The following is a 230686-nucleotide window of genomic DNA, read 5'->3' on the forward strand; positions in this document are numbered from 1 at the left end:
CTTCGACGTCAACCTGAGCAACACCGCCAGCAGCGCCACAACCCTGACGCTGACACTGGCCGGCAATAGCGCCACCAAAGGGGTGGACTTCAGCGATACCGAAGTCACTGTCACCATCAACGGGACAGCTCAGACTGTCAGCGTGAATGCGGACGGCACTTTCGAGGTGACAGTGCCGGCCAACACCGACAGTTTCACCGTGCAGGTCAATACCACTGATGACACCATCTTTGAGAGCACCGAAGACTATACGCTGAGCGGCACCGGCGCGAATGGCACGGTGACGGGCACCGCCCAGATCACCGACAATGACATTCTCGGAGGAGGCAGTATTAACCTATCTTTGCAAGATGCTGATACTGTTGGAGATAATCATGACACTGATAGTTCATTCCTTACATTCACAGCTAGTGGTGCGGCCGATATCATCGACTTCACGTTTGGTCCAACTTCAGGAATTACTGTCAGCGGTTTGGATGGGAATATTACCTGGCTCGTCGATAGCAGCTCCGGAGACTTGGTAGGAAGCATTGACGGTACACCAATGATTGTTTTATCACTTAATGGTGGCGTTATTGGCTCAGGTCAAACAGGTAATGTCAGTGTCACTGCAACTTTGCTGGATAACTTACAACATGGGAGTGTTCCTGTTGATATCGATTCAATCAATATCACAGGCATTGTTATTAACGCTGTCGATTCGCTCAATAATAGTGCCAGCGGCACAGTTAACCTTACTGTAGCGGATGATGAGGTCGTTCTGATTGCTGGTCCTCTGAATGGTACCAATGCTCCTGATACTTATATCGGTACGCTTGATACCAGTGGGGTAGATCAAGCTTACACCTCCGATCTCAGCGGCAACGTAAACGGCTGGGATGCTGGTTCTCAAACCTACTTTGGCGAGTCTGATATCACGGCCGGAGGCAAAACAGTCTTCTTCTTTGTCGATCCAAACAACCCGGATCAACTGTTCGCTTATACAAGCGATGAAAACCCTGCTACGGCCTATGATGCGTCTAACCCTGATCAGACGCTGATCTTTACTCTCAGCACAGATCCAAACAGCGACAGCTATCAACTGGATATACTACAGAGCATAGATAAGCTGAAAGAGATCGACATCGGCGCACTGGTTGGAGGTAAAGGCGGTATCAGTGGCACTGTGTATGTCACTTATGACAATGCTACCGGTGCCTACGACATTTACAACGATCCAAGCAAAGTGCCCTCTGATGCCGAAGTTGCTTTCACACTTTATGGCCGTGATGGCAACGGGGACTTGGCCGACGTCAATGGTACAGATAACGGCTTTGGGGTGGCTAACCCTTGGGTTTCCGGTGGTGAGACCCTTATCGTTGACTATGCAGACACAGTAGCCAGTGCCAGCTTTAACTTCAACGTCGGTAATAACGACCCTATGCTGGTGCACTACAAGGCCTATGACGCCAATGGCCAACTGTTGGGTGAAGGCGAAATCGGCCCCAACGAAATTATCAGTGATTTGGGCGCTATCGCCTATATCGAGTTGAGTGCTGTAACGCCTGACGGTGCCAAGTTCCAACTGACCGGCACAACCGCTCAGGAGATCGTCAGCTCAACAGAGCCTCTGGATCTGGACTTTGAGGTTGTAGTCACCGACAGTGACGGCGACCAGACCACTGGTAATCTGGATATTCACCTGGATGCACCAGGAGGCGCACCAGTCGCTATTATCTCCCATGCACTGGCCAGCCTGGATGAATTTGGTTTGCAGGATGACAATCTGGATACAGATCAACAATCGCTGCGCTTCAAGGCCGGTGACAGTGAACTTTCAGACTTCGGCTTCAACTATCAAAATGGTGACTTCAGCGGTATTAGAGTGGAAGGGATAAGAGAAAACTTCCCATTGAGCTGGCGCCTTGAGGGTGAGTATCTGATAGCTTCAATGCCGGGTAATGGCCCCAACAAAGATGTATTGAAGATAAGCCTGGATTGGTCTGCCATAGCGGCTGGCAGTGAAGGCAATATCATAGTCAACGCCGAGCTGATAGGGAATCTGCCTCATAGTATAGATGTCGACTCGCTGAAGATTTCAGGTATTGAGATTGTTGGTACAGATAACAACAACCAAACCGCTGTATCGACTCTGGATGTTAAAGTCGAGAAGTACACGGCTGCTGTGGATGATTACCAGGAAATCAATGAAGATCAGCTGGCAAGCGGCAACATTTTTGACAATGACACAGGTGAACTAAACAATGGCCAAGACCTTGAGTTGGCGAGCTTTACTGTAGCCGGGGATAGCCAAGTCTACAGCGCAGGAGAAGAAGTCTCGGTTGAAGGTGGCACTCTGGTTATCAACCTGAATGGTAGTTATACCTTCACTCCGGAAGCCAACTGGAACGGTACTGTGCCCGTTATCACCTATGTGACCAACAATGGTGATACTGCGACCCTGACTATCGAGGTCAACAGTGTCAACGACGCTCCGATTATCGTTACCACAACCAATGCCGTTGTCTCTGAGGAAGGCTTGACCAATGGCCTACCGGATTCAAACGGCAGCAGCGATACCACTGACAGTACCACTGCAAATGGCACTATCCAGCTTCAGGATGTGGATGCTGATGCACTGACTGTTAGCCTGACACCACCAAGTGGTATCACCTCAGGTGGCCAGACAGTTACCTGGCAGTGGGACGCAGCGACTCACACCCTGACAGGCTCTGTAGGTAACCTTGCAGTAATGTCTGTGGTACTGACACCGCCAGCGGGTAATGGCAGTGGTGATTGGGACTATCAGGTCAAGCTGTTGGGACCAATAGATCACCCAGATACCAGCATTGAAGATGTTAAAGATCTGACCTTTGGTGTCAGTGTCAATGACGGCAATGGCGGTACTGTCTCCGGCAGCTTCGTGGTCAGCGTTGAAGATGATGCGCCTTACATGCCGGATACCGCACCGGTAACGGCTACGGCAACCGATATCCCGGACACCCTGGTCGGTGCCTTCAATCTGACCGGTGACACTGATGATAGAGGGCAACTGAACTTTGATGGTTTCACCATCACGGCCAGAGGTTTCACCTCATCTACCGATCACACTCTGACCTCTGCAAACATTAACAGCAGTAGTTCAGGCATAGGGGTTGCCAGTGTTGGCTCGCCATACCACAACATAGATAACGAAATAGATTTCCGGGTATTTGCCGATGGCACTGGGGTTTCTGAAGAGATCATCATAGATCTGGACCCCAACACCCTGGCGTTCGGCATGAAGATAGAGTTTGCCAACATCTTTAAAGGTGAACTTGAAAGCGGTGTGGCCGAGTTCTGGCGTGATGGCCAACTGATATCCAGCCAAACTTTCAGCTCGGATAAAAACAACGGTGACTATGCGGCTGACTTTAACGTGCAGGATGGCGGCTTTGATAGAGTTGTTATCAAGGCAACCGACAACGGTAAAGCTCCCAGCCATGGAGACAACAGTGACTTCACCATCAAATCCTTAGAGTTCACTGGCACAGGCGACGCCCCGGCAATCGCCTATGCCTCTGGTGAAGTAACGGCCCAATGGGGCGCTGATGGCCAAGGCAGCCTTGCACTGGCCGGTATGACAGACACATCCCTGGTGACCGCCGACGGGGAAGCCGTTGAAGTGACCCTTTCAGGCAATACTTTGCTGGGTCAAACAGACTCGGGCGACTTGGTCTTTAAGCTGGAATTCACCCCTGGCACGGGTCACTGGGACTTCTATCAGTACCAGACGATGCAGGGCACCGAAGACGGCGACCTGGACTTTGCGGTCACGGTAACCGATGCCGATGGCGACTCTTACAGTGGCAATATCGCTGTGGTGCCTGTATTTAACTATCAGGTCACTGAAGCGGGCCCAGGCGGTCAAACGCTCAATTTGGGTAACGCCGAAGATATCGTTATCGGCGACCTGGATGGCTCAGTCGTGGTTCCCGGGCAGGATTACAATATCGCCTTTATGGTCGATAGCTCAGGAAGTATTGGATATCGGGCTATGGAGGCGATGAAACTTCAGTTGACTCAAGTATTTGAGACACTGAAAGCCAGCGCCGATTCAGATAATGCCGGCACAGTTAACATATTCCTGACCGATTTCGACTCTCAAGCTAATTTGTCAGTCAGCGTCGACCTGGGAGATCCAGATGCCCTGAGTAAGCTCCAAACCGTTATCGATAGCATGGATGGAGATTATTGGACCGGTGGTGGCACCAACTATGAAGATGTTATCAAGACAACGGCCAACTGGTTCCACAGCGATACGGCTCTTGCCAACAGTAACGCTGAGAATCTGGCATTCTTTATCACGGATGGCGCGCCATCTGTCTATCAGTACTATGAGGATACCAACCCGATAGTCAATCGAAAGACTGGCGAGACTCTGGATGACTTGGTCAACGTCAATAACTTTACTCTGGGTGAGGCGTTTTACGCCAATATCGGAGGAGAAGCGAGACTAATCATAGATGCCGACGGTAACCTTTATCAATGGAGCAAAGATAGAGGGGATTGGAGTCCGAATTATATTGGTCATATTCGAGCGCAAGGGGACGGTACTTACGAGATATCAAGCACCCTCAATGGTAATTACTGGGCATTGCAAAACGCCCTAAGTGCCCTGCCATTACTGACAGGCAATGATGTCATTGTGCAAGCCATAGGGATAGGTAACAATATTTCGACTGGCACATTGCAACAGTTTGACAGTGATGGAAATGTCCAAACCAATGTCTCTGCCGATGAACTAGCCGAGGCTATTCTCGGCAATGAAATCACCGATATACCTGGCTCAGATACCTTGGATGGCGGTGCGGGTAACGACATCATCTTCGGTGATGTGATTCGCTTTGATGGCATTCAAGGCCAGGGTTACAGCGCACTCAAAGCCTTTATTGCCGGCGAGTTGGGCCAAAGCGATGCAACCGATGCTGAAATTCACGGCTATATCAGCGAGCATCCTAACCTCTTTGATAAGTCAGGCATTAATGATATGGGTGACATCATCCGCGGCGGCGAGGGCAGCGATATCCTCTTTGGCCAAGGCGGTAATGATGAACTCTACGGCGACAATGGTAATGACATGCTGTTCGGTGGTAATGGCAACGACCTGCTGGTTGGCGGCAATGGTGATGATTGGCTCACTGGTGGTCAAGGCGTAGATACCTTCAGCTGGAAAGCAGGAGAAACCGGCACCGACCACATCACTGACTTTGAACTCAACAAAGATAAGCTGGATCTCAGTGAGCTACTGTTGGGTGAAGAGCACAACTCACTGGAGCAATATTTCCAGTTCAGTGTTGCTGATGGCAATACCACCATCTCTATCGATGCGGATCTGGACGGTGAATTCGATCAGCATATAGTGCTCGACGGTGTCGACCTGTTTGCGGAATACGGCAGTGATGAAAGCGACATTATCAATGGCCTGCTGGGAAGTAACGGCGATGGTCCTCTGCTTGTCGATACTCAATCGGCCAATCCAGGTGCTTCCTATGTCAGCCAGAGTAGTTCTTCTGGGCTGGAGCAGTCAAAACCAGACGAAGTGTATTAAAAGCTCTTTGATTTGAAGGCCGGCCTATATTGCAATTCGCAATATAGGCCGGCATGGCTGATACTAGAATTAATCATATAAAACGAAAGGATAAGTCGTTCTGTGACCGCATCCGCTTCACCTAAACCTGAACAATGGACTATCTCGGCTTCCCAGCGAGTCACTGTGGACCCTCTGCTCGATAGCCTGGTTCTATTGACAGAATACTTCGGCAGCCCCTGTTCCAGCGAGTCTCTGGCGGCAGGCCTCCCCTTGTCTTCAGCCATTTTGTCACCGGAACTGGTGCCACAGGCTGCTGCCAGGGCCGGTCTGACGGCAAAGCTTTCCCGTAAAGGCTTGAATCAGGTTACTGCCATTCAGCTTCCTTGTATTTTGCTTTTGAAAGACAAGAAAGCTTGCATCCTGCGCGAACTGGATCTGGAACAACAACATGCGGTGATCCAACTGCCGGAAACCGGCGGCGAACAACGCCTATCTATAGAAGAGTTGGAAACCCTCTATGTAGGCTATCTGTTTCTGGTGAAACAACAGTACCGTGGCGATATGGGATTTGATGTCTATCATCATGACCACAGTAAACACTGGCTACTGCAAACCATTAAAGACTCGGCCCCCATCTATCGTGATGCACTGATTGCCTCAATCCTGGTGAACTTGTTTGCCCTGGTTTCACCGCTGTTTATCATGAACGTCTACGATAAAGTGGTGCCCAACCTGGCGTTCGAATCACTGTGGGTTCTGGCTATCGGAGCCGGTATTGCTTATCTGTTTGATTTGGTCATGAGACAGCTGAGAAGTTACCTTATCGATGTTGCCGGTAAGAAAGTCGACATCATAGTCTCATCGCGACTGTTCTATAAGGCAATCGGCATTCCCCTCGAAAACCGCTCGGCCAGTGTCGGTGGCATGGCGCGTCAGTTGGGTGAGTTTGACAGCATCAGGGAGATCCTCACCTCGGCAACAATAACCACGCTGGTTGATCTACCCTTTGCATTATTGTTTGTGTTGATTATCTATCTGGTCGCAGGCGATCTGGCGCTAATCCCCCTTGTCGCTAGCCTCATCATCATCGGCTATACCTTGATTGTCCAACCCAGGCTCAAGACCGCTATTGAGGAAAGCAATAAATTTGCCAGCCTCAAGCATGGCCACTTGATCGAAAGTCTCGCCTCTCTGGAATCCATTAAATCCTATGGGGCAGAAGGCCTGGTACAGAAAGCCTGGCAGCAGATGATAGGTCACACAGCCAATTGGCAGTTGCGCTCGAAAAAGCTCTCCAACTCAGTGGCCAATGTCGCCAACTTTGTGGTGCAGCTGACCGTCGTCAGTGTCGTTATTCTAGGGGTTTACCGGGTTGCCGATAATGATATATCCATGGGTGGGATCATTGCTGCTGTGATGCTTGCCAGTAGGGCCGTTGCGCCTATGGCACAGCTGGCTAATTTAATGACCCGAGCCAACCAAACTGCCAGCGCGCTGAGACAGCTGGATCAGATAATGACCCAGGAAGATGAATTTGAAAACAAAGGCCACCTTGTCAGCAAACAACGATTGATGGGCAAGATAGAAGCCGACGACCTCAGCTTCAGCTACCCCGGCTCGGAAAAACCTGTATTGCACCCCTTCGCCTTGAGGATCCGTCCCGGCGAGCGGATAGCCATTATCGGCCGTAACGGCAGCGGCAAGAGTACTCTGGCCAAGCTGTTGGTTGGACTGTTTAAACCCAGCAACGGTAGCCTAAGATACGATGGCATAGATAGCGCCCAGATCCACCCGAGCGATCTACGCCGTAACTTCGGCTATCTGCCACAGGATGTCACCCTGTTCCACGGTTCGGTTCGGGACAATATTCTCTTCGGCACCCGTCAGGTCACAGAACATCAGTTGATCCGAGCCGTACAGCTCTCCGGAGTCAACCTGTTTACCGACTTGGAATCAGAAGGCCTGGATCAACAGGTAGGTGAAGGCGGCCATTCGCTGTCCAGAGGACAGCGTCAAACAGTGGCCTTGGCCAGAGCCATACTCAATGACCCACCAGTGCTGTTGATGGATGAACCCACAGCCAGCTTGGATGCCAGAGCCGAGAAGCAATTCATGCGCTCGATGCATAATGTCAGCCGCGACAGAACCTTACTGATCATCACCCATAAGATGCACCTGCTGAATCTGGTAGATCGCATCATAGTGATGGATAGAGGCCACATCATTGCCGATGGTCCCAAAGACAAGGTGCTCGAAAAGCTCAACCAAGGGCTGATGGCAGGAGGCAAGTAATATGAATAAGCACCTGACTTCTGATGACTTGGAAATGGTAGACGATGTCTACGGCGCCATGATGACAGATGCACCCACCAGCCACAGATTGATTATCTGGTCGCTGGCGGCGATGATACTCTGCTTCCTCACCTGGGCCTATTTTGCATCCCTCGACCGAGTTACCAAAGGCACGGGTAAAGTGATCCCCTCTTCCCAGGTTCAGGTCATCCAAAGTCTGGATGGCGGCATTTTGAAAGAGATGTACGTTCAGGAAGGCATGCTGGTCAAACAAGGTGAGCCCTTGGTACGCATAGACGATACCCGTTTTCGTTCCGATGCCGCCCAGCAGGAGCAAGAGGTCTATAGCCTGCAGGCCAATGTTATTCGCCTTCAGGCCGAACTGAATAGCATCTTTATCTCGGATATGACCAACGACTGGCGCGAACAGCTAAAAATCACCAAGATCCCGCTGGTATTTCCTGCCGAGTTGACAGAAAAAGAACCCGAACTGGTCAGGCGCCAGCAGGAAGAATACGCCGGACGCCTGGATAACCTCAGCAACCAAGTGGAGATCCAGGCAAGACAAATTCAACAGCGGCAACAGGAAACCGAAGAGTTAACCTCGAAAATCGGCACCTTGAGTACCAGTTACCGCTTGGTCAGCCGTGAACTGGAACTGACCAAACCTTTGGCACAAAAAGGCATAGTGCCCGAGGTGGAACTCTTGAAACTGGAACGTACAGTTAACGACATTCAAGGCGAGCTGGCGACCCTCAGGGTGATGCGCCCCAAGCTCAAGGCCAACATGGATGAGGCGATTCTCAAACGTCGGGAAGCGGTATTGGTTTATGCCGCCGATTCCCGCGCACAACTGAATGAGATGCAGGCCAAGCTGGCACGCATGAATGAAGCCCAGGTAGGCACCAAGGATAAAGTCAGCAAAGCCGTTATCACCTCACCGGTCAACGGAACCATTAAAACCATAAATATCAACACACTTGGAGGAGTAGTCCAACCTGGTATCGATATTATGGAGATAGTCCCTTCCGAAGACCAACTGCTGATCGAAACCCGAATTTTGCCAAAGGATATCGCTTTCCTGCATCCGGGGCTGCCCGCCATAGTTAAAGTTACTGCCTATGATTTTACCCGTTACGGCGGATTAAAAGGCACTGTGGAACAGATAAGTGCAGACACCACTCAGGATGAAGAGGGCAACAGCTTTTATTTGGTAAAAGTGCGGACCGAAGAGTCCAGCTTAATTAAAGACGATGGCACTGAGATGCCCATTATTCCCGGCATGTTGACCTCTGTTGACGTAATTACCGGGAAAAGAACTGTCCTTGAGTACATACTTAATCCCATTCTAAGAGCCAAAGAAACAGCGTTAAGAGAACGCTAGGCTCATAGTCACAATAAACCTGGAGGGTTTAGCATGAACAAGAAAGTTACTCGGCTGGTGAAACCCAGTGCCTTGGCACTGGCGATTACCGGGCTGATGTTGCCCACGGCAGGGTTTAGTCAGACCCTGGAACAAGCCGTAGCGCAAACATTGGATACCAACCCGGAACTACGACTTGCCTTTAACCGTTTCAAAGCTCGTGAAGAGCAGGTAAACCAGGCGATAGCCGGTTACATGCCAACGGTAGATATTACCGGTGGTTATGGCTATGAATACACAGACAGTCCGGCTACCCGCCGCCGTTTGGCCGGCACCACGGATGATGAAATTGAACTAAAACGGGGCGAATTCGGTGTCAGCATCAAGCAGATGCTGTTCGACGGCTTCTTTACCAGCAGTGAAGTCGACAGATACAGCTTCGAAGCCAGTGCCGATCAATGGGCGCTGTTTGCCGCTGCTGAAGATATGGCGCTGGATGTTGCCAAGGTCTATATCAACTATATACGTAGCGAGCAGGTGTTGACGCTGGCAGAGAAAAACCTCAAGAGCCACCAGGACATCTACGAGCAGATCAAGCAACGTACCGATTCGGGCTTGGGCTCTACCGCGGATCTGTCGCAAATCACAGGTCGTCTAGCTCGCGCCAATGCCAACGTAGTGTCTGCACGCAATAACTTCCTCGATGCCAAGAGTCAGTTTTTCCGCATTACTCATCAGCAACCGGAAGACCTGATAGTACCGGTTCCGGATGCCGATATGTTGCCGGCGGACGTAGACTCCAGTATCAAGATGGCCCAGGAGCACCATCCCATTCTCAAATCGGCCGCCAGTGATATCCGCGCCGCCGAATATGAGAAGTCTTCGGCTCAATCCAACTACTACCCCAAGATCACGCTGGAAGTAGAAGGTAACATGAACAACAACCTGGACGGTGAAGACGGCTTTAGCCGGATCGCCAGCCAAAATGTCGGTGGCCACAACAATGACATTCTTGCCATGGTGAGAGTGCGTTACAACCTGTTCGCTGGTGGCCGTGATTTAGCCCGTGAAAAAGAAGCCAGCTACAAGATAGGTGAAGCGAAGGAGATCCGTGAGCGCGCCTATCGTGAAGTGGTTGAAGGCGCCAACCTTGCCTGGAACGCATACGAGTTCCTGGGACCACAGAAGCAATATATTCGCGATCATGTCATTGCAGCCAAGGACACTCAAGTCGCCTACTCACAGCAATTCAACCTGGGTCAGCGTACCCTGCTCGACTTGCTGGATACCGAGAATGAACTGTTTGAAGCCAGGAAAGACTATCTGACCGCCGAGTATGACGAAGTGATTGCCAAATACCGCGTACTCAATGCCACAGGACAACTACTCGACTCGCTTAGAGTCACTCGCCCCGATGTATGGAAAGGGGAGCGTGAATATGAAGGAGGAGTTAAATAATGAAACTCTTTATCACTCTGCTTAGCGTCGCCATACTGGCGGGTTGCTCAATGCGTGACACTGTATCCATGGATCAACCGACGGCTCAGGTCAACGACCTCAATGATCATGACAGAGACGGTGTTATTGAAGCCCGTGAACGCTGCTCAGGCACTGTCGAAGGTGCCAACATTGATAACTATGGTTGTGGTAAGATCAAGCCTATCAATGAACGCTCCGAGTTGAAGATACTTTTTGCCAACGATTCCTTCTACATAGATCCTCAGTATTATGATCAAATTGGTGTCATTGCTGACTTTATGAAGCAATATCCCAGCACCAAGGTGACCATCGAAGGGCACTGTAGCCGTACCGGTAGCTATGATCACAACCTGAAGCTATCGCAAAATCGGGCAAATGCCGTAACCAAAGTGCTGAAAGATCAATTCGGCATTACCGCCGATAGACTAACCGCAGTAGGTTACAGCTACGATAAACCTGTAGATCCAACAGACACTCAGTTGGCCCACAAACGTAACCGCCGGGTTATCGCCGAGGTAACAGGCGAGGATACTATGGCCGATATGAAGTGGAACATCTACACTGTGGATCAAGAAGTGAAATAGGACCTTGATATCCCCATATGACAGGCAGGCTCAACCAGTATTCACTGCTCAGAAGGGTCTGCCATTACACAGTACTGGCATCGACTCTGGCCGTGTCATGCCTGTACGCCGCATCCACCCAACAGCTAGACGCCAACAGCATTACCAAAACGCTGGAATCACGTTATGGCGAGCGGGCAGGCCTCAGGGCCAGAGCCTGGTTCAAGATACTGGACGAGGCGCAAGGGTTGGACGATATGGGAAAAATCACCAAGGTAAACAACTTCTTTAACCTGTTTCGCTTTGTAGATGATAGCAAACTCTGGGGGATGGCTAATTACTGGGCCACCCCTTTGGAGTTTATCGGAGTAAATGGCGGTGACTGTGAAGACTTCTCCATCGCCAAATACTTCACACTGCTGCAGTTGGGCATCCCTGAAGACAAGATGCGCATCACTATGGTTAAAGCAACCAGTGTTAATCAGTACCATATGGTGCTGGCCTATTATGAGACGCCCTCCTCTGTCCCTCTTATTCTGGACAATCTGGACCGCGAGCTCAAACCGGCAACACAACGTGGAGATCTGATCCCGGTATACAGCTTTAACGGTAAACAATTGTGGCTAAACAAAGAGAAAGGACGCGGTGTATTAGCAGGATCATCCGCTCGCTTGGAAAAGTGGAATGATCTGAGACACAGATTAGGGGCTGATCGCTTGCGTCAGCCAAAATTAAAACTGGAGTAGCTACAGCAATGACACTGTTTCGACAGATATACTCGTTACTGTTTGGGCTGTTTCTCTTGGTTGTCGCCAGTGTGGGCTATGTGCAATTCAATGAGACCCAGAACTTTCTAACCGAGCAGATGGAGTCGGACCTCAATAATGTCAGCCATTCATTGGGATTGATGTTGGTTCCATCACTGGAGGCCGGTGATCTCGCCACCGCAGAAACCATGGTTAATGTCATCTTCGAGGGAGGCTATTACCAACAGGTGAAGCTAACTTGGCTGGTTGATGGCAAACAGCAGGTCTGGAATAACAATATCCGCATCGAAGATGTTCCCCAATGGTTTATCAATCTGGGGATCTTTACCCCTTTGCGTAAAGAAAGCACCATTACTTCAGGTTGGCTGCAACTGGCCAAACTGGAAATTACCGCACACCCTGGGTTTGGTTACCACGAACTGTGGCGCATTATGAGCCATACCTTAATAGCCTTTTCAATTCTATTTTTGGTCGCCATATTGTTTGCACGCCTGGGCCTGACATGGATCCTCAGCCCGCTGCACTCCATTGCCGAACACGCTAAAAGCATTGCCAAACGGGAATTTGGCCCGGATATGCCGCTGCCTAAAACCCTGGAACTCAGGGATGTAGTCAACGCCTTTAACAGCATGTCAGCCCAGCTGAAGAAAATTTTCAGTTCTCTGGATGAAGAAGTCACTGCACTCAGGAAAAAGAATCTGGTGGATCAGGTATCCAACCTGCCTAATCGTCAGTATATGATGGGCCGCGTTGGCGGTTGGCTAGGTGAACCCGGCAGCGGCGCTCTGATGATGGTCAAGTTCGACTGGCTCGAAGAAGTCCACAGCAAGTATGGCTATCAGGTACGGGACGAAACCATCAAGCTGCTTTCAGAAAAACTGCAGCATGAGTTGGGCGAAATCTGTGAATCTGTCATTGCCCGTATCGCCGCCTATGAATTTGCTTTCTTGATCACCAATGTTGAACGTGAACAATTGAGTAAGTATCTACAAACCCTGATCCGTACAACCAACCAGGAAATGGTCAAGGCGGGTTGTAAGCCCAATGAAGATTACGCCATAGGTATTGCCGAACGTATCGGGCAGATGACCAGTTCCGAGCTGCTGGCGCGCTCGGATAACGCCCTGCAAATCGCCCTCAAGGAAGGCAAGGTTTATCACTGGTTGGAGACCAACGAACAGCAGTTGTTCAGTCGTGAGCAGTGGCGCGATAAGCTTACCGACGCAATTAACCGCAAACAATTCCGTTTCCGTTGGCAAGCTGTGCACTATCAAGGGTCTGACAATATACTGCAGCGGGAACTTTTCTGTCAGTTGCAAATAGGTGACAAACTGGTGCATGCAGGCCAGTTCATGCCTTATGTCGAGCTTTTGTCTCTGGGTAGCTTGCTCGACCGCTGCCTGATTGAAAAGATCAGTGAAGATGAGTTGTTGGAGAAGAATGCCGAAGCCATTGCGGTTAACCTGACCCATCACAGCATCAGCGATCCCAAGTTCCACGAATGGCTCAATCACTTCCTGCGTAACAGCCGCCACGCAAGTCGTTTGGCCTTTGAGTTACCTGAAGCCGCCATCTATACCGATATTGACGCCTGCCAGGCGCTGTGCACCATAATTCGCGACAATGGCGCCAGCATAGGGATAGACCACTTCGGCCGTCAGTTCGGCTCCATGTCTTATCTGCAAAGCCTGCGGCCGGCTTATGTCAAGCTGGACCAATCCTTTGCTCAATATGATGAAAATCAGCACAACAGCGAATTGTGCCGGGCATTGGTCAACGTAGCCCGAGGATTGGAAATCGATGTGATAGTGACAGGCATCCAGGAAAAAGCGCAATTGGAGCGCTTTACACCACTCAAGACCCAAGCATACCAAGGCTTTATTTCACCACCTGTGAATGTTGAGTAACAGATATAGGGCTCCCTTCGGGGAGCCTTTGTTTTAGGCTAAGCCGTCGAAACAGGGAAGCTCCAAGATACTCGCGCACCTTGAGGATAAAAACAGGAAGGCTTTGAATGCTAAAAAAAAAAGCCCCTGATTTCTCAATAGCTTAAGTGTTTTGGTCGGTGATAGAGGATTCGAACCTCTGACCCTCTGCTCCACTCTGGTTTCCAAGTCAGGATACGCTACCAGGCTGCGCTAATCACTGAATTCCACTTGTACCCATGAGAATATCTTTAAGGTCATCACAAGCTCGAAACTATGAAGATAAAAACAAAAAGCCCCTGATTTCTCAGGGGCTTAAATGTTTTGGTCGGTGATAGAGGATTCGAACCTCTGACCCTCTGCTCCCAAAGCAGATGCGCTACCAGGCTGCGCTAATCACCGAAATACTGCGTTGCTGAATACTTTCCAGCTTTTACCCGACGTAAAGTCAGATAAATCAAATTTGGTCGGTGATAGAGGATTCGAACCTCTGACCCTCTGCTCCCAAAGCAGATGCGCTACCAGGCTGCGCTAATCACCGAAATATTGCTTTATTGGGTACCTTGATAGGAAGAGGGTCACCCTCTGCTCCACTCTGGTTCCCAAACCGGGATGCGCTACCAGGCTGCGCTAATCACCGAAATATTGCTTTATTGGGTACCTTGATAGGAAGAGGGTCACCCTCTGCTCCACTCTGGTTCCCAAACCGGGATGCGCTACCAGGCTGCGCTAATCACCGAAATATTGCTTTGTTGGGTACCTTGATAGAAAGAGGGTCACCCCCTGCTCCACTCTGGTTCCCAAACCGGGATGCGCTACCAGGCTGCGCTAATCACCGTAAGATTTGAAGCCGACTCGCTTCACGAAAGAAGTGGGGTGACTGATGGGACTTGAACCCACGACAACCGGAATCACAATCCGGGGCTCTACCAACTGAGCTACAATCACCACTGATATTTCTTTCACTGACTGGCACGCTTGAATCAAACTGGTGCGCCCAGAAGGATTCGAACCCTCGGCCTCACCCTCCGGAGGGGTGCGCTCTATCCAGCTGAGCTATGGGCGCCCGCCGTGTCAGCGCCGCATATAGTAGGTGGATTTCCCCCCCACGTCTACACCTGATTTGCTTTTTTTCGGTTGTTTGCTCAAGTTTTGACTGAAACAGTACAACAAATATCCGACACCAGCCAAAAAATTGACTTGGATAATACTATGTTTCATGTTATTTCTATCCTTTGATTAAAAACCATACAAAGCTATTATCATTTTGTTCCTCGGCGGATAACATGTTTAGGGATGACGCTTTCCATCAGAATTCGGCTCTGGAAATCTCAAGACTGAAAAAACGAGTTGCCAGACTCAAACGTCTGGCGGCCAAATATAAACGAGCCGAAGCCACCCAAAATGCACTGCTGGAAATCTCCAATATTGCCAACAAGGCTACCTCTATGGAGGGCTTCTATCAGGGCATGCATCTATGTCTTAAGCAACTGATCCCTGCCGACAACTTTTATATCTCTCTGCTTGATGCCCAGAAACAACATCTTGAGCTACCATTTTTCTCCGATGAAAAAGACTCCCACCCTTCCGAACTCTATCCAGGACAAGAGTTATCCCAACTTTTAACGCAAGGCCTTACCGGCTATGTGTTGCGAACTGCCACCCCCCTGCTTTGTGACGAACATAAGGCAAAACAACTGGCCGATGCCGGCGAAATCATAGCTCTAGGGTCATCCTGTCATCAGTGGCTTGGAGTACCCATAATACAAAATGACAGAGCTATTGGTGTCTTGGTGGTGCAAAGCTACAACCCAGCCAGTTCCTACGGCGAGATGGAGTTTGAATTAATGGCTTTTATTAGTCATCACATCGCAGGAGTCATGGAACGGTTGCGGCATCATGAGCAACTTGAACAAGCCATCAGCCAAAGAACCCAGGAGCTGAGCCAGGCCTATGGTAGATTAAAACAGGAAGTTTATGAGAGACGCCGAGCCGAGAGACTACAAAAGTCCCTGTTTGAGATAACCGAACTGTCTTCCTCCAACTTGGATGATCGCGAGTTTTATACCGAGCTGCACCGGGTTCTCTGCCATTTGCTACCAGCCAACAACTGTTACATCGCCTTGCTGGATGAAACCGCAACTGAGCTGCACTTTCCCTTCTATGTTTCTCAACTCAATGATACCGCCCCCAAGTGTCGCCCCTTGATGGATGGACTGGTGGAATACCTACTCAGGTTAAAACGTCCTGTGTTGCTGGATCAAAGCGATATCCAATCTCTGGTGTGCACCAAAGAGATTTACAGCAAGGCACCTGAACTGAATCAAACACAGAACATGCACCAGTGGATCGGCGTGCCGTTATTTATTCAGGACAAAATTGCCGGTGCCCTGACTATCTATAGTTTCAGCATGCATCAGAACTACCAGTTCAAGGATCTTGAGCTGCTGACTTTTGTGTCGCAGCATATCGCCACGGCCATCGAACGTAAGCTGGCGACAGAGGCGCTGAAACGTAGCAAAGAAGCACTGGAAGAAAAGATTCTGGAACGCACCCGTGAACTGGCCACCACCAACCAAGAGTTACAGAAAGAGATCTGCCAGCGCCGTAAGGCCGAGCAGCAACTGCTACACGACGCCAAACATGATGGCCTGACGGGTCTACCCAATAGGCTGATGTTTATGGAACGATTGAACCAGGCAGTTAAACATAATCGCCGTCATCTACAAGATAAATTCGCACTCTTGTTCGTCGATCTCGACCGTTTCAAATTGATTAACGATACCCTGGGGCATCTGGAAGGCGACAAGTTTCTGGTGGAGACCGCCATTCGCCTGAAGTTTTGTATTCGCGACAATGACACTCTCGCCCGTCTGGGCGGGGATGAATTTGTGATTTTGCTGGACGGGTTACGCACAACCGACGATGCCAAAGAAGTCGCCGAGCGGATCCTCAAAGAACTGTCACGCCCTTATGAGCTGGCCGATAAACAGTTCAACTCAGGCGCCAGTATCGGCATAGCCGTCAGCGGCCATCACAGGGATGACACCAGTGAGTCCATTCTGCGAGATGCCGACACCGCCATGTACATGGCCAAAACCCGCGGCAAGGGTTGCTATGTGGTATTTGATGAAAAATCCCATCAGCAATTGATGCAGGACGTAAGCCTGGAAAATGAGTTGAGAACCGCCCTGGATACCCAGCAAATCCAGCTCAGTTACTTTCCGGTGCAAGACCTCAAGACAGGGCAGCTTCAAGCCCTGGATGTGCGTCTGTATTGGCCCCATCCACAACACGGTAAAATCAAACAACAACAGCTTGCCAACTTGGCAGAGCAAGCCAACTTACAGCTGGAGCTGGACAGATACGCAATAGAAGCGCTGAACAGTGAACTTCCCAAGCTGCAACTCAATTCAGGCACCAAGTTACATCTGGCCATATGTAGCCAGCACCTCAAGCATAAACATGCACTTCGCAGCCTGAAAAACTGCCTGAGAAACTGCCAGTTCACACTTACCGACCTATGTTTGTTCTTCAACGAACAAGCTTTGGCCCGGGATCTGGAAAGCCATATTAACGGCTTTGAGGTACTTAAACGCTTGCAGGTCACTCTGGGGATCACAGGCTATGGCAGTGGTTACAGCCCTTTGGTCAGCCTATCTTTTCTGCCGGTGAATGTGCTGAGACTGGATGCCAGCTTAGTCTCGCATCTGCAAAGCCCACATCATAGACGTTTACTCAAAGCAATAAACCTAAGTGCAGGCGCATTGGAACTCGAATTGGTATTGGATGGCGTCAACACCCAAGAGCAAAAGCAGCAACTGGCACAAATGGGCTTTAACTCAGGCCAGGGACAAGCTCTTGGGAGTCGCTTGAGCGCCGCCGGCAGCAAAGGTAACAGCACCGAAACCATAGATACGGCAACCCAAGTTTGCGCCTAAGCCGTGTTTTGAAACCGGCTCTAACCCTTACTTCTTGAACATATCCCGTAGGTTGGCGATATTGGCCTTGCCGGTTTCCATCCTTTGCTGCTCACTCTGCTGCGGCTTGCGGTTTTCCCAGATAAGGTCGTCCTGAGGCAGTTCCATCAAGAAGCGGCTGGGTTCGCAACGCATGGTTTCACCGAATTGACGTCGCTCACGACAGAGCATAAACCACAGTTCCTTTTGAGCCCGAGTGATGCCAACATAAGCCAGACGCCGCTCTTCATCGACATTGTCTTCATCTATACTGGTTTGATGCGGCAAAATCCGCTCTTCCACTCCCACCATAAACACATAGGGGAACTCCAGCCCCTTGGAGGCGTGCAGCGTCATCAATTGCACCTGATCGCCGCTCTCATCCTCATTGTTTCTTTCCATCATGTCTCTGAGCGTAAGCCTATTGACCACTTCAGGCAGGCTCATGGGCTCATCCAGATCGTCACCGGCCAGCATCTCGGTCACCCAGCGATACAGTTCGGAGATGTTCTTCATCCGCATCTCGGCGGCCTTGGCGCTGGTGCTGGTCTCATAGAGATAATCTTCGTAGTTGATCTTGCGGATCAACTGCTTGATGGCATCAACGCCCTCACCGCGCTGAGCTATTTCACCGGTATCGACGATGAAGCGACCAAACTCATACAGTGATCCCATGGCCGCCGGAGGCAGATGATGATTCAATTCAGGAGCAAAAATCGCCTCGAACATGGAGATATGTTTCTGATTGGCAAAATTCCCGAGTTTTTCCAGGGTTGCCGGGCCAATCCCGCGCTTGGGCAGGTTAACGATACGCAGGAAAGCGTTATCGTCATCCGGATTCACCACCAAGCGCAGATAGGCCATGATGTCCTTGATTTCGGCTCTGGCAAAGAATGAGGTGCCACCGCTGAGCTTATAGGGGATACGGTTGGTCATCAGCGCCCGTTCCAGCAAGCGGGACTGGTGATTCCCGCGATAGAGAATGGCGTATTCCCCATAGCTGGTCTTGCCCATAAACTTGTGACGAATGATTTCAGCCACTACCCGCTCCGCTTCCTGCTCTTCGTTGGCGGCAAACAGTACCCGCAGCGGCTCGCCATAGGCCAGCTCACTGAACAGCGATTTATCATACACATGGGGGTTGTTGGCGATCAGAATATTGGCCGCCCGCAATATTCGCTGACTGGAGCGATAGTTTTGTTCCAGCTTGATAAGCTTGAGCTCGGGAAAATCTTTACCCAGCAGCACCAGGTTTTGCGGCTTGGCACCGCGCCAGGAGTAGATAGACTGGTCGTCATCGCCCACGACAGTAAAACGCGCCCGCTCACCCACCAGCAATTTAACCAGTTCATACTGGCTGGTGTTGGTATCCTGATATTCATCCACCAGCAGGTAACGGATCCGTGCCTGCCAACGGGCCCTGACATCGGTGTTATGCCGCAGCAATAGGGTTGGCAACAGAATAAGGTCGTCAAAGTCCAACGCATTGTAAGCCTTCATATGCTGGGCATAACGTTGATACAAGAGTGCAAACAGTTGCTCCTGTTCACCCTTGGCTATCTTGCGGGCGTGATCCGGGATCACCAAGCCCCCCTTCCAATTGGAGATCATGGTCGCCAGCGCCCGCAGCAGATCTTTATCCTCCTGCAGCTCGTCCTGGGTTAATTCCTTGAGTAGCGCCAAGGTGTCCTGATCATCGAACAAAGAAAAGCCGGCCTTGAGGCCCAATGTCTTGTGTTCACGCTTGATAATTTCCAGCCCCAGAGTATGAAAGGTAGAAATCCACAGTCCCCTGGCTTCCTTGCGGCCCATGGATTGAGCCACCCGCTCTTTCATCTCCCGCGCAGCCTTATTGGTAAAGGTCACTGCGGCAATATGCTTGGCCTGATAACCACACTTCTGCACCAGGTGGGCTATTTTGTTGATGATAACCCGGGTCTTGCCACTACCGGCGCCAGCCAATACCAGGCAGGGACCGGAAACATAATGGACGGCTTCATTCTGGGCAGGATTAAGTTTCATGGGTTATCGATATCTCACACAAGGACACTCTAGAGGCAGGGATCATACCAGAATCAATGCCGGAGACAGCCCCCAAATCCCGTTAGGGAAACTTCTGGCAAAGGACCTGGGCCATTTGCTGAGCTCCAATTCTTGCTTCCAGGTCTGTAAGCCAAAGCAGAGCACTCATGGGACGGGTTCGCATCTTCCTTAGGTTAGCCTTGGGTTCAATGCAGCCTATAAGTTACAATCAGTTAAAACCTTGCCAGTGGATTAAAGAGATGATCAACCCCAAGAAAATCGAAGAAATGGCCAAACAGCTGAGCGAAAACCTGCCTTCTGGGCTGAAGCAATTTGCCGGTGAGTTTGAAGAACGCAGCAAGCAAGTACTGCAACACCAATTGCTGAAGCTGGATCTGGTCTCCCGGGAAGAGTTTGAAGTGCAGCAACACGTGTTACTGAAAACCAGGGAAAAATTGGAAGCCCTGCAAGCCAGAGTCGAAGCGCTGGAAGCCAAAGCTGAGCAGGCTGAGTAACCCATCTCACCCCAAAATAGATAAGGCCGCTCATGAGCGGCCTTATGTTTCAACACAGCTAAATTAAAGCATATGCCGATAGCCCAAAGTAAAGGCGATATCCGTGCTGTTATCCATGTTGAGGAAGTTTTCAATCACAGTGAATTCTATAGCACTGCGATCCAGATAATAGCGGTAGCCCAGCACAGCTTCATTTGAAGCTTCAGAGAAGTCATCATCCGCTTCTGTCATTCCTTCGTACCTGTGATACTCCAGCATCCAGCCATGACGACCAACACGATATTCATAACCCAGCCCAAGCATCAAAGCATTGGACTTATAAGGCATGTCCGACAGTACCTCTTCGTCCTCACGGAAACTCAAGCCAAGTGTTGAATGGAAATTATGCCGTCCGTTGCGATAGCTGTAATTCAGCTGCAACGCCTGCTCAAAGTTTTCATTGGCGAAAGGCCCCGAGCCCACATAGTTGTAATACAGGCTCCCCCCAACAGACAGGCCATGGTGCTCATTCTGCAGCAACTGATACCCGAGATAAATGTTGAAGGCATTGTTTAGGGTCTCACCACCAAAATCGCTGATATTCACATTATGTTGCTTGGAGTAGATCTGATTCTGATTTCGTGGCTGATGGTCACGACCATTCTGATCAAAACCGAAAGCATCGTGAAACCACATTGTCAGTGAATCCAAATGGTTGTTACCACTGAAACGCCAAGTATAGTTGGCGTCCAACATCCAACGGTCATCGATTTGCCACTTGAGACCACCGGTTAAAGAGTTGTGATAATAGTCAGCCAGATAATCTTCTGTCTCGGCCCAGACGCTGGCCATATTACCGGTCAGATACCACTCTTTTTGTCCCTTTGCCATGGAAAAGCCCGAACGCAACATGGGGGTCAAACTGCTGGACTGCAGAGGAGACTGGGCATAAACCCTGAGCGGCCCATAGTCGTCAAAATCGGCCAGTTCAGCATGCAGGGGCAGACTGAAAAAAATCGGCAACCAACAAGCTTTAGAGAAGTACTTCATAAGAGTCATCATACCAATTCACATGGTCGGTTATTTTAAATGACTGCAGCATCGATTCACACTCATTATAGATGATTCAATCATGACCACATTGTCACAATAAATGTGACAGTAAAACCATTCACTTGTCGGCGTTATTCAAGTAAACCTAATTCAATATTTCTCCAATTTGGTATAGGCATAATTTTGCCACTATTGATCAGTGACTTGTCATGATATCTCCAGCCAAATCTGCTTTAATGCTGCAACGAGTAGGTTAAAGGAACATACCTCATGATATTTCAAGTTATCCTCATACTAATAGCGCTGACCTTGCTTGGAGCCATAGGTTTCGGGGCTTATCTACTGCTGAAAAGCCTAATGAAGAAACAAAATGGTCACACGTCGCTGCCTCAACTCAAATCCAAATTAACTCTTAAGCTATTTGCGGTGGCCATGGTGGGTCTGTTGTCATTGATCCCACTTGGAATGATCCAGGATCTCAGCCAGGACAGAGAAAGCCTCTATCGCCAAGTGGTGCGTGAGATCGGCCATACCTGGGGCGATGCCCAAACCTTGGCCGGTCCGGTTTTGGTACTGCCATTTCGCTACGAAGTGATCTCCGACAGCAATATCGACGGCAAACAACACCGCAGTCGTCAGGTCTACAGCGATGAACTCTTGATCCTGCCCAAAGGCATGACGCTCGATGCCGGTCTTAAACATGAATTCCGCCATCGCGGCATCTATCAGTCACTCGTGTATCTGGGCCAAGTCAAAGGCCGGGCCGACTTCGAACTGCCTAAAATAAATATCCCAGGGCTACTCGGCTTTGACTATAACCAGGCCCGCTTGGTGTTCGGCGTTTCAGCCAACCAGGCTATTGAGACTGTCAGTCGTTTTAATCTGGCTGGTGAGCAGGGCATGCCCAGCTTGATGTCAGGTACAGGGCTGGATAACACAGGCGGCCTTAGCCGCGGCTTTCATCGCACCATAGCGCTGGATCCGAGCCAAGGAGAATACCAACTGACATTCCAGCTCAGCCTCAGAGGTTCTGAGGGCTTGGAGGTACTGCCACTGGCGGAACTGAGCCAGATAGATATCCATGCCGATTGGCCACATCCCAGTTTTCAGGGTTACCTGCCCGCCAGCCGTAATCTCAGCACTGAAGGTTTTGATGCCAACTGGCAGATAAGTCATCTGAGCCGCAACTTCCCTCAGGTGTTCCGCGCCAGTGATGGCCGGGATCTCACCGAGATCAGTGCCAGTGTCACCCTGTTCGAACCCGTGACTCACTACGGCAAGATAGAAAGGTCGCTCAAGTACGGCATACTCTTTATTTTGCTGACCTACATACTGCTGCTGATCTTCGAGCTGGGCAACAAGTCACGCCTCAGCGCAGTACAGTATCTGATGGTGGGTGGTGCCATGTGCCTCTTCTATCTATTACTGCTGTCGCTGTCGGAACACCTGCTGTTTTTAACCGCTTATCTGGTGGCAGCTGCGGTTCCCCTGCTCAGTATTCCGCTGTATGTTGCCAGCGCCAGTGGTAGTCGGCGCCAAGGAGCGATAGTTGCCGCCATGTTGGCAAGTCTCTACGGTGTACTCTACTCCATACTCCAGCTGGAAGATTACGCCCTCTTGATGGGAACCGGATTGCTGGTACTGATAATGCTGATACTTATGTACCTCACCCGCCACCAACAAATCGAGGAGTAGTTCCCACTGGACTTAACCTAAGAGTTGAACCAAGCAGCAAATATGCAAAGGCGCTCAGATAAACGAATAAACCCACGTTTACCTGAGCGCCTTTCAATTCAAAACATGAGCTTCATCAGTGACCTAGTATTGCCGTTATAACCCTGCACAAAAAACAGCCTAAAATCACAGTTCCCCAAGCGGTTGATTTACATCTAACATCCTCAGTGGTAAAAATTGAGCGGTAAAGCTACTTTCAACTCTCATTGAGGCATTGATGCTGGAGATTGTAATCATCAGATAATCAGTTAACTGACCTTCCAAGGTCGGTCTGATTATCAATGCGCATAAATCAAAGGTGGACACTGACAAGTGCCCGCACGTTTTGCTCATGATGATTATCGAGTTTTTCCAGTATGAATATATCCCGTCAGGAACAACGTACCCTGCACGTCCTCGCCAAAGGCGGACGCATTTGTTATTTCCGCGACACTTCAGGTCGCGTCACAGCCGTTGAATGTTATAGCCGCGAAGGGCTTGTTCTTTGCGACTGTACCCTCGCCATTTTCAAAAAGCTCAAAGCCAAAAAACTGATCAAATCTGTCAAAGGTCAGCCCTATCGCATAACCACGACCGGCTTGCACAATGTGCGCGCCCAACTGGACAACCGTTGAGGAAAGAAAGATGAATACACTATTTTCCCGTGACTATATCAACAGCAACATGATGGGTCCCAACGCCCTGCTGCTGGCCGAAGAAGTCTGCCGGTCACTGCAACTGCAACCAGGGATGCGGGTGCTGGACTTGGCCTGTGGCACAGGCATCACCTCCATCTATCTGGCAAAGGCCTTCAACCTCGAAGTCACCGCTATGGATCTTTGGATAGCGGCCGAAGACAATCAGGCAAGATTCAAGGCCGCAGGCGTGAAAGACAAGATCACGGCAGTGAACTTTGACGTAACCCAGATGCGGCCGGGACATGCCCCATTTGCAGAAAACAGTTTCGATGCTGTCTTGTCTATCGATGCCTACCACTACTTTGGTGCCAGTTCAGCGTTTTTTGACACCCACCTCGCCCCTTTTATCAAGCCGGGCGGCCAGGTCGCCATAGTGGTGCCCGGGCTGAAAAAGCCTTTTCCACTGCAGCAAAGCGTTGCCCCTGAGCTGGCCCCCTGGTGGCAGCCTGGGATGAACTTTTTCACCGTCGACTGGTGGATGCAACTCTGGCAACAGAGCGCATTTTTACAGATGGAGCAGTGCGAAGAGAGCGGGCAGTGCACCCAGGCATGGCAGGAGTGGTTGGCATGCGACAACCCTTATGCCGTACGGGATCGCGAGATGATGGCCGCCGAAAACGGCCAGTGGTTCAACTTTACCAAAATGACAGGCCGCATACACAAGTAAGCTTTAGAAAAGCAAGGAAATGTATGAATATCAATAAGCTAATCAGCCAACATTTGCCAATAAGGCTGTCGCCGAACGAAAGCAAAATTCCCTGGAATAATGCCGATTTCAGCCAGCGAATGCTGAAAAACCACCTCTGCCAGGAGCACGATTGGGCCAGTAGAAAACTGGCGGTGATTGAGCGCCAGGTGAATTGGCTCTACAGCCAGCTGGCTCCTGGCGCACAAGTGCTGGATCTGGGTTGTGGCCCCGGCTTTTACACTCAATTGTTGGCAAAACGCGGCTTTTGCTGCACCGGCGTCGACTTCTCACCAGCCTCTATAACCTACGCCCAACAACAAGCGCAGGCGGCTGGACTGGATATCGACTATCAACTGCAGGATGTCAGAAGCTACCGGCCGACCAAGAAGTTTGACTTCATCATGATGACCTTCGGTGAGCTGAATGTTTTCAGCGCAGCGGATGCCAAGAACTTACTCAAGCATTGTGCAAACTGGCTGATACCGAATGGCAAACTACTTGTGGAAGTTCACAGCTTTGATGAAGTCAAACGGCAGGGACAGGCTGAGCCAAGCTGGCAAAGGCATTCACAGGGCCTATTTCTCGATGCTCCCCACCTGCTGCTGACGGAGCATGCTTGGGACGAGGCACTCCAAACCAGTTCCACACTGTTTTGGGTGATTGAAGAAAACGGCAAGGTGACGCGATTCGGCAGCCGGATGCAGGCTTGGCAAGATGAGGAATATCTGCAGTTGTTAAACGAGTGCGGCTTCAACAATATTCAGCGGATAGACACTGCAGTGTGGCCCAGCAGCAATACCTTTGAGGGCAAGCTCTACACCCTAATGGCATGCTCCAAGGCATGACCTGAGTCCATTTAAAAGAGGAAGGTGCTCAGGTCTACGGGTACCTTCCTCTTTTTATTGTTATCAACACCAATACATTTCAGTAGCGCTTTCTAAGCAGTCTCAAGGCGTTGGCGGTTACCAACACAGTTGCGCCGGTATCGGCCATCACCGCCAGCCAGAGGCCGGTGATCCCCAGCAAGCTGGTCACCAGAAAAATCGCCTTCAACCCCAGCGCCAAAGCTATGTTCTGGCGAATATTGCTCAGGGTTGCCCTCGCCAAGTGGATCATTGCCGCCACCCCTCCCAACTGATTATGGGTCAGGGCCGCATCGGCGGTTTCCAGCGCGGCATCGGTTCCGCCGCCCATAGCAATACCAATACTGGCTCGCTTCATTGCCGGGGCATCGTTAATTCCATCTCCTGTCATGGCCACATTACGGTGCTTGGCCAATGCCGCCACCTCAGAAACTTTATCTTCCGGCAGCAGCCCGGCGCGCCAATCGATGGCCAGCTCCTCGGCAATCGCCTTGGCGGTTCTTGGGTTGTCACCGGTCAGCATTATGCTGTCGATACCAAGACGGCGTAGCTTGGCTATGGCTTCGGCGGCCTCGACGCGCAGCTGATCCCTGAGGGCAATAATGGCCACAGGAAGAAGTAGCTCCCGCTCGGCATCACACAGTACCACCAGGGTTTGCCCCTGCTGTTCCAGTTCTGTGACGCGTTGCAGCAACTCAGGAGCTAGGTTTGGCAGCCTTGAAGGGGCCAACAGTCGCCAGTTTTGCGAATCGACTCGTCCTTCAACGCCCATCCCGGGTAAAGCCCGAATAGCTTCTGCGCCTGGCAATTCCAACCGCTGCTCTTTGGCATGATTGACTATCGCCAGTGCCAGGGGATGGTGTGAGCCCAATTCAATGGCGGCGGCCACCCTGAGCCACTTGGTCGCATCCTGCTCTGTGAGGCTCTCCACCAAGGTGACTTCAGGTTTACCTTCTGTGAGGGTGCCGGTCTTATCGAAGGCGACGGTATCGACATGTGCCAGTGCTTCCAATGCCGCGCCGCCCTTAATCAAGGCTCCCTGACGGGTTGCAGCCGCCAGCGCTGAGGTTACCGCCGCCGGCGTCGAAATCACCAAGGCGCAGGGGCAACCTATCAACAACAGTGTCAGGCCACGGTAGATCCATTGCTCCCAAGGTTCGGCGTACAGCAGAGGCGGCAACAGCACTGTCATCACGGCCAGCAGCATGATGGCTGGAGTGTACCAGCGACTGAATTTGTCGATGAATCTCTCTATCGGTGCTCTCTGCCCTTCGGCCTCTTCAATCAAATGCAGGATGCGGTCTATGGCGTTACTGCCGGGCTCGGAGACAACTTGCATTTTTACCAGCCTGTCGGCTGCCAGGCAGCCGGCGGCGACCCGTTCGCCCTTAATCCTTTCTACCGGGATAGATTCTCCTGTCAGAGCACTTTCATCAAATGCCGCCAAGGCATCAAGCAGTTCGGCATCGGCAGGTAGGCGCGCCCCAGGCGCAACTTCTATAATATCGCCCGGGCGCAGCTCTGAGGCGGCCACCTCTTGCCTCTGGCCATCTTGCAACCTCAATGCCTTATCCGGCACCAATGCCATCAAGGCGCTGACTCCGGCGCGAGCGCGACCGGCCGCAAACGATTCGAGCTGCTCACCGAGCATAAACAGAAGCAACACCATGGCCGCCTCGGCCGTTTCGCCCAGTAACAAGGCTCCTATGGCGGCAACAGTCATCAGGGTTTCAATGGCAAAAGGGGTGCCGCTGCGAATAAGGGCCCAGGCCTTGCGGGCAATAGGCAACAACCCCCAAACTGTAGCCAGAGTGAACAGGCCGGGGCTGATACTCGCAGGCGCCAGAGCCGCCAGCAGCATTAACAGTGCCAGTGACAAAGGTTGCCAGTATTTGGGTTGCCAGTATTTGCCAAGCGGGCTCGCCGAGCCGGGTTTTGAGCCTTCCTTACCTGCTTGGGTCTGCTGCTTAAGTTTAAAGCCGGCCGCAGACACAGCATCGACTATGCCTTGGGGCGAAACGCCGGGCGTCAGTTCCACCAGCAGCTTTTCGGTGGCAAATACCACCCTGGCGCTGCAAACACCGCTCACCCTGGAAACAGCAGTCTCGACTTTACGGGCACAGCTGGCACAATCCATACCGAGGATTTGCCACTGATGCTGCTCGCCTTGAGCAAGCCGGGCAGTGTTTATTTCAGTAGCAGAGTCGGCCTGATGGGACTCATGATGATCATGGCAACAAGCTGAATAACAGCCAGAATGCTCGTTGGAATGACCAACGGCATTACCGGCTATCTGGCTATCTGTGCAATTTGCCGGGTCCTTAGCCCCCGCCTTCACAGTCTCGGGAGTAGATTTGGGATCACAACAGGAATGACTCATAACTGTGCCTCGCGCTATGGCTCAAATGATGCCGCGGAACTCAAATGTGACTATCCGGGCCGTTTGCTATTGCCAAGGAGTGTAAAGCTTGGAGTAAGCTCCAGAGTCAAGCAGCTGGACCAAAGTATTTGCCCGGCCTACAAGCCACTATCAATTAACCAGCCATAATCACCGTGCCGTCCTAGCCTATAACGGCGCCGATTGTCCCATTTACCGCCATCAGTGTTGCGCTTGACAGTCAACCGTCTTCCACCAAAAATGCGCCGGGGATTTGAAGATACAGGCGCTGTTTCACCACAAAGCAACATACTGAAAGAGGCTCAGAAAAATACTGGAAGACACTGCATTGCAAGTCATCTTCAACACAGAGCAAAGAACAGATGGCGCAACTTATGCCTCTGATATTGGTTAAGTCAACTATTTCAGGGTTAAGTAAGCAGGCCCTAACTCCCTGTTAACGCCAGCTTAAGATTGAAGCCTGGTGGCGACTGCGGTTAACATAGTCGGTCGATTTTTCTTTTTTATGATCCTGAGGGAGCCCAAGTTGTCCTTGATCCGAGGTTGTCTTGCCTTTAGCGGCTATGTTATCAACACCCTGTTTTGGAGCCTGCCAATTCTACTGGGCAGCCTGTTAAAACTGCTTCCCATTAAGCCGTTGCAACGCCTATGCAGCCACTTTCTGGACATCTGCGCCAGTGCCTGGATCAGTGTTAACGGCGGCATAGAAAAGCTGTTTCATCCGCTGAAGATGCATATAGATGAGCTTCCGGAGCTATCAGAGCAGGAGTGGTATATGGTGGTAGCCAACCACCAGAGCTGGGTCGATATTCTGATCCTGCAGCGACTGCTCAATCGGCGGATCCCTTTTCTCAAGTTCTTCCTGAAAAAAGAGCTGATTTACGTCCCGGTACTTGGGCTGGCTTGGTGGGCGCTGGATTTCCCCTTTATGCGACGTTACAGCACGGCCGAGTTGAAAAAGAACCCCAAACTCAGGGGCAAAGACATTGAAATTACCCGTAAGGCCTGTGCCAAATTCAAGCACAAGCCGGTGAGCGTGATGAACTTTGTCGAAGGTACCCGCTTTCAGCCCAGCAAGCACCAGAAGCAAAACTCACCGTTCAAACACCTGCTAAGACCCAAGGCCGGCGGCATGGCCTTTGCGTTGTCGGCCATGGGCGAACAGATCCATAAACTGGTGGATGTCACCATCTACTACCCCGGCAAGATCCCCAGTTTTTGGGACTATATCAGCGGCCGTTTGCCCGAGGTTTATCTCCACTTGGAGGTCAAGGAGATAGACCCGGGGATGCGAGGTGACTACGCCAATGATCGCCAGTTCAAACAAGCCTTCCAGGAGCGGCTGAACGCCCTCTGGCAGCAAAAGGATGAGGTGTTGGAGCGACTGGCCGCCAAGGCAAACCATTCTCAAGGGGACTCCTGATGTTACACTTCCTGCCCGGGCCAGTGCTGTTTATTCTCAGCCTGAGCCTGCTGATCATTAACACCGCCGTTTGGGGCTCGCTGGTGTGTATCGGCGGCCTGTTCAAATTGTTGCTGCCCTGGAAGAGTGGCCGTATCGCCATGACCCGGCTAATGAACCATTTCATGTGGGCCTGGGCCAGTTGCAATGGCGGTATACTGCACCTAATAGCCAAGGTCGAATGGGATGTGCAGGGGCTTGAAAGCCTCAAGCCGGATGGTTGGTATCTACTGATCAGTAACCACCTCAGTGGCTTTGATATTGCCGCGCAGACTTATATCCTGCGCAACAACATTCCCATGCTGAAATTCTTTCTCAAGAAAGAGCTGCTGTATGTTCCCATCATGGGCCTGGGTTGCTGGGCGCTGGACATGCCCTTTATGAACCGTACCAGCCCGGAAAAGCTGAAGAAGAACCCCAAGCTCAGGGGCAAGGATCTGCAAACAACCCGGCGCTCCTGTGAAAAGTTCAAAGACTTGCCCACTTCCATCATCAACTATGTGGAAGGCAGTCGCTTCACCGAAGACAAACGACAAAGGCAAAAATCCCCCTACAAACACCTGCTGCGGCCAAAAGCCGGTGGCATCGCCTTTACCCTGTCGGCCATGGGCGAGCAATTTGATGCCTTGTTGAACGTGACTGTGGTTTATCCCGATGCTCCCAAGGATATTCTCGGTGCAGTGATGCAGGGTAAAGTGCACAAAATCGTGGTGCGAATTGAGGCTCTGCCTGTGCCGCAGGTGGATTCTGTTCGCTACTTCAGCGAACCAGAGTACAGGGTCGAGTTTCAGCGTTGGCTCAATGACATCTGGCAACAAAAGGATGCCCAAATCGATCAACTACTGGCCGAATACCAACCTGCCGACGACTACCGTAAGCTGGCACAAAAAAGCCACTGACAGTGATTATCCAAGACACAGCAATGCCGGGTCTAAGCCCGGCATTGTTATTTTAAAACTGAGTATTTCGACTCAAGCACTTTTATCGCATTCAGTCAGATACTTCTCAACGGCGTCCAACTCAAACTCGCTGAACACTTGAATGCCATGGCGCATCAGCAAGGCGGCGGTCACGCCGTCGCCCTCTTTAAGTTGGCGGGAGAAACTGCCATCGTAAACCCGGCCTTTGCCACAGGAAGGACTGCGGGCCTTGAGAATGGCAGCAACCACTTGCTGTTGCTGTGCCTTGGCCAGTGCCAACTCGGCGCCTAGCTCAAAGGCCTCGGTCACGTCCTCACCGTCACAGGTCAGCACTCGTCCCTGTATCTGTTCGGCCGGTGCTCTGGGTGTCGGCAAGCCACCGGCGCACTCGGGGCAGAAAGGCACCAGCCGTCCTTGGGCCTGCCATAGCTGCACTCTGACATCATTGAGCAGGTTATGGCCACCGTCATAGCGTACCTCTTGCCCCAATAAACAGGCGCTTATCAATATCCGATTCGGTTTTGCTGTGCTGATGATTTCTGCGCTCATACTTTTTTCACTCTTGTCATTCTTGCCTCTCTCATCACTCGGACGACTCTCCCTATTCAACGTCCCACAGTCAGGAAAACACTGTTACGGATACCAAGCTTCCCCCTCTTTTCCTTGTCTGCCGCTGACAAGGAGCATTCTATCAGTCGCCCATTAAGAAAACTGTTTAAAACAAGATTGTCGACAATAGTTGCAATGGCAAGTGTAAATCCATGCTAACAGCAAGTTTTAAAATAATAGCTAAGGCTTTGTTTAGTAAAAACTTAAAGAGCAAATACCACAAAATATTAGACTTACGTCTAGGTAAGCAGATTGTTGACAATGACCCAGATCACATCTAATGTCGAACCATAGTCAACAATCGAGCAAAACTTAACCAGTGACTCAGGCACCTGTGTTGGACAAAAACAGCGTCGATAAAACCACTTCGGAGAAGAGCAGTACCCTGGTGGATCAGATTCTGGTGCAAATTCAAACCAGCATCATCAAGGGTGAGCTGGCCCCCGGCAGCAAGATCAACGAACAGGCGCTGGCACTCAAGTACGGTATCAGCCGCGGTCCAACCCGCGAGGCCTTGCAGATCCTCGAGCGTCAGCGCTTGGTAGTACGCATCCCCCATGTGGGCGCCAGAGTCGCCGCCATGACAGTGGCCGAGCTCAACGACCTCTACGAACTGCGCAGCACGCTGGAAGCCATGGCCTGTGAACTGGCCGCCAAACGGATAACCGATGAGCAGCTCAGCCAGTTATGGCAACTGCTGGCCCGTCAGGAAGCGGCGCTGGCAGAAGGCGATACCTATTTTCAGGAAGAGGGTGATGTGGACTTTCACTACCAGATCATCCGCGCCAGCGGTAACAAGCACCTGCAAGAAACCCTAATCGGCGGCTTATATCACCTGCTGAGAATGTATCGCTATCAATGCACCAATAAGAACCGCCCGGTCAAAGCCATCGCCGAGCACAGACGCATAGTCGAAGCCATAGCCCAGCGCGATGCCGAACTGGCCGGCTTGCTGATGCGCCGTCATATCGAGCAGGGACGGCGCAATACCGAACTCAGACTCAAACAGCTTCAGGCGGAGCATGCCGCCCTGGACTCAATATAAGGAAGCAAACAGATGACTCGCAGCGCAGGACTCAGATTCCGCCAGGCTCTGGCCAAGGCCAAGCCACTTCAAATCGTGGGAACCACCAATGCCTATTTCGCCCTGATGGCCGAGCAATCCGGTGTTCAGGCCCTGTACCTTTCCGGTGCCGGTGTCGCCAACGCCTCTTACGGCCTGCCGGATCTCGGCATGACCTCAATGAACGATGTGCTGATCGATGCCGGCCGTATCACATCGGCCACCGAACTGCCGCTGTTGGTCGACATAGACACAGGTTGGGGTGGCGCCTTCAACATTGCCCGCACCATCAAGGAGTTTGAAAAGGCCGGTGTCGCCGCCGTGCATATGGAAGATCAGGTGTCACAGAAGCGCTGCGGTCACAGACCCAACAAGGCCGTGGTCAGCACCGAAGAGATGGTTGACCGTATCAAGGCTGCCGTGGATGCCCGCACAGATGAGAACTTCGTCATCATGGCCCGCACAGACGCGGTTGCCGTGGAAGGACTGGATGCCGGTATCGAACGCGCCCAGGCCTATATCGAGGCAGGGGCCGACATGATCTTTGCCGAGGCGCTGACCGAGCTGGATCAGTACCGTCGATTCAAGGCGGCCGTCAACGCCCCGATCCTGGCCAACATGACCGAATTTGGCAAGACAGAACTGTTCAACAAGGAACAACTGGCCGAAGCCGGTGCCGACATGGTGCTCTACCCACTGAGCACCTTCCGCGCCGCCAACCTGGCCGCCCTGAAAGTGATGCAGGCACTGATGGCCGACGGTCACCAACGCAATGTGGTCGATGCCATGCAAACCCGTGAAGAGCTGTATAAGTTCCTCGGCTACCACCACTACGAAACCAAGCTCGATGAGCTGTTCAGCCAAAAGTAACGGCTGGATCCAGGGATGATTGACCGGCGCAGATGCGCCGGTTACAGGGTTTGCCCCAAGAAACACCCGGGGTTGCCACCCTACACAGCGCCCCAGAGCGCTGAAAAAGGCAACCGCATACCAGACCAGCCATGGCTGGCCAACAAAATTGACAAGAGTGTAACGGAAGAGGGAATGCATTATGACTGACAAGAAACTGAGCGGCGCCGGATTACGCGGCCAAAGCGCAGGCGAAACTTCACTGAGCACAGTCGGTAAGTCCGGCTCAGGCCTGACCTACCGCGGCTATGACGTCAAAGATCTGGCCGAAAACGTCAGCTTCGAGGAAGTGGCCTACCTGATCCTCTACGGCGAACTGCCCACCGAAACGCAACTGGCGGCCTATCGTCAGAAACTCAAAGGCATGCGCGGCCTGCCACAGGCACTAAAAGAGGTGCTGGAGCGGATCCCGGCCGATGCCCATCCTATGGACGTTATGCGTACCGGTTGCTCCATGCTGGGTAACCTGGAAACCGAAAAAGATTTCTCCGAGCAGAGTGAAGTGGCCGACCGTCTGCTGGCGGCATTTCCTTCCATCATCTGTTACTGGTATCGCTACAGCCATGACGGCGTGCGTATAGACACAGAAACCCATGACGACCAGATAGGCGCCCACTTCCTGCACCTGCTGCACGGCGAAGCTCCATCTGCCCTGCATGCCCGGGTTATGGATGTGTCACTGATCCTCTACGCCGAGCACGAATTCAACGCCTCTACCTTCACCGCCCGGGTTTGCGCCTCTACCCTGTCTGACATGCATTCCTGCATCACGGGCGCCATTGGCTCACTGCGCGGCCCTCTGCACGGCGGCGCCAACGAGGCGGCGATGGAGCTGATTCAGGATATGCGCGATGAAGACCATGCCCGCGAAGTGCTCAAGGGCAAGCTGGAGCGCAAAGAGAAGATCATGGGCTTTGGTCACGCCATCTACCGCGAGTCAGACCCCCGCAACGTGATCATCAAAGAGTGGTCGGAAAAGCTGGCGCAGGAATACGGTGATGATCGCCTCTATCGCGTTTCTGTCGCCTGTGAAGCCCTGATGTGGGAAGAGAAGAAACTCTTCTGTAACGCCGACTTCTTCCACGCCAGTGCCTATCACTTCATGGGGATCCCCACCAAGCTGTTTACCCCCATCTTCGTTTGCTCCCGCCTCACCGGCTGGGCCGCGCACGTGATGGAGCAACGCGCCAACAACCGCATTATCCGCCCGAGTGCCGACTATGTTGGGGTTGAGCCACGCAAGGTGACGCCTCTCAGCGAGCGTTGATCCCGGCGGCGGCCAAAGGGCCGCCAGATGAATGAGCAAGAGCGGGCACCCAAGTAAGCAGGGGCCCGGCTCTTTTTGCAGTTGCTTCTCAGTGGACAGAACTCATGAATACCAATTACCGAATTCCCCTGCCCGGCACCAGCCTCGAGTATTTCGATACCCGCGCCGCAGTCGAGGCCATCAGCCCCGGAGCCTATGCCAAATTGCCCTACACCTCACGGGTGTTGGCCGAAAACCTGGTTCGCCGCGCCGAGCCCGGCAGGCTCAACGACTTCCTCGAACAGATTATCGAACGCAAACGGGATCTGGACTTCCCCTGGTTCCCGGCGCGGGTGGTGTGTCACGACATTCTCGGCCAAACAGCACTGGTTGACTTGGCCGGTCTGCGTGATGCCATCGCCGACAAGGGGGGCGATCCGGCCAAGGTTAACCCTGTGGTGCCGACCCAGCTGATTGTGGATCACTCTCTGGCGGTGGAACACCCCGGCTTTGAAGCGGATGCCTTCGAGAAAAACCGCGCCGTTGAAGACAGACGCAACGAAGACAGATTCCACTTTATCAACTGGACCAAGACAGCCTTTAAAAACGTCGATGTGATCCCGCCCGGTAACGGCATCATGCACCAAATCAACCTGGAGAAAATGTCCCCCGTGGTCCAGAGTCGCGACGGCGTAGCCTTCCCTGACACCTGTGTCGGCACCGACAGCCACACGCCACACGTGGATGCCCTTGGGGTGATCGCCATAGGCGTGGGTGGTCTGGAAGCCGAAAGCGTGATGCTCGGCCGCGCCTCCTGGATGCGCCTGCCGGACATAGTCGGCGTCAAGCTGACCGGCAAGGCCGCTCCCGGCATTACCGCCACGGATATAGTGCTGGCGCTGACCGAATTCCTGCGTAAAGAGCGGGTGGTGGGTGCCTATCTGGAATTCTTCGGTGAAGGCGCCGCCAGCCTGACCCTGGGTGACAGGGCAACCATCTCCAACATGACTCCCGAATATGGCGCCACTGCCGCCATGTTCTATATCGATCAGCAAACCATAGATTATCTGCGCCTCACCGGCCGTGATGACGACCAGGTAGCGCTGGTGGAAAACTATGCCAAGACCACGGGTCTGTGGGCCGACAGCCTCGAAGGCGCCGAATATGAGCGGGTACTGGAGTTCGATCTCTCCTCCGTGGTGCGTAACATGGCCGGTCCTTCCAACCCGCATGCCCGTTTGGCCACCAGCGACTTGGCCGCCAAAGGCATTGCCGGCAAGGTAGAGCAGCAAGAAGGCCTGATGCCGGACGGCGCCGTGATCATTGCCGCCATCACCAGCTGTACCAACACCAGTAACCCACGCAACGTGATTGCCGCCGGTCTTATCGCCCGCAACGCAGTGGAAAAAGGCCTGGTACGCAAGCCTTGGGTCAAGACCTCTCTGGCCCCCGGCTCCAAGGCGGTGGATCTCTATCTGCGCGAGGCTGGGCTATTGCCTTACCTGGAACAGCTGGGCTTTGGCATAGTCGCCTTCGCCTGTACCACATGTAACGGCATGAGCGGCGCGCTCGATCCCAAAATCCAGCAGGAAGTGATCGACAGAGATCTGTACGCCACCGCGGTATTGTCCGGTAACCGTAACTTCGATGGCCGTATCCACCCCTATGCCAAGCAGGCATTCCTGGCCTCACCGCCTTTGGTTGTGGCCTACGCCATTGCTGGGACTGTGCGTTTCGACATAGAGAAAGACCCACTCGGCACAGATCAGAACGGCAACGCCGTAACCCTCAAGGACATCTGGCCCAGCGACGAAGAGATAGATGCCATAGTCAAGTCGTCGGTCAAGCCGGAGCAGTTCCGCAAGGTGTATGAGCCCATGTTCAATATCGCCGTGGAATACGGTGATGGGGTCGACCCTCTATATGACTGGCGCCCAATGAGCACCTATATCCGTCGTCCACCCTACTGGGAAGGCGCCTTGGCCGGTGAACGTGCGCTCAAGGGGATGCGGCCACTGGCGGTACTGGGTGACAACATCACCACAGATCACCTGTCGCCATCGAACGCCATTCTGCCATCTAGCGCCGCCGGCGAATACCTGGCCAAGATGGGCTTGCCGGAGGAAGACTTCAACTCCTACGCCACCCACAGGGGTGACCATCTGACGGCCCAACGGGCCACCTTTGCCAACCCCAAACTGTTCAACGAAATGGTCAAGGACGACAACGGCAAGGTGATCCAGGGCTCGCTGGCCCGTATCGAGCCCGAAGGGCAACAGGTACGCATGTGGGAAGCGATAGAAACCTACATGGAGCGCAAGCAACCCCTGTGCATCATAGCCGGTAAAGACTATGGCCAGGGCTCCAGCCGAGACTGGGCCGCCAAGGGCGTGCGCCTGGCCGGAGTCGAGGCCATTGTGGCCGAAGGCTTCGAGCGCATTCACCGAACCAACTTGATAGGCATGGGCGTGTTGCCGCTGGAGTTTTTCCCGGGGACCGACAGGCTGACTCTGGGCATAGACGGCACAGAAACCTTCGACGTTCTCGGCGAGCGCACTCCCGGTGCCACTCTGACCCTGTTGCTGCATCGCAGCAATGGCGAAACGGTGGAAGTACCTGTGCGCTGCCGCCTGGATACCGCCGAAGAAGTGACCATCTATGAAGCCGGTGGTGTGCTGCAGCGTTTCGCGCAGGACTTCTTGCAAGGCAATGTTTAAGCCGGCCCTTGATGCGTGACCAAGTCGGCCATAGCCAAGGTTATGGCCGACTGATAAAAATATTTATCTCAAAGGATCCAATGCCATGGCATTTAAACCACAGATAAAAATTCCCGCCACCTATATGCGCGGCGGCACCAGTAAGGGGGTGTTCTTCCGCCTGGACGATCTACCCGAGACGGCCAGAGTGCCCGGCCCGGCCCGCGATGCCTTGTTGATGCGAGTCATCGGCAGCCCGGACCCCTACGGCAAACACACAGACGGTATGGGCGGCGCGACCTCGAGTACCAGCAAATGCGTGATCATGAATGCCAGCCAGGTTCCCGGCCACGACGTGGACTACCTCTATGGTCAGATCTCCATAGATAAGCCCTTCGTCGACTGGAGCGGCAACTGCGGCAACCTTTCCACCGCGGCCGGCGCCTTTGCCCTGCATGCCGGTCTGGTGGCCCCGGAACGGGTACCGGAAAACGGCATCTGCGAAGTGCGGATTTGGCAGGCCAATATTGGCAAGACCATTATCGCCAAGGTGCCGGTCAGCGCCGGTGAAGTGCAGGAAACCGGTGACTTTGAGCTCGACGGTGTCACCTTCCCCGCCGCCGAAATTGTGCTGGAATTTATCGACCCCGCCGATGATGGAGAAGACGGCGGTGCCATGTTCCCTACCGGCAAGCTGGTGGATGAGCTGACGGTTCCCACCGAGGTACACCCCAGTGGCAAAATTCAGGCAACGCTAATCAATGCCGGGATCCCGACCATTTTCGTCAATGCCGCCGATCTCGGCTATCAAGGTACCGAACTACAGCCGGAGATCAACGGCGATCCCGAGGCGCTCGCTCGCTTTGAGCTGCTTAGGGCACACGGCGCGCTGGCAATGGGGTTGATTAAGGAGCTATCCGAAGCCGAAACCCGCCAACACACTCCCAAGGTAGCGTTTGTGGCCAAACCGCAGGCGCATCAGGTTTCCAGTGGCAAACAGTTGGCCGAAACCGATGTAGACCTCCTGGTTCGCGCTCTGTCGATGGGTAAATTGCACCACGCCATGATGGGCACGGCGGCAGTGGCCATAGGCACGGCCGCAGCTATCCCGGGCACCCTGGTTAACCTGGCGGCCGGCGGCGGTGAGCGCAGCTCGGTACGCTTCGGCCACCCATCTGGCACTTTGAAAGTCGGCGCCGAGGCCGAATTCAAGGACGGCCAATGGCAGGTGACCAAGGCCATCATGAGTCGCTCAGCGCGCATTCTGATGGAAGGTCAGGTCCGGATCCCGGACCGCGGCTGCTAAAATTCAGTTGAGCTTTAGCTCAAGGCAATCCCCCCTGTTAAGTAATTGATTGCCGCTTCCCTTTTGTAAAGGCTCCGCTTCCTCCCTTCCGGCGGGGCCTTTTTTCATTCCAATTTGCAACCATGCAATATAAAGTTTGCCAAACAGAGAAAAGAAATCTGTTATAAGTAATACCATTCTGTATTAGGAGTTTACTGACTCTGCGAGACTGATGGATGTTTATACAAGGCAAACATTGGAAGGAAGCAGAAGATAGGTCAACATTGGCCTGCACAGTTTCAATAATGCCTTGAAACGCCTGTCAGCCCTCCCCCATAGAGAATGGTTACATTATCACTAACCCAAGCCACCAAAGAAGAGGGATTCTTGTCGCGGATCTGTTGCTTACTCGCCGCTCTGCTGTTATCTGTCAGCCTGTTTGAGCTCAGGGCTGAACCTGTGCCCCAGCTCAAATTTCAGCATGTCAGCAGCATGAATGGCCTTAACCAGAACAGCATCACCAGCCTCTACCAGGACAAGGCCGGTATCTTGTGGATTGGCACCCAGGATGGCTTACACAGTTACAACGGCATCGACTTTACCCTGTTTCAGCATGACCCCTACCACAGCCAGACATTGTCGGATAATCATGTCACCGACATACTACAGGATGGCCAGGGACAACTTTGGGTAGGCACCTTCAATGGCGGCTTGAACCGCCTGGATCTACAAACAGGCGTATTCACTTCCATTGGCCGCGACCAGGGGCTCAGCAGCAAAAAAATTAACCGCCTGGCTCTGGTGGGAGACACACTCTGGATCGGTAGCGGCAACGGACTCTACGCCCTGGATACTGACAGCGACGAGTTGCATGAGCTGTCACTGAGGCAAAATATCAGCACAGATATCCAAGTGCTGACCCCCATAGGAAAAGATGCCTTGCTGATTGGCAGCCAGAGTGATGGTTTGCTGCTTTTGCGTAATGAAGGACTCAAGCCCCTGCCCTTACCCGATGCCGAACATGGACATCCGGTACAGGCGCGCCAAAGCGAAGATGGCGCCCTGTGGCTGGCAATTGATGACGCACTCTGGCGTTATCCGCCGGGTTTGAACAACCCAGAGCTTATCTATCGTTTACCCAAACCCAATCGGGGCATTCTCGAATTTATCTTCGACAACAGAGGTGACATCTGGCTTGGTGGGCAACAGACAGGACTTATCCAACTACAGCTTAAAGAAGGTCAGTGGCAAGCCAGACACTATCGCTATGACCCATCGGATCCCAACAGCCTCAGTGATAATGATGTCTACAGCCTGCTGCAGGACAATAACGGGATCTTGTGGATTGGCAGCCTGTTTTCCGGCATAGACAAGGTGAACCTGGCCCGGCAATACTTCAAGCATATCTACAACAATCAACAACCCTTGGAGCGTCAGCGGGACAATAATATCCGCGCTATATTCCGCGCTAAAGACGGCCTGCTATATTTGGGCACAGATAGGGCCGGCTTATTTCATATAACGGCCGATGGCCGCTTTGTTTCCCACCACAATCAGCTTGCCAAGCTGCTCGGCCAGGATGAATCCTTTTTGGATCTCACCGTGAGTGCGATTGCCCAAGACAGTCACCAAAGATTGTGGCTGGCCAGCAGTGGCGGCTTGATAAGCCTGAACAACAGCGGCGAAATGCAGCTCTATCGTCCTCCGGGTAACAAACCCGCTATTCGTGATTTGCTCATCAGTCCAGATGAGCATATCTGGCTCGGTGTCGGCAACACCCTATACCATTTCAACCCGGAAACCAGGGGGTTCCAAGCTCACTTTGTCAACGAGTATCTTGAAGATGGCCCACAAGAGCAAATGATCCTCAGTCTGACCACAGCCAATAACGGCATCTGGGTCGGTACTACCAACGGAGCTTATTGGCTGCAACCTGACACAGGTCAACAGCAGATCATCCGCGGTGATCGTCTGGTCAATCCCATGGTGCGGGACATACTCAAAGACAGAGACGGCAACATCTGGTTTGCTACTCACGGCGGTCTCAGCCGCTTGCGTCAAGGTGAGCTGCAGCACTTCGACCGTAATCAGGGATTACCGGGCAACACCGTCTATGCCATTGAACAAGACGAGAGTGGCGACTTCTGGTTCAGCAGTAATTCAGGGATCAGTCGCTTTGCCGTAGACAAGGAAAAGGTGCTGACTTTCAATGAACATGAAGGATTACAGGCGTTGGAGTTCAACGGCAATGTCAGTTGGCAGGATACGGATGGCAGTATCTGGTTTGGTGGCATCAATGGATTGAACCATTTCTACCCTCAACAAGTCCCCAAAGTTCGTAAACAACCTAAACTGGCCCTGGCAGGTTACCGCATGGGCAACAGCTATTTCCCACGGCTGGATCTTGGTCACGTTCCCGAATTGACGATTCCTTACAGCGAGCAGTTGGTAAGCTTTGAGATCTCAGCACTGGATTTTGCCTATCCCCAACGCCACAGATTCAGCTTTTTTCTTGAAGGCTGGGACAAAAGCTGGCACCCGGCCCAGTCGCTGCACGAAATCAGCTATACCAACTTGGCGCCTGGCAACTATCGGCTGTTTGTCCGCCATCAGTTACAACACAACCCTGAAGGACAAGAACAGCTACTGCTAAAACTCACGGTACCGGCCCCCTTTTACCGCACCACTCAGGCGTATCTGTTTTACCTGACACTGACACTGATACTGTTTAGCCTCTGGCTAAGACATTTCCTTGCTCAACGCCGCCTCGAACAGCAAACCCAGTCCAACATTCAACTTTCCGAAGAAAGGCTGAAACTGGCGCTATGGGGCTCGGGTGACCGCATGTGGGACTGGCAGCTGGAAGATGATCGCTTCTTCGTTACCGGCCCCAAACAAGGCTCGGAAGCACCGGCGGAAACCAACGCCAGTAGGCAGATGGCACTGGTGCATCCCGATGACAGGCCCCAGGTTCAAGCGGCACTGGAGAGCTACCTGCAGGGAGATACCGAATTCTTCGAGGCCGAGTATCGTATCAAACTCACCGACGCCAACTGGAGCTGGGTGTTGGATCGCGGCAAGATCGTCGAGCGCGACCGTAACGGCAAGCCATTGCGCCTGGCAGGCACTTTCACAGATATCAGTATGCGCCGCGGTCAGGAAGAGGCGCTGCGACTATCATCCCAGGTACTGGAAAGCATGAATGAGTCTGTGGTGGTTTGCGATCTCAACTACCGCATCATCTCGGTCAATCCGGCATTTTGCAGCACAACAGGCTTCAGCGAACAGCAGATCGCCTGTAAGCCTTTCCTGTTCCTGACCCGTGGCCTCTATGACAGAAGCTTCTATCAACAGATAGAGCATCAATTGCTGAACCAAAAACACTGGTCCGGTGAAGTGCAGATCCGCACCCACTGCAAGCAGCCGCTGCTGGTGTGGATGGAAGTCAATCAGGTGCTCAACAGCCAGGGCGAAGCCAGCCATTTCGTGGTGGTATTTACCGATATCACAGACCGCAAACAGGCCGAGGAAGATCTGCGCCTGTTGGCCAACTATGATCAGCTCACAGGCCTGCCCAATCGCACTCTGTTCCAGGACAGGTTGGATCATGCCCTGCGCCAGGCGCACCGTAACCGTAACTTGGTCGCCCTGCTGTTCCTGGATCTGGACAGATTCAAACACATTAACGATTCTTTGGGCCATCATGTGGGCGATCAACTGCTGAAAGCAGTTTCCTCCAGACTGACCCAAGCGATAAGAGATGGGGATACTGTTGCCCGTCTGGGTGGTGATGAGTTCATCATCATTCTCGAAGGGCTGCAAAAAACCGAGGCGGCGACCGTCATCTCCGAAAAACTGCTGGCGGTGTTTGATCGCCCCTTCTCACTGGAGAACTTCAGTCTCAATGTTTCACCATCCATAGGCATCAGCCTCTATCCGGATGATGCCGAAGATGCGCTGGAGCTGCTGAAGTTTGCCGACACCGCCATGTACCATGCCAAGTCACTGGGACGCAATAACTTCCAGTTCTATACAGCTAAACTCAACGCCTATGCGGTGCGCCATGTGCAGCTGGAAGCCGGGCTGAAACAGGCGCTGGAACGCGATGAATTCTACCTGCTGTATCAACCCAAATTCTGCGTCCATAGCGGCAAACTCACCGGCATGGAAGCCCTGCTGCGTTGGGAAAGCCAGGAGCTTGGGCCTATTTCTCCGGCAGAGTTTATTCCGCTGGCCGAGGAAACCGGCCAGATCAACGCCATAGGTCAGTGGGTACTGCTGAGTGTCTGCAGTCAACTGGAACGCTGGCAGAATCAAGGGCTGGAAGCAGTTCCGATAGCGATCAATCTCTCTGCCAAACAGCTGCAGTCAGACATTATTTCCAGCATAGAAGTGGCTCTTGCCATGCATGGTCTGGCCGCTGATCTACTTGAGATAGAACTGACAGAGTCAGCGGTGATGCAACAACCGCTGGAATCGGTGGAAATACTCAATCAACTGAAAGGGCTGGGATTAAGCCTGGCGGTCGATGATTTCGGTACCGGCTACTCCAGTCTGGCCTATCTCAAGCGTTTTCCGCTGGATACCTTAAAAATTGACCGTGAGTTTGTCCGCGATATCACCAAAGATCCTGACGATGCCGCCATTACCAGCGCCATCATAGTACTGGCTCACAGCCTGGAGTTACAGGTGGTGGCCGAAGGGGTTGAAACCCAGGCCCAGCTTAACTTCCTCGCCGCCCAGGGCTGCGATCAGGCCCAGGGCTTCCTGTTGGGACGCCCGATGACAGAAGTGCAAGCACAAGCCTTACTCAGCCGAAAATAAAATCAGCTCGTAAAAAACGCGGCTCAAATGACCGCGTTTTTATCAATGGTGGGTTATTGGCTTATGCCTTTTCCTGCCTGGGCACTTTGCAGACCCAGCCTTGTGGGCCTTGTCTGTGCCCTTTCTGGATTTCAGTGAAAACTTTATAGATGCGGCTGACATGTTCACCCACCTTGCCGTCACCAACGGTGACCACCCGGCCATCTTCAAAAATGTAGGAGCCGACCGGAGAAACCACGGCCGCGGTACCGAAACCACCGGCTTCGATGATCTCGCCTGACTCGACACCTGCGATAAAATCATCAAGCTTGACCTGCTCCTGGCGGACATCACAGCCAAGTAGTGGCGCCAGCTCAATAATTGACTGAGAGGTAATCGACTTGAGTATGGTATCGGTAAACTCAGGGATGATCACTGTACCATCCTTGAGAATATGGAAGTGGTTCATCGCTCCGGCTTCTTCGATATATTCATTGGTCGAGTCCAGATACAACACCTGGGAAGCACCGTGAGCCGCGGCGGCCTTACCGGCACGCAGGGAAGCGGCATAGTTGCCGGCAGCCTTGGAGGCTCCGGTACCGCCGGATACCGCACGATGGAATTCTTTGCTGATCAGCAGGCGAATGGCGTTGAGACTCTCACCATAGTAGGCGCCGCTGGGACTCATCACCACACAGAAGGTGTAGCGGTTAGCCGGGCTGACTGACAGTCTGTCTTCGGTGGCAAAAATAAAGGGCCGGATATAGAGGCAAGCCCCTTCCTGCATGGGGAACCAGAGACGGTCGACATCGATAAGGGCGTTGATCGCCTTAAGCTGCATCGCTTCATCAATATTGGGAATACAGACGATATCGGCAGAGCGGTTCATGCGTTCGGCATTCTTGTTGAGCCGGAAAGTATAAATCTCACCGTCTTCATGCATAAAGGCCTTGGCGCCCTCAAAAATACTCTGACCATAATGCAGCGCCATCGCGCCGGGAGCCATCTCAAACGGACCGTAGGGGACGATGCGGGGATCCCGCCACTCGCCATCATAATAATCCATCATGAACATATGGTCGGTGCGCAGACGACCAAAGCCAACATTACCTTCAGGACAAAACTGCTCTGAGCGACGCTCTGCGGCGGGCTTTAACTGATACTTGATTTCCATTGCTTACCACCTTGACTATTGTTCAAGCAGACTAGGGAGCGCCCGGAACAATGTCAAGAGGACCAAGGTCTGTGGCCAGCAGGAGTACTGTAAAAAATTAGCCATCAAATCTCGGCAAGTTCCCCCTGGGGAGGTAAGCGGGAAAAATCGCCGCCCTCTTCAGGGCTGACAAGGGTAAACAGCCCGCCATCACGATGCCGCTTAAGCAAGAGATCCACTTCCAAAGTGGCGTCTTGCTTCAGCAGCCTGGATACCGCGCCGGCATCAGACTGGAACTCAGCCGCGCGATAATAACAGCCGCCATCATCGGGGCGCGGTACCAGCTTAAAACCGATTTTACCCTGAGGCAGGGTCTGCATCTTGGCGGCATCCAGATACAGAGTCAGGCAGTTGCGGCTCTGCTGATTGCGCTGTTTATCCTGCATAAAGCCCTTAGGCAAAATACCCGGCAGATACTGCTCGCCACTGAGCAGATAGAAATCGAAATCCTCTATGGCGGCGCCGGTATCATCCCACACCCGAATCACCAACATAGTGTAACGCTTCTTGGTAGCCCGGCTTTGGGTTTGCCGCGCAAACTCCTGACAGGCATGACGATAAGCCTTTACCGAGTCGACTTTTAACCAATTAAGAATCGCCTGCACCACCGGCTTGTTAGTGGCATTTCTGCGACTGACAGAGCGCATGATCCCCATTTTTTCTTTGCTGTGACTGGCCCTGGGAATAATGCCAAAGCCACTGACAGGAGCCTGAATGAAACTTGCCGGCACCAGCTTGGCCACGCAGGCACCATCAAAACTGTCACATTCCTGAGCCTGCTCCACCAATTGCAGCCGAGCATAATTCATATTCGCCGCCGCGACCCGCACCACACCATCCGAGCCAGGCTCAGCGGTATAGGAGTTGAGATAATCATAGAGGGATGCATCTATGCTTTCGCCAGTCAGCACCAAGGGCCAAAGCCTAGCAACTTCAAAATCATAGTTAAGCCAGGCTTGACTTAAAGCAGCCTGCCCCAAACTGCCCAGCTCCAACCAGTCAAGGATCTTCTGCCCTGGCTCCAATCCATCAAACCAGGCCTTAATCCTGGCAAGGCGCGACTTGCCAAGCTGTGCCAAAGCTGAGCCGTGATTGGCCGGTGCCAGCATGATCATATGAGTCACGGGACAAGCCGCCAGCTTTTGGGCTCCAAAGAAAGTCTCCAACCAACAACGTATCACGGCCGCGCCAGTGCTGTGGGTGATCACCGCGAAAGGCTCATCCCCCAGCACTTCACGTCTGGCAGCCTCGAAAGCCAGCGCAACGTCCTCCAGCTTCACTTGGTCCTGAAAACTGATATAACGCCCCAGGTGCAGATGACTCACCTCAAGCTCAGTGTCTGCCAGCTTGGCCAATGCCTGGGGCAAATAACCATAGGTCTCTGTGGAGGTCACACTCCAGCCGTGTACAAATACCAGTCTCATCCCTTTTCCCTCAGGTTAATAGTCCCATTTCCAACCACAACCCCATCACGGGCTATCAACAATTGCCATTTCTAACATCAAGTTTTTTAACACAAAAACCTAACTTATACGATAAAAAGTCTCTTCCGGCTCTCATTCAGTCAAAGTTCAGCAAAACGGCCCTAACCTGCCGATGAACACAAGTTGACCCGGCTTAAAACAGCCATCCGGTCTTTCCCGGATCAAGGAGTAAATTATGAAAATTCAATCTCTAATACTGGCTTCCGCTGCGGCTCTCGCTTTCTCAGCCCCTTCCTTTGCCGCTGACTGGTTTGTCGGCGGTGGTGTCGGCGCGCAGCAAAACGACTACTCTCACAAGCCCATTGATGGCGGCAAGTTCAGCGATGATGATCGCAACGCTGTCTACATGGTGCGCGGCGGTACCTTCCTTACCCCCAACCAGCGTCTGTACGCCACTTATAGCTACAACAGCGATGACTTCGCCAAACAACAGATGGGACTGGTTTCCTATGACTATCTGGTAGGTTTGGATCAGGCCCACAAGCTGAACTGGTTTGTCGGTGCCAGCGCGGGGATTAACCACACCTCACCGGACAGCGGCGCTCTGGGATCAGACAATAATTTTGTCTGGGGTGGTCAAACGGGTCTTGTGTATAAACTGAATGACAACCTCAATACCGAGATAGGTTATCGTTATCTGAAGCAAGACTATGACAACAAGATAGACACAGGTAAATATGCGCTGGACAACACCCAGCAACTGTACCTGAGCGTAGACTACCGCTTCTGATGACATCCAGGTCACTATAGTGCATGGATTCAAAAGTGTATTTAGTTGACCACCGGAACATAAGATGGTCTGGCGAACAGGCATGCCGAATCTTATGACTTTGTTTAACACCTTGACGCCAGCCAACGCTTCAACAACTTGCCTGCAGTAGCCTCGTGAGCGGGACCTGGCGTCAATGAGTTATTTATAACGATACCCAGTGGTCTCTGGCAAGGAACGCCTATGGAAGTTATTCATCCATTCCCACTGTTTACAAAGGATTTGTGCTTCTGCAGCAAGCCTTGCATTCAATTTTATGAGCCGGCGCAGAGTACGCATGAGGCTTGTTCACACCGTCCTTAATTGATTGAATTCTGAATAAAGCTCAAAGGCGTTTGGCCCGTCTGCTTTTTAAAAAAGGCAATGAAGGCGCTGTCGGAAGAAAACGCCAGCTTGTGGGCCACCTCGCTGACAGATTTGGCGCCGGATAGGAGTTCGATGGCCTTCAAAAGGCGCCATTGTTGGCGCCATTGCTGATAAGTCATACCGGTTTCAGCCTTGAATAACCGGGTGACTGTCTTGGTACTGGCGCCGACACTGTCGGCAAGCCTGCGTATATCCGGCGCGAGAAACTCTTCCTTGATAAGCCGCTGGCGGAATCGGCGAAACCTGCGATCCTGTGGCAGTGGCAGCTGAAATGAATGTTTCTTGGCGGCATAAAACTCTTCCCAAAATAACGCACTGCTATTGGCCATATCCGACTCCGGCGTGTTCCACGGCCACAGTGCCATCTTGTCTATCAAGGCTTTCAAGAGGGCGTTGACCTCTATCATGCGAAGCTCAGCCGGAGTGTTGAACCTGGCGCAATCAAAATACAAAGAACGATAGGCCACCACATTGGTCATTACCGCGCGGTGCGAAATACCGGGCGGGATCCACACGGCTTTGGTGGGTGGCAAGATGCAGATGGCGTTCTCCAATGCAAAGCTCATGCAGCCGTGGGGGGCATAAAGCAGTTGCCCTTTATGGTGTTGGTGCATGCCCGAATCGTGCTGGCCAACATCGGCCGCAATGCCGATAACACTGGCTGGAAAGGTATCCGCATCGAACTCAGTTTCCTGCTCAATAATCGCCATGATGTCCCTATTTTGATGTTTCTTGTCTTTATGTCGTTAACGTGCCGTTTCATCAAGAGTATACACTGCGCGCCGACTTGGAAAGCGCGGATCAAGCCTGCATAGAGGAGCAGGGCTTGTTCGCAGCTTGCTTGATTGTGATAAGGATAAGAGATGAAAACCAAACCTTCGCTATGCTTGATGCTGGCGCTACTGATGTTCCCGCAAATAGTGGAAACCATTTACAGCCCGGCCCTGGGGGCGATTTCGCAGACATTTGCCGTGTCCTACCCTCAGGCGGCGCAAACCCTATCGGTTTATTTTCTGGCTTTCGCTGTGGGCGTGGCAGTGTGGGGCATAGTGGCCGACAGTTGCGGCCGTCGCCAGGCCATGTTGCTGGGACTCTTTATCTATGGCGTCGCAGCCTGGGTGGCCATGTCAACAACCAGCTTCGCCGTGCTGATGGCCGCCAGAGCCTGCAGCGCTTTTGGTATTGCTGTCGGCTCTATCGTCACCCAAACCATGCTGCGTGACGCCTTCAGCGGTGAAGAGTTGGCGAAAGTGTTCAGTGTGATGGGACTTGGGATTGCCATCAGCCCGGTTATCGGCATGTTTTCCGGTGGCCAATTGGTCAAGGTGGGTGGTCATCATGCGGTATTTTTAGCTTTATTTATTATGGCCTTGGGATTATTCGCCTATTGTTTTATCAGGCTGCCGGAAACCCAAACCAGCAGGCAGAGTTTGCAACTGTTCGCCTTGAGTAAACGTATGCTCGGTGACAGGCAAATCTGGCAATCTGCGCTCTTGGTTACTGCCTATAACGTTGCCCTGTTTTCTTACTACCAACTCGGTGGATTCAACTTTGCCAGGCTTGGGTTCACGCCGGAACAGTTCGGTTACAGCGGTTTAATCCTTGGCCTGGGCTCACTGGTCGGCAGCTACAGCAATAAACGCCTGCTCTCCAAGGGAGTCTCTCAAGGCAAACTCTTGCAAGGCGCTGCTCTATTGCTGCTTCTGGGAGCCATAGGAGTACAACTCTCGCTGAACACCATCGGGTTTCTGGCGCCTATGCTACTTGTGGTTATGGCATTTGGAATAGCTATCCCCAATGTGCTCAGCATGGCCTTGGCTCAGTACCGACAGCAGGCCGGCAGCGCCGGTGCCCTGTTCGGCTTGATGTACTACTTACTCATCGGCAGCGGCTTGGCTCTGGCAGGCGCGGTGCAGCATTTGGGATGGGTACTGTTAGCCTGCGGCAGCATGGCGCTGTTGGTAAGCCGGGTTCGCTGATGGGTTTGCCGCAGTTGGCCACTATTCAGTGCAGAGTTTGCGCTATTAGGCCTTGTCTCCGGTCTTAGTGTTCATTTGCGCCGACCAGCTATTAGGTAGGATCTAGAAATGACAAAGCCCCTTATTGAAGGGGCTTTTTGAAATGGGACCTGCTGGAATTTTGAACGTTTTTAACAGCGCGGAACATTATTCTAGGTTCAGGATCTGCTCATCGAGTAGCGGACCAGACCATTTAAAAATCAATAAGTTATAAAAATAAACCGTTCAAAAATGGCTGCCTCCACCACCAAACAACCTACCACTAACCTATGGCTTTTACTAAATCTTGGTAGCACTTCTTGGTTATGAGTACGGAAAAACAATGCCGTTTTCACTCTACAGTTGGGTTCAAAAATAACAGTTTCGGAAGGCTTGATCGAGTGAACTTTCAACACCACTGCACTTATTGGATACAATAATAGCCATTTCTGGTTATTTTCCTATACAATGGATATAACTGTATCCAATAAGTCATTGCGAATGAATTTTACTTTACTTGATGATATCGATGTAAGCCAAGCCTATGCGGCTTATTTACGAGAGTTACGTCAACGAGCGAAGCTGTCACGAACAGCACTGGCAGAGCGAAGCTGCGTCCCAGCGGCCACTATTAAGAAGTTTGAGCTGACTGGGCAAATTTCATTTCGTCAATTGCTGTTGCTTTGGCAGACCCTCGACTCATTGGATAGGCTCTATCAGCTCACGCTACCAAGTAAAGAACGCGTTTCTACACCATCTAGCATTGATGAGGTGCTAAAAGATGAGTTTTAAACCCATTCAAAAACTCACCATATCCCGTACGTTAAGCTCAGGTGAGCAGGTCACTGTAGGGGTTTTGGCTCAGAATCGACAAGGCGTTTTTTTTCAGTATGCAGACAGCTATTTGCAGCAGTTTGGCAATTTATCGCCTTTTACTATTCAGGCAAGCACACAAGTACAAGCCGCACCTAAACAGCCACACCAAGGTGTGCATGGTGTATTCGGGGATTGTTTGCCCGATGGTTGGGGCATGCTGTTACAAGATCGTATTTTCCGGCAAAAAGGCATTCTGCCTAATCAATTAACAGCAATGGATAGACTGGCTTTTGTCGGTGATAAAGGTATGGGAGCGCTCTCTTTTTCTCCGGTATCTGAGTTTTCAGCCACGACGCACGCTGACATTGATTTAGCAACCTTGGGTTTAGAAGCACAAACACTGTTCGATTCTTCAATGTCAGATTATATGGACGACAACCAAGATGAGTTAGATGGGCATACTCAACACGTGTTGGCCGCATTAGTCGCCGGAGGTAGTTCGGGTGGTGCAAGACCAAAGGCGCAGATTTATACGCCTGCTGGGGAAACTCGGCATTGTCGAACCTTTGCACAGCCCGGTGATGAAGCTTGGTTGATTAAGTTTACCTCGAAGAATCTAGCGCTCGGACATGAAGAAGGTTTGTGCGAGGCGGTTTATTTGCAAATGGCCGAGCAAGCAAAGTGCCAACCGCCAATTTGGCAACTTATTGAAGCGCCGCATACAAGCGGTGCGCCTGCGTGGTTAGCACTCAAGCGTTTTGATTATGTCGCTGAACAGACCAATTTAGGCAGCAAGCGCAGTTCAGGCCGCTTGCATATGCACAGCGCCTGCGGATTGCTTGATGCAGACTTCCGAACGCCAAGTTTAGATTATATTGATTTAATCAAAGCCAGCCGACAGCTGTGTAAATCTCCAGCCGCTGGGCAACTGCAATTTCGCCGTGCCATTTTTAACCTGCTGTCGTCTAACCAAGACGATCACAGTAAAAACTGGGCTTTTTTGCAAACGGACGATGGCCAATGGAATCCTGCACCTTTTTACGATGTTACCTACAGCCCACATCCATTTAACGAACATGCCACTGCCTTTGGAGGTTATGGCAAAGCGCCACCGCTTAAGCTAATGCAAAAGCTGGCTGCCAGCGCAGGCTTTGCCAATTGGAATGAGGTGAGGCAAGTTATTGAAGAAGTCGCAGAAGCCATCAGTCAGTTTGCTCATCTAGCAAAGCAGCAAGGGGTAAGTAAAATCACAGTGTCTGCTATTACTCATACATTGAACCAGCGTAAACAAGAAAATGAAGCGCTTTTTCTATAATAATAAGAAGGGACAACATGAAGCTTGGCCGAAACGATCCTTGCCATTGTGGCAGTGGTAAAAAGTTTAAACGTTGTTGTATGAGCAGTGTCTCCAAGCAACATGCCCAAATATTTGATGATATTGACACCATGCTGGCAATGAACCCCAATTTGAGCCTTGATGAACTCAACACTGTTTTACAGCACAAAGTGCAGGATCGTAATAATCAACCTCATCCCGATTTTTGTGGTGTAACACCAACGCAAATGGCCAATTGGCTTTATGCGCCTTTTGATGAATTACAGTGGGTGACAATCAGCACACCAGATGCGCTTTTAGCCAGTCCTGTGATGCGCTATTTAGCTCTTATTCTTGATGAGGCTATGGCGCAAGATGGGTCATTCAAAGCCACGAGTAAAGGCAACTTACCGGCTAAGTTGGTCAAACAGGCCAGTGAGTTATTGCCTGAGTTTGCCGTTGCTCAGTTCCCACAAAATATTAGCATCAGCGAGTTTGCGGGCAGTAACGAAGATAAATTTAATGCCCTGCACTACACCCGAGTGCTAGCCGAAATTAGCAGCATTATTTATCGCCGCAGCGGTCGCTACCATGTCAAAAAGTTAGCACAACAACAGTATCAGGCTTTAGGTATACAAGCATTCTTCAAACCTATGTTAGAAGCCGCAATCAGCAAATATAACTGGGGGTATATGGACGGCTTTGAATACGATGTCGACTTGCGACCATTTTGGTTATTTATGCTGTGGCGCATTCAGTGTCACAACAATGTGGAGCAGCTTGTTAAAGAGGTGATGACTGCTTTCCCCGATTTACTACAGGCATTCTCTACAGATGATTACTTCGCGCCAGAAAGAAACTTAAGCATGCTCATTGAATCCAGGTTTATTAAGCGATTTTTACAGTTTTGGGGATTTATCACCGTAGATCCAAGGCGTTATTTAAACGCTGAGCCGGTCGTCAGAAGAGCTCAAATTCAACCCTTATTCAAACAAACGTTTCAATTTACAATTAACATATAAAAAGATCGTGAAGGCCGCATCTCGTGCATCTGCAAGGGATAGTTCTGGATAAGATCCAATTGTCATTTCTGGACGACAACCGTTGATTGAAAATCGCAAGATCCAAAAAGGTTCTCCAGAGGCGGGTACAACGAAGTAGAGGCCATTACCATCTGCGGTTTTGCGTGGTTCATCTTTGGCCAAAGCGGCGACTTTGCGTGCATTGAGCTTGCCCATATAGTTCTCCTTAGGTATGGAAAGTTACTCACCATTTAAGGGCATACTAGATCAATCCTACTCACCACTAAACTCACCAGTTGGTTGAAAACAGAGGCAAAGACCTGAAATCTTCTGAAAACAAAAAAGCCTCAAAAAAATGAGGCTTAATGCTGTACATTGTGAATGTTAAAACATCACTCCACGTTCTGGATCTGTTTATGTGTAGAAATAAAAAAATTATAATATTCAATGTGATATGTTGGTTTCTGGTGGGTGGCGACAATGTTTACCCACCGATTAACCCACCACTCGGTAACGCTGTGGTTCACCCATTCATTGCGTATTCAGAATGTTAGCAACTGACCTCGTATTGGGTAAAAGACTGTGCCAGGGATGGCAATGGTGGTTCAATTAACTAGGTGAGTGAGTGTTACTGATTATTGGTCTCTGAAAATGCGCTGTAGTAGACCTTGGTAGCTTCAATAAGAAGGGCGTCATCAATGGAATTGCCTTGCTCATTTGCGGAATAGATAAGATCGTACAGCGTGGCGATACAGTGCCTTAAATCGTCATTTTTTGCTTGGAGATTTTTATAAGCAACTGATTTTTTGGGGTTGTTTTTGCCTTGGAGTTCGAGTAACCGAATTTTGTTTAGCTCTGAGTTCTTAATGCGCCGGTTATCGGCCAATTTTTTTTTGATCTCACGGTCCGATTCCAAAAATGCCTTGTAGCCGTCCTCAATAAGTAATGAAACAATTTTGGCTTTCTTCTTTCCTTTGCACATTGTCTTAAGTTGAGTTAGCACAGCCTTGTCAAGGCTTACAGATAAATTACCAATCCCTTTTTCCTTTCGATGCTTCATGACACGCCAGGCACTTCCCATCGTTTTGGAAAAGTTTTTGATTACGTCGATATCAGTAAAGCAAGCCATAAAGTGACTTGCCAGCGCTACTTTAAGGCTTTGCATAGTGGGCGTTGGTTCTGAAAGCAAAATGGCTTTACGAGTCAGGTAGCCCCTTACCCAATCTCGGGCGTTGGGCGTTTCCAAGTCGAGAAAATCAAACAGCTTAATTAGTTCAGGAAGCTGATGGCGGTTGCCTTGGCGCATATGTCTTCTATTTTTCTGTAACAAATGGTGTAACGTAACATGTTTTATTGCTATGTGAAAGTCGCTGTTTTATTGCGTTTTATGTGGTATATCTGAGCGATATGACTGCAATTTAAAAATCCAGTTAATGTATCTCTTAAGCTCAATGACCGGTGCTTCACCAGAAACCAGATTCATCCTGTTCGCTTCGGCACAACTTATGGGTGATGGCTGCCTCTCCGACACTATGGACGGCTACGCAGATCGCTTGTTTGTTTCCAAGCGCTATCTTGGTGTGGCGGTGGATTACCTGGTTCGGGAGGGATACCTATGGAAAATCAAAAGTTCTCGGGAGACGCTCAAGGGGAAACATAGAAATACTCTGTTCGACTTTTATCTCTCGCCTGAAGCGTGGCGGATGTGGTCTGAGTGGGTTGCTGAGAAATGTAGTTGGAAGGATGAAATTGACTTTGTTCTATGCTCGCCGAAATCACGGCAGATAGCTGCTTTTAAAAAGCACAAAGTAATACCGATACAAATGCGATTAATCTGGATATCACTATGGATGGCGTCCAATAGGGCCGGATATGTTAATGGTTGTGACTTCACGGGCCTAAGCAGAACGCTGGGGATGTCGGAAGAACAGTTTCACCGAGGGGCTCGAGCGCTATCTCGTAAAGGCTTTCTGTCAATCGCAGCAAACCACACAGCGCGAACTCACCTGTTTGAACCAATGCCTCCTGTATACAAACTCCAACCTCAGTCGAGGAAATGGAAAGTCATAAAGCTGGGTGTTTCGCTCGGGGATAGTCAGTTAATCCCGCTTAGATTTTTATTTAAGCTTGGGGACTTCTATCGGAAGGCGGCAAAACGTTCACGAGCGGGACGACTGCCTTCTCATTCATCTTATCTGACTGATGAGCAGTATTTTGAACTATCGAAGATTTTCCATAATCAGAAGCTTCAGGCTTTGGTGCAGCAAGCGTGTCTGTCGACCATTTTTTCATTGTCTTCAGGTTGTTTATTGAATCAGGCTAGGGCTAATGAATCGATGAACTATTCGAATGAGGAACTACGGAAGCAGGTCAAAGAGGTATTATCTTCAGTGTTGCCATTCTCGGACTTGAAGGGTTTCCCAACGGCAAAAAAGCCGCAAGGAGTTGAAGATGTCTCTGATGTTGGCGGCGCAGAAGTGCTTAGAGAGTACACTCTCAGCGAGTTGACGTTCGAGGTGGTTAACTTAATACAGATGATCTCAAGGCAGCTGCGAACTTTAGCTGATTGCTTCGGTGCTGACGCGCGCGTACTGAATCACTACCCACGTATGATGATGCGAACCATGTTATCGCGTCAGGACAATCCAACCGATGGCAGTCAGTTAAAGGGAATGATGGGACAGAAACCCGATTATTTTGTGAACCGCGTGCTGGATTTGTTGGTACCCAATGATAAAAAATTCACTGATTGCCTGATATTCGGAGATGTCTTGTATACGGCTAACTCCAGAGTAACACATCCCAATATTAGTCAGGTTGAGCAGTTGATTTGTTTTGGTGGGCATACCAAATCCTGAGAAACGTGATTCGGATTAGTAATATACTTATGTTAGGTGCTGAGCTGGTGGTTCTTGCGAGCTCTCAGTAGAGTTTGGTTTATTGATAGCCGTAAAACATTACTGGCTTCAGTCATCTTGTGAATCAATCACAAAGGATGACTGTCATGTTCCATTTAAACTTCCCTGACACAGCTAATCACTCCACTTGGGTTCCTGGGTACCTTCAAATTATTGAAGGGACGCTGGGGTTGTCTTTGGCGCAATTTAATCGAGTGTGTGTGCTGAGATTTGACCTGAGGTTTCCCGAGTCAAGCCAGTATAGTGACCCTAAGGTCATATCCCGTTTTATTGACTCATTCAAAGCCCACTTAAAGTCATGGGATCGACATCGAGCCAGCGAACATCCAATAGGTTTTGGCTATGTTTGGTGCCGGGAGAAAGAGACCTCGCAGAACTGGCATTATCACGTGGCATTCCTTTTCAACAAGGATGCTGTCTGTGGCTTTGGACAGACAGTGTTTGGCAGGAGTAACACCTATAACCGAATATTGAAGGCTTGGGCCAGTGCGATTGGGGTTCCAGTGGATAATGCTATTGGGCTGGTTCATGTCTGTGAGAACGGCGTGTATTGGCTAGATAGAAATTCAGATGAGTTCCCTCTGCAATACCAGGCAGTGATGCAGCGCTGCAGTTACCTCGCAAAGGCGGCTACCAAGAACATCTACGATGGTTGCCGCAATATAGGTTCGAGTCAGCAGTTGTTTATGGGATGAGCCGTATTCAGCATCGATACTGAATGCGCAAAGATGATTGCTCAATTTTATAAGTGGAGCATTCCATTCAGTACCGGTCATTGTTTTGTTGGCTTTGCTGGTGTTTTTTGCAGACGTGACGATAAAGACGTTGTTGATCATCTTTTCGTTATCGAAGAGCCATTATTGACCTAACAATGTTTACCATCCCCATGTCATCGACACAAATATTGAAGTGGCTTTAGGGGCTTAGATATCTAAGCCCCTAAAGCCACACGTCTCAATGACGTAGCCAACTCCAGATATCCCTACCAATATCCACTATTGCCACAATACCGTCTCCGGTAACTTCAAGGGGTTTGACTATGGTGCAATCTACAGCCGTTTCCAATGAACCTTTGACGAGTGATGTTGCAGCTTCACCATAGTTCCCTGCTCTTAAATGCCCGGAGGACGTACTCAGTGTTTCACAGGTGCCATTGATAAAAGTCTCAAGTGGTTTGGCGACCAAATCGCCTGGAGTACCAATGGCCCTGTTCACTGCATCCGGTAACCCAATGTATTCACCGACGGCTTTGGCTGCTGTTGATGCAAGGGCAATATTGGCCAGGCTCCCTTGTGCTGCACGTTGAGCGGCATTGCCAAGCAATCCGGCTCGTGCTGTCACTTGTGCGGTGAAATGGAGGTTGTTACTGACCTGGTTGGACGTTTCTGTTTCATCGATACACCAGTTGACGAAGTGTTCACAGTTATTGCTGAGCAGGTCATAGGGCCGACAACCCAATAAGCTCTCCGCTCGCTCCACAGAACCGTCTCTATCATATGCAATCGCTTTGCGACGAACCTTGGCCCCACCCGAGAATTCACTCAGACTGAGTTGCTCAACAAAACCATCTTTACGTTGGTGGATAACTTGGTCATTCCCAACACACAGACCATGGTGTTCAGTCAGTCCAAGCGGATCGATATTGGTAACCAGATGATCACCGGCTTTGAATTTCTTCATGTTGTACTCCAAATAAAAAGAGAGCAGCGCCCTTTTAGGCAACTGCTCTCAAGTGGGAAAGGTTTGGGGTTAGATTTCCAGTTCAATAAAGTCGCGGTCTATCTGTTGTTGGGTAATGCCGATGTAACGCAGCGTGACCGCTTCCGATTGGTGCCTGAGCATACGCATCACTCGGCCAATATCCTTGCAGGATTGGTACAAGTGATAACCGCGAGTTTTACGCATTGAGTGGGTCCCTAACGCAAGCCTGATGTCTTCACCAACGAAGGCAAAGGCTTTGGTCACGGCTCGACGACTGAGCGGCCTAGGCGCTGCATGTTGCATCTGCTGGCTACGATAGGATTGAAACAGATAGATGTGGTCAGGGTGACGCTGGCGGATAGCGTCGATCAAAGCCTTGGTTTTGGCGTTGAGTTTAATGTCGGCTCTTTTACCGGTTTTTTGCTCAATGATGCTGAGCCTGTCACCTTGGATATCACTGAATCTGATCGCCAGTAGATCAGAGATCCGCAGTGCCAGATTAAGACCGATATTCCAGACATCAGCCATCTGCTGACCAAAGTGACGTTCAAGCAGGTAGCTGATAAGCTTGATGGTATCGCGGCTTTTCACCGCCTCGACTTCTTTCATGGTGAAGTTCCCTCATTTGGCTATTTGATGAATATGGGAACCAGCCTCTTGCCAACCCCTATCGGGCCTGGGTTTGCTGGTGCCCACAATACCTTTTTGAGAACCACTTCAGTGGGCCTGCACTTTGACGACATAAGCGTCGATGGCGACATAGCTGAGGAAGTTCTTGAGCAGCAGTTGCACCAACCCCGCAACTTCCCGCAAAGGCCGAGTTCCGTAGAAGGTGCTGTAAACCTCCTGAGCCTGAAAATGCACGTCAATCTCCCGCTCCAATTCCGGCATGACCCGGCCATAGAAAGCGAAGTCGGTAAAGTAGCTGAGTGCCCAGGCATCGCCCTGACGACTCAAACCTATCTCCACCGGATGGAAGCCACCACGCTCGGCGTTGTAATCCGGATCGGCAAAATTGAGGGTGATAAAGCGGGCTTTCTGGGTTTGATAGTCCTTGGCGTGCATCTTTAGCAGTTCATAAAAGTCGGCGGGTAAGGTCAGAGCCTGGTACTGGATAATGTTCATATCGATTCTCCATAAACAAAAAGCCCGCTTGGTTGATGCCAAGCGGGCAGGGGATAGATAAAAGGTTTGGGGTTCAGCTGTGGGCGCTCCAATTCGGTTCGGTATTGGAGCCGTGATTGAAATAGCAGCCGTTGATCACCTTAAGCCAAGGACCAAACGGCACGCCGTAAGTGTCGCAGCGCTGCAGGTAACGACAAAAGCCGATTTCCCTGGGGATGTGACCATCCATATCTTTGTGAGACACATACAACACGGTTTTGCGTAGTGACGTTAATGGCATCACCTGGGGAGCGCCAATTACCTCGCCTGTGTCATTCAGCGGCCGCTCGAACGTGGGCAGGGTAAGTTCTCTGAGTAGATACGCCCGCAATTCAGGGAATACCTGACAGGCTTCAGCCACCGCAGCCTGCGAAAAGCTGTCGGTAAACTCAATCATAGTGCCTTCCCTCCAGCCAACCTCGCTCCGCAAACGACACACATTGGTCGCCCACCACAATGTGGTCCAGCACCGGCACATCTATGGTACCGAGAGCGTTGATTAACCGCTCGGTGATACGCCTGTCGGCCTGAGAAGGTTCGGCAACGCCGGAAGGGTGGTTGTGAGTGAGGATAACTGCCGCTGCATTACAGCTCAGTACCGCTTTAACAACTTCCCTGGGGTAAACACTGGCAGCATCAATCGTGCCGTAAAACAGCTCGGTGAACTCAATTAATCTGTGCTGGCTGTCCAGCATCATGACCGCGAATACCTCGCGCTCATGTTGATGCAATTTGAAGCGCAGAAAGTCCATGGTAGCGCTTGGGTTGGTGAATACGTCACCTCTAACATAGCGCTCGGCGATGATGCCGGCCGCGGTTTCGAGGATTTGACTGGATGTGTGAGACCAGTTGTTGCTGGGTGCAGAAAGGGTTCTGTGCATATCGCCTCCTTCATGATGACTCTGGTTTATGCACAGGGGTGATATATATCTGAAAATTTTTCGAAAAGTGGGCTGAAGAGGGGGGATACGGAAAAGTTAAAAATTACTGACAGCGCTTATGTGATGAGTCAATTACAGGAGCTCATCATGAAACTATTACGATTGAAGCAGGTGATGGATTGTACAGGGTTAGGTCGCTCGTCCATCTATAACTACATTAGCGAGGGACGCTTCCCAAAACCTGTGAAGCTTGGACCGAGAATTGTGGCTTGGGTTGGCGCTGAAGTAGAGGAGTGGATTCTTGAACGAATTGAAGACCGGGATGAAGGCTTGGCGTAGGTAACGTTTAAACAAGTGGAGGAAGGGAATTGTCAGTAGCACCTGACAATTCCCTTCCTTTCATATTTGGTCGAATCTCGGCTTTATCCGCTGAACTGGGCGTAACCTAGTACATTGGACATAAACCCCTGTGTTGCCATAAAACCAATAAGGCCACCGATAAACTGAGGGCCGATACTCCAAAATACGCGCTTGTAAAAAGCGTCTACTGCGCCGGTGGTTAGGTAAATATCGGGTCTGACAAAGTCCAGAAACAAGCGACCTATAAAAGCCCCAGTGCCGGTAAGCAAAGTGCCAGACACTAAAAAAGCCAACCATCCCAAAAAACCAACAGAGACATGGCTGTTGAATACTGTTACCAGCGCCATGACAAACATCAAGACAAAGCTAATTATCAAATATCGAATGTATCTATCCATTACAGCAACTCCTGAGTAAATCGGGCTCAGCCCTTTGATATTCGCTCCCAAATATGGCCGAAAGCAAAATATCCCAAAATGGGATATTTGCAACATGACTTACTATCCAGCCATGCAAAAAAGCTGGTTGGAACGCGAAGAATCGCTACGTAATGAACTGAAAGCAATGCGGAAAAGCGCAGGGCTTAGCCAAACTCAACTTGCGGAAAGACTCAACAAGCCTCAGAGCTTCGTCTCCAAATATGAGAGTGGTGAACGGCAACTACGTATTTTGGAGCTGGAAGCTGTTTGCGTTGCTTGTGGTACCTCGAGTGCTTCTTTCCTTAATAAATTTTTTAAGTCCTTTCCTGAGTAGTAGCTTCTTTTTATCCCAAGTCGATTTTTTATAGCGCCTCTCCTTGCCAATAGGAGGAGGCCTCCACCCCTTATTCGTCGCCGAATGAAGGTTCACAGCAGCTAAATACTGTGAGCGAATACCCGTTATTAACTCTTCAGCTTGACAAAACTTGACGCCTCATTATACTCACGGCATGCAAAAATCCCTTAATATTGCAAACGCGGCTTCAGCGATGGAGGAAAAAGGGCTATCGCAAACTGCGGTGGCTGAGAGCCTCTCTGTGTCTCGTGAGGCTGTCTCTCAATGGTTAAGCTCAAAGTCTTTTCCAAGACCAAATAAACTGCTTCAATTAGGTAAACTTTTAGGGCTTTCTCTCGATGAACTCGTGGTGAAAGACGATCCTTTTGCTCCGAAGGTCGCTTTCAGAAAGATGCGTGGTACCAAAACCAAGGATCACCATATTGAAAAGGCCCAAGAGATTGGTCGCTTTTTGTACCACCTTGTGCCTTACCTGCCATTTGATACCATTGAAATGCCACCAGTGCTTAAGTCACCTAGTTGTGATTACCGCTACCTTCGCACTGTAACGGCGAAAGTCAGAGAAGATATTAATCTTGATCTAGTAGAGTGTGTGGACTTCACGCACCTGATTAGGCGCTTTAGTGAGTTACAGGCTGTTGTGGTTCCCGTTATGTGGGGCGCAAAGCAGCGCCATGAAAATGCTGTGCACATACATCTTCCTGAGTCGGGCAGTACATGGGTGTATTTGAATCTGGATACCAATATCCACGACTTCAAATTCTGGATGGCACATGAGCTGGGGCATTGCTTATCTCCCAGCCTCGACGGTGAAATCGCTGAAGACTTTGCGGATGCATTTGCGGCTAGCTTGCTTTATCCCCATGAGTTGGCCGAGAAATCGTACAAAACTATTAGTGCGCAAGTATCCCCAGCGGCCAAAATCACACATGTTATCGATTTGGCTGACCAATTAGTGATATCTCCTTGGACTGTTATCGGACAAGTGAATAAATATGCTGAATTCTCAGGGCTGCCTAAGATACAGCTCAGTAAGTCGGCTTTTCCTGGTGCGGTCACGAACTTTAATAAGAAGTACAAAAATCTCAGTGAAGCCTTGTTTGGTGCTGCTGAGCTCGACGAGCATGGTAAACCGAGCGCGCGTGACTATATTGAAGGGACTGGGGGGGCTTTCGAAACCCCTTTTTTTGACATGCTCCGGAGATATCTGAAGGATCACGACAAGGGGCCTGGTTATGTTCAAACTGTGCTGGATATGCCACTTCTAGATGCACGGAGTATCCACGCAGAGCTGACCTAATGCCACAATCGAAAATACTCGTTGATACCAATGCCTACCTACGGTTGGCCAAAACTATACGACCATTGTTGTTTGTGCCTTTTGGTGAAAACGAGTACTGCCTGTATATCCTGCCTGAGTTAAACAAAGAGCTGGCGAGTAGGAAGCTACAGAGCAAGTTCCCCTGGGTAGATGAAGCGGAGTACGCGGAGAATCGTAAGCACTTTCCTCAAATAGGCAAAAAGCAGCAAAAGTCCATCCAGCAAACCTTCGAGTATGTGTGGGATTACGTGCAGACTGAACTGCCCGGCCCATCTAGGGTGGATGCTTGGTATATCGCTTATGCATGGGAACTGGGAGTTCCGGTGGTAACAGATGATCAGGATATGACCGAATTGGCGAAAGCTTTCGAAGCACAAGTCATGCCTACGTTGGAGCTGCTTAAAACCATGCTGGATAGTGGCCATATAGACATGAAGACTATCAATGGACTGATCGACTACTGGAGATATTTCTCAGACTTGCCGGCCAACATCAGGGCCGATTATCAGAGGTTGTTTGGCAAACAGTTTGACTGATGTCCTTTCCTCAACAACTCCCTTTCAGATACTCTAGGCATATTGCCCAATATTTTTAGACAACGTTGCCGCTGGTTGGCGTAAATGGCTCTGAACCAAGTATCACACTAATAAGCTAGTCGCTGAAGGCATGTTACGGGGTGCCGAAATGGCAAATCGAGTCGACTAGAACCCACCAGTATTAACGTGTCACACACGCGAATTGAAAAAGACAAAATAATTAGGAATCTTGCCCCATGGCACAACTGGAAAACATTGAAGCAATTGAAAAACGCCTGTGGAAATCGGCTGATACCTTACGTGCTAACTCTGAGCTGGCCAGCAATGAATACTTTCTACCTGTGATGGGGCTGATTTTTCTGCGTCATGCCTACAGCCGTTATCTTTCGGTCAAGGATGAGATTGTTGCAACCCTGCCCAGTCGTGGCGGCAAGACCCGTGAACTTACCAAAGAAGACTTTTCAAAAAAGAGTGCTATCTATCTTGCGCCAGAAGCTCAATTTGATTACTTGATTGCCTTGACCGACGCAGACGATCGTGCCGAAGCCATCATCAATGCCATGGTATCTATTGAAAGCAATTATACCAATCTGCGTAACCAACTCCCGAAACAGGAATACACCCAGATCCCTAACGAGGTTTTGGGCACTCTGCTGCGTACGCTTAACCCTGATGAATTGAAAAAGGCTACCGGCGATATCTTTGGTCGCATTTACGAGTACTTCCTCACCCAGTTTGCTGATCAAGGTGCGCACGATGGCGGAGAGTTCTTTACTCCTGTTTCGTTGGTGCAACTCCTGGTGAACGTGCTGGAGCCCGATCACGGCAAAATTTTTGACCCCGCCTGCGGCAAACGTTACATACCAAGTTTTAATCGCACACCATACATGTTTCAATGGTGACAAATTAGACTACTCTATGCTCAGAAGTAATTCCTTCCTGAACGGCATTGAGTCGTCGAAGGGGGAAATCAATGGCAAGCCTTGAGCAAATCACCTATCAGCCACATCGAGCAGAAATATCGGACGGCTCGTTACAGTGGGCTCCACTAAAAAGAAAACCGATCAAAAATCTTCCCCAAATAGTCTGGGAAGATAATTCAACCTGGGCAGAAGCAAATCTTTGGGCCCTGGATCAGGCAACATCATCAAAACGGGATCTGAAAACCGTTCGATCCAATATGTCTCACCTGCTTGCCTACGCAAAATGGCTAGAAGCAGAGTCAATCCAATGGTGGCATTTCCCAGAGCGAGAAAGTGAGCGTTGCCTTGTTCGCTTTCGTGGAGCACTTGTTGCCGCCAGAAATAATGGTGAGCTTGCTCCAAGCACTGCTTCGCAGAGGATGGCAGCAGTCATCCGTTTCTATAAATGGACACAATCGCGTCGATTAATTTCACCAGAATGGCCAATGTGGGAGCAGCGATTTGTTGGAATCAAATTAACCAATCCGTTTGGTCTCGAACATACCATGCGAGTTGCCAGTACAGACCTTGCCATTCCCAATCGAAAGGTTGCTGGGGCCATACAGCTTGAGGATGGCCTTCTCCCAGTAACTGTTTCTGCAATGAAAGAAATTCTCGCGCTGGCAGATCGCAGCGCAACCGAAGAGCTTTCGCTAATGCTACGAATTGGCTTTTTCACAGGGTTGCGCATTGGCTCAATTACCGATCTGAAGGTTCAAACTCTTCACAACGCAACCCTGGTTCCTGAAGTCGGTTGGAAGCGATTAGCTGTTGGTCCTGGTGCTAGGCCAATGGTCTCAACCAAGTTTGGCGTTTCCGGTTCAGTGCCAATACCTGAGGAGCTTCTCGAAACACTTATTGCCTATTCCATGAGTACGAGAAGGCTGAAACGCCAAATGTTAGCGAGTCATGAAGATAGGGACCTACTATTCCTTACTCGCTATGGCAACTCGTACAGCGGAGATGATAGCCGAGCGGTTAACGTGGAAATGTCTCGTCTCCGATCATCTGGTAAAAGGGCTGGGCTGCAAGTGATGCGCGGTTTTCATTTCCATCGCACAAGAGCCACTTTTGCCACAGAGTTAATGCGCGTGGCGCTAAAGTTCATGCCAGTCGGTGATGCCATCCAGTTTGTAAGGGAGGCATGTTTGCACCGAGATGAAAGTACAACGATGAAATACATCAAGTTTATTGAAGCAAACAAAGCAATGTCAGATGCAGCGGAAGCTTTTTCGGAAGCCTTTATGGGATTGGCTAGAGGGCGTGCCAATGCATGAGTTAAATCTTACTTTCCCGGGCATGAGTCTTGGTACGCATCAAATCCCTTGGAACCTGAACATATTGCTTCATCATGGTGTTGCATGTGTACCGAGAAAAAATGCGATGGAATCGATACATCATTCCTCAGTCGATGATGTTGACGTTCTTCGAATTCCGATTGTATGCGCATTTCATGAAGCTATTTCCAGCATGATAAGTCAGGGGCGCTCTCGTTCACTTATCGAAGGCAGTCTGGAAGTGCTTTGGCGGTTCTTTGCATGGTCAGATACCAACTCATTGACTATGTCTCGAGATAAAGTGGTAACCAACTTCAAGAAATGGTCGGAATACCAGTTATATAGATCAAAAATCAAAAAGGAAGTGTCTGAAATTTACGTTTACAGACAGACTTCAAAGTTAGCCAATCTCATCGCTAGAGCCTTAAAACTTCCTGGAGCTAAGCCTGGCGGCGCACTTTTGATGCAAACAAGAATCAGAAAACCTAGCGCAAAAAAGAGCGTACTGACCAGCAGCGCAGATAAGCAAAATCTCAGCAGTACATTTGAGTTTGGTCATTGCCTGAGGTCGATCTGTGACGCCTTGGATTGTGCGACGGTCAGAGGACGGCTACCTATCCGTATTGCGCTGCAAGGCGGCAAGACCTTGGTGGTTGCAGGAAGCCTCCTTAATCCGGAAATGGATGTCGAATCTATAAAGTGCAGCACCGTCAGGAAAAATGCTGAGAAAGCCAGAGCGCCACTGATGGAGAGTGAAAGCCTTTTCGATCGGCATAAAAGATCGGGAATACTAAATCTGAGAATAGAATCTGAGCTTTTGATATTCATCGCACAAACAGGGATGAATCTGACTCAGGCATCAGCGCTTGAAAGAGAAACTTATCGTTGGAAGTCTAACGGTGACGATCTGGAGGTTTTCCGCGTATACAAGGGGAGACGCAGCGGCGAAGCTGTTTTTCGTTGCTATCGCTCTTATAAGGAACATCTCGAGCGATATTTGCAGTGGCTGAATGACACAGGGTTTGCTGAACACGATACCCGGCTTTTCCCTTTACAAAGTCGAGGCATGATTCGCGCAAAAGATTCAAAGATTGGATTCTACACATTGAAAGAATCCTTCAAGAAAATTGATGCTCGGATTTTAGGGCCACAGGAGCTGCGTAAAACCAGAGTAAACTGGCTACTCAGGCGAAGCAACGATCTCGAACTTACGGCTGAGCAAATGGCCCATGATAAGGAAGTCCTTCTCCGTGATTATGAAAGGCCACATCATCAATCAGCGGCATCCGAAATAGTCCGGTTCCATGCATCAAAAGATCCTGCTTATACGCCACCTGGGCCGGGTGTATGTATCGACAAAGATCGTGCCCCCGAGTCGATCAATGGTATAGCTAAAGAAGCGCCGAAACCGGACTGTACCAGCCCAGAAGGCTGTCTTTTTTGTACTAAGCATCGAGACGTTATGAGTCCTGATTATTGCTGGAAACTTGCCTCGCACGCAAAGATCAAGAGCCTGGAAGCAAACCTGTATAAACCACCGGAAAAGCAAGACATTCATCCTGCATACCGGGTTATTGAAAGAATAAACAAAAAACTTGAAGCAATAGCGTCTGGCAGCGAAATACGAGCAATGTGGGTAAGTGAATCTCAGGATTTGATTCGTGCCGGTAAATATCACCCCTATTGGAGTGGCCATATAGAGCTGATGGAGGTAATTGCATGAATTTGGCTTACTTCCCGGGATTGCAGATTGAATCGGCCTTATCAAAAGAAGATGCGCTGAATTTTAAACCTGACAGTTGGCCCCCTGCGCCGGATTTTCCTGCTGTGATAGATGCCTATGGCCATGTTGTGTCTCGATATGGTGACGTAAGATGGGATCTTTCACCTTGGTCTGGGCACACCCTCTCCATTTACTTTGGGGATGGTTCTGGTCAGGGAAAAAGAGTTAGCCCTCAGAACGCGGAGTTATTGCGTAAAGTTGTAGCGTGGTGGCTTTGGGGCGAAGCGGCTATTCGTTCTGCCAAGGCATTGGTGTTTAAGTTTGAGACGATAAAACCCCTGTTTGTGGCCTGCACAGATGCCGGTATTCTGGCTACTGAGCTCTATAGATATCCCAAGGTCATCGAGAAGTTATCCGAATATTATAAGCAACGCGGAAATCGCTTGATTGAATGCCTCCATTCATTATTCATCGCACGAGAGACTTTAGGGTTTGTCTTGCTTGACGAAAGCGGAATTAAACTACTTAGCAGCGTATTAACAACGAATGATTCGACTCAGACAGCTTATATACCAGCGAGGATATGGAGTTATCAGGTTTCACGTCTTCGGGAATGCTTGGAAGACTTTCTGTTGCATCAAGAACAAGTTGAGGCCTGTTACGATTTTTGTTTGTCAGCTTATGCCAGAAATGCTGGAGGTCAGTTATCAAAATCATTTGGTGGCCTTGGCATCGATGGGCCATTTCGAAGCTCGCGTATAAGAGGAAAAAGCCGAACAGGAAGAGTTTTTTATGGTTCGTTTACAGAGACTGCAGAAGAGTTTGGTATATCGGAATTACTTGATCGCTGGGTATTGTTCAATAACGTTACTGGTATTAGATCACTTACTACTTACCTCTCTTTAATTAGCAGTGTTGGATTGGCTTATCTATTGAACTTTTCTTTGATGCGAATTGAAGAGGGCTCCAAACTTCGTGCTGATTGTTATGAGGTTGAACGTGATCAGTTAGGTGAAGATATTCACATGCTAAAAGGTGTAACAACAAAAACCATTGAGGATTCTGATGCTCGCTGGATTGTTTCACCTTCCGTTGAAATAGCTCTGAAAGCAATGAGAATCGTTGCTTTCATGCGGTCAAAGGCAGCAAGAGAGAACCCCTATTTAGAATTATCAAAGGAAGATGTCGAGAACCCAATTCTTCAATCTCTTCAGCATGAACCATGGAGCTCCAAAGCGCCTAAATCTCAATCAACCAAAAAGTACAAAAAGATTCGGTCATACGGTGACATCTCAAAAAACCTGTGGCCAAAACTCTTTGATGATAAGAAACTGACGATTACCGAAGCTGATCTGGAAATGGCCAATAGAATGACATTTGGCCTTGATCCAGAGAAGTTTGCCGTAGGCAAAGTTTGGCCTCTTGCCTGGCATCAATTACGACGCACCGGTGCTGTCAATATGCTTGCCAGTGGATTGGTGACCGAAGCGTCTCTTCAGTACCAGCTGAAACACGCCTCGCGCGCTATGAGCCAATACTACGGAAAAAACTACTACCGACTCAAAGAACCATTGAATGAGGAAGCTCGTGCCTATTACTTGCGTGAGATGTATCAATCAATGGTGCGGGAGTTTAAAGCGCTCCAATCTGATCAGTATGTTTCGCCACACGGTGAGAAGCGCAAGCAGCAGATCCTCTCTGAAATATCGGAGAAAGACCATGAGCAGTTGCTCAAGGCCGCAAAATCAGGACGGATCAGTTACCGTCAAACATTCCTTGGTGGTTGCGCCAATTCAGGCCCGCCTTGCCCGCTTGGAGGGATCAGCAATATCAGTTCCTGTATGGGATTTAGCAGCAATAAGCCATGCGCATCGGCATTGTTAGATAAAGCAAAGCTACCAATGATTAAACAGCTTAAAAACGTTATTACTATTCAGATCAGTGACGCTGCGCCAGACTCCCCTTTATATGAGTCATTACAAGCGCAATTAGAATCCGCAGAGCGAGCAATCCATGTTATCGAAAGCAATTGAACCAAGAAAAGTTAGCAAGGCCGAACTGAAATTCAGGGAGGCTTTCGAACGCCTCAAGGTGGGCAAGCCAGATATTCTGCCGAAAGGGACGCCACTCAGTCAGAACAATGTTGCCAAAGAAGCAGGGGTAGATCCTTCCGCCCTTCGCAGAGCAAGGTTCCCTGAGCTGGTTGCGGATATTCAAGCCTGGATAGAAAGCCATAAGGATGAAGCAGCGCAAAAATCGCCCAGACAGATGATGCTTGCGCAAAGATCGAGGAACCGAGATCTACTGGAAAAGGTTAAGGTGCTGGAAGAACAGCGAGATAAAGCCCTTGGGCAGTTGCTGGATGCTCAATCTCGGATACTGGAACTGACACTTGAGAACCAGCGTCTACAAGCTCAGCTACCGGCAAGTAATGTTCACTTCATTTCTAATTCGAAGAAGCCCTCATGATTAGTTGGCACAGGGCGTGGGCCTAAATCCGCTAAGAAATGAGATTTACGACCGGAATCTCCAAGGCGTCAGCGATTTGATGGATCTTTGTCAGAGTGATGTTTTGGTCACCGCGCTCTATATGCCCCATATAGCTTCTATCAATACCGGCTAAGTCAGCCAAAGCCTCCTGCGAGAGGCCTTTTTCTTTCCGTATCTTGCGAACCTTCTCACCAAAAGCGACCAGTCTTGGATCTTTCATATTTGTTCTGCCCAAAAGACAGAACTATCACCAAATGTTGGATATATCACCACGGGATATATCGCTCATTTTTGTTATTCTTAGGTAGTCTTAAATCTATCGACTGGGCTATTGGCGAGCATATGTGGAACGATAAGAAGCAAAAATATTGGGAAGCGATCCGAAATCACCCCGGAGTTAGTTATAAAAAACTTAGCAAATACAAGTTACTACTGCAACTCGAAGGGCGGCAATGGTACTTTTGGCCCCGATCTGGGCGATACCAGCACGTGACCCAGGATGGTGGCATCTCGGAAGTGTTTATGGGAGAGCTGTCAGACTTCTATCACCGATACATGACTGGTGAACTTCAATTCCCCGAGAGTTTCGGAAAAATATGGAGCAAGACGGACGAAGAGGTTCTGTACGACATGATTGATTCTGCTTGCACTGTCCGGCAGATAGCAGTTGAACTGAAACGGCACCCGGTAAGCGTCATTAACAAGCTGGCAAAGTACCTGGACGATGACAGTATCCAGAATCGTATTACTCAAGATTTTTACGATGTCCCTGTACGGGAGCTAGTGCGATGGTGGTAGGTGTTAAGCATGCATACTTGACATTTATATATAAAATTGAACAAGAGAAGACTTTCTTGTACAGTACCGACATGACACTATACTAACTGCGGACAACAAACATGAGTGAGCAAATAATGACCGTCAAGGATGTCGCGTCGTACCTCAAGCTCAACGAGCGTACTGTCTATCGCATGGCCACAGCAGCAAAGATCCCAGCGTTCAAAGTGGGTACCTCGTGGCGTTTTAAGAAAGAAGAAATAGATACCTGGATAGCGCAGCAACACAACCAAATATCAAGTAATAAAGAGAGCTAACCATGCTAGGACTGAAGTTACGTGAGGAGTTTTCTGGTCGTCGTATTAAAGGAACGATGATCGAAATGCATAACCGGAATGGCACCGGTGCGCTCGATAAGTCTGCAAGTGAATTTCTGAAGATCACTTACCCTTCAATCGACATGCTCAAGACTGTGGAAGCTGTACAAGCTGGCCGGGCTGAGCCTGTCGTAATTATCGGTGCGAGGGGCCAAGGTAAATCACACCTTATGGCCGCACTGTCACACATGCATCAGGATAAGGATGCAACAGTAAACTGGTTGAATGACTGGTCTACCCGACTGAAAAATCCTGACATTGCAAGTCTCAAATTGCAGTATGGCATGCATGTCATTACTGAAAGCTTGCACTTGCAACGCTATAAGCATGTATGGGATGTTTTGTTCGACCAGCATCCGCATGGCAATATCATTAAAGCCAAGTGGGAGGTGCACGGCACCGAGGTTCCAGGTTATGACCTGATACTGGAAATGGCAGAGAATAAACCATTCATCCTTATTCTGGATGAATTCCAGACGTGGTTTGAAGGCTTAACAAACTCCAACCAGTATAAGCGTAAGACATGGGCATTTAACTTCATTCAAATTCTCTCGGAAATATCTGAAAAGCACCCAGAACTTCTGACACTTGTCGTATCCGTGCGCGAAGGTAACTCCGACGCAGCGCAGCAGCTATTCCGTGTGAACCCCGTACGGATTGATTTCAAAGGGCCAGAAGCCAAACGAGACAGACAGCGCTTGTTGCTCTATCGGATCTTCGAAAACCGGATGAACATTCCAGAGTCTGATATTGCTTCACTGATCAAAACTCATGTGGATGAATTCCTGCGTTTGAGTCATATCTCAGGCTCCGAGCATGAAAAACATAGACAGCAATTTATCGAGGCCTGGCCTTACTCGCCAAGACTCCTGCAATTGCTGGACGATCAGGTGCTGATCGCAACCGAAACTCAAGAGACACGCGATCTCTTGCGTATTCTGGTGGATGTTTTTAAGGAGTCTGGTGACGACACAGCCATACTTACGCCTGCCAACTTCAGCTTAACCAGTGAAAAATCAGGCGTTACCTCACTACTGGATTCGGTAGCGAGTCAGCTGCATCGGGATTTGCGTGAGAATGCACTGCGCAACCTCGAAGCTGTTAAAAACGGTGTACCTGCTGCTCAGGTGCCACATCTTGAGCCCATTCTTTCCGCTCTCTGGCTTCGTTCCCTGTCACTGGAGAATCATGCCGGTGCAGAGCCGTCAGAGTTGCAGCTGGATATTACCGAGCGCAAAGCGATTGATGACAACCTGTTTGCCGCTGAGCTTGCAGTCATCGAGGACAACAGCTTCAACATTCACCGCCAAGCCAACCGTTTGGTCTTCAAGAACGAGGTGAATCCACAGGCCAAGCTGTTAGCACATGCTAAAAACGACAAGCTCTTTCAAAAGGATGAGGATGTAGAACACCTCGCCAAAGAAATTCGTTACGCCTTGGTTGGGGATGGCAATCAGTCGAATATCTATCGAACCATTGTCTTAAAGAAGCAGTGGCGCACTGCGCCATGGGCGGATATTGAAGAAAAAGATCATCCTCAGCATTGGGATAACCGGATTCCAGTGATTGTTATGCCCAAGGCATCGCTGGACAACAAAGAGCTGGGAGAATGGCTGAAGACACATGTTGCCAAGGCAAGAAACACTGTGCGCTTCCTGCTGCCACGTGTGGGTACTGGCGACATATTCTACGATAAGTCTTTGCTGGTATTAGCCCGTGCGGTTTATCTCGCTAGCGATTGGAAAAACTCCGAGCGTGAGTACGCTCAATTGCATCTGAAGTACCAGAAGGAGCTGCGTGAGCAGTTGCAATCTCGCTTTGATCGTTTTGCAGTCATGGTCGTGTGGAATTTCGCAGACCCATCTCAATGCGAGTTTGAGATTTCACAGCATGGCGCAGAAGGGTTACAGATCCTTGAAAAACTAGATGAGAAAATCCGCAGCGAGCTTTTCATTCCAGAAGAATTCGACACCATGCTGCTTGATGCCGCAACCAATAGCCGTAGCGTGGCCGACCTCATCGAACAGCTGAAAGAGCCAGCCCCAAAAGGTGCAGAAAGCATTCCCTGGTTGGGTGAAACAGCGGTTAAAGAGCGCATTGGCCGAGCCTGTGCAGAAGGCAAGATTGCCATCAACGCCAAAGGTAGTCTGTACGAGAAAAAGCCGTCAGAAACCACGGAAGATGCTTGGTTGCGAGTACGTGGGAAACTGGGCAGCGGTAAAGATCTGGAAGATACAACACTGCACCTGCCCGGAGGCTCTGTTGGCTCAGGCGGTTCTGTCCCTGTTCAGCCTGTTCCAGGCGTGCCAGAAGAATTCACCACCGGTGGTGTTAAAGAGCCAGCCGCAGGCTCAGGCAATGGCGGCTCAGCATCCGGTACGACACCAACGCCGGGATCGCTATTCGGTGGTTCCAGTGGCGGCTTCGTTGCTCATCATAGCGCCCAGAATACATCCACATTGAGCTTGCTCGGTAAGCTTGAACAATGGGGCATTAACAAAGGCAGTAAGGTGAAGGACGTAAAATTGTCTACCTCGCAGCTAACTGGTGCACAGTTAGAGCATCTGCTGAAAAACTTACCGGATGGTGTTACTTACTCTCTGGATTTGGATAAAGAACAATAATCGACGAGCGAAAGCATATGGATAAGTCACTGATCGCTGATATACACAGACTGCCCGCACAGGAAGCATGGCCTAAAATTTTTTCGGCCCTCTGGCCCCTGTTTGCAGAACCGATCAGGCAGGACCTGGCGGATGCAAAAACAACCGAACGGGACAGCGCCATCAAACCATTAGATGACGTGTTGGCAGGCAGTGCCTGGGATTTGTGGGCATCGTTCGAAAGTGCGTCACCAAAAACGGCAGATGCTCTGAAAGCATTCTGGCAACGCCAGACAACACCGAAAGCCATCCTGATTCTGGATGCACTGTCGCTCCGCGAAGCGCCCTGGATTCTCGAAAGTGCGCAGCAGCGTGGCTACACCGTTCACAGCGCCAGTGCGACCGCCTCTGAGCTACCCGGTGATACCACACCGTTTGCACGGGCCATGGGGTTTGGGCAGCGCACCAGATTGCAAAACAACCAGGGGAATAGTGCTGCTTTCCCTGAAGCCTTCACTGAGTCCACCGACTTGCCATGGGTGGATTGTGCATCTCTGATCAAGGCTGACCCGAATATTATCTTCTGGCATCACTGGCCTGATGAACGTATGCATCATCTGGCCGAACAGGGAGCAGGTTATCGGGTGTTGGCGAAAGAAGCCGCAGCCGTATTAACCGGCGATGAATTCTGGGCCTTCATCGACAAACTGGCCACGGGCCGTCGTCTGGTTATTACTGCCGACCATGGGTATTCAAACCCCGCGTTGTTTCCAGATGTTTACCCGGAAGACCAAAAAGCCTATCTGAAAGGGCAATTCAAGTCTGGCCGCAACAGCGAAGTGAAAGACGCAAAAACCGAACAGCATTGGGTACCGCCATTATCTCAGGTACTAACGACACAGCATGGCAACTGGAACATTGTGCTGGGCCGCAAGAAATGGCGTTCACAAGGCGGCTACCCAACCTTAGCCCACGGTGGGTTGAGCCTGTTAGAGGTGGCCGTACCCTTTATCGAACTGTCGAAACCGAATAATTAATGGTCAGCATGCAATGCTGGCCTTTGGATAAGTATTTTTATGGCATCTAACAAAACGAAAGCAGAACTGACAGAAGAACTGGTGGCAGAGGCCGTTAGTGCCGGTAAAAAAGCACAACTGGAATCGGTTGATTTTTCTGATCCCAATCGCCCCCTAACTTGCCTTGAGGTTGATTTTCCTATTCTACCAATCAACCAGATTGCGCAAATCGAAGGCAACGCAGGTAAGCCAATATATCAAATGAGTAAGTGGTGGGCACGCCGTCGCTCCAGTGTGTTCCGCTCTATGTTGATTGCGGCTGCTACCAAAGCGCCCGATGAACCATCCGAATCTGCCAAATTGGTTTGGGACAACTACTACGCCAATCACCAGGACAACCAAGCATTCAGAAAATTGAAAGTGGCTGACATTTTCATGGGAGGCGGTACCACATTGGTAGAAGGTGCACGGCTCGGTATGCAGATGACAGGCAACGATCTCAACCCGGTTGCCTGGCTAGTTGTAAAGAATGAGCTGGCTGATGTCGATCTGGATGAAGTGAATAAACTGTTTGATCACATTGAAAGGGAAGTTAAACCCCAGATCATGCCGTTTTACGCCTGCGAAGGCCCTGATGGCGAAAAAGGAAAATGGACACAGCGTTCTACTGGCAAAGTCATGGGCGATGATTTTGATCCCCTAGCTCTGACACCTGAAGAACGCAAAGACTACGTATACGATGGCCCGGAGGTTATTTACACCTTCTGGGCTAAGCACGGGCCCTGTGCAGCTCCCGGATGTGGTCATCGCACACCAATTATGAATTCGCCATTAGTTGCTGTTAAGTCGCTTACTGTTAAAGCATGGCTTGGAACCTCCTGCACGAAGTGTGATGGTCGCTTTGATTTAGAGAGGCACCCAGCACGAATGGCGCCTGATGTGCCATTAGTGATTGGTAATGGTGAGAAGCCTTTCAGTACCATGGATGACAAGGGGTGTTTTACTTGCCCTCATTGCGGGCACGTTCACAAAGATGAAATCGCTGCATTAAAAGGCGAATCTTCCCAGTTACCCAAAAAGATTTATAAAAACAAGAAAATAGATCTTTCTCTTTTCGTTAATCCAGAATGGATGAAAGGGGCTGCCGGTAAAGACGATATTGGACAGCTAGGCGGTACTGCAAAGAGTGATGCTAATGCAACTGCACGCTGGAACAAACTAAGAGCAAACTCGTTACGACTGATTGAAGTAAGAGGAAAGACAGGTGATCAATTTCTCGACCCAGAGACTGATAACCTAGTTGACGTTAAAAAAAGCAATATTCCCAAGAAATCAAATTTTGCTTGCCAAGAAGATACCTGCGGTCGCCAACAAGACGTTTTAGATAGCATCAAACTGTCTGGCTCCAATGGGCCGTTTAGTAGTTACTTGCTTCATGGTTACTCCCCGAAGAGAAAAGAAGAAGGAAAACCATATGGGGGACGTTTTTTTGCGTCTATAACGGAGCAGGTTGTTGCCCGGCAAAGTGCGTACTTGAAAGAATGGGAGGCAAGAAAAGATAGTGATTTGTCAGGCTATTGGCCCAAAAGTGAGCTTCCCTATGGCTTCATGACCCATATGAATAATGGCGGAATACCAAATCACGGGTTTACGCATTGGCATACTATGTTTAACCCTTTGCAGCTGCTAATTCATTCGCAAATATTAAAAGCAATTGATACTGCGCATGGCTTTTCAGATACAGCGAAAGAGATTGCACTGGGGACATTTCAGCAATATCTGCGGAACCAGAATATGTTCTGCATATGGAACCCTCAACGTGACACGCCAGAGCCTATGTTTAGTAACAGCAACTATCATCCTAAATCAACTGTGGTCGAAAACTCTGTTTTCGCTGATTTAGGTCGCGGTAACTGGGCGTCATGCAGGGCAAATACCATTTCAGGATTAGCATGGGCCAAAAGCCCATGGGAGATCGTGTCAAATGCCCATTTGGTAACCATTTCTGATGACCTAGCATCCTCAATTTCAGGTAAAAGTGAGAAGGCCCGCTTAGATGATAATGTTTTACCTGGGACAAAAGTAACGTGTGGTTCTTCAACAGAATTACAACACATAACAGACGGCGAGCTAGACCTGGTAATCACTGACCCACCATTTGGAGGCTTACTGCACTACTCCGAACTAGCCGATTTCTTTTACGTTTGGCTTAGACTGTTATTAAAGGATAAATATCCAGATTACTTTGCTGGCGAGTATACCCCTAAGACGTTAGAGGCTGTCGCTAACCGAGCTCGTAATCCTGACGATGCCGATGGATTCTACAAACGCATTCTCACGGAGTGCTGGAAAGAAGCGGGTCGAATGCTGAAGCCATCTGGAATACTGTCATTCACTTTCCATCACAGTGAAGACGAACCTTGGCTGGATGTATTGGAGAGTCTCTTCAACGCTGGTTACTACTTGGAGGCAACCTATCCGATACGTAGCGATGAGACAAAAGGACAAGGAGCTAAACCAGGTACGTTTGGGTCCCAAACGATTGAGTATGACATTATACACGTATGCAGAAAGCGGGTTGAGTCACCAAAAAAAATCTCTTGGGCTCGTTTACGTCGTCAGATCTTAGCTGATGTGCGTCAGTTACAGTCTATTTTAGAGCACCACCAGAATGGTGGTTTGCCCATGGCAGATATACAAGTTATCAAGCGCGGAAAAGCACTTGAGTATTTCTCTCGTCATTATGGACAAGTGTATGTCGAAGATGGACGAGAGTTTACCGTTAAAGAAGCACTTGTTGGGATCAACCAGATTTTAGACGATCAAATTGAAGGGGACGGATTAGGCACGCCTGTAGTATGTGAACCTATTTCCCGTCAATTCTTGAGAATATTTTCTGGAAAATCTGAAATCCCTCGTGATCAAATGCAAAAGTATCTTAAGGGTACAGGAATTGGACCGAGTGACTTCTTGGCTCGAGGCTGGACGGAAGAAAAAAAGAAAATCTTCTACTGGGTTTCTCCACTCGAATTTGCTAGAGAAAAAATAGATAAAAAAGGCAGTTTGAGCCGCGACTTTGATCAGGCCATGTTGCTTATTGGTGCGTGTTATCCAGAAAGCGGTATCAATAGCAAGAAAATTCTGGATGAAGACTTCAAACCTCACCCCGCATTAGGGCATCTGTTGGATTGGCTTGTTCACAACGGAGCTGACTCATCTATGCGCAGTGCCTGCACTTTGGCAAGGCAATTGTTTAATAGATGGGAAGCTGATCATCAGCAGGTTATGCAGGAACAAATATCATTGTTTGGTATGGAAGATGAAATATGAGCGATGTACTGACCAACGACAAATGGAAGCGACGCGGTATCTCAGTGCTTTGGTGTGGCAAAACACTGGCTGAATTAAATGCTGCAAGTCAGGTGATCAGTCTGCGTCAGTTCATCGGCTATTACGAAGCGGGCTGGCCGGAGGATATGCCTCTGCTGAATGACGATGGCTTATACGTCGCAGGGTTGGACGTAGCCGTAGACGCTTTATCACCAGAAGATGCTATGGAATGGCTGGAATCCGAGATTTACGAAATGATCTACGACTTTCAGAACCATGCCGATGCTGCGCTGATTTTCTGGATGCCGGATCAGGGGCGCTGGAAGGAAGATCTGACCACCAGTACCTATAACTGGTGCTTGGCTGGTAAATACGATGCGCAAATGTTCCCGTTGGGGCAATGCATCTGGAACGGCGCACAAAAGGACGTGCGCCGGATTGAATCCGATTTTGGCGGAAAAACGAACGAATGGCTGGGTTTATACCTAGAGCGGATCAGCTAATAGGGGTAACCATGACTTTTAAACCTGGTGAACGCGTCAGCCATTTTGAATTTGGCCAAGGTGTTGTTATCTCGGCAGCGGGTGGTTACGCCCGTGTCTTCTTTCCCCAGGGTGAGCGACAAGTACCCGTCAGCACCTTGGTGGCGTCACTTAGCCATAATGAGCGCGTGGTAGCCAGCATTGGCAGCCATACAGATAGTGACACGAAAGCCTGGCTCTCCTGGAAGGCGCATGAATTACCCCTTCAGGATTCAGCCAGCTCGCTGACTTCAGCCAAGATTGATTTGCTACCCCACCAGGTGGTGCTGACTCATCGGGTTGCCTGCGCGAGCCCACGTCGCTTTCTGATTGCCGATGAAGTGGGTTTGGGGAAAACCATTGAAACAGCGTTAGTGTTGCGGGAATTGGCCAGTCGTGGCGAGCTTAACCGGGCTTTAATGGTTGTGCCGGCGGGTCTGGTTAACAACTGGCACCGCGAGCTGAATGAAGTTTTCAATTTAAATTTTGAAATATTCGGCCGCGAAGGTGATGTCAGCGACCGCCGCAGTAATGCGTTTGCTAAACATAACCTGCTGATTGCCAGCATCGACACCTTAAAGCGTCCAGCAAGAATCAAGAAAATACTAGAAGCACCCCGTTGGGATTTGATTGTTTTTGATGAAGCGCATCACTGCACGGCCTATAAGCAAGGCGGCAAAACCCGCAAGACCCAGAACTACAAATTGGCGGAAGCCTTACGTGACCACAGTAGAGATATGATTCTGCTTTCGGCCACGCCACACCAGGGCGATCATTTTCGTTTCTGGAAGCTGATTGATTTACTTGACCCCACTTTGTTTTCCAGTGAAACAGAGATGGTGGAAGAACGTCACCGCCTGAATCCAATCATATTCCGCCGCACCAAAGCCGACGCCTGTAAAGCCGATGGCTCCACGTTGTTTGCTAGGCGCTGGGTGCATACCGAAGCCTTTTCAATGTCAGATCAGGAGCGCGATTTCTATAACGCCCTGAATGAATACCTGCGCGACGGTTTTGCTCTGGCGAAGAAGCAAGGCGGCAAAGGAACGGCTCTGGGCTTTGTAATGACGATCTTCCAAAAAATTGCGGCGTCCAGCTTTGCGGCGGTGCATCGCACCTTGAGGCGAAGACTGTTGGCCCTGACTGTTCATGAGGGCTTGATGCACGATGAAAACCTCGACATCGACGCCAGAGACTTTGCTTTTAATGAGGCGAAAGAACAGATTCGAGTTGAGTTCGATTTAGGTCATGACCGTCTTTCTGACCTTGAGATAGACCGTATATTGAATGACATCAAGCGTCGCCTCCTCAAAAAGATCAATGAAGAGCAGCTGGCCGCTGCATCCGATACCTTTACCGATGAGCTGGAAACAGCCGCCGCTGAAGATGCGGCCATGGATGCTGTGGCATACGCCCTGCCCGAAGAGCGATTCCGCATTAAAGAACTACTGGGGCTATTCCCTTCAGCCCGTGAAACTAAAGTAGATAAACTCATTGGGGCTTTGGGTGTGCTGTGGCAGCAAAATCCAGAGGAGCGCATTGTGATATTTGCCACCTATCTGGGTACGGTGGAAATGCTGGGAGAGCAGATTGAAAAAGCGTATCCAGGCCAAGGTGTGGTTGTGCTAAAAGGTGGTGATCACGGAAGTAAGCTCGCGGCAGAACGGCGCTTCAAACAGGCCAATGGCCCTCGCGTGATGATCTGTACAGCAGCCGGTCGAGAAGGTATCAACCTGCAACATGCTCGGGTGCTGTTTAACTTTGACCTGCCGTGGAATCCAATGGATATGGAGCAGCGCATTGGTCGTATTCACCGCTATGGACAGCGAGATACTGCGCAGGTTTATAACCTTGTTTTGGGTGACACCATTGAAGGTCGCATTTTCCTGCTGCTGGATGAAAAACTGGAGGAAATTGCCAAGGCGCTCGGCAAAGTGGATGAGAAGGGCCAGGTAGAAGAAGACCTTCGATCACAAATCCTTGGCCAATTATCGGAGCAGGTGAACTATCAGCAACTTTATTCGCAGGCGCTGCAAGACCCAGAGCTTAAACGCACCCGGCTGGAGCTTGAAGCGGCTATGGATAACGCCCGTCATGCTAAGGATGCGGTATTTGAACTATTCCAGGATCTGGACGGTTTCAGTTTGGATGACTACGCACCACTATCAGATACCGGGGAATCCATAGACGACCTGATCCGGTTTATGCAGAAGGCCTTACCATACGAAGGTGAAGCCATTGAGATTCGCGGACAAAAGCAATTTGCCCTTGTAAAAGATGGCCTCGAACAAATGCTGTTTACCACGGATCGGGAAGAAGCGACCAATTCAGAAAAATTACATTTGATTGGTTTGGATCATCCCGTGATTGCAGAGCAGCTTGATAAATACCGCAATCTTGATCCTGAATACCTTGGTTTCTATTCCAGTGAGCTGAATGCTGGTGAAACCGTTTCTGTATGGGAAGTAAGGGCTGCCAACGAAAAAGGACACAATGTTCACTCCATCATAAAACTTGCCGTCGATGGCGATGGTAACCGGCTACCTCATTTAGAAAAGCAAATAGATGTCGTGTTTAAAGCTAAGGGAAAGAACAGCGCTCACGAAGTAGATTTGCATAAAATTGAAGCCGTCTTGGAGCGGGAACTTCATCACCGGAATATCGTGAAGCCTGAGCAGTCGTACTCAGCCAAGCTGATCGGTTTAGCGTGTGGTTGATTCGATAAAATTCGTTTCGGAAGAACTGGTGACAAATTTTAGCTTTTGTCACCAGTTAAGATGCTAACCTATGGACAAATCGGTAATCGCCTACAATGCAGAGAAATCCTGGCCTAAAGCAAATGTCACCAGTAGTGAATGTTACGGGTGGTTGAGTATGATTTTCCTCGAAACCTTGGTAACTTGGCTGCTCAAGAGGGCCGTGTATTGTCCCGTTGGGGGGATGCAGGTTGGGGACGTACGGTTGCCGATAATAAACATGCCGGGCGTTTCAGTGATGACTTGGTTGAAGCCATGGCTGAAATGATTCAGCAGCGTTGGCACCCCAATCCGGCTCCACAGTGGGTGTGCTGCGTTCCGTCACGTAATCATCCGGAATTGGTGCCTGATTTTGCCCGTCGTTTAGCGGTGAGATTGGGTCTGCCGTTTGTGGATGCAATCAGTAAAGTCAAAAATAACCAACCACAAAAAGGCCAGCAGAATCGCTTCCATCAATGTCGTAACCTGGATGGCGCGTTTGCAGTTACCCAGTTTTATCGCGGACAACCGGTTCTGTTGGTCGATGATATTGTAGATTCCGGCTGGACATTGACAGTCATCGCAGCCCTATTACAGCAGGCTGGTAGCGGTGTGGTTTATCCCGTCGCGTTAGCATCTTCTTCGGTGAAAGATTCATGAATGTAACCAATTTATTATCCCCCACTGCGCAAGCGACCTTGTTGCTGACCAGTTACTTTTCCAAGGCAAGCAGCGAAGCTGCTAAACCGCTAACCAATGCGGAGTGGGGGCGGTTTGCATTGTGGTTGAAAGAAAAATCAGCCACTCCAGCCGATCTCTTGGTAGCGGATCCGAAACCATTGCTGCAAGGCTGGCATGATGCTCGTATCAGTGCTGACCGGATTATAGAGCTGTTGAATCGTGGTCATAGTCTTGCTTTAGCCATGGAGAAGTGGCAACGGGCTGGTCTTTGGGTGGTCACCCGCTCCGATCCTGAATACCCGAGACGTTTGAAACAGAGATTGAAAACAGATTCCCCACCCGTGCTATTTGGTTGCGGAAATAAAAACTTGTTAAATGCTGGTGGGTTGGCTGTTATCGGTTCTCGTAATGCCAGTCAGTCAGATTTGGGCTTTACCGAGCACGTGGGGGCTAAAGCTGCTTCGGAGGGCATTGCCATTATCTCTGGTGGGGCGCGCGGAGTTGATGAGGCGGCGATGTTGGGTGCAGTCGCTAAAGGTGGTGAGGTGATTGGTGTGATGGCCGACAGCCTATTAAAGGCAGCAACTAGCAGTAAGTGGCGTAGAGGTCTTATGGATGGACATGCTGTGTTGGTGTCGCCATTTTACCCAGAAGCTGGATTCAATGCCGGTAATGCCATGGCACGGAATAAATACATTTATTGTTTAGCAGATTCATCACTAGTCATTCACTCAGGTAAGAAAGGTGGGACGCTTAGCGGGGCTGAAGAAAATCTGAAGAAATCCTGGCTACCGTTATGGGTTAAACAGACGAAAGATAAAGATGCGGCTAATGCGGAATTGGTCGCCAAAGGTGGTCTTTGGTTAGAAGCTGATGTTGATTCCTTTACGATTGCCGACTTAATTCAAACAGGGGGAAGTCGGACGAATTCGACCAAGGAAGAACAAGCTGATCTTTTTTCTTTGCCAGCCCAGCCAGAATTGTTTGCTGAATCAGCATCTATACCCGAGCCTGTATCTGAGCCTGAAAGCGTTATTTCGGATTTAGGAAATGATTCTGTATTTGCTACTCAACAGGTAGAAAGAGTCCTCCCTGAATCTGTTGTTGAGTTCAAATCTGAATCACTAACACCCATCGATTTTTATCAGTTATTCATTAGTGAGCTTCACAGAGTAGCCAAGAATCCAATCACCGCGGATGAGTTGAATCAAAGTACTCGACTCCATAAGTCACAGCTAAGTGAATGGCTAAAACGTGCAGAAGAAGAAGGTTTAGTGACAAAGCTGAACCGGCCAATTCGATACCAAGTCGTGCGCAGCTTATAGAAGGATCTATCAATGGAAATGACCGAACAGACTCTGGTTCAGGAAGTAACAGCAGACTACTTGCTAAACGAGTTGCAGTGGGATGAGTCTGTTTTTGGTATGTATGAAAAGTTGGGCAAGGAAGGCCTTCTTGGTCGAAGTTCAGAGCAGGAAGTAGTGCTGACCCGGTACCTCGGCCAAAAGCTGATGGAACTTAACCCTGGGTTGCCGAAAGTAGCTTACCAAGAGGCAATACGCGCTGTTTGTGAAATGCCTTCATCCAGCAATATTGTTGCGGTGAATAAAGAAAAGTATTTGCAGCACAAGAAAGGGGTGATGGTTAGTTTTCATAATGAAAAAGGAGAGTTGGTAAAGAAGCCACTACGCCTATTTGATTTCGAAAACTACGAAAATAATCACTTTTTAGTCGTGCGTGAGTTCTGGATAAAAGGGGATATTTATCGTCGCAGAGCGGATCTTGTAGGCTTTGTTAATGGTATTCCCTTGCTCTTTATGGAAGTAAAGAACGTTGACAAGGATATTCGAGCCGCATACGAACAGAATCTTGCGGACTACAAAGATACTGTGCCCCACCTTTTTTATCATAATGCGTTCATTATTTTGGGCAATGGCGTCGATGCGAAGATTGGTTCGGTATCCAGCAAATTCGAACATTTCAACGATTGGAAACGGTTACAGGAAGATGAGCCTGGTGTTGTGGATATGGAGACCTTGCTAAGAGGTACCTGCTCCAAAGCCAATTTGATGAGCATCTTTGAGAACTACATACTCTTTGACCAGAGTTCCGAACACTTGGTGAAGATCGTTGCCCGGAATCACCAATACCTGGGCGTTAATCTTGCTATAGATGCGGTGCGTAATCGTAGTGAGCTACTCGGGAAATTAGGGGTTTTTTGGCACACCCAAGGTTCCGGCAAATCCTATTCAATTGTATTTTTTGCCCAGATGGTGCATAGAAAATTGGGCGGAAACTATACCTTCGTGGTGTTGACCGACAGGGAAGACCTAGATACACAGATCTATAAAACCTTTGCGGGCTGCGGGTTAGTCGACAACGATAAAGACCCCTGCCGAGCTGATAGTGGCAAAGATCTCAAAGCAATGATTGGGGAGCACAAAGCTTTTGTTTTTACCTTGATTCAAAAATTCAATGAAAAGGTAGATCCTAAAAAGCCCTACACTGAGCGCGATGACATCATCGTTATCACCGACGAAGCTCACCGCACGCAATATGGCACGTTATCGCTAAATATGCGTAATGCCTTGCCCAATGCGAGCTTTATTGGCTTTACCGGAACGCCATTATTTAATGATGACGAGATAACCAAAAAGGTCTTTGGTGATTACATTTCTACCTACGATTTTCAACGCGCCGTCGAGGATAATGCAACGGTCCCCTTGTACTACGACGCCCGAGGTGAAGACCTGATATTTACAGACGAAGAAGGAAATGAGTTCACGGTTGCCGATCCTAAAGGAATTAATGAGCGCATTGCAGAAAAGCTCGCTGAATTGGAGATTGAGGACGTTGATGTTCAGCAAAGGCTAGAGCGAGAGTTAAAGCGTGATTATCACATAATCACCGCAACCAGCCGACTGGATCAGATTGCCCGTGATTTCGTTGTCCACTATGCCAATGCGTGGGAAAGTGGCAAAGCCATGTTTGTTTGTCTGGACAAAATCACTTGTGTGCGTATGCATAAACTCATTGGTTTTTACTGGCAGCAAGAAATAAGGCTCAAAGAAAAGGAGTTGGTGTCAGCAAGGGATGAACAGGACATCGCCTGGCGCGAGCGGCAACTGGCATGGATGAAAGAAACGCTCATGGCTGTTGTGGTGAGTGAAGAGCAGGGTGAAGTGGCTAAGTTTGAAAAATGGGGGCTGGATATTAAACCCCATCGCCAGTTACTCAAAACAGGCTTCGAATTGGATGACGGCTCTCGACTGGACATGGAAGAAGCGTTTAAATCTGGTGAACATCCATTTAGAGTCGCGATAGTCTGTGCTATGTGGCTAACCGGATTTGACGTTCCAACACTCTCTACCCTTTACTTGGACAAGCCTTTGAAGGCGCATACATTGATGCAGGCCATTGCTAGAGCAAACCGTGTCTCTGAAGGCAAGAGTAATGGCTTAATCGTCGATTATTGCGGAATACTGAAAAATCTTCGCAAGGCCTTGGCGACCTTCGCCGGTGCAGGTGATGAAGGACACGGTGGTGATGCGGGGGAAAAAGATCCTGCTAAGCCGAATGAAGAGTTGTTAGAAAGTCTGAATGAGTCGATTGGCTTTGTTGTTGAGTATTTGCAAAAACACGATTTTGATTTAAACCGAATTATTACAGAAACCGGTTTTGCCAAAAATGCAGCCATAGCCCAGGCCAAGGAAGTCATCAACCAGAATGACGAAACCCGTAAACGCTTCGAGGTGATGGCGAGAGATGTATTCAACAAGTTTAAGGCTTGTATCAATGTTCCCGGTGTTAATGGTTTTCGGGACCTTCGCGATGCGATAAATGTCCTCTATAAGAGTTTACAAGCAGATAAGGAAAAAGCGGACATTTCCGATGTCATGAGAGAGCTTTACGAAATCGTTGATGCAAGCATTACCTTCAAACAGCTTATCGAGAATTGGATCTAGCTTCTTTTGTGTCCAGCCTCCTGAGTTCTCCTGCTCAATAAAACTAATTAGTTTGTATTTATCGAACGCTTTTTCTTTAAGAAAGTCTGGGAAAGTATCAAGATCACGTTTAATTAATTCTGAATCAACTAGTTTGACATATTGAGCTGGGGAGGCTGGCTTTGTAACGGATTTAGACTCTGTGAATTCATCTTCAAAGTCCATCACACATTACACCAAATAGACGGGTTGCAAGTAAGATCATCTTGATTTAAATCAGCTTTTATTAAGCCTTTATTAATTAGCGAATAGAGAAAAGAACGGGTTTCAGAAATCGGAAGCTTATATTCAGTCGCAATATCATGAAGTTGAACTTTACCTGACTTTCGAATCAAATGGAGCAACTCTTGTTGAATATCGGTCACACCATAGATACCGGAGTATCTGTGCAATAACTTGAGATTATTTAAGATAGGATTTACACGAATTTGCTTATCTGTAACTAGAATAAGTTCTCTTCCAAGCTCTCGTGCAGCCTCTTTTTTAGCGAAAAACTTTGCTCTAAAAACAGGATCGAATGTCTTGCTGTAAGGCTTATATTCATGAAACTTTGTTGTTCCATCAATATAGCGAAGTATCGCGTCAGGTGTATAAGGTAATCTTTTACCCTCAAAATAGTAATAAAACCCTTCAGGCTGACTGCCAAAAGCCTCGATAGTCTCATTATATTCATGATGGAAACATGCATCGAACTCCAATGTGCTCTCACACATTACCGTTTCGGTCACTTTTGCACTCGCGAATTTAAAAACGTTTTTATTGGGTGAAGGCTTACGTAAATTTCGAATGTACATGTTCAAATTCCATGCGATATTTGAACATTAAGTGTACGCCAAGGGAAAACATTGTCAACTTATGGGTTATTTTACAAATAAGTAATTGATAATAAATAAAATAGGTTTTGTAACCAAGCTACAAAACCTATTTTCATGTCAACTTATGAGTTAATTATGTCAATATATGGGTTTACTATGTCAGCTTATGGGTTCAGCGACATAGGCGCTGATAAGCCCCAGTTGCTTCGACACTAACTGCTTTTCATCGCAGCTTTCACATACACATCGAAGCGATTTTTCTTAGTAGCAATAACTGTGCTGGGTTTGACGCCGTCTAAGTCTTCGGCGTAATCAGGGCGTTTAACCACCACGCGTTTGGTGGCTAACGCCATGGCGGGGGCAAGCAAACCATCGGCGTCGAGATCGGCACCGACTAAAGATTGAAACACCCGCATCTCTTTTTTAACTAGTGCAGATTTTTCACGGTGGGGATACATGGGGTCTAGGTAGACCACATCAATTTCAGTACCAGATGTGTTAGCCGCATCGGCTAATGCATTAAGGCTTGAGCCATGAAATAGGCTCATACGCGCTTGCATCCACTGACCTATTTCGCCATCAATATAGGCGCGGCGTAGGCCATCTTCAAGTAGTGCTGCTACCACAGGATGGCGCTCGACAATGATCACCTTGCAGCCTAAGCTTGCCAGCACAAAAGCATCACGCCCAAGGCCCGCAGTACCATCGACCACTGTCGGAGTCACGCCCTGCTTAAGCCCAACGGCTTTGGCGATTGATTGACCACGGCCACCACCAAACTTACGACGATGAGCAGCAGCGCCAGAAACAAAATCTACCACTATCCCTTTTAACTTGGGTTCATCGCGCTTATTGAGCACGAGACAATCATGCTCAAATACCAACTCAAACAAGGAGTCCTTATCAAACACCAGCCCCCAGCGCTCACAGATGGCTTCGAGGGTCGGATAATGGCGATTGAAAAACACGCCGATACTTGGGGCTTGGTCTGATTCTGAAGTCACGATAGCTCGATGGTTAAGGAAATAGCGGCTTTATTATGCCAGAGGCATGATGCCTTATAAAAGCAAAGATACTACTGGGTAAGAAATCCATTTCTTCATCGCAATACGCCTGACGCTGATAATGTCTAAAAAAAACTAAAAAAAACTAAAAACCCTCTCAAAATCCTGAATATATGGGTAAACAACTAGCTGTTCACATTGTCGGCTTCCAGATTCAGGCACACTTTTGCCGCAGTCGCGAACCATAATCACGACGCTTATAAAGACCAAAGTGAGATGAGAGATGATGAAAACCATACGACTTAAAAAGCTAGGCTACTTAACTCTGATAAGTAGTTTATCTCTGGGCCTTGTCGCCTGTTCCGATGGCGAAGATGGCAAGCCAGGTGAAAACGGGAAACCGTCAAATAACGTCAGCACACAAGCCAATACCCTGTCGATCACTATCGACAATACCAGTGTGATCGATAACCGACTGAGCATCGACTTTTCGGCAGAAAACGAATATGCCGTGCCAGTGATAAAAATTGCGGCATTAAAAGTTTACGCTAGCCAATTACAGCCCCAAGCAGAAGGTGAACGCTCCCAGTGGCAAACGCTGGCCAGCGAAAGCTGCTCTGAGACTAAAGGTTGTGACGGGATACTCGTCGATAATCTCGATGGCAGTTACCGCTATACCATGCACGCACCATTAGCCCAAGGTGAGACCAGCTTTAATGACGATTTCACCCAGCGAGTTCAACTGAATATTCTCGCGAGTGCGGCTGTCCCCGCCACCACGACAATTGTCGATTTCAACACCGACGGTTCCGACATTGAGGACAATCGCAGCATCATAGATGCGGCGAACTGCTTAAACTGTCACGATGCGATTGCAGACATTAAACATGGCGGCGATAACCTCGAAAGCTGCGCCAGTTGTCACACCAATAATAAGATGTCAGATCCGGGCAAAGTATGGCCGGTACTCGCTCATACCGCTCACATTGGCGTGACGCCACAAGCTCTAGGTAGCTGCACCGCTTGCCACAGCAAAACAGTAAGCGAGCAACAGCCACAGGCCATTAATTGGTACCAAGTCCCTACCCGTGAAACCTGCTCTAGCTGTCACGATATGAGCAGCAATGAGGTGTACAATCACGACTCGCAACTCGATAACAGCAACTGCTTAACCTGCCATGCGCCAGATCGCACCTACGAGGTGCATATGGGCAACCATGAAAAAGCGGTCACTGAAGATCAGCGCAATATTGTCAATGTCGATCTGCGCGACGCCAAATTAGTGCAGCAAGGTGGTCAACACTTTGCTGAAATTAGCTTTACCTTGCTCGACAAGCAAGGACAAGAAATCGCGATCACCGACAATAACCCAGCCAATGCCGATTGGATTAAAAACCTGCAGCTGTATGTCAATTGGGGCGCATCTGTCGATTTTACCAGCAGCCGGGGTTACACCATTTATGTTAAAAGTAACAAGAAAGACATAACCCAAGATGGTAGCGGTAATACCCCAGCAGGTGAACGTGAACGTACGCCGCTATATCGCAGCGAAGGTAATGTTTATACTTATTTAATGGGGCCTATTGTCACGCAAGACCAATTCTCGGGTGACTTGATTGATGATTCTGGCTTTATCTCTAATCGCCTTATCTACTGTTTTGATGAGCAACAAAACTTAGTGAGCTGCGATCAAGCTGGACACAGTAAAAATGCCGAGGCCAATAAACGTTGGTTCTTTAACAAAGCAGGCTTAACCGATGCGCCAGAGGCTAAGCGCCCAGCCATAGTGTCAAATAAGACCTGCGGTAGCTGTCATGGCTATGATGAGTTTAATGATAACTCTGAACTGGCCTGTCGCGGTTGTCATGCACAAGTCACCGATATCAACAAAGAGCTGGCCGATACCACTTGTTTCTCGGGTCACGATCATGACGAATTAGGCGAACACCTACGTCCGTTTAAGCCTCGTGCAATGGCCATCAAAGGTCAGCCTGCCTTCCTCAGCTCTACCGCAGATATCGTCGATCCCTGTTTGGCTTGCCACAATCCAAACACACCACCGACGCAGGCGATCCGTGAAATGCATACCAAACCTAGCGATTGGGATTATATTGAGCAGCTCACCGTTAGCCATCCTGATCACAAAGTGTGGATGCACTCGCTGCATACCAACCAACGCGTGACACAAGATCGTGCTAACGGTGTACGCAACGTCGAATATCCTGCTGATAAAGCAAACTGCTATCGATGCCACGAAGGTGATACCTTCGGCGTTGATCGCTTAACGGCTATCGGCCGCCCACTGGCGCTCGATTTAGACTACAACCCTGACTCGAGAGCCCACCCCGCAACGGATATCAGCGTCGATGCTTATACCTCACCAGTGTCTGCTACCTGTTATGCCTGCCACGCTAAACAGCCAAATAGTGACGGTGAAATGGTCATTAACAAGTCAGTGCGTGCTCATATGGAACAAAACGGCGGCCGTTTTGGGGTAAGCGCTAACGAGCTGCAGGTTGAGTCCTGCGCCGTTTGTCACTCGATAGACAACCTAAAACAGGTGCATAACTTGTAACGTTCAGCTTTCCCTGCAAGGAAATTAATGCCGCTCAACGTTACACGCTGGGCGGCATTAACCCATGAAACACTGAGCTTGATCATACTTCAAAAGTAAACATTTCCTCGTTAATCCTCACCGCCTTATACTGTGAAGGTGAGCCCCTGTAGAGAGTTTCCGTGCAATTAACCCCAGAGTTGAGACTAAACGTTGCGCAGCAACAATTATACAATCGCCATACGTTCTCCTGTATTGATCTTAGCTATGCCGAGACAGCCATACTGCAGCAATTGCTGAGCCAGCAAGGTGAGCTTGTGACCAAAGACGTGCTCATGCAAGTCGGGTGGCCAAATCGTGTGGTCGCACCGTCTTCACTACAACAATGCATTAGCATGTTGCGCAAAAAACTCGCCGATCAGCCAAACATAGAGCTCAAAACGGTTCCGCGCCATGGTTATCTGTTACAGCTACCTCACCAGCCTTCAGTCACTAAGCCTTTTACCCGGCCCACGATGCCTGTGCTGCTGGCAATGGCATTACTGTGTAGCGTGATACTGGGCTATCTGGCTTATACTCAGCAGCAACCACAACTACACGCCTATCAAGAACGGGGGGTAATCAGTACATTAAGTGGTGTTCAGGGGAGCTTTACGCTATTAACCTCGGTTGGTGACAACACCATTGACAACGATATGGCCACACAACGCTTGCATCAGCAACTGCTTGACCAGCCCAGCTCGCCGCCACCATTTAACACCTTTCATGGCTTAGCCCTGTTCAGCGCCAACCGTGACAGTATTGCAATATGCCCCAACTACCAAGAGGGTCAATGCCCAGGCAACCAACTGATCAATATTAGCGGCGATGCCGAGCGTGCCGGACACTTAGCCCTGTCAGATTTCATGAGCACTAAAATTAGAATGGAGCAAAAAACCTATAACAAATTAGCCATCCCTGAGTTGCAGCAACATCAAGGCCAACTTAAAGAACAGATGTATCATGGGGATCTCTATTTTTCGGTGCAAGATAACCGCTTGGTTCGCAGCGATATTCGCATCTCTTTAGTCGAAATATCAGCCGATCAGGGTATTTTTTATTTTGCAGCATGCATAACAGACGAAGATTGTTATTCAACACCCACTCGTTACGAGATCCGTGGTCACTTTAGTCGCAGCAGCGAAACCTGGCCGCAACGCCGCGTCGAACGTTATGACATCAGTATCAATAACACCGAGTTATCGTCACCTACTGCGCTAACAGACACAGCGCAACGCATCTACTTAGCCCTGCGTAAACAGCATCTCACTCAAAAAGCACTGACGTTTTATCGACTCTATCAAGACGACGGCACGGCGATATGGCAATTGCCATTGGCGGGAGATAACTTAGTCTGGATGCAGCGCCATACCTTGCAATTATGATCCCCCTGCGGAGTTGTATATAATGATGCTCCAATGACTCACCACCGATTAAGATCTTTCATGCTAAGTTATCGCCACGGTTACCACGCCGGAAATTATGCAGATGTGCTTAAGCACAGCCTGTTGCTGCAAACCCTTAAGTTGATGCATAAGAAAAATAAACCTATGGTGTATATCGATACCCATGCGGGTGCCGGTGGTTATGCCCTTTCGGATGAGTTTGCGCAAAAAACCGGTGAGTACTTAGCTGGTGTGGCTAAATTGTGGGACAAGGACGACCTGCCACCGCCGCTGCAAGATTACATCAACGATGTTAAGCATTTTAACGGTACTGCTGATCTTGAGTTATACCCAGGCTCACCCTCGTTTGTCGATATGAACCTACGTGAAAACGATCGTATGGTGCTACATGAACTGCATAGCGCCGACTTTCTGACCCTAGATGAGCAATTAGGCGCAGATAAAAAAATCAAGGTGATTAAGGGTGATGGTCTGCAAGGTTTGATAGCTGCTGTGCCGCCACTGGAGCGCCGCGCTGTGGTATTAATCGATCCTAGCTATGAGATGAAAAGCGATTATCAAGAGGTGGCCAAGGCGGTGATTCAGGCCCATAAACGCTTCGCTACTGGCGTGTACATGATCTGGTATCCCGTGGTGAATCGTGCACAAACCGAGTCGATGTTTGAGTTATTAAAGCAAAGTGGTATCCGTCGTCAGCTGCGTATCGAACAAGCCATTAAGGCCGACAGCGATGAGTTTGGCATGACAGCCGCCGGTCTATGGGTCATTAACCCGCCGTGGCAGCTCGATGAGCTGGCGCAAACCACACTCGATTATCTTGGCCCATTGCTAAACCAAGGTGGCGGCAGTACGCAAGTCATCTGGGAAGTGGGTGAATAATCCCTAAGCCATCATAGCGATAGAGCACACCACCGGGCGTGTTCTATCACCTTTACGCTCACGCTCTAAATACAAATTCGCATCTACCGATATCAGCTTATCGCTGAGCTACGCCCATGACTTAGAGCATCAGCGCTGCGCCCCTAGTCGATACCTCACTTAGATTATCCGACTCTTATGCAAATCGCTTATCAGAGCGCACGGTAAGCGGGTCTAGTCCTTGCTCATACCAGCCATCTTTGGTCTGTTTAATGTTATCAAAGGATTGAATATAGGGTTTGATATCCAAAATGGGGGTAGCGTCTAATAGATCCACTCCGCGCACAACAATACGGTTAGCCTCAATGCAAACAATCTCGACAATCGACAAGCCAATCGCGTTGGGACGCTTGGGTGAGCGCGTAGCAAAAATACCCCGCGGCTGATCATCTAGAAACGGAGTCACCTTAAGCTTATAACCTGCCGCTTTATGGATATGAAACACCACATAGATATGCGAAAATTCTTCGAGATCATCTAACCCCTGAACATACTCTTCATTGATGATAAGCTCGGCAATATCTTGAGATATGCCGGCACCCTGCACTGGCACATTTTCTATCTGTTTGAAGGGCGTCTTGGCATAACCTATTGGGGAATATGTGATCATAATGCTCTCTTCTCGGCTCCTGTCAGTTTAATTAGTGGGACTGCGCCAAATCGGCTGCGGTCATACTAACGCCTTTTATTTGGGCAAACAGCGACAGACCTGGCTTTATGGCTAAGTCATCACAGGCCCAACACGTCACATTAGCCCACAATGTATGCCCCGCCAGATCCAATTTCACTTGCCTGTGGTTATCCTCATCGCGCTGCTGCACCTCAATTACGCTAACGGGCACGACATTGCGAATACTGGTCTGCTGCGGCCAAATGCGACACAAGGAGATATGATTAGCATGAATTCGTACCCGAAGTTTTGCGCCGCGTTGCAACGAGACGCTGTTCACCCACAGGCTCACATCATCGCTCAGGGTGACCCGAGTCATCGAGTAGTTTTGGTTGACTTCGGCAACGCTCACCTCTAACAGCGAACTTTGTTCTTGCGCCGATAACCAAGGTCGCATCTGCTCACTATTCCATACTTGTTGCAATGAGCCTTTGGCGATCACTCGCCCATTTTCCAACACCAACATATGCTCGGCCAGTTGCAAAATCTCATCTAGGCTGTGGCTAACATACACGATAGGTAAGTCTAAATTTTTCGCTAAATCGATTAAGTAAGGAATGAGTTCCCGTTTACGTGGCAGATCGAGCGAAGCCAATGGTTCATCCATCAATAACATCTTAGGCTTGGTCAGCAGCGCGCGGCCAATCGCCACCCGCTGCTTTTCACCGCCCGAGAGTCCAAGGGGATAACGCTTTAACAATGGCGCGAGCCCCAACAACTGCACCACCTTGGTAAAATGGGCCACATCTTTGTCACGGCAACCATAATTAAGATTGCCGCGCACACTGTAATGGGGAAATAAGCGCGCCTCTTGAAAAACATAGCCGATACCACGCCGCTCTGGCGGCAGATTGATACCCTGCTGCCGACTAAATAGCGTCTGATTGTTTAAGCATATCTCGCCGCTATCGGGTGTCGACAAGCCACCAAGTACATTGATTAACGAGGTTTTTCCTGCACCACTTCGACCAAAGATTGCCGTAATTCCGCTCATGGGAAGCTGTGCCGCTACCGCGAGAGATAGATCGCCCAGCTGTTTATTAATATTGATAGTTAACATGTTGCCGATACTCGCCGCTGCGCTTTTTGCGTCAACCATTGAGAGATGATCAATGACAGTAACGCGATAATAATGGCGATAACACACAGCCGAGCCGCCTGACTCTCGGCGCCGGGGGTCTCGATAAATGAGTACATCGCCAGTGGAATAGTGCGAGTCTCTCCTGGAATATTAGAGACAAAGGTAATGGTTGAGCCAAACTCCCCTAGACTGCGAGCGAAAGCCAGTACCATGCCAGAGATGATCCCCGGCGCCGTTAGAGGCAAAGTTATGGTCATAAATACCCTTAAGGGACTACTTCCTAGGGTTCTGGCGGCCTGCTCTAGCCGCACGTCGACATGCTCAAACGCCTGACGAATCGCCCGCACCATTAACGGAAAAGAGACAATGGCGGCCGCCAATGCAGCGCCGCGCCAATTGAAGCTAAAACTGATACCAAACCATTCAAAAAGACGTTCACCAATAACCCCTTTACGCCCCATAGAGATCAACAGTAGATAACCGATAACCACAGGCGGTAACACCAACGGCAGGTGAATGACGCTGTCAAACAAGGCCTTACCCGGAAACTCCACGCGCGCTAAGAGCCAAGCACAGCCAATGCCCAAGGGCAGGCTAAATAGCACTGCCACTCCAGAGACTTTGAGACTGAGTAATAGCGCGGCGGTCTCATATTCTGTCAATATCACTGTGCAACCTTGAATCCATATTGACTAAAAATGGCTTTCGCTGCGGGTGATTGTAGATAGTGATAAAAAGCGTTAGCGCCAGCGCTAGGCTGCTTATCCACCAAAGCCAATGGGTATTCTATCGGCTTATGGCTATCTGCTGGGAAGGTGCCCACTAAGGCTACGGCATCAGACTGTGACGCATCTGTCGCATACACTATGCCCAAGGGCGCTTCTGCGCGCTCAACCAGAGCTAACGCACCGCGCACGCTATTGGCACGAGCCAGCAGTGGCTCGGCTTGCGACCATAAATGTAGATAGCTTAATGCCTGCTTAGCATAGCGTCCTGCCGGCACGTGATCGGGATCGCCCACCGCCAGTCTACCGCCTTGTAATGCAAGCATTGATACTACCCGTCAAGTTCAAGAGCCAAAATCTGACAGTGATAGAATTTACGATATCAGCAAGATAGATTTTGAGAGGCTACGCCAAGAGTTTGCCAGGTCCGAACGAAAGAATACTGCTGTGCAGTCGTTAAAGCATTTGATTGAGAAGAAATTAGCTCGGCTGATGATGCAGAACCCGCTACGTACCGATTATCAAGTACACTACGAACAGTTGGTTAAGGAATACAACCAAGAGAAGGATTGGGTGGTTATAGAGAAAACCTTCGAGGCACTTTTAAAACTGAATGAAGCGCTTTCGGTTGAGGAGAAGCGAGCAATCAGAGAGGGGCTAAATGAGGAATCCCTGGTATTGTTCGACCTCCTAAGCAAACCTGATCTACATTCAAAAGAAATTGCAGAGATTAAGCAGGTTGCCACAACGCTACTGGCAACACTGAAGGCGGAAAAGTTGAAAGTAGCTAACTGGCAGCAAAAGGAATCAAGTCGGGACGCAGTCAAACAACAGATTTTCGACTTTCTTTATGACGAAAACACTGGTCTCCCTATTGAGCAATATGCAGAAGATGAGATTGCTGATATTACTGACAGGATCTTTATGCATGTATTTAGAGTGTACCCAAGGTTACCGTCTCCAGTTTACGGCTAATTTGTTCTAGCTCAGCTTGAGCTTCAAACTTCCAGATTTCACTCTCATTCTTCCAGACAGCCTGCTTGAGCTGTCTGGGGGGCGGCTATTTAATAAACTTTCCTACCGTTTCCGAAAGTTTGGTCAGAGCCTCGCGCCTCTCTTCCAAATAATCGTGCCGGTTGTAGATGCCTTCAACACCTTTGAGTTTGTGATTTAGACAACGTTCGGCCACATCACCGGAAGTGCCTTGTCTCGCTAGCAAGCTACGGCAGGTGCGTCTGAGATCATGTACGGTGAAGTGCGGGATTTCTCCCATTAGGTTTGGTGGTTGTGTCTTTTTGCCAGCTTCATGCCCGAAGAGCTTGGTAATCGCTCTGTTTAAGGTGTCTTTACCCATGTATGGATTTTTACTTGAACGCCTACAGGGAAAAACATACTCAGAGCCGTAAGCCCGGACTTCCAATTCTTGTATCCAGGTTAGAACTATTTGGGGTAAGGGAATATCGATACCCATGCCTGATTTGCTACGCTCTTTGGGCAAACTCCAAATTTTTCTCTGTAGGTCAAATTCTTCCCACTTAGCTTCAACTAGTTCAGACTTTCTAACACCGAGTGTGACCAATAATGCACAGGCGAGATAGTTATCACGGCTGAAGCTGTTGTTATTTTCACGAGCAACTTTAAAGAATTGCTTTAATTCTTCAATGGTTAAGGCTCGATCCTTACTTTTTTCAATACCACCAGCATCGGTTACCGAAAAGGCGCTGGCCGGATTGAAGGCAATTAAGCCAAGTTTGATGCCGTGATTAAAAAGCTGTTTGCAGTACATCAGCGCATCGTTGGCAATGGTTGGACGACCACTTTCGGTAATCTTTCTCAGAATATCTCTGATATCCATGGGGGTTACATCATTAAGTGGGATTTTTCCAATTTTAGGCGCGATGTCCTTTGAGAATATCCTGAGTGGGATCTCGGGGTGTTTAAGGCGTTTTTCTAACCCTGAGTACCAATCATCAAACAGGTCCTGCACAGTGTCTACTCTGGTCTGGGCAGCTTGGCGCTTTACCTGTATCGGGTCACTACCTAATCGTACTTGCTTCATCTGCTCTGCAGCTTTCAGGCGAGCATCAGCAAGTTTGAGATCGCTATACTTGGCGAGCGTCATTTCCTTGCGTTTGCCTGCATAACTGTATCTCAGCATCCAGTATGGGTCACCAGACTTTGGGATCACCAGATAGAGCCCATCGCCATCGGCATGGCGGCCAATAGCTGATTGCCTCAGTTTTGTTTCAATTTCCTTTACCGTCAGTGAGCCCATTGTGGCGACCTCCCTTTGCACTGTATCAGCCGTGGTGGGTGAAGTTGACTGCTCATCATTTTACCCACCATCTCACTATTCTGTTAAGTCCTATTTACCCACCATTTTACCCACCAATTGGCTGTGGAGGTTGGTGGGTAATATTGGACGCTAATAGACGGTGTTTAACTTATAGTCCATTAAAAACAAGTGGTTAATGTAAATATTTGACTCGGGTGGATTCTATTCCACGTTCTGGATCTGCTCTCTCATCTGCTCAATCAGCACTTTAAGCTCGACTGCGGCGGCGGTGATTTCGCTGCTGATTGACTTGGAGGCCAGGGTGTTGGATTCGCGGTTGAACTCTTGCATCATGAAGTCCAGTCTGCGGCCTTCGCTGCCACCCTTGTTGAGGATCCGGCGGGCTTCGGCCACATGGGCTTCGAGGCGATCCATCTCTTCGGCCACGTCCTGTTTTTGGGCCAGCAATACCATTTCCTGTTCCAGTCTGGCCGGGTCCAGTTCGCCCTGGATTTCGGCCAGGCGGTTGCTGAGTTTTTCCCTTTGCCATTCCATGACCTTGGGCATGTGCTCGCGGACTATGGCGATCTGGGCTTCAACGGCATCCAGGCGGGTCAGCAGCATCTCTTTGATGGCGCTGCCTTCACGGCCGCGGGCTTCGATAAACTGATCGACGGCGCCGTCGAAGGCTTTGAGCAGTTCGGCGGCAATGGCATCCATGTCTTGCTCGGATGAGGACATGACCCCTGGCCAGCGCAGAATATCCACCGGGTTGAGCTCACCCTGGCCGGCTTGCTGTTTTACCCAGTTGGCGGCCTGCAACAGTTGCAGCGCCAAGTCCTGATTCATATTCAGCTGGGTACCTTGTTGATCGCTCAGCTCGTAGCGCAGGTTGACTTCTACCTTACCGCGATTGAGACGCTTGCGCAGTCTGTCTCGCAGCACAGGCTCCAGGCTGCGGAACTGTTCCGGCAGGCGCAGATAGGTTTCCAGATATCTCTGGTTGACTGAGCGGATTTCCCAGGAGGCTGTGCCCCAGTCGGCTTTATGCTCGATACGGGCGTAGGCGGTCATGCTGTGGATCATCAGATATTCCAGTTGCTTGAAGACGGGTGTAGCAGAGGATTATAGACAGCTTGCCTCCGGGGTTAAAGTGAAGTGTATACACTTTGTCGGTTCTATACGGATCCGCCATGGCGTCAAGCGCCGCAAGGCCCTATAATATGCAGCCAATTCAGTCCAGACGACAAAATACAGGAATTCACTATGCGTCCCAGCAACAGAACTCCGGCTCAAACCCGCCCCATTTCAATCACTCGCCAGTTTACCGCCCATGCGGAAGGTTCTGTGCTGGTCGAGTTCGGCGATACCAAAGTACTCTGTACCGCCAGTTTTACCGAAGGGGTGCCGAGATTTCTCAAAGGCCAGGGCCAAGGTTGGGTGACGGCAGAATATGGCATGTTGCCCCGTTCTACCCATAGCCGTATGGATCGCGAAGCGGCCCGGGGCAAGCAGTCTGGTCGTACCCAGGAAATTCAGCGCCTCATCGGCCGAGCTTTGCGCGCTGCTGTGGATATGAAGCTGCTGGGTGAAAACACCATAGTGATCGACTGTGATGTGATTCAGGCCGACGGCGGTACCCGTACCGCAGCCATCACAGGTGCCTGTGTGGCTCTGGTAGATGCACTTAATTGGGCTCGTGCCAAGGGTATTCTCAAGGCCAATCCGCTCAAGTTCCTTATCGCCGCCGTGAGCGTGGGGATTTTTGAAGGTGAGCCTATCTGTGACCTGGAATATATCGAAGACAGCGCCGCCGAAACCGATATGAACGTGGTGATGACAGAAACCGGCAAGATCATCGAGATCCAGGGCACCGCTGAAGGCGAGCCGTTCAGCCATGAAGAGTTGCTGAGTCTGCTGGAGCTGGCCAAGCATGGCATTCGTGAGATTATCGATGTGCAGAAGGCTGCATTGAGTTAAGTTTTTTTAAGGACCCCATGAGGGTCCTTTTTTTCGTACTCCAGAGAGTACTTGTTCGTACCCGTGAGCCTTAAGGGCTTACCCATAATCACAAGAGGAGAGATCGTGAAAGCCTATCAGCGCGAGTTTATTGAATTTGCCCTTGAGCGTCAGGTGTTGAGATTCGGTGAGTTTACCCTGAAGTCCGGCCGCAAGAGCCCATACTTCTTCAATGCCGGTCTGTTTAACACTGGCCGGGATCTGGCCCGCCTGGGCCGTTTTTATGCTGCTGCGCTGGTGGATGCCGGTATCGACTACGATCTCCTGTTTGGCCCGGCCTACAAGGGGATCCCCATCGCCACAACCACGGCTGTAGCCTTGGCCGAACACCATGATCTGGATATTCCTTACTGTTTTAACCGCAAAGAGAAGAAAGACCACGGCGAAGGCGGCAACCTGGTTGGCAGCGAGCTCAAGGGTAAGGTGATGTTGGTGGATGATGTGATCACCGCAGGTACCGCTATTCGCGAGTCCATGGAGATCATTCAGGCCAATGGCGCGACTCTGGCCGGGGTATTGATTGCCCTCGACCGTCAGGAGAAGGGCAAGGGCGAACTGTCTGCCATTCAGGAAGTGGAGCGCGACTTTGGTTGCCAGATAGTGGCCATCATCAAGCTGGCCGATTTGATTGCCTACCTGGCCGAGAAGCCGGGGATGGAGCAGGAGTTGGCCGCCGTTAGCGCCTATCGTGAACAGTATGGTATTTAATGTCGTCCAGGATAGAATCTCGGCTCTTAAAGAAGCTTGAATAAACTTCTGTACAGTCCAACAAAAAACGCTGCCTTGGCAGCGTTTTTTATTACGGAGAGGCTATTTGGCCTGATGCAGAAACTCGGCGCGGGTGGCCGGGTTGGACTTGAACACGCCGCCAAGAGCCGTAGTGGTGGTGGAGCTGGTGGAGTCCATCACACCGCGGGATTTAACGCAGTAATGCACCGCATCCATTTTTACCGCCACATCTTTGGTTTCCAGCAGGGTCTGCAACGCGACCAGTACTTGCTGGGTCAGGCGCTCCTGCACCTGTGGCCGCTGGGCAAAGAAACGCACTATGCGATTGATCTTCGACAGGCCGATGATCTTCTTTCGCGGCAGATAGGCCACAGTGGCCGTGCCGTCTATGGTCACCAGATGGTGCTCACAGGTGCTGGTGAGGCTGATATCCTGCACCCGCACCATTTCATCGAAGCCCATCTTGTTGTCGATAACAGTGATCTTGGGGAAGTTGGCATAGTCGAGGCCGGAGAAAATTTCGTCGACATACATCTTGGCGATACGTTTCGGCGTATCCATCAGGCTATCGTCGCTCAGATCCAGCGACATCAAGGTCAAAATGGCCTTCATATGGGCCTCTATTTTTTCCTTGCGCTCCTCGGCCGACAAGCCACAGGGTACCATGGGGGTCTCGAGTCCTCGCTCCAGGAGCGCGGTCTGAACCATCAAAGCTGCTTCACTCAATGCCATTGTTTTCCTCCGGCGGATAGACGCCAAGCAAGCGCCTTCCGTTTGTTACTGTCCGCGCAAGCTGTGTGACGCTTTTCACATTTATCTGCGGGAAGCGGAGGATACCGCTATTTGCTGTAAATTCATACCAGAAAAGCCCCATAGCACGAAAAAAGCCGCTCTCTGGAGAGCGGCTTGGTTTACGGCAGTTAAACTTAAACGCCCAGATTCTGCTTCAGGAAGTTGAGCATTTTCTGATAGTAGATGGCTCTGTGGCTTTCATCGTAGAAACCGTGGCCCTCATCATCCATGATGATTTTCTGGTAGGGGTAGTTACGCTTCTTGAGCGCATCTTCCAGGGCTTCAAACTGCTCTATGGGGGCGCGCTCATCATTGCCGCCGTGCACAAGCAGCAGGTTGGCCTTGAGCTTGTCGACGTTGCGAGTGGGCGACATAGCGCGCAGCACGGCTTGATCCTGACCAAGCACAGTTCGCAGGTAGCTGGTGCCCGAGTCACGTGCCTGCACGTCACCTTCTTTAAACATCATTTCCAGATCGTACACCCCGGCAAAGCCGATGGCGCACTTGAACAGATCCGGCTCCATGACCGAGCTTTGCAGCGCGCTGTAGCCGCCAAAACTGCCGCCGACGATACAGATGCGCTGCTTGTCCACTATGCCTTGATCTATCAAATGGCGGGTGGCGTCTATGATGTCGTACTGAATTTCACTGCCCCACTTGCGGTAGCCCGCTTGCTGGAAGGCTTCGCCATAACCACCCGAACCGCGGAAGTTAACCTGCAGTACGGCTATGCCCTGATTGGCCAGCATCTGGTTTTGAGGATCAAAGCCCCAGCTGTCCCTGACATAGTGTGGGCCGCCGTGCGGGTTGACCACCAAAGGCAACTGCTTGGGATCTTTGCCGGGAGGCAAGGTCAAATAGGCCTGAATCGTCATGCCGTCACGCACCTTGATATCCATGGGTTTCACTTCAGCCATTTTGGCCGGATCTATGCTTTCCATGGTACGCAGCAGATGTCTGAGTTTGACCGTTTTAGTATCAAACAGATAGTAATCACCCGGGTTGCGGTCGTTGAAGGCCAGAATGATCATCTTGTCGGCGTTACGGGTCTCGCTGATGATGCGAACCTGATGCCCCGGCAGGCTGGCCAGCAGCTGCTTCAGATACACTGCATGCTGATCTTCCGGATCAACAAAGGCGTAGGTTGGGTAACCATTGGCAAACTCCACCGCGTAGAGCTGTTTGTTTTGGCCGTTGATCCAGAAGTTGTCCGGCTCGACTCTGGCGTCATTGACCATCATCTTCTTTTCACCGGTTTTCAGGTTGACCCGATACACGGCCTTGGGCTCATCGGCCTGGGAGGCGGCGGCATAGACGCTGTTGGGGTCTTCGGTGAAGGAGATTGGGGTAAAGTCCTTCAGGCCGATATTCAGCTTGTCGGTGTCAATCCATTCACCGTCATTACGGTAGAAAATACGGGTGTTGTTGCTTCTGTCCTGACCGGCCACAAAGCGCACCTCACCGTCATCATCTGTCATGAAGCTGGCCATTCCTATGGGAGAACGGGTAATTTTCTTGCGAGTGCCGCGGTAGACATCAACCCGATAGACATCCTGCAACTGTTCGTAATCCAGGCTGCGACCGCCGTTCCAGGGGATGGCATTAACCAACATGTAACGGTCATCATCCGGCAAGGGATCGAGCACATAGGCAGTGGCCTGGATGGCGGTGTTTTTCTTCAAGTGGGAACCGGTTTGTTGCTGGCCCGAATTGTAACCGAACAGATAAGCAACCTTGGAGCCATCGGCATTCACCGCCATCAATTCACCATAGTAGAGCGGGCGATCATCCCAGCCCTTGAGGTATTCCTTGGCGACCACGACACGTTCATCGTTGACCCAGGTGTAACTGCCCACTTGGGCATTGCCCGGGAAGTAAACAATATGCTTGGCACTGAGGTCTTCAGTATTCAGGATCAGTAGCTTATCTTTTCCTTCGTGATTCATGATCACGCTGAGATAGTCACCGGAGGGGGAGATTTTCACATTGGTGTATTGCGCCCCCTGGCTGAAAATTTCTGCCGGCGTGGGCGTTTGATTACTCTGGGCCAGTGCGAGTGCGGGGGCCAGCAATAATATACCGGTCAACAAAGGTTGGAATTTCATTTTACATCCTTGTGTTTATTATAAGTAACCCATGTTTGTTCAATGTTAATTAAATGCTTGGGTTTGGACAAGGCTAAATCCATAAAAAAAGGACGGTTTTTACCGTCCTTTATCCCGAAAAAATAGGGTATTCAGCTCTGCAATAACTGGCTTTGAATAAACTGCCACTGCTCCTCGAAGTGAGCCGTTGGCTTGAGCTTGAATTCACTGCGAACAAACTGGGCAATGCGACCTTCGGCCACCGCCAACAGCAGATTTGCCAGAATGGCTTCATCCAGGGCGAATTTTTGCCCTTCTCGCAGGGACTTTTCCCGCAGGATCTGCTTTAGATGGGTTTCCAACTTGGCAAACAACAGATTGATCCGTTCTCTGAGACGCTCATTTTCGCCCAGCAGGGCATCACCGCTCAGAACCCGGGAGATCCCTGGGTTGCGCTCGGCAAACACCAATAACAGCTGCAGTGCCTGTTGGCAGCGTTTCATGGTGTCTTTCTCCTCATCCATGATGAGGTTGATGCGTGACAGCAGAGAGTCTTCAATAAACTCAATCAGGCCTTCAAACATCCGCGCCTTGCTGGGAAAGTGGCGATAGAGCGCCGCTTCCGACACGCCAACTTCCGAGGCCAACTTGGCAGTGGTAATCCTTTGCCCCGGATTGGTTTCCAGCATTCTGGCAAGGGATTGGAGTATGTGTTCACGACGATTGATTTTTTCTTTTACAGCCATGTTTCGCTCTGTCAGTGGCAGGGATTATTGAGTGCCTGAGTGACCGAAGCCACCCTCGCCTCTGTCCGAGGTGTCAAACTCATCCACCAGTTTGAACTGGGCTTGAACGACGGGCACAAACACCAATTGGGCCAAGCGGTCACCTATCTCCAGGGTGAAAGGTGTCTGGCTGCGGTTCCAGCAGGAAACCATCAGCGGGCCCTGATAGTCAGAGTCGATCAGGCCGACCAGGTTGCCGAGTACTATGCCGTTTTTATGGCCCAGCCCCGAGCGGGGCAGGATCACCGCCGCCAGAGAAGGGTCGGCCACGTGAACCGCAATTCCGGTCGGGATCAACACTGTTTCACCCGGGGCTATGGTGATGCTGGTGTCCAGCATGGCGCGCAGATCCATACCGGCACTGCCTGGGGTCGCATAGCTTGGCAGCGGAAATTCACTGCCAATACGCGAGTCGAGAATTTTCAGTTCTATGGGTGTTTTCATGAGTGGTTTTTATGCTTCGCTATCAGGATCAGCAACTGTTTGGCCAGGCTCAACTTGTCGGTGGCCGGCAGTTCATCACAACCTGTTGCAGAAAATACTTTCAGAGCATTCCGGTCGGCATTGAAACCCTGACCCGGAACAGACACATCGTTGGCGGCAATCATATCGAGTTTCTTGCGCTTGAGCTTGTCACGCGCGTAGGTCTCCACTTCATGGGTTTCTGCCGCAAAACCCACGGTAAAGGGCCGGATAGAATGGCTGGCGACCGTGGCCAGAATATCCGGGTTACGCACAAGTGCCAATGCCATGGTTTCGGAAGATTTTTTTATTTTGGCTTCGGCGACATCGGCGACACGATAGTCTGCCACTGCGGCGCAGCCAATAAAAATATCCTGTTGTTCCACCCGTTGCATCACGGCATCGAGCATCTCTTTGGCCGATTGCACATCGACTCGAGTCACCCCTGCCGGGGTAGCCAAATTAACCGGGCCGCTGACCAGAGTCACTTCGGCGCCCATCTGCGCCGCCGCAGAGGCCAGTGCAAACCCCATCTTGCCTGAGCTGTGGTTGGAAATATAACGCACAGGATCTATCGCTTCGCGGGTCGGTCCGGCGGTGAGCAGCAACTTTTGGCCGGCCAACAGCTGTGGCTCAAAGCAAGCGGCGGCTCGCTGCGCGATATCATTGGGTTCCAGCATACGCCCCGGGCCGACTTCACCACAGGCTTGGCTACCGCTATCCGGGCCCCAGATACCATAGCCGCGCTCTGCCAGCACCTTGAGGTTCTCCTGGGTCGCTGCGTTTTGGTACATCTGTTGGTTCATCGCCGGGCAGAGCATCACCTTAGCCGCCGTTGCCAGGCAGGTGGTGGTGATCAGTTCATCGGCCATACCGGCACGAATGCGGGCCAACAGGTTGGCGGTAGCGGGGGCAATGATAACCAGATCGGCCCAGCGGGCCAATTCGATATGCCCCATGGCAGCCTCGGCCGCAGGATCCAGCAGATCTGAGGCCACAGGATGGCCGGATAACGCCTGCAAGGTCAGCGGAGTAATGAATTCCATGGCGCTCTGGCTCATGACGACCCTGACTTCGGCACCTCTGTCCTGCAGGCGCCGCACCAGATCGGCACTCTTGTAGGCGGCAATGCCACCGCCAATCCCCAAGAGGATTTTTTTATGCTTCAGGCTCATAGAGACAATCAACTGATGGTAATTGGCGGCTAAGATATCACAAAGCTCCCCCGACTTGGCAGGATGCAGCTTCAAAAATCTCGACCATAATTGAAACAAAGTATAGGGCACAGGGACGGGAGCCAAGGATGGGTATCAGAGACTGGCCTACAGGAGAGGGCCCAAGGGAAAAGTTGCTGCAGCAGGGAGCCAAGAGCCTGAGTGATGCCGAGTTACTGGCGGTCTTGCTGCGTAACGGCCTGGCGGGACAGAGTGCGGTCGAATTGGCCAGAGATTTGCTCGCGGCATTCGGCTCACTGCGGCAACTTTTGGTGGCACCGCTGAATCAAGTTGCCCGAATTCCGGGAATGGGACCGGTGAAATATACCCAATTGCAGGCCGCCGCCGAACTTTCGAGGCGAATTTCCCGGGAAAAGCTGCAAAGAGGGCCGGTTTTGACAAATCCGGATTTGACTCGCGACTATTTAATGAGACAATTAGCAGACCGTGCCACCGAGGTGTTTGCGATTCTGTTGCTGGACAGCCAGCACCGAGTAATCCAATTCGTGGAATTATTCCATGGCACCCTGGACTCTGCATCCGTCTATCCGCGAGAGGTGGTTAGACTGGTGCTGGAAAAACAGGCCGCGGCGGTCATAGTTTGCCATAATCACCCGTCCGGCGTGGCTGAGCCCAGCCAGGCTGACAGGCGAATTACTGAGCGGTTGAAATGTGCGCTCGCAACCATAGATGTTTCACTTCTGGATCATATGGTTGTAGGGGATTGCGAGATAGTTTCCTTCGCAGAACGCGGATGGATAGTTTGATCCATCGCTTGATCTTTCCTCAGTTATCCTGTATAACATGCGCCCTCTTTGTGCCTCGGGCGACGGCCATACGAGGCACATTAATGCTCGAGCGTTAAAATTGTTTTTTGGAGAAGATTGACATGTCAAGAGTATGCCAAGTTACTGGCAAGCGACCAATGGTTGGTAACAACCGTTCGCACGCAAAAAACGCAACTCGTCGTCGTTTTTTACCTAACCTGCAGAACCACCGTTTCTGGTTAGAAGACGAAAAGCGTTTCGTACAATTGCGCGTTTCTACCAAGGGTATGCGCATTATCGACAAGAAAGGTATCGAAGTCGTTGTTGCTGAACTTCGTGCCCGTGGCGAGAAGGTGTAATAGAAAATGGCTAAAGCTAAAGGAAATCGTGAGAAGATCAAGCTGGTTTCAAGCGCCAAGACTGGTCACTTCTACACTACCGACAAGAACAAGCGTAACATGCCTGAGAAAATGGAGATCAAAAAATTTGATCCCGTAGTTCGTCAGCACGTTATCTACAAAGAAGCCAAAATCAAGTAATCCACTTGGTATTTGAATTCTTGGAAAGCCCCTCTAGCAGGGGCTTTTTTATATTCAACTTTCAGTCACATTGGCTATATCAAGACAATGCCATATCAGAAACTCTGGGTACTCTGTAGCCGTTTTTAATCAGTGTCATCAATCCTGGCCCTCATTGCCACCGCGCCCCGGTAGCAGAAAACAACTTCGGCCCCTGTTTAGCGCAACATGACACTCAGCTTAACCAAACACTGAATAGTACTTGCTGCACTTCCTTTCTCTGGCACAATGGCGGTTTGTCCGTTCCGATAAGGGTGTATTAATGAAATATGCAGCCGTCCCTTTGACCTCCCTGGCCATTTGTTGGCTGTTTCTGCTCAGCTTGCCGCTGGCGCTGTTTTCCCTGTCAGAGCCGCTCTTCCCCTGGCTCAATCTCGACAGTGCCGCCGCTCAGTTTTGGTACTGGTTAACCGTGTCCGGTTCGGCCCCCTGGGGCGTAAGCACTGTGTTACTGGTATTTGCCATCAGCTTTTTTATCCTGCCGAGGGGCAGCTGGCTGAAGATGATGTTCTGCACTTCGCTGGGCTTGGTGCTGTGTTTGTTGCTCAATGAACAGCTCAAGCTGGTATTTGCCGAATCACGGCCCTATATCGAATGGCTGTCCCACCAGCAGCATCTGGATATCAAGGAGTTCTACAGCATAGACAAATACGCCCGCAGGGAGCTGCTGGCCCAGGTTCTTCCCGGGGTATCACCGCTGGATATGCCGATCTCGGCACAGATCCAGCGCCACTGGCAGATAGAAACAGGGTTTTCCTTTCCCTCCGGCCACACCATTTTTGCCGTGACCCTGACTATGTGCAGCAGTTTCTTTCTGCTAAGGCACAACAATCTCTGGCTTCCGGCGCTGCTTATCTGCTGGGCGCTGTTGATGGGGCTGAGCCGTATGTTGCTGGGAATGCACTGGAGTGTCGATGTATTAACCTCGACCCTGCTGGGAGGAATATTATCGGCCTTGACTATCTATGTCGGCAGTCACAGCTATCGCCGCCTGGAACCTTGGTTCACAGGGGCTGTGAGTAAAGGCTGAAACGAAAACGCCCCGTCATTGGACGGGGCGTTTATCTAAAGGCGGGCTATCAGTTAAGCACTTCGGCCAGAGCCCGCAGGCAAAGGGCAACATTTTCCCGTCTGGCACCGTAACCCATCAGGCCGATACGCCAAGCCTTTCCGGCCAAGGCGCCGAGGCCGGCACCTATCTCCAGATTATAATTATCCAACAGCTGCTTTCTCACGGCGCCATCGTCGACACCTTGCGGGATATAAACTGCGTTGAGCTGCGGCAAGCGGCTCTGCTCGGCCACCACAAATTCTAGCCCCATGGACTCAAGCCCCTGACGCAGCAAAAGGTGCATCTCCCGGTGGCGCTGCCAGGCATTTTCCAGCCCCTCTTCGGCCAGTAACCGCAGCGCTTCGTGCAGTGAGTACAGAGCATTAACCGGCGCTGTGTGGTGATAACTGCGCTTGCCATCACCGCTCCAATACCCCATCACCAGGGACTGGTCCAGGAACCAGCTCTGCACCGGGCTCTTGCGCGCCTTGAGTTTAGCGACGGCGGCCGGAGAGAAAGACACGGGGGACAAACCCGGCACACAGGAGAGGCACTTCTGACTGCCGGAATAGATGGCATCTATGCCCCAATCATCGACTCTGAGCTCGACGCCTCCGAGGGAAGTTACGGCATCGACAATCGACAGACAGCCATGCTCACGCGCCAGGGCGCACAGCGTTTTGGCGTCGGAAAGCGCGCCGGTGGAGGTTTCGGCGTGCACAAAGGCCAGGAAGGCGGCATCGGGATGCGCCTTCAGTGCGGCTTCCACCACTTCTGGGTCAACCGCTGTGCCCCATTCGAAATCCAGCATCACCGCCTCGGCGCCAATCCGCTCGACGTTCTGGCGCATTCTGTCGCCAAACACCCCGTTACGGCAGACAATCACCTTTTCGCCCGGCTCCACCAGGTTAACGAAGCAGGTCTCCATACCGGCGCTGCCCGGGGCAGATACCGCTATAGTCATCTCGTTGCGGGTTTGAAACGCATATTGAATGAGACTCTTGAGCTCATCCATCATGGCCACAAACAGAGGATCCAGATGCCCAACCGTCGGCCGCGACTGCGCCGCCAATACCTGAGGATAGACATCCGAAGGGCCGGGGCCCATCAGGATCCGGCGGGGAGGGTTAAAAGCGCTAACCGAGGGTGCAGCAAACATCTTGGCTCTCCTTACAAGAGGTTTCAGGGTACGGATTAGAATAATAACTCAAGACCATAGCATAAAACTGACCGCCGGACTGCCCCTGCTTTTGGCGAAGACAGTCGACCTTAATCCTTTCAGGATCTCACTGGCCTGGGCGCGCCAGAAACAGCCGGTAAGCGGGGTTATCCGTTTCGTCCTGACAGACAAACCCCAACTCATCCAGAAACTGATCAAAGGCGGCTTCATCGGCCTTGGGCACTTCAAAGCCGGCCAGCACCCGCCCAAAGGCGGCGCCATGGTTGCGATAGTGAAACAAACTGATGTTCCACTTACTCTTTAATGTCGTGAGAAACTGCAGCAAGGCTCCGGGATGCTCCGGGAATTCAAAGCTGAGCAGTTTTTCTTCCAAAGGCTCGGGTGGCAAGCCGCCCACCATATAACGCACATGCAGTTTGGCCGCCTCATCGGCAGATAGATCCTGCACCGCAAAACCGGCACTCTCCAGAGATGAGATAATCGCCTGCAGCTCGCTGACACCTTCGCTAAGACGGATCCCGGCAAAGACCACGGCGCGATCGCGCCCGCTGAAACGATAGTTGAACTCTGTCATCACCCGCCGCTCCAGCAGTTCACAAAAATGCAGGAAGGAGCCAGGCCTTTCCGGAATGGTCACTGCCAGCACCGCCTCTTTATGCTCGCCCAGCTCGCAGCGCTCGGACACATATCTCAGGCTGTGAAAATTGACATTGGCTCCGCTGAGAATCGCCGCCAGTTTCTCGCCCTTGCCCTTGTCACCGACATACTTTTTCAGCCCGGCCAACGACAAAGCACCGGCAGGTTCGGCAATGGCGCGGGTATCCTCAAAGATATCCTTGACCGCAGCGCAGATTTCATCCGAGCTGACAGTCACCACCTCATCGACATATTCCCGCGCCAATCGAAAAGGCTCCTGACCTATACGCTTAACCGCCACCCCATCGGCAAACAAACCCACCTGCTCCAGCGTCACAGGTTCATCCGCTTCCAGCGCTGCCTTGAGACAGGCGGCATCTTCCGGCTCGACGCCGATGATCTTCACCTCGGGCATCACAGCTTTGTAGTAGGCGGCAATGCCAGCGATTAAGCCACCGCCGCCCACTGGCACAAACACCACTTCAAGATCTCTTTGCTGCTGCAGCATCTCCTGGGCAACCGTGCCCTGCCCGGCGATTACCGCCTCATCATCAAAGGGGGGAATAAACACCCGCCCCTCATCCTGGGCCAGTGACATGGCATACTGATTGGCCTGATCGAACGACTGCCCATGAAGCACCACATTGCCGCCGAGGCGGCGCACCGCATCTATCTTGATGTCCGGAGTGGTGGTTGGCATCACTATCACGGCGTCGACCCCGCGGCTCGAAGCCGACATGGCAACGCCCTGTGCGTGATTACCGGCCGAGGCACATACCACTCCGTTTTCGCACTCAGCGGGGCTCAAGGCGGCGATGCGGTTATAGGCGCCACGCAGTTTGAACGAGTGTACCGGTTGCATATCCTCGCGTTTGAGAAACACCTGGCAGCCCAGGCGGGCCGACAACTTGTTCAGACTCGACAGCGGGGTAACCCGCGCCACATCATAGACATGGGACAAGAGGATCTTCTGCAGATAATAGTTGGCCAGCGACAGCTGACTCTTGGATGCCAGCGCCAACATACTAGCCCTCCAACTTAGTGCGATCACGCACGGCGCCCTTGTCGGCACTGGTGGCCAACATGGCATAAGCCTTGAGCGCCAGCGACACTGGGCGTACCCGCGCCAACGGCTTCCAGGCCAAAGGCCCCTTGGCCTGCATCGCCTCACGGCGCCGGGCAAGCTCTGCATCACTCAGCTTAAGCGTGATGCTGCGGGCCGGGATATCGATTTCAATGGCATCATCATTTTCAATCAAGGCGATAGTGCCCCCTGAGGCGGCTTCCGGTGACACATGGCCTATGGACAACCCGGACGTACCGCCGGAGAAGCGGCCATCTGTGATTAAGGCGCAGGCCTTGCCCAAACCGCGGGACTTGAGGTAACTGGTGGGATAAAGCATCTCCTGCATGCCAGGGCCACCTTTGGGGCCTTCGTAGCGAATAACCACCACATCCCCGGCGACCACTTCACCGCCGAGGATCCCGGCAACGGCCTCGTCCTGGCTCTCATATACCCTGGCCACGCCCTTGAACCTCAGGTTGGATTCATCCACCCCGGCGGTTTTCACTATGCAGCCATGCTCGGCCAGATTACCGGACAGTACCGCCAAGCCCCCTTCCTGACTGAAGGCAAACTCGCGGCTGCGGATACAACCTTCACGGCGATCTGTATCCAGCGATGGCCAGCGGCAATCCTGGCTGAAGGCCTGGGTAGTAGGGATCCCCGCGGGACCGGCGCGGAAGAAGTCTTTTACTTTCGCAGACTCGGTGCGCATCACATCATAATTGGCCAACACAGACTCAAGCGAGCCATCATCGGAAGCCACATGGTTAACATCCGTGTGCAATAAACCGGCGCGTTCCAGCTCACCCAAGATCCCCATTACGCCACCGGCTCTGTGGACATCTTCCATATGGTATTTAGGGGTCGAAGGTGCCACCTTGCAAAGGTGCGGCACCTTGCGGCTGAGGCGGTCGATATCCGCCATGGTGAAATCCACTTCGGCTTCCTGAGCCGCCGCCAACAGGTGCAGCACAGTGTTGGAAGAACCGCCCATGGCGATATCCAAAGTCATGGCATTCTCGAACGCCTTGAAGTTGGCAATATTGCGCGGCAATACCGAGGCATCATCATCCGAGTAGTAACGCTTGGCCAGCGCCATCACTCTTCTGCCCGCCTCCAAAAACAGTTCGCGCCGGTCGCTGTGGGTCGCCAACATGGAGCCGTTGCCCGGCAGCGACAGCCCCAACGCCTCGGTCAGGCAGTTCATCGAGTTAGCGGTAAACATGCCGGAGCAGCTGCCACAGGTTGGGCAGGCGCTGCGTTCGATTTTCTCGCTGTCGGCATCGGACACCCTGTCATCGGCCGCCGCCACCATGGCATCCACCAGATCCAGCTTGATAAGCTTATCGGACAGTTTGGTCTTGCCCGCTTCCATAGGCCCGCCGGAGACAAATACCACAGGGATATTGAGCCGCAGCGCCGCCATCAACATGCCGGGGGTGATCTTGTCGCAGTTGGAGATACACACCAGAGCATCGGCGCAGTGAGCATTGACCATATACTCGACGCTGTCGGCAATCAGTTCACGGGAAGGCAGGGAATAGAGCATGCCGCCATGACCCATGGCGATGCCGTCATCGACCGCTATGGTGTTGAACTCTTTGGCGATGCCACCGGCCTCTTCGATGGCCGATGCCACCAGAGAGCCCATGTCTTTCAGGTGTACATGACCGGGAACAAACTGAGTGAAGGAATTGGCAATGGCGATAATGGGCTTACCGAAGTCGCCTTCCTTGACCCCTGTGGCACGCCAAAGGGCTCGGGCTCCGGCCATGTTGCGGCCTTCGGTACTGGTTGCTGATCTGAGTTTGGGCATTGCTCAATTCCTTACGCTTATTCTGATGATTCTTGGTTAGCCGTTGACGGTACGGGAGAGGCTGCTTGCGGGCCGCACAGTGCAGCGGGCCACGTCTACCAGCTTAGTCAACTGACGGCTCAGCAGCTCTATGGCTCTGTCACTGTCGACCGCCATTGCCAGCTGCAGGCGCTGATCCTCGGCCAGTGTCATATGCATATCGCGGACGGTAAAGCCGCGGTGACGGGTTACCCGCAATACACGTTCCAGCACTTCGGGGCGTTGTTCCAGGGTCAATTCCAGATTATGGATCATGATCGCTTCTCCGTTTGTTCCATCATTTCACAGTTGGAGGCGCCGGGGGGAACCAGCGGCCAGACATTAAATGCATCGTCTATAGCGACGTGCAGCAGGAAGGGGCCTTTGGCACTGAGCATCTCATCCAGTGCCTGCTCAACCTCATCGGCCGAGTAGATGGTGCGTCCGGGGATATCGAAGGAGGACGCCAGGGTAACAAAGTCGGGGTTATCGGACAGGTCGGTTTCGCTGTATCTCTCTTCAAAAAACAGCTGTTGCCACTGTTTCACCATGCCCAACTTCTGGTTATCTATCAAAAGTATCTTCACCGGCAGTTTACGACGCTTGATGGTGGTCAGCTCCTGCACATTCATCATGAAAGAACCATCGCCGGAAACCGTGACCACAGTGGCATCCGGCCTTGCCATCTGCGCGCCTATGGCCGCCGGCAAGCCAAAGCCCATGGTGCCAAGCCCGGCACTGGAAAGATGATCTTCCGGGCGGCGAAAGTGCATATGCTGGGCAACCCACATCTGGTGCTGGCCGACATCACAGCTCACCACAGAGTCACTCGGCAGCTTGTTGGCCAGACGACGCAACATGGCCGGCGCATAGATGAGTGAACCAGGATGGGCGTAATCCCACTGGTGCTGCGCCCGCAGGTGCTCGACTTCCGCTTGCCAGGGCGCTATTTGCAGCGCTTGCGGCGCCAGTTGCGTCAATATGCTTCTTAAGTCCCCATCCATGGCCACATCCGGCTGGCGCAGTTTGCCAAGTTCGGCAGCATCGATATCCAGGTGGATCACCTTGGCCTTGCTGGCAAAGCTCTCCAGCCTACCCGTGACCCTGTCATCGAAACGGGCACCGACCACCAGCAGCAGATCGCACTGCTGCACCGCCAGATTGGCGGCCTTGTTGCCGTGCATCCCCAGCATCCCCAGGTAACCTTGAGTGCCGTGGGCTATGGCGCCCAGCCCCTTGAGCGTTGCCACCGAAGGAATACCGCTACGCTGAATAAAAGCCCGCAGCGGCTCCACTGCGCCCGCCATACCAACGCCACCACCGACGTACAACATGGGTTGGCGTGCGGCCGCCAGCAAGGCGTTGGCTTCCGCCAAAGCCGCCTGGTCCAGCTCCGGCTCATCGGGCACCGCCTGCAACGGCGCCTTGTATTCCACTTGGGCAAGCTGGATGTCTTTGGGGATATCCACCAACACAGGACCGGGACGGCCGGAGGCGGCGATTTCGAAGGCGCGGTACAGGGTAGCAACCAGTTCCTCGGCGCGGGTCACCATAAAACTGTGTTTGGTACATGACAGGCTCATGCCCAGCACGTCCATCTCCTGAAAGGCATCTGTGCCTATCACGGAGGTGGAAACCTGGCCCGTGATGGCCACCAGCGGCACTGAGTCCAACAGCGCATCGGCCAAGGCGGTGATCAGATTGGTCGCCCCCGGGCCCGAGGTGGCCAGGCAGACGCCCGTCTTGCCGCTTGAGCGGGCATAACCGACGGCGGCGAAGGCGGCGCCCTGTTCATGACGGGAGAGCAGATGTTCGACCTGGCTGTCGTAGAGAGCATCGTAGATAGGCATGATGGCGCCGCCGGGATAACCAAAAACCGTGTTCACCCCATGGGCGGCCAATACCTTGATAACTGCTTCACTGCCGCTGATCTTCTGCCCTTGTTCCATCTTGTTATCTCGCCTATTTTTGCTGCTGTTTAAGTTTTCAATGGCCCTGAAACGACAAACCCCCCGGTCCTTTCGGAGCGGGGGGTTTGTTTGCAATTTCTGACCCTATCTGGTCTGTCGTCGCGCCACGAGCCGCCCCCGCTGTGATGGAATAATCACGACGGTAATAATCACGAGGAGGAGCTTGGCGCTTAAGTTAAACATTTCTCAGACAGTTTCCTGTATTCAATTTATCTGCTTGGCGAGCCCTTTGGCAGCGCACTTATTAACCATTACCATAAAGTGTTTTCAGAACACAACAAAAAAATTCACAACCTGAAAATCTTCCAACTTGGCTTGGCTATGGCACCCTCGACGATGGCTCGCCTAAACAGCTTGATTGCCGTTAGCGGCAACCAAGCTGACGTTAACGTCAACCCTGCAAGTTTATCCTTTTCATTTCAGTCATGTAACCGCGAAGTTCGGCACCGACATATTCGACGGCCGTATGGCGAATCGCTTCGTTGACCTCGATCAGACGCAGATTATCGACCCCATTGCCCGAATCCTTGAGACCGGCGCCCAGGACCTCGGGAGAGAGGGCGTTGACATAGTCACGCAGCAGCGGCACGGCGGCATGGTTAAACAGATAACAACCATATTCGGCGGTATCCGAGATCACTACGTTCATCTCATAGAGGCGTTTACGGGCTATGGTGTTGGCAATCAGCGGCGTCTCATGCAGCGACTCGTAATAGGCCGACTCTTCGATGATCCCGGCATCTACCATGGTATCGAACGCCAGTTCCACCCCGGCCTTGATCATGGCCACCAGAAAGATCCCCTTGTCGAAATAGGTCTGCTCATCTATCTGCTCGGCGCAAGTTGGCGCCTTTTCAAAGCCGGTGTTATTGGTCTCTTCACGCCAGCGCAGCAAATTGGCGTCGTCATTGGCCCAGTCGGCCATCATGGTGGCGGAAAACTCGCCGCTGATGATGTCGTCCATATGTTTTTCAAACAGCGGGGTCAGCAACACCTTAAGCTCTTCGGCAATCTCAAACGCCTTGATCTTGGCCGGGTTGGACAGGCGATCCATCATATTGGTGATACCACCATGCTTGAGCGCCTCTGTGATGGTTTCCCAGCCCTGCTGGATAAGCTTGGCGGCATATCCCGGCTCGACGCCATCGGCCACCATCTTGTCATAACCCAGAATCGCCCCTGTCTGCAGCATGCCGCAGAGAATGGTCTGCTCGCCCATCAGATCAGACTTCACCTCGGCGATAAACGAGGAGTGCAGCACGCCGGCACGATCGCCGCCGGTAGCACTGGCATAGGCCTTGGCGATCTCCAGACCGTCGCCATTGGGATCGTTCTCAGGATGCACGGCGATCAGTGTCGGTACCCCAAAGCCACGCTTGTATTCCTCACGCACTTCGGTGCCTGGGCACTTGGGCGCCACCATGATGACAGTGATGTCCGGCCGCACCTGCATCCCCTCTTCCACTATGTTGAAACCGTGGGAATAGGACAGGGTCGCACCTTGTTTCATCAAGGGCATTACCGCATTGACCACAGGAGTGTGCTGCTTGTCAGGAGTCAGGTTCAGTACCAGATCGGCTGTGGGGATCAGTTCTTCGAAGGTGCCTACCTTGAAACCGTTTTCGGTAGCCCGCTGCCAGGAGGCGCGTTTCTCGGCTATGGCTTCACTGCGCAGGGCATAGGCGATGTTCAGCCCTGAGTCACGCATGTTCAACCCCTGATTGAGGCCCTGGGCACCACAGCCAAGGATGACAATATTCCAGTCCTTGATATAGTCACAGCCGTTTTCAAACTCGCTGCGCTCCATAAAACGGCACTGGCTCAGCTGTGCCAACTGCTGCCGCAGATTCAGGGTATTGAAGTAATTTGCCATCTTAGCCACCTGTTTAACCGAATTCCTGGGACCAAGCCGAAACGGCTCAGTGATGCAAATCACTATAGCCCATGGTTTAAATTGCTTGAAATGATATATTCGGCATGTCATGTTGCACAAAACGCAACAACAAGAGAGGCAAAACGGCATGGATATTCGGGCGATAAAACTCTATCTGGATCTCTGCGACACCCTGCATTTTTCCCGCACCGCCACCCGGATGCATGTCAGCCCTTCAACCTTAAGTCGCACCCTGCAAAGGCTGGAAGATGAAGTGGGCAGCAAGCTGCTGGAGCGGGACAACCGCAGCGTCACCCTGACCCACGCAGGCGAAGCCTTTCGCCGCTTCGCCAGCCAGACACTGACTCAGTGGCAAGAGCTGCGCCGCGAGCTGGATCCGCAGCAAAAGCTGCTGAGGGGCACGCTGCAACTCTATTGCTCGGTCACGGCAGCCTATAGCCACCTGCCGGCCCTATTGGATAAGTTTCGCCGCCAGCAGCCCCTGGTCGACATCAAACTCACCACGGGTGATGCCGCCGATGCGGTACAGGAAATTCAGCAGCAGAGGGCGGATATCGCCATCGCCGCTCTGCCGCAGGACTTTCCGCCGAGTCTGCACTTTGCCCCCATAGGTGAAGTGCCGCTGTCGATTATCGCGCCCACCATCAACTGTCAGTTGCAGTCGCTGCTGGCGCAAAATCCTATTCCCTGGGAGCAACTGCCCTTTATCGTGCCCGACCACGGCCCCGGGCGTTTACGGGCCGAGCGCTGGTTCAAGGCGATGGGGATCAAAGCCAATATCTATGCCCAGGTATCGGGCCACGAGGCGATAGTGCCCATGGTGGCTCTGGGCTGCGGTGTCAGCATCACTCCGGATGTAGTGGTAGCCAACAGTCCACTGGGCGAGAGGATAAAAACCCTGGCCTCACCGGCCGAGATAGCCCCTTTTGAGCTGGGGTGCTGCTGCAAGGCCAAGCGGCGCCAGGATCCCTTGGTAAGTGCGTTTCTGGAAGTGATTTAGCTAAGCTTGGAAAGTCGGGCGGGCTTTACCACTTGTAACTGAGCCCTATGCAAAATGCTTAACTCAGTCGATGGTCTTTATGCCACGCCCTTTAAGCTTGCCTTAAATATCGAGTGACTCTTCATCCTTGGGCAGTTGATCTTCCTGAGGCAAGAGGCGGGTGACCAGCAACTGGTCAACCTTGTAGGCATCTATATCCACCACCTCAAACTTATAACCTGCGTAGTTAACCGAGTCGGTACGCTTGGGGATCTTGCGTAACGTATACATCATAAAACCGGCGATGGTTTCATAGTTTTGGTTTTGCGGAAACTCCTCAATACCAAAGGCACGCATCACGTCGGTTATCGGCGTCACCCCGTCCACCAGCCAGGAATTGGCGTCACGGGGCACTATCTGTTCTTCACTTTCATGCAGCGACCAGGCGCCCATTACCGCACTTTGCAGATCGTCAGTGGTCACAATCCCCACCACCAAAGCGTATTCATTCATCACCACCGCAAAGTCGGCCCTGTGATGACGGAAATATTCCATGGCCTCCGACAGACTCAGGGTATCGGGAATAATCAGGCAGTTGCGCACTAACGAGGTATCTTTCAAATCTATCTTGCGGCCGTTGATCACCCGCAGCAGCAGTTCCTTGGCGTCCACCACACCTTTGATATTGTCCAGCTGACCATCACACACCAAAAACTTGTTGTGCGGATCCTCGGCGATTTTTTTCTTGATAGCGTCTTCATCATCCTGCAACAGGAAATACACCAGGCTCTCACGGGCGGTCATCGCCGAGGTGACGCTGACAGATTGCATCTCAAATACATTCTCGATCATCTGCTGCTCGCCCTTATCCAGCACACCGGCCTCGGCACCGGCATCCATAATGGCGTAGATATCATCAGGGGTGATTTCATCATTGCGGGCAGTAGGTATCTGCAGCAGTTTGAAGATACCGTTGGCCATGCCATTGAATACCCATACAAAGGGGCGCAGCAAGGCAATACAGATAAGCATGGGGTTTACCAAGTTAACGGCCACTTTCTCCGGTAAGGCCATGGCAACCCGTTTGGGCATCAGGTCGGCGATCAGAATAAACAGACTGGTCACCAATACGAAAGACAACACAAAGCTTACCTGTCCTACCCAGGGCGGCGGAACCACATGGGCCAAAGCTGCCGCAAAATAAGGGGTAAAAGCAGACTCACCGACAATACCACCCATGATGGCAACGGCATTGAGACCAATCTGCACTACGGTGAAAAAACTGCCCGGAGTGGTTTGCAGCGCCAACACTTTTTCGGCGCGCAAATCTCCCTCATCGGCCATCTGTCGCAAACGGATTTTACGGGAAGCGGCCAGGGCAATTTCAGACATGGAAAAAAAGCAGCTGGTTCCGATCAGGCAAAAGATAATCACCAAATTATCGAATAAACTCATACAACACCTTAGGTTAGTTACAAAGCGCTTCTATGCCGTGCCCTTATATCCAGGCCTGAATGTGGAGTGACTGGGAGGTCTAAAGGCGAACTGGTTACCGGTACGGGTACTAAACTGGCGAATTGAGTGGCTTTGCTATACTCCAAGAAACCCATTGCAGGCTTCTTCTACCGGAATGAAGTTCACATTATATCCGTTTGCCGCATTTTTGACAGTGATGCTTATCTCACCGGTCTCCAACGCAAAAGATGAGCTTAACGGCATACCATTAAAAATATGTGTCGAAGAGTCCGAATTTCCACCCTTCAATTACTTTTCCAGAATAGATGGCCGTAAGTCCCATAACAGTGACGGCTATGATATTCAGCTGCTTTATCGACTGTTTACGCCACCGCGTTGGCAGTTACACATCATCGCCCTTCCCTGGCCAAGGTGCATGTTGGAAGTGGAATTGGGCAAGATAGATGCCGCCATGAGCGCCTCAGCCAACCCAGAGCGACGGCGTAAATTCCTGCTATCGCGCTCCTATTACCACCTCACCCCTGGGGTGGTGTTTCTCAAACAGCGCTTCCCAAAGGGTCTAAGATTCAACTCGCTGACGGAGCTAACGCGGATAGGCACAGTTTGTGGCATTCGCGGCTTCAATTACCACCACTTCGGTTGGAACAACTCTCTGCCACTGTCTTTGAGCAAAGATCTGCCGTTGATCCCCGAGTTACTGCAACGGGGTAGATGTGACTTCTTTCTGGCACGGCTGGAGGTTTTCAGCGGCACCTTAAAGCTGATGAAGCGCAATCCCCAGGACTTTGGGTTAGCAACGCAAGCGGTTCCCCACACCCGGCCAGAACCCTTCTATATGCTGGTATCCAGACAAAGCCCACACAAGATGGCACTGCTTGAAGAGTTCAATAGCGGCGTCACCCTACTGGAAAAAAGCGGCGAGTTGCAACTGTTACTGCAAGCCTTCACAGACCACTGAATTCCAGGCTATTGCGCAATACACCAAGTATTACGTCCTTGATGTTTAGCCTGATAGAGCGCCTTGTCTGCCAGCCGAATAACCTCACTCAAATCCCGTGTATTCGGGGTCAGGAGTGCCAATCCAAGACTGATAGTGACTATACCTGCGGGTGCTGAGCCATGAATAATTTGCAATTCCCGAACCTGAGTCAACAAGGTTTCGGCAACACCCTCAGCTTGCCTGCGGTCGACTCCCGGCAACACCAAGGCAAATTCTTCGCCGCCGACTCTGGCCAGCAAGGCGCGTTCAGGAAGAGCTTTACGCATGGCCTGCGCCAAACGCTGCAATACCCGGTCACCGGCCGGATGGCCAAAACAATCGTTAAAAGCTTTAAAGTGATCGACATCCAGCATTATCAAGGCGCCCCCCTCTTCCGAAGCCAGCAAGCACGCCAGAGATTCGGTAAAGGGACGTCGGTTGGCCAATCCAGTTAGCTCATCTGTTTCCGAAAGCTGTTTAAGTTTGTGATTCAGCCCCAACAGCTCACGTTGCAGCCCCAACATCTGTAAATCCCTGCGCTCCCTGACCAGGAGCTCGTTGAGCGCAGCGGCAAACTGAGTCAACATGGCACGGCGGGATTGAGGCCAAAGTTTTGGAGATTGACTATTGCTTAGCGACAAAATCCCCAGCAAGTCTTGCCCATCTGTGATGGCAAACAGCGCCAGGGAACGTAACTGCAACTGTTTGAGTAACCTATATTCGGCGCTATCGTCAGATTGTAGATTTTCCACATCCTCCACGATAATCATATGTCTGGTGTTGAGTTGCTCAGCAAAGCGATTCAACTCACTGATATCTATGTAACTTGAAGAATGAGGCTTCCCCCGACGACTCCAGACGCTACGATAACAGAGTTGTTGTTCTTTGATCTCCAGCAAGGTAACCCGCTCGACGGCAAACAACTCAGCAATCTGACGACCTACATCGGCCAAAGCCTGATCGACGTCCCCTGGCTGTACCTTCAGAAACTGCAATGATAGATCCGCCAATAACTCATTGGCTCTGGCCTGCCAAGCCAGTTCTTTATGGCTAAATTCCACCTGCTCGGACAATTGCCTTTGCCCTCGAGTCAAATGCCTCTGCTGCCAGCGTTTGCGAGCAAAGTCGGTTCTAATACGTCGGTACATCTGCTCTATGGCGCGGGCCACGCTGCCAATTTCATCTTGATTTGCCGCCCCTACCTCATTAGGTAAGGGCACTTTTCGCGGTTGTCCCAAATCGATACGATTGACGTATGCGGCCAGCGCCGCCAATCTTCCGGTAACCAGACTGCGCACCAGAGTCAGAATCACGTAGATCATCAGCAGGGTTTTCAAGCCATTACCCACGACTATCAGGATCATCTGCCGCCACAACTCATAATAGAGCTGGTTGCGGCTGCGTTGAACCTTAAGCTCACCTATCTGTTGCTGACGGTAGATTATTGGAAACAGAAAGGTTTCATTATCCTGGGCCTGATTATTTCCCACTTGCAGGGTAATCCCATCGACACTGGACAAAGACGCGCCGGAGACATAAGGCTGCATGCCTATGCCAATCAGTATGTCCCGCAGCAACTTATGGTCCACATCCCAAATGGCCTGTGCCATACCGGGCAGATTGGCTTCGACATATTCATTTAGCCTACGATTACCGCCCTCAACACCATCCTGATAGTTCCAGAACAACTGGGCCACCATGGTCACCAAGGCAAAGAATGAACTGACACCTATGATAACCAAGGTCATCTTGTGACTGATGACAGAACTTTGCTTCAATGCGTTACTTCCGATGTCTGTTGGTACCAAGCGAGCAGTGCCCGCCAGTTTCGTTGCTCGAGCAGATTGAAAGGTTCTGTGCCCGGAACCAACAGCCTGAACATTGAGGAGACCTCCTCATTCCAAGGCTTAGCCTCACTGTCGTCGCGAATGCGCCTGAGCGCCTCGGCTCCTGCCAGCAAATGACCGCCGCCCAGGACACTGACTCGCCCCTGGCTACGCCAATCAAGCACCTTGGAGGAAGTATTGATACTGGCAATGAATATATCCTCTCCTGGCCTGAGTCCCTTTTCCTCCAGCGACGCAATAGCACCAAAGGCCATGTGATCATTGGCGGTCCAGATCCCTTTCAGCTCCGGGTAACGTTTCAGCAGAATTTCTGTTTGCGTCTTGGCTCTTTGCTCTTGCCAATGACCGTAGACGACTTGTAATGGCTCTACCCCTCTTTCTCTGAAGCCATTTATTGCCCCTTGAGTCCGGGCTATAGATGCTGGCGTTCCCTTATCGCCGGAAATCAGCAGCACTTGTTGCGTCCCTGGCCCCACCTGCTGCAACAAGGCCTGCGCAGTAAGAAAGCCTATCCGTTCATTGTCAGGGATCAAAGGCGGCAACAGATGCTGTCGCCAGTAAGGCTGTTGTTGCAACAAATGACGCACCTCGGGAGCCACATCATTGAGCAACAAAAGAGTCTTAACAGGCAAACCTTCAAAGGCAGCCAACATTTTTACGGCAACATTTTTTTCATTAACCAAAATAATGTATTGAGGTAACTGTTTACGGGTAGCCAATTCTTGTGCCAAAGCTATCATCCGAAAATGATCCCTATTGGCATGCAATATTTCCAACTCAATATTTAGCTCGGTAGCTGCTGTCAACATAAGGCTGTCTATATCGCCCCAGAAACTTTCCTGAGCAGAACCTGGATTAATAAAGCTCACCCGTATCGGATGAGATTGAGCCAAAGGCTTGGCAGGATAAACCAGAAAAACAGTTAGCCAAGGTAGGATAAACAAAAGAAGTTTACGTCGTGGTATGAAGCTATCCCACCACGACGTATTAAGTAGATTCAACAGCAAGGTATCCATCCCCCAGGCAAACAACACATCTCGTATACCGGGGAATTAAAACACAAATGAGCTACTTTTGTGGAGATTAATTAACCTGTGGCAAACTTTCCAAAGGCTGATAACCCATTTCATTGAGTTGATCATTAACGCAAGTCAGCAGATACTCCTGACGCTCTTCGACTGGAACCGCGTCTTCATCAGCCATCTGCAAACAGGCTTGCAGCAATTGTTGAACGTCGGTTTCACTGGCTTGAGGCAATGCTTTTTCTTCATCGACAGCCAAAACAGCACCACTGAGTAACATACCGGCCAACAGTAAAGTTAAGCTTTTCATCTGGTTTCCTTGTGTGAGTAAAGTGTCGTTTCGCGGAACGGCACAGAGAAGTCTCACACAATCTATCAGTAGATTTTACATTCAGATAACGAGAAATTTTTGCCGTGACAGTGACCTTTTTTATCCAATCGACAACCAGGAAAGATGAAAACAAGCCCCTGAAGGACTTATTCGCACTTTCCCCTAAGTCTTCTATCTCTAGTCATCGCAATAAAGCATGTGTCTTTAGACGTATTGGAAGGAGCTCAGTTGGTACTGAAAAGAAGTATCCCTGTAAACCGTCATAAGGCACAAACTCCATCGCCAAAAACTGGTCCAAGCTCTCGACCTTTTCAACAATCACTTTCAGTAAGGCTTTATCCTTCAACTGATAGACATGCTCAATAAAATCGGCTCTTATCTTCTCAGAGCACTCAAAACCATTAGGCAAGATCAATTTAATATAATCAACACAGCCAGTACCTATCCAACCCTGTCTTAGATCTCCTTCAGGCTCAAAATCATCCAAAGCTATTTTTAGTCCTCTATCATGCAGCTTTGCCACACTAATAAAAGCCGGGTGAGCGCAATCCGAATTCAAACGTTCAGTTATCTCAATAACCAATTCAATATCCTGTTGCTTCAATGTATCATTTATCCAAACCAGTTCAGCTTCCAATGCCATTATCACCCTGGCTTCAACATTAATAAACAAACGTTTTATTTTACGCCCTGTCAAAGCCAATACATCAAGATTCCTATAATCAATCACAGCTAACTGGTGCAACTGCTCCAATGATAAATTCAATAGCTCTTTACACTTTAAATTTTGATAAAAAAATTCAACATTCTTGTGCTGCATTCCTGGCCTAAATAAAACTTCATATGCAACACTCTTTATACATCCATTAACCTCTCTGGCAACTATTTCTTGTAAATGAGCCTGTGTCAAAGGTTTAAAATCCGCTTGAAAGAGAGATTCTTCTTTAGAAAAACCGTCATTACTCACATGGATATTGCTGCTTCTCTGCTGCATTAACATACACCCTCCTTAGACAACAGGAATCAACTCCCACAAACAAGATGACACCCTGTAAGATCAATAACATTAGCCCGGTAATCAGGAGGCTCTCACCAAAGCCATTGTTTATACAGTTATAAAATCTAATAAATAAACCAAAATGGACAAGGACACAGAAACCAATAATTGTCACAACAAAACAACAGGTTGCAACATTAACATTTCGTTGATTAACAAATTATAAACTGAAACGCTGGATTTTTTATCACTTATTATTAGAATGAAAACATGTAGGCGGCTAGGTTGAAGCCAAAAATCAGTAGGATCCAAGATGGACACCACCAAAGGAAGGGAACACATCACTGTTCGCCAAAACAACGGCAATCCAACCATAAGCACAAACACCAGAAGATATAAGTGTTCGACTCCGGAGTTTTATATATTAAAAGAAATGTATAACAACAAAGGGCAAGCTGTAAGCAGAGATAAATTATTATCAGTGGGCTGGTATGGTAGAGTCGTATCTCCGAACTCTATTCCAGTGGCCATCGCCAATCTAAGGCGTGTATTCAGAGAAATACTAGGCAATGAGTTAATCTTCACAGTCAAAGGGGTTGGATATGGCTTAGACATAATGCAAGTTCATCTAACAATAGACTTCATATTAGACAATCAAGAAAATTCCATCTTTGAGAAAGAACAAAAAGTCAAAAGCAATAAATTGACAACAAACCCAAAAGAAAACCAACCTTCTTCAATCAAGATAATTTCAATAATAACAATATCAATTGCACTATTCCTCCTACCATTCACTATAAAAATATCAGTTACAGAAAACCTCCCTAAAGTAGACATTTACACTGATGGAAAAACAAAAATAATAACCCTAACAGAAATAAAAAACATGGATGATCAAAAAGAAATAAAATCACTCATTCACAAGCTTAATTATAAGTTACTTGGAACTATTGATTTTCACGATCTCAAGTCGGAAATAAACGATGATAAAGATACAATAATTCTCAGTTATGGAACAGGAGTTTTTTCAATTGACTGCATTAACAAGTCAAACAATAAAGTCAGAACTTATGTCAGCCACAAGGAAGCTTCCATATACAATAAAATCAAGGATGGAACAGCATGTCAAAGCTAGAAAGAATGGTGCCATTTATTATTCCACTCGCATTTTTGCTGGCTTCTATCATAGTCAACTTAATTTATGACTATCACGATGTTCAAGATATTGATGGCATGTACCGAGTGATAAAAAATGTTGAAGGGCCTGATAATCAGATAAGGCGCGTTAGCTTTTCCCTTTATATCGACATGGAGTCAGAAAGCTTCTGGGGTTGGTTACAACTTGGTGATAACAAAGATAAATTTGAGGGTAAGATACTCTTTTCCGGCAAAATCTCCAGGCTGGCATTACATGATAATTCTGTGCAAGTCGAACAAGTTAAAGTCTACCCTGTCTCAACCTATTCCCTGGAAGCCTTGTTTGACAATCCCGCGCTGTCACTATTAAAGCTGTTGCTGGCAACTGATTATAAAGTGGTATGGCACTATACCTTGGTCGACAGCGTATTTTGTTTCTCCAACGAAGCAGATGACAGCCTCAGATGTATGCAGAAAGTCATCTAATCTCAAAATTGTTAGTGATGCAGACCATTCCCGCGTACTGGCAACCTCTTTCGATAAGGACAAAACCGCTATTCCCTCAAGCCACTGTAAATCCAGGCAACTGCTACACTCTACAGAATAGGGAAGCGCACAACAAAGGAACTGTTATGCCGATAGCCAGAGTTGCCACCCGAGCCGCCAAAGGTGTGGAGGCGCCTCAGGTACTGGTCGAAGCTCACCTCTCCAACGGCTTGCCGGCCTTCAATCTGGTGGGGTTGCCGGAAGCTTCGGTCAAGGAAGCCAGAGAAAGAGTCCGCAGCGCCATAATCAATGCGGGTTTTGAGTTCCCCATGCGCAGGATAACCATCAATCTGGCACCGGCCGATCTGCCCAAGCAGGGTGGACGTTACGACCTTCCTATTGCCATTGGCATTCTGGCAGCATCCGGACAACTGCCACTGAAATCTCTGGACGAGCATGAATTTGTCGGTGAGCTTGGGCTGTCCGGTGAGGTCAGGCACTGCACTGGGATCCTGCCGGTGATCATCGCCGCCCGTCAAAGAGGCATCAAACTGGTATTGCCACAGGATAACCGCAGTGAAGCGGATTTGGTGGGCTACCGGCAATGTTGCCTGGCCCAGCACCTGCAACATATCGCCGCCTATCTGCACGGGCAGCAAACCCTGCCGGGGATAGTGCCGGGAACCGAATGGCTGGAACAATCCAAGCCGCACTCGAATGACTGCCTGTCGGAAGTCATAGGCCAATATCAAGCCAAACAAGCACTGGAAATCGCTGCCGCCGGCGGGCATAACCTGCTGATGTTGGGGCCACCTGGCACAGGCAAGACCATGCTGGCCAGCCGGATAATCTCACTCCTGCCCCCCATGAGTTATGAAGAGGCGCTGGAAGTGGCTGCGATTCATTCAGTGGCCGGTATGGCCACTGAGCCGGGGGAGTTTTATCGCCGCCCGTTTCGCGCTCCGCACCACACCAGCTCGGCCATCTCTTTGGTGGGTGGCGGTTCAATCCCCAAACCCGGCGAGATTTCACTGGCTCACCTGGGAGTGCTGTTTCTCGATGAAATTGCCGAGTTTCCCCGCAAGGTACTCGACTGCCTGCGTGAACCCATGGAAACCGGCCATGTCATCATCTCCCGCGCCGCAGCCAAACTGCGCTTCGATGCCCGCTTTCAACTCATCGCCGCCATGAACCCCAGCCCTTGTGGTGATGCTGGCCCGGGAAGCCGCGCCAGCCCAGAGCAGATCCGCCGTTACCTGGCCCGGCTGTCAGGCCCTTTCATTGACAGATTCGACCTCACCATTGAGGTGCCCAAACTCCCGCCCGGCGCCTTGACCTCAGAGGCGGCGCAGGGTGAAACCAGTGAGCAGATTGCCGCCAGAGTCGCTGCGGCCAGGGAACTACAACTCAGCCGCGCCGGCGTACTCAATAGTCAGTTGGGCAGTAAGGCATTGAAGCAGGCAGGTTTCAAACCCGGCGATCTGGCGTTTCTCGAACAGAGTGTCAATCAGCTGGGATTATCGGTGCGCAGCTTTCATCGGCTGCAACGAGTGGCGCGCACCATAGCCGATCTGCAGCTCAGTCCCATGGTCGAGCGGCGCCATCTGGCCCAGGCCCTGGGTTATCGGGCGATGGACCGTTTGCTGGCCAGCTTGCAACAGCTTTAATGACCCATGTGGATTGATGCCTGCATGTTAGGCGAGTCAACAAAGGGGCCTATGGCCATAAACCAAGCGTCCAGAAAAAGCAAAACAGCTGAAAGCACCTTGGCTTCAGACTAGGTACAGGCCGCCTTTGTTACAGTAGAACACCATTTCTCTGACAAGGAGCCCAAGATGAAACCCCTGATGCGTTCCCTTTCCATCAGCTCCATGCTGACATTAACCGCCTTACTCTGGGGTTGCAGCGATGTCATCAGCGAACAATACCCCACCGAGGCCGAAGCCCGGGCTGAAGGAGTATTCGAGCGTGGCTGGCTGCCGCCGATATTGCCGCCCTCTGCCACAGAGATAAAGGTCAACAATGATCTGGACAACAACAGCTCCAGCGGCAGTTTCCGCCTGCCCGCGTCGGCGATGAGCGAGTTCACTTCTCAGTTAAAAGCCGAAGAAGGTCTGGCCAACAGCTGGTATTACCGCGAAGGCGACTCCCTGTGGATCTTCCGCCTGACCCAGGACGGAGTTATCCAGTACCAACTACAGTGAGGCTTCAGCTAGGTAACGGTTGCAGCTTGGCCAACAGAAAGGCCAACTCGGCCACATTGTGGACGGCCATCTTCTCCAGTACTTTCTTTCGATGCAGCTCCACCGTTCTCTGGGTGACATAGAGCTCGGCGGCAATCACCTTGTTGAGCTTGCCCGCCAACACTCTTTGCATCACCTCTTGCTCTCGCGGCGTCAAGGTTGCCAGACGGGAGCGGATCTCCGCCTGTTCACTGCCGGCAGCAAAACGCTGCGCCCTTGCTTAACAGTTCAAGCAGCCGATCACCATCGACTGGCTTCTCAAGAAAATCCATCGCCCCTTGCTGCATCGCCTTTACTGCCATGGCGATATTGCCATGACCTGTCAGTATGATGACCGCCAATGGACTGGACGCTTGCAGCAATTGTTGATGTAGGCTGATCCCATCCATGCCGGGCATCTGCACATCGAGTACCAGTACCCCGGGCTGTTGCCAGGCCGCACCATCCAGGAAGCTTGCCGCACAGTCAAAACCAACTGCATCTATGCCTTGGCCCTTGAGCATCCACTGCAGTGATTCAAGCACATCCTGATCATCATCAACCAGATATACAGGGGTCATCATCGATTCTCCTCGGCAGTACCACCACCATGTCCAAGCCGCGCTCGCTGTTGTGGGCACTGATGCTGCCACCATGTTCTTCCACAATACGTTTGCAAATAATCATCCCCAACCCCAGGCCGTTGCTCTTATTGGTTTCAAACGGAAAAAACAGCCGCTCCAGCTGGGGCTCACTCAAGCCTGTGCCCGCATCAGACAAGGTAAATCGACATTGCTTGGCGTTGCACTCAAGGCTGAGTCTTAACCAGGGTTCCTCACTCTGCTCCATGGCATCCAAGGCATTGAGCAACAGATTGACCAACACCTGCTGCAACAAGTTGGCATCCCCATCTATGGTCACGGCTTGCAACTCACACACAGGGACAACCCCCAGACGCTTGAGCTCGGGCGCCGTCAGCGCCAGGGTATCGCGAATGAGCTCGTCCAGACGAAAACAGCGACGCTCACAGGGCTGCTGACAAAACTCCCGTAATCGGCGAATCGTATCCTGGGCCCTGTCCACCTGGCTGATAAGCTTGCCGAGGGCGTCTTTGATCTCCTGCTGCTCGTCTCCCAGACGATACAGACACCCCTGGGCCAGATAGCGGATCCCGGCCAGAGGCTGCTTGAGTTCGTGAGAGATACCTGAGGCCATTTCACCAGTCAGTAGTACCCTCTGCGCCCGATAAAACTGATTCCGCTGCTCAAGCAGAGCCTTTTGGGTTCGGCTGTGCTGCTCCATTTCGCTGCGCAGTGCCCCGGTGCGCTGCACCACCAGACGTTTTATCCGTAAATGATGCAGATACCCCAACAGCAGGCACAACAAGATGGCCCCCACCCAGGGAGCCACACCTGAAACCACCCTGTGCCAGTTGGTTTGAAACGGCCATTGCTGCAAAGTGCGCCGCAGCGCAAATACGCTGCTGTCGTTCACCGGCACAGACCAACCCGCATACCCGCCCGCCTTGGCCGCGGCTGAATCCTCAGTCAGCGCCAGCAGTGCCCTGGCCACTTCGGTTGCCAGGGCGTTATCTGTGTGACCCGGCTTGGACAGGGCGGTATAGGGATATAAACGGCTCGATACCTGGCACTGAAACCCAGGGGGCTTTTCCGCCAGCAACACCTTAAACGCCTCTTTGGGATAACGCCCGGAAGCGATGGCCTGCTCCAGCACACAGGCGGGCAATACCGCCAGATCGGCCTCGCCGCTCAGCAACCTGTCCAATAAAGCGGTCTGCGGAAAGCCGACAAACTGCAACGCCTTGAGCTCGGTGGCAGGGTTGATCTCCCGCAGTGCCAGTTCACCGCTGAAGATCAGAAAACCGCCGAAAGCCTTGGGATCGGTAGAGATGATCCTCAGTTGTGACAACTGCTGCCAACTGGTCAGTTGCACCTCGGGGCGGGCCACCAGCGTCGACCCCATCGCCAGTTCCGGATCCCGGCCATCTCTGGGTATAAGCGTCAGTAACTGGCTGACACCATAGTCTTTCTTATAACCCACAGTGGCGTATTGATTGGCGAGAATAAAATCCAGAGCGCCTTGGCTCACCTGTTGATCCAGCTCAGCCGGAGTCAGAGGCAACAGAGTCACCCTCTGGCCGGTATGCTCGCTTATTGCTGTCGCCGTGTCCTGCCAGGCCAAGAGCGCATCGGTCGGCTCGCCAAAAGTGAGGATACCGATACGGATATCGGCCCAGGCCTGAGGCAGACACAGGCAAAACAGCAACAACACGCTTGGCAAATAACGGCACATGGCAAATTAGTTAAGCATTAAACACCTCGCCATTATGCGTTATTTCATGCCGCGACAAGCGGCTTTAAGCGCGGGAATTGATCGGCTTCACATCTGAGATTCGCTTTCGGAAAACCGCTATATAGCGGCACCGATGATTTTGATTCCATGGTGCCATGCAAACAAAAATAGAGGCTGATATGAACGCTAAAGTGACGCAAAGCCGGCGGGCTTTTCTCAAGGGGGGGCTGGCCGTTTCCGCCCTGGGACTGGCACCTGTGGCTCTGGCTGCCGGCAAGAGCAGCAAACCCCAAGTCCAATGGGATGAAACTTTCGATGTCGTGGTGGTCGGCAGCGGGTTGGCCGGTACCTGCGCCGCCATTCGCGCCAAAGAGCAAGGTGCCGCCAACACCATCATCATCGAGAAAATGCCGGTACTCGGCGGAACATCTGCGATTTCCGGACTCAACTTCTCTGTGGTCAACAGTCATCTGCAACAGCGAGACGGTATCCAGGACTCGGCCGAGCTGTTTGCCGAAGATATCAGTCGCGCCGGTGGTTTCCAGAACCATAGAAATCTCACGCTGACCATGGCCGAAACCACGACCCGGGTGCTGCCTTGGGCAATAGAGCGCGGTTGCCGCTTCCACGACAAGCTCAAGAGCCTGGGTGGCCATTCAGTGCCCAGAACCCTGTATCCGGTCAATGGCGGCGGCAAGGGGATCCTAAGACCACTGCGAGCCTTTTACACCCAGGAGCTGCAGGGTGAGATCCGCCGCCGGGTCAAGTTCGAGCGGCTGATCCAGAACGAAAATGGCGATGTGCTGGGGTTGCAGGTCCGGGAGCAATACCACTTCGATCCCGCCCTGGCCAACGATGATCGCGACAACCGCAGTGGTGTTATCAAGCATTATCGAGTGCGTAAAGGTGTGGTCATGGCCGTGGGAGGCTACAGCCGCGATGTGGAGTTCCGCTCGGCCGAGTTTCCCAATATCCGCGAATACATTCCCACCACCACCCACAGAGGCGCCACGGCCGGTGCACTCAAGGCTCTGGTGGCCGCCGGCGCGCAAACAGTGCACCTGTCGCTGATGCGTTTTGCCTTCGATATTCCCACCGAAGACCTGCAGTGGGGCGCCTTGGTCGACCCGGCCAGCGGCAAACGTTTTATCAGCGAGCGAAATAACCGCCAAGTAGTGGCTGAAGCCATCTGCAACATAATGGATCGCAACAATGGTCGCTTCCCGCTGAACATCTATGACCAGGACGGCATAGACAACTTCCACGACAAGCAGCGCCTGCAGCTGGCATTGGAAGAAGGCATGATGCAGCGCTACGACACGCTCGAAGCCCTGGCCCAGGGCGAAGGCATAGATCTACCAGGCCTGAAGGCGACACTCAAACAGTACAACGCCGATGCCCAAACCGGCACCGACAGCCAGTTCGGTAAAGACTTCAAGGCCCTGAAGCAGGTCAGTGTCAAACGCGCCCCCTTCTATGCCATCAAGGCTCGTCCCAAGTTCAATTACACCCAAGGTGGCGTGCTAATCAATGAACAAGCCCAGGTCATCTCGCTAACCACAGGGCAAGCCATCAAGGGGCTGTATGCCTGCGGCGAAGCCACGGGTGGCTTGTTCGGCCGTATTCGTCTTACCGCCTGTTCCTGCCCGGATGCCTTCGCCTTTGGGGTAATTGCCGGTGAACAAGTTGCCAAAGCTTAAGGAGTCGCCCATGAAAACTTCACTGATCTCAGCCCTGTTGATGGGCACCTTGCTGGCGAGCCAAGCCTGGGCCGGCGAACTGACCAAGATGTCCGGCTCCCGCGAAGGCCGCAGCAACCACGCCTTCATGTATCAAGAAAAGGACTGTAAGACCTGCCACTTGGGTGCCCCCAAAGGTCCTGCAACAGAAACCGCCTGTCTCGAATGCCATGGCGATTACCAGCAAATTGCCGAGCAAACCCGTGACAGTAAGCCCAACCCACACGATGCCCCCCACTGGGGAGCCGATGTGCCCTGCACCGTGTGCCACAGCGAGCATAAGCCGGCAAAGGTGTTATGTAACGACTGCCACCAGTTCACATTCTCCAATTTCAGCCACTGAATTCAGAGGTCAAGATGAAAAAATTACCACTGGCTATCACAGCCCTCGCTGCCTTTTCCGGAGCCGTCAGCGCCGCCCCGACTCTCTATGGCCGCTTGGATTATTCGGTCACCCACTCAGACTCGGGCAGCGCCACCCATAAAGCCAAGTCAGGCACAGTGCTGGAAAACAACTTCACTCGCCTGGGCGTCCGGGGGCAGAACGATCTTGGCAGCGACTGGCAAGTATTCTACCAGATTGAGCTTGGAGTCAACGCCGCTGCACAGGACGCTGGCGATAAACCCGTATCGGCGAGATCGACCTTTCTCGGACTACGGCATCAAGAATGGGGCTCGCTGGCGGCCGGACGCATGGAGCCTGTGTTCAAGATGACCAAAGGCTTTGTCGATGTGTTCGATAACTACAGCATGAAACACGATCGCTTGATGGCCGGGGATAAACGTTGGGGCGACTCACTGGAATATCGCACGCCAAACTGGCGCGGCTGGCAACTGGGGGTCAGCTACCTGCTGGAAGACAACCACTTTGACACGGACGATGCCCGTCGTGACAACGGCAACTTCCAGTTGGCATTGAGCTGGGGTGATAAGCGTCTCAAGCAAGGCGATCTGTATCTGGCCGCCGCCTACTCAGACGGAGTGGAAGATATCAAGGCCTGGCGCCTGGTGGGGCACTGGAAGCTGCAGCAGCTCAAGCTGGGAACCCTGATCCAACACTCGGAATTGGTCAATCCGGCCAAGCCGCAACGGCAGGCGCGGGAGGGCACAGGATTTTTTGTCAGTGCCTCCTATCAACTGGACAAGTTAATGCTCAAGGCCCAGTACGGCCGAGATGATTCGGGAACCGGACTCATAGCCACGCGAATTTACGAAGCCCTGGGACAAGCAGCCCAGACAGTGCCTGAGGTCAGCCAATGGGGCATAGGCGCCGAGTATCAGCTGTCCAAGTCCACCAGAGTCCACACCGAAATCGGCCAGTTCGATGCCAAGGGTTACAGTGACTTTGACGACACTATCACCAGCATAGGTTTAAGATACGACTTCTAAAACCATTGCAGTCAAAGGCCCGCATTCGCGGGCCTTTTCAATGAAATAACGCTACGAAGCAGCGCCTGTTACACATACTCCCTGAGCACTTCCCGGCCCAGCGTCAGCACCTGCATCTCTTCCGAGCCGCCGGAAACTCTGTCGACCCGCAGATCGCGCCAGAAGCGGCTAATGCGATGCTCGCCAGTGATCCCCTGACCGCCAAACACCTGCATGGCATTGTCGACCACATTAAAGGCCGCCTTGGAGCAGTAGAGCTTACACTTGGCGGCATCGCCCGGGGTCATCTGGCCGTTGTCGGCCTTCCAGGCGGTGTGATAAATCATGTTCTTCATGTTGGTGAGCTGCACCGACATATAGGCAAACTTTTCCTGGATCAGCTGCGTCTTGGCGATCGGCAAGTCAAACTGTACCCGCTTGTTGGCGTAACGGGCGGCATCTTCGAAGGCGCAATAGGCACAACCATAGTTACTGCAGGCAATAAGGAAACGCTCCAGATCAAACTCCTTCTTCACCCTGGCAAACCCGTTGCCTTCGGTGCCGAAGAAGTCCTTTTCCTCCAGCTCTACGTTGTCGAACTCCACCACACAGCAACTGTCCATCTTCAGTCCCAACTTGGGCAAGTGACTGACAGAGATCCCCGGTTTACTCATGTCAACAAAAAACTCGGAGAAAATCGGTTCGAAGCTGGCGGAATCTTTGGCCATCACCACCAGATAAGGGGTCTCGGCGGCACTGGTGATATAACATTTGGTGCCATTGAGGTAGACCTTGCCCTTTTTTCGGGTATAAGTGGTCTGCAGGCTGCGCACATCCGAGCCGGCATCCGGTTCGGTGACCGCCGAGTTCCACACCTGTTTGCCGGTACCTATATAGGCCATGATCTTATCGATCTGCTCCTGGGTACCTTCCTGCAAAATAGTAGGGTATCCCGCCATCTGATAAAGCACATAGGTTGGCGCACCGAGGCGACCCAGTTCTTCCCAGATCAAGGCCAATGTCACCAGACCGGCATCGCTGCCGCCGTATTCTTCCGGAAGCAGCAAACTATCCAACCCCAGCTTGGCCAGCTCTCTGACAAAACGCTCAGGATATTCATTGTTGTCGTCGCAGGCGGAGAAATAGCATTCCCAGTCCTCCTGTGACATCAGGTCTCTTACTCCTGCAATAAATGCTTCTTGTTCGTTTGTCAGTCGATAGTTCATCGATACCTCAGCAAGTTTTCATCAGTAAGCAGGATGCCTGCCTAAACTCTGCGACAGGCACCTACGGCAGTATAACTCCAGGCATATTCGAGTCAATCCAGATAGAAATGCTGGAACATGGTCAATACTATAGAAATTAGCCCGCCATCCCTTTGAGCTATTTCACAATAATCCAAGTGAAATAGATTATTGAACAATAGGGTATAAATTTAAATCCTGAAACAATCCATTTAATTAATTAAAAAATAAAATCACAGAAAGTAACTTATGATTTATTGAGCAATATCAACCAATAGAATCCACCCGCCAGTAAAATCAATTTATAATTATATAATCGTGGAGATATAAATGACTAAAAATGTAAACTTCAAAATTATTCCCGTAACTCATTATAAACAAAATACCTGTATTGTTTGGCAAGATGGCTGCAACAAGGCTGCTATAATAGATCCAGGTGGTGAAGTAGAGAAGATAACAAGTTTTATTAAAGACAATGAACTGGAGCTGGATAAGATACTCCTGACCCATGGTCATATAGATCATATCGGCGCAGCCAGATTATTGGCCGAGAGTTCATCGGCCGAAGTACTTGGTCCTCATAAGGACGATACTTTTCTGTTTGATATGTTGCCGGAGGAATGTCGTCTGTATCAATTTCCCCACTGTGATGTTTTTTATCCAGACCGCTTTCTTGAGCAGGATGACACTATTTGGGTCGGCGAGTTACAACTTCAGGTGATTCATTGTCCGGGCCATACACCAGGCCACCTGGTATTCTTTGCCCCTGCACTCAAGTTGGCCTGGGTTGGCGATGTGTTATTCAAACACTCCATAGGCCGCTGCGATTTCCCCGGCGGTAATCATGCGGCGCTGCTGGATTCCATCAAGCACAAACTCTGGCCGTTGGGTGAAGATGTGAGTTTTATTCCCGGCCATGGCCCCATGTCAACTTTTGCTGAAGAGCGGCACCACAATCCTTATGTCGCCGTCCGTTGAAGCCGTTGCCGCCTCCTTGGAGGCGGCGATTTTCGATATTTTTGATAAGCAGCGTTTGTATAGTTAGTATCTGATAATCAGTGTTTTACAAATCCAGCGACACTGGTATCCGCCAAGGTCATACCACGGGTTTCCGGTGCCAGCAAAATGGAGACCACCAGGCCCAGCAGTGAAATACCGGCGCCGGCCATCATGGTCCAGGAAACCCCATAAGCGTTCATAAATACAGGCAAGGCATAGGTCGAGAGTATGGTGCCTATGCGACTGAAAGACATCACGGCCCCCACGGCCGAAGCCCGGATATCGGTAGGGAACAACTCATTGGGATAGAGCCACTGCAAGATCCCCGGACCACCTGAGCAGAAGGCGTACATACCAAAGGCCGCAATCACCACCCAGATACCGGGCGAGGACACCAGCCCCAGCATCGCCAGTGACAAGGTCATCATGGCAAAGCTGATGATAAGCAGTGGCCGGCGGCCCATGGAATCCAGCCAATACATGGCCGGGATACAGCCTATGATAAAGAAGGCGCTAATGATGATGTTACCAAGTGCCGAGTCTTTGCCATCGTAGAAGCCCAAAGCCCCGACTATCTGCGGCCCAAAGGTGTAGATGGCAAACATGGGGATAATTTGGCAGGTCCAGATAGTGCCGATAAAGATGATCATGGTGAAGTTGCGTTTTTCGAACAGCTTACAATACTGGGTATCGATCTTCTCTTCCGCTTCAATATGAATATTGCCGCCAAAATACTGTTGCATAACTTGTTTGTACTCGGCGATACGGCCCTTGCGCAGCAGCCAACGTGGCGACTCGGGTAGATGGAAACGCCCAAACAGGATTACCAGACAAGGGATCAGGCCGCTGCCAAGCATCCAACGCCAGCCACCCTCGAGATCATAAAGCAGGTAACCGACCGCATTGGCCGCAGTAGCACCCACATACCACATCAAGGCAATGAAGCCCATGGTAAAGGCCCGCTTCTTGGTTGGGGAAAACTCGGCCACCATGGAGGTGGCTATGGGGTAATCGGCGCCGATCACCACCCCGATAAGGAAGCGCATCACCACTAATTCTATTGGGGAGGAGACAAACATAGTGGCGACAGAAAGCACGGCTATCGCTATGATATCTATTAGAAACATTAACTTACGACCGAACAGGTCGGCGATGTAACCAAAGAGTGCAGTACCGACAAACAGGCCAACCAGGGTAGACGCCCCAACCAAACCAATCCAGTTGGCATCCAACTGCATTTCAGGGATCAGCTGCTCAAGCGCCAGGCCAATAATGACCAGAATATAACCGTCGAGGAAGGGACCACCACTGCCCCAAAACATGATTTTCTTATGTAATGGCGTAAACTCCATTTCATCGAACTTTTTAGCTTTCATATGCTAATCTCTTATTTTAAACCAATAAATTCATTTGATTTATTCGTTCACAAAAATGTGCCATTAATCTTCAGTCTGATTTCTCAACCGAGAAATACTGAATAAAAAATGGAATTAAAACAAATCTGAAGCTCAAAAGTGAGAAAACGGTTACAATTAGCAAACTACATAAATAGCATGTAAAACTTAAATAGGCTGAATAATGGATAAGAGCATAGCGCTTAAAACAAATAGTTATTTCACCCTGTTGACTAAAAAGAGTGGACAACCTTGAAAGTGTATGCTCTCACTTTGCACAATCGAGCTCGTTAGAAAACTAACTTAAATTCAGATTTAAGGTTTTCGAGCGGCACTAACCATAACGATATTCAATACCGAATGTACCTCTGGGGTATTCCCACTTCTTGATAATGGTCTCGCCGCAAAGCATTTTACAAGTGCCACATTCCAAGCAACCGGCAGAGTCAAATTTTAAGCTGCCGTCGTCCTGAATTTTATAAAGTCCTGCAGGGCAAGCATTGACCAATTTACGAAATTCATTAATATCCGGGTTTTCAACAAGCTCAATATGTGGATGCCCTTCATCAACATAGAACTTATTCACCCCCAATTTCACATCAACATTAACTGGCTCGCTCATATCGCTGTCATCCCCTTAATACCATCTTTGATCAGATTCATATAACCCACTTCTTTGGCATGCTTCATCAGGGTCTTGCGCAGAGGCTGCGAGGCGCTGCCATCTATGGTGAACATCTCCTGCATGAGATCGGCGACCAGCTTGGGATACTGATTGAAGATCCTTGGGTTCTCCATAAAGGCGGGTAATTTCTGGTACAGCTTGAGATCTTTCATGATAAAGCTGTTGTCCAACAGTGTTTGATAGGCACTGAGTCCAGCGGCACTGAAATCATTCTTGGCCTTGGCTGCGAGCACGGCTCTGGCTGCAGCCTCACCAGATGCGATAGCCAAGTCCATTCCGCGGACCGTATAGCCCACGTTGATACAGAAACCTGCGGCATCACCGGCAATCAAGACACCATCATCCACCAGCTTGGGCACCATGTTCAGTCCGGCTTCGGGAACCACGTGGCCTGAGTACTCGAGTAGCTTGCCGCCTTCAATCAAAGGCTTGATCGCCGGATGATTCTTGAAGTCTTCCAGCATCTGCGGCACTGTCTTGGTGGAGGTTTCGATATGGTGCAAACCACACACTACGCCCAGAGAGACTGTGTCTTTATTGGTGTAGAGGAAGCCCCCACCCAAGAGACCATTGGAAGGTGAACCGGCAAACAACCAGGCAACCCCTTCGTCACCACTGACATTAAAACGATCCTTAATCTGCTGCTCGGACAGGGCAATCAGCTCCTTGGCACCGACCGCCATGGCACTGGCTTGCACCTTGGGCTTCACCATGCCGATCTGCTCACCCAGAAGTGGATTGACTCCTTCAGCCAGAATCACTGTCTTGGCCAGCAGTGAATCGCCATCGGCTTCTACACCAACAACCTTACCGTCTTCCTTGAGAATTTTTTCGACCCGAATACCGGTAATAAACTGAGCCCCGGCTTCCTCGGCTTGCTCGGCCAACCACTGGTCGAAAGTGCCCCTGAGCAGAGTATAAGATTCCTCTACCGGCTCCTGACCACGGCCGTTGTGATAGTCCAGAGTTACTGCCGTATCATCAGTGAGAAACGATACTTTTTCTTTGGTGACCTTACGCTCCAGCGGTGCCCGCTTGGCAAAGTCAGGCATGATCTTTTCCAGGCTGTGAGCATAGAGTCTACCGCCAGTCATATTCTTGGCCCCGGCATAGTTGCCGCGTTCAATCACCAGAACATCGGCGCCCTGACTGGCCAGGACATAGGCAGCAACGCAGCCGGCGAGTCCGCCTCCCACTATGATTGCGTCAAATGCATCTTCTGACATGCTGATCCTCTCTTGAATTCGAGACTACCGGCCCCTTGAGCCGGTAGTCGGGCCAGACAGTTAACCTTTGAAACTGTTCAGTAAGGCTGGAACTATCTTGTTGATATCACCGACAATGCCGTAGTCCGCATACTGGAAAATGGGGGCATTCTTATCTTTGTTGACGGCGATAATGGTTTGGGAATCATTAACACCGACCATGTGCTGGATCTGACCTGAAATACCGACAGCCACATAGACATCTGGCTTGATCATCACACCTGAAACCCCAATGTAGCGCTCACGCTCCATCCATTTTTCGGTTTCGGCGATCGGGCGACTACAACCCAGTTCGGCTCCCACATTGTCGGCCAGCTGTTCAAGCAACTTCAGGTTGTCGAGAGAACCGATACCGTTACCTACACCGATAACGCGCTTAGCCTTACCCAAATCCACATTGGACTTTTCTTTTGGCCGACGAGCCAGGCAACGAATCCCATTGGCGGGGGCAACAAATTCCAGAGCGATAGTTTCGGCGCTGCGACCCGCTTCTTCGGCAGGCAATTCCTTGAAGGCACCGGCAGCCAGAGTCACTACGGCAATTTGAGAGCTGATCTTCTCTTCACCTATGGCCAGGCCACCGTAGACCAGGTGCTTGGCACCCACATGGCCTTCACCATCGACTGTGAGTTCGGCGGCATCATTGAAAACCCCGGCACTCAGGCGCACACCCAGCTTGGCAGCCAACGCCTTGCCACGACGGCTGGCAGGCAGCAAGACCAAAGATTGCTGCGCTTGGGCTTCAATCGCCTTGGCCATGGTCAGAGCATAATCTTCAACTATGCGGCTAGAATCCTTCTCACCCAGGTGATACACCTTGTTTGCGCCCAGTGCCGCAGCCCTGGCGACTTCATCGGCACCCCCCAAGACAAATACAGAAACACTGTTACCCAGTTGCAGACCGGCGGCCATTACTTCGGGCAGACGAGCGGCCTCACTGCTGAAAACCCAAACATTTGCTAGCTTGCTCATTTCATCCCCCTCAATTCAATACGTTGCCAATATGACCGACAAACTCGGCAACCTGGCCATCGTCATCACCCTCGATGATGATCTGTTTGCGAGCCTTCTGCTCAGGCGCAGTAATAGACACCAGCTCAACCAGTTGTGGGATCTCTTCCAGCGCCAGATCGGCATAAGCCAACTTGTTGACCGGCTTTTTACCTGCGGCCAGAATGGCTTTCATTGAAGGGATTTGAGGTTCGTTGATATCGGCAGAAACCGCCAACACGGCAGGAAGCGACAACTCCAGTTCTTCAACTTCATCGTCCAGCTCGCGCTCGACCCGGACCACACCATTGGCGACTTCCAAAATCTTGCTGACACCATTGATGCAAGGTACTTGCAGCAATTCACCAAGCAGCAAACCTACCTGCTGGGCGTAGATGTCACCCGAACCGTCACCGCAGAGGATCAGCTCAAACCCTTCCTGCTTGGCAGCAGCAGCCAAGACTCGGGCAGTTTGATGGGGCAGCGCCTGCTCCAGCTTGGGATCGCAAACCAGGGTCAGCGCGTCCGGGCCTCTTGAGAGGATATCTTTGCAGGCTTTGGGGGCGGCCAGTGCATCTGCGCCTATACTCAACGCCGTAATGCTGCAATCGCTCTGGGTTGCCTTGATTTGTACCGCAGCTTCAACGGCACACAGATCGAATTGGCCTATCTTTTTGTTTACATTACTTGTATCTACAGGAAGGTTGGGAATGACTTTGATATCCTGCTCTTCCGGGACAAGCTTATAACATGCAATGATCTTCATCTTATCTCCAGTCTAAGTATCACTATAAACATTCGTCTCTACTGGTTTACATTCCTCAACATTGGTGATCGGAAACCCATAATCAATAAAATTTCAGGCTTGCATCACACAAAGTCGCACCCTCCTGGGTAACGAAAGGGAATAAAAGTCCACACCCATTTAGATATCAATATGGATAATAGATTAGTTCACCTTAACCAAATTTAGAGTTGCTTAATTGATTATCAGATTAATTAAATAAACCTCTCACAATCCATCAGCGTCATTTTATTAATACAAGCTATTTTCAATTAAGACCAAACAAATTCGTTTGTTGAGCCACTTTTTGTGAGCAATATCCAACTTTTCAACCAAATTAAACAAAACCTGATTACATAACGACCTTCAATGGTTCATTTTCACCGTTTTTATTGATTTACATCACACATTTTCGAGCAAGATAACAATCCATTGACCAAAAGTGTGATGCGGGAATGTTTTTTTATTTATTACCGAAACCATAATCGGTTCAAATTAAAAAAGGAGAGTGATGAATGAATAAGTTTAAGCTAAAAAACATAAGCTTAATGTTATTAGGACTAACGCTTAGCATGCCAAGTTTGGCAGTAGACATCAGTGGTTCAATAAGAGCTAACTACAGTATTAAAGATTTTAGTGATGCTTCAAAAGCTACGGGTGGCGACTTTGATTTCAACACCTTGGGAATAAAACTCTCCCAGGATTTTGAAGACTATGGATTTGTCGCTGAATACCGCTTTGCCGATGGCTATGACTACCTGAAAAATGGTTATGCCTATTGGAATGCCAATGAAGATTTAACTCTACAGCTAGGGGTGGTCAACAAGGCATTTGGTAATAAGAACTTTGCTTCCCACAACTGGTGGTATAGCCTCAACTACTACCTTGGTTTCGAAGATGATTATGGTGTTGGATTCAATATCAACCACAAATTCAATAACTTAGAAACAGACTTCTCTTTCATCCAGAGTTCTCTTTATAAGGGCAGCGACTATCGTAATTTCGCCGGTACTATAGGTTCAGGCACAGTCAATGGCACTACCTACAATAACAAGGAATACAATACCGCCAGTCTGCGCGAGACCTACAGATGGGAAAACGATAACTGGCAAGTGCTCTTGGGAGCCTCTGTTGAATACGGCCAACTTTATAATCCGGTTGCCGATGAATCAGGAGATAACCTGAACTATGCCGTACACCTGGATGCAAAATATCGTGGCTGGGGTGTACAGCTCCAGTATTTGAAATATGACTTTGATCAATATGATGATGGTCAAATAGATACTTCAAAAATTGGTGTTGGTGCAGTAAATGGTTTCTATGAAGTAGCCGCCAAAGGCGACATCATGACCTTCAACCTGTCAAAAGTTTTTGATACCCAATGGGGTGGTCAATTCACCTTCTATAACGACTTCAGTATTTTAACCCCTGACGAATCACACTTTGATGACTCTGTACTTAACAGTACTGGGGTATCTCTTTCATACAAACAATTCTTTGTATATGTCGACTATTATCATGCCAAAAATGTTCTCTGGCTAGGTGACAATAGTCTGGGTCTAGAGGACAGCGATAAGGAGTGGAATGGTCGATTCAACATTCACCTGCAATATTGGTTTTAATAACTGAGCTATTTAACCAGTAGCTCAAACCCAAATCATTTTATATTAATCTGAGGTTTTTTATTAAACCTTACGGGCTCACCTTTCCTGAAAATCAGTTAAAGACTTTTTGGGCATGGAGAATTTTGATGAGTGAAAATAAAAAGATCAAAAAGGCCGGTATTGAAGCGAAAATATTTTTCCCTTCATTATTGGTGGTGATCCTTCTCTCCTACTTTACCGTGAGAGACCTTGATGCAGCCAATGAAGTTATCAGTGCAGTCTTCCATTACTTAACCCATAGCTGGGGCTGGGCATTTGAATGGTACATGATAGTCATGCTGGCCGGCTGGCTCTGGTTACTATTCGGTCCTTATGCCAATAACCGTCTCGGTAATGAAGAACCTGAATTCAGTACCGGAAGCTGGATCTTCCTGATGTTTGCCTCCTGTACCTCAGCCGCCGTGCTGTTCTGGGGTTCATTGGAGATCTACTACTATGTCAGTTATCCCCCATTTGAAATGGAACCTCTGACAGTCCAAGCCAAAGAATTTGGTCTGGCCTATAGTTTGTTCCACTGGGGACCACTGCCATGGGCCGGTTATGCCTTCTTCTCTGTCGCTCTGGGTTACTTCCTGTTCGTAAAGAAAATGGACGTGGTACGCCCCAGCGGTACGCTTTATCCCATCATGGGCAAGAAGTGTGAAGGCATCATAGGCACCATCATAGATAACATCTATGTCGTAGCGCTAATCCTGGCCATGGGTACCAGCCTGGGTCTGGCAACGCCTCTGGTTACCGAGTGTATTCAATATCTGTTCGGTATTCCGCGCACCATTGAAGTGGATGCCACCATCATCTCAGCCTGGATCATCTTCAATGCTATTTGTGTGGCCTTTGGTCTACAAAAAGGGATCAAGATTGCCAGTGACCTGCGCAGCTACCTGAGCATCATCATCCTCGCCTGGGTACTCATCATTGGCGCCACCACCTTCACAGTAAACTACTTTACCGATTCCATCGGGGTATTGCTGATGAACATGGGCCGCATGCTGTTCTACACAGCTTCCGTCAGCGACAGCAGCTTCCCTCAAGACTGGACAGTGTTCTACTGGGCCTGGTGGGTAGTTTACGGCATCCAGATGTGTATCTTCCTGGCCAAGATCTCCCGCGGCAGAACCGTGCGTCAGCTGTGTCTGGCGATGGTGGGCGGCCTGACAGCTTCTACCTGGTTGCTGTGGACCATTCTAGGCAGTAATACACTTAATCTGATGAATGAAAATATCGTCAATATGCCTGCCTTGATTGAACAATATGGTGCCGCCAGGGCCATTATTGAAACCTGGGCCGCTTTGCCAATGAGCACCATCACCATGTGGATGTTCTTTATTCTGTGTTTCTTGGCAACAGTGACATTAATTAACGCCTGTTCTTACACCTTGGCCATGTCAACCTGTAAAGGCGTCGATGCGGATAATGAACCACCGGTTTGGGTTCGTGTAGGTTGGTCTGTATTGGTCGGTGTTATCGGTATTGTTTTGTTGGCACTTGGTGGATTAAAACCATTGCAAACAGCGATTATTGCCGGCGGTGCGCCTCTCATTTTCGTGAACATAATGATCATTATCTCATTCTTGAAAGATTCACGAAAAAATAATTGGAAGAGTTAATCTAATTATAGATTCACCTCACACCTTAACTTGATTAAATATATTTATATAGGGGAGTTTTCATGGATTATCGTTTAACAGATGAGCAGGAACTATTCGTTAAAGGTGTTCGTGACTTAATGGAAAGAGAAAATTGGGAACAATATTTCTCTGAGTGCGATGAAAATAGTCAATATCCAGAAAGATTTGTAAAAGAACTGGCTGATATGGGCATAGATAGCCTGTTACTGCCGGAAGATTTCGGCGGCATGGAAGCCGGACTGATGACCTTGGCGGTTATCTGGGAAGAGTTGGGCCGCCTCGGTGCCCCCACCTATGTCCTGTTCCAGTTGGCCGGCTTTACCACGGTACTGAAACACGGCACCCAAGAACAGATCGACAAGATCATGGCCTTCCTGGGTACAGGTAAACAGATGTGGAACTCCGCCATCACCGAGCCGTCTGCCGGTTCCGATGTTGGTAGTCTGCTGACTACTTATACTCGCCGCGATGGCAAGATTTACCTCAATGGCACCAAGTGCTTTATCACCAGTGCCGCCGGTTGCCCATTCCTGGTTGTGATGGCCAAAGACTCAGCCTCTGAGAAACCTGTGTTCTCCGAGTTCTTCGTCGACATGACCAAGCCAGGTATCAAAGTCAGCAAGCTCCCCAAACTCGGTCTGAAGATGGACAGCTGCTGTGAAGTGCAGTTCATCGATGTTGAGCTGGAAGAGAAAGACTTCTTCGGCACTGAAGGTAACGGCTTTCTGCGGGTAAAAGAAGAGTTCGATGACGAACGCTTCCTGGTGGCCTGCACCAACTATGGTACGGCTTACTGCGCCTTCGAAGACGCCGCCAAGTATGCCAACCAAAGGGTACAGTTCGGTGAAACCATTGGCCGCACTCAGCTGATCCAGGAGAAGTTTGCCCATATGGCCATCGAGCTGAACAACATGCGCAACATGATCTATCACACTGCCTGGAAAGCCGACAACGGCATGATGACCTCTGGTGACGCGGCCATGTGTAAGTACTACTGCGCCAACGCCGCCTTCCGGGTAGTCGACCATGCCATGCAGGTCTTCGGTGGCTACGCCATCGCCGGTGAACACCGCATCAGCCGCTTCTGGCGCGATCTGCGGGTAGACAGAGTCTCTGGTGGTTCAGACGAAATGCAGATCCTGACACTGGGTCGCGCAGTGCTGAAAGAGTACCGCAACAAATAGTTGCCCTTGAGTACCGGCCGGGCTTGCCAATCTCCCTGCTCCCGGTGAAACCGGCTGGTCGATATGACGCTGCACACAGCGCCATCTATGCCAAGAATTGCTAGAAGGAACAGATCATGTCACAACACTTATCTATGCCTACATTCGGTCCGCTCTCCGGTCTCAGAGTGGTGTTTTCCGGTATCGAGATTGCCGGCCCATTTGCCGGGCAACTGTTTGCGGAATGGGGTGCCGAGGTCATCTGGATTGAAAACGTGGCTTACACAGACACTATCCGAGTACAACCCAACTATCCAGAACTGTCTCGCCGCAACCTGCACGCCTTGTCGCTGAATATCTTCAAGGATGAAGGACGCGAAGCCTTCCTCAAGCTGATGGAAACCACAGACATCTTTATCGAAGCCAGTAAGGGCCCGGCCTTTGCCCGTCGCGGTATCACTGATGAAGTCTTATGGGAACGCAACAAAAAGTTAGTTATCGCTCACTTATCTGGGTTTGGTCAATACGGCACCGAGGAATACACTCACCTGGCCGCGTATAACACCATTGCCCAGGCCTTCAGCGGCTATCTGATGCAAAACGGCGATGTCGACCAACCCATGGCATCCTTCCCTTATACAGCTGATTATTTTTCAGGTATGACAGTAACCACATCTGCACTGGCAGCCCTGTATAAGGCGCAGCAAACAGGTGTTGGCGAAAGCATCGATGTGGCCATGTATGAAGTTATGTTACGCATGGGCCAATATTTCATGATGGACTACTTCAACGGCGGCAAGATGGCACCACGCCAGTACAAAGGCCGTGACCCTTACTATGCCGGTTGTGGCCTGTACAAGTGTGAAGACGGCTACATAGTGATGGAAATGGTCGGCGTCACCCAGATTGAAGAGCTGTTCAAAGACATAGGTCTTGGCCACCTGCTGCACACAGAAGCCATACCGGAAGGCACTCAGCTTATCCACCGTATCGAATGCCCACATGGACAGGAAATTGAAGATGCGCTGGAACGTTACATAGGCCAACGCACCATTGAACAGGTGCGCGAACGCTTCGCTGAACTGAAAATTGCCTGTGCCAAGGTACTCAGCGCCGAAGACCTGGAGTCCAACCCTCAGTACATTGCGCGTGAGTCGATCACCGAGTGGCAAACTATGGACGGCCGCACCTGCAAGGGCCCCAATGTGATGCCCAAATTCAAGAACAACCCAGGCCAGATCTGGCGCGGCATGCCAAGCCACGGCATGGATACCGATGCCATTCTCAAAGATATCGGCTACGACGAAGCCGCTATCCAGGAGTTGGTGAATAAAGGGCTGGCCAAAATCAAGGGAGACAAATAACTCCTGAAGTCGCGCGAAGGCTTGTGTTCAAGCCTTCGCAGTATACCCCGCTGAAAACGTTTTATTGAGCAAGGTGTCAAATGGATATAATAGCTGGACAAGATTTACGTCAAACTTGGGATGATCTGGCCCTCAACTATGGAGAGAAAACGGCGCTTATCGTCGAAAACCTTCAAGGGCTGGCCCAGGAATACAGTTATGCCGGGCTCAATAAAGAGATCAACCGCACCTCTAACCTGTTTCATTCGCTGGGCGTCACCAAGGGCGACAAGGTGGCACTGCATATCAACAACTGTGCCGAGTTCATCTTCTGTTGGTTCGGTCTGGCCAAGATAGGCGCCATCATGGTGCCGATAAATACTCATCTGCTGCTGGAAGAAACCGCCTACATTCTGGACAAGTGTGCTATCTCGCTGGTGGTTACCAGCAGCGATTTTCAATCACTCTATAGCTGTTTGCAGCAAGATCCCGGCTCTCCACTACAGCAGATACTGCTGATTGCCGATGAACCTGCCACCGCGCCGGCCAATATGCTCAATTTTCACCGCCTAAGGCTGGCACAACCCGACGAGCTGCAACACAGAGTGCCATTGAGCAGCAGCGATGTTGCCGAAATCCTGTTTACCTCGGGTACCACTTCCCGCCCCAAGGGGGTGGTAATTACCCACTACAACCTCAGATTCGCCGGTTACTACACCGCCTGGCAATGTGCCCTCAGAGACGATGATATCTACCTGACCCCCATGCCCGCCTATCATATCGACTGCCAGTGCACCGCAGCCATGGCGGCCTTTTCGGCGGGAGCCACCTTTGTGATGCTGGAAAAATTCAGCGCCCGCGCCTTCTGGGGGCAAATCTGTAAGTATCGTGCCACGGTCACAGAATGTATCCCGCTGATGATCCGCACCCTGATGATGCAGCCGCAAATGCCCTGGGAGAAACAGCATTGCCTGCGTGAAGTATTGTTCTACCTCAACCTGTCGGATCAAGAAAAAGACGACTTTGTCGAACGCTTTAACGTGCGCCTGTTTACCTCATACGGCATGACAGAAACCATAGTCGGCGTCATAGGCGACCGCCCAGGTGACAAGCGGCGCTGGCCCTCTATCGGCCGGGTCGGCATGGGCTATCAGGTAGAGATCCGCGATCAACAAGGGCGCCCACTACCTCCCGGCGAGACCGGGGAGATCTGCATCAAGGGCGAACCGGGTAAGACACTGTTTCGTGAATACTACAAATTGCCGGAAGAGACCGCCAAGACACTCTCGGCCGACGGTTGGCTGCACACAGGCGACTCAGGCTACGTCGATGAGGAAGGTTTTTTCTATTTTATCGATCGCAGCTGCAACATGATCAAACGCTGCGGCGAAAATATCTCCTGTGTCGAACTGGAAAACATTATTTCCGAGCACCCCAAAATTGCCGATGTCGCCATTATTGGGGTGAAAGACTCAATTCGAGATCAAGCCATCAAGGCTTTTATTGTCTTGCATGAAAACCAAACAATTACCGAAGAGGAGTTCTTCGAATACTGTGAAGAACATATGGCTAAATTTAAAGTTCCTTCTTTCCTTGAAATCAGAAAGAGTCTACCGAGAACTTGTTCGGGGAAAATAAAAAAGAAGAGTCTTTGCTAACAATCAGCCAAACAAATAAACCGAATTAAAATTTTAAGCCTTCAATATATCGAAGGCTTAAAAGCAAACCGTAAAAACCAAAAAGTATTTGGTAAGTTGCTTATTACCAATAAATGTAATAGCTGGGTAATATCTGCTTAAGCCATAGATGATTGTGGCCTTAGGCTGGCGATAAGCGTTAACTGTATTTCGCACATACTCAGTGATATTTTAATCCAGATGGAGTATTAGCATGAACGAATCGTTACACATACGCCGCAATGGCCATATTCTGGAAATCACCCTGGATCGCCCCAAGGCCAATGCCATAGATGCCAAGACCAGTTTTGCCATGGGTGAAGCCTTTATCGCTTTCCGTGATGATCCGGAACTGCGGGTGGCAATTATCACCGGGGCCGGTGAGCGCTTCTTCTCTGCCGGCTGGGATCTGAAAGCCGCCGCCGAGGGCGAAGCCCCGGATGCCGACTTTGGTCCTGGTGGTTTTGCCGGTCTGACTGAGCTGTTCGATCTGGACAAGCCTGTTATCGCCGCCGTCAACGGTTATGCCTTCGGTGGTGGTTTCGAACTGGCCCTGGCCGCCGACATGATAGTCTGCAGCGACAACGCCAGCTTCGCCCTGCCTGAAGCCAAACTGGGCATAGTACCGGATAGCGGCGGCATGCTGCGTCTACCTAAGCTGATCCCACCTGCGATTGTCAATGAAATGATGATGACCGGCCGCCGCATGGATGCCCAGGAAGCGTTGCGCTGGGGCATAGTCAACCGGGTAGTGGACAACAGCCAACTGATGGAAACCGCCCGAGAGTTGGCGCAGGAGATCACCCAGAGTGCTCCTCTGGCCATCGCCGCTCTGAAAGAAGTTTATCGCACCACCAGCGAAATGCCGGTGGAAGAAGCCTATCGCTTTATCCGCAGCGGTCAGCTGAAACACTATCCTTCCGTATTGCATTCAGAAGACGCGCTGGAAGGGCCACAGGCCTTTGCCGAAAAACGCGATCCTGTCTGGAAAGGCAAATAATTTAAGGAAAGCACGCCAACCGGGACAAGGATGTCCCACCCCTGCAACCCACCAGGATAAATACCATGACCTGTTATGCATTTGAAGGTCTGATCCCTGTTGTCGACCCCAGCGCCTTTGTTCACCCCAGTGCCGTACTGATAGGCGATGTAATAGTCGGCGCCAATGTCTACATCGGCCCTCACGCTTCCCTTCGCGGTGATTATGGTCGGCTGATCCTCAAGGCCGGCAGCAACCTGCAGGATGGCTGCATCATGCACGGCTATTGCGATCAAGACACCATAGTCGCCGAAGATGGTCACATCGGCCATGGCGCCGTGCTGCACGGCTGCATCATAGGTCGCAATGCCCTGATAGGCATGAACAGCGTGATCATGGATGGCGCCGAGATAGGGCCAGACAGCATAGTCGGCGCCATGAGCTTTATCAAAGCCGGCTTTCAGGGCCAACCGCGGCAGTTACTGGCAGGCTCTCCCGCCCGATATATCCGCGATGTCACAGAGCAGGATCTACACTGGAAACGCCTCAATACCCGGGAATATCAGGCACTGGTGCCGCGCTGCCACAACTCCCTTCGGGAAGTGAGGCCGCTGACACAAGCCGAAGCCAACCGTCCCAGGCTCAAAGGGGTCACAGAGGTGACCTACAAGGCCTGATCCCCTTGCTGAATGGAGTACCCGTATGCCACTCAATCCCCAGGTTGAAACCTTCCTGCAGCAAACCTATGCCGCAGGCTTTACCCCCTATGAAGATCTGGCGCCCGAGGCCGGTCGTCATCAGGAACACAGCGATATTCCCCCGGCCAGGCCACCGGAAGAGATGGCCGCCGTTGAACACAGATTTATTCCCGGCCCTACCGCCGACCTGCCGGTTAGGATTTACCGCCCGAAACACAGCGAACAACCCCAGCCGGCGCTGATCTACTTTCACGGCAGTGGCTGGATGGTGTCGAACATAGAGATCAACGACCCCTTCAGCCGGGCACTGGCCAAGAATTGCGGCGTGGTGGTGATTGCCGTTAATTATCAAAAGGCGCCGGAGCACAAGTTCCCCATCCCCATGGATGACTGCTACGCGGCAACCCTGTGGGTGTTCAAACACGCCGAGAGACTGGGGCTGGATCCCAAGCGAATCGGTATCTTTGGCGACAGCGCCGGTGCCAATCTCGCCGCAGCGGTGGCATTGAGGTGCCGTGATGAAGACTCGGCAGATCTCGCCTGCCAGGTGCTGGTTTATCCGCCGGTGCAGTACGGCTGGCACACGGCCTCGGCCGAGAAATACGCCACAGGTTTTTTGCTGCACAAGGACAGCATGAAGTACTACTGGAACCACTATCTGCGCAGCCCGGCCGATGCCATTCATCCCTATTGCTCACCTTTGCTGGCAACCGACCACAGCAAGCTGCCTGCAACCTTGCTCTACTGCGCCGAATGCGATCCCCTGTGCGACGACAGCCGTCTGTACGCCGACAAGTTGGCGACTTCCGGCGTAGCCGTACACTATCAGCGCTACCCGGGCACGATTCACGGCTTTATCAAGATGTTGGGAGTATTCGATCAGGCCGATGAATTCCAGCGCGATGTCGGCGCCCAAGTAAGAGAGCTGCTGGCGGTCAAGGATTAACGATTAAAGCACCTGAGTTTGACAGCCCTGAAATTGGGCACCCAAACAGCCACCAGACATCACCACCTCCATGGGAGGGGTTTAAGATTGACAACAAAATGCCCGGCTCGATGCCGGGCATTTTTATTTCGATGGGTTCAGGTTTGAATTTGGCTCACTCAGGCCGCCGGGCAGAGCTGCGCCTGCAGTTCGGCTTCCCCGGTCAAACCACGATAGCCCTTAATTAACCTGCCCTTGCTGTCCAGCAGCAACAAGATAGGGGTTGCCGGAATGCCGCCCATGTCTCTGACCAACTCCATTGGCGCTCTATAGGCCTCAAACGGAAAGTTGAGGCGAAACAGCGCCCGTTTCAGGGCCAGTTGATTACCATTGACGCCGAGCGCCACCGGCTGCAGATGACCTGGGCACTGCTGATGTAACTTTTTCAGCACCGCCGCCTGCTTGACACACCAGGGGCACTCGGGCTCAAAGAACATCAGCACAGCACTCTGGCCCTCGAGATGTGCCAGCGTCTGTTGTTCCTGCCCGCGAAGGGGCTGAAACTGATAGTCACGAGTCAGCTGTGAGGCCTGTAACGGCATGGCACACAGCAGCAATAATCCCAGGGCCAGGCGCTTCATAATCAGAACACCAGTTTCATGCCGGCATAGATCTCTCTGCCACGCAGCGGGCCATAGATGTAACCCACATCGAAGGCGCCTTCGGCGTCATAGAACAAGGGGCTTTCTTCGTCACCGGCCTGGGTGTAGTCAAACAGGTTGCTGACCCCGGTATAGAAAGACAGGTTGTCGTTGAACTGATAGCTGGCACGCAAGTCCAGGGTAAAGTAGGACGGCGCATCAGTACGTTTCTTCGAGTCGGGATCCACCTTACCGTTGGCATCCAGGCGGTTATAACCTTCATAGCCATACTGCGACAGATCGCGGCTGCCAATCCACACCAGGTTGGCGAAAAATTCCCAATCGTTGACATCCCAATCCACGCTCAGGGTCACTCGCTCCTCGATAGGTGCCACGGCATAGGAAGACTTGAATACCGAATCATAGTCGAAGTGCTCGCCGGTAAGGTTTACCGTCAGGTCATCGGTCAGACGATAACCCAGAGCGATGTCTGTGGTCACCACACTGGCCTTCTCATCCAACTGGGTCAGCAATGGGATCCCTTGGTCGTTGGTGGTCAACGCCGCCAGATGCTCGACTTCGGTCCAGGCCACAGAGGCGGTGGAGGTGAATCTGTCACCTTCGTAGCTCAGGGCATAGTTCACCGAGTTGGAACGCTCCAGTTCATCGATGTCGATATCAAACCCCAGTGAACCATCCAGAATGCCGTGATCAGTCTCGAAGAAAGACAGCGGTGCCCGATAGCCACGACCGGCAGACAGACGCGAGGTCCACAGCTCATTATGACGCAGGCGAATATCGACTCTGGGCGAGAGTATCGACTCATCCAGCTCTGTGCCCGGTTTACTGGGGTCGGTAAAGTCGGCAGTGATGCTGTCATAACGCAGTGCCATGGCAACTTCGAGGTCATCGGTCACCTGCCAGGTATCCTGCAGGTACAGGCCCTTGACATCATAGTCAAAAGAGTCGGAGACATAGTCAGGGTTGGCGCTGCCGGCGCGGGAGTGAGAGCGCATCTCTTCGGTACGCAGATCGGCACCAAAGGTCAACAGATGGCTGTCGTTAAGCAGGTAGTTGAATCTGGCGTCGAAGAACCACATCTTGTCATCGGCGGTATAGTCAAACCCTTCGTAGAAGGAGTCCTGTTTGTGCTCGGCATAGCTTACCGCCAGGTGCATGTTCCAGTCGTCGTTGAATTCCTTCAGCCAGGCCAGCGATGCCTCGTTACGCTCTGTCTTGATCCATTCGGTAGTTTCCCAGGCCTTGCCGGTATAGGGATTACGGATATCACCATCTTCAAACAGCTGTTGCGGCTCACTGGGCTTATCATCAAAACCTGAGAGTACATTGCCTATGCTGGAGGCAGTGCCATCGGCAAAGCTGCTGCCCAGCATGGGGCCACCGAAGATCTCCGACTGGATATTGGCCATGCGCAGCACCAGATTATCAAAGTCGCCGATATCCTGGGAAATTCTGGCGGTTACGCTGCGGTTTTCCTGCAGTGGCGCCTCGTTGACCTTGTTGTCATCGGCGTCGAACTGATCTCTGTCGTCATACTGAGCCACCAGCGTTGCCCGGGTGCGGCCGTCTTCACTGACGCCCTTGCCGAGAAAGCCCACTTTGCGATAACCGTTTTCACCTGCGGCGACATCCAACTCGGCGCCGTTTTCGGTGGGCTCATAACTGATAATATTGATAGTACCGCCGATCGCCTCCGGGGCGATCAGTGAAGCACCGGCGCCGCGGGCCACTTCGATGCGTTCAATCCCGGTTGTGGGAATGGCATCGACGGCGTAATAACCGGAAATCATGGTATGCACCGGCAAACCATCCACCAGAATCGTGGTCTGTTCCCCTTTCATGCCGTTGAGCATGATGCGTTTTACACCGCACATGGAGCATTCGTTGGAGACTTTTACCCCGGGAGAGTTATCTATGGCTTCCGACAAATTAACGGCATTCTTGTTTTCTATGATGCTGGCGTCAACGACTTCCGTCTTCATTATAGTGTTGGCCAAAGTGCCGGCTTGCTCCAGCCGCTGCCTAACCCCTACCACACTCAAGCGCTCTATGTTTTCCGCTGCCGGCTCCTGCGTTTTTTCTGCTTCTGCCGCCATCAAATGCGGGCTCAACAGGGCCGCCAATACAACTGCCAGATAAGTCGGTTTCACTCAGATATCTCCCAAAATCAACAAAGTTGCGTAATATTATACGAATGATAATGATTATCACTTGATGAAGATCATGTTTTTTAACAGTCGTTTTAAAGGTGTATCTACACCCCTTAAAAGTAGTAACTGGCGGGCGGCGGTTTTATCGGCTACGCAGAAATGCGCAAGGCCCGCATAGTGGCGGGCCTTCGACTTGACAATCTTGTAGTAGAAGCTGCGATCAATTACATAACTGTTTTTGCAGTTCACTCAATGAACGTACCTCGATATGAGGCGTTATCCCTTCGGGAGCCGCCTCGCCTTTCACATTGAGCCAACAGGTATCCAGACCGGCCTTAAGGCCACCAAGAATATCCGAATGAGGGTTGTCACCCACCATCAATACCCGCTTACGCTCGGGTTGCTGCATCTTGGTCAGCGCATGCTCGAAAATACCCGGATCCGGCTTGGCCAGACCAACCTCTTCTGAAATCACCAACAGATCAAAGTGTTCGGCAAAGCCGGTCTTTTGCAACCGCACCTGCTGCAGCTCGGTAAAACCATTGGTGATAATCCCCAACCTGGCACGGCCCTTGAGGCTATCAAGCAGCTCGGCAGCACCGGGAAGCGGCTCACAGATATCGGCCATTGCCGTCATAAAGGCGCTGTTGAGTTCAAAAGGTGTGCGCCCGAGACGTTTGGCCCAATGGCTGAAACGGGTCAGTTGCAACTCGCTGGCGCTAATCTTGCCATCCTGATAGGCCACCCACAGCGGCGCATTGGTTTGCTGATACTCGGCATAGTCGGCATCGCTGAAATCCACCCCATGACGGGAGAACATCAGCTTGAGCCCCCGCGGCGCATCGAACTGAAACAGGGTTTCATCGGCATCGAACAATACCCACTGATAAGCCTGACTGTTAGAGTACGGCATGCTTCTCTCCTGTTTCTCCATTCTTCTTTAAACCCAAAACCATAACCCGAAAACACAGTGTTATGCAGGACACAAGCTGCGGATTTTACGCTCTGGTGTCGGCGGCGTCCAACCCGCTGCCGCCAGGCGGTTTTGCACCTTGGTCGCCAGGCGCTGCAGTATCACACCGCCCAAGGTCTGCACCATGATAGATTTTTTGCAGCAAAAGCGAATGCATAGGTGGGAACACGAATAAATAACCGAAAATTTCCATTTGATTTAAAAGGAATAATATCCATACTGGCAGCGTCTCTAGGAGGGCTTATGGCAAATCAACGTAGGTGGGATCGGGATGAACTACTGGTGGCTTTTTATCTTTATAGCCACACGCCCTTTGGCAGAATAAGCCAGCGTAACCCAGAAATAATCCAGATAGCCGAACTCATGCAAAGGTCGGCCTCATCGCTATCGATGAAGATGGCTAATATTGCCAGCTGTGACCCCAGCATCACCTCTACAGGTCGCAGGGGACTCCCTGGTGCTTCTAGAGCCGACAAAACCATGTGGCAAGAGATGACCCAGGACTGGGAAACCTTCTATCTCAAAGCTTATGCTGCCCACCTGCAGTTAACACAATCCTCTGAGCCACAAAATGTAAAGTCCGCAGGGACTGACGATTTTCACGGTAGGGAAAGAGAGACGCTGACTAAGACCAGAGTCGGCCAACAAGTATTTAGAAGCTCGGTTTTGAGTGCCTATGATTTTCGCTGTTGCATAACAGGATTAGACATTCCAGAGTTACTGATTGCCAGCCATATAGTGCCTTGGAGCCAAGAGCCTAACCAACGTCTCAACCCCTGTAACGGCATGTGTCTTTCCAGCTTGCATGACGCCGCTTTTGACAAAGGCTTGATCACCTTGAATTCCCATCTGGAGTTGCTGCTATCCCCTAAACTCCTGACGAAAAAAAATCGATATTTGAGTGACAGTTTTGAGCGCTTTGAAAACCAGCCGATTCGTCTACCAAACAAGTTTGCCCCGGCAGAAGAATATCTAGCCCTGCATCGCCAGCAGATTTTCCAGGCAATATCGTAAAGGAGACCTCTCACCGCCCCTTTTCAGAGACGGCGAGATGCTCAAACCAAGCACGCCTTTAGGGCCTCGCTCTGCTGCAATAAGCTGAGATAGAGGGTGAACTGGTTGGCGGCTCTGTCCAGGTTGTGACCTTCGCGATGGATATGAAAATACTTATCCCCCAACAGATAGTCGGTAAGGAAACGCACACCTATCATAAGACAAATGACTCTGGCGCCCAGCCATAGACTCTGGCGCTCCAGTGGCGTCAACACCTCGCCCAGCTCTGCCAGGTAACCCCGGCAGATGGCGGCAAACACTTCGGGCCTGACTCTGACCTTATCGAGTGCGGTGGAGTCTTCGGCCTCGGGCGAGCAGAAGGTGCGCACCATGTCGCCGAAGTCATACATCAGGAAACCCTTCATGCAGGTGTCGAGATCTATGATGGCCATGCTGGACATATCACGCTTGTCGAACAGCATATTGTTGATCTTGGTGTCGTTGTGGCAAATCCGCAGCGGCAAACCGGCACAGGTATCTTCAAGCTCCGCAAGCAACGATTGCTGGGACAAAGCCAACTCGGCCCACTGCCGACAGTGCTGCAGGCGCCCAAGCGGGTCCTCGGCAACCGCCTTGGAAAGTGCTTCGATTCTGCCTGGCAGATGATGAAACTTGGGGATCACATCTTCCAGTTCATGGGGGTCTACTTGGCTCAGGGCGCGCGCGAAATGGCCAAAGGCACGCGCCGCCTGTTCGGCCTCGGCCTCAGAGCGCACCACTTCGATGCTCTGACTGAAAGGCAGATAACTGATGGCGCGCCAGAATCCCTGTTCACCGAGATCCACCGCCAACTGCTGCTCGCGGGTCATCACAGGCCTTATCAGCTGCAGTTGATAGCCGCCTTCAGCAACACACTGGCTCAAATGCTCGCTGACCTTGGCTGCATTGTTAACCAAGGCCTTGGGCGCACGGAATACTTGAGTGTTGATCTTTTGCAGCACAAGTTCATCATCGGCGCTGCGGATCAGAAAGGTGTCGTTGATATGACCATTACCCAGCGGGCTGATTTTGGCATTATCAGGGATCCCGAAGTGAGGCAGCACCTGCTGCCGAATAAGTTCAAGCACCCATTAACTCCTGTAATTGCTGTTTCACCCGGGCGGCATCCTGGGGATATGTCACTCCCAACCAGGCCTCGCGGGCGGTTTCCACCCTGACACTGCGGGTGGCAAGGTTTTGCTGTTGCTGACACGGCTCTGGGTCTGGCTGCTCGATTGCATTTTGCACTATCGCAGGCAGATAACACTCGGCTTTAAGGTCATCACCATGGGTTGCCAAAAAGCGTCTGAGCCCTTGTTCCAGTGCGGTAAATATATTCGCCGAAAAGCCCCAGCAGGTCATGGATACCAAGGCATCGGCGGCTATCGGCCGGCGTTCACCCTGAAGCTCTCCCTCAAGGCCATGGGTGCCTGGACGAATATCGAGCCACTCCTGCACCGAAGTCAGGTAACCCTTCCCATTGACCTCACACAGGCCACGATTCACCCCGCCATGATCGGACAAGGTCAGTCCCAGCGGCCAGGCCACCATCATCCATTCATTGGGATATTGCCTAAGCCCTTCGGCCAACTGCACAAAGGCATGATCGCCATAATAATCATCTGCGGTGATCACTGCCATGGGGCCATCGACCAGATGCCTGGCACTCCAGAGGGCATGCGCCGTGCCCCAGGGTTTTTGCCTGTTACTGTGGCGCTTTGTGATATCCCCTGTCTGCCTTGCCGATACCGGCTGTGGCAGATCGTCCAGCGTCTGATAACAAAGATGCCACTCAAACCCGGAAGGCAGGAAGTCGCTTAACTGGCGACGGATCTCGCTTTCAAGCTCAGGACGGATAACCAGCACCGCACGGGCAAACCCGGCCTTGATGGCCGAGCGTAACGCCAATTGCAGCATGGTTTCCCCATTGGGCCCCAATGCCGCCAACTGTTTATCACCGCCAAAACGGCTTCCCAGCCCGGCGGCCATAATCACCAGAGTTAATTTTGTATCCATAAACTGTCGAATATGCCGCGAAGAAAGCCGAGCCGAAAAAAGCGAGGCAGTATAACAGAATCACAGCTCTGATGAATCAAAGCTGTGGTTAACCGTACGCCAATATACACCCTATTCAATAAACTGCCGAAAGGCCGGAACAGAACCCAATGCCGCCTGACTGCCCTTGAGGCTGAAGTCATAACCGCAGAGCTTAACCGAGCCCCGCCGCGCCATATCCTGAACAATCACCTGACTGTCCAGAGGGCTGAAGGCCGCTTCTACCTTGCCGTTATCGCCGATAACGACCGACATGGGACGGTAGCCAGTGCCATTGTTAAACACCAGCTCGGCGCAGCGGCGATCGCCCTTGGCGGTAGCCAGATCCCACAAGGGGCCTGGGGCGTCAGTATCACCAAGCCAGCTCATACGCAGCAAGTCACCATCGAGCGATAGACTGAAGCTGTCCGGCAGGCGCACTGTCACCCTGTCGGAGGTTTCGGCCACAATCTCTGTCGTCTCATCACGGCCTGATGCGTCATTAGGCTCAGCCTGGGGCCACAGCAGCCATATGATCAATCCCAAGCCAAGTAGCGCTGTGACCAGAGCGGCTATGGCAAAGCCCTTACGCTGGGCGGCCGAAAAGCCGCCAAGCCGCTGCCAAAGTTGCATTACGGCATCGCGCCAGGAGAGCAGCAATACCGACAAAGAGCCGGTGCGGTCGACCTCATCATCAAACCCAGACTCAGCGCTATTGACCTTATGCCGGGCTTGCTTATCTGTATGCCAGCCAGGCTCTGTATTTATCTCGGAGGCATCGCCATCACTCGGCGCCGAGTCAAAATAACGGCTGCGGCCAGGTCCATAGGAGATGGCATCATGACTGAGGTCATGGACGGCGTTATACTCAGCAGCGCCGCGCTCGGCAGCATACCCAGGCGCAAGTTCAGGTTCAGGTTCAAGAACTGAAGCGCCGCCCAGGGTTGGCTCGACCCTTCTTATCTTGTTTTTGCGCTCAGCGCTCAAAGGCACAGGGCCACAGTATCCCTGCACATAGTCTCGCTGGCTGCGGGCGCCGCGGCCGCGATTCCCTCCAGGCAACAGTGCCAAACCTGTATGCAGCGCCAAAGCCAGTACCAGGGCTCCTATCAGGTAACTGCCTTCCTGGCCGCTACCTAAGGTCAACAACAGAATAAGCCAAGGCAGCAGAGCTATCAGTGACAACCAGGGATTAAGGCCACCGTCACCCAGGCGACGACGACAACTGAGCAGTAATACCGGTGCCAGCAAAATCCCGGGCAACCAGATGAAACTACCGCCACCGGAAAGTAGCCCCAACACGAGTAGTAAAAAATAAACGGCGCCACTGATGGCCGCATGTCGCAGACCATTGTCGTAACCCTGAATACAGATGAGCGATTTATACAGCACAGAACCCCTTAAAAAATCGGCCGACTTATTGATGGCAGACTAACGAATTTGATGGCAATTGTCAGCGCCACTGGCATGGCAGCGTTGCCTGCCTATATAATAGCTGCCCTTAAGGAAGCTGCCTTGAACTCCTGTTCAATCCAGAATAACGGCAGACCAGAGTTCGTAGCTTCCCTCATTAATCACCGATTTTTTGCAACCAAAGACTTGGAACCCAAATATTATGAGCGCACGCGGAAACCTCTTTATTGTCTCGGCCCCCAGTGGAGCGGGCAAATCGTCACTGATTGCAGCCCTGCTGGCCAATAAACCGGCCGACAAACAAGTTTCCGTATCGCACACCACCCGCCAGCCCCGCCCGGGTGAGGTTAACGGCCAACACTATCATTATGTGTCGGTGGAGGAGTTCAAGGCGCTGATTGCCGAAGAAGCCTTCTTCGAGTGGGCCGAAGTCTTCGGTAACTTTTATGGTACTTCCCGCAAGGTCATTGAAGAAACGCTTGAACGGGGCATAGATGTGTTCCTGGATATCGACTGGCAGGGTGCCCAGCAAGTGAAGAAACTGATGCCCGAGGCCATCGGCATCTTTATTCTGCCACCGTCCCGCGAAGAGCTGGAGCGCCGCTTGACCGGTCGAGGTCAGGACAGCAGCGAAGTCATCGCCTCCCGCATGGCACAGGCAGTATCAGAAATGTCGCACTATAAAGAGTATGATTTCATCATAGTCAACGACGATTTTGAGACTGCACTGGGGGATCTGAGCGCGATCATTCGCTCACAACGCCTGACTCGTGCTAGTCAAATTAATACTCACAATGATATGCTTAAGGGTCTGTTGGCAGATTAATTGCCTTCGTGTACAATTTTGCGTCATTTTTTCCATTCAAATCACTGGAGTTTCAACACATGGCTCGCGTTACTGTAGAAGACGCCGTTAAACAAATCGGCAACCGTTTTGATATGATCATGGTTGCGGCGCGTCGTGCCCGTCAGATCGCCGTCCAGGGTAAAGATCCTTTGGTTGAAGAGCAAAACGACAAACCCACTGTTATCGCACTGCGCGAAATCGAACAGGGACTGGTTAACTCAGCGACTCTGGATGCCGATGAGCGTCAGAGCGTACGTGAGCGCGAAGCAGCTGAAATTGCTGCCGTGGCAGCGATTGCAGAAGGTAACTCTTCACTCTAAGGCACATTCTTAGGAGAACAGCCACTTGTATCTGTTTGAAGGTCTCAAGGAGTCTGCCGCCAGTTATCTGGAGCCGGAGCAGGTAGAATTACTCAAGCAGGCCTATCAGGTGGCGCGTGATGCCCATGAAGGGCAGATGCGTACCAGTGGCGAACCCTATATTACCCATCCGGTTGCGGTTGCCCGCATCCTGGCCGAAATGCGTCTCGACCATGAGACGCTGATGGCCGCCCTGCTGCACGACACCATAGAAGACACCCAAGTTACCCATCAGGATCTGGCCGAACTGTTCGGCACCTCGGTGGCGGAACTGGTGGAAGGTGTCTCCAAGCTCGACAAGATCAAATTCCGCGACAAGAAAGAGGCCCAGGCGGAAAACTTCCGCAAGATGATGATGGCCATGACCCAGGATATCCGGGTGATCCTCATCAAACTGGCCGACCGCACCCACAATATGCGCACCCTGGGCGCCCTGCGGCCGGACAAACGTCGCCGCATTGCCCGCGAAACCCTGGAAATTTACGCCCCCATCGCCAACCGTTTGGGTATTCACAATATCAAGACAGAGTTGGAAGATCTCGGCTTTCAGGCCTATTACCCTATGCGCTATCGGGTACTCAAAGAGGTGGTTCGTGCCGCCCGCGGTAACCGCAAGGAACTGATCCAAAGCATAGAAACCGCCATTCGTACCCGCCTGGAAGATGTGGGTATCAAGGGCAAGGTCAAGGGCAGGGAAAAGAACCTCTATTCCATCTACAACAAGATGCGCAGCAAAGAGCTGCAATTCCAAGAAGTGATGGATATCTATGCCTTCCGCTTGATAGTGGACTCCATAGACACCTGTTATCGGGTGCTCGGGGTGATGCACGGCCTCTACAAGCCGCGTCCGGGCAGGTTTAAAGACTATATCGCCATTCCCAAGGCCAACGGCTATCAGTCGTTGCATACCTCGCTGTTTGGTCCCCATGCGGTACCGGTGGAAATTCAGATCCGTACCGAAGACATGGACCAGATGGCCGATAAAGGGGTTGCGGCCCACTGGATGTACAAGAGTGGCCAGACCGGCGCCTCGGGTACCACTACCCAGCTGCGCGCCCGCAAATGGATGCAAAGCCTGCTGGAACTGCAGCAGAGTGCTTCCACCTCGTTTGAATTTGTTGAAAACGTCAAGACAGAGCTGTTCCCGGAAGAGATCTATGTATTCACTCCCGAGGGCCGCATTCTGGAACTGCCGGTAGGCGCCACCGCAGTGGACTTCGCCTATGAGGTACACACAGATGTGGGCAACACCTGTGTCGGCGCCCGGGTCAACCGCCAGGCCTACCCCTTGAGTCAGCCGCTGATTTCCGGGCAAACAGTCGAGATCATCACCGCCAAGGGCGCCCGCCCCAACGCCGCCTGGCTCAACTTCGTGGTTACCGGCAAGGCCCGCGCCAAAATCCGTCAGGTGCTCAAGAACCTCAAGCAGGACGAAGCCAGCACCCTGGGTAGGCGTCTGCTGAACCATGCGCTGGGCGAAACCAAGCTGGAACAGATAGATCCGGCGCAGATAGACAAGGTAGTCAAAGACACCAAACACGCCGATCTGCAATCACTGTTGGCCGACATAGGTCTCGGCAATGCCATGAGCATAGTCATAGCCCAACGCCTCAAGGGCGACAAGATAGAGCCGCAGAAACAGCATGATGAGCACAAGCTGATGCCGATCCGCGGCGCCGAAGGCATGCTGGTTACCTTCGCCAACTGCTGCCGCCCCATTCCTGGGGATGCCGTGATTGCTCACGTAAGCCCAGGCAAGGGCCTGGTGGTGCACATGGAAAACTGCGCCAACATCCGCGGCTATCAGGGCGAGCCGGACAAGTATATTCCGGTGCAATGGGATGCCGTCGATGGGGTCGAATTCCAGGCCAACCTGAGGGTCGAAATCGTCAACCATCAGGGCGCGCTGGCGAAGATCACCAATATCATTGCCGCCGAAGGCTCCAATATTCACAATCTCAGCACCGAAGAGCGCGATGGCCGCGTCTATCTGATCAACCTGCGCATCTCGGTTCGCGACCGGATCCACATGGCAAATGTTATGCGCCGAATCAGGGTACTGCCCGAGGTTCTGCGTACATCCCGTAACCGTTGATAACAGAAAAAGAGAGAGCGTTATGGCAGAGAAGATCATCATAGCAACAGACAAGGCTCCCGCCGCTATCGGCACCTACTCCCAGGCAGTCAAAGTGGGCAGCACTGTCTACCTGTCCGGGCAGATCCCGCTGGACCCAGCCACCATGGCACTGGCCGGTGACGACTTTGAAACCCAGGTTGTACGGGTATTCGACAACCTCAAGGCCGTCTGTGAAGCCGCCGGCGGTTCCATGGCCGATATCGTCAAACTGAATATCTATATGCTGGATCTGGGCAACTTTGCCACGGTCAACGAAATCATGAGCCGTTACTTCAACCAGCCTTACCCGGCCCGCGCCGCCATAGGCGTGAAAGAGCTGCCAAAGGGTTCTCTGGTCGAGATGGACGGTGTGATGGAACTCTGAGTTCCCTCTCCAATACAGGGCGCTACGGCGCCCTTTTTCATATAGGATCCCCCGCCAATGAGCCCCGAACGCTTCGCTCGCATCAACCAAATGCTGGACATGCGCCAGCCGGATCTGAGCCTGATCCTGGACAGAGTCCACAAGAGCAACAATATTTCCGCCGCGCTGCGCAGTGCCGATGCTGTGGGTATCCACGAAATTCATGCGGTCTGGCCCGATGCCGATATGCGCCTGTCCGGCAATACCGCCTCCGGCAGCCAGCAGTGGGTAAAAACCATTAAACACTATGACTTTGCCTCGGCAGTCAAGGCTTGCAAGGCGCGCGGAATGCAGCTGGTCGCCACCCATTTCGGCCCTCAGGCCCGCGACTTTCGGGAGCTGGATTACCGCCGCCCCACCGCCTTTATTGTCGGTAATGAACGTGATGGCATCAGCGCCGAAGCCCTGGCCGCCGCCGACGAGCAGGTAGTGATCCCCATGGTCGGCATGGTGCAATCCCTCAATGTCTCGGTGGCGTCGGCGCTGCTGCTGTATGAGGCGCAGCGTCAGCGGCAAGAGGCCGGCCTCTATGGCAGTCGCAAGCTGGACAATGACTATTGCCAGACCATGTTGTTTGAGCAAGGCCATCCCATTTATGCCAAAGCCTGTCGGCGCAAAGGCATTCCCTACCCGACCATAGACGCGCAGGGCCAGATAGTCGCCGCTGCCGACTGGTGGCAACGGATGCGTGAACCCATCCAGGAACTGTGAAGCATTTCAAACAACCGATTAAATATTGCACCAGATCACAATTGTCGCCATACTGGTTTGGCCACTGCATAGCGAAACTAACAGATAATCAGATCGTTGCAGCCGCCGTGGGGGAAGCTGCAGCTACGCAGATAACAAGAACAGTAAAGGGGACACCCCATGGAAGCATCATTCAAGAGCCCGGTGGAAATGCTCGACCACTGGGTAGAGACTCAAGGCGATGAGATCTATCTCAGGCAGCCAATCAACGGCCAATATCAGGATCTGACCTGGCGTCAGGTACAGGCCAAGGTGCAACAACTCTGCGGCGGCCTGCGTCACTTGGGGCTGCAACCCGGCGACAAGATAGCCGTGCTGTCAAAAAACTGCGCCGAGTGGTTCATTACCGATCTAGCGCTGATGCACGGCGGCTATATCAGTGTGCCCATCTACCCCACGGCCAATGCCGATACCATACGCTACGTGCTGGAACACAGTGGCTGTAAGGCCATCATACTGGGTAAACTGGATCACTGGGCCGATCAGGAAGCCGGTGTCGGCGGTGATATTCTGCGCCTGGCGATGCCTTATGACACCATGCCGGCTCAATATCACTGGCAGCAACTGTTGAATCTCGGTACACCTCTGGTGGATGCCCCTTATCCCGAGGCCGAGCAGGTAATGACGCTGATCTACACCTCAGGTTCCACCGGCAAGCCCAAGGGCGCCATCCAAACCTTCGGCAGTTACGGCTGGACCTGTAATGCCGTGGTGCGCGATCTCAAGACAGATGGTAAAGACAGACTGCTGTCCTACCTGCCGCTGGCTCATATCACAGAGCGGGTGGCGATAGAGGGTTCCTCCTTCTATTCCGGCTCTTGCGTTGCCTTTGTCGAAAGCCTCGACAGTTTTGTTGCCGATGTGCAGCGAATGCGGCCAACCGTATTCTTCTCGGTACCTCGGCTGTGGACCCTGTTCCAAAAGAACATTATCGATAAGGTCGGCTACGCCAGGCTCAATCTGCTACTGAAGATCCCCCTCATCAGCCATCTGGTCAAACGCAAGATCCATAAGGGCCTGGGGCTGGATAAGTGTCGTTTGCTCGGTTCAGGTTCGGCGCCGATACCTCCGTCACTGGTGGAGTGGTATCACAACATAGGGTTGGATATCTGCGAAGCCTGGGGCATGACGGAAAACTGCGCCTACTCAATTATCAACTTCCCCTTCGATGCCAGTAAGATAGGCACTGTCGGCAAGCCGGTGATCGGCTGCGAAGTCAAGCAGGCGGCCAATGGCGAACTGCTGGTGAAGAGCCCGGGATTGATGCGTGAATACTACAAGGCGCCGGAAGCCACAGCCGCCGCCTTCGATGAAGAGGGCTTTTTCCTCACCGGCGACCTCTGCGCCATAGATGCCGACGGTTGCGTCAGCATCACAGGCCGGGTCAAGGATAACTTCAAGACCGCCAAGGGCAAGTATGTGGCGCCAGTGCCGATTGAACGTAAGATGGCGCAGGATCCCCATGTGGAGCTTATCTGCGTCATCGGCCTGGGACTGCCCCACCCAGTGGCTTTGGTGCAACTCTCTGAAGGGGCGGCGTTGCAAGCCAGAGAAGAGGTACGCGCCTCGCTCAAGGCCACTGTGGATGCGGTTAACCCCAACCTGGAGTCCCATGAAACCGTGGAAGCTGTTTTGGTGGTTAAGGAGCCCTGGACCATAGAAAACGATGTGCTGACCCCAACGCTGAAAATCAAGCGCCATGTGTTGGAGAGCAGATACGCCAGCCGGATGGAAGGCATCCGCGGCGCCAAGGTCGTCTGGGAAGACGAAATCTAAAGCCCTTATCCTGATTTATCTGATTATCCCGGCTCCGGCCGGGATTTTTATGACATATTCTGTCAAAAAGGGGTTGCCTTCGAGGGGAAAAACCTTATGCTGGCAGCCCAAATACATTCATCGGTGCCGTTCTGTATGGCACCTTACTGACAGGAAAAGCGGTTTTCAATGTTGATTGCACTCTCTATTCTCGGCGGCTTCTTAATTTTGACTCTGGGAGCCGAAGCCTTGGTTCGCGGCGCCAGCGTCATCGCCCTGCGTCTGGGAATCGCCCCGCTGGTGATCGGCCTGACGATCGTCGCCTTCGGTACCAGTGCTCCCGAACTGGCAGTGAGCGTTAAGTCAGCACTGGCCGGTAGCCCGGGCATTGCTCTGGGTAACGTGGTGGGCTCCAATATCGCCAATATCGGTCTGATCCTGGCCCTGACCGCACTGATCCGCCCGATAGGCGTTCAGACACAGATGGTCAGACGCGACATTCCACTGATGATAGGCGCCTCTATTCTGATGTGGCTGCTGGTACTCGACGGTGAACTGAGCCTGATTGACGGCGCCGTGCTGACCAGCTTACTGGTAGGCTATCTGCTGCTCAGCTATTTCAGCAGCAAGGGCGAAGATACCGATGAACCTATTGAAGGCCCCAAGAACCCTCTACTGTCGCTGCTGTTTATCATCGCCGGTATCGGCATGTTGGTGGGCGGCGGCATACTGTTTGTCGATGGCGCAGTCGAGTTGGCCCGTACCTTCGGTATCAGCGAAGTAGTGATCGGCCTGACCATTATTGCCATAGGCACCAGCATGCCGGAATTAGTGACCTCGATTTTGGCCGCACTCAAGGGCCAGAGCGATATCGCCATAGGTAATGTGGTTGGCTCCAACCTGTTTAACCTGCTGGGGATCCTCGGGGTCACGGCCCTGGTGCACCCCATCAGCTCTTCCGGCTTCAGCAGCCTGGACTTCAGCGTGATGCTAACCCTGGCACTGTTGGTGTTGCCCTTTGCCTGGAGCGGATTTCGTATCGGTCGCCGCGAAGGCGCCATATTATTGCTGGGTTACTGCGGCTATATGGGCTATCTGGTCACCCACGCCAGCGCCTGAACCTGATTATGGACTGACAATTGAATGCTTCTGAAGAGCTTTATTGCCAAGCCGCAGTAGCATAAAAAATCCCGGGTTTTGACACCAAAAATGAATAATCAAAACCCGGGATATCATCAAGTTAAGGGCCAAAACAGCCCAAAAGCGCTCAGGAGCGAGCCGCTACATAACTCTCCATTTCAGCTATGCTGACACTGGCAATGAATTGCTGATCCAGGTAGAAGTCCACCATCTCCCCCTGCTTGCGCCCCAGCATTACCTGCTCGGTGCCATCTTCATAGCTCAGCGTCATCGCCAAAGTATTGTCATCTATGGCTGACATGCTGGCACGGCTCAGTTTTACCGGGGCAGTGGTCAGATCCTTGTCCAGTTTATGATTGATCTTGAACACTGCATCGGCCGGCATATCTACCAAGGCCGGTGACTTGCCGGTAATAGGGTTCTTGCCGGTCCAAAACTCAATACTGTTGAAAATAAACAGATCGGCGGCGGCAGTAATGCCATAGACGGGCGCCAGCAACAGGTACAAACCGGCGCGGCCGTAACGGTTATCCACCGCACTCAGATTGCCTTTGGTCAACATGCCTGAAAGCCCCATCTGTCCCATACAACCCGCCAGTTGCGAGCAGATCAACACAGTGACCCCAAGACCGACTTTACTCAACTTCATCAATATCTCCCCAAATAGAGTTTACGCATATGTTATTGGCGCGCGGATTCTACTCAGGTTAATCAATTTAACCATGCAGGGGCTCACAACTTGAGGTTAGTTTTTCGGAGAGTAAGTTACTCGGTTGTTGGATGTTTTTCTCTTTGGAAAAATCAGTAAGGCACTAGTGATAAAGGCGCTCAAACAAACACAACTCACTTACCTTACGCAGAGACCTGTATCCTGAGCCCCAATCGCAGGGGTTTAAGAAACCAAGGCCGGCTTGCCAAAACAGGCAAAAACCGGTTCCGCTCTGCGAATATCGGAAAGTGAGGCGCTGTCCAGCCTCTAAAATGGCTTGGCTTTTTTAGGGTCAACACGCCCGATAAATTTCACTGTTATATCCATTAATGCGGGTTCACTTAAATATACCGCAAGCGTGGCATCTCGGGGTTCAACCCAGAGGCTAAAAGCTTTACCATGACTCGGCGTTCAGCTCAGACTTGTTACTCAAAGGCAGTTGTTTGAACGAGCAACATCAGGGATCCGGTTAGTCCAAGTTAAGGAGAACAATCAATGCATTGCAGACATTGCGGCTCAGACAATATCAAACACTTCAAAGCCATTCATGCCGAGGGCACAACAGAAGTTTCAGTCAGCGCCTCGGCCAAACCCGTGTGGAACAACCAGCCCTTTTCTGTGCATGGAAAACAAAAACTCAAGGGTAGCGCCCAACTGCAAACCAAACTGGCCAAGCGCTGCTCGCCGCCATCTGACCCTCAGCCCTTGGTGCTATTTCTGGCGGCTTTCCCCGGGCTACTATTGGGCGGCTACCTGGGGTTTCAGGCTGGCAGCAACTGGAGCAGTTTTTGGCTTGGAGTGCTGTGCTTTTTTGCCTCCAGTTTTACTCTGATCCTGAGCGCCGATTGGCTATGGAAAAACTACTTGGGAGGGCGAAAGTCAATGCAGCAATACCGCGCGGCACTGAACCAATGGCAGAACTCCTGGTACTGCAGCAAGTGTGCCAAAGTCAGTATTTTTTAACCTTCTTGCCTCTTTGCCGCCACTCCTCAGGCCTTGGGAATAACCATGAATCACATCTCAGAGATTCAACAACTGGAAAGCCAACTGCATAGTGCCATGTTGAATTCGGATATCAATTTGCTGGATAGACTGTTGTCGCCTCAGCTGATATTCACCAATCACCTGGGGCAAGTGCTCGGCAAAGCAGAGGATCTGCATGCCCATAGCTCAGGCCTGCTCAACATCACTCGGATAGACACCCTGGCCGAAGAGATACGACTGCATCAGGGGACTGCGATAGTGTCGGCGGAGGTGAATATTCAAGGCAGCTATGCCAAAGCACCGACCAACGGCCGTTTTCGTTTTACCCGGGTTTGGCAGCAAAAAGCAACCGGCTGGCAACTGATAGCGGCTCACTCGAGCCTACTGGCTTGAGCACTGGGTTTTACGACAAACTACTGATTTCATGGCGACTGTTTTATGACCAAAAACCAACAGCAAGTCAGGCTCTGCCAATATCAGCAGTATATGCTGATGACAGAGCTTGAGGCTAAGCCGGGCAAGTTGAAACTCATCTGGCGCAGCAGGCAAACGCAACTGAAATACGCGCTTTGGGGACTACTGCTGATGCTTGCCGGAATTCTGGCAGTACTCGTGTTGGACCCCGCCAGACAGGACACTTGGTTTATGGCTGCCATCATAGCCATAGTGCTGGGGCTCAGCGGCATCATCATGGGCCTGAACCTCTACCGCCTACTCAAACCCGTAACTTTGGATCTGCAACAAGACTGCGTCTTCCGGGGCGGGAAAAGCAAGCCTCTCAGTCAACTCTGCCGCATAGAGGTGCAACGCAATACCTATAACGAAAGATTCAGAAGTCACATGCTTGAACACCTCACTGACGAAGAGCTCATAAGTGTCAGCGTGGTACTCTGTTTTTCTGAGCGTGAGCGACTCGGTTTTGGCCTGTTCAAACCCCAAAAGCAGGCCACAGACAAGGCCAGAGCCTACGCACAAACACTCGCCGAACTGATAGGCTTTAACGGTGAAATAACCGTTAGCCAGGGTTCAGGCCTGGGCCGTTAAGTTACGCTACTCTTTTGCCAAGCCTGCCGAATCCAAGATGCAAGTTGTTAACTTAATCTTATGGTTATGTAGATATATTTATTCTCATTAAAACAAATAATTAGGGAATTAGATTTGCACTCGGAAGGTAGCAGCGTTAAGGTATCGCGGCAAATCATAACTACCAAGAAGGAACCATGATCGACAGTAAGCAGCGATATTTTGCCGAGCAAGATATCAAAGCCCCCGCCACCCCTCTTCCCAAACACGCCTTGTTCAATACCCTAAGCGACCTAATAGTCGCGCTCTGTTTTCTACTGGGCAGCTTCTTTTTTCTCACTGACGTTCACACCCTTATCGGCGCCTGGCTGTTTGTAATAGGCAGCGTTCAGCTACTGATAAAGCCCTTGGTCACCCTGCTGAACTGGTGGCACTGACAGATTAATCCGTCACAAATATATCAGGGCTTTTGCCATACACCCGCCCACCCAGGCAGAAGCCCTGCCGCCATTGCACCACACTTTACCCGGCCGATAAAAGCAACGCATTGCCAAGGGCTATTTCTCTGATAGTATATGTATAAATTCACAGTAATCCGGTGCTAAAGGTTTGCAGAGACTGGATCTTATTGCTATCACCGAGCTCAAGGGCGTAGCCGCTAAAATGGCTGAGAAACTGCACAAGCTCGGAATCAACACGGTACAGGATCTGCTGTTCCACCTGCCGCTGCGCTACGAAGACAGAACCCGCATCTACCCCATAGCCAGCCTCACACCCGGCAGCTACGGCACCATAGAAGCCGAAATTCAGTCCAGCCAGATCATCAATGGCCGCAAGCGTATGTTGATCTGCAATGTCCGTGATGACAGCGGCACCATGACCCTGAGGTTCTTCAATTTCTCAGCCGCCCAGCGCAATGCCATGCAACAAGGTCTGACCATTAGAGCCTACGGCGAAGTGCGCCGAGGTAACCACCAGGCCGAGATCATTCATCCGGATTACAAGATACTCAAAGGCGACGAACCGCCCAACCTCAGTGAAACCCTGACGCCCATCTATCCCACCACTGAAGGGCTCAAGCAGGCCAGTTGGATGAAATTGACCGAGCAGGCTCTAAACCTGCTGCAGGAGGACGGACTGCAGGAGTTACTGCCCGAGGCGCTGCGCCCCAATCAGCAAAGTCTGGCCCAGGCAGTGCGTACCCTGCATAGGCCCCCGGCGGATGTCGACATCTACCGTCTGGAACAGGGGCAACACCCGGCGCAACAACGCCTGGTGCAGGAAGAACTGCTGGCGCATAACCTGTCTATGCTCAAGCTAAGAGAGCGCAGCAATCATGACAAAGCCGTGCCTTTGCCCGCCACCGGCGCCTTGCTCAATCCCTTCCTCGTCGCCTTGCCCTTTAAACCTACGGGGGCGCAGCAGCGAGTGGTGGCAGATATCGGCCGCGATATTGAAAAACCGCAACCCATGATGCGCCTGGTTCAGGGCGATGTTGGCTCGGGCAAGACCCTGGTGGCAGCCATGGCAGCGCTGCAGGCGATAGAAAACGGTTATCAGGTGGCCATGATGGCGCCCACTGAACTGTTGGCCGAGCAACATGCAATTAATTTCAGTCAATGGCTGGAGCCATTGGGGCTCAAGGTCGGCTGGCTGGCGGGCAAGCTCAAGGGCAAGGCCAGGGCTCAGTCGCTGGAGGATATCGCCTCCGGCAGTGCCCACATGGTGATAGGTACCCACGCCATCTTTCAAGAGCAGGTACAGTTTCACAAGCTGGCGTTGATCATCATAGATGAGCAACACAGATTCGGCGTACATCAGCGCCTGGGACTAAGAGAGAAAGGCATCAGCCAGGGTTTTCATCCCCACCAGTTGATCATGACGGCGACCCCTATTCCCCGCACTCTGGCGATGACCGCCTATGCAGACCTGGACACCTCCATCATCGACGAGTTGCCGCCGGGGCGTACCCCGGTCACCACAGTGGCCATCAGTGACAGTCGGCGTCAGGAGGTAATCGACAGGGTACGTCAGGCGGCGCTCAATGACGGTCGCCAGGCCTACTGGGTCTGCACCCTTATCGAGGAATCCGAAGTGCTCGAATGCCAGGCAGCCGAAGACACCTGTGAAGAGCTGCGTGCCGCCCTGCCGGAGCTGAGCATAGGCCTGGTACATGGCCGTATGAAGAGCGCCGAAAAACAACAAGTCATGGACAGCTTCAAACGCGGCGAGCTCAAGTTGTTGGTGGCCACCACTGTCATTGAAGTGGGGGTCGATGTGCCCAACGCCAGTCTGATGATCATCGAGAACCCGGAACGGCTGGGGCTGGCGCAGTTGCACCAGTTGCGCGGCCGGGTCGGTCGCGGCGCCGTGGCCAGCCACTGCGTCCTGCTGTACAAGGCACCGCTGTCACACACGGCTACCAAACGGCTTGGAGTATTGCGTCAGAGCAACGACGGCTTTGTGATTGCCCAAAAAGATCTGGAGATCCGCGGCCCGGGTGAGGTGCTGGGCACCCGCCAGACAGGTATAGCCGATATGAAAGTGGCCGATTTGGTCAGGGATCAGGCGCTTATTCCCCACATCCAGAAACTGGCCCGTCATGTGATGAGCCAGGCACCGGAGAATGTCGATGCCATCATTCAGCGCTGGCTGGGCGACCGGCAGCAATATGTTCAGGCCTAGTGCGCTAAAAACGTCACAAAATTGCCGAGAGTTCAGCCGGGGTTCAAGTCAGCCACCACAGGATCTGCTCTACTGGCAATATTTCACAAATAAATCTTGCTGCTAAATGGCCGAAAGCTGGACAAGATGGCCAATATTTGCAGAATGGGAGAAGCGCTGCCTCACAGGTATCAATGAAAGGAAATCCAATGCAAGTCAATCAAGAAGATAGAATCGCGCCGCAGGAAAAGTCCTCTGGCAACAGTGGCATTGTTATCATCCTGCTAGTGTTGGTATTGCTGATTGCAGGAGGAGCCTACTACTATTTCAGCGGCGAACAAGAGCCGCAGCAAACAGCAGAACCCACCCAGGTTGAACTCCCTGAACCCGCGCCCAGCGAACCGCTGCCAACCCAGGTTCAGGTGCCTGAACCTGAAACCATGCCCGAGCCTGAACCTGAAGTGGTTCAGCCCGAAGCCGAGCCGGAACAACCCCTGCCTTCACTGGCCGAAAGTGATGAGTATGTTCATGAAAAGGCCGTGGCCATGGCCGATGGTATGAAGATAGAGCCACTGCTGGTTGAACAAGATCTGGTACGCCAGTTCGTGGTGTTTGTCGATAATCTGGCCCAAGGTGAACTGGCTCGTAAAACCAGTCCGATGAAAGGCCCGAGCGACACCTTCACTGTATCTGAAATTGCCAACAAGACTTATCTGGATCCGGATAGCTACCACAGATACGACCTTTACGCTGACTTCCTCACCGGGCTCAACGACGAGCAGCTGCTCAACACCTATCGTCAATTGTCGCCGCTGCTGGAGCAGGCATTCGATGAGCTGGGTTATCCCAACCTCAAATTCGATGAGCGGATGCAACAAGCCATCAAGGTGCTGTTGGCTACCCCTGTAATAGAAGATCCTATCGAGCTGTATGCCATCAGTGTGAACTACAAGTTTGTCGATCCCAAGCTGGAAGCCCTGCCCAACGCGCAGAAAATGCTGGTACGTATGGGGCCCGACAACACTCGCAAAATCAAAACGGCACTGCGGCGACTGCAAAGCCAGTTGAACAACTGAGCAGCATTTGAATCACCCGGCAGTCGCCGGGCGATTCCCTTGTTAGTGAAAAGTTGTAACTGATCTTTAGCTGTAACCTAAACCCCTTCTTAAAACCCGTACTTTCAGTGTAGAATACAGCCCTTTGTACCGGTGTTTCAGAGGGGAAAGGCAATCGGTACGGCGGTCGCATTCCGACCCAACAGATTCACTCCCTCACGACCCGTAAGGGATAGCAACAAAGATCTGTGTCAGAGGCAAAGCAGTGCAACTAGCGTTCAGTATTCTCTCCTGGGGAGCCTGGTCTCCGGAGTATCAACAGCAGCAAGATTGGCAACAGTGGCAGAGCAGCAACTGCGCCCTTGATGACAGCGATCGCCTCGCCCCCAAGTTACCTCAGGTTGCCGCCATGCAGCGGCGCCGTTTCAGCCGCCTGAGCAAGATGATGCTGGAAGCCGCTTTCCAGGCCGAAGCTCCCAGCCAATGCCGCAGCGTATTTGCCTCGCGCCATGGCGAACTCAATCGCACCATAGAACTGCTGCAGGATATTATTGCCAGGCAGCCGCTCTCTCCCATGGGTTTCAGCCAATCGGTTCACAACACCGCCAGCGGTCTGTTTGGCATAGTCACGGGTAATACTGGCGCTTCCACTTCAGTGGCGGCGGGCACAGATACCCTATCCCAAGCCATGTTGGAAGCCTGGGCCCAGTTGGCCGAGGACCCCAGCCCCCTGCTATTGGTGTTCGGCGATGACCCTGTGCCGCCCGTCTATGATGAATTTACCCAAGAGATGGAACTGCCACTGGCCTTGTCTCTGCAGCTGGCCCCGGCCGATGTTACCGGCATAGCCAGAGTTACCCTGAGCCAGCAGACCGGCGCCGGGCAGCCGCTGAGCTTCGGCGCACTGCTGCAGGCACTGGCAAACGGCACGGCAATTCAGGGGCAGCTGGCCCAGTGGTATTGGCAGCTGGAACCTTCCCGGGAGCCGCTATGACAACCCCGGCGACCGGCATCGGCTATTTTCCCCGTTGGCTTGCGGGTATCAGCTGTTATATCGCCTTCGGCCTCGGCGGCCTGCTGAGCTCCTTGACCATTTTACCTGTGCTGAGATTCTGGCCCGGCGAGCGCGATGTGCGCATTCAAAGAGTACAAAAAGCGGTGCACTACATGTTCCGTGGCTTTGTGCATATGCTGACCTGGGCCGGCGTGGTCAGGGTCAGCACAGTCAATCTGCAGCGATTACAGCAGGCCAAGGGCATGGTGGTGATTGCCAATCACCCCACCCTCATAGATGTGGTGGTGTTAATCAGCCTGATGCCCAATGCCGGCTGCATAGTAAAACAGGGACTGTGGCGTAACCCTTTTTTGCGCGGAGTCGTCTCCGCCGCCGGCTATATTCCCAATCGCGGCGCCGAGCTGCTGCTACAGGACTGCCGCGAAGTGTTGGCCAGAGGCACTAATCTGATCATCTTTCCCGAGGGCACCCGCACGGTAAAAGGTGCGGCGATCAACCCCTTTGCCCGCGGGTCAGCCAATATCGCCCTGCGCGCCGGGGCCGATATTCTGCCAGTGGTACTCAGGGTGGTTCATCCCGGGCTCACCAAACAGGATCCCTGGTATGAAATCCCGAGACGCACCATACAGATGCAAGTGGAAACCGGGGCAAGCATAGCGCATCTGAGGTATGATGCCGAAAGCGGTGGCGATGCCCGGATGGCACGCCAACTCACCAGAGATCTGGAAACCTATTACAAACAACAATTAGATATAAATTATGAGCTTACATAACGAAATTAAACAGCTAATCATAGATTGCCTCGATCTTGAGGATATCAGTATCGACGATATAGATACCGAAGCACCGCTGTTCGGTGAGGGGTTGGGACTGGATTCCATCGATGCACTTGAGCTGGGCTTGGCGATCAAGAAGCAGTTCGACGTCAAGATAGAAGCCAACTCAGAGGCAACCAAGGCCCACTTTTACAGTGTGGCCAGCCTTGCCGCGTTTATCGAATCCCAGCGCGCGTAGGAGGTGCTCATGCAAAGCCGTGAACAGATATTGGAAATGCTGAGCAAGATCCTGGTCGATGAGTTTGAAGTGGACGCCGAGGCGATAACCCCAGAGGCTTCCCTCTATGAAGAGCTGGATCTGGACAGCATAGATGCGGTGGATCTGGTGATCAAACTGCAACAGCTGACCGGCAAAAAGATCCAGCCCGATGAATTCAAGTCGGTACGGACGGTCAACGACGTGGTTAACGCCATCGAGGGACTGGTTAAAGACTGATGCGTGCCCTGGCTCAGACAGTCACGGCCCTGTTGCTGCTGGGATATCCCCTGGCGGTATATCTGGGACTGAACTATCTGCCGGGCAATGGCCTGGCACTCTTGCTGGCGGCCTTGCTCGGCGCCAGGTTGCTGCTGGGGAAGCAAAAGCTCAAGGCGCTGGCCGCCCCTGTCGTTCTGGGGTTACTGCTGGCGCTTGGCAGCCTGCTCGCCAAGCGTCAGGACTGGCTGCTGTACTACCCTGTACTGGTCAATGCCTGCATGCTGGTGCTGTTTGCCTCTTCGCTGCTTAAAGGTCCCAGCATGGTGGAACGTCTGGCCAGGTTGGCCGAGCCGGATCTGCCCGAGGAAGCCAAGCCCTACCTGGTAAGGGTCACACAACTCTGGTGCGGTCTGTTTGTCTTCAACGGCGGCATGGCGGCTTATACGGCGCTGTTTACCAGCCTGGAGATCTGGACCCTGTACAACGGCCTGATAGCCTATCTGCTAATGGGGCTGCTCGGTGGCGGAGAATGGCTCTATCGCCACTTTTGTCTGAAGCGATCATAAAGGGACAGTTATGACAGAGTTATTGAAAACCTGGCTTACCCAAGGCCCAGCAGGGCAACAACTGATCAGTTTTAACCACCATGACATAGTCACGGGTTCACTGTTCGCCACCCAGGTCTATCATCTGCATCAGCGCCTGCAAGTCCGGTCGGAAAAGCGTTGGCTATTGGCCTGCGACAGCAGCGATCTGTTCGCCGTTGGCCTCTGCGCCGCCCTGTTGTCGGGCAAGCAGATCATACTGCCGGCCAACACTCAGCCTGGTACTCTCAGCGAACTGACCCAGGAGTTTGATGCCATAGTGTCAGACCGCCCCCTGTGTGAGGGCAAGATCTGGCTCGAGCTGAAAAAAGAGCTGTCACTGCCCCACTCGCCCTGGCCGCAGATGGCCGAGGGGGATGAGTTCGGCGAACTGCTGCTGTTCACCTCAGGCTCCAGCGGCCAACCCAAGGCGGTTCGCAAGCGCCTGCAGCAACTGGATGCCGAAGTCAGTGTGCTGGAGCAGACCTTCGCCGCTCACCTGCCACAGTGCAGTGTGATTGCCACCGTCAGCCACCAGCATATCTATGGCTTGCTGTTTAAGATTCTATGGCCACTGGCGGCCAGTCGCCCCTTCCTCAGCGATCTGGTGGAATACCCGGAAACCCTGAGTTATTACACCGCCCTGTTTCCCAACCTGTGCCTGATCAGCAGCCCGGCGCAGCTGTCGAGGCTGCCGGATGCGCTGGAGCATGAACGCCAGCTGCACACTCCCAGCCTGATCTTCAGCTCCGGCGGGCCCCTGAGCCTGGAAGCCGCCCAAGGGGTCAAGCGCTGCTACGGTAGCCTGCCAATCGAGGTCTACGGCAGCACGGAAACCGGCGGCATAGGTTATCGGCGCCAACAGAGCAGCGATACCCCCTGGCAGGCCTTTACCCCCATGGAGCTGAGCAATGACAGCGACGGCGCTTTGCTGCTGCGCTCCCCCTATCTCGAAGACGACGGCCAATACCGCTGTGAAGACAAGGTTCGGCTGCTGGGCGAAGGCCAGTTCTGCCTCGAAGGCCGCTTGGACCGCATCGTCAAGATAGAGGAAAAGCGCTTGTCTCTGGTGCAGATGGAAACCTTGCTCAACGCCCATCCCTGGGTGACCCAATCGCATCTGGTGCTGCTGGAAAACCCCAGAGTGCAACTGGGCGCGGCGGTAGAGCTTTCCGCCGCCGGTAAGGCACAGCTCGAAGCCGAGGGCAAACTCAGCATCAACAACGCCCTCAAGGCCCATCTGCTGAGCCAATTTGAACGTGTGACTCTGCCAAGGCGCTGGCGCTATCCACAGCAGCTGCCGCTCAATGCCCAGGGCAAGTTGCTCAAAAACGATATTCTTGAGCTGTTTGATCATGATTAAGTCTGTTCTTCCGCCCATTGTTCAACACCGGCATCAGGACAATGAAGCCAGTTGGCGCCTGAGCATTCCGGCCGAGCTGCCTATGTTTACCGGCCACTTTCCCGGCCAGCCGGTATTGCCCGGCGTAACTCAACTGGACTGGGCCGTGCGTCTCGGCAGCCAGGCATTCGGCTATGATGCCGAAGTCGCGGTACTCGAGGTGCTCAAGTTTCAGCAACTGCTGTTGCCGAATATGCAAGTCACCCTCAGCATCAGCAATAACCCCGCCAAGGGTAAACTGAGCTTCAGCTACAGCGACGGCGAACAGAAGTTCGGCTCGGGTCGTATCGCCTTCAAGACAGAGGCCAAGCAATGAAGCTGGCGCTGATCATCCCCAATTACAACCACAGGGGCCATATCGCTGCGACGCTGGAAGCCCTCAAACCGCTGGGGCTGCCCTGCTTTTTGATCAACGACGGCAGCGACGATGAGACCCGCTATCTGTTGCAACAGTTGGCCGAACAGCACAGCGACTGGGTCAGCCTGCTGCATCACCCTTATAACCGCGGCAAGGGCGCCGCCGTGATGACAGGCCTGCGCGCCGCCTGGGCCGCGGGTTTTTCCCACGGCCTACAGGTGGACGCCGACGGCCAACATAATCTGGAAGATATTCCGGCGCTAATCGCCAGGGCGCAGCTCAACCCCAAGGCGCTGATCTCCGGCCTGCCGCAATATGATGATTCCGTGCCCAAGGGTCGGCTCTACGGCCGTTACCTGACCCATTTTTGGGTCTGGGTCGAGACCCTGAGCCTGGATATCCGCGATTCCATGTGCGGCTTTCGAGTCTATCCACTGGCGGCCACCGAGGCCCTGCTTAGCAGCGAAGCCCTCGGCGAGCGGATGGACTTTGATATCGAAGTCATGGTGCGTCTCTACTGGCGCGGTGTTGCCATAGAGCATATCCCCACCAAGGTGATCTACCCGGAAGACGGCAGCAGCCATTTTCAGGGGCTGGCCGACAATGTGCGGATCAGCAAGCTGCACAGCAGGCTGTTTTTCTCCATGCTGTGGCGCAAGCTCAAGGGGCAGAAACTGGGGCCAACCCAAGCGGCACAAGACAACCCCCAAGGCGCTCATTGGTCCAACATCAAGGAGCGGGGCAGCTACTGGGGTATCAAGCTGCTGGCCGAGAGCTATCGTTTCGGCGGCCACTGGCTGGCGCGGGCGATCATGTACCCGGTGATCTGTTATTTCTTTATCACGGGGCGACAGGCCCGCGAGGCATCACAAGCGTTTCTAAAGCGGGTTCAGGCACTGGAGCCACAGCACCCGAATCTCGGTCAGCCGGTGACTTGGCGCGACAGCCTGCGCCACTTCTTCGCCTTCGGCAATGCCGCACTGGATCGCATCGATGCCTGGTGCGATCGCATTCGTTTGCAACAGGTGGAGTTCAGCGACCGTCAGCAGTTGGCCGAGCAGTTACAAAGTGGCCAGGGAGCCGTGTTACTGGTGTCTCACCTTGGCAATATCGAGCTGTGCCGCGCCATCTCCATTCACCAGCGCAAGGTGAAGGTCAATGTGATGGTGATGACCCGCAATGCCGAAAACTTCAACCGGGTGCTCAAACAACTGAACCCGGACAGTGAACTCAACTTACTTCAGGTCACCGAACTCAACCCGGCCACCTCCATGTTGTTGCAAAGCAAGGTCGAGGCCGGTGAATTAGTGGTGATTGCCGCCGATCGCACCTCCAGCCATAGCCCGGGTCGCACGGTGAAAGTGCCGTTCCTCGGCGAGATGGCGCCCTTCCCCCAGGGCCCCTTTATTCTGGCCGGTCTGCTGGACTGCCCCATCTACACCATGTTCTGCCTGCGGGAGCAGCAGGGCTATAAGGTCTGGTTAGAGCCCTTCGAGCAGAGCCTCAAAGGCCCGAGGTCCGAGCGGCAGCAGCGGCTGCAACAGGCAGCAGGCCTCTATGCCCAGCGACTGGAACATTTTGCCCGCAAGGCACCACTGCAGTGGTTTAACTTTTTCGATTTTTGGCGGCAGGACCAAGTTGCTGACCGCCCCAAGGACAATTCATGAGCGCAACAGTTAAGGCCACCAAGACGGTCGGCTTCGGCCAAACATCACTGACACTGGAGCAGGTGGTTGCCATCGCCAAAGGGGCGCCGGTAACCCTCAACGCCAGTGCAGAGTACCGTGACTATATCCAGCGCGGCGCCCACTTTATCGACAGCCTGCTCCATGAAGAAGGCGTGGTCTATGGGGTCACCACAGGCTATGGCGATTCCTGTACCGTCAATGTCGGCCCGGATCTGGTACACGAGTTGCCGCTGCATCTGTCGCGCTTTCATGGCTGCGGCATGGGCAAGGTGCTGGAGATCCCCCAGGCCAGAGCCGTGATGGCCTGTCGCCTCAACTCACTGGCCGTGGGTAAGTCCGGTGTCAGCTATGAGCTGCTGGAGCGCATAGCCCTGCTGCTGAACCTCAACATAGTGCCGGTGATCCCGGAGGAAGGCTCTGTGGGTGCCAGCGGCGATCTCACGCCACTGTCATATCTGGCCGCCGTACTGGTTGGCGAGCGGGAGGTCTTCTATCAAGGACAGCGCCGCGCCACCAGCGAGGTCTATGCCGAACTTGGGATCAGCGCCCTCAAGCTCAGGCCCAAAGAGGGCCTGGCACTGATGAACGGCACCGCCGTGATGACGGCGCTGGCTTGTCTGGCCTATGACAGGGCCGAGTACCTGAGCCGCCTGTGCGCCCGCATTACAGCTATGGCCTCGCTGACACTCAAGGGCAACTCCAACCATTTCGACGAGATACTGTTTGCCGCCAAGCCGCACCCGGGGCAGAACCAGGTCGCAGCCTGGATCCGTGAAGACCTCAACCACCACGAACACCCACGCAACTCTGACCGACTGCAGGACAGATATTCGATTCGCTGCGCGCCGCACATTATCGGGGTCTTGGCCGATGCCCTACCCTTTATGCGCCAGTTTATCGAGACCGAACTCAACAGTGCCAACGACAACCCGATAGTGGACGGCGAGGGGGAACATATTCTCCACGGCGGCCACTTCTATGGCGGCCATATCGCCTTTGCCATGGACAGCCTCAAGAATGCGGTGGCCAATTTGGCGGATCTGCTGGACAGGCAGATGGCTCTGGTGATGGATCCCAAATTCAACAACGGCCTGCCTGCCAACCTGTCGGCCAGCCAGGGCGAGCGCAGCCCCATCAACCACGGTTTCAAGGCAGTGCAGATAGGTTGCTCGGCCTGGACCGCCGAGGCGCTGAAACACACTATGCCCGCCAGCGTGTTCTCTCGCTCTACCGAGTGCCACAACCAGGACAAAGTCAGCATGGGCACCATTGCCGCCCGTGACGCCCTGCGGGTATTGGAACTGACCGAGCAGGTGGCCGCCGCCGCACTGCTGGCCATGAGTCAGGGGATCCGCCTGCGCCTGCTCGCCGGTGAACTGGAACGTGAGTCGCTGACCGAGTCAGTGGCCACCACTTTGGCGCAGCTGGAAGCCGACTTTGAACTCTTGATTGAAGACAGGCCGCTGGAAGCCTTGTTGCGGCAAACCCTGGCCAAGATCCAAGCCGGGGAGTGGGAGGTGTGCCGATGAAAGCCATCCTCAGCACTGAAATAGAGCTGGAGATCCCCTTCCACGATGTCGATTCCATGGGCATTACCTGGCACGGCAACTATCTGCGTTATTTTGAGATAGCCCGCTGCAAGCTGCTGGACAGGTTCGACTACGGCTACCGCCGAATGCAGGAGTCGGGTTACGCCTGGCCGATAGTGGATCTGCAGCTGAAATACGTCAAACCCAGCCGTTTCGAGCAGAAGATCCGGGTGAGTGCCGCCCTGGTTGAGTGGGAAAATCGGCTGAAGATCAACTACCAGATTTGCGACGCCGCCCTTGGTGAGCGCCTCACCAAGGGCTACACCATACAGGCCGCAGTGGATATGCAGACCCAGGAACTGTGCTTGGTGACCCCGCCGGTGTTCCGTGAGCGCCTGGCGCCCTTTATCGCGGCCGCCGAGGCCAAGTCATGAACCCCTCAGCTTTCGGCTTTCGGCTCACTCGGCAGCCAGCCACACTGCTTGGGCTGCTGGGACTGGTTTGGTTTGACGCCGCTTGCAGCAACATGGCTTTAGGAGAAGTGGCGCCGGCCACTATGACACTGGGAAAAGTGGCGGCTGATAACACTCAGACAGAGCCGGTGGCAGTGTTGGCCACCGAAGCCAAGGGAAGAGTCAGGCCGGAGGCGCAAGCATTCGACAAACTCTTTGCCAAGGCGGCCACAGAGCAGGCTCTGCAACAGTTAAGCACTAAGATGGCCCTCAGCGACAGCAGCCGAGGCCAGTTTGAGCAGGTGCGCTGGCTCAGGGTGCTGAAACAGCCACTTCGCAGCAGCGGCGAATTTCTGTTTCAACGAGAGCTGGGCATGCTCTGGCAACAGCAGACTCCCTTCGACAACCTCTTGCTGCTGAAACAGGGCGAGCTTATCCAGCAGGACAGCCAGGGCAAACTCAGTGTCACCAAGGCCGATGCCGGCCCGGCGGCCGTGGCTGAAATGCTGCCGCGCATGATGCAATCCCTGCTCTCCGGTGATATTCAGGTATTGAGCCAGGGGTTTGAACTCTATCTGCTCAATGACCAAACGGGTCATTGGCAACTGGGACTCAAGGCCAAGGAGCAGACAATGGCAGCTCTGCTGCCGCAAATGGTGCTCGAAGGCAGTCAGGATCTCGAATCTCTGACCCTGCTGGCCAAGAACGGCGATATCAGCCAGATATTCTTCTCTGAACTGGACAAATCACCACTCAATGACAGCGAGCGCGCTCGCTTCTTTCCCGAGGTGACCCCCTGATGTCGCCTCGCCCTGAACCCACTCGTCCCAGGCTCTCGGCGCCGGTTGGCCTGCTGTTGTGGCTGGGGCTGCTGACACTGCTCATTCTGCTTGGCGTCTGGCAGTGGCAACAGGGCGGCCGTATTCAGAGCGACATTCTCGCCATGCTGCCCAAGGTGCAGGAAGATCCGCTCGCCGAAGCGGCGCTGAAACGCATGGAGCAGAAACTGGGCAATCAGCTGTATATCGGCCTGATTGCCAAGGATAAGCCTCAGGCGATCAACGCCGGCAAACAGCTGCAAAGTGCGCTGGAAAAGGAGCAAGGCGCCTTTAAGAGAGTGCGCAGCGCCGAGGCCGACAGCTTCAGCGCCCTGGGGCGTTTCTATTTCCCCTATCGCATGGGGCTGCTCAGTGACAGCCAGAGGCAGCAACTCGCTAGCGGTGAATTAACCACTCTGATTCAAAACGCGCAGCAACAGCTCTATAGCGCCTTTGGCGCCGCCGGCAGCGACCTGATTGCCGAAGATCCGCTGTTGCTGTTCCCCGACTGGCTCAAGTCGCTGGCCGAGGGCCGCAGTCTCATCCAGGCAGATGGCATAATGTTGGCACCAACGCCGCAAGGCCAGTATGCAGCCATAGTGATGGCCGAGGGCATAGGCAGCGCCTTTAACCCGCAGCAACAGTCAACCCAGCTCAAGGCGCTGGAGCAGGCCTTGGCGCCTCTGCCGCAAGAGATTCGAGTGCTCAAGGCCGGTGCCCTGTTTCATGCCGCCGCCGCCACAGAATCGGCCAAGAGCGAGATCAACCGTATCGGATTAGTCTCCCTGCTTGGAGTGATCCTGCTGGTGCTGCTGGCGTTTCGCTCCTTGATGCCGCTGACGGTGGCACTGCTCACCCTGGGCAGTGGATTCCTGGCGGCGACGGTCACTACCCTGACACTGTTTGGCGAACTGCATCTGCTGACCCTGGTGTTCGGCACCAGCCTTATCGGTATCGCCATCGACTACAGCTTTCACTTCTACTGCGAGCGCTTGCAACATCCCAAGGCTTCTCCCAGGCAGGTGATTGGCCAGATATTCCCGGCCGTGACCCTGGCCTTGATCACCAGTGTCGGCGCCTACCTGGGCATAGGCCTGGCGCCTTTCCCCGGCATGCAACAGGTGGCCGTGTTCTGTGCCAGCGGGCTGATTTTCACCTGGCTGACACTGCTGCTGGCGTATCCGGCCATAGCCGCCAGCCCTTTGCTTGCCGGAGACAGCCGCCTGGCGCTGGCTGGCCGCTTGCTGAGTCTCTGGCAAACTCTCGGTCGGCGCAGCAGTCTGTTAATCCTAGTGCCATTGGGGTTACTGCTGCTGTTTGGCGGCATTTATCTCAAGGCCAACGATGATATCCGCGCGCTGCAGAGCAGCCCACCAGCGGTCAGCGAGCCGGAAAATGCCCTCAGGCAACTGCTGAGTGGCGGCACGGACAATCAGTTCCTGCTGGTTCGGGGTGACAGCGCCGAGGAGATGCTGCAGCGTCTCGAACAGCTGGCGCCCGAGCTAAAACGTTTGATTGCGGAAGGCAAACTCGGCAACAGCGTCAATATCGCCCACTATTTGCCGAGCATCAAACGCCAGCAGCAAGATCATCAGTTGCAGGGGCTTATCTATCGCCAAACAGATACAGTTTTGGACACCCTGGGACTAAATGCCGAGCTTGCCGGGCCGCTCTCGAGGCAATGGGCCGAATTCCAGCCGCTCTCGGCCACCGACTGGCTCGCCAGTGAAGGGGCCAAATCCTCAGGGCTGAGTGACCTCTACCTCGCCCCCACTGACGGAATATCGGCTCACGCCGCCATAGTGCTGCTCGGTGGCATCCGCGATCTCGACGCCCTCAAGCAGCTGGCAAGCAGCAACCCGGGCGTGCAGTTGGTCGACAAGGTCGCCGATATCTCGGCGCTGATGGCCAAATACCGTCAATTGACCCTGATGATGCTGGCGCTGGCACTGCTGTTGGCGGCGGTGATTTTCAGCTGGCGCTTTGGTTTGCGCCGCGGCCTTTGGGTGGCGCTGGTGCCAACGCTGGCGGCGATTCTGACTCTGGGCGCCCTTGGCTGGCTCGGCAGCGGCTTGACCCTGTTTCATGCCCTGGCACTGGTATTGGTGTTCGGTATAGGCGTGGACTACAGCCTGTTTTTTGCCGAAGCCAAACAGCATCCCAGAGGCGTGATGTTGGCGGTGCTGATGTCTGCCGCCTCCACCCTGCTGGCCTTTGGCCTGCTGGCTTTGAGTGACACCTATGCCATTGCCGCCTTTGGTATAACCCTGGCGCTGGGCATAGGTTTTACCCTGTTACTCGCTCCCCTAACCTCAACTCTTACAAGGAATGCAAAGTGAACACTGCCAATGCCGTGGAACAAGTCGATGTGGTCATTATCGGTGCCGGGCCATCCGGCTCGGTCGCGGCCAGTCTGCTGAAACAACAAGGAGTAGATGCCCTGGTGCTGGAGCGGGCCCAATTTCCACGCTTTTCCATCGGAGAGAGCCTGCTGCCCTGCTGCATGACAGTACTGGAGCAGGCTGGGATGACAGAAGCCGTAGCCGAGGCCGGGTTTCAGTTTAAAAACGGCGCCGCCTTTCGGCGCAACGGCCGCTACACCACCTTTGATTTCAATGACAAGTTTACCCCGGGCCCCGGCACCACCTTTCAGGTTCCCCGAGGCCAGTTCGACAAACTGCTGGCCGATACCGCCAGTACCCAAGGGGTAGAGATACGTTATGGCCAGACAGTCACCGCGGTGGATCTCAGCGCAGAGCCACGGCTGACAGTGGCAGACGAAAATGGACGAGTCTATTCAGTGCAGGCCAAATATCTGCTGGATGCCAGTGGCTTTGGCCGGGTACTGCCAAGATTGCTGCAGCTGGAATGCCCCTCCAGCCTGCCGGCCCGCTCGGCCATCTTTACCCATATTGAGGACAATATCAGCGACCCGGAGTTTGACCGCAACAAGATCCTTATCAGCGTGCATCCGCGCAACAAGGATATCTGGTATTGGTTGATCCCCTTCAGTAACGGCACCTGTTCGCTGGGGGTGGTGGCCGAACCGCACCTGCTGGCAAGACTCGAAGGCAGCCTGGAGCAGCAACTGCGCACCATAGTCAATGAAGAGCCAGGGCTGGAGGCGCTGCTTAAAGACGCCAGAGTGATCCGCGACTGCGCCACCTTGAAGGGCTATTCGGCCAATGTCAGCACCCTGGCCAGCGACAAGTTTGCCCTGCTGGGCAATGCCGGTGAGTTTCTCGACCCGGTATTCTCCTCCGGGGTGACCATAGCCATGCACTCGGCCAGTCTGGCCTGCAACTGTCTGGTACGCCAGCTCAAGGGGGAAGCGGTAGACTGGCAGCAGGATTATGCCGAGCCCTTGATGCTGGGGGTCAACACCTTCCGCACCTATGTGGAAGCCTGGTATGACGGCAGATTCCAGGAGGTGATCTTCTTTGAAGACGCCAACCCGAAAATAAAACAGATGATCTGCTCTATCCTGGCGGGCTACGCCTGGGACAGCAACAACCCCTTTGTCAGTGAATCCCGGCGCAGATTGGATCTGGTGGTGAACCTCTGCCGCGACGCTGTCGAGGAAGCCTTATGACAGCCGCTGTTACCCGCTTGCTGCTGCTTGCCACTGTGCTGGTTGGCCTGAGTGGCTGCAGCCAGCTATTGTATCGCCAAACCTGCGTTGCCCTGGCAAAGGATGTCAGTTATTGTCTGGCGCCGCTGCCGCTGAACCAGGCCGCGCCCAAGGGACAAACCTCTGATACCAAGGCTGCCAAAGACGCAAAGCAACCAGATGAGCCCCAGGGCAGTGACTCGGTTCAAACTCAAACTTTGGAGCAAACGCTCAGTCTCAGCCAGCAGGTGCGGCTGCAACGAGGGGAGCAGAGCCATGAGCTTATCAGCCAACTGGAACTGCAGCCGCAGCAGATGACTGTGGTGGGGCTGGCACCTCTGGGCCAAGCACTGTTTACCTTGATCTACGATGGACATACACTGACCAGCGAGCAGAGTGTACTGCTCGGCAATGAGTTTAAAGCAGAATATCTGCTGGCCTTGCTGCAACTCATCTATTGGCCGGAGGAAAAGCTGAACGCTTATCTGGATGGCGCCAGGGTGAAACTGGAAGATTGCGCCGCCGTCCTGTGCCGGGTATTGCTGAGCAATGACAATCGCGAGCTGATGCGGATAAGTTACTCCAGCCGCGACATCTGGCATGCGGAAGTGGCCTTGAACATGCCGCAGGCCGATTTAAAACTGAACATTAAGCCCCTGTAATAGATACAGGGCCGGATCCCAAAACAGAGATATGACAACTACAGCCATAAATCATGCGGGTTTTTGTACCCCTCTCGGCAACCGGGCCGACGAGGTGCTTAACGCCTTGCTCGCCGGTGACAGCCGCGGCATGGTCAGCCGCGACAACCTGTTGTTTGAACGGCCGGCCATAGTCGGGGTAGTGGACAGCGAATTACCGGCCATTCCCGCCGAGTTTGCCGACTATGACTGTCGTAACAACGCCCTGTTGCTGTGCGCCGCCCTGCAAATCACCCCGGCGGTGGAAGCCGCCAAGGCCAAATATGGCAAGGAGCGCATCGCGGTTGTCATAGGCACCAGCACCTCGGGGATCTCCAAGGGTGAAGAGGCACTGGAGTACCGCAATCGCCACGGCCATTTCCCCTCGGATTACCACTATTTTCAGCAGGAGCTGGGGGGCACCAGTCGCTTCCTGCAAGCCTGGTTCAAGCTGAGCGGCCCCTGTTACACACTGTCGACGGCTTGCTCCTCCAGCGCCAAGGTGTTTGCCGCCGGTAAACGGCTGTTGCATGCCGGACTGTGCGACATGGTGATAGTCGGCGGGGTCGACAGCCTGTGCCAATTGACCCTCAACGGCTTCGATGCACTTGAGTCTGTCTCCAAGGGGCATTGCAATCCTTTCAGCGCCAACCGCGACGGCATCAACATAGGTGAAGGCGCGGCGCTGTTTACCCTGGAGAGAGGAAGCGGCCAGGTGCTGCTGTCCGGTGTCGGCGAGTCGGCCGATGCCCACCATATCTCGGCGCCCCATCCCGAGGGCAACGGTGCGATTGCTGCCATGGAGATGGCACTTAAGCAGGCGGGGCTGACGCCTGATGACATCGACTATGTCAATCTGCACGGCACTGCCACCCCCAAGAATGACGCCATGGAAAGCCGCGCCATGCACTCGGTATTTGCCGAAGCACTGCCGCCTTGCAGTTCCACCAAACCCTTGACCGGCCACGCACTGGGCGCCGCCGGGGCATTGGAAGCGGTATTCTGCTGGCTGCTGCTCTCGCCCCTCAACCGTTATGGGCAACTGCCGCCGCATCTGTGGGACTGTGAGCAGGATGGCAAGGATCCCGCACTGCCGCTGGTCAAACAGGGTAGCCGCCACGCATTGAATCACCTGATGAGTAACTCCTTCGCCTTTGGCGGCAGCAATGCCAGCCTGATCTTCAGCCGTGGAGCCCCGGAATGACCCAGCCTTTAACCGAGCGTGATATCGCCGATTTTCTGCCCCACAGGGCGCCCATGATACTGATAGACGCCGTGGTCGAGCACAGCCAAGACAGGCTGCTGACCAAGGTGAAGATTAGTGAGCAGAGCCCCTATTTCGATGACGCCCGGGCTCTGGTGCCCAATTATGTCGGCATAGAATATATGGCCCAGAGCATAGCGGCACTGGCCGGAGTGGAAGCCGAGGCCCGCGGTGATATTATCCGGGTCGGTTTTTTGCTGGGCAGCCGTAAGCTCAGCATGCATACCCCGGGATTCCTGCCCGGACGCGAATACCTGACTCAGGTGCAGCGCCTCTATCAGGAAGACACGGGACTGGCAGTGTTCGACTGCCGCATCTTTGATGGCGAAACAGAGATCGCCAGCGCCAATGTAAACGTTTTTCAGCCCCAGGACACCCAGGCCTATATTGCCGGTAGTCTGGAGGCGATGCAGGGAGATTCCGCATGACAAAGAGAGTTTTGGTCACAGGTTCCAGCCGCGGCATAGGCAAGGCTATCGCCCTACGTCTGGCGCAATCCGGCTTTGATATCGCCCTGCACTTTCATGCCAATCGAGCGGCCGCCGAGGCCAGCGCCGCCGAAATCCAAGCCTTGGGCGTCAAGGTCAGCCTGCTGCAGTTTGATGTTGCCGAGCGCCAGACCTGCCGCCAAGTCATTGAGGCCGACATCGAAGCCAACGGTGCCTATCACGGCCTGGTTCTCAATGCCGGTATCGCCCGCGACACGGCTTTCCCGGCGATGACAGAGGCCGAATGGGATGGCGTCATCCACACCAATCTCGATGGTTTCTACAATGTGATCCATCCGGCGCTGATGCCGATGATCCAACGGCGCAAGGGCGGCCGCATCATTACACTGTCTTCGGTTTCCGGTTTGGCCGGTAACCGTGGCCAAGTGAACTACAGCGCCTCCAAGGCCGGTATCATAGGCGCCACCAAGGCGCTGGCATTGGAGCTGGCCAAACGCAAGATCACGGTCAACTGCATCGCTCCCGGGATCATCGAAACCGAAATGGTTGATACCTTCAGCCCCGAACTGGTACAGCAACTGGTGCCGTTGCGGCGCATGGGCCAGCCTGAAGAGATAGCGGCCCTGGCCAACTTCCTGATGTCTGACGAAGCCGGTTACATCACCCGCCAGGTGATCTCGGTCAACGGAGGCATGCTATGAGCCGCAGGGTGGTGATTACCGGCATGGGCGGCATTTCTGCCCTGGGCCAGGATTGGGACAGCGTCAAAGCCAAGCTGCAGGCAGGCCAAAATGCCGTGGTTCGCATGGATGAATGGGACAGGTTCGATGGCCTGCATACCCGTCTGGCGGCGCCGGTCAGCGACTTCAGCACTCCGGCGCACTATTCGCGCAAGAAGATCCGCTCCATGGGCCGGGTGTCTCTGATGGCCACCCGCGCCAGTGAAATGGCGCTGGAGGATGCCGGCTTGTTGCATGATCCTCTGATAGCCTCAGGTGCCATGGGCATAGCCTACGGTTCTTCCACCGGCAGTACAGAACCCATCACCGCCTTTGGCGACATGCTCAAACACGGCGATATGAGCGGCGTTACCGCCACCAGTTATATCCGCATGATGGCCCATACCACGGCGGTCAATGTCGGGGTATTTTTCGGCCTCAAGGGGCGGGTGATAACCACCAGCAGCGCCTGTACGTCCGGCAGCCAGGGCATAGGTTATGCCTATGAAGCCATCAAGTATGGCCAGCAGGATTTGATGCTGGCCGGGGGCGGCGAAGAACTCTGCCCCACAGAAGCTGTCGTTTTCGACACCCTGTTTGCCACCAGTACCCGCAACGACACTCCCGAGTTGACCCCCAGGCCTTTCGATCGCGACCGGGACGGCCTGGTGATAGGCGAAGGTGCCTGCACCCTGGTGCTCGAAGAGCTGGAGCATGCCAAGGCCAGAGGCGCGCGCATCTACGCCGAAGTGCTGGGTTTCGGTACCAACTCAGACGGCCTGCATGTGACGCAGCCGAACGCCGACACCATGGAAAAGGCGATTCGGCTGGCACTCAAAGATGCCAGGATAGCGCCGCAGCAGATAGGCTATGTCAACGCCCACGGTACGGCCACCGACCGCGGCGATGCCGCCGAGAGCCGGGCTACTGCCGCAGTATTTGGCGAACAGATGCCGATTTCATCGCTGAAGAGCTATACCGGCCATACCCTGGGCGCTTGCGGCGCGCTGGAGGCCTGGTGGAGCATTATGATGATGCGTGACGGCTGGTTTGCACCCACCATCAACCTGGAGAATATTGCCGAGGATTGCGCCGAGCTGGATTATATTCGCGCCAAAGGCCGGGCACTGGATACCGACTTGGTGATGAGCAATAACTTTGCCTTTGGCGGCATCAATACTTCGTTGATCTTCCGCCGCTGGCAGGAATGAGCTTAGCCCCGGGAAGCCTTAGAAAACCAGAGGAAGCCCAAGAGAGCTTTAGTGGGATAAATCGGCACATGCAGGGGCCTTTCAGGCCGCCTTGTCATCGCGGCAGCGCCCCATGATATCCAGGATCTGCTTGGTCGAAGCCGCCAAGGCTTCGACGCAGTGGCCGTCCAGTTTGCCGGCGGCCACCATGCTTCTCAACTCACGAAAACAGGCGTCCAGTGGCCAGGCCTGCTTATAGGGTCGCTCGCTGCTGAGGGCATCGAAGATATCCGCCACAGTCACTATTCTGGCTTCAATCGGCACCTCTTCACCCTTCAAACCTCGGGGATAGCCGCTGCCATCCAGATACTCATGATGACAGGCCACTATGTTGAGCATGATGGCCGAATCCGGCAGATGCGCCAGACCAAAATCCCCCAGCACCTTGCGGATCAGGCTCTCGCCCTTATCCACATGGGTCTCCATCAGAGTGCGCTCATCTATGCTTAAGGGCCCCTCTTTCAACAACACTTTGTCCGGAATACCTATCTTGCCTATGTCATGCAGCGGCGCAAACTGGGTGATATGTTCTATCTGCTCATCACTCAGGCCATATTTGGGTGCGACTATGCCGGCGATCAGGCCCGAATACGCCGCCATGCGATCCAGGTGCGCACCGGTTTCAAAGTCGCGTAGGTCGGCAAAGTCCCTTGCCACCTGAGCCGAGGCGAGAATAGTGCGCACCGCACTGAGTTCGGTGCACAGAGACATGTTGATCAAGTTGGCATAGAGCACCATATCCCGCTGCGCCTTGGCATCGAAGGCCGCCACGCGGTATGAATCGAAAAACAAAAACCCCAGAAACCTCTGTTCATCGTAGAGGGGCACAGTAAAGGAAGAGTTGTAATCCTGCTCCAGCAGCCAACGTGAATGGCTGTTTTCCGGCAAGATATTGGCCTTGATATCGTCTATCACCCGATACTGCCCTGTGTCGGCCAGCTGGCTGAGCACCGGGCTGTCGGACATGGGATATTCATAACCCACTATGGCCTGCCCCCTGTGAGTGCTGTTAATAAAGGTTTTTAGCAGCCCGGTCGACTCGTGATACAGGGCGCAGGCGATACGATCCACCCAAGGGTAGCTGAGCAACAGATGCTCGTGAATGCGTTCCAAGCGCTCAGAAGCGTTGTGCCCCTGCAACCAGAAGGATGACAGCATATTCTTGTCCATACACTATTTTCAAATCATTTCCTTTTTCCAAAGGATAGAACAAAAAACAGCCCTGGCGAGAAAACGACCTGCATCCAGGCCATTGCATTTCCAACTCCATAAGATTAACCTTATTAAAAAATTTCTAATTGATAGAGAGTCTGAAAATGCAAACCAACGCCAATCCACAAGACGGCCGCCTGAGCCCTGAGCAGTGCCATCAGATGATCGCCAAGGGAGTCCGGGTACTGGATGTCCGCTCGGCCGCCGAATATGCCGAAGGGCACCTGCCACAGGCGGTGAATGTGCCGCTGGATACCCTGGATACCTGGCTAAAGCAGCAACCGAATAAGCAGGAACCCTTTGTGCTCTATTGCGGCGCCGGCATGCGCGCCCAAAAAGGCTGCGACATTCTGCGAGCCAATGGCTTTGATTGCGTGCTCAACGGCGGCGCCTTCAAGGAGCTGGTCTGCGGCAAGCCTGAGTAACCAAAATGACAAGCAAGCCCGGGCGATTTCAGATAAGCCAACATCGCGGCCAAGCCTCTGCGCGGGTACGTTATCGCGAGCAGTGGCCCGCCGAAGGGGTTAATGCCGCTTGCCCCCTTTGCAGCGAGGCGCTCGAGCCGGACAAACCGTCACAAAAAAGCCCCGGGGAGTCACCTCCGGGGCAGTAGAACCAAATCAGTCAAGCAACTGGCGTTCAGATTGATGGTGGAAGAGATGTTTGCCTCAGGCAGAGATGGCCGCCAGCGAAGATTTGGCTGCTGAAATACCCTTAGCGTTGGCATCCGGGCCCATGTTCAGCGCTTCACCGTAGACGGTTTCCACTTCGGTAATTCCAATAAAGCCCAGCACGGTTTTCAGATAAGGCACCACATGGTCTGTGGTCGAGTCTTTGTGTACCCCACCCCGGGTAGTGATCACTACCGCACGCTTACCAGTGATAAGACCCACAGGGCCATTTTCTGTGTAACTGAAACTCACGCCGGCGCGGGCAATCAGGTCAATCCAGTTTTTCAACTGAGTCGGAATACCGAAGTTATACATGGGCGCAGCTATTACTAGAGTGTCGTGATCTTTCAGTTCCTGGATCAGCTCATCAGACAAGGCCAACGCCTGTTGCTGGCGCTCGCTCAGCTGTTCGCCGCCGCGCAGGCCGGTGGCAATTTCACCGTCCAGTACCGGCAGCGGCTCGGCCGCCAGATCCCTGACTGTGATGCTGGAACCCTGCTCCTGCCAATGCTTGATCAGATGGTCGACCAAGAGACCGGACTGAGAGTAACCACCCAGAATGCTGGATTTCAAAACTAATACTTTGCTCATGATACTGCTCCGCTTCGATTCAGGAATTTGTTTGAGTCAGAGCTTTTGCTCCAATCTATGCTGAGCAGTCTACTGATGGACAAAATAGAATAAAAGCGGAGAAAATTTGATATTAAATTCGATTTTTTAGAAAGGAAAGGCTGTTATCCAGGGCTTATCACTCAAGGCTTACAAGGTTAAAACCGAACCTGTAAGCCTAGGTAATCCCAGCTAGGACAGGGTTGGCTCTTGCTTGGGCTGGCTGACGTAAACCCCCAAGAAAGAAGCACAGCAAAGACCGTGACTCCAGAGTTCCACCTCCTGCCTGACTTTGACCCTGCGCCCTTCACTCAAAGGCGTCAGTGACACGCCCGGCCAGCTGACTCTGGCCTCGATCAACTCACCTGGATTGGCAGTCACCGGCGCCCGATAACGGATCTCGGCCTGGGCCAGCACTATATCACCACTCACTCCGGCCCGCTGCTGTTGCAGCCAGAGCATGCCCCAGCCACACAGAGTGCACAGGGTATAGATACTGCCGGCAAACATGGTCTGATGCAGATTGATATTGGGCGCCAGCGGTGCACCGACACGAAATTCTGTGCCATCAAAAGTCAGTGGCCGGATCCCCATAAAGGCACTGACGGGGATGGTGCCATGCCAGGTGTTTTCCAGCTGCTTAAGCAGTGATGGCTCAGACATATCAAACACTCAGATTAAAGGTCACTGGCCCGTCGTTCAGCAGTTCCACCTGCATATCGGCAGCGAAGCGGCCGGTTTCTGTGGTCACCCCCTTGCTGCGGCAAAATGCCACAAAGGCTTCATAGAGCTCTTCGGCCTGAGCCGGACTGGCACCACCCGAGAAACTGGGACGTAGACCGCGGCTGGTATCGGCCGCCAGGGTAAATTGCGACACCACCAACAACTGCCCGCCAACCTGAGTCAGATTGAGGTTCATCTTGCCGTTGTCATCGCTGAACACCCGGTAATTCATCACCTTGGTGGCCAGCTTTTCCATCGCCGCCATATCATCCTGGCGTTCAACGCCCAACAATACCAACAAACCTTTATCTATGGCGCCGGTCACTTCATCGGCAACCGTTACCTTGGCACGGCTGACTCTCTGTATCAGGGCGATCAATCCTGACTCCTTAATTCTGTTTCACAAGAGGCCGCAGTGTCGCCCATAGCACACAGGGCTGCAACCACGGCGTGACGCATTTTATCATCCACCAGCGAGTGATGACCTCCGGCCACCAGCTGCAACTCGGCCGGGCGGGTCTGGCGTGCAAGCTGAGCCTGCAGCAAGTGAGTTGGACAGACCCAGTCATTTTCCCCCTGCAGCAAGCGGGTATGTTTCGGCCAGTTATTGAGCCCTGCGTCAAGCAGACTCATGGCTTCGAAATAGTGATGGCGGGCATAGTGAAGTTCGATTCTGGCCATATTGCTGTCCCGAGGCGCCCTTGGCGGCGGCAACAGCCCCCCGGGTAAAGACAGATGCTGCTCCCAGCGCAGCCAACTGCGGATATAATCCTGGGCATTGAGACAGGTAAATCCCTTGGCATAGCTTTCCAGCAGCGCCGCAGTGCTGCGCTCACTCCTGGATAGCCAGCGGGAAAAGCCATGATAGTCCACCGGGAAACGGCTGGCGGCGCCAGCAGCACCATAGAGCCAATCGCGGCCCTCGGCAGAGGGGATAAAGCTGCCCCAATATGTCTGGGCTATGACCCGCTCAGGGAATAAACCGCCGTACACCAGCCCCAAGGTTGCCCCGAACGAGCCCCCCGCCAGACACCAGCGCGGCAACTGCAGCGCCTTTCTGACCGACTCGAGATCATCGAGCAGGCCCTGGAAGTGATTCTGCGCCAGGCCTTTCTCGGAACGCGATAAGCCTGCGCCCCTTTGATCCAGAAACAATAAGCGAAAGCGGCGCAGATCAAACAGCGCCAACTCTTCAAGGCTGCAACCGGCGCCGGGCCCGCCGTGCAGATACAGCAGCGGAATGCCTTCCGGGTTGCCGAATTGCGCCAGATACAGGCGGTGGCCACCACCAACCTCCAGCCAGTCGCGGGCAAACGGATTATGCCGATCCGGGTTCATCATCCAGCGGCTCCAATGGTTCTTCGCCATCGAGGAATTCCGGCAAAGAAGCGGTGATCTCGGCTCCCATCAGAACTATCATCCAGGATAGATAGACCCAGACAAACAGTATCGGAATCGTCGCTAAGGCGCCGTAAATCGCCTCGTAGCTGGGGAAGTGAGTCACATACAGGGCAAAGCCTTTCTTGCCCGCCTCAAACAGCAAGGCAGCCACTATGGCCCCGAGCAGGGCATGCAGCAGCTTCACCTTTTGGTTGGGCACCACAGTGTAAAGCAGCAGGAAGGCCGCGACAGAAAACAGAAATGGCAAACGCGCGACAAAGAAACTACCTACACCATAAGTATCGGCTTCATTGAATATTTTCAGCGATACCAAGTAGGAAGTGGCCGCCAGGCTGGCACCCATCAGCACGGGGCCCAGCGTCAGAATCATCCAGTACATGGAAAAAGACACGACAGTCTGGCGTTTTTCTTTGGTGCGCCAGATATAGTTCAGCGCCTTGTCGATGGCGGAGATCAGTAAAATGGCCACCACCACCAAGGCCCCTATACCGACGGCCGTACCCTTGGAGGCGTTGCCGACAAACTCGTTGATATAAACCTGAACCGTATCACCTGCGGCCGGCAAAAAGTTTTGATAAATAAAGTTTTCTATCAGTTGCCGCACCCCCTTGAAGACAGGGAAAGCCGACAGCATAGACATGGTAACGGCCACCATGGGCACCAGCGACAGCAGGGTCACATAGGCCAGATGACCGGCTCGGATATTGATTTGATCGTCCTGCAATCTCTGTTTCAGGTGCAGCAGGAAGTGCCAGCAGCCTTTCATAAACAAGCTGAAATTGCGGGTATCTATCTTGTTGCTCACGGTTTTCTCTTGATCCTCTGGGTCTAGTGTCGCTATCTTCGTACAATAATGCCCTGATTACAAAGTGTGATGCTGCCACTGCAGCAGGGCAAAGGAAGCCGAGAATGACGCCAGCGCTATGCATAGGCATGCGCCAAGACCCGTCGTTCAGCGCTTCTCCCATAATTTAAAGGAGAGAGTTAATGTCACAACAAGGATCGGCGGGCAATGTGATTGCCGCGCTGGCAAGCGTATTTTTCCCGGGTCTGGGACAGTTGGTTCAGGGGCGGATCCTGGCCGCACTGATCTTCTTTCTGGTGACAGTCACAGGTTACGCCCTCTGGTGGTTGGTAGTTCCTGCTATCATAGGTGCCATCGCCCATCTCTGGTGCATCATAGATGCCGCCAAATACAAAGCATAAATAGAGAAAAGAGAAAGCTTATGAACAAGATCCTCACCACCGCCCTGGTCAGCCTGGGATTGCTGCTGGGTGGTTGCCAGAGTGCCTATTACGGCGCCATGGAAAAGGTTGGCTATCACAAACGTGACATCATGGTCGACCGGGTCAAAGACGCCAAAGAATCGCAACAGGAAGCACAGGAGCAGTTCAGTTCGGCACTGGAAGAGATGCAGGCGCTGCTGAACCATGACGGCGGCGATCTGGAAAAGGCTTACAACAAGGCCAAAGACGAGTATGAGTCGGCTCAGGAAGCCGCCGATGATGTCAGCAACCGTATCAACAAGGTGGAAGATGTGGCCGAAGCCCTGTTCGATGAGTGGCAAGGGGAAATCGGTGAGATCAGCAAGGCCAGCCTGCGCAGTAAGAGCCAGGCCAAGCTGAAAGAGACCCGCCGCTCCTACGAACAGCTGATCCGCAGCATGCGCCGTGCCGAGAGCAAGATGCCTCCTATCCTGACCTCAATGAAAGACAACATGCTCTACCTCAAGCATAACCTCAACGCCCAGACCATAGGGGCCATCAAGGGTGAGTTTGCCAGTCTGCAGAGCGATATCTCCGGCCTTATCAAAGAGATGAATAAATCCATCGATGAGTCCAACCGCTTTATCGCGGCAATGGAGTCGGGTAACTGACCGTCAAGCCATAGAGAGAGCCCCGCACCGCGGGGCTTTTTTTCAGCTGTGAGCCAGTGCACGAATTTCTCCATCTGCGAATGCAAACTTGGATCTGCTGCACACTTCCTTTTTTGACTCAAGAACTTGTGCCCTTATTTGAGTTCACAATAGGCAGTCGTTTGTTGCTGGCCTCTATTCTCATGACACTGACCGAATCGCTCACCCTCATGCTGGCACTCCTCTATGGTGTCAGCCAACTCTGGTGGAGCGGCCGCCGTTTCGGCGCCGGCCTCACCTTGCTGCTGATTTTAACCGCGCTGCTGATTGGCAGCAGCCCCATGTTGCTGCTGGCCACGCTGACAGCCGTTGGTAGCCTGGCATTGCTGCAGCAACTGCGCCCCGGCTTGCTGCAATCCGAGCCCAGGATCAATAACCTGCGCAGCGGCTGCCAGCACCTGTTGGCGCTGGCGCTGTTTCTGGTCGCGATTCAGTACACCATCAACAGCCTGATGCTCAAGGCTGGAATCACGCCTTGGATTGGGCGCCCGGATGTGGTGGATGCGTTTCTGCCCATCGCCGGTGGTATAGAGCTCAAGGCGATAGCCACCCTGGGACTCTGGGATCAAACCCACCCGGCGGCGGCCGTGATGCTGGCGGTGGTGTTGTTGACCGGACTGCTGTGCAAGCGGGCCTTCTGTGGCTGGGCCTGCCCGCTGGGGTTGGCCGGAGAGTACCTCTATCGCCTGCGTAAACGCTTTATCAAGCGCGAATTTATGCCGCCTGCCTGGCTCGACTGGCCACTGCGTATGCTCAAGTATCTGTTGTTGGCGGCGCTGCTCTACATAGTGCTGGGCATGCCGTCTATGGGGATCCCCGGCTACCTGGAGAGTAATTATCACAAGATAGCCGATCTCAAGATGGCGCTGTTTTTCATCACTCCGGGACTCATCACCCTGGCCTGCTTTGGCCTGATCCTTGCCATTGTCGCCTGGCGCCGTCAGGGATTTTGCCGTTACCTCTGCCCCTATGGCGCCCTGCTGGGACTGCTGAGTTTTCTCAGCCCGCTGAAAATCCGCCGCGCCCCGGAGCATTGCCTGATAGAGTCCAAGGGGATGAAATGCGACAAGTGCACCCGCGCCTGTCCGGCCGGCATCATAGTGCATACCAAAAATACAGTGCACAGCGATGAATGCCAGGCCTGCATGCGCTGCGTAGCCGCCTGCCCCAAAAAATCGGCGCTGGGGTTCGGCTTGAGCCGCAATCATTTCTGGTCGGCCAAGTCGGTAATGCTGCTGGTCCTTGGACTGCTGTTCCTGCTGCCCTTGATAGCCTACACCTCGGGCTTCTGGGAAAGCCAAACGCCGGATGCGGTTCGGATGCAACTGCTGCAGATGATCGACTATGTAGGTCACTAAACTTAACCACTCAGGCTCGCCGACAGGCGGGCCTTTTTATTACGCTTGCCGCCGAGTTCCACTGCCCCTCCCTGACTTGCCACACCCGGCAAGATTGTTTCCCGGTGCGATTTTATGCAATGCTAACTTCTCCACCAAAAACATGGGAAGTTTATGGCGCACCATCTGCAAACCTTGCTGCAACAATGGGCTCTCAGCGCAAACGAGCCCTGGGTGCTGGCGCTGATCACCTCGGTACAAGGCTCTTCTTATCGCAAACCCGGAGCCATGATGCTGTTTCATCCCCTGGGCCAGAGCCTGGGGATCCTCAGCGGCGGCTGTTTGGAGGCCGATCTGCGCCATCAGGCACACAAGGCGCTGACGGAACAAAGGGTGGTGGAGGTCTGTTATGACGCCCGCGACGATCAGGACGCCAGTTACCAACTGGGGTGTGGCGGCTTGGTAAACATCTGCCTGCTGCCTCTGGGGCGGGAGAATCATTTTCTGGCACTCGATGAGTTGCGCCAGGCTCTGAATGCCGGTCAATCCGGCTTCTGGCAGTTGCTAATACCCAGAGCCGGTGAAGCGCCTGCGGCCCTTGAGGCGCGCTTTTTACCCCAAGGTTCCCCCTCAACCTATGCTGAGCCTCTGCCTTTCCCCGCCAATGACTTTCGCCGCACCGGGATTTGGAGCCCAGAGACTGGGCAGAACGGGCAACAGAGCTGGTTAACCGTACCCGTGGGCCCCAAACCTGCGCTTGCGATTTTCGGCGGCGGTCTGGATGCCAAGCCGCTGGCGCAGATGGCTTTGCAACTGGACTGGCAGGTGAGCGTCGTCGACCCCAGAGCCGCATACGCCCGCAGCCATGACTTTGCCGGTTGCGACATAATCAAACTCGGCGCCAACGAGCTGGATGCCGATTGGCTCAAGCGTCAGGATGGTGCCATAGTGATGCACCACAATGTCGAGCTCGACAGCGCCATTCTCAAACGGCTGCAAGTAAGCTGCCCACGCTATCTGGCGCTATTAGGGCCAACTCACAGGCGCGATAAGGTACTCAAACATGCCGGTCTTGGGCTGGCAGACTTTGCCATGCCACTGGCGGCGCCCGCCGGACTGGCACTCGGCGGCGAACTCCCCGGTGCCATCGCCCTCAGCATTTTGGCCCAGTGCCACGGGGTTTTGTTTGATGCGCCCATGACTGGGCTTGAGGGCCTGATGCCATGAGGCTATTGCCTGTGTTACTGGCCGCCGGAGCATCAAGCCGCTTCGCCGCCGATGACTCAGTGCCCGGCCACGCCAAACTGGCGGCACAGGACAGCCATGGCACGCCGCTGCTGCGCCTCAGCTGGCAGGCGCTGGAGCAGATGCGCGCTCAGGCAAGCCAGAAGTACCCCAAGCTTGAGCTGCTACCGCTGCAAACCATACTCGGCGGCCACAAGGAGCAACTGCAAGCGCTGTTGCCGCCCCATGCCAACTGCCGTTTCAACCCCCTCTGGCAACAGGGGTTGGGGCACTCCATCGCCCTGGCCGCGGAGCAAGCCAAGGCCTGCTCCGCCGATGCCCTGCTACTGGCGCTGGCCGATCAGGTGGCGCTGAACGGCGCCGATTACCTTGAATTGCTCGACTGTTGGCTGGGCAGCCAACTCAGCAGCAGCGCCTTTTACCGGGACGCCCCCGGCGCGCCTGCTATCTTTAATGCCACAGACTTCAACGCCCTTTGCCAACTGCAGGGTGACCGAGGGGCCAAGGCCCTGCTGACCGAGAAATTACAACAACAACGACTGGGCCGGATAGTGCTGCACCGCGCCGCCATCGACATAGACACGGGCACAGATCTCAGACGCCTCAACCAGCACAAGGAGTGAACAATGTCGCAACTCAAAATCAATGGCAGACTGTTTTCGGTCGAGGCCGATCCCAATATGCCCTTGCTATGGGCCCTCAGGGATCTCCTGGGACTGACTGGCACCAAATTCGGCTGTGGCGCCGGACTCTGCGGTGCCTGCACCATACATCTGGATGGTAAGCCCGCCAGAGCCTGCCTCACCAGTCTCAAAAGTGCCGAGGGCAGGAACATCACCACCATAGAAGGCCTGGATAATCCGGCGCTGAAGGCCGCCTGGAGCAAACACAAGGTACCCCAGTGCGGTTACTGTCAGACAGGGCAGCTCATGTCTGCCGCGGCGCTTTTGAGTGAAACGCCCAACCCCAGTGACCAACAGATAGACGATGCCATGTCCGGCAATATCTGCCGCTGCGGCACCTATACCCGGATCCGCAGCGCCATCAAGGATGTCGCCGTCAAAGGGGGGCAGAGCTCATGAGCCGATTTACCGCAGTGGAAAACTTCAGCCGTCGTGATGTGCTGAAACTCTTTGGCGCCAGTGGTGGTGCCTTGATGCTGGGCAGCAGCGCCCTGGGCTGGAGCCCCATGAGCCTGGCGCAGGACAAGCTTCAACCTCTGAATCTGTTTATCGCCGTCGGTGAAGACGACAAGGTCTACCTCACCTGCCATCGCTCGGAAATGGGTCAGGGCATACGAACAGGCATACCTCAGGTGCTGGCCGATGAACTGGAAGCCGACTGGGACAAAGTCGTGGTGGTGCAGGGCTTGGCCGACAAGCGTTACGGCAGCCAGAATACAGATGGCAGTCGCAGCATACGTAAACACTACGACAGAATGCGGCAGATGGGTGCCATGGCGCGCACCATGTTGGAACAGGCTGCCGCCGAGCATTGGCAAGTGCCGGTCGCAGAAGTCAGCGCCAAGGCTCACAGAGTGACTCACAAGGCGTCCGGCCGCTCCCTGAGCTATGGCGAACTGGCGCTGGCGGCGTCCAAGCTGCCGCTTCCGGATGAGAGCCAACTCAGGCTCAAACCCAGAGAAGAGTTCACCCAGATAGGTCAGTCACGCACCATAGTGGATATGGATGCCATGTTGGATGGCAGCGCCATCTATGGCCAGGATATACGTCTGGAAGGCATGCTCTATGCCACGATTGCCCGGCCGCCTGTGCTCGGCAGCCAAGCGGCGAGTGTCGATGATAAAAAGGCCCGCGCCTTCCCCGGTGTGGTGGATATTATCAGTCTGCCCGCTCCCAAAGGAGCGCCTGCCTTCCAGCCGCTTGGCGGTGTGGCTGTGCTGGCCAACAACAGCTGGAGCGCCCTTGAAGGCCGCAAGGCACTGACGATCCAGTGGCAGCAAAGCCCCAACGACAAGCACGACTCCCAAGCGTTTCTCGCCACCCTGAAACAGCGAGTACGGCAGAGTGGCAAAGTCAGGCGTGAGCTGGGCCAGCCTCCCGCAAGCTGGCCCGAAGAGCGCACGCTCAGCGCCGATTACACTGTGCCCTATCTGGCTCACGCCATGATGGAGCCGCCGGCAGCCACCGCCAGAGTCAGCAAGGATGGCTGTGAAGTTTGGGCCTGCAGCCAAACGCCCCAGAGTACCCAGCAGAATGTGGCGGCCGCTTTGGGGCTGAAGGAGGAGCAGGTCAAGGTGCATGTCACCCTGCTGGGCGGCGGCTTTGGTCGTAAGTCCAAGCCGGACTTCAGCGTCGAGGCGGCGCTGCTGGCTAAGCGCAGCGGCAAGCCGGTGAAGGTGTTCTGGAGCCGGGAAGATGAGCTGCAAAACGGCTATCTGCACGCCATCAGCGCCCAACATTATCAGGCGCTGCTCAGTGATGATGGCAAGGTGGAAGCCCTGTTGTCGCGCACCGCCTTCCCTTCCATCAGTTCCACCTTTGCCGAGGGCGTGGATGAGCCCTCGGACGGCGAACTGGATTTGGGCTTTATCGACTTGCCATTTCAGTTGCCGTCGCTGCGCTGCGAAACCGCCAAGGCCGAGGCTCACACCCGCATAGGCTGGCTGCGCTCTGTGTGCAACATTCAGCATGCCTTCGGCATTGGCAGCTTTGTTGACGAACTGGCGCTGCGCACCGGCCAAAGTTGCCCGGCCATGTGGCGACAACTTTTGGGGCAACCCAGGGTGGAGAACTTTGCCAATCAGGGCTTCAAATACGGTAACTATGGCGAAGAACTCAGCCGTCACCCTGTGGATGTCGCTCGTTATCTGACGGTCATCGACGCCGCCGAAAAACGTATGGCACTGTCACCGGCCAAGGCAGGCGAAGGCTGGGGGTTTGCGGTGCACCGCAGCTTTGTCAGCTATGTGGCGGTCGCCATCAAGGTCAAACTGGACGGTGAGCGTTTGCAGGTGCTGCAGGCCATCTCAGTGCTGGATGCCGGCACTGTGGTTAACCCTGACAGAGTGCATTCACAGCTGGAAGGCGCGGTCATCTTCGGCCTCAGCCTGGCGATGTTGGGCGAAATCAGCTTTAAGGATGGCAAGGTGCAACAGTCGAACTTCCACGACTATCAACTACTGCGGTTGCCGCAATGCCCTGAGATAGAAACACAAATTATCGCCTCGACCGAGGTCCCCGGCGGTGTGGGCGAACCCGGTGTCCCCCCGGTCACGCCGGCCCTGACCAACGCCATAGTGGCCGCCGGCGGCAAGCGCTACCGGGATCTGCCGCTGAAGCAGTATCTGCAGCTTTGATTGGTCGATAAAGTGCCGGGGCCATGCCCCGGCAAATCTAAATTGATCAACATCGCGATTTAGCGAGCCTGCTTGAGATTACCAGCCCCACCATAATGAAGCGTAAAATAAATAAAAAGCCGCTTTATAAGTTAGCGGCTGAATTCGAGTTAAGGTGTTGGATGATTAATTGAGCGTTTGCAGCTCACCATCACGCCAAGGTTCAATCACGACTTTAATATGTTGATTCGGCTGCATAAGCTGTTTGAATGCACCCGATACGCCGTCCATCCCAACTTTACCTGTGAGCAACTTATTCCAAGGCACCCTGCTCTCGGCCAATTCCTGCAAACACTGAGCAAACTCATGTGGTTGATAGTAGTATGAGAAACGCATATCCAGCTCTTTCACTGTGGCGTAGGCATAGTTGATGTTCGCTTCAGCAGTGTGGATCCCCGTTACCACTATGGTCGCATTGGCCGGCGAACGCTTCACAAAACCTTCGATCAGTTTATGAATACCCACACACTCGAAAATCACCACACGATTACCCGCGGCAATTTCAGCAGCGTATGCCACTTCATCTTGTTCACCCGGATCAACCACATGAGTCGCACCGAATTCACGGGCTAATGCCAGTTTTTCGCCCTGAAGATCAGCCGCAATAATATTACCTACACCTTGCAGATGCAGCGCTGAAATGACCGCTAAACCGATAGGCCCACAACCAACGACCAAGGCAGTATCTTCGGTGCCGACTTCACCACGATTGACGGCATGCAAGCCTACAGCCAGTGGCTCTGTCAGCGCCACAGCTTCAGCCGGGAGATGATCCGGCACTGGCAGCAGCTGTGCTTCATCGAGAATAAAGTATTCTGAATACGCCCCATTGACGCCGGGAGTCACCCCTACGCCAGCACCATTTTGGCTCATCAGGATTGGCACCGATGTAACTCGGGTGCCTAGGGCTAGGGTTTGCTGGGTTTCGGGACCAAATTCAACCACTTCAGCACAAAACTCATGTCCCAGCATCACAGGAACATGATTATCAGCCCCCTCAGGCATCATGCCTAGTTTGCGGTAAAAATCGAATACTTCGTTATAGTGGCGCGCAATATGAATATCCGAGCCACAGATACCACAGGCAAGACTGCGTACCAACACTTGGCCTGCCTGTGGCTTAGGTAATTCGACCTGTTGCAGAGTGACTTCACCATCCTGCAACACGATTGCATTCATCAAACTCATAATGGTTTCCTATTTGGTATCGCTCATAGATGCCGGCGCACCGGGTTTAATGTAACGAGGCTTGATGCCTTGTGCCTTGGCGGCAGCCAGAAGAGCCTGCTCAATCCAACCGGCATCCATGATAAACATGAAGTTACCATCGGCATCGAAGTTAACATTGACACCGGTAATCACCATCACACCATCAGCGCCTTCAGAATCGGCGGGACAATGGAAAGTGTGGATAGAACCACCCGGCTCATACAGATAGCTGCCGGCTGTTTGGGGTTGTTCCGGATATTCGAGGTAGTGCCACCGACCCGCCAAGGTATAAAAATGCACTACGCCTGTATGAAAATGCTTGGGTAAGGTGATACCCGGCTTAAACTTAGCGCGGATCACCCAAACACCATTTTCAGGGTCTAAAAATAACGGATACACATCAACGCCCGGCAGCGCATCTTTGATGATCTGCTCTTCGTTAGTATTGAGGGTTAATAAAAAATCTTGATGATTAATCACTTCCGGTAAAGCCATATTTGCCTTCCTCATGTTCTTATTGGGTTGATGGGTCGAGCTATCACTCCTTCTGCAATGGATATTTAAAATTCTCAAAACCGTCGGAAGCATGCACTGTGCAGCCGTTGATGCAATTGGCCTCGTCACTCACCAGAAATACCGCCACATCGGCTATCTCGCTCGGAAGAGTAAACTCCTGACGCATTTGTTCCTTACGAATGTGTTCCCAGAGTCCCAGTGCCTCGTATTGACGCAGCATAGGAGTATCGACACGACCGGGAGCAATGGCGCAAACACGAACGCCCAATGGGGCAAGCTCAAGCGCGGCGCATTTGGTCATCATATCGACGGCCGCTTTACTGACGTTGTAGGTAAAAGTCATTTCCGAGGCAATTGTTGCGTAGACAGACGAAGTATTAAGGATCACGCCTTTAGTACCTTGAGCGCGAAATTGACGTCCACCGGCCACAATGCCGTGATATACGCCTTTTTGATTCACATTGGTAACTGAGTCGAAATCGCCCAAAGGATCATGTTCTAACAAGGGTTTGGCTGAGCCAATGCCGGCATTATTTATCACAATATCAAGCTGACCAAACCGGGTAACCGCATGTGCCACCATAGCTTCAACTTGCTTGTAATCGGTCACATCGACACTAAAAGTCACCAACTTACCAGTGGGAAAATCGTTAAAGACCTTGAGCGAATCAACTGACAAATCGGCGGCAACGACTCTCCCTCCCTCGGCGAGTATTTTACGGACAATTGCTTGCCCTATGCCTCCTGCAGCCCCCGTCACCACTGCGGTTTTATTCAGTAAACGCATAGATGTCCTCTTTTTATATTTATTAATTTCATTATTAAGGTAATAGTAATTTAGATGATTAATTGCACATCTTCTTGACTTATTACGAATGAAATTTGATATATTGCGATTCTTATACCAAAGAGAACTCAACGCCCCATGTACCTAGTCCGTAGCGGTGCAGCTGCCCAATTTGAGCAACTGGTCCTGGAGTTGGGTGAAAACCCCATAGAAATGATCCATCAAGCAGGATTACGTCAGGCACAGTTTCGCGATCCCAATATCTATATCGCCTATCCACGACTAGCCGAGTTATTGGAAATCGCCGCCCTAGGCTGTAAACAGCCGCTGTTCGGACTTATGCTTGCCAAACGGCAAACCTTACATGTGCTCGGTGACTTACCTATGTTGATTTCCCGCACAGCAACCGTGGCCGATGCTCTTGAAAAGATGAATGACTATCTGTACCTGCACGCCTCAGGTATCTCGCTACAACTGCAACCACAGGGAGATATGGTACGCCTTGTCTTATCAATTAATGTTCACTGCCGTGGCATTGAACAATTGATGCAACTGAGCGTGGCACAACTGGCAATGTTTGTTTCAAGCCTGCTGAATATCAACATCAACACTATCCCCTTACATTTGTGTCAAAGTAAGCCCAGCGAACTTGAACCCCAGCACTTTGCCCACTTAGTGCGCTTTCGTGAATCCTTTGATGGCGTAGTACTTAAAACTACACAATTAACCGGACGTAACTATCACGATGAGGGAGCACTCAACCGCCATTTTCAGTCACATCTGCAATATTTACAGAGCCGCTATCCCGATAATCTGGCCGATCAGGCAAGAGACTTAATTCACCGATTACTTCCAACCGGAGAGTGTTGTATTGAAAGGGTATCAACTGCGCTGGGGGTACACGAGCGCACGTTACAGGCAAGACTCAAAGAGACTGGGCTTAGCTATCGTCAATTGCTGCAAGAAGTCAGACAAAATATCGCTAAACAGCAACTCAGTTATGGCACCCAAACCATTACCGAACTGGCACTGCAATTAGGTTATGCCGAGATCGCTGTTTTTAGTCGTCATTTTAAAACTTGGACGGGATTGTCCCCCAAGCAATGGCAGCAGCAATATCGCAGGGGACAAATAGAGGATTAATCTTGAGAAACAAAAGCCCCGCTAAGCTAGCTTAGCGGGGCTTTTTATTCACTGTGAGGCTATCACCTCAAACGCAACCACAATCAACCGCGGCTGGCGCGCTTGCGGTCGTTTTCAGTCAGATGACGCTTACGGATCCGAATGCTCTTAGGCGTTACTTCCACCAGTTCATCATCATCGATGAATTCCAGCGCTTGCTCCAGAGACATCTGGATATGCGGAGTCAGTACCTGAGCTTCGTCAGTACCTGAAGCACGCATGTTGGTCAACTGCTTGCCCTTGAGGCAGTTTACTGTCAGGTCGTTGGAGCGGCTGTGAATACCTATCACCTGGCCTTCATAAACCTCAGCGGCATGACCAATCATCAGACGACCGCGATCCTGCAGACCAAACAGAGCAAAGGTCAGTGCCTTACCGGTCGCATTGGAGATCAATACTCCGTTGGTACGCTGGCCGATATCGCCACCCTTGTATGGACCGTAATGGTCGAAGGTATGATACAGCAGACCTGTACCCGAAGTGGCTGTCATAAACTCAGTCTGGAAACCGATCAAGCCGCGGCTTGGGATCATGAAATCGATACGTACGCGACCCTTGCCATCTGGCTGCATGTCGCGCATGTCGGCCTTACGGGTACCCAGCTTCTCGATAACGCCACCCTGATGCTCTTCTTCCACATCCACGGTCAGTTGCTCGTATGGTTCGCACTTCTCGCCGTCGATCTCTTTGATGATCACTTCAGGACGGGAAACCGCCAGCTCATAACCTTCACGACGCATGTTTTCGATCAGGATAGACAGGTGCAGTTCACCACGGCCGGATACGCGGAAACGATCCGGACTCTCGGTTTCTTCAACACGCAGGGCCACGTTGTGTACCAGCTCCTGTTGCAGACGCTCAAGGATGTTACGTGAAGTCACGTACTTACCTTCTTTACCTGCGAAAGGAGAGGTGTTGACCTGGAAGGTCATAGTCATGGTTGGTTCATCAACAGACAGAGGTGGCAATGCTTCGGCATGACCGACGGCACAGATGGTGTCGGAAATCTTCAGCTCGCCCAGGCCTGTGATGGCAACGATATCACCGGCATTGGCGCTGTCCACTTCGTGGCGATCCAGGCCCATATAGCCCAGAACCTGGCCGACTTTGCCGTTACGGGTTTTACCGTCGGCACCAACAATAGTGACCTGCTGGTTGGTCTTGACGCTACCGCGCTTGATACGACCCACACCGATAACCCCTACATAGCTGTTGTAGTCCAGCTGAGAGATCTGCATCTGGAATGGACCATCGGCATCGGCATCCGGAGGAGATACTTTTTCAACGATAGTCTGGAACAGCGGTGTCATATCTTCACTGGCTTCATCGGGATCCAAGCTGGCAAAACCGTTCAGAGCAGAAGCATACACAATAGGGAAGTCCAACTGTTCGTCGGTAGCACCCAGGTTGTCGAACAGGTCAAATACCTGATCGATAACCCAATCAGGGCGGGCACCCGGACGGTCAATCTTGTTGATAACCACAATAGGCTTAAGGCCTTGGGCAAATGCTTTCTTGGTCACGAAGCGTGTCTGTGGCATTGGACCATCCTGCGCATCAACCAGCAGCAGTACAGAGTCAACCATAGACAGAACCCGCTCTACTTCACCACCGAAGTCGGCGTGTCCAGGGGTGTCTACTATATTAATGCGGTAGTCGTTCCACTTAATGGCGGTGTTCTTCGCCAGAATAGTGATCCCACGTTCTTTCTCCAGATCGTTGGAGTCCATCACCCGCTCGGTGGCTTCTCCGCGGGTTGCCAGGGTTCCTGACTGTGCCAACAGCTTGTCTACCAGGGTAGTCTTACCATGGTCAACGTGCGCTATGATGGCGATGTTACGTAAATTCTCTAACACAGTTTTGCCTCTTACGATCTCTGTTCTGTGGGATGCAGCAATATAAATTGAATGGTACAACCGCTTTATGACTGCTTAGCGATTGCCTTCCAGGCCTTATAAAACCTGGGCTAGCATCATGCTGGGGAACACTATTTCCCCGGATGGTTGCTTTAAAAAGCGTGCCATTCTACTCTAGCGAGGGGCTATCGCACAGGATTATTTTTTAAACACCTATGAATATCCTACTGAATAAGCGCACGCACCATTATGGTGAGCGCACCTTTTTGGAACACAGTACGCACCATTATAGTGCAAACCCGCTTGTCTCGCCAGCCCTCGATTTTACCACTCCCTTTATTTTCAATATCTTAGCATCTTGGCATGAGTTTGGCTTAATAGAAACCAACAAGGCGCCAGACGCTAAATACTAAGAGTTGACAAAGGGCACCCCCTTTACCCTACCGGAGGCTTGATAATGTCAGTCGAATCAGTTTTACAACAGCTGCAAGAGTTGGAAGTTAAGTTTGTTGATTTACGCTTTACCGATACCAAAGGTAAGGAACAGCATGTATCTATCCCGACTCATCAGGTAGATGCTGATTTCTTTGAAGAGGGCAAGATGTTTGATGGTTCATCCATCGGTGGTTGGAAAGGGATCAACGAATCTGACATGGTACTGATGCCAGATCCAGACAGCTTTGTACTGGACCCATTTACCGAAGAAACCACAGCACTGATCCGCTGCGATATTCTCGAACCCGGCACTATGCAGGGGTATGAGCGTGACCCTCGCTCCATCGCCAAGAAAGCCGAAGAATACTTGCGTTCTACCGGCATCGCCGACACTGTGCTGATCGGCCCTGAGCCAGAATTTTTCCTGTTCGATGACGTGCGTTTCGGTACCGACATGAGCGGCACCTTCGTCAAGATAGATGCCAAAGAAGCGGCATGGAACTCAGGCACCAGCTATGAAGACGGCAACACAGGCCACCGTCCATTCGTTAAGGGCGGTTACTTCCCGGTAGCACCAGTAGACTCTTCACAGGATCTGCGTAGCGCCATGTGTCTGGTGCTGGAAGAGATGGGTCAAATTGTGGAAGCCCACCACCATGAAGTGGCTACCGCGGGTCAGAATGAGATCGCCACGCGCTTCAACACACTCACAAAGAAAGCCGATGAAATTCAAGAGCTTAAGTATGTGATCCACAATATGGCTCACGCCTACGGCAAGACTGCGACCTTTATGCCTAAGCCGATTGTCGGCGACAACGGCAGCGGCATGCACGTTCACCAGTCACTCTCTAAAGACGGTACTAACCTGTTTGCCGGTGACAAGTACGGCGGCCTGTCTGAAACTGCCCTGTACTATATCGGCGGTATCATCAAGCACGCCCGTGCCCTGAACGCCTTCACCAACCCAAGCACCAACTCCTACAAGCGTTTGGTGCCACACTTTGAAGCCCCTGTGATGCTGGCATATTCTGCCCGCAACCGCTCCGCTTCTATCCGTATCCCTGTGGTACCTAGCCCTAAGGCTCGCCGTATCGAGACCCGCTTCCCGGATCCTATGGCCAACCCTTACCTGGCCTTTGCAGCACTGCTGATGGCCGGTCTGGACGGTATCCAGAACAAGATCCACCCTGGTGATGCCATGGACAAGGATCTGTACGATCTACCGGCCGAAGAAGCAGCGGAAATCCCGACTGTGGCCGAATCTCTGGAAGTCGCCCTGGCGGCTCTGGATGCAGACCGTGAGTTCCTGACCCGCGGCGGTGTGTTCAGCGATGACTTTATCGACTCTTACCTCAAGCTGAAACAAGCCGAGGCCGAGCGTGTCAGCCGTACCACTCACCCTGTCGAATTTGAGCTGTACTACAGCCTCTAATTGCCCTGCAATCAACCGATGAGTCAAGCCATCGGATAATAAAAAAAGCGCCCCGGGAGCAATCCTGGGGCGCTACTATTTTAAGGCTCTGAAACTCAAATCATTCAGGGAGCGCTGATAAGTTCAGGCGCACTCTGGGCCTTGGCTCCGGTGAGGATCACCGCCAACTTGAGTTCACCCTCTGTCTGGTTCAGCTCCTCAAGCCCTTCTGGCGTAAAGCGATATTGGCCTTCAGTCTCCAGCGCTTCCATGGTGCCAGCACAGGTGTCGACGGTTTCACTGCATTCGAAACGTGCGCCCTTGTGCCAAGGCATGGAGAAGGCTGATACCTGCTCAGCCGGCATCTTGAGATACATCACCACATAGTTGCTGCCAGCATCCTTGACAGGTTTACCTTCCGCCGTGGTCAGACTAAAGGTCAACGCCTGGCTTTGAGGATCCACGGCGCTCAGTGCTACCTTGAGGCTTTCGGCTTCATTGATGGACACAGACTGCCCCGGCTCCGGCGTAGGCGGAACCACAGGGTCATCATCATCGTCCAACCAATCACAACCACCCAAGCACAACAGCAAAGACGCCACTATCAAACTCTTATGTTTCATAACAGCCTCCTAGTGACAATCGCTGCAGGACGCACCTTCATGAACCCCGGTCAAACCGGCGCCAATATCATGGGCGCTGTGGCAGCTCTGACATTCCATCTGTGAATTAACATCGGCCCCTATGTAGGTATCCGGCTCACGTTTGGTGCTGCTGTGACAACCGCTACACTCGGCATTGCCCTCTGCCACCATTTCAGCGTCCAGGGCATTGTCCAGCGACTTATTGAGGAAGTCAGTGGTGACATAGGCAATCTCGGCCGTCAGCTGAGCGCAGCGCTCCAGTTTCGCCTGATGACTGGAGCCGTACTTGCTCGCTTTCGACCAGTGGGTCACCGAGGTATGGCAAAGAATAGAATTGGCAACCGACTGGCCTATCTTATCTGCGGTCAATAGCTCACCGGCGTTGTCTGTACGGGTCGGTGCGCCAATCGCCTTGAGGAAGGCTTCATCATTTCTCGGCATGGCTGTGTGTTCATAGTAGCGATACACGGAGCGGATCACCGCAGTGCGGTTGACCCCACCCAGAACGTTGACCGCCATAGCCGCCGCATTCAAGCAGCCACACAGGGTTCCCCAACCTGCGATACCGCCGCCACCATAGGCTGCCAGGTTGGTAGGGATAGCAGCGAATTTACAGGCATCCTCATGCCCCTTGGCCGCCAAAGCCTTCACCAGGGCATCAAACACACCGTACATACAACCACCGCGGCCATAACCTTCATAGGCCAGTTTGGCGACTTCCATCGGGTCCAATTTCACGTAGGTCAGTAGCTTGGTGCCCAGTTCTCCGCCCCCTTCACTGCCGATCCCTATGCTGGTATCTCCGGAACAAGACTCTGCTGCCATGGTTGTGGTCGCAATCAGCGAGCTCCCGGCGGCTACTCCAACCAAACCTACTATCTGGCCCATTGCCTGACGTCGATTCACGTTCATACTCATCACCTCTTTTTACACTTATATTTTGTAGAATTGCAAATTAAGCAATACTTACCCTTTATAATCAATGACTTGCACACAAGACCAGCTTACTCCCTCTCTTGTTGTGCAGATGTGATCCAAGGCGGGTTTCGATGTTAAAGAGTCAAAAAACCAACAGCCCATCGGCAAGAGACTTGAGCCAAGCAGTAACGGCAGCGACAATGAGCCACTTCGTTAAGCAAGGATCTGCTATGAATTACAGCCTCTTTTTACTCACTCTCTTGCTGCTGGCTGGTTGTCACTCTGAGGTGCAACTGCCGATTAAAGCTGACAAGCTGGAGCCAATCCACTGCCGGGAAGTAAAGGATGACAATGGCGCCCTGGGTTATTACCTCGAAGACTGCATTGACGGATACCGAGGAGAACCCTTCAGCGGCATTGCCATTTGGGGAGCGCCGGATCGCCCCAGCTATAGCGCAGCCCAGTTCAAGGATGGCCTGCGGCATGGCTACAGCTTCAGCACATCCGCGCCGCCCGAGCGTCTACTAAACCAAAGCGCTTGGTATAAAAATGGCAAGTTGCACGGTTGGCAGCTGAACTTTCAATACCAGCAAACTCAATTACGCAGCCGGGAGTTGTATCGAGACGGTGAGCGCCAAGAGCTCTGGCTCTACGATAGCCAAGGCCAACTCGACAGTTTCAAGCGTTTCGACCAGGGTACAGTGATTGAATTCATCTCCTATGAGCAGGGACGGGAGCGAAGGAAACAGTTCAAACGGGACGGCGAGAAATTCACTGTCTGGAAAAGCTATTTCCCCGATGGCTCATTAAAGAACTTCAGTGAGCATCTGGATGAAGAAAATCTCAGAAAACTCAAGGAACAAGGTTACTACGCCAACGGCCGGCTCAAGTTGGACTACCTGTTCGACCGTCGGCAGCGCACCGCAGTGCAGCACACCTTCTGGCGCAATGGCCAACGCCAGTCCGAGCAACATTATGGTTTCTTTCCTTCGATAGCCGCCGATGGCATCTGGCTCAGTTATTGCGAGAGCAATGGCGCCTTGAGCAAACGCACCCCCTACAGTCGAGGCGCCAAGCAGGGCGAGGAACAGCTCTTTCACTGCAATGGTCAGCTACAGGTGAGCAAACGTTTCGACCGGGACAAGCTCATACCACAGACCCTGAGCTACTTCGATGAACAGGGGCGCAACTATCTGCAGGAAGATATAGGCACGAATGGCAAGGTGCTGCATACCCGGGTCTATGATGAACAGGGTAAACTAACCTACCAAGATTGACATAATATTCAATCAGTTGGACTTATCATCCAGAGATAATAAAGCTCTTTTTCAAATGCGGCTTGCTTATCCCAGCACTGAATTCTAAAATATCTTCACATCAAGATACTTTAAGAAAAGAAATGCCTTACTTAATCGCACTCTTGGCTCCCGTCTTCTGGGGGACCACCTATGCCCTGGTCAGCCTGTACCTGCAGGATATGTCCCCTTTCTGGGTCGCCGTCTGGCGTGCCCTGCCTGCCGGGATCCTGTTATTGCTGCTGCGACCCAAGCTGCCTTCGCTCGCCTGGAGCAAAATACTCTTGCTGGCATTTTGTAATATCGGCGCCTTCTTCGCCTTGCTGTTTATGGGCGCCTACCGCCTGCCAGGCGCCGTGGCTGGCACCCTGGGGGCCACACTGCCACTGATGTTTCTGCTGCTGGCCTGGCTGCTTGATGGCCAAAGGCCGGCATTGAAATGGACCTTGCTGGCACTGCTGGGACTGAGTGGAGTGATCTTGTTGCTCAATCCTTCGGCCAAGCTGGACATGATTGGTGTGCTCTGCGCCCTGAGTGCCACTCTGCTGGTGGCCCAATCATCCCGTTGGATGCAACGCTGGCAAACCGGCGATCTTCTGGTATTGACCGCCTGGCAGTTGTTGCTCGGCGGCTTGATGCTGATCCCGCTGGCCTGGACAGTGGCCGGGGCTCCCACACTACCGGAGCCCAAGACCTGGCCCGCCATCGCTTGGCTGGCCATCTTCAGCACGGCGCTGAGCTACTGGGCCTGGATCTGGTCCATCAAACATCTGGGACCGCAAATCATGGGCATGATGGCCTTGATCAACCCTGTGGTGGCCGTCTCGCTCGGGGTGTTTTTGGTCGGCGAACAGCTGGACAGCTATCAATGGCTGGGGATCGGCCTGATCATGTCGTCACTATTGCTGATGAAACTTCCTGTTCCGGCTATCTGGTATCGCCTACGCCCCAGCCGGCGCTGAAACTCTCCTGATATAAGAGCCCTGTTTGGCCCCTGAAAAAGGGGCCAAGGGTTCGGCTTAACTGAATTTAGCAAAATAAGGAAATGGACTATGAGCTCATCAAAATGGCAGCCTGTGTGGCTGATCCTGACCTTAATTATTCTCGGCCTCAACCTGCGCCCCAGTATGGCGGCCATAGGCCCACTGCTGGAGGCTATCCGGACTTCCTTGCCCCTCAGTTACAGTTCCTTGGCACTGCTGACCATGCTGCCCGTGATGACCATGGGAGTCGCTATGTTTATCGGTGCCAAGCTGGCCGCCAGACTGGGAGAGCGCCAAACCCTGCTACTGTCGCTGCTACTGATTGGCTTGGCTAACCTGGCTCGGCTCTGGGCCGGCAGCGGCCTGCAACTGCTACTGACCGCAATCATTGCCGGCTTAGGTATCGCCCTTATTCAGGCGCTGCTGCCCGGAATGATCAAGCGCAGCTATAGCCAGCATATTGAGCGTTACATGGGGATTTACGTAACCGCCATCATGGGTGGAGCGGCCCTGGCTGCTGCCATTAGCCCTTGGCTTGAGCACAGGTTTGGTCATTGGCAGTCGGCGCTGGCCTTCTGGGCTCTGTTGAGTCTGCCGGCGATGCTATTTTGGTTCTGGGGCAAACACGGCCTGCACCCCCTGGGCTTCAACAAGGCAGCAGCAAAGAAGACTTCAGGAAAACCGGGAGTTAGCCCAAGTGTGGGCATAGGCAGCTTTAGCCGCATTCCCAGGGCCTGGCTGTTGGGGCTTTTCTTTGGCCTGAGCACAGCATCCTATACCTGTGTGCTCGCTTGGTTGGCGCCCTTCTTTATCGACTTGGGTTGGCAAGCCACTCAGGCAGGGCTATTGCTGGCGTTTCTGACGCTGATGGAAGTGGTCGCAGGCCTGTTGCTGCCGACGCTTGCGGCTCGCAGTCATGACAGAAGGCCACTGCTATGGCTGTTACTCCTGTCTACAATTGGCGGTTTTATCGGGCTGGCGTTGATGCCACTGGCCCTGCCCTGGTTATGGGCTGCGCTGCTGGGAATAGGCATTGGTGGCCTCTTCCCCTTGAGTCTGATTGTCACTTTGGACCATCTGGACGACTACAGTCAGGCGGGACAACTGACGGCCTTTGTTCAGGGGATAGGTTACCTGCTGGCATCCCTGTCGCCTCTGCTGGCGGGTTATCTCAAGGACAGCTCCAGCAGCTTCACGCTTTCCTGGTTGCTGCTCGCGGCTGTGTCTATGGGCATGCTGGCCATTGCCTGGCGCTTTGATCCCAAGCGCCACAGTCAGCACTTCGCCCTGTTGGCCCAGTGAATCGATTTGCCGGGTGGAAAATTGTTAACCGCCCGGCACTCAAGCAGACTCAAATGAGGTAGAATGGTGTCCCTCTTGTACCATTCTGCTGTCAAAGCAAAGTAACGTGAATCTATCCTATCTATTCCAGCGCCTGCTGCAATGGCTGCCTGATCGTGCCGATCTTCCTGAAGGCTTACGCATAGGGCTGCCCATGATGGCGGGCCTGTTGCTGTTTTCGTTTCTCGGCGACAGTGCCAGCGGCGTCAACGCCCTGATCTGTGCCTGGCTGGTCGGCGTCCAGGGACGCAACCTGGCTTATCCCAAACGAGCCGGGCTGCTGAGCAAGTCGGCACTCCTTTGCTGTATCAGCAGCGCTCTGGCCTTGCTGAGCCTGATCCATCCTTGGCTGGGGATCAGCGTACTCGGCGCCATAGGCCTGTTATATGGCCTCAGCTCAAACCAAAGAAAATACATTCAGCTGCTGACCTACAACGCCGGCTTTTGCCTGATCTGCGGCCTGCACCTGCTGGAGTCGGGTACCGACTGGAAGATGTTGTTGCTCTCCAGCCTGTTCGGCAGCTGGTTGGCAGTCATCAGCGCCGTCGTCGCCGGGCCCTGGATGGCGATACGTCAAGGCGAACAGCTGCTGGCCAGTGTGCAGCGCAAATTCGGCTTCTGGTGCAATATACTCAGCCACTCGGACGCCGCCAATGTCGGCCAGCGTCTAGCCTTGCGGGAACAGCTCGATGATGCCATCGCCGTACTGGCCCACTGGCTGCTGGAAATGCCGGATAAAGCCGAGGTGCAACACATCGCCTGGCAACTGGAGTCGAATCTTATCCTGATAGAAACTCTGGAGAGCATAGGCAGGCTGCAACAAAATGATGCCGCCAACCCGGCACTGCAGCAGTATTTGGCCAATTTTGCCAACGAACTCAAGACCCACAGGGAAAAAGGCATCAAGCCGACGCCGCCGCCCTTGGGTGACAAGCCGCAACCTCTGCTATTGGATGCCGCCAACCGCCTGGCCTTGGCGCTGGATCCCCAAAGACCGCTGGCAGCCGACTGGCGCGAGCGCCTGGAGCTTATCTGGCCTTCCGATGCCCAAAGCGTTCGCAATCAATGGCGCAAGGCCTTGGTGAAACACTCGCGGGAATGGCACCACGGCCTGAGAATTCTGTTCACTCTGCTGTGTTGTCAGGCAGTGGTGGAACTACTGCAACTGCCGCAGGGGTATTGGGTGACGCTCACCGCCTACATAGTGCTGATGGTAGCACCGCTCGGGCAGTTGCAGGCCAGGATCTGGAGCCGCTTCTATGGCACAGTGCTCGGCTCTGTGTTGGCACTGGGGCTTATCTGGTATCTGGGCGCCGGTAGCTGGTTATTACCGGCCACCTGCCTGAGTGCCTTTCTGGCCTTTGCCACTTTTTACAAGGCCAGATACGAGATCCATGTATTCTGGCTCACCATGCTGATGGTGTTTGCCATCACCCTGTTGTTGCCAAGCGACCCCTATATCGCCTTCTACCGGGCGCTGGACACCTTTACCGGCGCCCTGATGGCATTTCTGGCGATGCATCTGTTTATTCCCAGTTGGACCCGGCGCTGGCTCGACAGCTATGTGTGCCACTTTATCGAGCTGGAACGGGCTTGGCTTGCCAGTATCAATACAGGTAAAGCCGACAACGCCCTGCGCTGGCAAGCCCATGCGGCGCTGAGGCAACTGGGGCAAGAAGTCGGCTTTTTGAAGCTCGAGCCCAACACTGGCCAGCGGGAGCTGCTGGACTGGCAGAGTTTTCTCTGGCTTGGGCTGACGCTGCACTGCACCCTGGTGTTGGTGGCACGCCAGCAGCAAAAGCCGCCGCTGCATTTGGCAGAGCAACAGTTGGCGGCCTGGCCCCAGCTGTTTCGCCAGCGCTTTTTGGCAACAGAGATGCATCAAGCCGAGTCCGGGCCAGCGCCCAATTCAACAGATGCACCTACGCAGCTGTCAGCCAAACAAGCTGAAGCGATTCCCACTTGGGTAATGCAGGATATCGCCCATCTCTATGCCTGGCTTGACTGGCAACGTCCCTACGCCCTAGGTGGCAATACTCACGGCTGACAGGAGTCCAACAAGATGTACGATTTTGAATTTTACAATCCAACCCGCCTGCTCTTTGGCCGTAGCAGCCTGGAGCAGTTGGACACTCTGGTGCCCAATGATGCCAGAGTGCTCTTGCTCTACGGCGGCCAAAGCGCCAAACGCAATGGCACCCTGACCCAAGTCGGCCTAGTATTGGGTCAACGTGTCTGCGCCGAGTTCGGCGGCATTAGCCCCAACCCCGAGTACCACCAGCTGTTGCAGGCGGTAGAGCAGATAAGGCAACAAAAGCTGGACTTTATTCTCGCCATCGGCGGCGGTTCCATCATAGATGCGGGCAAGTTTATTGCCGCCGCCGTGCCCTATCAGGGAGAGCCCTGGGAGATACTGGAAACCGACGGTCGCCACATTAACCAAGCTCTGCCGCTCGGTACTGTGCTGACCCTGCCGGCCACGGGCTCAGAGATGAATAACTGCGCGGTGATCAGCAATAGCACTCTTGGCCTCAAGCGCTCCTTTCGTCATCCCTCGGTGTTTCCCCGCTTCTCTGTGCTGGCACCACAACTGAGTTTCAGCTTGCCACAACCACAGGTTGCCAACGGCGTGGTGGATGCCTTTGTGCACGTGACCGAGCAGTACCTGACTTACCCGGTCGACGCCAAGGTACAGGACAGGTTTGCCGAAGGCCTGCTGCTCACTCTGATAGAGGAAGGCCCCAAGGCGCTGGCAGAGCCCGAAAACTATCGGGTGCGCGCCAATATCATGTTCAGCGCCACCATGGCGCTCAACGGCCTGATCGGCGCCGGTGTTCCGCAAGACTGGTCGACCCATAAGCTGGGTCACGAACTGACGGTGCGCCACGGCCTGGATCATGCCGTGACCCTCGCCATACTGCTGCCGGCCATGCTGCGCCTGAGAAAAGCCACCAAACACGCCAAGCTGCTGCAGTATGCCGAACGGGTCTGGCAACTCAGCGACGGCAGCGAAGAACAACGCATAGATGCAGCCATAGAGCAAACCCGGCTGTTCTTTGAATCCATGGGAATCAAGACTCACCTCAGTGACTATGGCATAGGCCACGAGGCCATAACGCCGCTGCTGGAAAACCTTGAGCGCCAGGGCCTGACCCAACTGGGGGAAGACGGCCGGGTCGACCTTGAGCTGAGCCGACAGGTTTTTCAGGCCAGCCTTTAAAGGCAGTGATTTTTGCCAATAAACAGGCTAATCTGAAACAAGTTCACAACTGCATAACAAGGGAAGTCTTTATGCGTACTCTGATGATAATCAGCCTGGCACTGCTGTCGCTGGTTGCCCAGGCGACTGTCTATAAGTGGGTCGATAAAGATGGCAAGGTGCATTACAGTGATGAACCCACCCCCCAAGCCCAGGCAGTGGAATTCACCGACAAGACCCAGAATCAAATAAGCCTGGAAACGCCTAAAGCTCTGCCCGATCCCAGAGAAGTGGAACAGGTCGGCTATGGGTTGAAGATACTTTCACCACAGCATGAAGAAACCATTCGCGATAACGCCGGTGATTTTCAGGTTCAGGTAGAAGTAGAGCCGGAGCTGGCATCGGGTCATTTTCTGCAACTCTACATAGATGGCATCTCCACCAGCGATGCTCAGCGCAGCAATCTCTTCCAGCTCAAGGACATCGACCGCGGCGAACACACGCTGCAACTCAAGGCGGTGCAACAAAACGGCAAAGTCCTTGCATCCAGTAGTCCCATAACCATTTTTCTGCACCAAGCCGGACTGATGCAACCCGCCTTCCCGGCTCCCGGGAAGGGCCCCAAGCCAAGTAACTAATTTTATTTCAATGAATTAGCTACTTTGCATTTCGAGTTAGTCCACAGAGTTGTTGGCTTGCGGCCTGCACCGAATTGGTGCACCATTATGGTGCAATCCTGCTATGGGAAACTCTATGGACACAAATATCCTGCTCAATCATCTGGCAACTGCCGTTCTGGTCATCGACAGTGACCTGCTCCCCAGCTATGCCAACGCCGCTGCCGAGCAGTTGCTGGGCGTCTCCCGCCACAGGTTGCAGGAGCAGGTACTGACAGAGCATCTGCATGCCATAGGGGTTGAACCCAGGGTACTGCAAAGCGCAGTGCTGGAACGTCAGGGGCTGACGGTCAATACCGCCCAACTCATCAGCCTGGATGGCCAGCACCACACTGTAGATATGACACTAATCCCTCTGGAGCAGGGAGAACAGCTCAAGCCCTTGAGCCTGTTGGAACTCAGGCAGGTGGATCAGCAGCGGCGTATTCACCAGCAGTTGACTCTGGATGCCCAGCAGCAGGCGGCCCAATATCTGGTGCGCAACCTGGCCCATGAGATCAAAAACCCGCTGGGTGGACTGCGCGGTGCGGCGCAGCTGTTGTCCCGCGAGCTTAGCGAGCCGCAGCTCAAGGAGTTCACCACACTCATCATAGAGCAGGCCGACAGGCTGCGCGCCCTGGTAGACCGATTGCTGGGGCCACAGAAACCATCGCAGCACAAGCTGCAGAACATACATCTGGTGCTGCAAAAGGTGATCAATCTGGTGAGTGTGACCCTGCCGCAACAGATACATCTGCGTCAGGATTACGACCCATCCATTCCAGACTTGCCTATGGATGAAGATCAACTGCAACAGGCAATCCTCAACATAGTGCAAAATGCAGTACAAGCCTTGGAGCATCAGAGCGGCGATATCATGATCCGCACCCGCACCGCCCATCAGGTCACCATAGGTAACCAGAGACACAAGTTGGTGTTGGTGCTGTCAATCATAGACAACGGCCCGGGTATCGCCCCGGAACTGGTGGATACCCTGTTTTACCCCATGGTCACAGGCCGTAAGGACGGTAACGGCCTGGGGCTATCCATCGCCCACAATATTGCCAGGCTCCACGGCGGCCGTATCGACTGCGATTCGGCCCCGGGGCACACAGAGTTCAGCCTGACATTACCGATCAACAACCACAGCGGCTAACAAGAGAGGAAACAATATGAGTGAACAGGTTTGGATCCTCGATGATGACAGTTCAATTCGTTGGGTGCTGGAACGGGCACTGCAAGGTGCCAAACTCAGCTGCGCCAGCTTTGCCGCCGCCGAGTCACTGTGGCAGGCGCTGGAAATCTCCCAGCCCAAGGTCATAGTCTCGGATATCCGCATGCCGGGGACCGATGGCCTGACCCTGCTGGAACGTATCGGCCTGCATTATCCCCATATCCCGGTGATCATAATGACGGCCCATTCAGATCTCGACAGTGCCGTCAGCGCCTATCAGGCCGGGGCGTTCGAGTATCTGCCCAAGCCCTTCGACATAGATGAGGCGATTGCCCTGGTGGAGCGGGCGCTCAACCATGCCACAGAGCAGGCTCCTGCAGCGGCCGAGCCTCAGGTCAAGGCACCGGAGATCATCGGCGAAGCCCCCGCAATGCAGGAGGTGTTTCGCGCCATAGGCCGTTTGTCGCGCTCATCGATCAGTGTGCTGATCAACGGTCAGTCCGGTACGGGTAAAGAGTTGGTTGCCGGGGCACTGCACAAACACAGCCCACGCAAAGACAAACCCTTTATCGCCCTCAATATGGCGGCCATCCCCAAGGAGCTGATCGAATCCGAGCTGTTCGGCCACGAAAAAGGTGCCTTCACCGGCGCCGCCAGTGTGCGTCAGGGGCGGTTTGAGCAGGCCAATGGCGGCACTCTGTTTCTCGATGAGATAGGCGATATGCCACTGGACGTACAGACCCGGCTGTTGCGGGTACTGGCCGATGGCCAATTCTATCGGGTCGGCGGCCACTCTCCGGTGCAGGTCGATGTCAGGATTATTGCCGCAACCCATCAGGACCTGGAACAACTGGTACTCAAGGGGGGCTTTCGGGAAGACTTGTTCCACCGCCTGAACGTGATTCGAGTTCATCTGCCACCGCTGTCGCAGCGGCGGGAAGATATTCCGCAGTTGGCACGCCATTTCCTGGCCAGTGCCGCCAAAGAGATAGGGGTAGAGGCCAAAATACTCACCCCGGAAACCGCTGCCAAGCTGCAGCAACTACCCTGGCCCGGCAACGTGCGCCAGTTGGAAAACACCTGCCGCTGGTTGACCGTGATGGCTTCAGGCCAGGAAATTATCCCTCAGGATCTGCCGCCTGAGCTGTTCAAGGAGCCCAAGGCACCTCAAGGCAGTGCAAACCCGTCCCAGGATTGGCAAAACGCCCTCAAATTGTGGCTGGATATGCGCCTGTCACAGGGCGAGAGCGATCTGCTGACCGAAATCCAACCCGCGTTTGAGCGCATCTTGCTGGAAACCGCGCTGGAGCATACCCAGGGCCACAAACAGGAAGCCGCCAAACGCCTGGGATGGGGCCGCAACACCCTGACCCGCAAGCTCAAAGAACTGGCGATGGACTGAAACCTCATAAAGATGGGGACATGACCCAAATAAGCCCAAGGGTGCAGGTTATTAAGAGAGGATTTTGGCGCCCAGACGCAGTGCCGCCAAACTCAGGGAATAGCCCCAACGGATCAGTCCCCTGCGTCTGCGATCAGGCAAGAGTAGCCAACTGGAACCATCGGCTGCAATCAACTCGGCGCGCCAAAGCGGTAAAGAGATGATCTCCAGCCGGTAGTCTTGACCATTCAAGACTATGGTTTGCCGTCTTGGCAAACCATAGAGGCTCTGACAAAAACACTGTTGCCCCTGCCATTCAAGTTCCAGACGACTGCTTAATGGATAATACCGACAGTGCAGTTCACCCCCTTCGAGATTCAACCTCTGTTGTTGCATCCATGCCATGACAGTGCCCGCTACACAGGATCCTGGTGAATAATCACCTCGGCATGGTCAAAGTCGGCGCGGATCCGCTCGCCTGTGGCCACGGCAATATCGTGGGCCTGTTGCAGGCTCAGCTCTTTGTCCAACTCCAGATGCAGTTGAATAAAGGTGGTCTTGCCCGCCTGACGGGTACGCAGGTCATGAATGCCACGCACTTGAGTATCCTGCTCGGCCAATTGCCGAATGCGCAGCCGGGTTTCATCATCCAGCTCCCTATCGAGCAAGGCCTGAATCGAGCGATACCCCAGCGACCAGGCCTGTTGACCTATGTAGAGGGCGATCAATACCGCGAACAGGCCGTCAGCCCACCACCAGCCATATTGCGCCAAAATCAGCGCCAACAGCACGGCGCCATTGAGAAACAGATCTGACTTATAGTGCAGGGCATCGGCTTCGACCACTGTGCTCTTGGTGGCCGCCAAGGCCCGTTTTTGCAGTAATACCAAAGCCAAGGTCAACACCATGGCGATAATGGATACCACAATACCTAGAGTGGCATGGGTCAAAGGCATGGGATTGACCAGGCGCTCGCCGCCGTGAAACAGCAGCAGGAATGCCGTCCCCATAATAAAGGCCGATTGCGCCAAAGATGCCAGAGGCTCAGCCTTGCCGTGACCATACCTGTGCTCCTGATCGGCAGGGACCAGGGCATAGCGAATGGCAATAAAGTTAACTATGGATGCCAGGGCATCGGCAAAGGAGTCGGTCAGGGAAGCCAACATACTGGCAGACCCGGACCAGAGCCAGGCAGCCAGTTTTATCAGGATCAGGGTAATCGCGGTCGCCACTGCGGCGCGGCTCGCCAATTTAACCCAAAACTCGTAGCGGGAAGTCGGTGTCATTCAAGGGCTCAGCGGTCGGGAGTCACTGAGCCCATAGTAGCAGATTTAATTTGCCGCTGGCCCGAAACAATCACCACAACGGTAAGGACCTTCTTTGAATTTCGCTTGCTGTTCAGGTGTCAGCAAATTATAAATTTGATTGTGTAACTTCATGCGCTCCAACATATGTTGTTCACGCACTTGCTGACGCTGCTCGATAATCTTTTTGGCCTTGGCTTCATCGAAGTTGCCTGAGGTCATCAGTGCCTGCATTTCGGCTCTGTGTGCTGCTCGGGTTTCCTTGTCAGGACGTGACATGCTGCTTCTGTGTTGTTCCATCAACGCCTGGATCTCTGTTTTCTGGGCGTCGGTCAGATCCAGACCTCGCAGGCCATACATGCCAAAATGGCCCTTGTCACCTTTCATGTGGTGGTGATAGCCGCGCTCACCCTTCATGTGATGGTAGCCACGCTCGCCCTTCATGTGGTGATAACCACGGTCGCCGTCACGGTGCGGACAATCGCCGTAGCCGTCACCGGCTTGTACCGCACCAGCCATCAGAGTGGTGCCGGCGATCAGGGCCAGCAAGCTTGCTTTGATTGAAGTCTTCATATGGATATCCTCGTTCTCGGTCGGGAAGTATTTGACGTCTTCCAGTCTAGTCCTCTATGTGTAAGTGTGGGTTCAAACTGAGTAAAGCACTGTAAAGCTTGGTTATCCGGGTTGAAGATCCGTATCTTTACCCAGACTTACACAGCTAAACCGCAGTTGACTCAAAAGCGGGTATACTCGGCAGAGAGAAATTGTGTGAGGCGTATAAATGAGCCGGATTTTATTGATAGACGATGACCTGGGCCTGGCAGAACTCTTGGGGCAATTGCTGGAGCTGGAAGGCTTTGAGCTGACACTGGCCCATGATGGTCAGAGCGGCCTGGAACTGGCGATTGCCAATGATTACGACCTGATCCTATTGGATGTGATGCTGCCCAAGCTCAACGGCTTCGAAGTGCTCAGGGAGCTGCGTGGCAAGAAACAAACCCCTGTGCTTATGCTTACCGCCCGCGGTGATGAGATAGACAGAGTGGTTGGCCTGGAGATAGGCGCAGACGACTATCTGCCCAAGCCTTTCAATGACAGGGAACTGGTTGCCAGGATCCGCGCCATCATACGCCGTGCCAATATCACCCCGCAGGACATTCCCCAGAGCGGTATTCAAACCATAGGCGATCTCAGCCTGGACTCTGCCCGTCAGGAAGCCTATTGCAATGAACAGTTACTGCTGCTGACCGGTACTGAGTTCAGCCTGCTCTATACCCTGGCCAATCAGGCCGGCGAACTGATCAGCAAAGATGAGCTGAGCGAAACCGTGCTGGGCAAAAAGTTGATGCCCTTTGATCGCAGCCTGGACATGCACCTTTCCAACCTACGCAAGAAACTGCCGGAACGCAGCGACGGTCGCCCCAGGGTCAAGACCATACGTGGCAAAGGTTATATCTGGATCCCCTGATGAAATCATTTTCCCTGCCCAATCGCCTCTTTATCAAACTGCTGCTGGGCTTTTGGCTCTGCAGCAGCCTGATCATTCTTGCTGTTGGCATGCTGCCGCTGCTGCAGCAAAACCATGACAGGGCCCCAATGCCGCCTAAACTGCGGGAGGTCTTGTCTCAGGTCGCCGATGAGCTGCAACAGGAACCGGCCAAGTTGAATGGCCGCTTTCTGCACCATTGGGAGCGCAGACGCAGCATGGAAGGCAAGCCAATTCGCATCTATCTGGTCAATGAGCAGGGACAGATAATCAACACTCACAGAGTGTCCAAAGGCATGCGCCGCTTTATGTTGATGGCGGAGGAAGCCAACGCGCCAATTTCACACCAGTTTCGCGATGAACTGATATTCGGCCCATTCGATTTTAAGGTTAACGGCACTCCCTATGCCCTTTATGGCCGGTTGCCGGATCACCACCCCATGCCCTGGTTCTTTTTCTTTATTGAACACAAGTTATTGACATTGTCGCTGGCGATTCTGCTTTCAGGATTGCTCTGTGGTTTGTTGGCCTGGCACCTGGGCAAGCCGCTGCGTTCGTTGAAACAAAGCGCCAACGCCCTGGCGCTGGGACAATTGAACAGCCGGGTCGACGATGCCACTGCCGGACGCCACGACGAAATCGGCGAACTGGCCCAGGCCTTTAACAGCATGGCGGCCGCCATCGAAACCATGGTCAATAATCAGCAGCGACTGATAAGCGACATCTCCCATGAGCTGCGAACTCCGTTGACCAGACTGCAATTGGCACTGGCTCTGGCGCGCAAGAAGGGTATGGCCGGAGATGAAGCCGAACGTATCGCCTACGAGGCCGACCAACTGGAAAAAATGATTGCCGAGCTGCTGGAACTTTCCCGGGTGAAACTCAAGGCACAGGACAACAAACTGAAAGTAGGCTTGGCCGAATCATTGAGCCAGGTACTGGACGATGCCGAATTTGAAGCCGAACAGCAACAAAAAGAGCTCTGCATCCTGATACCGGAAGAACTGGAGTTGCCCATCTACCCAAGACCGCTGTCGCGGGCGATTGAAAACCTACTGCGCAACGCCATTCGCTACTGCCATGCCCAGGTAAATATCTGCGCCGAGACCAAGGGGCCATGGGTAGAGATAAGCATTACTGACGACGGCCCGGGTATTGAGGAATCTGAGTTGGAGGCTATTTTCAAGCCCTTCTATCGACCGCATTCAGCCAGGGAAAGAGAGAGTGGCGGTTGGGGTCTGGGGCTGGCCATTGCCGATGCCGCAGTGCAAGCCCACGGTGGCCATATTCTGGCAAGCAATCGCGCCCAAGGTGGGCTCGAGGTCGTCATCCATTTGCCACACGCCTGAGCCCCCTCGGGCTCACCTTCCAAAGAGGATTGGCGGCATACATTGTGCTCAATCATGTTGATATGTGACTGCATAACCATTAAACATCTATCTCTGCAGATAATGATTATTAGGGGGGCCAAAAATACGAGGGGCTGGCCCATAATCGCCCCTGAAAAGCCAGTCGCAACACTTCCTCGCAAGGTGAAGCACTGCGCCCCCGCTAAAGCATCTCTTCTGAAAGAGATGGCACAAAGCACAGCTTTACTTTAGTCAATATTTTAATATTGGAGCTAGACCAACATAGGACCAATTGCGTTGAAAACCCACCCTATAAGGGTGAATGACATCAGTAAAATCGTAAAAACAATCGCTAACAAGCGCCATTGCATCACCTGCTTAAGCAAGATAAATTCGGGGAAGCTGGCGGCAACTGTGGCCATACAAAAAGCCAATGTTGTCCCTATAGGAAGACCATTGATGATGAGGCTTTCCATAATAGGAATAACCCCAGTCGCATTGGAATAAAGCGGAATACCTATTAACACAGCAACAGGCACAGACCACCATTGACCATCACCCAAGTGAGTTTCAATCCAACCATCCGGAACAAACCCATGAAGTGCCGCGCCAAGCCCAACGCCGATAATGACCCATTTCCATACCCGAGAAAAAATCGCTTTGGTTTCACTTTTGGCAAATTGATGTCGTTCCGATAAAGTCATCAGTGGGGCCGATGCTTCTTGTTGATTATTAGATAAACCCGCCTGTAATTTCCCTCTTTCAAACGCCTTGGCTGCAAAGGACTGTAGCCAACGCTCAGCACGAACAGCATCCAGGAAAGCCCCTGCAAGTATACCCACAGACAGACCTACACCTACATAAATCATCGTAAACTTCCACCCCAATAAGCTTACCAACAGCAGAATGGCGACCTCATTAATTAAGGGTGAAGTAATAAGAAATGCCATAGTGATGCCGACAGGAATACCTGCGGAGGTGAAACCTAGAAACACCGGAATACTTGAACAAGAGCAAAAGGGGGTCACCGCACCAAAACTTGCTCCCAGAAAATAACCGACAAAACGATTTTTACCCGCTAAATAATCCCGAACACGTTCAACATTAAGTGAAGCTCTCACCAAGGCGATGACATAAATCATCAGGATCAACAACGCGAAAATCTTAGTGGTATCTTCAATAAAAAAGTGTATTGCGTCAGCCAGCTTGGTCTCTGGAGGAATGCCTAACAATCCAAAAGTTATCCAAGTCGCCAGGTCAGAAAAGAGGTGCATCATGATTTACCACCATTGAGCTGTGGCTACATTATTAGGAAAGGTGTCGCGAGGACTTATTCGCACCTTCCTTAGATGGAAAGCCGGAGAAGAAGCCGCTTATTCCGGCTTGGCTATGCTCTACACTGAAGATTCAATGTGTGCCAGCATTAACGCCTTGATCTCCGCTGGACTGGCAAGACGACCTGTCAACTTAACTTGTTCATCTATAACCAAAGCCGGAGTCGACATCACACCGTACTCCATAATTTCTTCGACATCTGTAACTTTAACTAGCTGATAATCAAGCTCTAAAGAATCCGCCACAGCAGAACAAGTTTCAGCCAGCTTTTGGCATTTAGTACAGCCAGACCCTAACACTTTGATTTTAAACATAACACCACCCATCATTTGGTTATTTAGCCAAATGATAGGTAAGAAACCACTTCGGGAATGCGATCTACTTCTGAATTTGGTGATCCTGTAAACAATCAATACAATTGAGTGAATGAAGCAAACACGGCATAGCTAGATGATAGAAGATCTGCTTCCCACGCTTTTCCATACCGACAATGCCCCTAGTACGAAGTATGGATAGATGCTTGGAAACCGTTGAAAAATCAACATCAAGTGCCTCTACAAATTCACATACACATTTTTCGCCATCAGCAAGTTGTTCAACTATCCATAGACGCGTTGGATGTCCCAAGGCCTTGAAAATATCGGCTTTAGTTTTGGTTAGTTGTTCCACAAATTCTCTTCCACAACACAGAACACATTGTGTGCCATAGTGAATCGATAAACTCACTTTTTAGCAAGGGAGTTATGAAATAAAACACGTCATTGCCAATAAAAAACCAGGGGACAGGGGCAATCCAAGCACCATAAGACGAACTGGCGCTAGCCCTGGCACGCCAAAAGGGGATGGTCGGAGATGAGCAAAAGGAACTTAACTTCCTGATACCGGAAGAGCTGGAACAGTCCATAGCCCCAAAGCTTGAGTCGCTGACGATTGAAAATCTGCTGCGCAACGCCATTCGCTACTGCCATGCCCAGGTAAATAACTGCGCCGAGGCCAAGGGGTCATGGGTAGAAATAAGCCTTACTAACAACGGCCATATTCAGACCAGCAATCGTATCCAAGGTGGATCGAGGTCGTCATCCATTTACCACACGCCTGAGACCTTCAGGCTCATCTTCAAGCCGGGGTTGGCGGCTTAGCCAGGCGGCAAACTGTTGTTTGGAGGGACTGCGCTTATCTGAGTGCCCCATCAGATGGATCAGCGCATAACTGAACTGGTAATAGAGCTGCGGGTCGTCGTGGGCCTTGCAGGCATCGTCGGTATTGATCATGGCGCCACGCAGATAACTCATCACCAGCTCGACCCGATCGAATCCTGGCACCTCTCCCACAGCGGAAATAGTCTTGGCATTCCACTGCATATATTCATCGAAACGTCTTTCACAGCCATGCCGATAAAACTCGGTCGCCAATAGCAACAGGGCTTGATTTGGCATTATCCGCTCAATGACAAATTTATTTGTCGACAATACTTCATAGAGCCGCTGACAATGATGAAATATAAACCTTTCCAGAGGGTCTTTATATTGTATTTCATCCTGTTTGGCCTGCTTGAGCCAATACTCATATTCACTGCAAGCCACTGCCACCATGAGATCGGCTTCTGTAGTGAAATGATTATATACAGTGCCTTTGGATATTTGACTGGCTTCAACAAGATGAGAACGACATAAACCGAAAGTCTTCTGTCCTCTTAAACAACGTTGCGCCACTTCAACCAAAAAGTTTCCTCGTCGTTCCCATTTTCCCATTGGCCACTCCTGAGCAAAGCTTAAATACAAACTCTCCCAACTTCACAATAAAATAGTAACAAGCTTTATGCGACTGCGATATTGAGTAATACTGATACCATTATGAGTCACGCCAATAGCCAATGTTAAAAATAGAATTGCTCGAGAGTTTTATTGCTGTGGCCGAATGCGGCAATTTATCCAAGGCTGCAGAAAAAGTCTGCCGCACCCCGTCAGCATTAAGCTTACAGATCAAAAAGCTGGAAGAAAGTGTCGGCCAACCCTTGTTGCTCCGAGACAATCGAGGCGTAGTGCTGACCGAATCCGGCAATACCCTGCTCAACTACGCCTATAAGATGATGCAACTCAACACCCAAGCCTTGGATGAGCTGAAAGACTGCCAGAATCGCGAAGTGATTCGCCTCGGCGTTCCCACTGATTATATTACCTATTATCTGGACAACTGCCTGCTGGAATTTGTTCGTGAGTTCACCTGTATTGAGTTGGTCATAGACACAGATGTCAGCGGCAATCTGTATAAGCGGTTGCATCAAGGGGAATTCGACCTGATAGTGGCGACCCATTGGCAGCCTCCAGTGCAGGGAGAGCTCCTGTTCGAACGGCGTTTTCATTGGGTTGCCGCCAAGAACGGCAGTGCCCATAAACGGGAAACGATTCCCATGGCACTTTACCCGGAAAACTGCCCCATCAGAGCTCAGGTGTTTGCCAACCACCAACTGTCAATGCGACCCATCAATGTGCTGCTTTCCACCCCCTCTCCCCAAGCCTTGTGCATGGCGGTTGAAAATGATTTGAGCATAGCTCCGATTGCCGAATTCAGGATCAACGACAAGATGCAGATCCTCGATCCCATAGAGCATGATCTCCCTCCCTTGCCCGTGTTCAATGAATCTCTCTATCTCAATCCGAAGAGCCAGACTGAAGCCTGCAATCAACTCATCGCCCTGTTGAAGGCCAATCTCAAAAAACAGAAACACGACCGTAGAATAAGATGAAAGCCGGCTAATGCCGGCTTTCATCTTGATTAACTACCACTTGAGCTTACTCAGATCGCACTGAATGGTTTCGCCCTTTTTGGCCGGCGTACCCGGCTGCTGCGCTGATTCACACAAGAGTGTTGTACCATAGTCATTGCGTTTGTCGTGGGCATTGCTTCTGGCCCAAACCGAGACTATCGCTCTCTCTTCCGGCTTGGCTTCGCAGCTACCATCAACATCGAAGGCATGGATGGTGTTCTGGTGAAAATACAACAGGGGATCGCGTTCGCTGCTGCCGGAAAGCCACATGGCATCGACATTGGGTTGCCCGGCATCGAAGCGGACCCGGCGCATCTTGTCATTCTCTTTTACAGTTTCCAACAAAGGTGAATCTGCTTTGATTGCCAGGCTCTTGAACTGATTGGTGCAAGCCGGCAGCCTCATGTTGTAGTACATTTCAGAAATGGCATGGTTGTGAAACGGGTAAAGAGTATCGACCGACTGTACTGTCATACCTACTTCGGCGCCGACTTTCTCACCATTGATGCTGTCAATTCTCAGTAGTCCCCAGTGACCGAAGATCTCTGCATAAGCATAACCGCCACGAACATTATTGTAGTTCTTGTCATTGCGCTTGCTTTCTTCGGCATACATGGGGAACCAACCGGCAGCGGCCCACAGGTTGGGCAAGGCGTTGGCGCTGATGTCATAGGGGAAAGCCGATGGCATCTTCACCTCATCACCTGTGACCATTTTATAGAAGTTATCAGTAAAGATTTTTCCCTGCTTTTGCACCTGTTTATTGGTGACTTTCTGCTTGAAGAATTCATTAAAGCTCATGCGTTTCGCCCACTGAGCCACGGGGGATTTTTGCTCCAGTTCCCCACCTGGGCTGTAGATCCAATTGACATCACGGCGAGCCCCGAAACAAGTTTTGGCACTTTGGGGATTGTGCAATACCTGATAGATATTTTTCACCATCAGCTGCATATCGCGGCGCTCCATTACGCAGAACTTTTGCCCGCCGGCACTGGTGTCGTAAATAGCCTCATCCGAGTTCAGGCAATGAGCTTGCTCGCCATTGGTAAGCGCCTGGGCAAAGCCATTTAAATAACGCAAGGTTTCATCCCAGAGAATATCGACATACTTTTGATCTTGTTTGGAATACTCTGGCGTTTCACCCAAACAAACAAAACTTGCATTTTCAATATCAGCCGGGGCCAAAAAATCCGGTAATTTTTCCGCCATCGCTGTATTGGAAATCAGCAATGAAATTAATATTAGTTTCTTATTCATCACCTGGAACCTCAATTATATTTCGAGTAAATATCAGGCAAAGCATATACTTGGAATCCATTCCAAAAATGTTGTCTGAACACAGGCAACAAAAAAGATAACAGAATGAAAAAGAGTTGTGAGCCAGCAAACAAAAAAGGCCCACTTGTGATCAAGTGAGCCTATCATAGAATTAAAACAGCCATTGCAGGGACTGTTTTAATCAAAGATATTTACGGGTCACGCTGCCGGTGGAGGAAACTTGAGGCAGCATATAACCCCTTTCATTATTCCTTATGTTTATCGTATTTAAAGGTATGGCAATTACTGCACAGAGGTTTTTTAGGCTGGTGTTCACCATGACACTCAACACAAGGCAGATCTTTACCATAATGCAAGTTGTCATGAGGATTTTGCCATCTTTCCTCACCACTGCGGGCTGTCTTTTTTGCCAGCTCATCGACATCGTGGCACTTAAGGCAGGCACCATCTGAAGGGTACTGCTTAAGCCCTTGGTCGTGACATACCTTGCAATCCTTGCCTATCACTGCCTTATGATAATCGCGCTGCTGAACGGCATGAACCGATACCGAAGTTAGCCCTGCCAACAGCAGTGCCCATACTAAGTTTGCTTTCTTCATTATTGAGTCCTCTCTCACCGTTCAATTCAGGCTTGCATCATGCTGCGGGCCGCAGTCATACCCATCACCATACATTCGGGGATAGAGCAGCTTCCCAGGCGGCTAACGCCGTGGATGCCGCCACACACTTCCCCTGCGGCATAGAGTCCGGCAACCGGCTTACCTGTGAGGCTGTCTTTGACTTCAGCCTTGGTGTTCACCTGGACTCCGCCCTGGCAGTAATGCACCTTGGGCCACAGACGCACCACAGTGAAAGGCGCTTCAATATACTTATCTTTTGCCTTGGTCATGTTCTTGCCAAACTGCTTGTCTTCACCGCTCTTGACGTAGCGGTTGTACTCTTCGATTTGTGCCTTAAGCGGTTTCAAAGGCACCTCAAAGTGTTTGGCCAGAGCCTCCAGTGAGTCAAACTTCCAACCCACATTGTATTTGAGCACCTTGGCGGTATTGGGGTGCTGTTTGGAGTCCTTGTAGCTGGTGATCAAGATAGGTGGCAGCGGTTCTCCCTTGGCGTCGCGACAGGCCAACTCGGCATCGGCTCGGGTCTTGCGGTCGGCAATTTCATTCATAAAGCGCTTACCTGTCATGCGGTTAATCGCTATTGAATGAGGGAAGTTGAAGATGGAATAGTTGGAGACATAACCAAAACCGCCCTCATCGGGGGAGGCCCAGGGCCCGGACTGAATATGTGCCAGATGCACAGGCACAGCGCCGAGACGGAACATCTCCAACATACCTTCACCTGTGGCGCCGGGAGTATTGGTACAACCCACTTCATGGGTCAGAGTCGGATCCTGCGCCATTCGCAGGCCGATATTCTGGGCAAAGCCACCGGTTGCCATCAAGACACCGCGCTTGGACTTGATATACACCAACTTGCCAGAGTCCTCTTCGCCGAAGTAATAACCCTGACGCATCTTCACCCCTTCGATGCGACCATCCTTGCCGAGGACAAAGCCCTCAAACTTGGAGCGGTTATGGGTCTTGACTCCTATCCGCTGGCACTCTTTATACAAAGGCTGGGTAATACCTGCACCGCAACTGACCGCGGTTTGATAAGTACGGGCAACCGAGTGCCCCCCCAATTGTTGCAGGTAAGGATGGTATTCGGC

General features: G+C 52.2%; 206 protein-coding genes, 4 tRNA genes and 3 pseudogenes (1 of these 213 cut by a window edge). 128 read left to right on the plus strand and 85 right to left on the minus strand.

Features of this window, described 5'->3' with window-relative positions; translation table 11 throughout:
* From AYI96_RS07910 to AYI96_RS07940, 7 genes are all read left to right on the plus strand, one after another.
* A partial coding sequence (locus tag AYI96_RS07910) for a type I secretion C-terminal target domain-containing protein (RefSeq protein ID WP_144361369.1) occupies positions 1–5569 on the plus strand: 5569 nt, incomplete at its 5' end.
* A 102-nt stretch (positions 5570–5671) separates the two neighbouring features.
* Positions 5672–7843, plus strand: coding sequence for a type I secretion system permease/ATPase (locus AYI96_RS07915; protein WP_039035384.1), 2172 nt, complete (start codon positions 5672–5674; stop codon positions 7841–7843).
* 1 nt (position 7844) lies between these two features.
* Positions 7845–9227: an HlyD family type I secretion periplasmic adaptor subunit gene (locus tag AYI96_RS07920; protein WP_144361370.1), complete on the plus strand. Its 1383-nt coding sequence runs from the start codon at positions 7845–7847 to the stop codon at positions 9225–9227.
* Between the two features lie 33 nt (positions 9228–9260).
* A complete protein-coding gene (locus tag AYI96_RS07925; RefSeq protein ID WP_039035382.1) occupies positions 9261–10664 on the plus strand; it encodes a TolC family outer membrane protein in 1404 nt (467 codons plus the stop codon).
* Positions 10664–11269, plus strand: a complete 606-nt coding sequence (locus tag AYI96_RS07930; protein WP_039035381.1) for an OmpA family protein — start codon at positions 10664–10666, stop codon at positions 11267–11269. The genes AYI96_RS07925 and AYI96_RS07930 overlap by 1 nt, the downstream gene beginning before the upstream one ends.
* Before the next feature lie 17 nt (positions 11270–11286).
* Positions 11287–11994 (plus strand): transglutaminase-like cysteine peptidase, encoded by a 708-nt coding sequence (locus AYI96_RS07935; RefSeq protein ID WP_039035380.1) that lies wholly within the window; start codon positions 11287–11289, stop codon positions 11992–11994.
* A gap of 8 nt (positions 11995–12002) precedes the next feature.
* Positions 12003–13922, plus strand: coding sequence for an EAL domain-containing protein (locus tag AYI96_RS07940; RefSeq protein ID WP_071476439.1), 1920 nt, complete (start codon positions 12003–12005; stop codon positions 13920–13922).
* A gap of 152 nt (positions 13923–14074) precedes the next feature.
* On the opposite strand, the pseudogene AYI96_RS07945 reads toward AYI96_RS07940, so the two are convergent.
* The 5 genes and pseudogenes from AYI96_RS07945 to AYI96_RS07965 form a co-directional block, all read right to left on the minus strand.
* Positions 14075–14163: pseudogene (locus tag AYI96_RS07945) on the minus strand.
* Between the two features lie 102 nt (positions 14164–14265).
* Positions 14266–14342 (minus strand) — tRNA-Pro (locus tag AYI96_RS07950).
* Positions 14343–14404: 62 nt separating this feature from the next.
* Positions 14405–14481, minus strand: a tRNA-Pro gene (locus AYI96_RS07955).
* A 331-nt stretch (positions 14482–14812) separates the two neighbouring features.
* Positions 14813–14888 (minus strand) — tRNA-His (locus AYI96_RS07960).
* Positions 14889–14929: 41 nt separating this feature from the next.
* Positions 14930–15006: transfer RNA gene (locus tag AYI96_RS07965), tRNA-Arg, on the minus strand.
* A 220-nt stretch (positions 15007–15226) separates the two neighbouring features.
* On the opposite strand from AYI96_RS07965, the gene AYI96_RS07970 reads away from it, so the two are divergent.
* Complete coding sequence (locus AYI96_RS07970) at positions 15227–17881, plus strand: diguanylate cyclase domain-containing protein (protein WP_144361371.1); 2655 nt, start codon at positions 15227–15229, stop codon at positions 17879–17881.
* A gap of 27 nt (positions 17882–17908) precedes the next feature.
* Here the strand turns inward: AYI96_RS07970 and rep are convergent, their stop codons facing one another.
* Entirely contained in the window at positions 17909–19921 is a 2013-nt protein-coding gene (gene rep / locus AYI96_RS07975; RefSeq protein ID WP_144361372.1) for a DNA helicase Rep, read from the minus strand.
* 260 nt (positions 19922–20181) lie between these two features.
* Between rep and ubiK the strand changes: the two genes are divergently transcribed.
* Positions 20182–20436, plus strand: coding sequence for a ubiquinone biosynthesis accessory factor UbiK (gene ubiK / locus AYI96_RS07980; RefSeq protein ID WP_025010065.1), 255 nt, complete (start codon positions 20182–20184; stop codon positions 20434–20436).
* Positions 20437–20499: 63 nt separating this feature from the next.
* Here the strand turns inward: ubiK and AYI96_RS07985 are convergent, their stop codons facing one another.
* Complete coding sequence (locus tag AYI96_RS07985; protein ID WP_101095981.1) at positions 20500–21465, minus strand: DUF3187 family protein; 966 nt, start codon at positions 21463–21465, stop codon at positions 20500–20502.
* Positions 21466–21741: 276 nt separating this feature from the next.
* Between AYI96_RS07985 and creD the strand changes: the two genes are divergently transcribed.
* The 4 genes from creD to AYI96_RS08005 all read left to right on the plus strand — a co-directional run bounded on the left by creD (position 21742) and on the right by AYI96_RS08005 (position 25412).
* Positions 21742–23163, plus strand: a complete 1422-nt coding sequence (gene creD / locus AYI96_RS07990) for a cell envelope integrity protein CreD (RefSeq protein WP_186300044.1) — start codon at positions 21742–21744, stop codon at positions 23161–23163.
* 395 nt (positions 23164–23558) lie between these two features.
* On the plus strand, positions 23559–23816 hold the full coding sequence (locus tag AYI96_RS07995; protein WP_039035376.1) for a YjhX family toxin: 258 nt from the start codon (positions 23559–23561) through the stop codon (positions 23814–23816).
* Between the two features lie 10 nt (positions 23817–23826).
* Positions 23827–24546, plus strand: a complete 720-nt coding sequence (locus AYI96_RS08000) for an SAM-dependent methyltransferase (protein ID WP_144361374.1) — start codon at positions 23827–23829, stop codon at positions 24544–24546.
* Between the two features lie 23 nt (positions 24547–24569).
* Positions 24570–25412, plus strand: coding sequence for a class I SAM-dependent methyltransferase (locus tag AYI96_RS08005; RefSeq protein WP_144361375.1), 843 nt, complete (start codon positions 24570–24572; stop codon positions 25410–25412).
* A gap of 79 nt (positions 25413–25491) precedes the next feature.
* Here AYI96_RS08005 and AYI96_RS08010 read toward each other — a convergent pair whose 3' ends face one another.
* Positions 25492–27810: a zinc/cadmium/mercury/lead-transporting ATPase gene (locus tag AYI96_RS08010; protein WP_144361376.1), complete on the minus strand. Its 2319-nt coding sequence runs from the start codon at positions 27808–27810 to the stop codon at positions 25492–25494.
* A gap of 544 nt (positions 27811–28354) precedes the next feature.
* Here AYI96_RS08010 and AYI96_RS08015 point away from each other — a divergent pair.
* Together AYI96_RS08015 and AYI96_RS08020 are read left to right on the plus strand one after the other, a co-directional pair.
* A complete protein-coding gene (locus tag AYI96_RS08015) occupies positions 28355–29251 on the plus strand; it encodes an acyltransferase (protein WP_260852967.1) in 897 nt (298 codons plus the stop codon).
* A complete protein-coding gene (locus tag AYI96_RS08020; RefSeq protein ID WP_144361377.1) occupies positions 29251–30189 on the plus strand; it encodes an acyltransferase in 939 nt (312 codons plus the stop codon). Before AYI96_RS08015 ends, AYI96_RS08020 begins: the two co-directional genes overlap by 1 nt.
* Before the next feature lie 72 nt (positions 30190–30261).
* Here the strand turns inward: AYI96_RS08020 and AYI96_RS08025 are convergent, their stop codons facing one another.
* A complete protein-coding gene (locus AYI96_RS08025) occupies positions 30262–30759 on the minus strand; it encodes a DUF523 domain-containing protein (protein ID WP_144361378.1) in 498 nt (165 codons plus the stop codon).
* A gap of 394 nt (positions 30760–31153) precedes the next feature.
* Between AYI96_RS08025 and AYI96_RS08030 the strand changes: the two genes are divergently transcribed.
* From AYI96_RS08030 to AYI96_RS08055, 6 genes are all read left to right on the plus strand, one after another.
* Positions 31154–31864, plus strand: a complete 711-nt coding sequence (locus tag AYI96_RS08030; RefSeq protein ID WP_208622114.1) for a GntR family transcriptional regulator — start codon at positions 31154–31156, stop codon at positions 31862–31864.
* Between the two features lie 12 nt (positions 31865–31876).
* The gene (gene prpB, locus AYI96_RS08035) at positions 31877–32752 is read left to right on the plus strand and encodes a methylisocitrate lyase (protein WP_025889867.1); all 876 of its coding nucleotides are present in this window, start codon (positions 31877–31879) and stop codon (positions 32750–32752) included.
* A gap of 181 nt (positions 32753–32933) precedes the next feature.
* Positions 32934–34058 (plus strand): 2-methylcitrate synthase, encoded by a 1125-nt coding sequence (gene prpC, locus AYI96_RS08040; protein ID WP_025889866.1) that lies wholly within the window; start codon positions 32934–32936, stop codon positions 34056–34058.
* A gap of 104 nt (positions 34059–34162) precedes the next feature.
* On the plus strand, positions 34163–36754 hold the full coding sequence (gene acnD / locus AYI96_RS08045) for a Fe/S-dependent 2-methylisocitrate dehydratase AcnD (protein ID WP_071476420.1): 2592 nt from the start codon (positions 34163–34165) through the stop codon (positions 36752–36754).
* Positions 36755–36839: 85 nt separating this feature from the next.
* Positions 36840–38039: a 2-methylaconitate cis-trans isomerase PrpF gene (gene prpF / locus AYI96_RS08050; protein ID WP_144361379.1), complete on the plus strand. Its 1200-nt coding sequence runs from the start codon at positions 36840–36842 to the stop codon at positions 38037–38039.
* Between the two features lie 321 nt (positions 38040–38360).
* Complete coding sequence (locus tag AYI96_RS08055) at positions 38361–42842, plus strand: EAL domain-containing protein (protein WP_144361380.1); 4482 nt, start codon at positions 38361–38363, stop codon at positions 42840–42842.
* Positions 42843–42903: 61 nt separating this feature from the next.
* On the opposite strand, the gene AYI96_RS08060 is transcribed toward AYI96_RS08055, so the two are convergent.
* Together AYI96_RS08060 and AYI96_RS08065 are read right to left on the minus strand one after the other, a co-directional pair.
* A complete protein-coding gene (locus AYI96_RS08060) occupies positions 42904–43995 on the minus strand; it encodes a branched-chain amino acid aminotransferase (protein WP_071476418.1) in 1092 nt (363 codons plus the stop codon).
* Between the two features lie 104 nt (positions 43996–44099).
* The gene (locus AYI96_RS08065; RefSeq protein ID WP_144361381.1) at positions 44100–45458 is read right to left on the minus strand and encodes an esterase/lipase family protein; all 1359 of its coding nucleotides are present in this window, start codon (positions 45456–45458) and stop codon (positions 44100–44102) included.
* A gap of 235 nt (positions 45459–45693) precedes the next feature.
* On the opposite strand from AYI96_RS08065, the gene AYI96_RS08070 reads away from it, so the two are divergent.
* On the plus strand, positions 45694–46248 hold the full coding sequence (locus tag AYI96_RS08070) for an outer membrane beta-barrel protein (protein WP_144361382.1): 555 nt from the start codon (positions 45694–45696) through the stop codon (positions 46246–46248).
* A 66-nt stretch (positions 46249–46314) separates the two neighbouring features.
* Here the strand turns inward: AYI96_RS08070 and AYI96_RS20465 are convergent.
* Together AYI96_RS20465 and AYI96_RS08075 are read right to left on the minus strand one after the other, a co-directional pair.
* Positions 46315–46500, minus strand: a pseudogene (locus tag AYI96_RS20465) (IS5/IS1182 family transposase); the annotation flags it as partial.
* An 86-nt stretch (positions 46501–46586) separates the two neighbouring features.
* Positions 46587–47363 (minus strand): AraC family transcriptional regulator, encoded by a 777-nt coding sequence (locus AYI96_RS08075; protein ID WP_144361383.1) that lies wholly within the window; start codon positions 47361–47363, stop codon positions 46587–46589.
* Positions 47364–47516: 153 nt separating this feature from the next.
* On the opposite strand from AYI96_RS08075, the gene AYI96_RS08080 reads away from it, so the two are divergent.
* The 4 genes from AYI96_RS08080 (at position 47517) to AYI96_RS08095 (ending at position 51803) form a co-directional block, all read left to right on the plus strand.
* On the plus strand, positions 47517–48632 hold the full coding sequence (locus AYI96_RS08080) for a multidrug effflux MFS transporter (RefSeq protein WP_144361384.1): 1116 nt from the start codon (positions 47517–47519) through the stop codon (positions 48630–48632).
* A gap of 519 nt (positions 48633–49151) precedes the next feature.
* Positions 49152–49442: a helix-turn-helix domain-containing protein gene (locus tag AYI96_RS08085; protein WP_071476413.1), complete on the plus strand. Its 291-nt coding sequence runs from the start codon at positions 49152–49154 to the stop codon at positions 49440–49442.
* A complete protein-coding gene (locus AYI96_RS08090) occupies positions 49432–50781 on the plus strand; it encodes a type II toxin-antitoxin system HipA family toxin (protein WP_071476412.1) in 1350 nt (449 codons plus the stop codon). The genes AYI96_RS08085 and AYI96_RS08090 overlap by 11 nt, the downstream gene beginning before the upstream one ends.
* A 17-nt stretch (positions 50782–50798) precedes the next feature.
* Positions 50799–51803 carry a YecA family protein gene (locus tag AYI96_RS08095; protein WP_071476411.1) on the plus strand — a complete coding sequence of 335 codons (1005 nt, stop codon included), beginning with the start codon at positions 50799–50801 and terminating at the stop codon, positions 51801–51803.
* Here AYI96_RS08095 and AYI96_RS08100 read toward each other — a convergent pair.
* Both AYI96_RS08100 and AYI96_RS08105 read right to left on the minus strand, forming a co-directional pair.
* Positions 51765–52019, minus strand: a complete 255-nt coding sequence (locus tag AYI96_RS08100; RefSeq protein ID WP_198552056.1) for an Arm DNA-binding domain-containing protein — start codon at positions 52017–52019, stop codon at positions 51765–51767. The two genes, AYI96_RS08095 and AYI96_RS08100, sit on opposite strands and share 39 nt — an antisense overlap.
* Before the next feature lie 412 nt (positions 52020–52431).
* Positions 52432–53109: a hypothetical protein gene (locus AYI96_RS08105; RefSeq protein ID WP_144220505.1), complete on the minus strand. Its 678-nt coding sequence runs from the start codon at positions 53107–53109 to the stop codon at positions 52432–52434.
* Between the two features lie 127 nt (positions 53110–53236).
* On the opposite strand from AYI96_RS08105, the gene AYI96_RS08110 reads away from it, so the two are divergent.
* The gene (locus AYI96_RS08110) at positions 53237–54661 is read left to right on the plus strand and encodes a hypothetical protein (protein ID WP_144220506.1); all 1425 of its coding nucleotides are present in this window, start codon (positions 53237–53239) and stop codon (positions 54659–54661) included.
* 146 nt (positions 54662–54807) lie between these two features.
* A complete protein-coding gene (locus AYI96_RS08115; RefSeq protein WP_186295299.1) occupies positions 54808–55416 on the plus strand; it encodes an inovirus Gp2 family protein in 609 nt (202 codons plus the stop codon).
* 259 nt (positions 55417–55675) lie between these two features.
* On the opposite strand, the gene AYI96_RS08120 is transcribed toward AYI96_RS08115, so the two are convergent.
* From AYI96_RS08120 to radC (AYI96_RS08140), 5 genes are all read right to left on the minus strand, one after another.
* On the minus strand, positions 55676–56401 hold the full coding sequence (locus AYI96_RS08120) for a lecithin retinol acyltransferase family protein (RefSeq protein WP_144361385.1): 726 nt from the start codon (positions 56399–56401) through the stop codon (positions 55676–55678).
* A 69-nt stretch (positions 56402–56470) separates the two neighbouring features.
* Positions 56471–57031: a site-specific integrase gene (locus AYI96_RS08125; protein WP_144134361.1), complete on the minus strand. Its 561-nt coding sequence runs from the start codon at positions 57029–57031 to the stop codon at positions 56471–56473.
* A gap of 108 nt (positions 57032–57139) precedes the next feature.
* Entirely contained in the window at positions 57140–57547 is a 408-nt protein-coding gene (locus AYI96_RS08130) for a DUF2787 family protein (protein ID WP_051547189.1), read from the minus strand.
* Between the two features lie 73 nt (positions 57548–57620).
* The gene (locus AYI96_RS08135; RefSeq protein ID WP_144361386.1) at positions 57621–57983 is read right to left on the minus strand and encodes a hypothetical protein; all 363 of its coding nucleotides are present in this window, start codon (positions 57981–57983) and stop codon (positions 57621–57623) included.
* On the minus strand, positions 57976–58467 hold the full coding sequence (gene radC / locus AYI96_RS08140) for a RadC family protein (RefSeq protein ID WP_144361387.1): 492 nt from the start codon (positions 58465–58467) through the stop codon (positions 57976–57978). Before radC (AYI96_RS08140) ends, AYI96_RS08135 begins: the two co-directional genes overlap by 8 nt.
* A gap of 147 nt (positions 58468–58614) precedes the next feature.
* On the opposite strand from radC (AYI96_RS08140), the gene AYI96_RS08145 reads away from it, so the two are divergent.
* Entirely contained in the window at positions 58615–58806 is a 192-nt protein-coding gene (locus AYI96_RS08145) for a helix-turn-helix transcriptional regulator (RefSeq protein ID WP_144220510.1), read from the plus strand.
* A gap of 83 nt (positions 58807–58889) precedes the next feature.
* Here AYI96_RS08145 and AYI96_RS08150 read toward each other — a convergent pair whose 3' ends face one another.
* Positions 58890–59225 carry a hypothetical protein gene (locus AYI96_RS08150; RefSeq protein ID WP_144361388.1) on the minus strand — a complete coding sequence of 112 codons (336 nt, stop codon included), beginning with the start codon at positions 59223–59225 and terminating at the stop codon, positions 58890–58892.
* Between the two features lie 94 nt (positions 59226–59319).
* Between AYI96_RS08150 and AYI96_RS08155 the strand changes: the two genes are divergently transcribed.
* The 8 genes from AYI96_RS08155 to AYI96_RS08190 all read left to right on the plus strand — a co-directional run bounded on the left by AYI96_RS08155 (position 59320) and on the right by AYI96_RS08190 (position 67889).
* On the plus strand, positions 59320–59580 hold the full coding sequence (locus AYI96_RS08155) for a helix-turn-helix domain-containing protein (protein WP_260846616.1): 261 nt from the start codon (positions 59320–59322) through the stop codon (positions 59578–59580).
* A gap of 175 nt (positions 59581–59755) precedes the next feature.
* Positions 59756–60901: a helix-turn-helix domain-containing protein gene (locus tag AYI96_RS08160; RefSeq protein ID WP_144361389.1), complete on the plus strand. Its 1146-nt coding sequence runs from the start codon at positions 59756–59758 to the stop codon at positions 60899–60901.
* Positions 60901–61458 carry a DNA-binding protein gene (locus AYI96_RS08165; RefSeq protein WP_144361390.1) on the plus strand — a complete coding sequence of 186 codons (558 nt, stop codon included), beginning with the start codon at positions 60901–60903 and terminating at the stop codon, positions 61456–61458. Before AYI96_RS08160 ends, AYI96_RS08165 begins: the two co-directional genes overlap by 1 nt.
* 236 nt (positions 61459–61694) lie before the next feature.
* Positions 61695–62360 (plus strand): N-6 DNA methylase, encoded by a 666-nt coding sequence (locus AYI96_RS08170; protein WP_260852968.1) that lies wholly within the window; start codon positions 61695–61697, stop codon positions 62358–62360.
* A gap of 71 nt (positions 62361–62431) precedes the next feature.
* Entirely contained in the window at positions 62432–63697 is a 1266-nt protein-coding gene (locus AYI96_RS08175; RefSeq protein WP_144361391.1) for a tyrosine-type recombinase/integrase, read from the plus strand.
* Positions 63690–65420, plus strand: coding sequence for a site-specific integrase (locus tag AYI96_RS08180; protein ID WP_144361392.1), 1731 nt, complete (start codon positions 63690–63692; stop codon positions 65418–65420). Before AYI96_RS08175 ends, AYI96_RS08180 begins: the two co-directional genes overlap by 8 nt.
* Positions 65417–67453, plus strand: coding sequence for a hypothetical protein (locus AYI96_RS08185; RefSeq protein ID WP_144361393.1), 2037 nt, complete (start codon positions 65417–65419; stop codon positions 67451–67453). Before AYI96_RS08180 ends, AYI96_RS08185 begins: the two co-directional genes overlap by 4 nt.
* A complete protein-coding gene (locus AYI96_RS08190) occupies positions 67434–67889 on the plus strand; it encodes a hypothetical protein (RefSeq protein WP_144361394.1) in 456 nt (151 codons plus the stop codon). Before AYI96_RS08185 ends, AYI96_RS08190 begins: the two co-directional genes overlap by 20 nt.
* Before the next feature lie 31 nt (positions 67890–67920).
* On the opposite strand, the gene AYI96_RS08195 is transcribed toward AYI96_RS08190, so the two are convergent.
* The gene (locus AYI96_RS08195) at positions 67921–68130 is read right to left on the minus strand and encodes a helix-turn-helix domain-containing protein (RefSeq protein ID WP_113594272.1); all 210 of its coding nucleotides are present in this window, start codon (positions 68128–68130) and stop codon (positions 67921–67923) included.
* Between the two features lie 122 nt (positions 68131–68252).
* Between AYI96_RS08195 and AYI96_RS20300 the strand changes: the two genes are divergently transcribed.
* The 10 genes from AYI96_RS20300 to AYI96_RS08245 all read left to right on the plus strand — a co-directional run bounded on the left by AYI96_RS20300 (position 68253) and on the right by AYI96_RS08245 (position 83915).
* Positions 68253–68708 (plus strand): hypothetical protein, encoded by a 456-nt coding sequence (locus AYI96_RS20300; protein WP_186300045.1) that lies wholly within the window; start codon positions 68253–68255, stop codon positions 68706–68708.
* Between the two features lie 101 nt (positions 68709–68809).
* Complete coding sequence (gene mads1 / locus AYI96_RS08205) at positions 68810–69004, plus strand: methylation-associated defense system helix-turn-helix domain-containing protein MAD1 (protein WP_058355578.1); 195 nt, start codon at positions 68810–68812, stop codon at positions 69002–69004.
* A 2-nt stretch (positions 69005–69006) separates the two neighbouring features.
* A complete protein-coding gene (locus AYI96_RS08210; RefSeq protein WP_144361395.1) occupies positions 69007–71688 on the plus strand; it encodes a hypothetical protein in 2682 nt (893 codons plus the stop codon).
* A gap of 17 nt (positions 71689–71705) precedes the next feature.
* Positions 71706–72704, plus strand: a complete 999-nt coding sequence (locus tag AYI96_RS08215) for an alkaline phosphatase (protein ID WP_144361396.1) — start codon at positions 71706–71708, stop codon at positions 72702–72704.
* 39 nt (positions 72705–72743) lie between these two features.
* On the plus strand, positions 72744–76013 hold the full coding sequence (locus tag AYI96_RS08220) for a DUF1156 domain-containing protein (RefSeq protein WP_144361397.1): 3270 nt from the start codon (positions 72744–72746) through the stop codon (positions 76011–76013).
* Complete coding sequence (locus AYI96_RS08225; protein WP_144361398.1) at positions 76010–76516, plus strand: 5'-nucleotidase; 507 nt, start codon at positions 76010–76012, stop codon at positions 76514–76516. The genes AYI96_RS08220 and AYI96_RS08225 overlap by 4 nt, the downstream gene beginning before the upstream one ends.
* 11 nt (positions 76517–76527) lie before the next feature.
* Positions 76528–79251 (plus strand): DEAD/DEAH box helicase, encoded by a 2724-nt coding sequence (locus AYI96_RS08230; protein ID WP_144361399.1) that lies wholly within the window; start codon positions 76528–76530, stop codon positions 79249–79251.
* A 147-nt stretch (positions 79252–79398) separates the two neighbouring features.
* The gene (locus AYI96_RS08235; RefSeq protein WP_260852969.1) at positions 79399–79929 is read left to right on the plus strand and encodes a ComF family protein; all 531 of its coding nucleotides are present in this window, start codon (positions 79399–79401) and stop codon (positions 79927–79929) included.
* Positions 79926–81275 carry a DNA-processing protein DprA gene (locus AYI96_RS08240; RefSeq protein ID WP_144361400.1) on the plus strand — a complete coding sequence of 450 codons (1350 nt, stop codon included), beginning with the start codon at positions 79926–79928 and terminating at the stop codon, positions 81273–81275. Before AYI96_RS08235 ends, AYI96_RS08240 begins: the two co-directional genes overlap by 4 nt.
* 12 nt (positions 81276–81287) lie before the next feature.
* Positions 81288–83915 (plus strand): type I restriction endonuclease subunit R, encoded by a 2628-nt coding sequence (locus AYI96_RS08245; RefSeq protein ID WP_260852970.1) that lies wholly within the window; start codon positions 81288–81290, stop codon positions 83913–83915.
* Between the two features lie 203 nt (positions 83916–84118).
* Here the strand turns inward: AYI96_RS08245 and AYI96_RS08250 are convergent, their stop codons facing one another.
* Positions 84119–84748, minus strand: coding sequence for a TnsA endonuclease N-terminal domain-containing protein (locus AYI96_RS08250; protein WP_144361401.1), 630 nt, complete (start codon positions 84746–84748; stop codon positions 84119–84121).
* Between the two features lie 233 nt (positions 84749–84981).
* Positions 84982–85743, minus strand: a complete 762-nt coding sequence (locus tag AYI96_RS08255; protein ID WP_144361467.1) for a class I SAM-dependent methyltransferase — start codon at positions 85741–85743, stop codon at positions 84982–84984.
* A 313-nt stretch (positions 85744–86056) separates the two neighbouring features.
* Here AYI96_RS08255 and AYI96_RS08260 point away from each other — a divergent pair, with 313 nt between their 5' ends.
* From AYI96_RS08260 to AYI96_RS08270, 3 genes are all read left to right on the plus strand, one after another.
* Entirely contained in the window at positions 86057–88348 is a 2292-nt protein-coding gene (locus AYI96_RS08260) for an OmcA/MtrC family decaheme c-type cytochrome (RefSeq protein ID WP_119978771.1), read from the plus strand.
* Positions 88349–88509: 161 nt separating this feature from the next.
* Entirely contained in the window at positions 88510–89751 is a 1242-nt protein-coding gene (locus AYI96_RS08265) for a transcriptional regulator (RefSeq protein ID WP_144361402.1), read from the plus strand.
* Between the two features lie 60 nt (positions 89752–89811).
* Positions 89812–90651: a 23S rRNA (adenine(2030)-N(6))-methyltransferase RlmJ gene (locus AYI96_RS08270; protein WP_110458349.1), complete on the plus strand. Its 840-nt coding sequence runs from the start codon at positions 89812–89814 to the stop codon at positions 90649–90651.
* A 175-nt stretch (positions 90652–90826) separates the two neighbouring features.
* Here the strand turns inward: AYI96_RS08270 and tsaA are convergent, their stop codons facing one another.
* The 4 genes and pseudogenes from tsaA to modA all read right to left on the minus strand — a co-directional run.
* Positions 90827–91300: a tRNA (N6-threonylcarbamoyladenosine(37)-N6)-methyltransferase TrmO gene (gene tsaA / locus AYI96_RS08275; RefSeq protein ID WP_144361403.1), complete on the minus strand. Its 474-nt coding sequence runs from the start codon at positions 91298–91300 to the stop codon at positions 90827–90829.
* 31 nt (positions 91301–91331) lie between these two features.
* Positions 91332–92420, minus strand: coding sequence for a molybdenum ABC transporter ATP-binding protein ModC (gene modC / locus AYI96_RS08280; RefSeq protein ID WP_144361404.1), 1089 nt, complete (start codon positions 92418–92420; stop codon positions 91332–91334).
* Positions 92414–93106: a molybdate ABC transporter permease subunit gene (gene modB / locus AYI96_RS08285; RefSeq protein WP_110458471.1), complete on the minus strand. Its 693-nt coding sequence runs from the start codon at positions 93104–93106 to the stop codon at positions 92414–92416. The genes modC and modB overlap by 7 nt, the downstream gene beginning before the upstream one ends.
* A pseudogene (gene modA / locus AYI96_RS08290) lies at positions 93106–93486 on the minus strand (molybdate ABC transporter substrate-binding protein); the annotation flags it as partial. The pseudogene modA and the gene modB, both read right to left, overlap by 1 nt.
* 70 nt (positions 93487–93556) lie before the next feature.
* On the opposite strand from modA, the gene AYI96_RS08295 reads away from it, so the two are divergent.
* Positions 93557–94141 carry a DUF3387 domain-containing protein gene (locus AYI96_RS08295; protein WP_260852977.1) on the plus strand — a complete coding sequence of 195 codons (585 nt, stop codon included), beginning with the start codon at positions 93557–93559 and terminating at the stop codon, positions 94139–94141.
* Positions 94142–94226: 85 nt separating this feature from the next.
* Here the strand turns inward: AYI96_RS08295 and AYI96_RS08300 are convergent, their stop codons facing one another.
* Together AYI96_RS08300 and AYI96_RS08305 are read right to left on the minus strand one after the other, a co-directional pair.
* A complete protein-coding gene (locus AYI96_RS08300; RefSeq protein WP_144361406.1) occupies positions 94227–95441 on the minus strand; it encodes a tyrosine-type recombinase/integrase in 1215 nt (404 codons plus the stop codon).
* Positions 95442–95663: 222 nt separating this feature from the next.
* Positions 95664–96527 (minus strand): YicC/YloC family endoribonuclease, encoded by an 864-nt coding sequence (locus tag AYI96_RS08305; RefSeq protein ID WP_101056442.1) that lies wholly within the window; start codon positions 96525–96527, stop codon positions 95664–95666.
* A 180-nt stretch (positions 96528–96707) separates the two neighbouring features.
* On the opposite strand from AYI96_RS08305, the gene rph reads away from it, so the two are divergent.
* On the plus strand, positions 96708–97421 hold the full coding sequence (gene rph, locus AYI96_RS08310) for a ribonuclease PH (RefSeq protein WP_025010865.1): 714 nt from the start codon (positions 96708–96710) through the stop codon (positions 97419–97421).
* Positions 97422–97526: 105 nt separating this feature from the next.
* The gene (gene pyrE, locus AYI96_RS08315; protein ID WP_025010866.1) at positions 97527–98168 is read left to right on the plus strand and encodes an orotate phosphoribosyltransferase; all 642 of its coding nucleotides are present in this window, start codon (positions 97527–97529) and stop codon (positions 98166–98168) included.
* Between the two features lie 102 nt (positions 98169–98270).
* On the opposite strand, the gene folE is transcribed toward pyrE, so the two are convergent.
* The 5 genes from folE to coaBC all read right to left on the minus strand — a co-directional run bounded on the left by folE (position 98271) and on the right by coaBC (position 103487).
* A complete protein-coding gene (gene folE / locus AYI96_RS08320) occupies positions 98271–98921 on the minus strand; it encodes a GTP cyclohydrolase I FolE (RefSeq protein ID WP_025010867.1) in 651 nt (216 codons plus the stop codon).
* Positions 98922–99115: 194 nt separating this feature from the next.
* A complete protein-coding gene (locus AYI96_RS08325) occupies positions 99116–101086 on the minus strand; it encodes an alpha/beta hydrolase family protein (protein ID WP_071476409.1) in 1971 nt (656 codons plus the stop codon).
* A 131-nt stretch (positions 101087–101217) separates the two neighbouring features.
* The gene (gene slmA / locus AYI96_RS08330; RefSeq protein WP_025010868.1) at positions 101218–101811 is read right to left on the minus strand and encodes a nucleoid occlusion factor SlmA; all 594 of its coding nucleotides are present in this window, start codon (positions 101809–101811) and stop codon (positions 101218–101220) included.
* 24 nt (positions 101812–101835) lie between these two features.
* The gene (gene dut / locus AYI96_RS08335; RefSeq protein WP_025888140.1) at positions 101836–102294 is read right to left on the minus strand and encodes a dUTP diphosphatase; all 459 of its coding nucleotides are present in this window, start codon (positions 102292–102294) and stop codon (positions 101836–101838) included.
* Positions 102291–103487, minus strand: coding sequence for a bifunctional phosphopantothenoylcysteine decarboxylase/phosphopantothenate--cysteine ligase CoaBC (coaBC, locus tag AYI96_RS08340; protein WP_039035387.1), 1197 nt, complete (start codon positions 103485–103487; stop codon positions 102291–102293). The genes dut and coaBC overlap by 4 nt, the downstream gene beginning before the upstream one ends.
* 128 nt (positions 103488–103615) lie before the next feature.
* On the opposite strand from coaBC, the gene radC (AYI96_RS08345) reads away from it, so the two are divergent.
* The 4 genes from radC (AYI96_RS08345) (at position 103616) to AYI96_RS08360 (ending at position 105901) form a co-directional block, all read left to right on the plus strand.
* Positions 103616–104293 (plus strand): RadC family protein, encoded by a 678-nt coding sequence (gene radC, locus AYI96_RS08345; RefSeq protein WP_039035359.1) that lies wholly within the window; start codon positions 103616–103618, stop codon positions 104291–104293.
* 122 nt (positions 104294–104415) lie between these two features.
* Positions 104416–104652: a 50S ribosomal protein L28 gene (gene rpmB / locus AYI96_RS08350; RefSeq protein WP_028769274.1), complete on the plus strand. Its 237-nt coding sequence runs from the start codon at positions 104416–104418 to the stop codon at positions 104650–104652.
* A gap of 6 nt (positions 104653–104658) precedes the next feature.
* Positions 104659–104832 (plus strand): 50S ribosomal protein L33, encoded by a 174-nt coding sequence (rpmG, locus tag AYI96_RS08355; protein WP_025010872.1) that lies wholly within the window; start codon positions 104659–104661, stop codon positions 104830–104832.
* 301 nt (positions 104833–105133) lie between these two features.
* A complete protein-coding gene (locus AYI96_RS08360; protein WP_144361407.1) occupies positions 105134–105901 on the plus strand; it encodes a phosphatase PAP2 family protein in 768 nt (255 codons plus the stop codon).
* A gap of 49 nt (positions 105902–105950) precedes the next feature.
* Here AYI96_RS08360 and AYI96_RS08365 read toward each other — a convergent pair whose 3' ends face one another.
* From AYI96_RS08365 to ilvC, 6 genes are all read right to left on the minus strand, one after another.
* Positions 105951–107081, minus strand: coding sequence for a pyridoxal-phosphate-dependent aminotransferase family protein (locus tag AYI96_RS08365; RefSeq protein ID WP_144361408.1), 1131 nt, complete (start codon positions 107079–107081; stop codon positions 105951–105953).
* A gap of 127 nt (positions 107082–107208) precedes the next feature.
* Positions 107209–108762, minus strand: a complete 1554-nt coding sequence (gene ilvA, locus AYI96_RS08370) for a threonine ammonia-lyase, biosynthetic (RefSeq protein ID WP_144361409.1) — start codon at positions 108760–108762, stop codon at positions 107209–107211.
* Position 108763: 1 nt separating this feature from the next.
* On the minus strand, positions 108764–110620 hold the full coding sequence (ilvD, locus tag AYI96_RS08375) for a dihydroxy-acid dehydratase (RefSeq protein WP_144361410.1): 1857 nt from the start codon (positions 110618–110620) through the stop codon (positions 108764–108766).
* Positions 110621–110656: 36 nt separating this feature from the next.
* Positions 110657–110914 carry an acetolactate synthase 2 small subunit gene (ilvM, locus tag AYI96_RS08380; protein ID WP_025010070.1) on the minus strand — a complete coding sequence of 86 codons (258 nt, stop codon included), beginning with the start codon at positions 110912–110914 and terminating at the stop codon, positions 110657–110659.
* The gene (gene ilvG, locus AYI96_RS08385; RefSeq protein ID WP_144361411.1) at positions 110911–112587 is read right to left on the minus strand and encodes an acetolactate synthase 2 catalytic subunit; all 1677 of its coding nucleotides are present in this window, start codon (positions 112585–112587) and stop codon (positions 110911–110913) included. The genes ilvM and ilvG overlap by 4 nt, the downstream gene beginning before the upstream one ends.
* 412 nt (positions 112588–112999) lie before the next feature.
* Positions 113000–114481 (minus strand): ketol-acid reductoisomerase, encoded by a 1482-nt coding sequence (ilvC, locus tag AYI96_RS08390; RefSeq protein ID WP_144361412.1) that lies wholly within the window; start codon positions 114479–114481, stop codon positions 113000–113002.
* A 148-nt stretch (positions 114482–114629) separates the two neighbouring features.
* Here ilvC and ilvY point away from each other — a divergent pair, with 148 nt between their 5' ends.
* Positions 114630–115502 (plus strand): HTH-type transcriptional activator IlvY, encoded by an 873-nt coding sequence (ilvY, locus tag AYI96_RS08395; RefSeq protein ID WP_025010072.1) that lies wholly within the window; start codon positions 114630–114632, stop codon positions 115500–115502.
* A 102-nt stretch (positions 115503–115604) separates the two neighbouring features.
* Here the strand turns inward: ilvY and AYI96_RS08400 are convergent, their stop codons facing one another.
* Positions 115605–116936, minus strand: a complete 1332-nt coding sequence (locus tag AYI96_RS08400) for a hemolysin family protein (RefSeq protein WP_039035770.1) — start codon at positions 116934–116936, stop codon at positions 115605–115607.
* 175 nt (positions 116937–117111) lie between these two features.
* Here AYI96_RS08400 and AYI96_RS08405 point away from each other — a divergent pair, with 175 nt between their 5' ends.
* Positions 117112–117915 (plus strand): substrate-binding periplasmic protein, encoded by an 804-nt coding sequence (locus AYI96_RS08405; protein ID WP_052248261.1) that lies wholly within the window; start codon positions 117112–117114, stop codon positions 117913–117915.
* Between the two features lie 8 nt (positions 117916–117923).
* Here AYI96_RS08405 and AYI96_RS08410 read toward each other — a convergent pair whose 3' ends face one another.
* The 4 genes from AYI96_RS08410 to AYI96_RS08425 form a co-directional block, all read right to left on the minus strand.
* Positions 117924–119714: a diguanylate cyclase domain-containing protein gene (locus tag AYI96_RS08410; RefSeq protein WP_144361413.1), complete on the minus strand. Its 1791-nt coding sequence runs from the start codon at positions 119712–119714 to the stop codon at positions 117924–117926.
* Positions 119711–120799, minus strand: coding sequence for an ABC transporter substrate-binding protein (locus AYI96_RS08415; RefSeq protein WP_083399807.1), 1089 nt, complete (start codon positions 120797–120799; stop codon positions 119711–119713). The genes AYI96_RS08410 and AYI96_RS08415 overlap by 4 nt, the downstream gene beginning before the upstream one ends.
* Positions 120800–120866: 67 nt before the next feature.
* On the minus strand, positions 120867–121115 hold the full coding sequence (locus tag AYI96_RS08420) for a hypothetical protein (protein ID WP_039035769.1): 249 nt from the start codon (positions 121113–121115) through the stop codon (positions 120867–120869).
* Between the two features lie 202 nt (positions 121116–121317).
* Complete coding sequence (locus tag AYI96_RS08425) at positions 121318–122136, minus strand: EAL domain-containing protein (RefSeq protein WP_144361414.1); 819 nt, start codon at positions 122134–122136, stop codon at positions 121318–121320.
* Positions 122137–122446: 310 nt separating this feature from the next.
* On the opposite strand from AYI96_RS08425, the gene AYI96_RS08430 reads away from it, so the two are divergent.
* From AYI96_RS08430 to AYI96_RS08445, 4 genes are all read left to right on the plus strand, one after another.
* A complete protein-coding gene (locus AYI96_RS08430) occupies positions 122447–123268 on the plus strand; it encodes a transcriptional regulator (protein ID WP_144361415.1) in 822 nt (273 codons plus the stop codon).
* Entirely contained in the window at positions 123256–123756 is a 501-nt protein-coding gene (locus AYI96_RS08435; protein WP_039035767.1) for a hypothetical protein, read from the plus strand. Before AYI96_RS08430 ends, AYI96_RS08435 begins: the two co-directional genes overlap by 13 nt.
* A 146-nt stretch (positions 123757–123902) precedes the next feature.
* The gene (locus AYI96_RS08440) at positions 123903–125423 is read left to right on the plus strand and encodes a YifB family Mg chelatase-like AAA ATPase (protein ID WP_144361416.1); all 1521 of its coding nucleotides are present in this window, start codon (positions 123903–123905) and stop codon (positions 125421–125423) included.
* A gap of 168 nt (positions 125424–125591) precedes the next feature.
* Positions 125592–125960 carry a hypothetical protein gene (locus AYI96_RS08445; protein ID WP_083399806.1) on the plus strand — a complete coding sequence of 123 codons (369 nt, stop codon included), beginning with the start codon at positions 125592–125594 and terminating at the stop codon, positions 125958–125960.
* A 4-nt stretch (positions 125961–125964) separates the two neighbouring features.
* Here the strand turns inward: AYI96_RS08445 and AYI96_RS20470 are convergent, their stop codons facing one another.
* Genes AYI96_RS20470 through AYI96_RS08455 form a run of 3 tightly spaced genes read right to left on the minus strand, consistent with a single transcriptional unit; the run spans position 125965 to position 128291 of the window.
* Positions 125965–126132 carry a LuxR C-terminal-related transcriptional regulator gene (locus tag AYI96_RS20470; protein WP_260852971.1) on the minus strand — a complete coding sequence of 56 codons (168 nt, stop codon included), beginning with the start codon at positions 126130–126132 and terminating at the stop codon, positions 125965–125967.
* Between the two features lie 55 nt (positions 126133–126187).
* A complete protein-coding gene (locus tag AYI96_RS20475) occupies positions 126188–126562 on the minus strand; it encodes a response regulator transcription factor (RefSeq protein WP_260852972.1) in 375 nt (124 codons plus the stop codon).
* On the minus strand, positions 126537–128291 hold the full coding sequence (locus tag AYI96_RS08455) for a PhnD/SsuA/transferrin family substrate-binding protein (protein WP_144361417.1): 1755 nt from the start codon (positions 128289–128291) through the stop codon (positions 126537–126539). Before AYI96_RS08455 ends, AYI96_RS20475 begins: the two co-directional genes overlap by 26 nt.
* Before the next feature lie 179 nt (positions 128292–128470).
* Between AYI96_RS08455 and AYI96_RS08460 the strand changes: the two genes are divergently transcribed.
* The 3 genes from AYI96_RS08460 to AYI96_RS08470 are packed head-to-tail and all read left to right on the plus strand — an operon-like array spanning position 128471 to position 131419.
* Positions 128471–129991: a flavocytochrome c gene (locus AYI96_RS08460; RefSeq protein ID WP_186300042.1), complete on the plus strand. Its 1521-nt coding sequence runs from the start codon at positions 128471–128473 to the stop codon at positions 129989–129991.
* Between the two features lie 10 nt (positions 129992–130001).
* Positions 130002–130373: a cytochrome c3 family protein gene (locus AYI96_RS08465; RefSeq protein WP_044735378.1), complete on the plus strand. Its 372-nt coding sequence runs from the start codon at positions 130002–130004 to the stop codon at positions 130371–130373.
* A gap of 14 nt (positions 130374–130387) precedes the next feature.
* Positions 130388–131419 (plus strand): porin, encoded by a 1032-nt coding sequence (locus AYI96_RS08470; RefSeq protein ID WP_144361419.1) that lies wholly within the window; start codon positions 130388–130390, stop codon positions 131417–131419.
* Between the two features lie 68 nt (positions 131420–131487).
* Here the strand turns inward: AYI96_RS08470 and caiA (AYI96_RS08475) are convergent, their stop codons facing one another.
* Positions 131488–132624: a crotonobetainyl-CoA dehydrogenase gene (gene caiA / locus AYI96_RS08475; RefSeq protein ID WP_039035762.1), complete on the minus strand. Its 1137-nt coding sequence runs from the start codon at positions 132622–132624 to the stop codon at positions 131488–131490.
* 348 nt (positions 132625–132972) lie between these two features.
* Here caiA (AYI96_RS08475) and AYI96_RS08480 point away from each other — a divergent pair, with 348 nt between their 5' ends.
* Positions 132973–133620, plus strand: coding sequence for an MBL fold metallo-hydrolase (locus AYI96_RS08480; RefSeq protein WP_071476399.1), 648 nt, complete (start codon positions 132973–132975; stop codon positions 133618–133620).
* Positions 133621–133697: 77 nt separating this feature from the next.
* On the opposite strand, the gene AYI96_RS08485 is transcribed toward AYI96_RS08480, so the two are convergent.
* From AYI96_RS08485 to fixA, 5 genes are all read right to left on the minus strand, one after another.
* The gene (locus tag AYI96_RS08485) at positions 133698–135017 is read right to left on the minus strand and encodes an MFS transporter (protein ID WP_039035760.1); all 1320 of its coding nucleotides are present in this window, start codon (positions 135015–135017) and stop codon (positions 133698–133700) included.
* Positions 135018–135369: 352 nt separating this feature from the next.
* A complete protein-coding gene (locus AYI96_RS08490; RefSeq protein WP_025010089.1) occupies positions 135370–135657 on the minus strand; it encodes a 4Fe-4S dicluster domain-containing protein in 288 nt (95 codons plus the stop codon).
* On the minus strand, positions 135654–136946 hold the full coding sequence (locus tag AYI96_RS08495) for an FAD-dependent oxidoreductase (RefSeq protein ID WP_039035759.1): 1293 nt from the start codon (positions 136944–136946) through the stop codon (positions 135654–135656). Before AYI96_RS08495 ends, AYI96_RS08490 begins: the two co-directional genes overlap by 4 nt.
* A 60-nt stretch (positions 136947–137006) precedes the next feature.
* On the minus strand, positions 137007–137957 hold the full coding sequence (locus AYI96_RS08500; RefSeq protein ID WP_039035758.1) for an FAD-binding protein: 951 nt from the start codon (positions 137955–137957) through the stop codon (positions 137007–137009).
* Positions 137958–137967: 10 nt separating this feature from the next.
* Complete coding sequence (fixA, locus tag AYI96_RS08505; RefSeq protein WP_039035757.1) at positions 137968–138741, minus strand: putative electron transfer flavoprotein FixA; 774 nt, start codon at positions 138739–138741, stop codon at positions 137968–137970.
* A 533-nt stretch (positions 138742–139274) separates the two neighbouring features.
* Between fixA and AYI96_RS08510 the strand changes: the two genes are divergently transcribed.
* The 8 genes from AYI96_RS08510 to AYI96_RS08545 all read left to right on the plus strand — a co-directional run bounded on the left by AYI96_RS08510 (position 139275) and on the right by AYI96_RS08545 (position 148856).
* Positions 139275–140381: a hypothetical protein gene (locus AYI96_RS08510; RefSeq protein ID WP_143078393.1), complete on the plus strand. Its 1107-nt coding sequence runs from the start codon at positions 139275–139277 to the stop codon at positions 140379–140381.
* Positions 140382–140509: 128 nt separating this feature from the next.
* The gene (caiT, locus tag AYI96_RS08515) at positions 140510–142030 is read left to right on the plus strand and encodes an L-carnitine/gamma-butyrobetaine antiporter (RefSeq protein WP_039035755.1); all 1521 of its coding nucleotides are present in this window, start codon (positions 140510–140512) and stop codon (positions 142028–142030) included.
* Positions 142031–142092: 62 nt separating this feature from the next.
* Positions 142093–143235 (plus strand): crotonobetainyl-CoA dehydrogenase, encoded by a 1143-nt coding sequence (gene caiA, locus AYI96_RS08520; RefSeq protein WP_039035754.1) that lies wholly within the window; start codon positions 142093–142095, stop codon positions 143233–143235.
* A gap of 116 nt (positions 143236–143351) precedes the next feature.
* Entirely contained in the window at positions 143352–144578 is a 1227-nt protein-coding gene (gene caiB, locus AYI96_RS08525; RefSeq protein ID WP_071476398.1) for an L-carnitine CoA-transferase, read from the plus strand.
* 80 nt (positions 144579–144658) lie between these two features.
* Positions 144659–146215, plus strand: a complete 1557-nt coding sequence (gene caiC, locus AYI96_RS08530) for a crotonobetaine/carnitine-CoA ligase (RefSeq protein ID WP_144361420.1) — start codon at positions 144659–144661, stop codon at positions 146213–146215.
* 232 nt (positions 146216–146447) lie between these two features.
* Complete coding sequence (caiD, locus tag AYI96_RS08535) at positions 146448–147233, plus strand: crotonobetainyl-CoA hydratase (protein ID WP_025010097.1); 786 nt, start codon at positions 146448–146450, stop codon at positions 147231–147233.
* Between the two features lie 65 nt (positions 147234–147298).
* The gene (gene caiE / locus AYI96_RS08540; protein ID WP_028780092.1) at positions 147299–147889 is read left to right on the plus strand and encodes a carnitine operon protein CaiE; all 591 of its coding nucleotides are present in this window, start codon (positions 147299–147301) and stop codon (positions 147887–147889) included.
* Positions 147890–147914: 25 nt separating this feature from the next.
* Entirely contained in the window at positions 147915–148856 is a 942-nt protein-coding gene (locus tag AYI96_RS08545; protein ID WP_028780091.1) for an alpha/beta hydrolase, read from the plus strand.
* A gap of 158 nt (positions 148857–149014) precedes the next feature.
* On the opposite strand, the gene AYI96_RS08550 is transcribed toward AYI96_RS08545, so the two are convergent.
* The 4 genes from AYI96_RS08550 to AYI96_RS20480 form a co-directional block, all read right to left on the minus strand.
* Positions 149015–149476: a TlpA family protein disulfide reductase gene (locus AYI96_RS08550; protein ID WP_039034653.1), complete on the minus strand. Its 462-nt coding sequence runs from the start codon at positions 149474–149476 to the stop codon at positions 149015–149017.
* Between the two features lie 2 nt (positions 149477–149478).
* Positions 149479–151647: a TonB-dependent receptor plug domain-containing protein gene (locus tag AYI96_RS08555; RefSeq protein WP_144361421.1), complete on the minus strand. Its 2169-nt coding sequence runs from the start codon at positions 151645–151647 to the stop codon at positions 149479–149481.
* A gap of 220 nt (positions 151648–151867) precedes the next feature.
* Complete coding sequence (gene yjjG / locus AYI96_RS08560) at positions 151868–152560, minus strand: pyrimidine 5'-nucleotidase (protein WP_071476396.1); 693 nt, start codon at positions 152558–152560, stop codon at positions 151868–151870.
* 60 nt (positions 152561–152620) lie between these two features.
* The gene (locus tag AYI96_RS20480) at positions 152621–152746 is read right to left on the minus strand and encodes a hypothetical protein (protein WP_258286654.1); all 126 of its coding nucleotides are present in this window, start codon (positions 152744–152746) and stop codon (positions 152621–152623) included.
* A gap of 33 nt (positions 152747–152779) precedes the next feature.
* Here AYI96_RS20480 and AYI96_RS08565 point away from each other — a divergent pair, with 33 nt between their 5' ends.
* Positions 152780–153634, plus strand: coding sequence for an HNH endonuclease (locus AYI96_RS08565; protein WP_260852973.1), 855 nt, complete (start codon positions 152780–152782; stop codon positions 153632–153634).
* A gap of 41 nt (positions 153635–153675) precedes the next feature.
* Here AYI96_RS08565 and AYI96_RS08570 read toward each other — a convergent pair whose 3' ends face one another.
* From AYI96_RS08570 to AYI96_RS08580, 3 genes are all read right to left on the minus strand, one after another.
* Positions 153676–154740 (minus strand): phosphotransferase enzyme family protein, encoded by a 1065-nt coding sequence (locus tag AYI96_RS08570; protein WP_071476395.1) that lies wholly within the window; start codon positions 154738–154740, stop codon positions 153676–153678.
* A complete protein-coding gene (locus AYI96_RS08575) occupies positions 154733–155668 on the minus strand; it encodes an NTP transferase domain-containing protein (RefSeq protein ID WP_144361422.1) in 936 nt (311 codons plus the stop codon). The genes AYI96_RS08570 and AYI96_RS08575 overlap by 8 nt, the downstream gene beginning before the upstream one ends.
* Before the next feature lie 111 nt (positions 155669–155779).
* On the minus strand, positions 155780–157078 hold the full coding sequence (locus AYI96_RS08580; RefSeq protein ID WP_144361423.1) for a hypothetical protein: 1299 nt from the start codon (positions 157076–157078) through the stop codon (positions 155780–155782).
* Positions 157079–157301: 223 nt separating this feature from the next.
* On the opposite strand from AYI96_RS08580, the gene gmk reads away from it, so the two are divergent.
* The 7 genes from gmk to AYI96_RS08615 all read left to right on the plus strand — a co-directional run bounded on the left by gmk (position 157302) and on the right by AYI96_RS08615 (position 164469).
* Positions 157302–157925 (plus strand): guanylate kinase, encoded by a 624-nt coding sequence (gene gmk, locus AYI96_RS08585; RefSeq protein WP_039034660.1) that lies wholly within the window; start codon positions 157302–157304, stop codon positions 157923–157925.
* 59 nt (positions 157926–157984) lie between these two features.
* Positions 157985–158266: a DNA-directed RNA polymerase subunit omega gene (rpoZ, locus tag AYI96_RS08590; protein ID WP_025010112.1), complete on the plus strand. Its 282-nt coding sequence runs from the start codon at positions 157985–157987 to the stop codon at positions 158264–158266.
* A gap of 25 nt (positions 158267–158291) precedes the next feature.
* Positions 158292–160400, plus strand: a complete 2109-nt coding sequence (gene spoT, locus AYI96_RS08595; RefSeq protein WP_039034661.1) for a bifunctional GTP diphosphokinase/guanosine-3',5'-bis pyrophosphate 3'-pyrophosphohydrolase — start codon at positions 158292–158294, stop codon at positions 160398–160400.
* Positions 160401–160422: 22 nt separating this feature from the next.
* Positions 160423–160806 carry a RidA family protein gene (locus tag AYI96_RS08600; RefSeq protein WP_025888534.1) on the plus strand — a complete coding sequence of 128 codons (384 nt, stop codon included), beginning with the start codon at positions 160423–160425 and terminating at the stop codon, positions 160804–160806.
* Between the two features lie 57 nt (positions 160807–160863).
* A complete protein-coding gene (gene trmH / locus AYI96_RS08605) occupies positions 160864–161556 on the plus strand; it encodes a tRNA (guanosine(18)-2'-O)-methyltransferase TrmH (protein WP_039034662.1) in 693 nt (230 codons plus the stop codon).
* Between the two features lie 159 nt (positions 161557–161715).
* Positions 161716–163371 carry an AMP-binding protein gene (locus tag AYI96_RS08610; protein WP_039034663.1) on the plus strand — a complete coding sequence of 552 codons (1656 nt, stop codon included), beginning with the start codon at positions 161716–161718 and terminating at the stop codon, positions 163369–163371.
* A gap of 168 nt (positions 163372–163539) precedes the next feature.
* A complete protein-coding gene (locus AYI96_RS08615) occupies positions 163540–164469 on the plus strand; it encodes a calcium/sodium antiporter (protein ID WP_071476391.1) in 930 nt (309 codons plus the stop codon).
* A 148-nt stretch (positions 164470–164617) separates the two neighbouring features.
* Here the strand turns inward: AYI96_RS08615 and AYI96_RS08620 are convergent, their stop codons facing one another.
* Positions 164618–165139, minus strand: a complete 522-nt coding sequence (locus AYI96_RS08620) for a DUF3332 domain-containing protein (protein ID WP_039034665.1) — start codon at positions 165137–165139, stop codon at positions 164618–164620.
* A 555-nt stretch (positions 165140–165694) separates the two neighbouring features.
* Between AYI96_RS08620 and AYI96_RS08625 the strand changes: the two genes are divergently transcribed.
* The 24 genes from AYI96_RS08625 to AYI96_RS08740 all read left to right on the plus strand — a co-directional run bounded on the left by AYI96_RS08625 (position 165695) and on the right by AYI96_RS08740 (position 187958).
* Positions 165695–166162: a hypothetical protein gene (locus AYI96_RS08625; RefSeq protein WP_144361424.1), complete on the plus strand. Its 468-nt coding sequence runs from the start codon at positions 165695–165697 to the stop codon at positions 166160–166162.
* Positions 166163–166207: 45 nt separating this feature from the next.
* Positions 166208–166576, plus strand: coding sequence for a nuclear transport factor 2 family protein (locus AYI96_RS08630; protein WP_144361425.1), 369 nt, complete (start codon positions 166208–166210; stop codon positions 166574–166576).
* A 45-nt stretch (positions 166577–166621) separates the two neighbouring features.
* On the plus strand, positions 166622–167227 hold the full coding sequence (locus AYI96_RS08635) for an exosortase/archaeosortase family protein (RefSeq protein ID WP_144361426.1): 606 nt from the start codon (positions 166622–166624) through the stop codon (positions 167225–167227).
* 176 nt (positions 167228–167403) lie between these two features.
* Positions 167404–167643 (plus strand): YrhK family protein, encoded by a 240-nt coding sequence (locus AYI96_RS08640; protein WP_039034668.1) that lies wholly within the window; start codon positions 167404–167406, stop codon positions 167641–167643.
* A 172-nt stretch (positions 167644–167815) separates the two neighbouring features.
* Positions 167816–169891 carry an ATP-dependent DNA helicase RecG gene (gene recG, locus AYI96_RS08645; RefSeq protein WP_144361427.1) on the plus strand — a complete coding sequence of 692 codons (2076 nt, stop codon included), beginning with the start codon at positions 167816–167818 and terminating at the stop codon, positions 169889–169891.
* 188 nt (positions 169892–170079) lie between these two features.
* Positions 170080–170946 (plus strand): DUF3014 domain-containing protein, encoded by an 867-nt coding sequence (locus tag AYI96_RS08650; RefSeq protein ID WP_144361428.1) that lies wholly within the window; start codon positions 170080–170082, stop codon positions 170944–170946.
* 244 nt (positions 170947–171190) lie between these two features.
* Positions 171191–171919 (plus strand): beta-ketoacyl synthase chain length factor, encoded by a 729-nt coding sequence (locus AYI96_RS08655; protein ID WP_144361429.1) that lies wholly within the window; start codon positions 171191–171193, stop codon positions 171917–171919.
* A complete protein-coding gene (locus AYI96_RS08660) occupies positions 171916–172713 on the plus strand; it encodes a lysophospholipid acyltransferase family protein (RefSeq protein WP_082014301.1) in 798 nt (265 codons plus the stop codon). Before AYI96_RS08655 ends, AYI96_RS08660 begins: the two co-directional genes overlap by 4 nt.
* On the plus strand, positions 172700–172954 hold the full coding sequence (locus AYI96_RS08665) for a phosphopantetheine-binding protein (protein ID WP_025010130.1): 255 nt from the start codon (positions 172700–172702) through the stop codon (positions 172952–172954). The genes AYI96_RS08660 and AYI96_RS08665 overlap by 14 nt, the downstream gene beginning before the upstream one ends.
* A gap of 9 nt (positions 172955–172963) precedes the next feature.
* Complete coding sequence (locus tag AYI96_RS08670; protein ID WP_025010131.1) at positions 172964–173212, plus strand: acyl carrier protein; 249 nt, start codon at positions 172964–172966, stop codon at positions 173210–173212.
* Positions 173212–173760: a hypothetical protein gene (locus AYI96_RS08675; protein ID WP_144361430.1), complete on the plus strand. Its 549-nt coding sequence runs from the start codon at positions 173212–173214 to the stop codon at positions 173758–173760. The genes AYI96_RS08670 and AYI96_RS08675 overlap by 1 nt, the downstream gene beginning before the upstream one ends.
* A 10-nt stretch (positions 173761–173770) precedes the next feature.
* Complete coding sequence (locus AYI96_RS08680) at positions 173771–175141, plus strand: AMP-binding protein (protein ID WP_144361431.1); 1371 nt, start codon at positions 173771–173773, stop codon at positions 175139–175141.
* Positions 175134–175496: a thioester dehydrase gene (locus AYI96_RS08685; protein ID WP_144361432.1), complete on the plus strand. Its 363-nt coding sequence runs from the start codon at positions 175134–175136 to the stop codon at positions 175494–175496. The genes AYI96_RS08680 and AYI96_RS08685 overlap by 8 nt, the downstream gene beginning before the upstream one ends.
* Positions 175493–177205: a glycosyltransferase family 2 protein gene (locus AYI96_RS08690; protein ID WP_144361433.1), complete on the plus strand. Its 1713-nt coding sequence runs from the start codon at positions 175493–175495 to the stop codon at positions 177203–177205. Before AYI96_RS08685 ends, AYI96_RS08690 begins: the two co-directional genes overlap by 4 nt.
* Positions 177202–178755, plus strand: a complete 1554-nt coding sequence (gene hutH / locus AYI96_RS08695; RefSeq protein WP_144361434.1) for a histidine ammonia-lyase — start codon at positions 177202–177204, stop codon at positions 178753–178755. Before AYI96_RS08690 ends, hutH begins: the two co-directional genes overlap by 4 nt.
* Positions 178752–179189: an acyl-CoA thioesterase gene (locus tag AYI96_RS08700; protein ID WP_039034678.1), complete on the plus strand. Its 438-nt coding sequence runs from the start codon at positions 178752–178754 to the stop codon at positions 179187–179189. Before hutH ends, AYI96_RS08700 begins: the two co-directional genes overlap by 4 nt.
* The gene (locus AYI96_RS08705) at positions 179186–180007 is read left to right on the plus strand and encodes a LolA family protein (RefSeq protein WP_144361435.1); all 822 of its coding nucleotides are present in this window, start codon (positions 179186–179188) and stop codon (positions 180005–180007) included. The genes AYI96_RS08700 and AYI96_RS08705 overlap by 4 nt, the downstream gene beginning before the upstream one ends.
* Positions 180007–182364, plus strand: coding sequence for an MMPL family transporter (locus AYI96_RS08710; protein ID WP_144361436.1), 2358 nt, complete (start codon positions 180007–180009; stop codon positions 182362–182364). Before AYI96_RS08705 ends, AYI96_RS08710 begins: the two co-directional genes overlap by 1 nt.
* Entirely contained in the window at positions 182361–183617 is a 1257-nt protein-coding gene (locus AYI96_RS08715) for an NAD(P)/FAD-dependent oxidoreductase (protein ID WP_144361437.1), read from the plus strand. The genes AYI96_RS08710 and AYI96_RS08715 overlap by 4 nt, the downstream gene beginning before the upstream one ends.
* Positions 183614–184297 (plus strand): DUF3261 domain-containing protein, encoded by a 684-nt coding sequence (locus AYI96_RS08720; RefSeq protein ID WP_144361438.1) that lies wholly within the window; start codon positions 183614–183616, stop codon positions 184295–184297. Before AYI96_RS08715 ends, AYI96_RS08720 begins: the two co-directional genes overlap by 4 nt.
* A 31-nt stretch (positions 184298–184328) precedes the next feature.
* Positions 184329–185519, plus strand: coding sequence for a beta-ketoacyl-[acyl-carrier-protein] synthase family protein (locus AYI96_RS08725; RefSeq protein WP_144361439.1), 1191 nt, complete (start codon positions 184329–184331; stop codon positions 185517–185519).
* Entirely contained in the window at positions 185516–186007 is a 492-nt protein-coding gene (locus AYI96_RS08730; protein WP_039034683.1) for a hotdog family protein, read from the plus strand. The genes AYI96_RS08725 and AYI96_RS08730 overlap by 4 nt, the downstream gene beginning before the upstream one ends.
* A complete protein-coding gene (locus tag AYI96_RS08735) occupies positions 186004–186729 on the plus strand; it encodes a 3-ketoacyl-ACP reductase FabG2 (protein WP_039034684.1) in 726 nt (241 codons plus the stop codon). Before AYI96_RS08730 ends, AYI96_RS08735 begins: the two co-directional genes overlap by 4 nt.
* Positions 186726–187958, plus strand: coding sequence for a beta-ketoacyl-ACP synthase (locus tag AYI96_RS08740; RefSeq protein ID WP_144361440.1), 1233 nt, complete (start codon positions 186726–186728; stop codon positions 187956–187958). Before AYI96_RS08735 ends, AYI96_RS08740 begins: the two co-directional genes overlap by 4 nt.
* Before the next feature lie 81 nt (positions 187959–188039).
* On the opposite strand, the gene AYI96_RS08745 is transcribed toward AYI96_RS08740, so the two are convergent.
* A complete protein-coding gene (locus AYI96_RS08745; RefSeq protein ID WP_260852974.1) occupies positions 188040–189155 on the minus strand; it encodes an HD-GYP domain-containing protein in 1116 nt (371 codons plus the stop codon).
* Between the two features lie 158 nt (positions 189156–189313).
* Between AYI96_RS08745 and AYI96_RS08750 the strand changes: the two genes are divergently transcribed.
* A complete protein-coding gene (locus AYI96_RS08750) occupies positions 189314–189634 on the plus strand; it encodes a rhodanese-like domain-containing protein (RefSeq protein WP_039034686.1) in 321 nt (106 codons plus the stop codon).
* 243 nt (positions 189635–189877) lie between these two features.
* Here the strand turns inward: AYI96_RS08750 and AYI96_RS08760 are convergent, their stop codons facing one another.
* The 5 genes from AYI96_RS08760 to AYI96_RS08780 form a co-directional block, all read right to left on the minus strand.
* On the minus strand, positions 189878–190471 hold the full coding sequence (locus AYI96_RS08760) for an FMN-dependent NADH-azoreductase (protein WP_025010143.1): 594 nt from the start codon (positions 190469–190471) through the stop codon (positions 189878–189880).
* Positions 190472–190681: 210 nt separating this feature from the next.
* Positions 190682–191152, minus strand: coding sequence for a thioesterase domain-containing protein (locus AYI96_RS08765; protein WP_144361443.1), 471 nt, complete (start codon positions 191150–191152; stop codon positions 190682–190684).
* A 1-nt stretch (position 191153) separates the two neighbouring features.
* Entirely contained in the window at positions 191154–191591 is a 438-nt protein-coding gene (dtd, locus tag AYI96_RS08770) for a D-aminoacyl-tRNA deacylase (RefSeq protein ID WP_028780049.1), read from the minus strand.
* Positions 191588–192580, minus strand: a complete 993-nt coding sequence (locus tag AYI96_RS08775) for an alpha/beta fold hydrolase (protein WP_260852976.1) — start codon at positions 192578–192580, stop codon at positions 191588–191590. The genes dtd and AYI96_RS08775 overlap by 4 nt, the downstream gene beginning before the upstream one ends.
* On the minus strand, positions 192531–193379 hold the full coding sequence (locus AYI96_RS08780) for a virulence factor BrkB family protein (RefSeq protein WP_143078395.1): 849 nt from the start codon (positions 193377–193379) through the stop codon (positions 192531–192533). Before AYI96_RS08780 ends, AYI96_RS08775 begins: the two co-directional genes overlap by 50 nt.
* A gap of 221 nt (positions 193380–193600) precedes the next feature.
* Between AYI96_RS08780 and AYI96_RS08785 the strand changes: the two genes are divergently transcribed.
* The 7 genes from AYI96_RS08785 to AYI96_RS08815 all read left to right on the plus strand — a co-directional run bounded on the left by AYI96_RS08785 (position 193601) and on the right by AYI96_RS08815 (position 200430).
* Positions 193601–193819 carry a hypothetical protein gene (locus AYI96_RS08785; RefSeq protein ID WP_028780047.1) on the plus strand — a complete coding sequence of 73 codons (219 nt, stop codon included), beginning with the start codon at positions 193601–193603 and terminating at the stop codon, positions 193817–193819.
* Positions 193820–193839: 20 nt separating this feature from the next.
* Complete coding sequence (locus AYI96_RS08790; protein ID WP_039034687.1) at positions 193840–194490, plus strand: DUF2959 domain-containing protein; 651 nt, start codon at positions 193840–193842, stop codon at positions 194488–194490.
* A gap of 182 nt (positions 194491–194672) precedes the next feature.
* Positions 194673–195887: a 4Fe-4S binding protein gene (locus AYI96_RS08795; protein WP_144361444.1), complete on the plus strand. Its 1215-nt coding sequence runs from the start codon at positions 194673–194675 to the stop codon at positions 195885–195887.
* A 153-nt stretch (positions 195888–196040) separates the two neighbouring features.
* Entirely contained in the window at positions 196041–197093 is a 1053-nt protein-coding gene (locus AYI96_RS08800) for an XdhC family protein (RefSeq protein ID WP_144361445.1), read from the plus strand.
* Complete coding sequence (locus AYI96_RS08805; protein ID WP_144361446.1) at positions 197090–197734, plus strand: NTP transferase domain-containing protein; 645 nt, start codon at positions 197090–197092, stop codon at positions 197732–197734. The genes AYI96_RS08800 and AYI96_RS08805 overlap by 4 nt, the downstream gene beginning before the upstream one ends.
* Before the next feature lie 3 nt (positions 197735–197737).
* Positions 197738–198193: a (2Fe-2S)-binding protein gene (locus tag AYI96_RS08810; protein WP_071476368.1), complete on the plus strand. Its 456-nt coding sequence runs from the start codon at positions 197738–197740 to the stop codon at positions 198191–198193.
* Complete coding sequence (locus tag AYI96_RS08815) at positions 198190–200430, plus strand: xanthine dehydrogenase family protein molybdopterin-binding subunit (protein ID WP_144361447.1); 2241 nt, start codon at positions 198190–198192, stop codon at positions 200428–200430. The genes AYI96_RS08810 and AYI96_RS08815 overlap by 4 nt, the downstream gene beginning before the upstream one ends.
* Before the next feature lie 165 nt (positions 200431–200595).
* Here AYI96_RS08815 and AYI96_RS08820 read toward each other — a convergent pair whose 3' ends face one another.
* The 3 genes from AYI96_RS08820 to AYI96_RS08830 are packed head-to-tail and all read right to left on the minus strand — an operon-like array spanning position 200596 to position 202981.
* Complete coding sequence (locus tag AYI96_RS08820; RefSeq protein WP_144361448.1) at positions 200596–201657, minus strand: zinc-binding dehydrogenase; 1062 nt, start codon at positions 201655–201657, stop codon at positions 200596–200598.
* 9 nt (positions 201658–201666) lie between these two features.
* Positions 201667–202173 (minus strand): 2,4'-dihydroxyacetophenone dioxygenase family protein, encoded by a 507-nt coding sequence (locus tag AYI96_RS08825; RefSeq protein WP_039034693.1) that lies wholly within the window; start codon positions 202171–202173, stop codon positions 201667–201669.
* A gap of 43 nt (positions 202174–202216) precedes the next feature.
* Positions 202217–202981, minus strand: coding sequence for an SDR family NAD(P)-dependent oxidoreductase (locus AYI96_RS08830; RefSeq protein ID WP_071476365.1), 765 nt, complete (start codon positions 202979–202981; stop codon positions 202217–202219).
* A gap of 192 nt (positions 202982–203173) precedes the next feature.
* On the opposite strand from AYI96_RS08830, the gene AYI96_RS08835 reads away from it, so the two are divergent.
* Positions 203174–204124, plus strand: a complete 951-nt coding sequence (locus AYI96_RS08835; RefSeq protein ID WP_233962847.1) for a helix-turn-helix domain-containing protein — start codon at positions 203174–203176, stop codon at positions 204122–204124.
* An 83-nt stretch (positions 204125–204207) separates the two neighbouring features.
* Here AYI96_RS08835 and typA read toward each other — a convergent pair whose 3' ends face one another.
* Positions 204208–206019, minus strand: a complete 1812-nt coding sequence (gene typA / locus AYI96_RS08840) for a translational GTPase TypA (RefSeq protein WP_039034696.1) — start codon at positions 206017–206019, stop codon at positions 204208–204210.
* A 457-nt stretch (positions 206020–206476) separates the two neighbouring features.
* Between typA and glnA the strand changes: the two genes are divergently transcribed.
* Positions 206477–207886: a glutamate--ammonia ligase gene (glnA, locus tag AYI96_RS08845; protein ID WP_039034697.1), complete on the plus strand. Its 1410-nt coding sequence runs from the start codon at positions 206477–206479 to the stop codon at positions 207884–207886.
* A gap of 104 nt (positions 207887–207990) precedes the next feature.
* On the opposite strand, the gene AYI96_RS08850 is transcribed toward glnA, so the two are convergent.
* Positions 207991–208488, minus strand: a complete 498-nt coding sequence (locus AYI96_RS08850) for a hypothetical protein (protein WP_039034698.1) — start codon at positions 208486–208488, stop codon at positions 207991–207993.
* A 9-nt stretch (positions 208489–208497) separates the two neighbouring features.
* Complete coding sequence (locus tag AYI96_RS08855; protein WP_144361450.1) at positions 208498–209421, minus strand: C-GCAxxG-C-C family (seleno)protein; 924 nt, start codon at positions 209419–209421, stop codon at positions 208498–208500.
* Positions 209422–209657: 236 nt separating this feature from the next.
* Here AYI96_RS08855 and AYI96_RS08860 point away from each other — a divergent pair, with 236 nt between their 5' ends.
* From AYI96_RS08860 to glnG, 8 genes are all read left to right on the plus strand, one after another.
* Positions 209658–210704, plus strand: coding sequence for a toxin-antitoxin system YwqK family antitoxin (locus tag AYI96_RS08860; RefSeq protein ID WP_039034700.1), 1047 nt, complete (start codon positions 209658–209660; stop codon positions 210702–210704).
* Between the two features lie 122 nt (positions 210705–210826).
* A complete protein-coding gene (locus AYI96_RS08865) occupies positions 210827–211684 on the plus strand; it encodes a DMT family transporter (RefSeq protein ID WP_144361451.1) in 858 nt (285 codons plus the stop codon).
* A gap of 90 nt (positions 211685–211774) precedes the next feature.
* A complete protein-coding gene (locus tag AYI96_RS08870) occupies positions 211775–213007 on the plus strand; it encodes a cyanate transporter (RefSeq protein ID WP_039034702.1) in 1233 nt (410 codons plus the stop codon).
* 106 nt (positions 213008–213113) lie between these two features.
* Positions 213114–215093, plus strand: coding sequence for an FUSC family protein (locus tag AYI96_RS08875; RefSeq protein ID WP_144361452.1), 1980 nt, complete (start codon positions 213114–213116; stop codon positions 215091–215093).
* Positions 215094–215108: 15 nt separating this feature from the next.
* Positions 215109–216266 (plus strand): iron-containing alcohol dehydrogenase, encoded by a 1158-nt coding sequence (locus tag AYI96_RS08880; protein ID WP_144361453.1) that lies wholly within the window; start codon positions 215109–215111, stop codon positions 216264–216266.
* Positions 216267–216337: 71 nt separating this feature from the next.
* Positions 216338–216883 carry a DUF4124 domain-containing protein gene (locus AYI96_RS08885; RefSeq protein WP_144361454.1) on the plus strand — a complete coding sequence of 182 codons (546 nt, stop codon included), beginning with the start codon at positions 216338–216340 and terminating at the stop codon, positions 216881–216883.
* 115 nt (positions 216884–216998) lie between these two features.
* Positions 216999–218057 carry a nitrogen regulation protein NR(II) gene (gene glnL, locus AYI96_RS08890; RefSeq protein WP_144361455.1) on the plus strand — a complete coding sequence of 353 codons (1059 nt, stop codon included), beginning with the start codon at positions 216999–217001 and terminating at the stop codon, positions 218055–218057.
* A 16-nt stretch (positions 218058–218073) separates the two neighbouring features.
* Positions 218074–219477 carry a nitrogen regulation protein NR(I) gene (gene glnG / locus AYI96_RS08895; protein ID WP_093983933.1) on the plus strand — a complete coding sequence of 468 codons (1404 nt, stop codon included), beginning with the start codon at positions 218074–218076 and terminating at the stop codon, positions 219475–219477.
* A gap of 51 nt (positions 219478–219528) precedes the next feature.
* Here glnG and AYI96_RS08900 read toward each other — a convergent pair whose 3' ends face one another.
* The 3 genes from AYI96_RS08900 to AYI96_RS08910 are packed head-to-tail and all read right to left on the minus strand — an operon-like array spanning position 219529 to position 221333.
* Positions 219529–219861, minus strand: coding sequence for a hypothetical protein (locus AYI96_RS08900; protein WP_144361456.1), 333 nt, complete (start codon positions 219859–219861; stop codon positions 219529–219531).
* 11 nt (positions 219862–219872) lie between these two features.
* Positions 219873–220742, minus strand: coding sequence for a cation diffusion facilitator family transporter (locus AYI96_RS08905; protein WP_100143371.1), 870 nt, complete (start codon positions 220740–220742; stop codon positions 219873–219875).
* A 45-nt stretch (positions 220743–220787) separates the two neighbouring features.
* Positions 220788–221333: a Spy/CpxP family protein refolding chaperone gene (locus tag AYI96_RS08910; RefSeq protein ID WP_071476356.1), complete on the minus strand. Its 546-nt coding sequence runs from the start codon at positions 221331–221333 to the stop codon at positions 220788–220790.
* Positions 221334–221541: 208 nt separating this feature from the next.
* Between AYI96_RS08910 and AYI96_RS08915 the strand changes: the two genes are divergently transcribed.
* Together AYI96_RS08915 and AYI96_RS08920 are read left to right on the plus strand one after the other, a co-directional pair.
* Positions 221542–222228 carry a response regulator gene (locus tag AYI96_RS08915; protein WP_039034710.1) on the plus strand — a complete coding sequence of 229 codons (687 nt, stop codon included), beginning with the start codon at positions 221542–221544 and terminating at the stop codon, positions 222226–222228.
* The gene (locus AYI96_RS08920; RefSeq protein ID WP_039034711.1) at positions 222228–223595 is read left to right on the plus strand and encodes an ATP-binding protein; all 1368 of its coding nucleotides are present in this window, start codon (positions 222228–222230) and stop codon (positions 223593–223595) included. The genes AYI96_RS08915 and AYI96_RS08920 overlap by 1 nt, the downstream gene beginning before the upstream one ends.
* 272 nt (positions 223596–223867) lie before the next feature.
* On the opposite strand, the gene AYI96_RS08925 is transcribed toward AYI96_RS08920, so the two are convergent.
* From AYI96_RS08925 to AYI96_RS08940, 4 genes are all read right to left on the minus strand, one after another.
* Entirely contained in the window at positions 223868–224872 is a 1005-nt protein-coding gene (locus AYI96_RS08925) for a permease (RefSeq protein WP_039034713.1), read from the minus strand.
* A 117-nt stretch (positions 224873–224989) separates the two neighbouring features.
* Positions 224990–225244, minus strand: coding sequence for a thioredoxin family protein (locus tag AYI96_RS08930; protein ID WP_071476355.1), 255 nt, complete (start codon positions 225242–225244; stop codon positions 224990–224992).
* Positions 225245–225308: 64 nt separating this feature from the next.
* The gene (locus tag AYI96_RS08935) at positions 225309–225599 is read right to left on the minus strand and encodes an ArsR/SmtB family transcription factor (protein WP_039034715.1); all 291 of its coding nucleotides are present in this window, start codon (positions 225597–225599) and stop codon (positions 225309–225311) included.
* Between the two features lie 407 nt (positions 225600–226006).
* Entirely contained in the window at positions 226007–226681 is a 675-nt protein-coding gene (locus tag AYI96_RS08940) for a TetR/AcrR family transcriptional regulator (protein ID WP_039034716.1), read from the minus strand.
* A gap of 122 nt (positions 226682–226803) precedes the next feature.
* Between AYI96_RS08940 and AYI96_RS08945 the strand changes: the two genes are divergently transcribed.
* Positions 226804–227676 (plus strand): LysR family transcriptional regulator, encoded by an 873-nt coding sequence (locus AYI96_RS08945; protein ID WP_144361457.1) that lies wholly within the window; start codon positions 226804–226806, stop codon positions 227674–227676.
* Between the two features lie 33 nt (positions 227677–227709).
* Here AYI96_RS08945 and AYI96_RS08950 read toward each other — a convergent pair whose 3' ends face one another.
* From AYI96_RS08950 to AYI96_RS08960, 3 genes are all read right to left on the minus strand, one after another.
* Positions 227710–228954, minus strand: coding sequence for a hypothetical protein (locus AYI96_RS08950; protein WP_144361458.1), 1245 nt, complete (start codon positions 228952–228954; stop codon positions 227710–227712).
* A 266-nt stretch (positions 228955–229220) separates the two neighbouring features.
* Complete coding sequence (locus tag AYI96_RS08955) at positions 229221–229574, minus strand: cytochrome c3 family protein (protein WP_039034718.1); 354 nt, start codon at positions 229572–229574, stop codon at positions 229221–229223.
* 26 nt (positions 229575–229600) lie between these two features.
* On the minus strand, positions 229601–230686 hold the 3' portion of the coding sequence (locus tag AYI96_RS08960) for a flavocytochrome c (protein ID WP_071476352.1). The gene runs 435 nt beyond the window's last position; 1086 of the gene's 1521 nt are visible here — the last part of the coding sequence; its start codon lies beyond the right edge, outside the window — the gene reads right to left on this strand; it ends in the stop codon at positions 229601–229603.

Origin of the sequence: Shewanella sp. MSW (genome assembly GCF_007636515.1) — a bacterium.
Lineage (GTDB): Bacteria > Pseudomonadota > Gammaproteobacteria > Enterobacterales > Shewanellaceae > Shewanella > Shewanella indica.

What these genes read in the sequence shown, in the direction of transcription:
- AYI96_RS07920 (WP_144361370.1), top strand. Translation starts at nt 7,845, where the DNA reads ATGAATAAGCACCTGACTTCTGATGACTTGGAAATGGTAGACGATGTC.
- AYI96_RS07925 (WP_039035382.1), top strand. Translation starts at nt 9,261, where the DNA reads ATGAACAAGAAAGTTACTCGGCTGGTGAAACCCAGTGCCTTGGCACTG.
- AYI96_RS07930 (WP_039035381.1), top strand. Translation starts at nt 10,664, where the DNA reads ATGAAACTCTTTATCACTCTGCTTAGCGTCGCCATACTGGCGGGTTGC.
- AYI96_RS07935 (WP_039035380.1), top strand. Translation starts at nt 11,287, where the DNA reads ATGACAGGCAGGCTCAACCAGTATTCACTGCTCAGAAGGGTCTGCCAT.
- AYI96_RS07940 (WP_071476439.1), top strand. Translation starts at nt 12,003, where the DNA reads ATGACACTGTTTCGACAGATATACTCGTTACTGTTTGGGCTGTTTCTC.
- AYI96_RS07970 (WP_144361371.1), top strand. Translation starts at nt 15,227, where the DNA reads ATGTTTAGGGATGACGCTTTCCATCAGAATTCGGCTCTGGAAATCTCA.
- rep (WP_144361372.1), bottom strand. Translation starts at nt 19,921, where the DNA reads ATGAAACTTAATCCTGCCCAGAATGAAGCCGTCCATTATGTTTCCGGT.
- ubiK (WP_025010065.1), top strand. Translation starts at nt 20,182, where the DNA reads ATGATCAACCCCAAGAAAATCGAAGAAATGGCCAAACAGCTGAGCGAA.
- AYI96_RS07985 (WP_101095981.1), bottom strand. Translation starts at nt 21,465, where the DNA reads ATGAAGTACTTCTCTAAAGCTTGTTGGTTGCCGATTTTTTTCAGTCTG.
- AYI96_RS07995 (WP_039035376.1), top strand. Translation starts at nt 23,559, where the DNA reads ATGAATATATCCCGTCAGGAACAACGTACCCTGCACGTCCTCGCCAAA.
- AYI96_RS08000 (WP_144361374.1), top strand. Translation starts at nt 23,827, where the DNA reads ATGAATACACTATTTTCCCGTGACTATATCAACAGCAACATGATGGGT.
- AYI96_RS08005 (WP_144361375.1), top strand. Translation starts at nt 24,570, where the DNA reads ATGAATATCAATAAGCTAATCAGCCAACATTTGCCAATAAGGCTGTCG.
- AYI96_RS08010 (WP_144361376.1), bottom strand. Translation starts at nt 27,810, where the DNA reads ATGAGTCATTCCTGTTGTGATCCCAAATCTACTCCCGAGACTGTGAAG.
- AYI96_RS08020 (WP_144361377.1), top strand. Translation starts at nt 29,251, where the DNA reads ATGTTACACTTCCTGCCCGGGCCAGTGCTGTTTATTCTCAGCCTGAGC.
- AYI96_RS08025 (WP_144361378.1), bottom strand. Translation starts at nt 30,759, where the DNA reads ATGAGCGCAGAAATCATCAGCACAGCAAAACCGAATCGGATATTGATA.
- prpB (WP_025889867.1), top strand. Translation starts at nt 31,877, where the DNA reads ATGACTCGCAGCGCAGGACTCAGATTCCGCCAGGCTCTGGCCAAGGCC.
- prpC (WP_025889866.1), top strand. Translation starts at nt 32,934, where the DNA reads ATGACTGACAAGAAACTGAGCGGCGCCGGATTACGCGGCCAAAGCGCA.
- acnD (WP_071476420.1), top strand. Translation starts at nt 34,163, where the DNA reads ATGAATACCAATTACCGAATTCCCCTGCCCGGCACCAGCCTCGAGTAT.
- prpF (WP_144361379.1), top strand. Translation starts at nt 36,840, where the DNA reads ATGGCATTTAAACCACAGATAAAAATTCCCGCCACCTATATGCGCGGC.
- AYI96_RS08055 (WP_144361380.1), top strand. Translation starts at nt 38,361, where the DNA reads ATGGTTACATTATCACTAACCCAAGCCACCAAAGAAGAGGGATTCTTG.
- AYI96_RS08060 (WP_071476418.1), bottom strand. Translation starts at nt 43,995, where the DNA reads ATGGAAATCAAGTATCAGTTAAAGCCCGCCGCAGAGCGTCGCTCAGAG.
- AYI96_RS08065 (WP_144361381.1), bottom strand. Translation starts at nt 45,458, where the DNA reads ATGAGACTGGTATTTGTACACGGCTGGAGTGTGACCTCCACAGAGACC.
- AYI96_RS08070 (WP_144361382.1), top strand. Translation starts at nt 45,694, where the DNA reads ATGAAAATTCAATCTCTAATACTGGCTTCCGCTGCGGCTCTCGCTTTC.
- AYI96_RS08075 (WP_144361383.1), bottom strand. Translation starts at nt 47,363, where the DNA reads ATGGCGATTATTGAGCAGGAAACTGAGTTCGATGCGGATACCTTTCCA.
- AYI96_RS08080 (WP_144361384.1), top strand. Translation starts at nt 47,517, where the DNA reads ATGAAAACCAAACCTTCGCTATGCTTGATGCTGGCGCTACTGATGTTC.
- AYI96_RS08085 (WP_071476413.1), top strand. Translation starts at nt 49,152, where the DNA reads ATGAATTTTACTTTACTTGATGATATCGATGTAAGCCAAGCCTATGCG.
- AYI96_RS08090 (WP_071476412.1), top strand. Translation starts at nt 49,432, where the DNA reads ATGAGTTTTAAACCCATTCAAAAACTCACCATATCCCGTACGTTAAGC.
- AYI96_RS08095 (WP_071476411.1), top strand. Translation starts at nt 50,799, where the DNA reads ATGAAGCTTGGCCGAAACGATCCTTGCCATTGTGGCAGTGGTAAAAAG.
- AYI96_RS08100 (WP_198552056.1), bottom strand. Translation starts at nt 52,019, where the DNA reads ATGGGCAAGCTCAATGCACGCAAAGTCGCCGCTTTGGCCAAAGATGAA.
- AYI96_RS08105 (WP_144220505.1), bottom strand. Translation starts at nt 53,109, where the DNA reads ATGCGCCAAGGCAACCGCCATCAGCTTCCTGAACTAATTAAGCTGTTT.
- AYI96_RS08110 (WP_144220506.1), top strand. Translation starts at nt 53,237, where the DNA reads ATGTATCTCTTAAGCTCAATGACCGGTGCTTCACCAGAAACCAGATTC.
- AYI96_RS08115 (WP_186295299.1), top strand. Translation starts at nt 54,808, where the DNA reads ATGTTCCATTTAAACTTCCCTGACACAGCTAATCACTCCACTTGGGTT.
- AYI96_RS08120 (WP_144361385.1), bottom strand. Translation starts at nt 56,401, where the DNA reads ATGAAGAAATTCAAAGCCGGTGATCATCTGGTTACCAATATCGATCCG.
- AYI96_RS08125 (WP_144134361.1), bottom strand. Translation starts at nt 57,031, where the DNA reads ATGAAAGAAGTCGAGGCGGTGAAAAGCCGCGATACCATCAAGCTTATC.
- AYI96_RS08130 (WP_051547189.1), bottom strand. Translation starts at nt 57,547, where the DNA reads ATGAACATTATCCAGTACCAGGCTCTGACCTTACCCGCCGACTTTTAT.
- AYI96_RS08135 (WP_144361386.1), bottom strand. Translation starts at nt 57,983, where the DNA reads ATGATTGAGTTTACCGACAGCTTTTCGCAGGCTGCGGTGGCTGAAGCC.
- radC (WP_144361387.1), bottom strand. Translation starts at nt 58,467, where the DNA reads ATGCACAGAACCCTTTCTGCACCCAGCAACAACTGGTCTCACACATCC.
- AYI96_RS08145 (WP_144220510.1), top strand. Translation starts at nt 58,615, where the DNA reads ATGAAACTATTACGATTGAAGCAGGTGATGGATTGTACAGGGTTAGGT.
- AYI96_RS08150 (WP_144361388.1), bottom strand. Translation starts at nt 59,225, where the DNA reads ATGGATAGATACATTCGATATTTGATAATTAGCTTTGTCTTGATGTTT.
- AYI96_RS08155 (WP_260846616.1), top strand. Translation starts at nt 59,320, where the DNA reads ATGACTTACTATCCAGCCATGCAAAAAAGCTGGTTGGAACGCGAAGAA.
- AYI96_RS08160 (WP_144361389.1), top strand. Translation starts at nt 59,756, where the DNA reads ATGCAAAAATCCCTTAATATTGCAAACGCGGCTTCAGCGATGGAGGAA.
- AYI96_RS08165 (WP_144361390.1), top strand. Translation starts at nt 60,901, where the DNA reads ATGCCACAATCGAAAATACTCGTTGATACCAATGCCTACCTACGGTTG.
- AYI96_RS08170 (WP_260852968.1), top strand. Translation starts at nt 61,695, where the DNA reads ATGGCACAACTGGAAAACATTGAAGCAATTGAAAAACGCCTGTGGAAA.
- AYI96_RS08175 (WP_144361391.1), top strand. Translation starts at nt 62,432, where the DNA reads ATGGCAAGCCTTGAGCAAATCACCTATCAGCCACATCGAGCAGAAATA.
- AYI96_RS08180 (WP_144361392.1), top strand. Translation starts at nt 63,690, where the DNA reads ATGCATGAGTTAAATCTTACTTTCCCGGGCATGAGTCTTGGTACGCAT.
- AYI96_RS08185 (WP_144361393.1), top strand. Translation starts at nt 65,417, where the DNA reads ATGAATTTGGCTTACTTCCCGGGATTGCAGATTGAATCGGCCTTATCA.
- AYI96_RS08190 (WP_144361394.1), top strand. Translation starts at nt 67,434, where the DNA reads ATGTTATCGAAAGCAATTGAACCAAGAAAAGTTAGCAAGGCCGAACTG.
- AYI96_RS08195 (WP_113594272.1), bottom strand. Translation starts at nt 68,130, where the DNA reads ATGAAAGATCCAAGACTGGTCGCTTTTGGTGAGAAGGTTCGCAAGATA.
- AYI96_RS20300 (WP_186300045.1), top strand. Translation starts at nt 68,253, where the DNA reads ATGTGGAACGATAAGAAGCAAAAATATTGGGAAGCGATCCGAAATCAC.
- mads1 (WP_058355578.1), top strand. Translation starts at nt 68,810, where the DNA reads ATGAGTGAGCAAATAATGACCGTCAAGGATGTCGCGTCGTACCTCAAG.
- AYI96_RS08210 (WP_144361395.1), top strand. Translation starts at nt 69,007, where the DNA reads ATGCTAGGACTGAAGTTACGTGAGGAGTTTTCTGGTCGTCGTATTAAA.
- AYI96_RS08215 (WP_144361396.1), top strand. Translation starts at nt 71,706, where the DNA reads ATGGATAAGTCACTGATCGCTGATATACACAGACTGCCCGCACAGGAA.
- AYI96_RS08220 (WP_144361397.1), top strand. Translation starts at nt 72,744, where the DNA reads ATGGCATCTAACAAAACGAAAGCAGAACTGACAGAAGAACTGGTGGCA.
- AYI96_RS08225 (WP_144361398.1), top strand. Translation starts at nt 76,010, where the DNA reads ATGAGCGATGTACTGACCAACGACAAATGGAAGCGACGCGGTATCTCA.
- AYI96_RS08230 (WP_144361399.1), top strand. Translation starts at nt 76,528, where the DNA reads ATGACTTTTAAACCTGGTGAACGCGTCAGCCATTTTGAATTTGGCCAA.
- AYI96_RS08240 (WP_144361400.1), top strand. Translation starts at nt 79,926, where the DNA reads ATGAATGTAACCAATTTATTATCCCCCACTGCGCAAGCGACCTTGTTG.
- AYI96_RS08245 (WP_260852970.1), top strand. Translation starts at nt 81,288, where the DNA reads ATGGAAATGACCGAACAGACTCTGGTTCAGGAAGTAACAGCAGACTAC.
- AYI96_RS08250 (WP_144361401.1), bottom strand. Translation starts at nt 84,748, where the DNA reads ATGTACATTCGAAATTTACGTAAGCCTTCACCCAATAAAAACGTTTTT.
- AYI96_RS08260 (WP_119978771.1), top strand. Translation starts at nt 86,057, where the DNA reads ATGATGAAAACCATACGACTTAAAAAGCTAGGCTACTTAACTCTGATA.
- AYI96_RS08270 (WP_110458349.1), top strand. Translation starts at nt 89,812, where the DNA reads ATGCTAAGTTATCGCCACGGTTACCACGCCGGAAATTATGCAGATGTG.
- tsaA (WP_144361403.1), bottom strand. Translation starts at nt 91,300, where the DNA reads ATGATCACATATTCCCCAATAGGTTATGCCAAGACGCCCTTCAAACAG.
- modC (WP_144361404.1), bottom strand. Translation starts at nt 92,420, where the DNA reads ATGTTAACTATCAATATTAATAAACAGCTGGGCGATCTATCTCTCGCG.
- AYI96_RS08300 (WP_144361406.1), bottom strand. Translation starts at nt 95,441, where the DNA reads ATGGGCTCACTGACGGTAAAGGAAATTGAAACAAAACTGAGGCAATCA.
- AYI96_RS08305 (WP_101056442.1), bottom strand. Translation starts at nt 96,527, where the DNA reads ATGATCCACAGCATGACCGCCTACGCCCGTATCGAGCATAAAGCCGAC.
- rph (WP_025010865.1), top strand. Translation starts at nt 96,708, where the DNA reads ATGCGTCCCAGCAACAGAACTCCGGCTCAAACCCGCCCCATTTCAATC.
- folE (WP_025010867.1), bottom strand. Translation starts at nt 98,921, where the DNA reads ATGGCATTGAGTGAAGCAGCTTTGATGGTTCAGACCGCGCTCCTGGAG.
- AYI96_RS08325 (WP_071476409.1), bottom strand. Translation starts at nt 101,086, where the DNA reads ATGAAATTCCAACCTTTGTTGACCGGTATATTATTGCTGGCCCCCGCA.
- slmA (WP_025010868.1), bottom strand. Translation starts at nt 101,811, where the DNA reads ATGGCTGTAAAAGAAAAAATCAATCGTCGTGAACACATACTCCAATCC.
- dut (WP_025888140.1), bottom strand. Translation starts at nt 102,294, where the DNA reads ATGAAAACACCCATAGAACTGAAAATTCTCGACTCGCGTATTGGCAGT.
- coaBC (WP_039035387.1), bottom strand. Translation starts at nt 103,487, where the DNA reads ATGAGCCTGAAGCATAAAAAAATCCTCTTGGGGATTGGCGGTGGCATT.
- radC (WP_039035359.1), top strand. Translation starts at nt 103,616, where the DNA reads ATGGGTATCAGAGACTGGCCTACAGGAGAGGGCCCAAGGGAAAAGTTG.
- rpmB (WP_028769274.1), top strand. Translation starts at nt 104,416, where the DNA reads ATGTCAAGAGTATGCCAAGTTACTGGCAAGCGACCAATGGTTGGTAAC.
- rpmG (WP_025010872.1), top strand. Translation starts at nt 104,659, where the DNA reads ATGGCTAAAGCTAAAGGAAATCGTGAGAAGATCAAGCTGGTTTCAAGC.
- AYI96_RS08360 (WP_144361407.1), top strand. Translation starts at nt 105,134, where the DNA reads ATGAAATATGCAGCCGTCCCTTTGACCTCCCTGGCCATTTGTTGGCTG.
- AYI96_RS08365 (WP_144361408.1), bottom strand. Translation starts at nt 107,081, where the DNA reads ATGTTTGCTGCACCCTCGGTTAGCGCTTTTAACCCTCCCCGCCGGATC.
- ilvA (WP_144361409.1), bottom strand. Translation starts at nt 108,762, where the DNA reads ATGTTGGCGCTGGCATCCAAGAGTCAGCTGTCGCTGGCCAACTATTAT.
- ilvD (WP_144361410.1), bottom strand. Translation starts at nt 110,620, where the DNA reads ATGCCCAAACTCAGATCAGCAACCAGTACCGAAGGCCGCAACATGGCC.
- ilvM (WP_025010070.1), bottom strand. Translation starts at nt 110,914, where the DNA reads ATGATCCATAATCTGGAATTGACCCTGGAACAACGCCCCGAAGTGCTG.
- ilvG (WP_144361411.1), bottom strand. Translation starts at nt 112,587, where the DNA reads ATGGAACAAGGGCAGAAGATCAGCGGCAGTGAAGCAGTTATCAAGGTA.
- ilvC (WP_144361412.1), bottom strand. Translation starts at nt 114,481, where the DNA reads ATGGCAAATTACTTCAATACCCTGAATCTGCGGCAGCAGTTGGCACAG.
- ilvY (WP_025010072.1), top strand. Translation starts at nt 114,630, where the DNA reads ATGGATATTCGGGCGATAAAACTCTATCTGGATCTCTGCGACACCCTG.
- AYI96_RS08400 (WP_039035770.1), bottom strand. Translation starts at nt 116,936, where the DNA reads ATGAGTTTATTCGATAATTTGGTGATTATCTTTTGCCTGATCGGAACC.
- AYI96_RS08405 (WP_052248261.1), top strand. Translation starts at nt 117,112, where the DNA reads ATGAAGTTCACATTATATCCGTTTGCCGCATTTTTGACAGTGATGCTT.
- AYI96_RS08415 (WP_083399807.1), bottom strand. Translation starts at nt 120,799, where the DNA reads ATGGATACCTTGCTGTTGAATCTACTTAATACGTCGTGGTGGGATAGC.
- AYI96_RS08420 (WP_039035769.1), bottom strand. Translation starts at nt 121,115, where the DNA reads ATGAAAAGCTTAACTTTACTGTTGGCCGGTATGTTACTCAGTGGTGCT.
- AYI96_RS08425 (WP_144361414.1), bottom strand. Translation starts at nt 122,136, where the DNA reads ATGTTAATGCAGCAGAGAAGCAGCAATATCCATGTGAGTAATGACGGT.
- AYI96_RS08430 (WP_144361415.1), top strand. Translation starts at nt 122,447, where the DNA reads ATGGACACCACCAAAGGAAGGGAACACATCACTGTTCGCCAAAACAAC.
- AYI96_RS08435 (WP_039035767.1), top strand. Translation starts at nt 123,256, where the DNA reads ATGTCAAAGCTAGAAAGAATGGTGCCATTTATTATTCCACTCGCATTT.
- AYI96_RS08440 (WP_144361416.1), top strand. Translation starts at nt 123,903, where the DNA reads ATGCCGATAGCCAGAGTTGCCACCCGAGCCGCCAAAGGTGTGGAGGCG.
- AYI96_RS08445 (WP_083399806.1), top strand. Translation starts at nt 125,592, where the DNA reads ATGAAACCCCTGATGCGTTCCCTTTCCATCAGCTCCATGCTGACATTA.
- AYI96_RS20470 (WP_260852971.1), bottom strand. Translation starts at nt 126,132, where the DNA reads ATGCAAAGAGTGTTGGCGGGCAAGCTCAACAAGGTGATTGCCGCCGAG.
- AYI96_RS20475 (WP_260852972.1), bottom strand. Translation starts at nt 126,562, where the DNA reads ATGATGACCCCTGTATATCTGGTTGATGATGATCAGGATGTGCTTGAA.
- AYI96_RS08455 (WP_144361417.1), bottom strand. Translation starts at nt 128,291, where the DNA reads ATGTGCCGTTATTTGCCAAGCGTGTTGTTGCTGTTTTGCCTGTGTCTG.
- AYI96_RS08460 (WP_186300042.1), top strand. Translation starts at nt 128,471, where the DNA reads ATGAACGCTAAAGTGACGCAAAGCCGGCGGGCTTTTCTCAAGGGGGGG.
- AYI96_RS08465 (WP_044735378.1), top strand. Translation starts at nt 130,002, where the DNA reads ATGAAAACTTCACTGATCTCAGCCCTGTTGATGGGCACCTTGCTGGCG.
- AYI96_RS08470 (WP_144361419.1), top strand. Translation starts at nt 130,388, where the DNA reads ATGAAAAAATTACCACTGGCTATCACAGCCCTCGCTGCCTTTTCCGGA.
- caiA (WP_039035762.1), bottom strand. Translation starts at nt 132,624, where the DNA reads ATGAACTATCGACTGACAAACGAACAAGAAGCATTTATTGCAGGAGTA.
- AYI96_RS08480 (WP_071476399.1), top strand. Translation starts at nt 132,973, where the DNA reads ATGACTAAAAATGTAAACTTCAAAATTATTCCCGTAACTCATTATAAA.
- AYI96_RS08485 (WP_039035760.1), bottom strand. Translation starts at nt 135,017, where the DNA reads ATGAAAGCTAAAAAGTTCGATGAAATGGAGTTTACGCCATTACATAAG.
- AYI96_RS08490 (WP_025010089.1), bottom strand. Translation starts at nt 135,657, where the DNA reads ATGAGCGAGCCAGTTAATGTTGATGTGAAATTGGGGGTGAATAAGTTC.
- AYI96_RS08495 (WP_039035759.1), bottom strand. Translation starts at nt 136,946, where the DNA reads ATGTCAGAAGATGCATTTGACGCAATCATAGTGGGAGGCGGACTCGCC.
- AYI96_RS08500 (WP_039035758.1), bottom strand. Translation starts at nt 137,957, where the DNA reads ATGAGCAAGCTAGCAAATGTTTGGGTTTTCAGCAGTGAGGCCGCTCGT.
- fixA (WP_039035757.1), bottom strand. Translation starts at nt 138,741, where the DNA reads ATGAAGATCATTGCATGTTATAAGCTTGTCCCGGAAGAGCAGGATATC.
- AYI96_RS08510 (WP_143078393.1), top strand. Translation starts at nt 139,275, where the DNA reads ATGAATAAGTTTAAGCTAAAAAACATAAGCTTAATGTTATTAGGACTA.
- caiT (WP_039035755.1), top strand. Translation starts at nt 140,510, where the DNA reads ATGAGTGAAAATAAAAAGATCAAAAAGGCCGGTATTGAAGCGAAAATA.
- caiA (WP_039035754.1), top strand. Translation starts at nt 142,093, where the DNA reads ATGGATTATCGTTTAACAGATGAGCAGGAACTATTCGTTAAAGGTGTT.
- caiB (WP_071476398.1), top strand. Translation starts at nt 143,352, where the DNA reads ATGTCACAACACTTATCTATGCCTACATTCGGTCCGCTCTCCGGTCTC.
- caiC (WP_144361420.1), top strand. Translation starts at nt 144,659, where the DNA reads ATGGATATAATAGCTGGACAAGATTTACGTCAAACTTGGGATGATCTG.
- caiD (WP_025010097.1), top strand. Translation starts at nt 146,448, where the DNA reads ATGAACGAATCGTTACACATACGCCGCAATGGCCATATTCTGGAAATC.
- caiE (WP_028780092.1), top strand. Translation starts at nt 147,299, where the DNA reads ATGACCTGTTATGCATTTGAAGGTCTGATCCCTGTTGTCGACCCCAGC.
- AYI96_RS08545 (WP_028780091.1), top strand. Translation starts at nt 147,915, where the DNA reads ATGCCACTCAATCCCCAGGTTGAAACCTTCCTGCAGCAAACCTATGCC.
- AYI96_RS08550 (WP_039034653.1), bottom strand. Translation starts at nt 149,476, where the DNA reads ATGAAGCGCCTGGCCCTGGGATTATTGCTGCTGTGTGCCATGCCGTTA.
- yjjG (WP_071476396.1), bottom strand. Translation starts at nt 152,560, where the DNA reads ATGCCGTACTCTAACAGTCAGGCTTATCAGTGGGTATTGTTCGATGCC.
- AYI96_RS20480 (WP_258286654.1), bottom strand. Translation starts at nt 152,746, where the DNA reads ATGGTGCAGACCTTGGGCGGTGTGATACTGCAGCGCCTGGCGACCAAG.
- AYI96_RS08575 (WP_144361422.1), bottom strand. Translation starts at nt 155,668, where the DNA reads ATGGATACAAAATTAACTCTGGTGATTATGGCCGCCGGGCTGGGAAGC.
- gmk (WP_039034660.1), top strand. Translation starts at nt 157,302, where the DNA reads ATGAGCGCACGCGGAAACCTCTTTATTGTCTCGGCCCCCAGTGGAGCG.
- rpoZ (WP_025010112.1), top strand. Translation starts at nt 157,985, where the DNA reads ATGGCTCGCGTTACTGTAGAAGACGCCGTTAAACAAATCGGCAACCGT.
- AYI96_RS08600 (WP_025888534.1), top strand. Translation starts at nt 160,423, where the DNA reads ATGGCAGAGAAGATCATCATAGCAACAGACAAGGCTCCCGCCGCTATC.
- trmH (WP_039034662.1), top strand. Translation starts at nt 160,864, where the DNA reads ATGAGCCCCGAACGCTTCGCTCGCATCAACCAAATGCTGGACATGCGC.
- AYI96_RS08610 (WP_039034663.1), top strand. Translation starts at nt 161,716, where the DNA reads ATGGAAGCATCATTCAAGAGCCCGGTGGAAATGCTCGACCACTGGGTA.
- AYI96_RS08615 (WP_071476391.1), top strand. Translation starts at nt 163,540, where the DNA reads ATGTTGATTGCACTCTCTATTCTCGGCGGCTTCTTAATTTTGACTCTG.
- AYI96_RS08620 (WP_039034665.1), bottom strand. Translation starts at nt 165,139, where the DNA reads ATGAAGTTGAGTAAAGTCGGTCTTGGGGTCACTGTGTTGATCTGCTCG.
- AYI96_RS08625 (WP_144361424.1), top strand. Translation starts at nt 165,695, where the DNA reads ATGCATTGCAGACATTGCGGCTCAGACAATATCAAACACTTCAAAGCC.
- AYI96_RS08630 (WP_144361425.1), top strand. Translation starts at nt 166,208, where the DNA reads ATGAATCACATCTCAGAGATTCAACAACTGGAAAGCCAACTGCATAGT.
- AYI96_RS08635 (WP_144361426.1), top strand. Translation starts at nt 166,622, where the DNA reads ATGACCAAAAACCAACAGCAAGTCAGGCTCTGCCAATATCAGCAGTAT.
- AYI96_RS08640 (WP_039034668.1), top strand. Translation starts at nt 167,404, where the DNA reads ATGATCGACAGTAAGCAGCGATATTTTGCCGAGCAAGATATCAAAGCC.
- AYI96_RS08650 (WP_144361428.1), top strand. Translation starts at nt 170,080, where the DNA reads ATGCAAGTCAATCAAGAAGATAGAATCGCGCCGCAGGAAAAGTCCTCT.
- AYI96_RS08660 (WP_082014301.1), top strand. Translation starts at nt 171,916, where the DNA reads ATGACAACCCCGGCGACCGGCATCGGCTATTTTCCCCGTTGGCTTGCG.
- AYI96_RS08665 (WP_025010130.1), top strand. Translation starts at nt 172,700, where the DNA reads ATGAGCTTACATAACGAAATTAAACAGCTAATCATAGATTGCCTCGAT.
- AYI96_RS08670 (WP_025010131.1), top strand. Translation starts at nt 172,964, where the DNA reads ATGCAAAGCCGTGAACAGATATTGGAAATGCTGAGCAAGATCCTGGTC.
- AYI96_RS08675 (WP_144361430.1), top strand. Translation starts at nt 173,212, where the DNA reads ATGCGTGCCCTGGCTCAGACAGTCACGGCCCTGTTGCTGCTGGGATAT.
- AYI96_RS08680 (WP_144361431.1), top strand. Translation starts at nt 173,771, where the DNA reads ATGACAGAGTTATTGAAAACCTGGCTTACCCAAGGCCCAGCAGGGCAA.
- AYI96_RS08685 (WP_144361432.1), top strand. Translation starts at nt 175,134, where the DNA reads ATGATTAAGTCTGTTCTTCCGCCCATTGTTCAACACCGGCATCAGGAC.
- AYI96_RS08690 (WP_144361433.1), top strand. Translation starts at nt 175,493, where the DNA reads ATGAAGCTGGCGCTGATCATCCCCAATTACAACCACAGGGGCCATATC.
- hutH (WP_144361434.1), top strand. Translation starts at nt 177,202, where the DNA reads ATGAGCGCAACAGTTAAGGCCACCAAGACGGTCGGCTTCGGCCAAACA.
- AYI96_RS08700 (WP_039034678.1), top strand. Translation starts at nt 178,752, where the DNA reads ATGAAAGCCATCCTCAGCACTGAAATAGAGCTGGAGATCCCCTTCCAC.
- AYI96_RS08705 (WP_144361435.1), top strand. Translation starts at nt 179,186, where the DNA reads ATGAACCCCTCAGCTTTCGGCTTTCGGCTCACTCGGCAGCCAGCCACA.
- AYI96_RS08710 (WP_144361436.1), top strand. Translation starts at nt 180,007, where the DNA reads ATGTCGCCTCGCCCTGAACCCACTCGTCCCAGGCTCTCGGCGCCGGTT.
- AYI96_RS08720 (WP_144361438.1), top strand. Translation starts at nt 183,614, where the DNA reads ATGACAGCCGCTGTTACCCGCTTGCTGCTGCTTGCCACTGTGCTGGTT.
- AYI96_RS08725 (WP_144361439.1), top strand. Translation starts at nt 184,329, where the DNA reads ATGACAACTACAGCCATAAATCATGCGGGTTTTTGTACCCCTCTCGGC.
- AYI96_RS08730 (WP_039034683.1), top strand. Translation starts at nt 185,516, where the DNA reads ATGACCCAGCCTTTAACCGAGCGTGATATCGCCGATTTTCTGCCCCAC.
- AYI96_RS08735 (WP_039034684.1), top strand. Translation starts at nt 186,004, where the DNA reads ATGACAAAGAGAGTTTTGGTCACAGGTTCCAGCCGCGGCATAGGCAAG.
- AYI96_RS08740 (WP_144361440.1), top strand. Translation starts at nt 186,726, where the DNA reads ATGAGCCGCAGGGTGGTGATTACCGGCATGGGCGGCATTTCTGCCCTG.
- AYI96_RS08745 (WP_260852974.1), bottom strand. Translation starts at nt 189,155, where the DNA reads ATGCTGTCATCCTTCTGGTTGCAGGGGCACAACGCTTCTGAGCGCTTG.
- AYI96_RS08750 (WP_039034686.1), top strand. Translation starts at nt 189,314, where the DNA reads ATGCAAACCAACGCCAATCCACAAGACGGCCGCCTGAGCCCTGAGCAG.
- AYI96_RS08760 (WP_025010143.1), bottom strand. Translation starts at nt 190,471, where the DNA reads ATGAGCAAAGTATTAGTTTTGAAATCCAGCATTCTGGGTGGTTACTCT.
- AYI96_RS08765 (WP_144361443.1), bottom strand. Translation starts at nt 191,152, where the DNA reads ATGTCTGAGCCATCACTGCTTAAGCAGCTGGAAAACACCTGGCATGGC.
- AYI96_RS08775 (WP_260852976.1), bottom strand. Translation starts at nt 192,580, where the DNA reads ATGGCGAAGAACCATTGGAGCCGCTGGATGATGAACCCGGATCGGCAT.
- AYI96_RS08780 (WP_143078395.1), bottom strand. Translation starts at nt 193,379, where the DNA reads ATGAAAGGCTGCTGGCACTTCCTGCTGCACCTGAAACAGAGATTGCAG.
- AYI96_RS08785 (WP_028780047.1), top strand. Translation starts at nt 193,601, where the DNA reads ATGTCACAACAAGGATCGGCGGGCAATGTGATTGCCGCGCTGGCAAGC.
- AYI96_RS08790 (WP_039034687.1), top strand. Translation starts at nt 193,840, where the DNA reads ATGAACAAGATCCTCACCACCGCCCTGGTCAGCCTGGGATTGCTGCTG.
- AYI96_RS08795 (WP_144361444.1), top strand. Translation starts at nt 194,673, where the DNA reads ATGACACTGACCGAATCGCTCACCCTCATGCTGGCACTCCTCTATGGT.
- AYI96_RS08800 (WP_144361445.1), top strand. Translation starts at nt 196,041, where the DNA reads ATGGCGCACCATCTGCAAACCTTGCTGCAACAATGGGCTCTCAGCGCA.
- AYI96_RS08805 (WP_144361446.1), top strand. Translation starts at nt 197,090, where the DNA reads ATGAGGCTATTGCCTGTGTTACTGGCCGCCGGAGCATCAAGCCGCTTC.
- AYI96_RS08810 (WP_071476368.1), top strand. Translation starts at nt 197,738, where the DNA reads ATGTCGCAACTCAAAATCAATGGCAGACTGTTTTCGGTCGAGGCCGAT.
- AYI96_RS08815 (WP_144361447.1), top strand. Translation starts at nt 198,190, where the DNA reads ATGAGCCGATTTACCGCAGTGGAAAACTTCAGCCGTCGTGATGTGCTG.
- AYI96_RS08820 (WP_144361448.1), bottom strand. Translation starts at nt 201,657, where the DNA reads ATGAGTTTGATGAATGCAATCGTGTTGCAGGATGGTGAAGTCACTCTG.
- AYI96_RS08825 (WP_039034693.1), bottom strand. Translation starts at nt 202,173, where the DNA reads ATGGCTTTACCGGAAGTGATTAATCATCAAGATTTTTTATTAACCCTC.
- AYI96_RS08830 (WP_071476365.1), bottom strand. Translation starts at nt 202,981, where the DNA reads ATGCGTTTACTGAATAAAACCGCAGTGGTGACGGGGGCTGCAGGAGGC.
- glnA (WP_039034697.1), top strand. Translation starts at nt 206,477, where the DNA reads ATGTCAGTCGAATCAGTTTTACAACAGCTGCAAGAGTTGGAAGTTAAG.
- AYI96_RS08850 (WP_039034698.1), bottom strand. Translation starts at nt 208,488, where the DNA reads ATGAAACATAAGAGTTTGATAGTGGCGTCTTTGCTGTTGTGCTTGGGT.
- AYI96_RS08855 (WP_144361450.1), bottom strand. Translation starts at nt 209,421, where the DNA reads ATGAACGTGAATCGACGTCAGGCAATGGGCCAGATAGTAGGTTTGGTT.
- AYI96_RS08860 (WP_039034700.1), top strand. Translation starts at nt 209,658, where the DNA reads ATGAATTACAGCCTCTTTTTACTCACTCTCTTGCTGCTGGCTGGTTGT.
- AYI96_RS08865 (WP_144361451.1), top strand. Translation starts at nt 210,827, where the DNA reads ATGCCTTACTTAATCGCACTCTTGGCTCCCGTCTTCTGGGGGACCACC.
- AYI96_RS08870 (WP_039034702.1), top strand. Translation starts at nt 211,775, where the DNA reads ATGAGCTCATCAAAATGGCAGCCTGTGTGGCTGATCCTGACCTTAATT.
- AYI96_RS08880 (WP_144361453.1), top strand. Translation starts at nt 215,109, where the DNA reads ATGTACGATTTTGAATTTTACAATCCAACCCGCCTGCTCTTTGGCCGT.
- AYI96_RS08885 (WP_144361454.1), top strand. Translation starts at nt 216,338, where the DNA reads ATGCGTACTCTGATGATAATCAGCCTGGCACTGCTGTCGCTGGTTGCC.
- glnL (WP_144361455.1), top strand. Translation starts at nt 216,999, where the DNA reads ATGGACACAAATATCCTGCTCAATCATCTGGCAACTGCCGTTCTGGTC.
- glnG (WP_093983933.1), top strand. Translation starts at nt 218,074, where the DNA reads ATGAGTGAACAGGTTTGGATCCTCGATGATGACAGTTCAATTCGTTGG.
- AYI96_RS08900 (WP_144361456.1), bottom strand. Translation starts at nt 219,861, where the DNA reads ATGGCATGGATGCAACAACAGAGGTTGAATCTCGAAGGGGGTGAACTG.
- AYI96_RS08905 (WP_100143371.1), bottom strand. Translation starts at nt 220,742, where the DNA reads ATGACACCGACTTCCCGCTACGAGTTTTGGGTTAAATTGGCGAGCCGC.
- AYI96_RS08910 (WP_071476356.1), bottom strand. Translation starts at nt 221,333, where the DNA reads ATGAAGACTTCAATCAAAGCAAGCTTGCTGGCCCTGATCGCCGGCACC.
- AYI96_RS08915 (WP_039034710.1), top strand. Translation starts at nt 221,542, where the DNA reads ATGAGCCGGATTTTATTGATAGACGATGACCTGGGCCTGGCAGAACTC.
- AYI96_RS08920 (WP_039034711.1), top strand. Translation starts at nt 222,228, where the DNA reads ATGAAATCATTTTCCCTGCCCAATCGCCTCTTTATCAAACTGCTGCTG.
- AYI96_RS08925 (WP_039034713.1), bottom strand. Translation starts at nt 224,872, where the DNA reads ATGATGCACCTCTTTTCTGACCTGGCGACTTGGATAACTTTTGGATTG.
- AYI96_RS08930 (WP_071476355.1), bottom strand. Translation starts at nt 225,244, where the DNA reads ATGTTTAAAATCAAAGTGTTAGGGTCTGGCTGTACTAAATGCCAAAAG.
- AYI96_RS08940 (WP_039034716.1), bottom strand. Translation starts at nt 226,681, where the DNA reads ATGGGAAAATGGGAACGACGAGGAAACTTTTTGGTTGAAGTGGCGCAA.
- AYI96_RS08945 (WP_144361457.1), top strand. Translation starts at nt 226,804, where the DNA reads ATGTTAAAAATAGAATTGCTCGAGAGTTTTATTGCTGTGGCCGAATGC.
- AYI96_RS08950 (WP_144361458.1), bottom strand. Translation starts at nt 228,954, where the DNA reads ATGAATAAGAAACTAATATTAATTTCATTGCTGATTTCCAATACAGCG.
- AYI96_RS08955 (WP_039034718.1), bottom strand. Translation starts at nt 229,574, where the DNA reads ATGAAGAAAGCAAACTTAGTATGGGCACTGCTGTTGGCAGGGCTAACT.